Origin of the sequence: Massilia hydrophila (genome assembly GCF_020208145.1) — a bacterium.
Classification (GTDB): domain Bacteria; phylum Pseudomonadota; class Gammaproteobacteria; order Burkholderiales; family Burkholderiaceae_D; genus Telluria; species Telluria hydrophila.
In genome coordinates, this window is record NZ_JAHYBX010000005.1 from 55675 (window position 1) to 280459 (window position 224785).

The window sequence follows — 224785 nt, forward strand, 5'->3', positions numbered from 1 at the left end:
ATGCAGCGACTCGCATTTATCACTCGCGGCCGATGATGCCAGTTTCCGCCGCCGCGGCCGGAACGTCCGGCCCTCATCCGCGGCATCGGAGAATCCAATGAAACACATGAAGGTAGGTACCCGGCTGGCCCTCGGTTTTGCCCTGGTGCTGGTGCTGCTGCTGGCCATGATCGGCGTCGGCATCGCCAAGCTCGGCACGCTCCATGAGGATACCCGTGCGATGGCGCTCGATGCCTACCCGAAGGTGGTCGTGGCCCAGGAACTGGCCGACCGCATCAACCGCAGCGCGCGCACCGTGCGCGACCTGCTCCTGGTGAGCAGCGAGGAATCCGACAAGAAGAATTTCGCGACCATCGCCAGCGCCCGCGAGGACAGCGAGGCGATGTTCGCCCAGCTGGCGGCCAGCGTCGGTCCCGGCGCCGGCGCCGCCAAGCTGCAGGCCTACAAGGCCGCCTACGTCCAGTACATCGGCGCGCTCGACCAGGTGCTGCGCCTGCACGCGGCAGGCGAGCGTGACGCGGCCATCGCCCACCTGCTGGGCCCTGCGCGCAAGCTGCAGAGCAGCACCTTCATTGCCTCCAACGAGCTGATCTCGCACCTGGGCGGCAGCATGCAGGCCACCTACGAGGGCGCGGTGCAAACCTATGCGGCGAGCCGCAATGCGCTGCTGGCGCTCGGGGTGCTGGCCCTGCTGGCCGGCGCCGCCGCCGCCACCGTGATCACCCGCGGCCTGCTGCGCCAGCTTGGCGGCGAGCCGGGCTACGCGGCCGAGGTGGCGGGCCAGATCGCCGCCGGCAACCTGGCGGTGCGGATCGAGACCGATCCGAAGGACCGCGGCAGCCTGCTGTTCGCGATCCGCGGCATGCGCGACAGCCTGGCCGCCGTGGTCAGCCAGGTGCGCAGCGCCACCGATGCCATCGCCACCGCATCGGCCGAGATCAATGCCGGCAACCAGGACCTGTCCAGCCGTACCGAGCAGCAGGCCTCCTCGCTCGAGGAAACCGCCTCGTCGATGGAAGAACTGACCTCCACCGTGCGCCAGAACGCGGACCATGCGCGCCAGGCGAACGGCCTGAGCACGGCCGCCTCCAGCGTGGCCGTGCGCGGCGGCGAAGTGGTGGCTCAGGTGGTCGAAACCATGGGCGCCATCAACGATTCCTCGCGCCGCGTGGTGGACATCATCGGCGTCATCGACGGCATCGCGTTCCAGACCAACATCCTGGCCCTGAATGCGGCGGTCGAGGCCGCGCGCGCGGGCGAGCAGGGACGCGGCTTCGCCGTGGTCGCGAGCGAAGTGCGCAGCCTGGCGCAGCGCTCGGCCGGAGCTGCCAAGGAAATCAAGGCCCTGATCGGTGCCTCGGTCGAACGGGTCGATTCCGGCAGCGCGCTGGTAGCCCAGGCCGGCGCCACCATGCAGGAAGTGGTCGAGAGCGTGCGCCGCGTGACCGGCGTGGTGGCCGAGATCAGCGCCGCCACCGCCGAGCAGAGCGAAGGCATCGAACAGGTGAATGGCGCGATCGCCCAGATGGACGAGGTGACCCAGCAGAATTCGGCCCTGGTGGAGCAAGCGGCGGCGGCCGCCGCGTCGATGCAGGAGCAGGCGGGGCGCCTGGGCGAGCTGGTGGCGGTGTTCCGCCTGGCCGAAGAAGAAGGGGCGCGGGCCACCCCGGCGCTGGCCGGGAAGGGGGCGCCGCGCGCCCTCGCACACGCCGGCTGAGCGGCCTCCCGCCGCCGGGCGGATTGCATACAATAGGCGCTTCTTTCTCGCCGACGGAGCACCGATGCGACCCCTGCGCCTGCTCATCCATACCAGCCGCCACCCTTCCGCCATCCTGCTCTTGGTGCAGCTGCTCGGGATGCTGCTGTATCCCTTCATCGAGGGCGAGCCGGCCGGGCACGGGGTGCTCAACGTGTTCGGCGTGGTGGTGCTGGCGCTGACCATCCGCATGGTGCGGCGCACGCCGGGCGAGACCCGGGTCAGCATCGCGCTCGCCGTGCCGATCGTGATCCTGCTGCTGCTGCAGAACGTGTTCGACCTGCGCAGCACCCTGCTGGCCTGGTCCTCCGCCCTGGAAGCCCTGTTCTATTTCTATGCCGCGGGCAGCCTGATCGCCTACATGATGGGCGACCGCCAGGCCACCACCGACGAACTGTTCGCCGCCGGCGCCACCTTCACCCTGCTGGCCTGGGGTTTTACCCACCTGTACCTGATGGTGCAGGAGCTCCAGCCCGGCACCTTCGCCGCCGCCGTCAACGCGGGCGCGCCGCGCACCTGGAGCGAACTGAATTACCTGAGCTTCGCCCTGCTGTCGAGCACCGGCATCGGCGACGTGATTCCGCTGACCGTGCATGCGCGCGCGCTGTGCAGCATCGAGATGCTGGTCGGCGTGATGTACCTGGCGGCGGTGGTGGCGCGCCTGATCGGTTTTACGACCCAGGGCAAGATCCAGCGGCGCGCGCCGAAGACGCCGCGCGCATCCTGGGAAGACGACTGAATCCTACGCGGCCCGCATATTCTGCGCCGCGCCCGGGCTGGCGCGTGCGCCGTTAAGCTTTCGATAAGACTGGTCCAGTAAGTTGCGCCTGTCGCGCACCGGCATCCTGCCGGCGCGCCGTACCGCGAGAACGATCTTGACCCGACCTGCCATCCGTCCCGGCCGCGCCATTGCGGTCTTCCTGAAAACCTGCCTGGCCGGCCTGCTGGCCGCGGCCACCCTGTACGTGGTGATATGCGCCTTTCCCGAACCGGCGTTCGCGTACCGCAGCAGCTACCAGAACTACCATGTCTGGTCGGACCGGCCGATCCCGGGCGAGATCACGGACGTGCTGGACGACGTGACGCGGCGCCTGCGCACCTCGTCGCTGCACGAGCGCGCGGTCCCGGTCGAGATCTTCTTCTGCAACGACGACTGGCGCCTGTGGCTGTACGGCCGCCATTTTCACGCGCGCATGGGCGGCGCGGCCGACGTCTGGCTCACCCGGCAGGTGTTCATCCGCGCGTCCGACATCCCCGCCAACCGCATCCTGCCGCCGGAAGGCCGGCCGCTGGCCGACGCGGACCAGCGGCCGCTGTCCTACTTCATCGCGCACGAGATCACCCACGTCGACGTGTCGCGCGCCTTCGGCCGCACCGTCATGCTGCGCTATCCGCGCTGGCTGCTGGAAGGCTATGCCGACTATGTCGGCAAGGCCGGCGACTTCGACTTCGACGCGAACCGCGACCTGTTCGCGCTCGGCACCTGGGCGCTCGACCACGACAGGAGCGGCCTGTACCGCGAGTTCCACCTGAAGGTGGCCTACCTGCTCGACAGGAAGGGCTGGACCCTGCAGCAGGTATTCGCCAATCCGCCCGACGAGCAGGAACTGGACGCGCGCCTGCGCGCCGCGCCGTGAGCATGGCCACGCATATGCATTCGATTCTTCCCGGCGTGGATTGACCGGGCGTAGGGCGCCATGCGATATTGCCTTTCTTGCCATTCACTCGAAAGCAAACGCATGCGTCTTCACCTTTCCGCCCTCGTCCTCGCGCTGGCCGCCGCCGGCTGCGCCCAGCTGCCGACCGCCGCCACCAGCGCGGCCACCGCCCCGGCCGCGGCAGGCGCCTACCTGTCCAGCATCGCTCCGGATGTCCTGCGCGCTCACGTCAAGTACCTCGCCTCGGACGAGCTGGAAGGCCGCGGCACGCCCTCGCGCGGCCAGGACCTGGCCACCGATTACATCGCCGCCCAGTTTCGCAAGGCGGGCCTGGAGCCGGCCGGCGACGACGGCTACTTCCAGACCGCGCACTGGCAGTACGCCGAGCGCAAGCCGGAAGACGTGAGCCTGAGCGTGAGCGCGGGTGGCAACACCGTCACGGTGCCGGCCGGCGGCGCGACCGGAAGTTTCCTGGACGCGGTGTCGCTGGCTTCCACGCCGGCGGTCTACATGGGCTGGAAGGAAGCGCTGGAAAACAGCGAGGCCGCCAACGGCAAGGTGCTGGTGGTGCCGGCCGCGCCGGTGCCGGGCGCCGTCCGCCAGCTGCAGGAAAAACTGAGGAGCAAGCCGGCCCTGGTCATCATGATCGACCGCGAGAAGCGCAACGGCGCCGGCACCGGCGGCTGGCTGGTCAATCCCGAGCAGCCCGCGGTGAAGGGCGCGCCGCGGGTGCTGGTGCTGCATGCGGCGGATGCCGCGGCCGCGCTGGAAAAGGGCGGCGCCAGCGTGACGGCGCGGGTGGCGGCCGTGGCGCTGCGCCCGGTCAAGCTGCGCAACGTGGTCGGCGTGCTGCGCGGTTCCGATCCTTCGCTGAAGAACAGCTATGTGCTGATGACGGCGCACCACGACCATGTCGGCATCCGCAACGGCGAGGTCTACAACGGCGCCAACGACGACGCCAGCGGCGTGGCCTCGGTGATCGGTGCGGCCGGAGCGCTGGCCGCGCGCAAGGAACGTCCGCGCCGCAGCATCGTGTTCATGACCTTGTGGGGCGAGGAATTGGGCATGCTGGGATCGAAGTACTACGCGCGCCATCCGGTGTTCCCGCTGAAGGATACGGTGGCCATGATCAACCTCGAGCAGACCGGCCGCACCGACGACAGCGAAGGCCGGCAGCTCGATTCGGTCGCGATGACCGGCTTCGACTTCTCCACCGTGGGCGAGATGCTGAAGAAGTCCGCCGAGCAGACCGGCATCCGCCTGTGGAAGCATGCCTCCTTCAGCGACCAGTTCTTCGGCCGCGCCGACAACCAGTCGCTGGCCGATGCCGGGGTGCCGGCGCACACGCTGTCGGTGGCCTACGGCTTCTCCGACTACCACGGCAAGGACGACACCTGGGACAAGCTCGATTACGACAACATGGCGCGCGTGACGCGCATGCTGGCCCAGGGTGTGTACGACATCGCCGACAACCCGGTGCGCCCGGCCTGGACTGACGCGCCGAAGGCGGCAGGCTACGCCGCCAAGGGCCGCGCGCTGCTCGCCACGCCTTGAGCGCACAGGCACTGGTGCGCCGGCTGGCGCCCGGCGACTGGCAGGCCTACCGGGCGCTGCGCCTGCGCGCCCTGGAGGGCGCGCCGGAGGCCTTCGGCGCCACGCTGGACGAAGCGCTGGCGCGCCCGCTGGAAGACTGGGCCGCGCGCCTGGCGCAGGCAAGCGTCTCCGGCATCGACTGTCCGCTGGTGGCCGAAGCGCCTGGCCGGCCCGGGACGCTGGCCGGACTGCTGTGGGCCAGGGTCGATGACGACGATCCTGGCACCGTCAACCTGTACCAGATGTGGGTGGCGCCCGAATGGCGCGGGCAGGGCATGGCGGCTGGACTGCTGGCGGCCGCCCTTGGCTGGGCGCGGGACCGCGGAGCACGCACCGTGGGTCTCGGCGTGAACTGCGCCAACGCGGCGGCGCTGGCGCTGTACCGGCGCGCGGGTTTCAGCATACTGGGGGAGGCGTATCCGATGCCGGGTACGCCGGGACGGATGGAATTCGCGATGCGCCTGGCGCTGGATGCGCCGGGGCGGGGCAACCGGCCGGGGCAACCGGCCGGCGGCGGCCAGGCCTGAGGGGCCTGGCCGCGCAATACCCGGATCAGTTACCGCAGCCGAGCGACGCGATGCGGTCGCGCGCGGCCTTGGCCTGCACCAGCCCGAAACCGTACTTGGTGTCGCGGCCGGCCGGGCCCAGGTCGAGCGCGCTCTTGGTGAGCGTGCTGCGGATCTGGGCGGCGGTGCAGCTCGGGTAGTAGCTCCACACCAGGGCCGCCACCGCCGACACGTGCGGCGTCGCCATCGAGGTGCCGTCGTAGTAAGCGTAGTTGGTGGCCTGGATGCCGACCGTCGCGCTCTGGCCCAGCTGCGCCTTCATCGCCGTGCCATCGGTATCGGTGGCGGTCACCGACGGGATGCTGGTGACGGTGGTGCCGAGGGTGCCGCCGAAGGCGCCGGCCACGTTGTTGTACACGATCGCGCCGACGCCGCCGCTGTTCTGGCAGTTGCTGACCTTGACCGCGAAGTCGACGGTGCCGCGCTGGATCAGGCAGACCTTGCCCGAGACGGCCGTGTTGACCTTGTCGCCCAGGCCGAAGTCGGCCAGCGGCGCGGTGGCGGTCTTCACCGGCGAGCCTTCCATGGCGCCCGCCACGTAGGCCACGCTGCCGACGTTCAGCACCGCTTCCTGGCCCCCGCCCATCGGCACGGTGGACAGCACGCCCACGCCCGGGCCGGCCAGTTCGACCTGGCTGTTGTACTGCGAGAAGCTGGCCCACTGCTTGTTCTCGTCGACCGCGCCGACCATCACCACGCTGGTGTAGCCGGCCGGGTAGGAGACCACGCTGTTGCCGTCGTTGCCGGCGGCGGCGATGCTCAGCACGCCCTTGGAATACAGGCTGTCGAAGGCGCGCTGCTCGGTGGTGCTCTTGCGTCCGCCGCCGAGCGACATGCTGATCACGTTGGCGCCGGCCGCGCCGCACTTGTTGGCGGCCGAGGTCAGGGTCGAGGAATAGGCCCAGCCATCCTTGCCGAACACCTTCACGATGTGCAGCTTGAGCTGGCGGTTCGGGTTCACGCCGACCACGCCGGTGCCGCTGTTGTTGATGGCGGCGATGGTGCCGGCCACGTGGGTGCCGTGGTGGTTCTCGTCGGTGTACCACCAGCCGGTGCCGGCGTCGTATTCGCCGGTGACACTGTTGGCGGACAGGTCTTCGTGGTTGCGGTCGTAGCCCGAGTCGATGATGCACAGCTTGCGGTTGGCGGCCACGCTGTCGGACAGCTGGTCGGCCTGCACCTGCTTGATGCCGTAGGGGACCAGCTGGCCGCTCTGGTAGGGCGTGCCGGTGGACGGGCTGGTCAGGGCGAAGGGCTTGCGCACCACGTCTTCTTCGATGTACTCCACGTTCGGATTGTTCTCCAGCCCCTTCAGCGCCACTGCCGGCACTTCGATCGCCATCGCGTTCATGCCGAAGATCTCGTGCTTGACCGCGCCTTTCGAGGCGGCCACCAGCGATTTGACCTTGGCCGCGGCGCCCGGCTTGAAGGCGACGATGACGCGGGTGGTGTCGGGCGCCGCGGCCTGCGCGTGGCCGAACACGCCGGCGGCGAGCATGGCTGCCAGGCAGGCCTGGAGGGAAGAGCTGCGAGTGTTTTTGTCTGCCATTACTATTCTCCGTGTAAGTACTTGTTGTCGCGTCGAGGCTCTGGCGGCCACGTACGCGGATTTTTATGCCGCATACATACATCTGCGGTGAAACAAGTCTATGTCAAAAGTGAGAACTCGTGCATACAAAGTTGAACGGTGCGCTGGAAAGGGGGGAGCGTCGTGTCCCACGGTTCCTTGTTATGATGTCAAACTTCACGGCGCGGCATGCCAGCCGCGCCACGTTCTGGCTCAGGAAGGATACACATGAAGACCAAGGCAGCAGTAGCATGGAAGGCGGGCCATCCGCTCACGATCGAGGAAGTCGAGCTCGAAGGCCCGAAGGCGGGCGAGGTGCTCGTCGAAGTGAAAGCCACCGGGATTTGCCACACCGACTACTACACGCTGTCGGGCGCCGATCCGGAAGGCCTGTTCCCGGCCATCCTGGGGCATGAGGGCGCGGGCGTGGTGGTCGACGTCGGCCCGGGCGTGACCAGCCTGCGCCGTGACGACCACGTGATTCCGCTGTACACGCCGGAATGCCGCCAGTGCAAGTTCTGCCTGTCGCAAAAAACCAACCTGTGCCAGGCGATCCGCTCGACCCAGGGCCGCGGCCTGATGCCCGACGCGACGTCGCGTTTTTCGCTGGACGGCAAGCCCCTGTACCACTACATGGGCACTTCGACCTTCTCGAACTACATCGTGGTGCCGGAAATCGCGCTGGCCAAGGTGCGTTCGGACGCGCCCTTCGACAAGATCTGCTACATCGGCTGCGGCGTCACCACCGGCATCGGCGCCGTGATCTTCACGGCGAAGGTGGAGGCGGGCGCCAACGTGGTCGTGTTCGGCCTGGGCGGCATCGGCCTGAACGTGATCCAGGCGGCGAAGATGGTCGGCGCCGATAAAATCATCGGCGTGGACCTGAACCCGGAGCGCGAAGCGATGGCGCGCAAGTTCGGCATGACCCATTTCATCAACCCGACCCAGGTCGAGAACGTGGTCGACGCCATCGTCGGGTTGACCGACGGCGGCGCCGACTACAGCTTCGAATGCGTGGGCAACGTGACCACCATGCGCCAGGCGCTGGAATGCTGCCACAAGGGCTGGGGCCAGTCGATCATCATCGGCGTGGCGGCGGCCGGCCAGGAAATCTCGACCCGCCCGTTCCAGCTGGTGACGGGCCGGGTGTGGAAGGGGTCGGCCTTTGGTGGCGCGCGCGGCCGCACCGACGTGCCGAAGATCGTCGACTGGTACATGGAAAACAAGATCAATATCGACGACCTGATCACCCACCACCTGCCGCTCGAACGCATCAACGAGGGCTTCGACCTGATGAAGTCGGGCGAGTCGATCCGTTCGGTCGTGGTCTACTGATCCTTTCCTGTGCCTGCGGCGGCGCCTGCCGCCCATGAAAAAAGCCTGGCGCCGCGAAGTGCGCCAGGCTCTGTCTGGCCACGCGGGCCAGGCGGATCAAATTAGTGCTGTGCGATCTTGCCGCGCCAGGCGCCGCTTTCCGAGCCGCGCTTCTCGAGCAGTTCCTTGAAGTTCTGCAGGTTGCCGCGCAGTTCCATGCGCACGGCGCCCATCGCGTCGCCAATGGACTCGACGGCATTTTCCGGCTCATAGTCCATCTGGACCATGACGCGGCAGCAGGTGTCCGAGATCTTGTGGAAGGTGGCGACGCCGCCATTCTTGACGCCGGTGACGCTGCGCCAGGCGATGCGCTTGTCGGGGATCTGCTCGGTGATCTCGGCATCCCATTCCTTCTCTTCGCCAGCCACGTTGGCGCGCCAGTGCAGGTGCTTGTCGTCGAGCTGGCGGATCTCCTTGACGCTCTTCATGAACTGCGGGAAGTCTTCGAACTGGGTCCACTGGTTGTAGGCGGTGCGCACCGGGACGTTGATCTCGATCGACTCCGACACCGACGAGCTGGCACCATAGCCGCTGCGGTTCTGTTTCAGCTTCTTGGACAGCATCATGCCGCCGACGGCGAGCGCGGCAACGGTAACTACGCGGTTCAACATAAGAAATCTCCTTTGGCTAGAAGCCGCCCCACACACCAGGTCAGTCTGGCCCAGGACTGGGCGTATGTAAGCGAACCTCATGAACTCATGGTCTTGCGGGCCACGCGATCTGTCGCGAATCTCTGGTTAAAATAAGCGAAAAGACAATCGGGCGGCGCGCGAAAGGATGGGCCGTTTATACTGAAGAGCCCAATGTTGAGCGCCTGAAAGGAGACCGACATGCACTTGGAGGGAGGATGTTTCTGCGGCGCCGTTCGCTACGTCGTGAGCGGCGAGACCTTCAACAGCACCCTGTGCCACTGCAGCGACTGCCGCAGGGTCTCGGGCGCGCCCGCGCTGGCCTGGTTCAGCGCGCGCCGCGCCGATTTCCGCTTCACCAAGGGTGAACCGGCGCGCTTCGCCTCGAGCGCGCACGTGCTGCGCGGCTTTTGTCCCCTGTGCGGCACCACCCTGTCCTTCGAGGATGCGCGCTGGCCGGAGGAACTCGATATCGCCAGTGCAACCCTCGACGATCCGGAGCAGGTGCCGCCGGGCGACCATACCTTCGTCCGCAGCCGGCTCGACTGGATGCGCACCGACGACGGCCTGCCCGAATACCCGAGCACGCGTTCGGCCGGCCGCTGAGCCGTGTGCGCGAGGCTGGATGGGCATACAGTAATCCCGGCGTTATAATGGCCGGATGCAGAATCTCCTCCATAACCTCAATCCCGAACAGCTCGCCGCCGTCACCCTGCCGTCGCAGAGCGCGCTGATCCTGGCCGGCGCCGGTTCCGGCAAGACGCGCGTGCTGACGACCCGCATCGCCTGGCTGATCCAGACCGGGCAGGTGTCGCCAGCCGGCATCATGGCGGTCACCTTCACCAACAAGGCGGCCAAGGAGATGCTGACGCGCCTGTCCTCGATGCTGCCGATTAATACGCGCGGCATGTGGATCGGCACCTTCCACGGCCTGTGCAACCGCTTGCTGCGCACCCACTACAAGGATGCCGCGCTGCCGCAGGCCTTTCAGATCCTCGACTCGCAGGACCAGCTGTCGCTCATCAAGCGCATGCTGAAGGCGCACAACGTGGACGACGAAAAGTACCCGGCCAAGGCGCTGATGTACTTCATCAACAACGCCAAGGAGCAGGGCCTGCGCGCCAATCGCCTGGAACCGAACGACCCGATCGAGCGCCGCATGATCGAGCTCTATGAGCTGTACGAGGGCCAGTGCCAGCGCGAGGGGGTGGTCGATTTCGCCGAACTGCTGCTGCGTTCCTACGAGCTGCTGGCCAGGAACGGTCCGCTGCGCCACCATTACCAGATGCGCTTCCGTCACATCCTGGTGGACGAGTTCCAGGATACCAACGACCTGCAGTACAACCTGCTCAAACTGCTGGCCGGCCACGACGAGGAGGGCGGTGGCGCCATCTTCGCGGTGGGCGACGACGACCAGAGCATCTATGCTTTCCGCGGCGCCAACGTCGGCAACATGCAGGCCTTCGAGCGCGAGTTCCGCGTCAAGAACCTGATCAAGCTGGAGCAGAACTACCGTTCCTATGGCCACATCCTCGACTCGGCCAACTACCTGATTGCCAACAACACCAAGCGGCTGGGGAAGAACCTGCGTACCGACGCGGGGCAGGGCGAGCAGGTGCGCGTGTACGAGGCTTCGTCCGACCTGGAAGAGGCGCAGTGGATCATCGAGGAAGCCAAGAGCCTGACGAACGAGGGTGTGCCGCGCAGCGAGATCGCGATCCTGTACCGCTCCAACGCCCAGAGCCGGGTGATCGAGCACGCGCTGTTCGCGGCCGGCCTGCCGTATACCGTGTATGGCGGCCTGCGCTACTTCCAGCGCGCCGAGGTCAAGCACGCCATCGCCTACCTGCAGCTGATGGACAATCCGCACAACGACTCGGCGTTCCTGCGCGTGGTGAACTTCCCCACCCGCGGCATCGGCGCGCGCTCGATCGAGCAGCTGCAGATGGCGGCCGACAGCTACGGCATCTCGCTGTACGCGGCCGTGCCCTACATGACGGGCAAGGCCGGCAGCTCGCTGGGCAACTTCGTCAAGCTGGTCGAATCGGCGCGCTTCGAGACCCAGCAGCTGCCGCTGCCGGAACTGGTGCGCGTGGTGCTCGAGCGCAGCGGCCTGTTGCTGCACTACCAGAACGAAAAAGAGGGCGCCGACCGCATCGAGAACCTGGAGCAGATGGTGAACGCGGCCACCCAGTTCGTGCAGGAAGAAGGTTTTGGCCAGGGCGCACCGGCCCATCTCGGACCACCGGCGCTGCCCCAGGCGGGCGAAGCGATCGTCAACCAGGACGGCATCGAGATCCTCGACGCCGACGCGCCGCTGGCCAATGTGATGTCGCCATTATCGGCCTTCCTCACCCATGCTTCGCTGGAGGCGGGCGACGCCCAGGCCCAGGCCGGCCAGGATGCGCTGCAGCTGATGACGGTGCACTCGGCCAAGGGCCTGGAGTTCGACGCCGTGTTCATCACCGGCCTGGAAGAAGGCCTGTTCCCGCACGAGAGCAGTGCGCGCGAGCTCGATGGCGTCGACGAGGAACGGCGCCTGATGTACGTGGCGATCACGCGCGCGCGCAAGCGTTTGTACATGAGCTTTACCCAGCAGCGCATGCTGCACGGCCAGACCCGCTTCAACATGAAGTCGCGCTTCTTCGACGAGTTGCCGGAAGAGTCGCTGAAATGGCTGTCGCCGCGCGTGCAGACCAACTGGTTCGCCGGACGCAAGCAGACCACGGCCTGGGACGACGCCGCCTTCCGCGACGGTTCCGACAACAAGATCGCCCAGCAGATCACGCAGAAGTCGGGCAACGGCTCCGGCTGGCGCGTGGGAGAGACGGTGGCGCACGCCAAGTTCGGCGAAGGCGTGATCGTGAATATCGAAGGCGGGGCGGGCGCGGCGCGCGCCCAGATCAACTTCGGTTCGGCCGGGATGAAGGTGCTCGACCTGTCGATCGCGAAGCTGGAGCGGGTTGGCCGCTGAAGGCCATGCCGTTCGTAGGGTGGGCGGGTCTCCCGCCCACGCGTTTAACCGGCTGCAAGATCATCCGGCCGGGACCTTCATGCGATAACTATCACCGCGTGGGCGGGGAACCCGCCCACCCTACGGTTTACTACTTTATTTGCTGAGATTTACCGAACCAGTTTGAGGCCCATCCACCGGCTTGCCGAAGATCTGCCGGTACCCGGCATACATCGCGCACTGCAGCAGCAGCACGAACAGGAAGATCAGCCACATGATCACCACCCGCGTCATGTTCGACGCGCCCAGCAGCAGCGTGATGACGATGGTAATGCCGAAGAAGATCGCGAACCAGGCCAGCAGCAGCACGATGAACACGCGCGCGCTGCGCACCACGGCGAAGAAGCTGTAGAAGGTGGCCTTGCCAGGCCCCATCTTCTGCCAGTAGGTGAGCGGCGCGGCGAAGCACAGCGCCATCAGGGCCGCCACGTCGAGGGCGAAGATCAGCATCATCGCCAGCACGTCGGAGCCGGCCACCTGCGGCTGGCCGCCTTCGCGTCCCTGGCGCGCCATCTGTTCCCAGAAGCCCGGATCGATCGTGAAGCGCGTGACCAGCGCCATCAGCAGCGACACGCCCAGGTAGACCAGCCCGACCTTGCACAGCGACTTGACCACCGGCTTGCGGAAGCCCGTCAGCAGTACGGCCGGGGTGACCCGTTCGCCGTTCTCGATCATCAGGCAGGCCTTCATGAAGGCCATCGAGAACGAAGGGATCAGGATCACTGCGGCCATCGGCCCGAGCAGGGGCACGGCGCTGATGCCGATGCTGATCAGGATATTCGCGAACAGCAGGGTGGTGAGGGCAGCCGGTTGTTGGCGGAACAGGCTGGCGCCTTGCTTGAGCCAGTGCCAGCCGGTGATGGCGGGAATCGAATTCATGTGGGCAGCTCCGGCGCGCCGTGCTCGATGCGCGCGCGCAGGATGCGTTCAAAATGGGTGGGGTCGTGGGGCGTGAGCAGTTCCGCCGCACGCGGGCAATGGAGGTCGTACAGGCGCGACAGCCAGAAGCGCAGCGCGCCGGCGCGCAGCAGCGGCAGCCATGCCACGCTTTCCGCCGGCGTGAAAGGACGCGCCGCATGGTAGGCGTCGAGCAGGGCGCGCACGCGGGCCGCGTCGAGGACGCCGCTGGCCAGGTCGACGCACCAGTCGTTGACGGTGACGGCGACGTCGAACAGCCAGGTGTCGACCCCGGCGAAATAAAAATCGAAGCAGCCGGTCAGGCGCTCGCCTTCGAACATCACGTTATTGCGGAACAGGTCGGCGTGCACCGGCCCGCGCGCCAGCGCGGCATAGGTGGCGCTGGCGGCGAAGTCCTGCTGGAAGGCCACCTCGGCGCGCAACAGCACGGCCTCGGGAGCGGACAGGAAGGGCATGACCGTGGGCGCGGTGGCGCTGATCCAGTCCAGGCCGCGCAGGTTCGGCTGCGCCAGCGGGAAGTCGCGCGCGGCCAGGTGCATGCGCGCCAGCATGCGGCCGACTTCGGCGCAGTGCTCCGGCCCCGGTGCCAGCTGCGAGGCGCCGCTCAGGCGGCTGACGATGATGGCGGGCTTGCCGTGCAGGGTGACCACCAGTTCGCCCGCGTGGGTGGGCACCGGCGCCGGTACCGGGATGCCGCGCTCGGCCAGGTGGCGCATCAGCTGCACGTAGAAGGGCAACTGCTCGACACGCAGGTTTTCGAAGAGGGTCAGGACATAGTCCCCACGCTCGGTGGTGAGGAAAAAATTGCTGTTGTCGATGCCGGAAGAAATGCCCTCGAGGGCGCGGACCTCGCCCAGGGGGAACTGCTTGATCCACTGGGAAAGGTCGTCCAGCGAGACCGCGGTGAAAACTGCCATGTGCTAGCGGAGATGGTGAGGGGCGCCAGCCCCGGGATTATTTTTTCTCGACCGGTTCCAGGCGCGGCGGCGGCGGCGCATCGGCGCGCGGCGGCACGCCGGCGCGGGCCGGAGCCGGCGATGGGGCGGCGGTGGCCGGGTCGGGAGCCTGTTTCTTCGGGTTGCCGATGTCAAATTCCATGACCTGCCACTGGGGAGCGCGGATCGCGCTGCTCTGGGCGTCGCCGGGTTGGGCGTTGCCTGGCCCGACATTCGGTTTCATGATGTAGCGGCTCTTTCCGCTTTGCACTTCCACTTCGGCGACCATGCCATCATTGCCCCGTTTTTCGGTGATGCGGGTGCGTTCGCGCGGCGGGATCGTGGTGGCCGGCACATCGCTGCCCGGTTCGATGCGTTCGAGCTGGGGCGGTGCCTGGCTGGGACGCTGGCTTGGCTGCTGGGTCTGCTGCTGGGCTTGTTGCTGGGCCTGCTGCTGGGTTTGCGCCGCGGCGAGGCCGGCATAGGCAGCGAAAGCGGGAGCAGCGAAGCACAGCGACAGGAGTTTCAGGCGGGAAGATGTGCGCAACATGATGGTCACCTTGGGACGTTTGGTTCATTGTAACAAACCGACACGCTTCCCTGTGAAAAGTATGAGAGCGCCAGGGCGGCCCCCATCCTCGGCGATGCGCCGCGCAGGCCGATTCTGCGATAATGCCGGACGCCCATCTTTTACTATGTCGTCCCATGGAAAATACACTGCTGCTCGTCGACGGTTCCAGCTATCTCTACCGCGCCTACCACGCGCTGCCCGACCTGCGCAGCCCGGAGGGGTTCCCGACCGGCGCCATGCACGGCATGGTCAACATGCTGCGCCGCCTGCGCGCCGACTACCCGGCCGCCTACATCGCCTGCGTGTTCGACGCCAAGGGCAAGACCTTCCGCGACGACCTTTATCCGGAATACAAGGCCACCCGCGCCTCGATGCCGGAAGACCTGGGCAAGCAGATCGAACCGATCCACGAAGTGGTGCGCCACCTCGGCTGGCCGATCCTGATGGTCGACGGCGTGGAAGCCGACGACGTGATCGGCACCCTGGCCGTGCAGGCCGCCGCGCGCGGCATGAAGACCATCATCTCGACCGGCGACAAGGACCTGGCCCAGCTGGTCAACGACAAGGTCATGCTGGTCAATACCATGAGCAACGAGAAGCTCGACGAGGCCGGCGTGCTCGCCAAGTTCGGCGTGGCGCCGAACCGCATCATCGACTACCTGACCCTGATCGGCGACACCGTCGACAACGTGCCGGGCGTGAGCAAGTGCGGCCCGAAGACGGCCGTGAAGTGGCTGACCCTGCACGGTTCGCTCGACGGCGTGATCGAGAACGCGCATGCGATCAGCGGCGCGGTCGGCGAGAACCTGCGCGCGGCGCTCGAGTGGCTGCCCAGGGGCCGCGAACTGATCACCGTGAAAACCGACTGCGACCTGGTGAACCACGTGGTCTCGTTCGAGGAAACCCTGGTTGGCCGTCCGGAAGATGCCGAAGCCCTGCGCGACTTCTTCCAGCGCTACGGTTTCAAGACCATGCTGCGCGAACTGGGCGGCGGCGGCCGCGCCGATGGCGCAGTCGCTCCGGCGCGCGGCGCGGGGCCGGGCGGCGCGCCACTCAATTCGCCGGAAGGCGCCTCCAGCGGCGCGGGCACGCTGCCGGGCATGGCCATCATCAAGGGCGAGTACGAGACCGTGCTCACCGACGAACAGCTCGACAAGTGGCTGGCGCTGATCGACGCGGCGCCACTGACCTCGGTCGATACCGAGACCACTTCGCTCGACCCATTGAGCGCGCAGATGGTCGGCATCTCGCTGTCGGTGGAAGCGGGCAAGGGCGCCTACATCCCGGTGGCGCACCGCTACGCTGGCGCGCCCGACCAGCTCAATCGCGAGCACGTGCTGGCGCGCATGCGCTCCTGGCTGGAGGACCCGGCCAAGCCGAAGCTGGGGCAGAACCTGAAGTACGACATGCACATCTTCGAGAACCACGGGATCAGGCTGAAAGGCATCGTGCACGACACCCTGCTGCAGTCCTACGTGTTCGAGTCGCACAAGCCGCACGACATGGACACCATGGCGATGCGCCACCTCGGCTACACCACGATTCCTTTCGTGGATGTGTGCGGCAAGGGCGCCAACATGATCTGCTTCGACCAGGTGGAACTGAACCGCGCCACTGAGTATGCGGGCGAGGATTCGGACATCACCCTGCGCCTGCACCAGACCATGCTGCCGCACGTCGAAAGCGACGCGGGCCTGGCGCGCATCTACCGCGAGATCGAGATGCCGACCATGGAGGTGCTCCAGAAGATCGAGCGCAACGGGGTCCTGATCGATGCCGAGCTGCTGGGCGTGCAGTCGGGCGAACTGGGCGCGCGCATGCTGGAGCTGGAGCAGCAGGCCTATGAACTGGCGGGCGGCCCTTTCAACCTGGGTTCGCCCAAGCAGATCGGCGAGATCTTCTTCGGCAAGCTGGGCCTGCCGGTGGTCAAGAAGACCGCCACCGGTGCGCCTTCGACCGACGAGGAAGTGCTGCAGAAGCTGGCCGAGGACTATCCGCTGCCGAAGATCCTGCTCGAGTACCGCGGCATGTCGAAGCTGAAGTCGACCTATACCGACAAGCTGCCGAAGATGGTCAACCCGGCCACTGGCCGCGTGCACACCAATTACGCGCAGGCGGTGGCGATCACGGGGCGCCTGTCCTCGAACGAGCCGAACCTGCAGAACATCCCGGTGCGCACCGGCGAAGGGCGGCGCATCCGCGAAGCCTTCATCGCGCCGCCCGGCAGCGTGATCGTCTCGGCCGACTACTCGCAGATCGAACTGCGCATCATGGCGCACATCTCGGGCGACCCGGCCATGCTGAAGGCCTTTGCGGACGGCGAGGACATCCACCGCGCCACCGCCGCCGAGATCTTCGGCATTGCGCCCGATGAAGTGCAGAGCGAGCAGCGGCGCTACGCGAAGGTGATCAACTTCGGCCTGATCTACGGCATGAGTGCCTTCGGCCTGGCCCAGAACCTGGGCATCGAGCGCGGCGCGGCGGCCAGCTACATCGACCGCTACTTCGCCCGCTTCGCCGGCGTCAAGCAGTACATGGACGAGACCAGGCTGCAGGCCAAGGCGCGCGGCTACGTGGAGACCGTGTTCGGGCGGCGCCTGTGGCTCCCCGAGATCAACTCCGGCAACGGCCCGCGCCGCGCCGGCGCCGAACGGGCGGCGATCAACGCGCCGATGCAGGGCACGGCGGCGGACCTGATCAAGCTGGCCATGATCGCGGTGCAGGGCTGGATCGAGCGCGAGCAGCTGGGCACGCGCATGATCATGCAGGTGCACGACGAACTGGTGCTCGAGGTGCCGGAAGCCGAGCTGGATCTGGTGCGCACGAAGCTGCCGGAGCTGATGGCGGGCGTGGCGACGCTGAAGGTGCCCCTGGTGGCCGAAACCGGCGTCGGCAAGAACTGGGAGGAAGCGCATTGAGTATGCGCTTCCGCGCATTGAGTATGCGCTTCCGCGCATTGAGTATGCGCTTCGGCCAGCGAATGCGTCACGCAAGGCGGCAATACATTCAGTCTGGCGCGATGCAGCTTCTGCAGGGTGGTCGGCTCTGCCGACCGCGCGTCCAGCCAGGCAATCGCTATTGTTTGACGCCGATGCCGATGAATTTGTCGCTGGTGCCAGGAAGGGAGAGTACTGAATACGCAATGCCCGCCGACCGGTCGAAGTTTCCGCTGGTAGTCACCGATACAGGCACGCCAGCATTGCACAATTGAAATTCACCCCGCGCCGGGCAAAACCGATACTGATAAGATAACGTTCCCATCTCACACACTGCCGGAGGGACGTTCATGAAAGACCTGATTTCGGACGGCGAAAGCCTGCTCGCCACCAGCGCATTCGACAGCGGCGTCGACCGCCGCGTCTTCCTGAAAGCCGCCATGGGCAGCGGCTTCGCCGTCGCCGCGCTGCCGGTCGTGGCGCAGACCCAGGTCCAGACCAGCACGGATGGCCTGGACGCCGCCGACCACATCGTGGTGGTCAACGGCCAGGACGTGCCGGTCTACCGCGCCCAGCCCAAGGACCGCACCAACCTGCCGGTGGTGCTGGTGATCTCCGAGATCTTCGGGGTGCACGAGCACATCAAGGACGTGGTGCGCCGATTCGCGAAGGCCGGCTACCTGGCCGTGGCGCCGGACCTGTTCGTGCGCCAGGGCGACGCCACCAGGACCCCGATGCCGGACCTGATGAAGAACATCATCGCCAAGGTACCGGACGCCCAGGTCATGAACGACCTCGACACCATCGTCAAGTGGACCAAGCAGCGCGGCGGGAATACCGCGAAGCTGGGCATCACCGGCTTCTGCTGGGGCGGGCGCATTACCTGGCTGTACGCGGCGCACAACCCGGACGTCAAGGCCGGCGTGGCCTGGTATGGCCGCCTGGTGGGCGAGACCAATCCGCTGCAGCCGCGCCATCCGATCGACGTCGCCCAGAACCTGAAGGTGCCGGTGCTCGGCCTGTACGGCGCCAAGGACACCGGCATCCCGCTGGAGTCGGTGGAGCGCATGCGCAAGGCGCTCGACGCCGGCAACAGCCGCTCGAGCATCCACGTGTATCCGAACTCGGGCCACGCCTTCCACGCCGACTACCGCCCCAGCTACAACCCCGAAGATGCGAAGGACGGCTGGAGCAAGGCGCTGAACTGGTTCTCGCAGCACGGCGTGGCCTGACGCCGCACGGCCGCGGGCCGGGAGCGGTACAATGCCCGGTTTGCGGCCCGCCAGCGGGCCTCTACGCACCGGCACCAGCACCAGCACCAGCACAAGAGGCTTTCAAATCGACCCCATTCTCTCTTCCATCCTGCTGGCGACCCTGGTCGCCGGCGTCGTCAGCATCAGCGGCGCTGCCGTGTTCTCGTTCGCGCTGCTGTCGAAAGTGGTGGAGAGGATGGTCAGCCTGTCGGTCGGCATCATGCTGGCCACCTCGCTGCTGCACGCGCTGCCGGAAGCCTTCGAGTCCGGCGCCGACCCGCGCAGCCTGTTCGCCACGCTGCTGGGCGGCCTGCTGGCCTTCTTCGTGCTGGAAAAGCTGGCCATCCTGCGCCATTCGCATCACCACGAGGGCGACGGTCACCACCACGCGCACGGCCACGACGCCCACCAGGCCGGCAAGTCGGGCTGGATGATCCTGCTGGGCGACGCGATGCACAACTTCACCGACGGCATCCTGATCGCCGCCGCCTTCCTCGCCAACCCGGAACTGGGCATCGTTACCGCGCTGGCCATCGTCGCGCACGAGATCCCGCAGGAGATCGGCGACTTCATCGTGCTGCTCAACGCCGGTTTCTCGCGCCTGCGCGCCTATGTCTTCAACCTCCTGTGCAGCCTGATGGCGGTGCTGGGCGGCCTGCTCGGCTACTTCACGCTGGACCAGGCCAGCGGCCTGATTCCCTACGTGCTGGTGTTCGCCTCCTCGGGCTTCATCTACATCGCGGTGAGCGACCTGATGCCGCAGATGCAGCGCCGCGCCACCGTGCGCGAATCGGTGCCGCAGGTGGCCCTGATCGCGCTCGGCGTGGCGATCGTGTTCGCCCTGCACCACGCCAGCTGAGCGCCAGTCTTCAACCTGCTTTCCGCCGATGGAACTTGCGTGCCCGCCATGGGGCAGGGCGGCGCACGGCTGTCGTCCTTGCTCTATTAATGAGAGTGGATTATCATTAGGGACCGAATCCACTCCAAGCTTGCCAATGTCGACCCTGCACCGTACCCCACTCGCCCTGGCCATCCTGTTCGCCTTCAGCGCACCCGCCCATGCCCAGAGCAGCAACAGCCGCCTCCAGAACGACCCGGATACCGTTCCCACCGTGGTGGTGTCCGCCAGCGCGCTCGGCGTGGTGAGCGACGACATGATCACACCGGCCACCTCGCTCGGCGGCGGTGAGCTGGTGCGTGCGCGCGAATCGACCCTGGGCGAAACCCTGGCCAACCAGCCCGGCATCAGTTCCAGCCATTTCGGCGCAGGCGCCAGCCGCCCGGTGATCCGCGGCATGGACGGCCCGCGCGTGAAGATCCTGTCCGACGGCGCCGAAGTGCAGGATGCCTCCACCATCAGCCCGGACCACGCGGTCGGTTTCGAGCCCGTGCTGGCCGAGCGCATCGAAGTGCTGCGCGGCCCGTCGGCGCTGGCCTATGGCGGCGGCGCGGTCGGCGGCGTGGTGAATATCCTGGACCGCAAGATCCCGACCGCCGTCCCGTCCCGGCCTGAAGGCAGCGCCGAACTGCGCGCCAGTTCCGTGGCGCGCGAGAAGACCGGCGCGTTTGAAGTGACCGGCGGCGCCGGCAGCATCGCCGTGCATGCCGAAGGCGTCAAGCGCGACGCCGGCGAATACCGCGTCGGCAGCGGCTGGGCCGGCGGCAAGCGCGTTCCCGGCAGTTTCAAGGAAGGCGAGAGCGGCACCGTCGGCCTGTCCTGGGTGGGCGAACGCGGTTACCTGGGCGCGGCCTACACCAAGGAGCGCAGCGAGTACGGCGTTCCCGGCCACAGCCATGAATTCGAGGGCTGCCATCCGCACGGCGACCACCTGCACTGCGGCTCCCACGAAGAGGAGGGCGACGACCACGGCCACGAGGACGAACACGAGCACGAGCACGAGCATGGTGCGCACGAGGTGCCGACCGTGAAGCTCGACAGCGACCGCTGGGACCTGCGCGGCGAATACCGCAATCCGCTGCCCGGCTTCGCCAGGGCCCGCCTGCGCGCCTCGCTCACCGACTACCGCCACGACGAACTGGAAGACGGCGCGGTGTCCACCAGCTTCCTGAACCGCGCCCACGAGGGCCGGCTCGAACTCGAGCACCTGCCGGTGGCGGGCTGGCGCGGCGTCGCCGGCCTGCAGACCACGCGGCGTGACTTCCACACCGTGGGCAGCGAAGCCTATGTGCCGCCGACCGTCACGCAAAAGCACGCGGTCTTCCTGACCGAGGAATACAAGCTGGAGAACTGGCGCTTCGAGGCCGGCGCCCGTCACGAATGGCAGGACATCGCGGTGGACAGCGCGGCGGATGGCAACAACCGGCGCGACACCAAGGCGAGCGGCACCTCGGTGGCGCTGGGCGCGGTATGGAAGTTCCGGCCGCAGTATTCGCTGCGCGCGGGCGTGGCGCGCAGCCACCGCCTGCCCACCGCGGAGGAACTGTACGCGAACGGCATGCACCTGGCCACCGCCACCTACGAGATCGGCAACCAGGACCTGGGCAAGGAAACCTCGAACAACATCGACTTCACCCTGCGCAAGTTCGAAGGCGACACCAGCTTTTCGCTGAGTGCCTACCGCAACCGCGTGGCCAACTACATCTATGCGCACACGCTGGACGAGCACGAAGGCTTCCAGCTGGTCGAGTACGCGCAGCGCGATGCCGTGTTCACCGGCCTCGAAGGGGAGTTGCGCCACAAGTTCTCGGACGTGGTGGAGGCCACGCTGTTCGGCGACCTGGTGCGCGCGCGCTTCGGGGGCGGCGGCGAAGGCAGCCGCAACATCCCGCGCATCCCGCCCTACCGCGTCGGCGTGCGCCTGAACGCCGACTGGCAGGCCTGGCACGGCATGGCGGAAGTGGTGCACACCGGCAGCCAGGACCGGGTGGCCGCTTTCGAAAGCCGCACCGGCGGCCACACGATGCTCAACCTCGGCACCCACTACACTACCCGCGTGTTCGGCGTGCCGGCCCAGCTCTACGCCCGCATCAACAACCTGACGAACGAGCTGGCCTACAGCCACGCCTCCTTCGTGAAGGAAGCCGCGCCGCTCCCGGGGCGTAACCTCACCGCCGGCCTGCGCTTCATTTTCTGATGAAGAGCCTGATCCGCTTCGCCGACTATGCCGGCATGGCCGCCTCGGCGCTGTGCCTGGTGCATTGCCTGGCGATGCCGTTGCTGATCGCGGCCTTTCCGCTGCTGGGGCTGGGCGGCGAGCACCACGCCCTGCACGATGCGCTGCTGCTGGGCGTTACGGCGCCGGTGCTGCTGGCGCTGGTGCCCGGGTACCTGAAGCACCGCGATCCCGTGGCCCTGCTGGTCGGGCTGGCGGGCCTGGGCGCCTTCCTGCTCGCGGTGTTCGTGGTCGGCCCCCATCTGGGCGACGGGGCGGAGACGGCGGCGGCGGTGCTGAGCAGCCTGCTGCTGCTGGCTGCGCACCTGCGCAATCACCGCTACTGCAGGGATTGCCGCAAGGCGTAGCGTGGGCGGGAAGACCCGCCCACCCTACGAACCCACAAACACAAAGCGCAGCCGCCAGCGATCATCACATCGGGCGACAGGCTCCGCACAGTCCATACAGCGTCAGTTCGTGCGACTCCAGCACGAAGCCATCCGGCGTGAGCTTCTGCATGTCGCCCGGACAGGCGTGTACCTCGAACACCCTGTCGCAGGCGCGACAATGAAAGTGGTGATGGTGTCCGTGTCCGGCGATCTCGTAGCGGTCGCCGCCGCCCGGCAGCGAGACCGTGGTGATCTCGCCCGCTTCCAGCATCGACTTGATGTTGCGGTACACGGTCGCCATGCCCATCCCCGGCACCAGGGCCTGGGCCTGGTCCAGGATTTCCTGCGGCGCGAGCGGGCGCCCGGCCTGTTCCAGGCAGGTGTGGATCGCCTTGCGCTGGCGCGTATTCCTTTCCATCGTCGCCATCCTCAGTCGGCACCGATGGCGACCGGCCGGCCGGTGGCCTGCCGGCCATCGCCCACCCATTCGCTCCACGAGCCTGGATACAGCGCGGCGCCTGGCAGCCCCGCCACTTCCAGCGCCAGCAGGTTGTGGCACGCGGTCACGCCCGAGCCGCACTGCATGATGGCCCGGGCCGGGTCGGCCACCAGCGGAGCGAATTCACCGCGCAGCGTGGCCGCATCCTTGAAGCGCCCGTCCGCCTGCAGGTTGTCCTTGAAGAAGCGGTTCTTCGCGCCCGGGATGTGGCCGCCCACCGGATCGATGCTCTCGTTCTCGCCGCGGAAGCGGTCGCCGGCGCGCGCGTCGATCACGATGCGGCCGCCCCGGTCCAGGTTGTCCATCACCTCGGCCACCGTCACGGTCGGCACGAAGGGTGCGCGCAGCGTGATGGTGCCGCGCGCCGGGGCCGGCAGCTCGGTCGTGAGCGGCTCGCCGAGCGCCTGCCAGGCCGCCAGGCCGCCGTCCAGCACCGCCACCGCTTCGTGGCCGAGCCAGCGCAGCAGCCACCACAGGCGCGCCGCATACATGCCGCCGTGGGCGTCGTAGGCGACCACCTGCGAGCCGTCGTCGACGCCCCAGCCGCGCAGGGTTTCCAGCAAGGCTTCCTTTTCCGGCAGCGGATGGCGGCCGCGGAAGACGCCGTCCGGGCCATACTTGGCGCCCGACAGCGCGGTTTCGATGTCGCCGAACACCGCGCCCGGCAGGTGGCCAGCGGCATAGGCGGCGCGGCCGGCGGCCAGGTCCATCAGATCGTGGCGGCAATCGACCAGCACCCAGCCTGGCGCACCCTTGTGGGCGGCCAGGTCGTGGGCGGAAATCAGTGTGGCGTAGGTGCTCATTCGGGTTCTTCCTCAGGTTTCGCTGGCGATGGGATCGGTGTCCTTGACCACGGCGCCCCTGGCCGTGCTGCGCGTATTGTAGAACGTCGCGGCCACGCCGGAGGCGAGGATCACCCCGATGCCCAGCCAGACATGCCAGCCGAAGGCATCGCCCCACAGCGCCAGGCCCCACAGGCTGGAGAACACGATGCCGGTGTACTGCAGGTTGGCCACCACCAGCACCTTGCCGAAGCGGTAGGCGCGCGTCATGGCGATCTGGGCCAGCAGGCCGGGGACGCCGACCGCCAGCAGCAGGGCGGCGCTGTACGGCGTGTGGCTACTGAACACGGCATCGCGCGGACCGTCGCCGGCCAGGGTGCCGGCCAGGCCAGCCAGCATCGTGGTGAGCGAAAAATAGAACACCACGCGGTATTCCGGCTCGCCCAGCTGGCCGAGCCTGCGCACCTGCATGTAGGCCATGGCCGAGATCACCGACGAGCACACGCCCGCCAGGCCGCCCAGCCATTGATTGCTCTCGACCGCCGGCTGCAGCACCAGGGTCACGCCGAGGAAGCTCATGCCGATCGCCAGCACCAGCGGCCATTCGGGCAGCTTGGTGCCGCGCCACCAGCCTGTGGCGAACATCCAGGCCGCGATCCAGATCGGCGCCATGTAGTTGAGGGTGACGGCGGTGGCCAGCGGCAGGCGCGTGATGGCGAAGAACCACAGCCACAGCGAGACCACCCCGACCGCGCTGCGCCACAGGTGGGCTTTGGGGAAGGCCGTGCGCAGGCTGCCGCCCTGGTGGCGCACCGCGGCCGCCAGCACCACCGTGCCGATCAGGCCGCGGTACATCAGCAGTTCGGAGGTGGAGTAGAACTCAGAAGCCAGCTTCACGCCCGCGCCCATGGCGGCGAACGCGAAGCTGGCGAACAGCATCCAGAGGGAAGGCATCAGCTGGGCGTCAGCCTTATAGTGCGAGCTTGCTGCGGTACCACTCGTGGAAGTGCTGCATCCCGTCTTCCATCGGCGACTGGTAGGGGCCGACTTCGTTGACGCCGCGCGCCAGCAGGATCTTGCGGCCGGCGTCCATGCGCAGCGCGATCTCGTCGTCCTCGACCGCGGTTTCCATGTAGGCGGCGCGTTCGGCTTCCACGAACCCGCGCTCGAACAGCACGAACTCTTCCGGATAGTAGAACTCGACCACGTTGCGGGTCTTCTGCGGGCCGACCGGCCACAGGGTCGATACCACCAGCACGTTCGGATACCACTCGACCATGATGTTCGGGTACAGGGTCAGCCAGATGGCGCCGTACTTCGGCGGCTGGCCGTTGTTGAACTTCAGGACCTGTTCCTGCCATTTCTTGTACGCCGGCGAGCCCGCCTTCTGCAGCCCGCGGTGCACGCCCACGGTCTGCACGCTGTAGTCGCGGCCGAATTCCCACTTCAGGTCGTCGCAGGAGACGAAGTTGCCCAGGCCCGGGTGGAAAGGCTCGACATGGTAATCCTCCAGGTAGACCTCGATGAAGGTCTTCCAGTTGTAGTCGCACTCGTGGATCTCGACGTGGTCGAACATGTAGCCGCTGAAATCGAGGTCCCTGGTGACCTCCATGTGCTTCAGCTTGTCCATCACGTCGTAGCCGTTCTGCTCGAACAGCAGGCCGTTCCAGTTCTGCAGCGGCGTCTTCGACAGGTTCAGGCAGGGCGTCTCGGCGAAATGCGGCGCGCCGATCAGCTGGCCCTTCAGGTCGTAGGTCCAGCGGTGCAGCGGACACACGATGGTGTTCGCATTGCCGCGTCCATTGAACATCAGCGCCTGGCGGTGACGGCAGACGTTGGAGAGCACCTCGATGCCGCCCGCGTTGCGCACCAGCATGCGGCCTTCGTTTTCGGACGGGAGTGTCGCGAAATCGCCTACCTCGGGCACCATCAGTTCATGGCCCACATAGCGCGGGCCCTTCAGGAACAGCGCTTGCTGTTCGCGCTGCAACAGCGCATCGTCAAAGTAGACGTTTACCGGAAGCTGCGCGCACGAGGCCGCCAGCTTGGCGTGGGTAGCCAGATCGGACATCCCAACCCCCCTTTAATCAAGTACTACCAAAGAAGAGAAAGAATCCAAAGACCAGTATCTTAGGATGAGGAATACGGTATTTCGGACAGAACCGGAGATTATACCGTGGAAACACGGCTCAGGGGCGTGGTCCGTCGCGGGGCAGCAGGCAAACCGTGCAAACAAGTTGTTGAATAATCACGGTTTTCATAGAGGAAAGGCGCCGTTGCACGAGGATATTTCTTATGTGGCAAGTTGCGGTAGGTGCATTGTGCGCCCCTTGTGGGGAAGGATTGATCTAAAATACGCGATTGGACTGACCCATGGCGCACCCTTGCGCCGCCCATATCACTCGCTATGTCAAACAATACGAACGGAGCGCTCGCGCCCGAATCCTTCGAAGGCGCGATGGCCGAGCTGGCCCAGCTCGTGTCGCAGATGGAGTCCGGCCAGTTGCCGCTGGAAGCCTCGGTCGCCGCCTATGCGCGCGGTTCCGAACTGGTGAAGTACTGCGCGGCCCAGCTCGAAAAAGTCGAGTCCCAGGTCAAGGTGCTCGAAGGCGACATGCTCAAGCCCTTCTCTGCCGAAGGCGAGGGCGATCAATGACGGGCCAGGATTTCCAGGCCTGGATGCAGGAGGTCCAGGCGGGCGTCGAGACCGCGCTCGAGACGCTGCTGCCCCCTGCAAACGCGGTACCGCATCGGCTGCACGAAGCGATGCGCTATACGGCGCTGGGCGGCGGCAAGCGCGTCCGTCCGCTGCTGGCCCATGCCAGCGGCGCGCTGTTCGGCGCCGAGGCCGGCGCGCTGGCGCGCGTGGCGAGCGCGGTCGAGATGATCCACGTGTATTCGCTGGTGCACGACGACATGCCCTGCATGGACGACGACGACCTGCGCCGCGGCAAGCCGACCGTGCACGTGGCCTATGACGAAGCGACCGCGCTGCTGGTCGGCGACGCGCTGCAGGCCCAGGCCTTCGCGGCCCTGGCCGGCATCGACAGCCTGCCGCCGGCGCGGCAGGTCGCGATGCTGCGCCTGCTGGCCGAAGCGGCCGGGTCGGGCGGCATGTGCGGCGGCCAGGCGATCGACCTGGACAGCGTGGGCCTGGCGCTGCAGCGCGAGGAACTCGAGCGCATGCACCAGCTCAAGACCGGCGCCATGCTGCGCGTGTCGGTGATCCTGGGCGCGCTGTGCGGCAAGGACCTGGCCCCGCCCGAACTGGAAGCACTGAACGCCTATGCGAAGGCGATCGGCCTGGCCTTCCAGGTGGTGGACGACGTGCTCGATGCGACCGCCGATTCGGCCACGCTGGGCAAGACCGCGGGCAAGGACGCGGCCGACAACAAGCCGACCTATGTGTCGATCCTCGGGCTGGACCAATCGAAGGAACTGGCCGAGCAATTGCGGCGTGAAGCGCACCAGGCGCTGGCGCCATTCGGAGAACAAGCACAGCGGCTGCGCGAACTCGCGGACCTGATCGTGCAGCGGAAGGCATAAATGAACCTGCTAGAGAACATCAACGACCCCGCGGACCTGCGCAAGCTCCCGCGCACGCAACTGACCCCGCTCGCCACCGAGCTGCGCCAGTTCCTGCTGGACTCGGTGTCCAAGACGGGCGGCCACCTGTCCTCGAACCTGGGCACGGTGGAACTGACCATCGCGCTGCACTACGTGTTCAACACCCCGCACGACCGCATCGTGTGGGACGTGGGCCACCAGACCTATTCGCACAAGATCCTCACCGGCCGCCGCGGGCGCATGCCGACGCTGCGCCAGCTGAACGGCCTGTCCGGTTTCCCCAAGCGCGACGAAAGCGTGTACGACACCTTCGGCACCGCGCATTCCTCGACCTCGATCTCGGCGGCGCTCGGCATGGCCCAGGCGGCCAAGCTGAAGGGCGAGGACCGCCATGCGATCGCCGTGATCGGCGACGGCTCAATGACCGCCGGCATGGCCTTCGAGGCCCTGAACAACGCGGGCGTGGAAGAAGACTGCAACCTGCTGGTGGTCCTGAACGACAACGACATGTCGATCTCGCCGCCGGTGGGCGCGCTGAACCGCTACCTGGCGCGCCTGATGAGCGGCCAGTTCTACGCCGCCGCCAAGTCGGTCGGCAAGACCGTGCTGCCCGGCCCGGTGCTCGACCTGGCGCGCAAGCTCGAGGAACATGCGAAAGGCATGGTGGTCCCGGCCACCATGTTCGAGGAGTTCGGCTTCAACTACATCGGCCCGATCGACGGCCATGACCTCGATTCCCTGATCCCGACCCTGGAAAACATCAAGAAGCTCAAGGGCCCGCAATTCCTGCACGTGGTCACGAAAAAAGGGCAGGGCTACAAGCTGGCCGAGGCCGAGCCGATCCTGTACCACGGCACCGGCAAGTTCAACCCGAACGAGGGCATCAAGCCTGCCACGGCGCCGAGCAAGATCACCTACACCGAAGTGTTCGGCAACTGGCTGTGCGACATGGCGGCCGTGGACAAGCGCCTGGTCGGCATCACGCCGGCCATGCGCGAGGGCTCGGGCATGGTGCGCTTCCACCAGGAGTATCCGGAGCGCTACTTCGACGTCGGCATCGCCGAGCAGCACGCGGTGACCTTCGGCGCCGGCATCGCCACCGAGGGCCTGAAACCGGTCGTGGCGATCTACTCGACCTTCCTGCAGCGCGGCTACGACCAGCTGATCCACGACGTGGCCCTGCAGAACCTGGACGTGACCTTCGCGCTCGACCGCGCGGGCCTGGTGGGCGCCGACGGCGCCACCCACGCCGGCAACTACGACCTGGCCTACCTGCGCTGCATCCCGAACATGGTGGTCATGGCCGCGTCAAGCGAGAACGAGTGCCGCCAGATGCTGACCACGGCCTACCACTATCCGGGGCCGGCGGCGGTGCGCTATCCGCGCGGCGCGGGCGTCGGCGCAAGCATCGAGGCGGAGCTGACGTCGATCGAGATCGGCAAGGGCGAGGTGCGGCGCGAAGGCAAGGGCATCGCGATCCTGGCCTTCGGCTCGATGGTGGCGCCAAGCGTCGCCGCCGGCGACGAGCTGGACGCCACGGTCGCCAACATGCGCTTCGTGAAGCCGCTCGACGTGGAACTGGTCAAGCGCCTGGCGAAAGACCATGACTACCTGGTGACGGTGGAAGAGGGCTGCGTGATGGGCGGCGCCGGCGCGGCCGTGATGGAAGCGCTGGCGGCGGCGGGAATCGCCAAGCCGGTGCTGAACCTGGGCTTGCCGGACAAGTTCATCGACCAGGGCGATCCGGCGGCGCTGCTGGCGTCGGTGGGTCTGGATGCCAAGGGCATCGCGGCCTCGATTCGCCAGCGTTTCGCGACGGGTGAGCCCCGTCTGGTCGTCAATAATACTTGACCTGTAGGGTGGGCGGGAAACCCGCCCACCCTACGAAGCAAACAGCGTTTCGGCCCGCTGGAACAGGATCCACGAGGTGGCGATGTACTTGTCGCTGCTGCGCGCCACATGCCCCTTGTGGGTATGCGTGAACCCGGCCGGCGCGATCACCAGCCGGCCCTTGCGCGCCTCCACCTTCCGGTCCTGGTACAGGAACTCGGTTTCCCCGCCATCTTCCACGTCGTTCAGGTAGAACTGCCACAGCAGCACCCGGTGCAGGGTCTCGCAGCTGGCGTTCTGCGGATAGATCTCGGAATGCCAGTGGTGGTAGCCGCCCGTCCCCTGCAGGTACTTCTGCAGGTTGATATGGCCGACCCGGTAGATCGACTGCATCAGCTCGACGACGTTCGGCGTGCCGAACGCGTCGAAGTTCGCCAGCGACAGCGTCACCGGCTCCCCGGTTTCCGGGTGCGCCACCTGCGGCGACAGCGCGCCGATAAGCAGCATGCGGTACTTGTCCATGTACTGCTCCAGATGGCGCGCCATCGTTTGCGTGAGCAGGGCGCCGATGTCGTCCCACTCCGGCTGGCCATTGATGGTCAGGTCGAAACTGTCCTTCTTCTCGACATCGACCCCGTTGCCGGTGCGCCCGCGCGCCACCTTGGGACTGGCGTCGAAGCGGGCGCGGATCGCATCGCATTGCGCGGCGTCGAGCGCATGGTCGTAGATGCCGATGAAGTCTTCCATGGACCTACCCGCGCTTGCGCTCGTGCTGCCACAGCACGTCGCTGCCGCCGGCGAAGCGGTTCAGCACGCGCGCCAGGATGAACATCAGGTCCGACAGGCGGTTCACGTACTGGCGCGGATGCGGGCGGATCTGTTCGGCGTGCGACAGCGCCACGATGCTGCGCTCGGCGCGCCGGCACACGGTGCGGCACACGTGGGCCAGCGCGGCCGCGCGCGAGCCGGCCGGCAGGATGAATTCCTGCAGCACCGGCAGCTCGGCATTGTATTGTTCGACCAGGCCGTCGAGGCGCGCCACGTGCTCGTCCTTGACCAGCTCGTAGCCGGGGATGCACAGTTCGCCGCCCAGGTCGAACAGGTCGTGCTGGATCGTGACCAGCTCTTCGCGCAATGCCGGCGGCATGTCTTCGCACAGCAGCAGGCCGACGAAGGAATTCAGTTCGTCGACTTCGCCCAGGGCGTGGATGCGCGGGCTGTCCTTGCCGGTGCGGCTGCCGTCGCCCAGGCCGGTGCTGCCGTCGTCGCCGGTGCGGGTCGAGATTTTCGAGAGTCGGTTGCCCATGATGCTGCCTTATGCAATAGGTGAAAAAAACGATGGAGCGAGGATACGACAAAACCCGGTAATTGTGCCTACAATTGACGGATGACCGCCACCCCATCCTCCCTGGCCGAACGGCGCGCCCAGGTCGCGGCGAGCCTGCGTGCGCGCCTGCCCGACGGCTGCATCCTGTCCGATCCCGAAGACACCCGTCCCTACGAATGCGACGGCCTGGCCGCCTACCGCCAGCTGCCGCTGGTCGTGACCCTGCCCACCAGCGAGGAGCAGGTGCTGGCGATCCTCGACACCTGCCGCGAACTGAAGGTGCCGATCGTGCCGCGCGGGGCCGGCACGGGTCTCTCGGGCGGCGCGCTGCCGATCGCGGACGGCGTCGTGCTCTCCACCGCGCGGCTGAACCGCATCGTGAAGGTCGACGCGCATGCGCGCACCGCCGTGGTGCAGCCGGGCGTGCGCAACCTGGCGATCTCGGAGGCGGCCGCGCCCCACGGCCTGTACTACGCGCCCGATCCTTCCTCGCAGATCGCCTGCACCATCGGCGGCAACGTGGCCGAGAATTCCGGCGGGGTGCACTGCCTGAAGTATGGCCTGACCGTGCACAACGTGCTGCGCGTGCGGGTGGCCACGATCGAGGGCGAGATCATCGAACTGGGCAGCGAGGCGCTCGACGCGCCCGGCCTCGACCTGCTGGCCGTGTTCATCGGCTCCGAGGGCATGCTCGGCATCGTCACGGAAGTCACCGTGAAGCTGGTGCCGAAACCGGCGGTGGCCCAGGTCGTGATGGCTTCCTTCGCCGACGTCGTCACGGCCGGTAACGCGGTGGCCAGCATCATCGCGGCCGGCATCATCCCGGCCGGCCTCGAGATGATGGACCGCACCTCGGTGCGCATGGTCGAGCCTTTCGTGCACGCCGGCTATGACCTGGACGCCGCCGCCATCCTGCTGTGCGAGGCCGACGGCACCGCGCTCGAAGTGGCCGAGGAAATCGAACGCATGAAGACGGTGTTCGAGGGCGCCGGCGCGACCGCGATCGCGGTGTCGCAAAGCGAAGCGGAGCGCATGCGCTTCTGGTCGGGACGCAAGAACGCCTTCCCGGCGGCAGGACGCATCTCGCCCGACTACTACTGCATGGACGGCACCATCCCGCGCAAGCAGCTGGCGCGCGTGCTGCAGGGCATCGCGCAGATGGAGCAGAGCTTCGGCCTGCGCTGCTCGAACGTGTTTCACGCCGGCGACGGCAACATGCATCCCCTGATCCTGTTCGATGCCAACCAGCCGGGCGAATTCGAGCGGGCCGAAGCCTTCGGCGCCGCCATCCTGGCGCTGTGCGTGGAAGTCGGCGGCACCATCACCGGCGAGCATGGCGTGGGCATGGAGAAGATCAACTCGATGTGCGTGCAGTTCGGCCGCAAGGAGCTGGACGCCTTCTTCGCCGTCAAGCGCGCCTTCGATGCGCCCATGCTGCTCAACCCCGACAAGGCGATCCCGACCCCGCACCGCTGCGCCGAATTCGGCAAGCTGCACGTGCACGGCGGCGCGCTGCCTTTCCCCGACCTTCCACGTTTTTGACCATGCAAGCGATCGAACACTTCCAGGAGCGGGTGCGCGCGGCCGCGGCCGCCGGCACGCCGCTGCGTATCCGCGGTGGCGGCAGCAAGGACTGGTATGGCCAGCGCCTCGAGGGCGAGATCCTCGACACCCGTGGCTACGCCGGCATCATCGACTACGAGCCGACCGAACTGGTGCTCACGGCGCGCTGCGGCACGCCGCTGGCCGAGATCGAGGCGGTGCTCGCCGAGCGCGGCCAGATGCTGGCCTTCGAGCCGCCGCATTTCGCCGCGGCCGGCGCATCCGGCGCCACGCTGGGCGGCGCCATCGCCGCCGGCCTGGCCGGTCCGCGCCGCGCCAGCAGCGGCGGGGTGCGCGACTTCGTGCTGGGCGCGCGGCTGCTGGACGGGAAGGGCGAGGTGCTGCGCTTCGGCGGCCAGGTGATGAAGAACGTGGCCGGCTACGACGTCTCGCGCATGCTGGCCGGTTCGCTCGGCACCCTTGGCCTGCTGCTGGAAGTGTCGGTCAAGGTGCTGCCGCGCCCGGTCGCCGAAACCACCTTGCGCCTGGAAATGGGAGAGGCCGAGGCGATCCGCAGGCTCAATGAATGGGGTGGACAGCCGCTGCCGGTCTCAAGCAGCTGCTGGCACGATGGCCGCTTGTGGCTGCGCCTGTCCGGCGCGCGGGCGGCGGTCGATGCGGCGCTGCGCCTGATCGGCGGAGAAGTGGAGGAGGAGGGCGCCGCCTTCTGGGAGACCTTGCGCGAACAGCGCCTGCCCTTCTTTGCCGGTGAGGACGCGCTGTGGCGCCTGTCGCTGCCATCCACCACCGGCCCGCTGCTGCCGGGCAGCGCCCAGCTGATCGAGTGGGGCGGGGCCCAGCGCTGGCTGCGCGGCAGCCAGGACGCCGCCGCCATCCGGCGCGCGGCCGTGGCTGCGGGCGGGCACGCGACCCTGTTCCGCGGCGGCGACAAGGCGGCCGGCGTGTTCCACCCGCTGCAGCCGGCCGTCGCGCGCATCCACGCCGGCCTGAAAGCCGCCTTCGATCCGGCCGGCATCTACAACCCGGGACGGATGTTCTGACATGCAAACCAATCTCGCCGATTTCATCAAGGACAGCGCCGACGGCAAGGAAGCGGAGAGCATCCTGCGCGCCTGCGTGCACTGCGGCTTCTGCACCGCCACCTGCCCGACCTACCAGCTGCTGGGCGACGAACTCGATGGCCCGCGCGGGCGCATCTATCTCATCAAGCAGGTGCTGGAAGGGGTCGAGCCCACCCGCAAGACCCAGCTCCACCTTGACCGCTGCCTCACCTGCCGCAACTGCGAAACCACCTGCCCCTCGGGCGTGAAGTACGGCCGGCTGGTGGACATCGGCCGCCGCGTGGTCGAGGAGCGCGTGCCGCGGCCGCTGAAGGACCGCGTCAAGCGCAGCACCTTGAAGGAATTCCTGCCGCGCACGGCCCTGTTCAAGCCCGCGTTCCGGGCAGGGCAGCTGGCACGGCCCCTGCTGTCCAGGCAACTGCAGGACAAGCTGCGGCCGGCCCGCAATGCCGGCGAATGGCCAACGCGGGCGCATGCGCGCAAGATGCTGGTGCTGGAGGGCTGCGTGCAGCCGGCGATGGCACCCAACATCAACGCCGCCACTGCGCGTGTGCTCGACGCCTTCGGCGTGCAGCTGATTGCCGCGCCCAGGGCCGGCTGCTGTGGTGCCGTGCGCTACCACCTCAACGACCAGGCGGCCGGCCTGGAGGACATGCGCCGCAACATCGACGCCTGGTGGCCTTACGTGGAGCGTGGAGAAATCGAAGCAATCGTCATGACCGCGTCCGGCTGCGGCGTGACGGTCAAGGAATATGGCCACCTGCTGGCCCACGACGAGGCCTATGCGGCCAAGGCGGCGCGCATCGCGTTGCTGACGCGCGACCTGTCCGAGATCCTGCCGGAGTTCGAGGAAGCGTTGGCTGCCAGGATGCAAGGGAAGGCGGCGCGCCGGGTCGCCTGGCACCCGCCCTGCACCCTGCAGCACGGCCAGCAGATCCGCGGCAAGGTCGAAGGCCTGCTGCGCGCGGCCGGGGTGGACGTGCAGCTGTGCGCCGACAGCCACCTGTGCTGCGGCTCGGCCGGCACCTATTCGGTGCTGCATCCGGAGATCGCGCACGCGCTGCGCGAGCGCAAGCTGGCCAGCCTGCAGGCGACCAGTCCGGACGAAATCGTCTCGGCCAACATCGGCTGCATCAGCCACCTCCAGGCAGGGACGGACACGCCGGTCACGCACTGGATCGAACTGCTCGACCGCGCGCTGGGCTGAGGCCATGGCAAGCGTGTGCGGCGTTTTCCTGGTTTGTCTATAGTTGAGCGGCAGCTGCCCATCAACCATGGATACAGGAGGACGTCATGGAATCGATCAGGATGTTGCAGGTAGCGGTGTATCTGCTTGCCCTCGCCGCGCTCGGCGGGATCGTCATGGGCTGGATCCGCTTCTCGGGCGGCAGGAATCCGCCTTCCTCCCTCGCCATGGCCCACGGCTTCCTGGCCGCCGCCGGCGTCACCCTGCTCGCGTATGCGGTGCTCGCGCTCGCGGCGCCGGGGACGGCGCTGCTGGCGCTGCTGCTGTTCGTGGCCGGCGCGCTGGGGGGCGTGGTGCTGAACCTGCATTACCACCTGCACGGCAAACCGCTGCCGAAAGGCATCGTGGCGGCGCACGCGCTTATCTCCGTGATCGCCTTCGTGCTGCTCTACATGGCCGCGTTCGGCGCGGGGTGAGCGGTGTCCGGGTGCCGCAACGGGCGGCGCTATACTGGCGCTTTCATTGCGATCGCCTTTCCATGTACGTCCCAGCACCCTTCAGCTTCCTGACCGCTTTCGCCATGCCGGAGGCGCAGCCGTGAGCTTCCAGTTCCAACTCATCCGCGAAGACGAGGACCTGCCGCCGGCCATCGTCTTCGAGGATTCCACCACGCCGGGGCTGGTGCCCGTGTGGGAAGCGGCCGGCGTCTACGATGCGCTGTACAACAGCGACGGCCAGCGTGCGCGCGCGGTGTCGCGCGCCATTGCCCATGGACTGGACCGGGTGAGCGGGGATGCCTCGCTGGCTGGCCTGCTGCCGCCGGGCGTGGCCCAGGGCGAGGCGATCCGCTTCCTGGAGAACGTGCACCGCGCCTGCGTCACCCACGGCGCGGCCTGGATCAGGACCCGCTGAGCGGGGCGCTTGCTAGCCCAGCAGCTTCTCGATGTCGCCGGCGATCTCGGCCGGGTTGGTCTGCGGCGCGTAGCGCTTGGCCACCTCGCCGTCGCGTCCGACCAGGAACTTGGTGAAGTTCCACTTGATGCCCTCGGTGCCGAGCACGCCCGGCTTCTCGCCCTTCAGGTGCTGGAACAGCGGGTGCGCGCCTTCGCCGTTCACGTCGACCTTGGCGAACATCGGGAAGCTCACCCCATAGTTCTTTTCGCAGAAGGCGCCGATCTCCGCTTCCGTGCCCGGCTCCTGCTTGCCGAACTGGTTGCAGGGGAAGCCGAGCACCACCAGGCCGCGTTCGCCGTACTGGCGGTACAGCTCCTCCAGGCCCTTGTACTGCGGCGTGAAGCCGCAGGCGCTGGCGGTGTTGACGATGAGGAGCACCTTGCCGCGGTAGCGGTCCAGGGATACCGCCTGGCCGTCGAGCGCGGTGGCGCTGAAGTCGAATACGTTCATGGTCGCTGTCCGTGATTGAAAAGCACAGTGTATGACAACACGGCGCAACACGTATGCATGCCTCCAGGGGCGAGAAGGCTTGCCTGTTATCTTTTGTTACACAGATAAACATCTGCGCGTGCGACAATCGCGGATGCACAAACTGTCGAGCAGCCTCCATGTCCACCAATCGTTCTCCTGAATTCCATCCCCGCCTTTCCCTGATCGCCCGCCTGGTCGCGGGCACGCTGCTGATGCCGCTGGCCGCGGTGGCGCAGCAGGCTCCCCAGCAGCAGGCTCCCCAGCAGCAGGCCGGGCAACAGGTCCAGCAGCCGGCCGCCAAGCCCGCGGTCCCGGCCCAGGCCCAGCCGCAAGCCCAATCGCAAGCTCAGTCGCAAGCCCAGGCAGCCACCAGCGCGCAGCCGCCGGCCCAGCAACAGGCCCCGCAGGAGGCCCCGGCCGTCGAGTCCACCGTGACCGTCACCGCGACCCGCACCCAGAACCGCATCGACCGCCAGACCTATGACGTCAAGGCCGATCCGGCGACGTCCAACGACAGCGTGGCCGACACCCTGAACAAGGTGCCCTCGGTGGCTGTCGACGCGGACGGCAACGTCACCCTGCGCGGCCGCAACAACGTGCAGATCCTGGTGGACGGCAAGCCCTCGGCCATGATGCAGGGCGAGAACCGCGCCGCGGCGATCGCCGCGCTGCCGGCCGCCGACCTCGATTCGGTCGAAGTGATCAACAATCCCGGCGCCCAGTTCGGCAACGAAGGCGGCGGCGGGCCGATCATCAACCTGGTGATGCGGCGCGAGCGCAGCCCCGGCGGTTTCGGCGTGCTGAACGCGAACGTGGGCACCGAAGGGCGCAACAACGTCTCCGGCTTCGGCAGCTACACCAAGGGCCGCTACAGCGTGCAGGGCGCCGTGTTCCGGCGCGAGGACAAGCGCGAGAACAGCGGCGAGACCCGCCGCGAGCGCATCGACCCGGCCACCGGCGCGGTCGCGCCCAGCACCCAGGTGACCGACGGCGTGGACCGCCGCCTGGGCACCGGCTTCAATGCCGGCATGACCTACAACCTGGGCGAGAAGGACGTGCTCGGCGCCACCGCCAGCTATTCCGAAAACTCGAACGACAACGCGTCCTCGCAGAGCTACCGCAGCACCACCGCGGCCGGCACGGTCGACAACGAATACCTGCGCCGCAGCCTGAGCGAAGCGAAGGGCCGCAACTACAGCCTGGGCGCCCGCCTCGACCACAAGGGCGATGCCCCGGGCGAGATCTTCAAGCTCGACCTGCGCCTGTCGGGCGCCGAGGGCGATCGCGATGCGCGCTCCAGCAACACCTACATCGTGCGCCCGCCGCTGAACAGCCCCGCCAACAGCCGCCAGGCCTATCTCACCGACACCCGCGTGGCCGACTTCACCGGCGACTACGAGCTGCCGGGCGAGCACGGCGTGATCAAGCTGGGCTACAAGGTGGCGCGCAACAGCAATACCTTCGACAACAGCTACTTCGACATCGCCGGCGGCGTGGAAAGCGTGAACCGCAACCGCACCAACCGCTTCGAGCTGGACGACACCACCTACGCGGTGTACGGCAACTACCAGTGGCGCGTCAACGAGAAGTGGGGCGTGCTGGGTGGCGTGCGCGCCGAATACGCGGACCTGGACATGAACCAGGTCACCACCGGCCAGCGCGTCAGCAACCATTACTTCGACGTGATCCCGAGCGCCTTCGTCACCTATGGCCTGTCGGACGATACCACGCTGCGCCTGAGCTACGCGCACCGCATCCGCCGTCCGGGCGCGGGCGAACTGAATCCCTTCGTGGTCTACATCGACGAGCTGAACCTGTCCTCGGGCAACCCGAACCTGCAGCCGACCAATACCGACTCGCTGGAACTGGGCGTCGAGACCAAGCTGGGCAAGGTCGACACCAACGTGCGCCTGTACGCGCGCCGCGACAGCGACCTGATCTCCGAGCGCCGCTTCCTGCAGGCCAACGACGTGCTCTTGACCACGCGCGAGAACGCCGGCAGCGCGCGTTCCGGCGGCGTCGAGTTCAGCTTCAGTGGCCGTGCCACCGAGAAGCTGATGATCATGGTGAACGGTAACATCGGCTATGCGGAACAGGACGTGCTGGGTTCGGTGCGCGACGACAAGCGCAGCGCCACCTCGGTCACCGGCCGCGCGCGCCTCATGTACCAGATGGACCGCAACAACAGCTTTGCGCTGATGCTGAACGCCCAGGGCAAGACCCTGTTCGGCGAAGGCTACCGCAAGGCGGTGCAATCGGCCGATTTCAACTACCGCCGTACCCTGACGCCGGCCCTGAGCCTGGTGCTCAACATCAACGACCTGTTCGATTCGCAGAAGGCGGAAACCTTCACCGAGACCGATCGCCTGCGCGAATACAGCGTCCGGCGTGGCAGCGGACGCACCGCCTACGTCGGCCTGACCTACCGCTTCGGCGGCTTCGGCAACATGGGCGGACGCCGTCCGATGTTTATGGGGCCGGGCGGCCCCGGCCCGCACGGCGGTGTCGGCGGTGGCCCGGTCTTCATCGGGCCCGGCCGCTAAGGGAGAGGGAAGAGCGGCGCGCGCAAGGCCGCGCCGCTTACTTGAAGTCCGGCCGGAAGGGCTTGGCCGGTGCTTCGCACTGCTCGACCTGCTTCGGCTTGACGCCGTCCCGGTTGCGCAGGTAGCACTCGTCGAACACCGAGCAGTAGCAGGCCGTCAGGCCGATGTCGTTCATGCTGCGGTGGAGGGCGTCGAACACCGGATTGGCCACGGCCGGCTCGTCCGCGGCGAACATGGACATCATGTCGCCGGGCCGCACCAGCGATCCGACCACGTTGCCGCGCCGGTTCATCCCGATGTCGGCCTGCGCGTTCGCATTGCAGCAGGCCGCCAGCAGTTCGCTCAAGTCGGCCATCGGCTTGTCCTTGTAGCGCAGCTCGACCCATTCCACGCGGGCCGGACCGATGCCGCTATTGACCAGCATGTATTCGACGCGCCGGTGCGAACGCCCGGTGGCGGCATCCTTGTCCATGCTGCTCATGTTGCGCATGATTTCGAGATAGGGAAAGCTGTTGGCCGCCACCAGCTTTTCCATCGAATGGGCCGAATGCAGGCCGAGCCAGAGCGAGACCAGGGACACGATGCCGGCGGCGACCGCCAGCGAGATGTCGAGCCAGCGGATGCCGGTGCCGTGGGGGTGGTGGTGAGGGTGGCTTTCGTGTTCCAAGGGCTGTCCCGTGCGTTGTCAAAAGGTGAATTTTAACAACGCAGGCGGGCTTGCAGTCTTGTCGCCGAGAATTATGCTGCCAGCATGACCGGCAGCTTGCCGCCGCGCGCGGCCAGCACTGTGCTGTCCGTCGCCGGCACGGCGGCGCCGACCTTGAACACCGACACCAGACGCGCCAGCTTGCCGGCCTGCTCCTGCAGCGATTCGGCGGCAGCCGCCGCTTCTTCCACCAGCGAGGCGTTCTGCTGGGTTACCTGGTCCATCTGGCTGATCGCCATGTTGATCTGCTCGATGCCGGCGGTCTGCTCGAGGCTGGCCGAGCTGATCTCGCCGATGATGTCGGTCACGCTGCGCACGCTATGCACGATCTCGTCCATTGTGCTGCCGGCCTCGTCCACCAGGCGGGCGCCGGCATCGACCTTCGTCACCGAGTCGTCGATCAGGTGCTTGATTTCCTTGGCTGCCGCGGCCGAGCGCTGGGCGAGGGTGCGCACCTCGCTCGCCACCACGGCGAAGCCGCGGCCCTGCTCGCCGGCACGGGCTGCTTCCACCGCCGCGTTCAGCGCCAGGATATTGGTCTGGAAGGCGATGCCGTCGATGACGCCGATGATGTCCACGATCTTCTGCGAGGAGGCGTTGATCGAGGCCATGGTATCGACCACCTGCGACACCACCATGCCGCCGCGTGCGGCCACATCCGACGCCTTGCAGGCCAGTGCGTTGGCCTGCTGTGCATTGTCGGCGTTCTGCTGGACGGTCGAGGTCAGTTCTTCCATCGACGATGCCGTCTCTTCCAGCGAGCTGGCCTGCTCCTCGGTGCGTGCCGACAGGTCGAGGTTGCCGGTGGCGATCTGGCCGGACGCCGAAGCGATGGCGTCGGTGCCGCCGCGCACTTCGCCGACAATGCGGGCCAGGCTGTCGCGCATCGCTTTCATCGCGAACAGCAGGCTGGTGCCATCGCCCCGGCGCAGGGCCACGTCGACACTGAGGTCGCCGGCGGCGATGCGGCCGGCGATCTCGCTGGCGTAGGCCGGTTCGCCTCCTAGCTGGCGGGTCAGGCTGCGGGTGATCAGGGCACCCAGGCCGATGCCGGCGGCGGCGCTGCCGAACACCAGCACCAGCATCATGGCGCGGCTAGATTCATACATGGCGGTCGTCTCGATGGAGGCGGCTTGCGCGTTATGTTCCTTCTGGCGGGTGAGCTCGGTCAGGCGGCGGTCGACTTCGTTGGCGACCGGCGCCATCGTGTTGAACAGGTAATCGACCGAACTGCGCGATTCCTGCAGGGGCTCGGCCCGCGCAAGCCTGCTCGCTTCCGTGAGATGGGTTTCATAGGCCTGGATATGTCCGTCCAGTTCGGCAAGCATGCGCTTGCCGGCCTCGGTCACGAACAGCGGCCTCGCCTTGGCGAGATTTTCCTTCAGCTGGGCGCGCGCGGTCTCGACGTTGGATGCCGCCGCCTGGCGGTCCTTGTCGGTCGACGCCAGAATGACGTTGCGCAGGCCCCGGCCGATATAGATCAGGTTGATGTTGGCTTCCTTGACGTAGGAGATGCCGAGCAGCTCGCGGTCGTAAAGCCTGTCGCCGGCATCGTTGATGCGCGACATGTTGTAGATGCCGATGGCGGCCACGACAGCACCGAGCAGGGCCAGGGCCAGGAAGCCTGCGATCAGCCGGGTGCCTACCTTCATTCGATTAAACATGGGATTTCCAATTACGGTTACGGTTGCGGTGCGGTAGGGGTCAGGCGGCGAGACGCGTGACAAGGCCGAGTTCTTCCGACGACATCAGGCGCTCGATGTCGAGCAGGATCAGCATCCTTTCCTCGATCGTGCCAAGGCCGAGCAGGAAGTCGGTATCGAAAGCCGTGCCCAGCGCCGGTGCGGGGCGGATGTCGTCGGGTGCGAGCCGGACCACGTCGGAGACGCTGTCGACCACCATGCCGATGACGTGGCCGGCGATGTTCAGCACGATCACGACCGCCAGGTGCTCGCCAGCGCGGGCGTTGATCCCGAAGTGCAGGCGCAAGTCGACGATCGGCACGATGCGGCCGCGCAGGTTGACGACGCCCTGGATGAAACAGGGGGCGTTGGCGAGCCGGGTGACGCGATCGTGGTTGCGGATCTCCTGCACCTTCAGGATGTCGACGCCATACTCCTGCTCGCCCAGGCGGAAGGCGAGCGCTTCCAAACTTGTTTCCTTGATGCTCATAATGTGATCCAAAACGACTGGCAAACGCCGGGTCTGGAGTGAACAATATCAGCGCAGCATTTCCATTCCAATGGGAAACATGCTTGGGTTCGAACCAATAAATTGTCGAGTCGCCAGCTTTGTGCTGCACAGACTGTTTCTGGATGGGCTGAATCGGCAGTTCCGATAGCTACGCGCATTCTCGTGCAAGACAAATGCGCCCGCCTAGCGGCGCCATCATCGCCGGGGATGTTGTATGGACGCGACGGTTTGCCCAGGGGCTTAGAGCGCCTGCCGTTCCAGCCCTGTTTTCGGCAGGATGCTGTCGCGCCAGCGCTGCAGGGCAGGCTCGATGTCCTCGAGGCTGTCGAAGCCGTCGATTCCCGCAACCAGCATCCCTGCCCCCCGTACCCCCTCGCCGCCAATCCACAGCGCGGACCCGGACGGCAGGATGCCGCGCAGTGCCGACGTCATGCGGACCAGGCTCCTGTGCGGAAAATATGCGCTGAACGACAGCGCAACGATGTCGGCGCCGGTCTCTCTGGCCGCCGCGGCCACTTCCTGCGGCGGCAGGTCGGCGCCAAGCTGGAAGCATTGCATGCCGAGCGAGGCCATCACCGCTTCGGCCATCAGGGCACCGAGCGTATGGCTCTCCCCGCTCAGAGCGGCCAGCACGACCCGCGGACGGCCGTCGCCCGCCGCACGCACGGTGGCCTGCCGGGCATGCAACGCCGAGGTCGCCAGTTGGGAGAACATGTGTTCGTGGCGGATCGCCAGCTCTCCCCGGCTCCACGCCAGGCCGACCTCGGTCGAGAGGGGAGCCAGGAAATCGATGACGAAACGGCGCAGGCCCAGGTCCAGCAGCCGGTGCTGGAACAGTCCGTGCAGCTCGGACAGGCGATAGGCGCGCAGCAGGGTGAACACTTCGCTGCAGTGACGGGGAGGAGGCGGGCGGCTCGCGGAAGGCGTTCTCCGGACGGCCGCGTCGAAGACCAGCGTGCCGGAGAAAATCTTGCCCGGCCGCTCGCCCTGGTCGATCAGCCGGCGCACCGCGTGCAGGCGCTCGACCTGGCCTGCCGGATACACGCGGTTGCCATTGCGATCACGCAGCGGCTGGGGAAAGCCGTAACGCTTTTCCCACATTCGCAAGGTGGACTGGCCGATGCCGGTCTGGCGTTCGACTTCGGTAATGGGGATCAGCTCGCCGGGAGACGGCGAATCGTCGTGGACTCTCACCCTGTGGTTTTCCTCCGTGAGCGTCCACTTTAGCGCAAACGCAACGGTGCCGGCGCACGGCCGCCCGTCCCGCCAGCACGGCGGCGCCGTTCAGACGATCCCGAGGTGGTCCATCCCGCTGGAAAAATCGCGGTTCTTCGCGTGCTTGCTGTTGAGCTTGATGTTCAGGCGCAGGTCGTTTACCGAGTCCGCATTGCGCAGCGCATCCTCGTACGAGATCTTGTCGGCCTCGTACAGGTCGAACAGGGCCTGGTCGAAGGTCTGCATGCCCAGCTCGCGCGACTTCTTCATGATCTCCTTGATCTCGTGCACGTCGCCCTTGAAGATCAGGTCGGAGATGAGCGGGGAGTTCAGCAGGATCTCCATTGCCACCACCCGGCCCTTGGCTTCCTTCTTCGGAATCAGGCGCTGCGAGATCAGGCCCTTCATGTTCAGCGACAGGTCCATCAGGAGCTGCTGGCGACGCTCTTCGGGGAAGAAGTTGATGATGCGGTCGAGCGCCTGGTTGGAACTGTTGGCGTGCAGCGTGGCCAGGCACAGGTGCCCGGTCTCGGCGAAGGCGATCGCGTGTTCCATGGTCTCGCGGTCGCGGATCTCGCCGATCTGGATCACGTCCGGCGCCTGGCGCAGGGAGTTCTTCAGCGCCGCCTCGAAGCTGTCGGTGTCCACGCCCACTTCACGCTGGGTGATCACGCAGTTGCGGTGCGGGTGGACGAATTCCACCGGGTCCTCGATGGTGATGATGTGGCCGTGGCTGTTCTCGTTGCGGTAGCCGACCATCGCGGCCAGCGTGGTCGATTTGCCGGAGCCGGTGGCGCCGACCATGATCACCAGGCCGCGCTTGGTCATGATCACGTCCTTCAGGGTTTCCGGCAGGTCGAGCTCCTCGAATTTCGGAATGGTGGTGGTGATCACGCGCAGCACCATGCCCACGCAGCCCATCTGCATGAAGGCCGAGACGCGGAAGCGTCCCAGGTCGCCCGGGCTGATCGCGAAGTTCGATTCCTTGGTCAGTTCGAAGCCGGCGGCCTGCTTGTCGTTCATGATGGCGCGCGCCAGGTCGGCCGTGTGGCCGCTGCTCAGGGCCTGGCTCGACACCGGCGTCATCTTGCCGTCGATTTTCATGGCCGGCGGGAAGCCGGCCGTGATGAACAGGTCGGAGCCGCCCTTGCTGACCATCAGGCGCAGCAGGTCGAACATGAACTTGGTCGCCTGGTCGCGTTCCATCGCCATCTTGCTCAACCCGGGAAGTTGTCAGGGATCTTGGCGGCGGCGCGGGCGGCGCTGCTCGAGATCACGTTGCGGCGCACCAGGTCGGTCAGGTTCTGGTCGAGCGTCTGCATGCCGACGTTGCTGCCGGTCTGGATGGCGGAATACATCTGCGCGATCTTCGCTTCGCGGATCAGGTTGCGGATCGCCGGGGTGCCGATCATGATCTCGTGCGCGGCCACGCGGCCCGAGCCATCCTTGGTCTTGAGCAGGGTCTGCGAAATGACGGCCTGCAGCGATTCCGACAGCATCGCGCGCACCATTTCCTTTTCCTCGGCCGGGAACACGTCGACGATGCGGTCGATGGTCTTGGCCGCCGAGGACGTGTGCAGGGTGCCGAACACCAGGTGGCCGGTCTCCGCGGCCGACAGCGCCAGGCGGATGGTTTCCAGGTCGCGCAGCTCGCCCACCAGGATCGCATCCGGGTCTTCGCGCAGGGCCGAGCGCAGCGCGTTGTTGAAGGACAGGGTGTGCGGGCCGACTTCGCGCTGGTTGATCAGGCACTTCTTGGAGTCGTGCACGAACTCGATCGGGTCCTCGATGGTGAGGATGTGGCCGTACTCGTTCTCGTTCAGGTGGTTGACCATCGCGGCCAGCGTGGTCGACTTGCCGGAGCCGGTGGGGCCGGTCACCAGCACCAGGCCACGCGGGCGCAGGGCCAGCTCGGCGAAGATCTTCGGCGCGTTCAGTTCTTCCAGCGACAGGATCTTGGACGGGATCGTGCGCAGCACCGCGGAGGCGCCGCGTTCCTGGTTGAAGGCGTTGACACGGAAACGCGCCAGGCCCGGAATCGCGAACGAGAAGTCGCACTCCAGCACTTCTTCGTACTGCTTGCGCTGGCCGTCGTTCATGATGTCATAGATCATGCCGTGCACGTCCTTGTGCTCCAGCGGCGGCAGGTTGATGCGGCGCACGTCGCCGTGGACGCGGATCATGGGCGGCAAGCCAGCCGAAAGGTGCAGGTCCGAGGCCTTGTTCTTGACCGAGAAGGCGAGTAATTCCGAAATGTCCATTGTCTTATAATCCCGTTAGCGTGAGTAAAGCGGGGAAAGACCTCGTCCCGACTCAAAATATTTCCTACAGAAAATCATTATGTCCACAATCGCTGCGAACTTGCAAGCTGTCGAAGCGACAATCGGGGCCGCCTGCGCAGCCAGCGGTCGCCCCCGCGAGACGGTGCAGTTGCTGGCCGTTTCCAAGACGTTTCCGGCCGAAGCCGTGCTTGAAGCGATCGCTGCCGGACAACGCGCCTTTGGCGAGAACTACCTGCAGGAAGCGCTCGACAAGATGCAGGAAGTTGCGCGTCTGCAACCAGACAATGCCGACATCGTACTGGCCTGGCATTTCATCGGCCCGATCCAGAGCAACAAAACGCGTCCCATTGCCGCCCATTTCGACTGGGTGCACACGGTGGAGCGCCTGAAGATCGCCCAGCGCCTGTCCGAGCAGCGCCCGCCGGAGCGCGGTCCGCTCCACATCTGCCTGCAGGTGAACATCAGCGGCGAGACCAGCAAGAGCGGCGCCAGCGAAGCGGAAGTACCGGCGCTGGCGCGCGAAGTGGCGCGCCTGCCGAACCTGCGCCTGCGCGGCCTGATGGCGATTCCCGAAGCGAGCAGCGACCCGGCACGGCAGCGCGCCGCATTTGCGCGCCTGCGCGCGCTGTACGAGCGCCTGCGTGCCGACGGCCTGGACCTGGACACGCTGTCGATGGGAATGTCGGGCGACCTGGCCGCCGCGGTGGCCGAAGGCGCCACCATCGTGCGCATCGGCAGCGCCATCTTCGGCGCCCGCCACTACGAATGATTCACAAGGAACAGGACATGAAGATTGCGTTTATCGGCGGCGGCAACATGGCCTCGGCCCTGATTGCTGGCCTGGCTGCCCACGCCGGCATCCACGTGGTGGACCCGGACCCGGAGGCGCGCGCGCGCCTGGCCAGCCGCCACGGCGTGGGCACGGCGGCGGCCATCGATGCGGCGCCGGAAGCGCTGGAGGCGGCGGAAGTGGTGGTGCTGGCCGTGAAGCCGCAGCAGATGCGCGAGGTGGCGGCGGCCCTGCGGCCCCATCTCGGCCGGCGTCCGCTGCTGCTGTCGATTGCCGCCGGCATCCGCATCGCGGCCCTGGCGCGCTGGCTGGGCGGCTATGGTGCCATCGTGCGCGCCATGCCGAACACCCCGGCGCTGATCGGGATGGGGATCACCGGCATGGTGGCCGGATCCGGCGTGGACGCGGCCGGCCGCGCGGCCGCGGATGCGGTGATGCGCGCGGTCGGGCCCACCGTCTGGCTCGACGACGAGGCGCTGATCGATCCGGTGACGGCGGTCTCGGGCAGCGGCCCGGCCTACGTCTTCTACTTCCTGGAAGCGATGCAGCAGGCGGCGCGCGAGATGGGTCTGGATGCGCAGCAGGGCCGGCAGCTGGCGCTGGCCACCTTTACCGGTGCGGCCCAGCTGGCGGCGCAGTCGGACGAGGCGGTGGAGGTGCTGCGCCAGCGCGTGACCTCGAAAGGCGGCACCACGCACGCGGCGATCAGCAGCATGGAAGCTGCGGGGGTGAAGGAAGCGATCGTGGCGGCGATGAAGGCCGCGGCCGATCGTGGGCGCGCGCTCGGGGACGAGCTGGGCAAGGACTGACAAGGCCCGGCGCCAGGCGTGACATTTGGCGAGATTATCGCGCGGCCGTGCTCCTATACTCGGAAGTTTCGACAGGAACGAGCATGAAACGACCGACCGCCCTGGCTTTCGCCCTGGCCCTGCACCTGCTGTCACCCCAAGCCGCGCAGGCCGCGCAGGCCAGCCCGGCCGCGCCCAGGCAACAGGCCGAGCAAGAGATCGCGCGCGTGGTGGAAGTGTTCCGCAACGCGATCATCAACAAGGACAAGGAGGCCTTCCTCAAGCTGTTCCTGAAGGAAGACATCACCTGGTCGGGCGTCACGGCGGACAAGAGCATCGACATGCTCTATGCAAACCGGCCGAATCCTGCCCTGCGTCGTCCGCCCAAGGTCTTCAGCAGTAGTCCGCGCGCGTTCATCGAATCGATCGTCGCGGAGCGCGAGCGCAGCGAGGAAACCTTTGCCAACCTGCGCATCGACAGCGATGGCGACGTGGCCCAGGTGTGGTTCGACTATAGTTTCCTGTCCGACGGGCGCAAGCAGAACTGGGGCAAGGAGAGCTGGCAGATGGTGCGGACCGAGGCCGGCTGGAAGATCGCGGCCGTGATCTGGTCGCAGGAACTGAGCCCGATGCCGCCGCCGGCGGCGGCCCCGGCCCGGTAAGAACGGAAAAACGGCCGGCGCGCGCGGCGCCGGGCCGTCAATGGATCTCGAAGCCCTTCCACCCCAGCACGGGCAGCAGCTTCTGCGCGAACTTGTAGGCCGACACCACCGCTGTCACGCTGCCCACCGCCCATTTCGGCCGGGTGAGGAACAGGCCGGCGGCGACGCCGGCCACGACCAGCGCGGTCTTCCTGTGGCGCGCCGCATAGGCCGGGATCAGTCCCAGCGTCCGCGGCGAGGACAGCTGCGCCACTTCCTGCGCCAGTTGCGCGCGCTGGTCGGCGCAGCGTTCCACCAGGGCCGCGCGGCGCGCCGCCAGGGTATCAAGCTTGGATGGCATCGTCCTGCTCTCCCTTCAGCGCCGCCGCATCCTTGCGCAGTTCCGCCAGCGTGGCCGGCAGCATCGGTGGACGCTGGGCCAGGCCGGTGCGCAGCTTGAGCGCCGCGAACAAGGTGGCGAGGATGAACAGGACAGCCATGCCGCCCACCGCCGCCAGCCGGTGCGTGTCCCAGAACAGCACCAGCACGAACAGGATGACCAGCCCCAGCGCGTACAGCCCGCACAGCGCGGCCGCGATGGCCCAGCCGAGGTAGCCGAACAGGCGGTGCGCGCCTTCCTGCAGTTCGATGGCGGCCAGCTCGAGGCGCGTGCGCGCCAGGTCGAGCACGTCGGCCCCGATCCTTCTCACTGCCGCCGTGATGCTCATCTCAGCGACGCGCGATCAGCATGCCGATCACGACGCCCACCGCGGCGCCCAGGCCCACCGACTTCCATGGGTTCTCGTGCACGTATTCGTCGGTCACGCGCGCCGCTTCCTTGGTCTTCTCGACCACGGTGTGCTGGTATTCGCCCAGGCTTTCCTTGGCGGAAGATAAGGTCTGTTCGAACTTGGCCTTGGCAGCCTTCAGTTCGTCACCGGTCAGCTGGCCGCCGTTGCGCAGCCAGACTTCGGCGTCGTGGATCACGCTCTTCAGGTCGGACAGCAGCTGTTCGCGGGTTCCGGTTTGGGTCGGGATCTTTTCCATCATGGTGGGGCCTCCTCAAAGGTGGGGTGAATGCTTTTTGTGCAATATTACCTGAATGCATAATCAAGTGCGACACCGCTGAACAGTGCGGCGCCCAGCCAGTTGTTGTGGCGGAAGGCATGGAAGCAGGCATTGCGCTCGCGTCCGCGGATCAGGGTGTAGTGGTAGAGGGCGATGCCGGCGGCGACGGCGACGCCGGCCACGAAGATCCAGCGCAGGCCGAGGTACCAGCCGCACACCAGGTCGATCGCCAGCGCGGCGCCGTAGCACAGCATGACGGCGGCCACGTCGAAGCGCCCGAAGGTGATGGCCGAGGTGCGGATGCCGATCTTCAGGTCGTCGTCGCGGTCCACCATCGCGTATTCGGTATCGTAGGCCACGGCCCAGAACACGTTCGCCAGCAGCAGCCACCAGGCCACCGCCGGCACCGTGTCCTGCACGGCGGCGAAGGCCATCGGGATGCCGAAGCCGAAGGCGATGCCCAGGTAGGCCTGGGGAATGGCGAAGAAGCGCTTGAAGTAGGGATAGGTGGCGGCCACCACCAGGGCCGCCACCGACAGCTGCTTGGTCAGGGCGTTGAGCGGCAGGATCAGCAGGAAGGAGACGAAGGCCAGCACCGCTGCCACCATCACCGCTTCCCAGGCGCGGATCTTGCCGCTGGTAAGCGGACGGTCGACAGTGCGCTTGACGTGCTTGTCGAAGTCGCGGTCGGCGTAGTCGTTGATGGCGCAGCCGGCGGAACGCATCAGCGCGGTGCCGAGCACGAAGATGAGCAGCACCTGCAGGTCGGGCACCCCGCTTGACGCCATCCACAGCGCCCACAGGGTGGGCCACAGCAGCAGCAGGATGCCGATCGGCTTGTCGGCCCGGACCAGGCGGAAGTAGAGCGCCAGCTTGTTCATGAATCGTCTTCTCTTGGCTAGCAAGAACTGTTGAGCAGAAGACAGCGATTCTAAAGCTTTTGCGGGCGCGGCGTGCTGCCGCCTCAGTTGGACGGTACGCGTTCGCGCACCACGCTGTCGGCAGTGACCAGGCGCGGGTCGGCGTCGGCCGAGTGCGTGCCCGGCAGGTTCTCGCTGCTGCCCACCAGCCAGTTCGCGCCCAGCCGGGCCAGGGCGCGCACCTGGTTGCCGCGCGGGCCGGCCGGAACGGTGATGCGGCTGAGCGCACCGGTAGCCAGCTGCAGGCGCGCCAGCAGCGGGGCGCTGGTCTCGGACACGCTTTCGCCATTCGGGTTCTGGGTATAGCCAGTGGTGCCGGCCACCAGCACCGCGCCATCGGCCAGCGGCAGCAGGCCGAGCACGGCGTCGCCGCGGTCGATGTCGAGCAGGCGCTGGACCGGGACGCGGCCGGTGGCCGGCTCCACCTGCGCCACCCAGCCATCCCAGCCGGCGGCGTCGTCCGGACGGCTGCTGCGCACACGTCCGCCCAGCAGCACGCTGTCGCCGCTCCAGGCGATCGCATGCAGTTCCGACTTGCTGCGGTTGTCGACGAAGACCGTGCGCTGGCGCTGGCCGTTGGCCTCGAGCACGGTGAGCAGGACGCCATCGGTGAAGCCGGCCGGCGCCGCCTCGCCGAACCAGGCGCCATGCCCGGCGGCCACCCCGCTGCGGCCAGACGCGAGCACGCCGACCGCCATCCGCCCGCCGGCATCGGCATCCATGAACACCTGCCAGTGGTTTTCCAGTCCCTCGAAGGGATCGAAGCTGCCCGAGGTGGGATGCTGCGCGTCCAGGTGCACGCCTGGCTCGACCAGGGTGCGCCAGCGCTGGCGCAAGGCGCCGCCTTCGAGCTCGAAGCGGTAGGCGACCACGTTGTTCGAACCGGCGCGGATCACCAGGCCGACGCCGTCGCCGATGGCCGCCAGGCGCGCCGCATCGCGCGTCTTCCAGGGCGCCATGGCGGCGCGGTCGCGCACCGAGTTGGCGTCGCCGTAGTAGCGGTCCTGGGCTACCTGGGGGTCGCGCAGGTCGAGGCTGTGCAGGGTACGGCCGGCGCCGTCCAGGCGCAGCAGGCGCAGGCTGGCCTCGTTGGACAGGACCACGGTGGCCTGGCCGTCCGGGTGCAGGGCGAAGTCGACCAGGGTCCAGCCGGCCGGCGGCGTCCAGGTGTACAGGGCGGTGCCGTCGGCATGGGCGGCGCGCAGGCTGCGCTCCATGACGACCACGTCCATGAACGGATGCGGTTTTTCGAGCAGTGCCGCCCATACCTGGCCGCTGCTGCGCAGCTTGACCAGGGCCGCCGCGGGCACGCGCAGGTCCACCAGGGCGCGCGGCGGCGACGGATCGCCGGGCGCCGGGCCGCCACTGGTGCCACTACCGCCACCGCCGCCGCCGCAGCCGGCAAGCAGGATGGCAAGCGCCAGCGCGGCGCCCAGGCGGTGCGGACGGTGCGCGCGGGGTGGGCGGGACAGGATGGAAGCGGCGGTGGACATGGCGGCGGACGGTAGACGGTTGATCGAAACCGGAAGTCTAGAAGAGTCCGCGCCGCCGAGCTGTCTGCAATCGTCGCGCATGTGTCGTAAAGCTGTCCACAAATGTAAGGGGCGGCGGGCCGCGCTACAATCGGCCCGTTTTCACCAGCTCATTTTCTACGCCATGCAAATCTGGGTCGATGCCGATGCCTGTCCGGGTGTGATCAAGGACATCCTGTTCCGTGTGGCGGAGCGCCGCCAGCTGCAGTTGACGCTGGTGGCCAACCAGCTGGTGCGGGTGCCGGGCTCGCGCTTCATCCGCGCGCTGCAGGTGCCGGCCGGCGCCGATGCGGCCGATGCCGAGATCGTGGCGCGCGTGGGGGAGGGCGACATCGTGGTCACTGCCGACATCCCGCTCGCGGCCCAGGTGCTGGACAAGGGCGGCCTGCCGCTCAATCCGCGCGGCGACTGGTACACGCGCGACACCATCGCCCAGCAGCTGACGATGCGCGCCTTCATGGAAGAACTGCGCGGCAGCGGCGTGGATACAGGCGGGCCGGCCGCTTTCAGCCAGGCGGACCGCCAGCGCTTCGCCAACGCCCTCGACCGCCAGCTGGCGCGCCTGCCGCCCAGTGCGGGCCAGCAGCCGTAGGGTGGGCGGCTCTGCCGCCCACGCGTCCAGACCAGGCAAGGACCGCCGATACGCCTGTTCGCAGGCAGCGCGGGAGCGCCTGATGAAACCTCCTGCTCGCTCTGTTGGCGTCAACTTCGTACACTGAGCTGGCGTCTGCCATCGGGCACGAGCGGACGTTTATGGCTAGGCTTGTTACGCAACGATCATGACAAAATGACGACAATTGGGTCAACCACCGTCGCTATAATTTTTCTTCATGTAAATCCTGCCGACCAATCCTCATGCTGCGCATTTCATTCCTCGCTTTGTTTGCCGCTTTTCCAGTCGTGTTGACTGGTTGCGCCGGCCTGCCCGCCGCGGAAATGCGCCTCCCCCCATCGATTGCGGCAGAACGTGTTGAAACCGTGCAGGGCCTTGGAGGGTGGCGCAATGGTAGCTTCTCGCTGTCCCCGGAAACGGGCACCTTCAGCCGCGGGCGCGATCGCGTCGATCTGTTCTCTGTGGTGAACTGGAGCAGTGCCTCGACGCGCTACTCGCTCGCGCTCGCGGATGGCAGTCGCACCGAAGCCGCCTGCAGCGGCAAGCTGGTCGAGGTGACGTGGAAGGCCATGGCAGCCAGCGCAAAACCGTTCTCGTTCGACTGCGAATGGCGTGGGGCGCGAAGCGCGCAGCTCAAGATGAATGCCCCCGTAGTGAGCCTGACGATGAAAGCCGAGCGTCGCGGTCAGTTCGCCATGGGGGGAACCACGCTCGAGGTGCAATCGGTCCACGAGGTGCGCGGCTCATCGCTCCCGCTCGAGGCACCAATCGGGTACGTATTCAAACATGACGGGAAAGCGGTCGGTGCCATCGAACTCAATGGCCCGACGCCCCGCCTGTGGCGTCCAGCATCCGGCAATGCATTGCGCGAACCGGTCACCTTGGCCGCGCTTGCGCTTGCGTTGTTGTGGGATCCCGCGACTTAATCGCCTCATGGGGGGCGCGACCCCTGGCTGGGTTCCGGATAAGCACCGGCCTAGTATGGTCGAGCTGACAGTGCGCCACACAAAGGCGTGAATCGGCCGAAATTTCTTTGCAACGGCAGCGCTTGGCTATACTGTTGGCAACCTTGTACAACAATGCCGGCCCGTCCAACAAAGGAGACAAGTTTGAAACTGCCACGCCTATCCCGCCCCGCCACGCTGTTCGCGCTGAGCGCCATTGCCGCTGCCACCAACGCGCTGGCGGCACCGAAAGCGAAACCGACTGTCGCAGAAGCCGAGAAATTCATATCGGCCACCGAAGCGCGCTTCGCGAACGAATACGAGAACATCGTTCGTGCCCAATGGATCGGCGCCAATTTCATCACCGACGACACCGAAGCGATCGCCGCCTATTTCGGCGAGAAGGCCTTGAACTCGCAGGGCGAAGCGGCCCTGGCAGCACGCCGGTACAACGGCCTCAAGCTCAAGGACGACGCGGCGCGCAAGCTCAAGCTGCTGCAGCTGACGCTGATGCTGTCGGATCCGAAGGAGCGCGCCGACTACGCGGGCAAGCAGGCGATCCTGTCCGGCGCCTACGGCAAGGCCAAGTACTGCCCAAGCGGAGCGCAGGACAGCTGCCTCGCACTGGGCGAGCTGGAAAAGATCCTCGCCACGAGCCGTGATCCGGCCAAGCTCCTGGACGCCTGGACAGGCTGGCACCAGCAGGCCCGTGGCTACAAGCAGACCTATGTCGACTACGTGACGCTGTCCAATAAGGGTGCGCGGGAAATGGGATTCGCCGACACGGGCGCCCTGTGGCGCTCGCAGTACGACATGAAGCCCGAGCAATTCGCCGCCGAGATGGAGCGCATGTGGCAGCAGGTCAAGCCGCTGTACGAATCGCTGCATACCTACACCCGCCTGAAGTTGCGCCAAACCTACGGAGCGGCTGTGGTGCCGGCCAGCGGCCCGGTGCCGGCCCATCTGTTTGGCAATATGTGGAGCCAGGACTGGCAGCACATCTATCCGCTGCTCAAGCCGGTGACCGGCGCCAGCAGCTTCGACCTGAGCCCCGTGCTGGTCGAGCGCAACACCTCGGCCAAGGAAATGACGCAGTACGCCGAGCGGTTCTACACCTCGCTCGGCATGCCGAAGCTGCCGGCGACCTTCTGGACGCGTTCCCTGCTGACCAAGCCGGCCGACCGCGAGGTGGTGTGCCATGCATCGGCCTGGAGCCTGGACCGCCTGGACGACGTGCGCATCAAGATGTGCATCAGGCCGACCGCCGAAGACTTCAAGGTCATCCACCACGAGCTGGGCCACACCTATTACCAGCTGGCCTACAAGCAGCAGCCGATCCTGTTCCAGAACGGCGCCAACGATGGTTTCCACGAAGCCATCGGTGACACGGTCGCGCTGTCGATGACGCCAAGCTACTACCGGCAGCTGGGCTTCATGGACAAGGCACCGGAGCCGAACGCCGACATCGGCGAACTGCTGCAGGTGGCCCTGTCCAAGGTGGCCTTCCTGCCGTTTGCCTATTCGGTCGACAAATGGCGCTGGGATGTGTATGCGGGCAAGGTCAAGCCTGAAGACTACGACAAGACCTGGTGGCAGCTGCGCGAGCAGTACATGGGCGTGAGCCGCCCGGCGCCGATGACCGCAGGCGGTTTCGATGCCGGCGCAAAGTACCATGTGGCGGCCGACGTACCGTACGCACGCTATTTCCTGGCCCACCTCCTGCAGTTCCAGCTGCACCGTTCCCTGTGCGCGGAGGCTGGCTACAAGGGACCCCTGCATCAATGCTCGATCTATGGCAGCCAGAAGGCGGGCGCCAAGCTGCAGGCCCTGCTGGAAATGGGAGCGAGCAAGCCCTGGCAGGAGGCACTGAAGGCGGCTACGGGCGAAGACAGGATCGACGGTTCCGCGTTGCTGGAGTATTTTGCACCGTTGAAAACCTGGCTGGACGAGCAGAACAGGCAACTGGCCTCTGTCGAGGTCAAGAAGTAAGACTGTCAGACCGATGAACCCTTAGCGGTAGCTGGGCGCAAGCACTCGCCCAGCTGCTGCGGTCTCATTTGGCGCGAATTGGTTGCTTTGTACTTATTGTTCGGGCGCAGCAGGCGCTTGGCAAGGCTGCTGCCGGCCAAGCGCTGGCCTTGCAAGCCCAATTCAACGTCTGCGGCGGTCGACAGCGGCCCTGCAATGAGCGGCCGAGACCGGCTAAAAGCGAACGAAGCGACTGAACACCGTCGAATGGCTCAGTCCCCAGCCAGCGTCTTGCGCATCAAGGCATTCCGGAGCGCGACTCCCCGCACGACAGGCATCCGCTCTTGCTCGATCTGAAAACCGAAATGCGCGAAGAATGCTTGTGCAGTCAGGCTGACATGGGAAAACAGTGCAGGCATGCGGTAGGCTGAGGCACGTTCGAGCAGGTGCCGCATCAGGGCACCTCCGACACCTTGGCCGGAAAAATCCGGTGCCACGAAAAACTGGTCGATATAACCTGTCTGCTGTAGGTCGGCGAAGGCCACTGGTTGACCATTGATCTCAACCACCCATGGTCGATTGGCGTCGATCCGGCTATCCCACGACTGCAGAGATGCGGCATCCAGCACATGCGGAGCCCATGCCATGATCTGCTCGGCAGTATAGTCACGGCTGGCCAGTCTGTGGACCGACGATTGAAAGATGCCTAGAAGAGCGCGTTGCTCTCCTTTTGTATAAGGACGGATTCGCATTGCTGCAGAAAAAGCGCAAGTATGCCGTCCAGCGTTCCTTATGTCTGTCAACATTTGTAGTCGGATATCGGCAGCGGGCGGATCGTTGCTGGCCTGGCAAAATTGGCAGACCTCTCAGGTATTCGCCTCGAGAAAGTGACGGCGGCACATGTCGCGCTCGACTTCGCACCTCCACCGTGGCCTCGGATGGGCTAGTACAAGCCGCAATGGGGTAGTTAGTTTACCCTGGCCGTGACGATCAACGCGGACAGTAGACCCCCTGGTATCGGCCATTACGCCGGTTATCGCCGACCGCATGATCCTGCCAGGGAGAGCCGGTCGGCTCGCCCAACAGCTTGCTGATGCGAATGCGAATGACCGTTTTGGTTCCGACAAACAAATCGACTGTGAATGATGAGGCAATCAAACGCGATAAACAGGAACGCTCTGCTGTTGGGTAGTTTCGCGATGGCAGTCGTTGCCTGCTCGAACGACTCTGAAGTTGGGCACTCGATCGGTGAACTGGTACGGGCGCGGCATGCGACGGAACTTCGTCTCGCCGACGCTACCAAATTCGATTGGGAACAGGTGTATATTTTTGCTCCCTACACGCCGCGCACCGCTGTCTGCGACACCTTGCGTATCCAGGTGAAGTACTGTGCTCGTCTTATCCCTTTTGAGTCGACAGACGACGGCGAAATGTCGTTAGCTTTCCTGGAACGCGGTCGCCTGGTCCACTATGCGCGGCACAGCCGATTCAACGGAGACTTCACGCCTGTGCCGGCCAAACAGCCACTGTTGCGCACAAATGCGGTATTCCAGGTAGTACCCGATGACACGGCAAGTGACGGCAGAACCTGGTTCAAGCTTGTAGCGAAATAGCGCATCCAACCAGAATGCCTGTTACGGTGAGTATGGCCGCTTGCGCCACCGCGTCGATATTGGAGTAAACAGTGTAGCCGGCTGGTCCGCCACCTGATGAGAAGCCGCTAGCTGCTCAAGGTTCGGTATGGGTCGGTTCCTTCCCGTCATGACAATCTGAGATATTTCCCGCCCTGGCGACCTGCTATGCTGGGCTAAACGAGCGGCTTCGGCCAGAAGCGGTCGTTTGTCGGTGATAAAGCGAGCCTATGTTCCAAGTCTTGCTTCGTACCAGTGCTGATAATTTTTGTTAATACCTTGGCGTAAAAAACATTAATCAGAAAAGGGGCCTCTCGTGAAATTGACGCGCTTCAAAACCGTCTTGGGTGTGCTCGCTGGCTTCGCGGCGGGATTCTTTGCCTCCAATTTGCCGTCCGCCATAGCCGCTTTGAATACCGCTCCCAAAGAGCTGTCGAGCAAGGCGTTCGAGGTAGCTGTTTTTGAGGTTAAACAGAAGCTCACTCCAGGTAAATTCCTGGAAACAGAGTTCTCGGGTAGCTACACACAAACCGTTACCATGTCGGATGGCAAGCAGCGTCGAATTGAGCTGACTCCCATGCTGCACAAAGGCATGCAAGTCGTCCGACTGCAGGACTCGGGTCATACATCGTACATGGGTCTGAACGGTACGACGCTAAATGGAACATTACTGGTGCAGCTGCGGGACAAGGAAGCAACGGAAGCTTCTCTGAAAGCCGAAGGATGGCCAGGCCAATAGAAGTCTATTTCGGGTCGATTGCTAGCTACACTGAGCGGCAGCAACTAGTCAGAAGCGGTTGTTTGAAGAGTGATCATACTGCTAGCAAGATTCCAGTTGCAAGGCCGGCTTGTAAAGGTAAGCAAGACATGATCAAGCACCTGGGTCTCCTCGTTTTAGGTCCGGTAATTGCCGCGTGCACAAGTGCATCGATGAGTCCGGTGCAAAACCGCCCGGACATGCTCTTGAAGGCGAGCGAGTTCCGGGTAGCGCTGCCAAAGTATGAGGTGCCGCCTGCTGCTGCTTGGGACAATTTTCAGCACAGAGCGACCATCGTGTGGGCATGCCGACAGGTGAACTCTGGAGAATTTGTGGCTGACAAGTTTTGTCGGAATAAAGTGATGAACGACCATCAATGGCCAGGAATGGACGTGCCGGAGAACTACCGCGGCCTGGTGATCTACTGAACCTTGATGGCAGCCTTGGGTCGACAGCAGGCGTACACAGCCGTGATTCGGTAGCCATGACGTCGGTCTATCGCGCATCCTCTAGTCTGGCAACAACGCTTCCACAGGGTCGCATCCAGTATGAGTGACCAGCATCCGTCGCGCCTAACTTTCACTCGCCTGCACGCCCATCGATTGGCGCTCGCTCAAGAAGCCTGGCCAGACCTCGCGAATGTCAGGCCGCGGCCTCCAGCGTCACCATCTCCACCCCCGGCAGCCGGCATTCGCCCACCGCCTGCGCCACCGCGTCGATCGCCGCGCGCCGGGTAAAACTCTTGCGCCAGACGATCACCACCCGGCGCGAGGGCGCCGGCGCGGCGAACGGGACGTAGGTCAGCAGGCCATTGGGGTCGTGCATGTCGGCCACTGAGGCGCGCGGCAGCACGGTCAGGCCGATGCCGCTGGCCACCATGTGGCGGATGGTCTCGAGCGAGGAGCCCTCGAAGGTGCGCTGCATGCCGTTGCCGGGGGAAGAGTAGCGCGCCATCTCCGGGCATACTTCCAGCACCTGGTCGCGGAAGCAGTGGCCGGCGCCCAGCAGCAGCATGGTTTCAAGCTTCAGGTCGTCGGCCGGGATTTCCCTGCGTCCAGCCCAGGGATGCGAGCGCGGCATGGCCACCACGAAGGGTTCGTCGTACAGGGTCTGGGTCGACATGCCATGTTCCGGCAGCGGCAGCGCCACGATGGCGGCGTCGAGTTCGCCCTGGCGCAGCAGTTCCAGCAGTTTGTGGGTGTAGTTCTCCTGCAGCACCAGCGGCATCTGCGGCACGGTGTCGATCAGGCGTTTCACCAGCGGAGGAAGAAGATAAGGACCAATCGTGTAGATCACGCCCAGGCGCAGGGGGCCGGCGAGCGGGTCCTTGTTCTGCTTGGCCAGTTCCTTGATGGCGGCGGTCTGCTCCAGCACGCGCTCGGCCTGGGCCACGATCTGGGCGCCCAGCGGGGTCACGGAGACTTCCGATCCGCCCCGCTCGAACAGGGTCACCCCGAGCTCGTCCTCGAGTTTCCGGATCGCGACGGAAAGGGTAGGCTGGGCAACGAAGCAGGCTTCCGCCGCATGCCCGAAGTGCCTGGCGCGCGCGACGGCGACGATGTATTTCAGCTCGGTCAGTGTCATAGGGTCTCTAGTACAGGATGCACGGCTGTTCTACCGCCATCCTGACACATTGTTGGCTTTTCGTCAGCCAGGATTTGTCTTGCCATGCCAGATTGCGGGTGTCACGATCAGCCTGGCGGTTAGCCTGAATGTTAGCCTATATAATTGCCATGCAGGATTTTCGCCTGCGTCCTTGCGAGGTAGCCATGTCGTCCACCTTCGGTCCGGAGCAAGCCCAGGCCTATATCCACAAGTTGTTGACGGTCATGCACCAGCAGGGCGGCTCCGACCTGTTCATTTCCAGCGATTTCCCGCCCAGCATGAAGCACCAGGGGGCCATGAAGCCCCTGAGCCAGCAGCGCCTGAGCGGCGAGGTCACGCGCGCCCTGGCCCTGTCCCTGATGAACGAGCGCCAGCGTCTTGAATTCGAGGCCGAGATGGAGTGCAACTTCGCGATCTCGCTGCCCGGCGTGTGCCGCTTCCGCGTCAACGTCTTCGTACAGCAGCAGAGCGTGGGCATGGTGGTGCGCACCATCGCCTCCGAGATCCCGAGCTTCGACAAGCTCGACCTGCCCGAGGTGCTGAAGGACGTGGTGATGACCAAGCGTGGCCTGGTGCTGGTGGTCGGCGGCACCGGTTCCGGCAAGTCCACCACGCTGGCGGCCATGATCGACTACCGCAACAGCAACTCGCACGGCCACATCATCACGGTCGAAGACCCGGTCGAGTACGTCCACAAGAACAAGAACTGCCTGGTCACGCACCGCGAGGTCGGGGTCGACACCCATTCCTGGCACAACGCCCTGAAGAACACGCTGCGCCAGGCGCCGGACGTGATCCTGATCGGCGAAATCCGCGACACCGAGACCATGGAACACGCAATCGCCTTCGCCGAGACCGGCCACCTGTGCCTGGGCACCCTGCATGCCAACAATGCCAACCAGACCCTGGACCGCATCATCAACTTCTTCCCCGAAGAACGGCGCAACCAGCTGCTGATGGACCTGTCGTCGAACCTGCGCGCGGTGGTCTCGCAGCGCCTGGTGCGCCTCGAGGACGGCAAGGGCCGCAAGGCGGCCATCGAGATCCTGCTGAACACCCCAACCATCGGCGAGATGATCCTGAAGGGGAACTTCCAGAACATCAAGGAAATCATGCACAAGTCGCGCGAACTCGGCATGTGCACCTTCGACCAGGCCCTGTACGAGCTGTATAACCGCGGCCATATCGGCTACGACGAAGCGATCCGCAATGCCGATTCGGCCAACGGCCTGCGCCTGCAGATCAAGCTCTCCGGCGAGCGCCAGGGGCCGGACGGCGCGGGCAAGGCGCCCGCGCTGTCGATGGCGATCGAAGAAGAAGCGCAGGACGACAGTCCTGCCACCTGAACCAGCCTATCCAATACAACCATGCCCGCATTCGAAAACAAGATCTGCACCCGCGCCGAACTGGCCGCGCGCATCGCCCTGCTGCCCAAGCCCGTGGTCCTGACCAACGGGGTGTTCGACATCCTGCACCGCGGCCACGTGACCTACCTGGCGCAGGCGCGCGAACTGGGCGCCTCGCTGGTGGTGGCGGCCAATACCGACGCTTCCGTGAAGCGCCTCGGCAAGGGCGACGAGCGTCCGCTGAATACCCTGGCCGACCGGATGGCGGTGCTGGCCGCGCTGGAGTCGGTCAGCCTGGTGGTGGACTTCGACGAGGACACCGCCCTCGAAGTGGTGCTCGAAAGCCGCCCGGAGATCTATGCCAAGGGCGGCGACTACGACATGACCCGCATCCCGGAAGGGCAGGCGGTGCTGGCCTACGGCGGGCGGGCGGTCGCGATCGACTTCCAGCACGACCGCTCGACCAGCAAGCTGGTGGCACGGATCCGCGGCTAGGGCATCTTCGGCCAACAACAGGAGAACGGCATGCTGATCGCACAAGTCACCGACCTGCACCTGCATGCCGATCCGGGCCATCCGAACCTGGCGCGCTTCAATCGCGTGCTCGCGCACCTGTGCGCCATGCATCCGCCCCCGGACCTCTTGGTGCTGAGCGGCGACCTGGCCGACGACGGACACATCGACAGCTACCGCCAGCTCGCGCAGGCGCTGGCGGCCTGGCCGGGGCCGGTGCGCTTCGCGCTCGGCAACCACGACCGCCGCGCGCCTTTCCGCGCCGTGTTCGGCGACAGCCATTTCACGGAAGGCTACGTACAAGGCGTCGCCGATGCGGGCGGACTGCGCGTGCTGCTGCTCGACAGCGTCGAGGAAGGCCGCCATGGCGGCGCCTTCTGCGCCGAGCGCGCCGAGTGGCTGCGCCGGACGCTGGCGGCCGGGGGAGCGACGCCGGCGCTGGTCGTCCTGCACCATCCGCCGGTCGATGTCGGCCTGCCCTGGATCGATCCGGGGCCGGGCCAGCCCTGGATAGGCCGCCTCGACGCGGCCCTGCAGGGGGCCAGCGTGGCCGGCATCTGCACCGGCCACGTGCATCTGGCGGGCGTATTCCCCTGGCACGGGCGGCTGGTCGTGACCTGTCCCTCGTCGTCCTCCGACCTGAGCCTGTCGTTCGCGCCGATGGCGGCCGCGCAGCCGGATGGGCGGGCGCTGGTGGAGCAGGGCGAGCCGGCCTTCGCCCTGCACCGCTGGCAGGACGGCGGCCTGGCCACCGTGTTCGGCCGCGTGCCGCAGCGCGTGCTGGCGCACTGGGATGCGGGCACCCGCCAGATGGTGGCCGACATGCTGGGTGAAGCGGACGACAAGGGTGATACCGGGACGGCGCGCGCCTGACGCGCGGCGCGGCCATGTGGCGCGGCCCTGCCCATCCATGGCATGATGGCGCATCCCGCCTGCTGAGGAATCCGGATGCGCATCCTGCTGGCCGAAGACGACGCCTCGCTCGGCGACACCATCCAGTCCTGGCTGCGCCTGGACGGCCACGCGGTGGACTGGGTGAGGCGCGGCGACGCCGCGCGCAGCGCGCTGGCCACCCACCACTACGACTGCGTGCTGCTCGACCGCGGCCTGCCGGGCCTGTCCGGCGACGCGCTGCTGGCCGGCCTGCGCGCTGGCGGCAGCAGGGTGCCGGTGCTGATGATCACCGCCTTCAACGCGCTGGCCGACCGGGTCGAGGGCCTGGACCTGGGCGCCGACGACTACCTGGTCAAGCCCTTCGAGCTGGAAGAGATGTCGGCCCGCATCCGCGCCGCCGTGCGACGCGGCGCCAGCCAGGCCAGCAACCGGCTCGCGCACGGCGGCATCGCGCTCGACCTCGAGACGCGCCAGGCCAGCCTGGACGGCCAGCCGGTGGCGCTCACCGCGCGCGAGTACCACGTGCTGCTGGCCCTGCTGCAGCGCCGCAGGAGCATCGTGACCCGCGCCCAGATCGAGGAAAGCCTGTACGGCTGGGGCGAGGAGGTCGAGAGCAATGCCATCGAGGTCTACATCCACAACCTGCGCAAGAAGTTCGGCAGCGACAGCATCGTCACCGTGCGCGGTCTTGGCTACCGCCTGAAGCCTGATGCCTAGCGCGGCCTGGTCGCTGCGGCGGCGCCTGCTGGCCGCGATCCTGGGCGCCAGCGCCGTGCTGTGGCTGGCCAGCCTGGGCACGCTCACCGCGATCGCCTGGCAGGAGACCGGCGAGGTGTTCGACGATGCGCTCGAAGAGTCGGCCTACATGCTGCTGGCGGCCGGCGGCGAGCTCGATGCGCGCGGCCTGCTGGCGCCGCTGCCGCCGCCCGCGCAGGACAGGGTGCGCCGGGTCGACATGCAGTACCAGCTGGTGGAGGCGGGCCGGGTGGTCCAGCGCAGCGCGGATGCGCCGGCGCGGCCCTTCGTGGCCGGCTTCGGCGACGACCACGGTTTCGCCGACCTGCGCCTGGACGGCGAGCGCTGGCGCGTATTCGTGGTGCGCGATGCGGCGCGCGGCTTCGAGGTGCAGGTGGGCCAGCGCGCCGCCAAGCGCCTCGACATCCTGGAAGAACTGGCCGAGGCCCTGTGGCTGCCGGTGCTCGGCTTCCTGCTGCTGCTGGCGCTGGTGTGCTGGTGGCTCACCGGGCGCGTGCTGGCGCCGCTGCGCCGCACCGCCGCCGCGCTCGCGGCCCAGACCCCGGACGACCTGGCCCCGGTGGCCACCGATGGCCAGCCGCGCGAACTGCTGCCCATCGTCGGCGCCCTGAACGGCGTGCTGGCGCGCCTGGACGCCGCGCTGCAGGCCGAGCGGCGCTTCACGGCCGATGCCGCCCACGAGCTGCGCACGCCGCTGGCCGGCCTGCACATGCACGTGCAGCTGCTGCAGCGCCAGCACCCGGCGCTGGCGGCATCCTTCGGCAGGTTGCGCCAGGACGTCGGGCGCCTGGCGGCGCTGGTCGACAGCCTGCTGACCCTGGCCCGGCTCGACCCCCTGGCCCGGGCCCAGCTGGCCAGCGGGGAGCTCGCCCTGGCGCCCCTGTTTGCCGAGTTGGCCGCGGAATTCGCCGACGAGGCGGCGCGGCGCGGTATCGTGCTCGATGCCGCCCTCGCGCCGCAGGGCACGCCCGCGACGGTGCGCGGCGATGCGCAGATGCTGGGCATCGCGCTGCGCAACCTGGTCGGCAATGCGCTGCGCTACTGCCCGGCCGGGAGCCGGGTCGAACTACGCGCCGGTACGCGGGCGGGCAAGGCGTGGATCAGCGTATGCGACGACGGGCCGGGCGTGGACGCGGCCAGCATGGCGCGCCTGACTGAACGATTCTTTCGCGTGTTGGGGCAGGAGGAGGGCGGCAGCGGGCTCGGCCTGTCGATCGTGCGCCGCATCGCCGAGCTGCACGGCATCGCCCTGCGCTTCGGTCCCGGCCTGGGCGGACGCGGGCTGGGGGTGACGCTGGACTGGCAGGGCGCGCCTTAAGATCGGTTTAATGTGCGGCCGGATAATGCCCTGTGTCGCGGCGCACGCCGCTCATCACATTCAAGGAGCGCACATGAAACGCATTTTCCAGGCTTCCCTCGTCACCGCCGTCCTGGCCGCATCGGCCTTCGCCATCGCCCAGCCGACCGGGTATGCCGGTCCCTCGGCCAAGCCTTCACCTGGCGCGGGGCGCTATGCCGGCCCGTCCAGCGTGCCGCTGGTGACGGTCAAGCACCTGCTCGACAAGGGCAAGGACGACCAGGTCGCGCGCCTGCAGGGCAAGCTGCTCAGCCACAAGGGCGGCGAGGACTACGAGTTCGCCGACGCCAGCGGCAAGATCACGGTGGAGATCGACGCCAAACACTTCCCGGCCGGGGTCACGATCGACCACAACACCGTGGTCGAACTGACCGGCGAGTTCGACAAGGAACTCGTGGGCGAATCGGGCTTCGAGGTCGAGCAGCTGAAGGTGGTCGGCAAGTAAGGCAAAAAACCGCGGCAGGGCGTGGGATCCGTGGCAATATTGCAAGACAATAACTCGGAGGAGAATCCCATGCCTGTCCTGTTCCGCCTGTTCGGCGCCGCCACGCTGGCGCTGGCTGCCAGCGCCGCCACCGCCGGCCCGCCGGTCGCCCGCGTCGAGCCGGTGACCGACACCCACTTCGGCGAGAAAGTGGTGGACCGCTACCGCTGGATGGAAAACGACAAGGATCCAGACTGGCTGCCCTTCCTGAAGAACCAGAACGCCTACACCCGCTCGGTGCTCGACGCCCTGCCGCAGCGCGCCGAACTGCTGGCGCGCGTCCAGCAGCTGTCGGGCGACGTCACCGCCGTGAGCCGCATCGAACGCGCCGGCGGCAAGACCTTCTACCAGCAGCGCCCGGCCGGCAGCAACAATTTCAAGCTGTTCGTGCAAGACCAGGGCAAGACCCGCCTGCTGGTCGACCCGACCACCCTGGACAGCGCCACCAGCCACTATTCGCTGGACTGGTGGAGCGCCTCGCCGGACGGCAGCAAGCTGGCCTACGGCCTGTCGAAGGATGGCAGCGAGGATTCGGTGCTGCACATCATGGACGTGGCCAGCGGCGCCATCCTGCCGGAACGCATCGCCAACACCCAGAGCGCCAGCCCGAGCTGGCTGGCGGACAGTACCGGGTTCTTCTACAACCAGCTCACCGGCAAGGTCAACACGCCGGAACGCTTCCTCGATGCGCGCGCCCGTTTCCACCGCATCGGCGACGACCCGTCCAGGGACCGCGTCATCATGGCGCGCGGCCAGGACCGGGCCGTCAAGTACGACAAGATCCAGATGCCCTTCGTGTTCACCACGCCCCATTCGCGCCATGCGCTGCTGATGCTGGGCGACGTGCGCCAGGAGTACCGGATCCTGGTCGCGCCGCTGCAGGACGTGCTCAAGGGCAGGGCGCGCTGGACCGCGGTGGCCGACTTCGCCGACGAAGTGACGGGCGCCGAGCTGCAGGGCGACGAGCTGTACCTGCTGTCGAACCGCGGCCATCCGCGCGGGCGCATCGTCAAGGTCAGCGCCCAGTCGCCGTCCGTGAGGAACGCGCGCGAGGTGGTGGCGGAATCCGGCCTGGTGCTGCAGAGCATGGCGCGGGCCCGCGACGGGCTCTACCTGCGCGCCATGGACGGCGGCGTCGGCCGCGTGTTGCGCCTGGAGGCGAATGGCAAGCTGACCCGCATCGCCTTGCCGTTCGATGGCACGGTTCCGGCGCTGGCGACCGACCCGGAGGCGCCGGGCGCGCTGATGCTGCTGTCCGGCTGGCTGACCCCGACCGCGGTCTGGAGCATCGATGCCGGCGGCAGGGTCGCCGACACCGGCCTGACGCCGAAGCCGGCGATCGACACCAGCCCCTACACCACCGAGCGCCGCTTCGCCGTGGCCAGGGATGGCACGAAGATTCCGTACAGCCTGGTGTATAAGAAGGGACTGAAGAAGGACGGCCGCAACCCGGCCTTCATCTCGGCCTACGGCAGCTACGGCGCCGCGGCCTATACCCCGGCCTTCGTCGGGCGTTCGCTGGCCCTGATCGACCAGGGCGCCATCGTCGGCTTCGCCAACGTGCGCGGCGGCGGCGAATACGGCCGCGACTGGCACCGCGCCGGCCAGCTGGAAAACAAGCCGAACACCTGGCGCGACCTGATCGCCGTGGTCGAGGACATGCACAAGCAGGGCTACAGCGCCCCGGCCCATACCGCCATCGGCGGACGCTCGGCAGGCGGCATCCCGACCGGCATGGCGCTGGCCGAGCGGCCGGACCTGTTCGCGGCCGTGGTATCGGGGGTGGGCTGGCACAATCCGCTGCGCTACGTGGCGGAGCAGAACAGCTTTGCCGAGGAACCGGAATGGGGCGCGATCCGCGACCAGGCCGGCTTCCGGGCCTTGAAGAGCATCGACAGCTACCAGGCGGTGAAGGACGGCGGCAAGTATCCGGCCGTGCTGCTCACCACCGGCGTGACCGATCCGCGCGTGGCGCCCTTCCATCCGGCCAAGATGGCGGCGCGCCTGCAGGCCGCCAGTGCCAGCGGCAAGCCGGTGCTGCTGCGGGTCGATTTCGACGCGGGCCACGGCATGGGTTCGACCCGCGCCCAGCAGGACCAGGAGGCGGCCGATACCTATGCCTTCATCCTGGCGCAGACCCGGCCGTAGAGTGGGTGGCTCCACCTGGCGGCCCGCGCTGCAGGGTGGAGCCGCCCACCCTGGGCTCGGCAGCGCCCGCCGTATGTCCCTTCCCTGACCCGGTTTTTCACGGGAGCGCCATTCGTGCGCCCCGGCTGCGGATTTATAGTCGATCACGTTGGAATTGTTGCCGTCATGGCGGTTTTTCCTGCCATCTCCGGCACCCGTTTTCCTTGAGCGCTCCTGTGGAATTGAACCGATCCAAGCGGTTCATTGCCTCCGCTTGCGCGCGCCGTGAACCGATGTTAAACCGATGCGGAGAACTTTCATGAAGATCCGGAATTTCCTGAAAATGGGCCTGGCGGTGCTGGCCCTGTCCACCACCCTGGCCGGCTGTGGCGGCGACGACGACGACATGCCGCCGATGCCGGCGCAGAAGAACCTGGCCGAAGTCGCCAGCGAACAGGGCTTTACTGCGCTGCAGGCGGCGGTGACCAAGGCCGGCATCGCCGGCACGCTCACCGATCCGAACGCCCAGCTGACCGTGTTCGCGCCGACCAACCAGGCCTTCAACGACCTGGCCGTGCGGCTCGGCTTCGCCGACGCCAACGCGATGGTGACGGCGCTGCCGGCCAGCGCGCTGCAGAGCATCCTCACCTACCACGTGGTGAGCGGGCGCAAGCTGGCGGCCGACCTGAGCACGGGCGGCGCGACCCAGCCCACCGCCTACAGCTTCGCGGGCGCGCCGGCGCGCCTGAACTTCGACTTCAGCAGCGGCGTGAAGATCACCGACGCCGCCCTCACCACCGCCACCGTGAGCACCGCCAACGTCGCCGCCAGCAATGGCGTGATCCACGTGGTCGACAAGGTGCTGGTGCCGCCCGGCGTGCTGAACGTGGTGCAGATGGCGCAGGCCAATCCGCAGTTCAGCTCCCTGGTGAGCGCGGTGGTCGCCGCCAACCTGCAGGGCACGCTGAGCGGCGCCGGTCCGTTCACGGTGTTCGCGCCGACCAATGCCGCCTTCGCCGCGGCGCCGCAGGGCCTCACCCCGGCCCAGCTGCGCACCGTGCTGACCTACCACGTGGTGAGTGGCCAGGTGCTGTCGACCCAGATCCCGTTCGGCAGCCCGGTGGCGACCGTGGCCGGCCAGAACATCGTGATCAATGCCGGCACCCCGCCGACCATCCGCGATACCACCGCGACCGCGGCCCGCATCACGGCCGTTGACGTTCGCGCCAGCAATGGCGTGATCCACGTGGTCGACAAGGTCCTGATCCCGGCACTGTAAGTCGGCAAGAAACAAGGGCCAGGCACGCGCGGGCGGGCCTGGCCGTTTTTCGTTGTTTCGTTGTTTCGTTCGGGCGCGCTACTTGCGCTTGCGCCCGCCCGCAGCGAACAGCTCGATTTTCTTGGTGGGGCCGGAGACGATCAGCAGGTCGGCCGGCAGAATATGGGTTTCCGGCTGCGCGTGCTGGAAGTCCTGGTTGGCGCGCTTCACGCCCACCACCGTCACGCCATGGCGCGAGCGCACCTGCGATTCGGCCAGGGCCTGGTGGTGGGTCTCGGCCGGGGCGTGGATCTTGGCGATCGCGAAGCCATCCTCGAACTCGATGAAGTCCACCATGCGCCCCGTGATCAGGTGCGCCACCCGCGCGCCCATGTCGGCTTCCGGGAAGATCACGTGGTGGGCGCCGATGCGCTGTGCGATCTGGCCGTGTTCCGGCGTCTGTGCCTTGACCCAGATGTCCTTGATGCCCAGCTCGGTCAGCACCATCAGCGTCATCAGGCTGGCGGCCAGGTCGGAACCGATCGCCACGATCGCATGCGAGAAATCGGCCACGCCCAGCTGCAGCATGGTGCTCTCGTTGGTGGAATCGGCCTGCACCGCATGGGTCAGGCGGTCGCCCCAGAACTGCACCAGGTCTTCCCGCTGGTCGATGCCCATCACGTCGTGGCCCAGGCGCATCAGGGATTGGGCGACGGCGCCGCCGAAACGCCCGAGGCCGATGACGACCACGCTGTCGCTCGCCGAGAAGGCGAACTGCTCTGTAAAAATCCTACCCAACAATTGGATGCTCCTCCGGATAACGATAAGGCATGCGCCGCTCGCCCAGCACGAGCGAGGTGGCGAGCGTGATGGTGCCAACCCGGCCGATGAACATCAGCACCGCCAGCAGCAGCTGGCCGGCGGCCGGCAGCTCGGCGGTGATGCCGGTCGACAGTCCCGTGCTGCCGAAGGCGGCGATCACCTCGAAGATCACCTGGTCGGTCGGGAAATGGGTCAGGCGCAGCAGGATCACGGTGCCGAAAGCCACGATCAGGCTGCCCAGGACCAGCACCGTGATCGCCTGGCGCTGGGCCGATGCGCCGACCCGGCGCCCGAAGGCCTCGGTATCGGTATGGCCCTTCGCTTCGGCGATCACCAGGAGGGCGAGGATGGCGATGGTGCCGACCTTGACCCCGCCCGCGGTGCCACCGCTGCCGCCGCCGATGAACATCAGGATATAGTGCACGGCCCAGGTCTCGGGCGTGAGCGCGCCGATGTCGACCGTGTGGAAGCCGGCGGTGCGCGCCGAGACCGACATGAACATGCCGTTCAATAGTTTCCCGAACAGCGACAATGGGCCCAGGGAATGCGGATTATTCCATTCCAGTGCAACAATCGCGATGAAACCGCCCAGCAGCAGGATCAATGAGCCGGTCAGGGTCAGCTTGGTGTGCAGCGACCAGTGGCGCGGGTCGCGCCAGCGGTAGCGCAGGTCGTGCAGCACCGGGAAGCCGATGCCGCCGATGACGATGGCCAGCATGACCGGCACCAGCACCAGGGCGTCGCCCGCATAGCGCACCATCCCGTCGGCATGGGTCGAGAAACCCGCGTTGTTGAAGGACGAGGCGGCGTGGAACAGGCCGTTCCAGGCGGCCGCGCGCCAGTCCATGCCGTGGCCCCAGTGCAGCCGCAGCGTGAGCACCGCGAACAGCAGCAGCTGGCACAGCACGGCGACCTTGAACACGATCTTCGCCACGCTGCTGATGTCGCCCAGGCCCAGCAGGCGTGTCTCGGTCTGCGTCATCATGCGGGTGCGCAGGCGCGGCGAGCGGTTGACCATCAGGCCGAGCAGGGTGGCGGCCGTCATCAGGCCGAAGCCGCCCAGCTGGAACAGGAACATGATCACGGCCTGGCCGAAGCCGGACCAGTAACTGCCTGTATCCACGATCGCCATGCCGGTCACGCACACCGCCGACACCGAGGTGAACAGGGCAACGGTGAGCGGCGCCGGCACCCCGGCGCTGCGCGCGGCCGGCAGCATCAGCAGGAACACGCCGGCCATGATGGCGGCCAGGAAGCCGAGCGCCACCGCCCGTGCCGGATGGATCAGTGTCTTCATGCGTGCAGCAGGGCGGTGCCGGTTCGTGGGTGCATAGGGTCGCGTGCGTGGCTTTTCCGGAACCCTACCACAGTGGCTGCCGGTATTGCGCGGCGCAAGCGCGCCGGGGCCGGGGCCGGGGCCGGAGCATCAGGCGCCGCCGGCGTAGCCGTTCTGGCGCCAGGCCTCGTAGACCACGACCGCCACCGTGTTGGACAGGTTCAGGCTGCGGTTGTCCGGCATCATCGGCAGGCGGATGCGCTGGGCCGGCGGGAAGCTTTCGCGCAGCGCCGGGTCCAGGCCACGCGACTCGGCGCCGAACACGAACACGTCGCCCGGCCGGAAGCCCGCCTGGGCGAACGGCGCGGAGCCGTGGGTGGTGAGCGCGAACATGCGCGCCGGATCGGGGCGGGCGTCCGCCAGGAAGGCATCCCAGTCCTTGTGCACCTTCATGGTGGCGTAGTCGTGGTAGTCCAGGCCGGCACGCCGCATCTTGGCGTCGTCGAGCGGGAAGCCGAGCGGCTCGACCAGGTGCAGCTGCACCCCGGTGTTGGCGCACAGGCGGATGACGTTGCCGGTATTCGGCGGGATTTCCGGTTCGACCAGGACGACGTGGAACAAGCTGTTCTCCTTCGGGTTCAGTGGGGCGGCGTGCGCGCGAACACCAGGTTCGTCACGCGCGCCGCGCCGGCGCGCTTGAGCACGCCGGCCAGTTCATCGAGTGTGTGGCCGCTGCTCATGACGTCGTCGACCAGGCCGACGTGCCGTCCCGCCAGCGCGTCCGGGCTGCCCGCGAGGGCAAAGGCGCCGCGCACGTTGTGGCGCCGTTCGCCGGGTGCCATGCCGGACTGGGCCGCCGTATCCTGCGGCCGCGCCAGCAGCCGCGGCGCCAGCGCGATTCCCAGCGCCCGTGCCAGCGGCCGCGCGATCTCGAGCGCCTGGTTGTAGCCGCGCTCGACCAGGCGGCGCGGCCCCAGCGGCACCGGGCACAGCAGGTCTGGCAGGGCCAGGCCGGGGCGGGCCAGCAGCGCATCGTGCAGGCGGCGCGCCATCCAGGGCGCCAGCGCCAGGCGCGCGCCGAACTTCAGCTGCAGCACCAGGCGGTCGACCGGGTCGGCATAATCGCAGGCGGCCACGGTGGCGTCAAATGCGGGCGGCGCGGCCAGGCAAGCCCCGCAGCGGCGTGCGTCCTCGCGCGCGCCGAGCGCATTCACGCCGAGCGGATTCACGCCGAGCGGATTCGCGCAGCAGGGGCAGCGGCTGCGACCGTCCAGCGCATACGCCGCGGTACAGGGCGTGCACACGGCCGCGTCGCCCAGCGCGCCGCACAGCACGCAGCTGCAGGGGAGCAGGGCGCCGAGCCAGGCGCGCGGCCAGCGCAGTTGCGACCGCTGCGACAGGTGAGGCAGGTGGAACGGCAGGGACATCGGCTCGGCTCCGGGCAAGTTCGGCGCAAGCATGTACACTGCCGCCATTATCTCATTTGTCAGCCCGACCACCATGGCTTCACCACAACCTTCCCGGATGAGCGCACCGATCGACCCGGCGCGCGTCCAGGCCCTGTTTGCCCAACCCGCCCGCATCGCGCCTTCCGACTTCCTGCGCCGCGAGATCGCCGCCCGCATGCACGAGCGCCTGCAACTGGTGAAAATCGTCCCGAAACAGGTGCTCGACGCCGGCTGCGGCGCCGGGGCCGACCTGGCCCTGCTGCAGAAAACCTATCCTGCCGCCCAGATCCTGGGCATCGACGCCGTGCCCGCGATGGCATCCGCCGCGCGGGCGCCGGCGCCGGCCACCCGCTCGCTGAACCAGATGCTCAGCCGCCTGCTGCCGGCCAAGGCCGGCGTCGACCTGTTGTGCGGCGACTTCGGCAATCTGCCCTTCGGACCGAACGCGCTCGACCTGCTGTGGTCGAACCTGGCGCTGCACTGGCACCCCCAGCCCGACCGGGTATTCGCCGAGTGGCGCCGCGTGCTGCGGGTCGACGGCCTGCTGATGTTTTCCTGTTTCGGTCCGGACACCTTCGCCGAGCTGCGCACCGCCTTCGCCGCGCTCGACGAGGGCCCGCATACCTTGCCCTTCGTCGACATGCACGACTTCGGCGACCAGCTGGTGGAGGCCGGTTTTTCGACCCCGGTGATGGACATGGAGCGCATCACGGTCACCTACGATAGCGCGGCCAGCCTGCTGGCCGACGTACGCGCCCTGGGCGGCAATCCGCTGGCCACGCGCCGCCGCGGCCTGGTCGGACGGGCCGCCTGGCAGCGCGTGCTGGACGCCTTCGAGACCCAGCGCCGCCCCGACGGCAAGCTCGGCCTGAGCTTCGAAGTCATCTATGGCCATGCCTTCCGTCCGGCGCCACGCACGACAGCGGCAGGGGAGGCGATCGTGCGTTTCCAGCCCCGCAAGCCTTAATAACTTGCGGCAACAATGGCGCCCGATTTTCCTTGAATAAAAATTACTGATTTGTTTATAATCAGTGGCTATTTTTGTCGCCTGCACGAGAAAAACGCTGAAAAAAGCAGCAGTCCAGGCGCAAAAATAGAATTGAATTGCAGCATTAGCAGAGCCGTCCGCAGCCGGTAGCATCGCGCTACCTCAGTGGACGTGCAGGTTCCCCACCGTTTCCGCAGCGCAATTTCGCGGTACTGGTATGAACCGTTCTGCGAATTATGTTTCGGAGCGGCGGCAGTTCGTTCATGGAGCGGCCGACCGTTAAAAATATTTTTATTTTGGGTGGTTGGGGACAACATGACATACGCATCGCGACTTGGGGCCTGGATGTTCGGCCTCGCAGCAACGGCCGGCATCCCGGCATGGGCGGCTCCGGAAATCACGGGCCGGCCGGTCGAACACCAGTTGAACATGCAGACCCCGGTCAACGCCCTCGGCGCTGACATCTACGGCCTGCACAACGGCATGATGCTGGTTTGCCTGGCGATCTTCATCGGCGTATTCGGCGTCATGTTCTATTCGGTGTTCAAGCACCGCAAGTCGCTCGGCCACAAGGCCGCCACCTTCCACGAATCCACCGCGGTCGAGATCGCGTGGACCATCGTTCCCTTCCTGATCGTCATCATCATGGCCTTCCCGGCCACCAAGGCCGTGATCGCGCTGAAGGACACCTCGAACGCCGACATCACCATCAAGGCCACCGGCATGCAGTGGAAATGGGGCTACGACTACTTGACCGGCGAAGGCGAGGGCATTTCCTTCCTGTCGAACCTGTCGACCCCGCGCGCCCAGATCGGCCTGCCGGGCCAGGAAGCCACCGAGAAGAAGACCGAGAACTACCTGATGGAAGTCGACAACGAGATGGTGGTCCCGGTCGGCAAGAAGATCCGCATGGTGTTCACCGCCAACGACGTGATCCACGCCTGGACCATCCCCGCCTTCGCCATCAAGCAGGACGCCATCCCCGGCTTCGTGCGCGACGGCTGGTTCACGGCCAACAAGGTCGGCGTCTACCGCGGCAACTGCGTCGAACTGTGCGGCAAGGACCACGCCTTCATGCCGATCGTGGTGCGCGTCGTCACCGATGCCGAATACACCGCCTGGGTCGACACGAAGAAGAAGGAAATGGCCGCCCTGGCCGACGACCCGAACAAGGTCTGGACCATCGATGAACTGAAGACCCGCGGCGAGCAGGTGTACGCCGCCAACTGCGTCGCCTGCCACCAGGCCAATGGCAAGGGCATTCCGAACGCCTTCGCTCCGCTGGACGGCTCGCAGGTGGTGCTGGGCGCCAAGGCGCACCAGGTCGAGGTGCTGCTCAACGGCCAGGACACCCCGGTCTACCCGTCGGCCATGCCGGGCTGGAAGCAGTTGTCGGATACCGAGATCGCCGCCGTGATCACCTATACCCGCAATACCTGGTCGAACAAGGCCGCGGAAAACATCGTGCAACCGGCAGAAGTGCTGGCCGCGCGCAGCAAGTGATATAGCTATCTAGCTTCAGGGAAATCGCCATGACTACCAGTACCATTGATCACGCACACGACGGCCACGACCACGCTCACGATCACGCGCACGACCATCCGCACGGCTACCGCCGCTGGCTGTTCGCCACCAACCACAAGGACATCGGTACCCTGTACCTGTGGTTCTCGTTCATCATGCTGCTCTCGGGCGGCGTGCTGGCACTGATGATCCGTACCGAGCTGTACCAGCCGGGCCTGCAGTTCTTCCGTCCCGAGTTCTTCAACCAGCTGACCACCATGCACGGCCTGGTGATGGTGTTCGGCGCGATCATGCCGGCCTTCGTGGGCTTCGCCAACTGGATGATCCCGCTGCAGGTGGGCGCTTCCGACATGGCCTTCGCCCGCATGAACAACTTCTCGTTCTGGCTGCTGCCGCCGGCGGCGATCCTGCTGGCAGGCTCGTTCTTCTCGCCGGGCGGCGCCACCGCCGCTGGCTGGACGCTGTATGCGCCGCTGTCGACCCAGATGGGCCCGGGCATGGACATGGCGATCTTCGCCATGCACATCATGGGCGCCTCGTCGATCATGGGTTCCATTAACATCATCGTCACCATCCTGAACATGCGCGCTCCCGGCATGACCCTGATGAAGATGCCGATGTTCTGCTGGACCTGGCTGATCACCGCCTTCCTGCTGATCGCCGTGATGCCGGTGCTGGCGGGCGCGATCACCATGACCCTGACCGACCGCCACTTCGGCACCTCGTTCTTCAACGCGGCCGGCGGCGGCGACCCGGTGATGTACCAGCACATCTTCTGGTTCTTCGGCCACCCCGAGGTCTACATCATGATCCTGCCGGCCTTCGGCATTGTCTCGCAGATCATCCCGGCCTTTGCCCGCAAACCGCTGTTCGGCTACGCCTCGATGGTGTACGCGACGGCGTCGATCGCGATCCTGTCCTTCATCGTCTGGGCCCACCACATGTTCACCACCGGCATGCCGGTGACCGCGCAGCTGTTCTTCATGTACGCCACCATGCTGATCTCGGTGCCGACTGGCGTGAAGGTGTTCAACTGGGTCGCCACCATGTGGAAGGGCTCGATGACGTTTGAAACCCCGATGCTGTTCGCGGTCGGCTTCATCTTTGTCTTCACCATGGGCGGCTTCACCGGCCTGATCCTGGCGGTGACCCCGATCGACATCATCGTCCACGACACCTATTATGTCGTCGCGCACTTCCACTACGTGCTGGTGGCGGGTTCGCTGTTCGCGCTGTTCGCGGGCTTCTACTACTGGGCGCCGAAGTGGACCGGCCACATGTATCCGGAATTCCGCGGCAAGGTCCACTTCTGGGCCTCGCTCATCACCTTCAACATCACCTTCTTCCCGATGCACTTCCTGGGCCTGGCCGGCATGCCGCGCCGCTATGCGGACTATGCCACCCAGTTCACCGACTTCAACATGATCGTGTCGATCGGCGCCTTCGGCTTCGGCCTGACCCAGGCTTACTTCCTGTTCTTCGTGATCCTGCCGACCATCCGTGGCGGCAAGAAGGCGGAAGCCAAGCCTTGGGAAGGCGCGGAAGGCCTGGAGTGGACCGTGCCGAGCCCGGCGCCTTTCCACACCTTCGAAACCCCGCCGCTGGTGAAATAAATCATGGCTACCCAGGCACAGAAGAAGAGCAACCTGAAGACGGCCCTGGTGCTGGGCGGGATCGCGCTGCTGTTCTTCGCCAGCGTGTTCGTCAAGTTCACCTGGCTGAGCTGAGATGGGCTCGATCAGCCAGCGTGTTCGCCGCCTGAACCGCTCCACCCTGGGCAAGCTGGTGGTGGTGGCGGTCGTGATGTTCGGCTTCGGCTATGCGCTGGTGCCGGTGTACCGCCAGATCTGCGAGGTACTCGGCATCAACGTGCTGACCCAGAAGGGCGACTTCGTCGCCGCGCCCGTGAACTCGCAGGTCGACAAGACGCGCAGCATCGTCGTCGAGCTCGATGGCAATTCGCAGGGGCCGTGGCGCTTCCGGCCAACCCAGCGCAGCATCACCGTGCATCCGGGCGAGCTGGTCACAGTCACCTATGAAGTGGTCAACAAGCAGGGCAGGGCGATCAAGGCGCAGGCCATCCCGAGCTATGCGCCGCAGGTGGTGACGCCGCACTTCAAGAAGGTGGAATGCTTCTGCTTCCAGGAGCAGACCCTGCAGGCCAACGAGGCGCGCCAGATGCCGGTGGTGTTCTTCATCGACCCGGCGCTGCCACGCGAGGTGAAGAACATCACGCTCTCGTACACCTTCTTCGAGATCGGCGGGGCGGTGCAGACCGCGGCGGCCGGCGCAGGGAAGGTACAGTAATGGCGGACCAACCGCAGCAGCAGGTGCACAAGCGGCCGCCCAGCTTCCTGGCCACGATGAAGGCCGTGTTCTGGTCCTTCTTCGGCGTGCGCAAGCGCCGCGACTACGAACAGGACGCGGCCAACCTGAACCCGGTGCACGTGATCATCGCCGGCCTGCTCGGGGCGGCCCTGTTCATCGGCCTGTTGCTGCTGGTCGTGCGCTTCGCGGTGGCGCAGTAAGCCGGCAGGCGGCCAACGCGTTAACAAGTTTCAGCGACACACGAATCACCCAAAAATTCAAAGAGTAGATTGAGGAGATGAAAATGAGTTCGCCACATACCGCGCCCTATTATTTCGTGCCGGGCCCATCGCGCTGGCCGATGTTCGCCGGCCTTTCGCTGCTCGTGACCATGGCCGGCGCTTCGGGCTGGGTCAATAGCGCCCCCTGGGGCCCGGCCGTATGCCTGGCCGGCATCGCCGCCACCCTGCTGGTGCTGTATTTCTGGTTCGGCGACGCCATCGGCGAATCCGAGTCGGGCATGTACGGCAAGCGGATCGATGTTTCCTATCGCTGGTCGATGAGCTGGTTCATCTTCTCGGAAGTGATGTTCTTCGGCGCCTTCTTCGGCGCGCTGTTCTACGCCCGCGCGGTGAGCATGCCCTGGCTGGCCGACCTCGACCACAAGATCCTGTGGCCGGACTTCGCACCGACCTGGGGCAACACCGGGCCGGCCGGCGTGGTGGACAGCTTCCAGACCATGGGCCCGTTCCCGATCCCGACCATCAACACCGCGCTGCTGCTGATGTCGGGCGTGACCCTCACCATCTCGCACCACGCGCTGCGCCTCGGCCAGCGCGGCAAGACCGCCTTCTGGCTGGCCGCCACCATCCTGCTGGGCGCGGTCTTCATGGGCTTCCAGGTGTACGAGTACATGCACGCCTACCAGGAACTGAACCTGAAGCTGACCTCGGGGATCTACGGCTCGACCTTCTTCATGCTGACCGGTTTCCACGGCTTCCACGTGACCATGGGCGCGATCATGCTGTCGGTGGTACTGTATCGCGTGCTCAAGGGCCACTTCACGGCGGACAACCACTTCGGCTTCGAAGGCGCGGCCTGGTACTGGCACTTCGTCGACGTCGTGTGGCTGGGGCTGTACGTGGTCGTGTACTGGCTGTAAGCAGGGTGGCGGGGAATCTGGTGCAGTGAACCCGATCCCCGTCCCTCAGCGGATACCGGTGGGGGCGATCCACCCCATCTTGTAGGCGGCCAGCAGGCACAGGAACAGGGTGATCGACAGGCCGACCCGCATCGCCAGCGCATGCACGGTCCGGTTGCTTTGGCCCTTGTCGCGCATCAGGAAGAACAGGGCCGAGGCCAGGCTGGCCAGGATCAGGATGAAGGCAATCGCAACAAACAGTTTCATGGTCGGCCCGGTCAAGGTGAAGGTTGCATTGTAATGCGGTTCCGTTTCCATTTTCGCCTGATTCCCTTCATCGCCGCATGCCTTCTCGCTACGCTGGGCATTGCGCTGGGTAACTGGCAACAGGGCAGGGCCGCCGCCAAGCTCGCCATCCAGGAACGGCTGGCCGCGCGCGCCCACCAGCCTCCGGTGAGCCTGCGCAGCGCCATCGCCGGCGCCACGGCGCCCCTCGCCGACTCGCTCGCCTACCGCCGCGTACGTCTCACCGGACGCTTCGTCGCCGACTGGCCCCTGTTCCTGGCCAACCGTCCGATGGCCGGCCGTGCCGGCTACTATCTTGTCATGCCTTTCAAGGTCGCGGACTCGGCCGTTTCCGTGCTGGTGCTGCGCGGGTGGTTGCCACGCGCGGCGGAATACGGCAAGCTGCCGGCGTTCGACACGCCCGCCGGCGAAGTCACGATCGAAGGGACCGTGGTGGCCTCGGCCGGCCAGGTGATGGACCTGGGCCGGCCGGCGCCGCTGGCGCCGGGCGCCATCGTCCAGAACATCGACACCGCCGTCGCCTCCGCGGCCATCGGCATGCCGCTGCAGAATTTTTATGTGCAGCAGACCAGCCCGGACCGGACGGACGGGCCCGAGCTGCGCCTGCTGCGCACCTGGCCCTCGCCGGCGAGCGGCATCGACAAGCACCGCGGCTACGCCTTCCAGTGGTATGCGCTGGCGGCCATGGCCGTGCTCTTCTTTGTAATCACAGGATTCCGACGTGGATCAAGACAAGCTGAAGCAGGAAAACGTGAAGCAAACCATGCAACAGGCGATGCCGGGCGCTGATCCGGCGACCGACCCGGCGACCAGGCTGATGAATGCGCGGCGCTCGGGCCGCTGGAAACTGCTGGCCGTGCTGCTGGTGTGCGCGGCGCCGATCATCCTGTCCTACCTGACCTATTACGTCATCAAACCGGAAGGGCGCACCAATTATGGCACCCTGATCGACCCGCGTACCCGGCCGATCCCGGCGATGGCCAGCACCACCCTCGACGGCCGTCCCGAGACGCTGCAGCGGTACGCCGGCAAATGGATCATGCTGAAGGTCGGCGGCGGCGAATGCCTGGAGGCCTGCCAGAAACAGCTGTTCGCGATGCGCCAGTGGCGCCTGATGCAGGGCAAGAACATGGACCGCATCGAGCGGGTCTGGCTGGTGACCGACGCGCGTCCGCTCGACACGATGACGATCCGCAACTACGACGGCATGCGCCTGCTGCGCGCGCCGCAGGACAGCGTCAAGGCCTGGCTGCCGGCGGAAGCGGGCGGTACGCCCGAGCAGCACATCTACCTGATCGACCCGCTGGGCAACCTGATGATGCGCTTCCCGGCCGATCCGGACGTGCGCAAGGTGTACAAGGACATCGCCAAGCTGCTCAAGGCATCGGCGATCGGCTGAAGACGGACTGGACAATGCAAGCTTCTTCCCTGCTGCAACTGGGCCTGATGGGCCTGCTGGTGGCCATCCTGCCGCTCTCGATGGTGTGGATGTCCTCGGATCCGAACAAATTCCGCAAGCTGGTCTGGGTCGCCGTGTTCCTGACCTTCGACCTGATCGTGTTCGGCGGCTTCACCCGCCTGACCGATTCCGGCCTCGGCTGCCCGGACTGGCCCGGCTGCTACGGCATGGCCAATCCCTTCCTGGCACACGAGCAGATCGCCGCGGCCGAGGCGGCGATGCCGACCGGCCCGGTGACCGTCGCCAAAGCCTGGATCGAGATGATCCACCGCTACCTGGCAATGGGCATCGGCGTGATCATCATGGCCCTGCTGGTCACCGCCATCGTCCAGTGGCGCAAGACCAGGATGCAGGCCTTCAAGCCGGGCATCCCGCTGGCCCTGTTCGTGTTCGTCTGCATCCAGGGCGCCTTCGGCGCCTGGACCGTCACCCTCAAGCTGCAGCCGGTGATCGTCACCATCCACCTGCTGCTGGGCATGGGCCTGCTGGCCCTGCTGACCTGGCTGGGCGGGCGCGAAGATTTCCTGATGCATCCGCCGCCGCCTTCGGCCGCCTCGGATGGCGCCGACGCGCGCCTGCGCGCCGTGCGCCGCCTGGCCATCCTGGCCGCGGCGGTGATCACGCTGCAGATCGCGCTGGGAGGGTGGGTAAGCACTAACTACGCTACCCTGGCCTGTGACGAGTTCCCGCTGTGCGACGGGCGCGTGGTGCCGGAAATGGATTTCGAGCATGGCTTCCACCTGTGGCGCGAACTGGGCAAGACCGCGGCGGGGCATTACCTGCCGTTCTCGGCCCTGGTCGCGATCCATTGGGTGCACCGCAATGTCGCCCTGGTCGTGGTGGCGGTCGTGGGGCTGCTGGTGTGGCGGGCAGGGCGCCATGCCTACCTGGCCAGGCACGCGCGCTGGCTGGCCATCGTGCTGGGGGTGCAGCTGCTGACGGGGATCGCCACCGTCTATCTCGATTTCCCGCTCGCTATTGCTGTGATGCATAACGCCGGGGCGGCGCTGCTGGTCCTGCTGGTGACCATGTTAAACTATCGGGTGAAACAGCAACTTGACGTGAACCGCGCAGCGCGGCCCGCAGCATGAGGCCCGCCGCGTTTCCGCCCGCCGCGGCGCTGCCGCGTTCCGAGCCAGCCAGTCCCCCATCGATGACGACCCAGACCGCCCTCCATAAACCGCCGAGCCGCGCCGCCCAGTACTGGAGCCTGACCAAGCCCCGCGTCACTCAGCTGGCCGTGTTCTGCGCGGTCATCGGGATGTTCCTGGCGACCGACGGTCTGCCGGGCTGGCAGGTGCTGGTCGCCGGCACTGTCGGCATCTGGCTGCTGGCCGGCGCCGCCTTTGCCGTGAACTGCCTGGTCGAGGCGAAGATCGACGCGCGCATGGCGCGCACCGCGCGCCGCGCCACCGCGCGGGGCGAGCTCACCAGCACCCAGACGATCGTGTTCTCGACCGTCATCGGCGGCCTCGGCATGTATGTGCTGTATGCCTTCGTCAATCCGCTCACCATGTGGCTGACCTTCGTCACCTTCGTCGGCTACGCCTTCATCTACACCATGCTGCTCAAGCCGGCCACGCCGCAGAACATCGTGATCGGCGGCCTGTCCGGCGCCATGCCGCCGGCCCTGGGCTGGGCCGCGGTGGCGGGCGAGGTGCCGATGCAGGCCTGGCTGCTGGTCCTGATCATCTTCGTCTGGACGCCGCCCCACTTCTGGGTGCTGGCCATGTACCGGCGCGAGGATTACGCCCGTTCCGGCCTGCCGATGCTGCCGATCACCCACGGCATGGCCTACACGGGCCTGCAGGTGTGGCTGTACACCATCGCGCTGGCGGCCACCACCCTGCTGCCCTTCGCCGTCGGCATGAGCGGCCTGATCTACCTGGCGGCGGCCGTGGCGCTCAACGCGGTCTTCCTGCGCCACTCGTGGCGTGTGCATAAACACTACAGCGACCTGGCCGCGCGCAAGACCTTTGCCTGGTCGATCGTCTACCTGTCGCTGCTGTTCGCCGCATTGTTGGTGGACCATTACTTCAAGTTCTAAGCCATGAAAAAACTGCTGAGTGCGCTGATGCTGGCGGCGGCTGTCCTTGCCGCCGGCTGCGACAAACTGACCACCAGGACGCCCGCTTTCCACAGCACCGACATCACCGGTCTCGAGTACGCCAAGGGCTTTGCGCTGACCGACCACACCGGCAAGCCGCGCACGCTGCAGGACTTCCGCGGCAAGCTGGTGGTGCTGTTCTTCGGCTATACCCAGTGCCCGGACGTGTGTCCGACCACGATGGCCAAGATGGCGGCCGTGATGAAGGATCTCGGTCCGGCGGCGAAGGACGTGCAGGTGCTGTTCGTCACCCTCGACCCGGAACGCGACACCCAGGAGCTGCTGGCCGCCTACGTGCCCGCTTTCGACCCGGGCTTCATCGGCCTGTACGGTGACCAGGAGGCCACCACCCGCACGGCAAAGGAGTTCAAGGTCTTCTACCAGAAGCGTCCGTCGGGCGACGACCCGAAGAACTACACGGTGGACCACATGACGGGCAGCTACGTGTTCGACCGCGAGGGCAGGGTGCGCCTGCTGGTGCGCCACGAAGCCGAACCGGGGGCGATCGCCGCCGACCTGCGCCAGCTGCTCTGAGGCCCGGCCCCGCCCGGTCTGCTGTTATGATGGCAAAAACGCCACTCGACAGGGACCGCATGGAAGCACGCCCAGGCCGCAACTACACCCGCATCGCCATCGTCGTCCTGCTGACGCTGGGCTGCCTCTACGTCCTCAAGCCCTTCCTGGCCGCGATCCTGTTCGCGGCCTGCGTCGTGATCTCTTCCTGGCCCCTGTACCTGCGCCTGCAGGGCGCCATGCGCGGCCACCGCACGCTGGCGGCGCTCACCATGACGCTCTCGCTCACCCTCCTGGTCATCATCCCGCTGTCGATGGTGGCCTACAACCTGGCCGACGACGTCGCGCGCGGCTTCACCGAGCTGCGCCAGGCGATCGAACACCGCGCGCTGATGCCACCGCCCTGGGTGCGCGACATTCCGCTGGTGGGCGACTCCATCGACAGCTACCTGCGCCGGCTGGTCGCCAGCCGCGAGGAGATGATCGCGCTGGCCCAGCGCATGCTGGAGCCGGCGCGCCGCTACCTGCTGGCAGGCGGCCTGATGCTGGGCACCGGCGTGGTCCAGCTCAGCCTGGCCGCCTTCGTGAGTTTCTTCTTCTACCGCGACGGCAAAGCCCTGCTCGAGGTGGTGACGGTGACGATGCGGCGGGTGATGGGGGCGGATGCCGAATCGGTCTCGAACACGGTCGGCCAGACCGTGCGCGGCGTGATGTACGGCCTGCTCGGCACCGCGCTGGCGCAGGCGCTGGTGGCGGCGATCGGCTTCACGATCGCCGGGGTGCCGGCGGTGCCGCTGCTGTCGGTGATGGTGTTCATCTCGTCCCTGATCCCGGTCGGCCCGCCCATCATCTGGGGCGGCGCGGCGTTCTGGCTGTTCCTGCAGCATGAAACCGGCTGGGCGATCTTCATGGTGATCTGGGGCACGGTATTGATCAGCGGCGTCGACAACATCGTGCGTCCGATGCTGATCAGCCGCGGCAGCAGCCTGCCTTTCCTGCTCACGCTGCTCGGCGTGCTGGGCGGGGTGATCGCCTTCGGCTTCGTCGGCATGTTCATCGGCCCGACCCTGCTCGCCGTGGGCTACTCCCTGATGACCGACTGGACCGGGACACCGGACCGCGTGATCCGCCAGGACACGGCACCCGGCTAGGCGGCGCGTCGGCAGCCGGGACGCGCCGGCAATCCTCCTACACCCGCGGTGGCAGTGCCTTGCGCTTGGCGCGGGCGCGGATGTTGAGCGCTTCCACCGCCAGCGAAAAGGCCATCGCGGCATAAATGTATCCCTTTGGTATCTCGGCCTCGAAGGCTTCCGCGGTGAGCGCCATGCCGACCATGACCAAAAACGCAAGCGCCAGTACCTTCACCGAGGGATGGCGGTCGACGAATTCGCCGATCGGCTTGGCCGCTACCAGCATCACCAGCACCGAGAAGATGACGGCCGCCACCATGACGCTGATCTGGTCGACCATGCCGACCGCCGTGATGACCGAGTCGAGCGAAAACACGATGTCGATGACGGCGATCTGGCCGATGATGCTCCAGAACAGCTTCTTGCTTGCCGCGGCCGCGGCGGCGGTGCCGACCACGTCCTGGGGCCCGGCGGCGTCCTTCGCTTCCACCTCGACAAAGATCTCGTGCGAGGCCTTGTAGAGCAGGAACAGGCCGCCAAACAGCAGCACCAGGTCACGTCCGCTGATCCCTTGGCTGGCCACCGTGAACAGGTCGGTGGTCAGTCCCATCACCCAGCTGAGCGAGAACAGCAGCAGCAGGCGCGATACCATGGCGAAGCCCAGGCCCAGCCGGCGTGCGCGGTCGCGCATGTCGGGAGGAAGGCGGCCCACCAGGATCGAGATGAAGATGATGTTGTCCACGCCCAGCACGATTTCGAGGGCGCTGAGCATGAGGAAAGCAATCCAGACGTTCGGATCGAGTAGTAATTCCATGGGCCCTCCTGGCAGGAAAGCCTCATGCTAGCCTAGCCAGCCAGTTGCCAGAGCACGCCATGCCGGGCATCGCCTGCCAGCGCGGCGGGGCGGCCGCGCCAGGCTTCAGCCGCCCAGGGCCGCGACAATGCGCGTGGCGATCGCGCGCAGCTGCTCGCCATCGGCCGGTACGGCGGCATGGGGCAGGAGCGCCGCCGCCCCCTCGCGCGGGACGATGTGGAAGTGCACATGCGGGACGGTCTGTCCCGCCGCGCTGCCGTTGAACTGGGCAATCATGATGCCCGGCGCCCCCAGCGCGGCCTTGACCGCCGCCGCGACTTTCTTCGTGGTGCGGATGCAGGCCGCGGCGCCCTCGTCGGAGAGCGCGAACAGCTCGGCCGCCGGCTCCTTCGGCAGCACCAGCACGTGGCCGGGGGCCTGCGGCATGATGTCCATGATCGCGAGCGTGAGTGCGTCTTCGTAGACCTTCACGCAAGGCAGTTCGCCGCGCAGGATCCTGGCAAAGGGGTTGGTGTTGTCGTAGTCCATGTCCGCTCCGTCAAACGCGTGTGCCGCCGTTTTCCTGTGCCTGTGCCTGCGCATGCCAGTTCATCACGCCCCACATGAAGGTATAAAAGATCCCGAACACCAGCACGCTGGCGAGGCCGCCAGCGACATAGCACCAGGCGGGCAGCGCGACCTGGCCCACCCAGGAGAAGGTCTTCAGCGCCGAGGTGGAAAACGTCAGGGCGAAGGCAAAGAAGGCCAGCTGGACCGGCAAGGGAGGGATAAGGCGCGGGAAGGGACGCATCGGTGAGGCCATGTCGACATAAAACCCGACGATAGCACGCGCGGCGGGCGCCAGGATTCACGCATTGTCACGGCCGTGGCGCCGCCAGCACGCTGCGCAGGCGCTCGAAGTCGATCGGCTTGGTGAGGTGGTGGTCGAAACCGGCGTCGAAGGCGCGCTGGCGGTCTTTTTCCTGGCCCCAGCCGGTGGCCGCGATCAGGCGCATGCCGCGCCCGGCGTCGAGCGCGCGCAGGCGCTGCGCCAGTTCATAGCCGTTCAGGTCGGGCAGGCCGATGTCGAGCAGGGCGACCTCGGGCGCGAACTCCTGCACCAGCGCCAGCGCCGCGCCGGCGCTGTTGGCGGTGCGCACCTCGCAGCCGAACTGCTCGAGCGCCATTAGGAGCATGTCGGCGGCATCGGCATTGTCATCCACCACCAGGATGCGCGCCGGCGCAGGCCAGGCTGGCGCCGCCGCCTGTATCCGCGCCGCGCCTTGCGCCAGCGGCAGGCGCACCGTGAAGCGGCTGCCCCGGCCTTCGCCTTCGCTGTCGGCGGTGATGCTTCCGCCATGCAGCTCGACGATGCCGCGCGCCAGCGACAGCCCGATCCCGAGCCCGCCGCGCGCGCGCTTGAGCGCCGGTTCCAGCTGCGAGAACATGTCGAACACCGTGCCCAGGGCATGCGGCGGCAGGCCGATGCCGTTGTCGCTGACCGCGAGCACCGCGTGCGCGCCGGTGCCGCGATCTTCCTCGATCGCCAGCGACAGCCCGATGTGCCCGCCCGGCGGCGTGTACTTGGTGGCGTTGGTGAGCAGGTTGACCAGTACCTGGTTGATGCGGGTCGGGTCGGCGTCCACCGTGACCGGCTGTTCGGGCAGCGCCAGTTCCAGGCTGTGCCGCGCCTGTTCCATCAGGCCCGCGGTGTCGCACACGGCGGCGCGCGCCAGGGCCGCCAGGTCCACGGCTTCGCGCCGCAGCTCCATCTTGTCCTGGGTGATGCGCGAGACTTCCATCAGGTCGTCCACCAGGTGGGTGAGGTGGTGCAGCTGGCGGTCGAACACGCCCAGCAGGCGCGCGTTGGGTCCCTCGGCCGCAGGCGTGCGCCGCATCACTTCGAGCGCGCTGCGCAGCGGCGCCAGCGGGTTGCGCAGCTCGTGCGACAGCGTGGCCAGGAATTCATCCTTGCGCCGGTCGGCGGCGCACAAGGCGTCGTTCAGGTCCCGCAGCTGGCACTCGGCGTCGCGCCGCGCTTCCAGCGCTTCCTCGGCCAGCTTGCGCGCATGGCGCAGTTCGCGCTCGTAGGACTGGCGTTCGGTAGCCATGAACAGGGCCCACTGGTCGCGCAGCCGGCCGCCTTCGCGGCGGCGCACGATGTTCACCAGCATCGGCAGGCGGGTGCCGTCGCGGTGGCGCAGGTCGATCTGCAGCTCCGCCACCGAGCCGCGGCCCTCCAGCACGGGCATGCAATGGGTATAGTGAAACAGGCGCGCGCCGGCCGTCATCAGGTCCTGGATGCGCACGATGCCGGCCAGTTCGGAAGGCGCGAAGCCGAGCCAGCCGCAGGCGGTGCCGTTGGCGCGCAGCAGCAGGCCGTCGGTATCGGCCAGCAGCAGGCCGCATGGGGCGTGTTCATACAACTTGTCGCCATCGTGGCCATCGTGGCCATTGCGGCCAGCCTGGCCATGGTGCTGATCGTGGCCCTCGTGGCAGGCCCGGCCCGTCGCGCTGCTGTTGCGGACTTGCATACTCATCGTCGCTCTCCCTGTCGGGCTGCGGTGGGAAATGCCTCAACGCTGAGTATGCGTCAAGAATATTGCAAGCGCAACAACTTTGTGACGCCGGCCGCTGGCGGCCCTGCGTGACAATCTGCGATGTTTCGGCTGTTGCCGCTTGATATGCTGGGCGTCGCTAACCAGTCCGGCTCTGCCGCCTACAGTGCTTCCCCTCCACGCTTGGCTCACGATGAACCACATGACCAACACGCGCTTGACCCATGCACTCGCCGCAGTGCTGCTGACCGGTACGCTTCAGGCTGCCGCCCAGGAACTCCCTCTCCCCAATCCGCAACTGCGCGACTGGAACCAGAAGCAGGGCGGCCCGGCGCTGTGGAAGACGGGCCTGAACGGTTATCTGGCTGAGCAGGTGTGCGATGCGGCACCACCGGCACCCTGCGCCGTGAAGCTGAGCGCAACGGCGCCGCAGGCGGCCGGGCAGCTCGGGGCCGTGTACCGTGACCTGCCAGTCGCCGCGGCGCGCGTCCGGACGCTGACGCTGTCGGGAAGGATACGCACCCAAGGGGTCAACGATGGCTGGGCTGGCTTGTTTGCGAGCGTGCGCGCGAGCGGCAAGGTACTCGCCTACAAGAATTCGGCGGAAGAGGGTGCGCGCGGGGACAGCGCATGGCGCCCATTCAGGATCGTCGTGCCTGTCGCTTCAGACGCGGAAACGGTGCGGGTTGGCGCCATGATGACGGGAAGCGGCAGCGCCTGGTTCTCCGACCTGAAGCTGGTGGCGAATGAAGAAGGCAGGGTGGCACCTGCCGTTCCCGGCGGTGGACAAGTCGCGCCACAGCCGGCGCTCTCGCAAGCCTTGCTGGACGACGACGAGCTGCGCTTGCCGGCGGCGGCCATGCCGGGCGTTCGTCCCGACTGGCGGCGCGACGTGCTGGCACATCGCCATCCGATCCGGTCCCTGTTCAGCGAGGATTTTTCCGATCTTGCCTTCCTCGGTCCACTGCTCGGCGATCGACGCATCATCCAGCTGGGCGAGAGCAGCCATGGCGTCGCCGAGTTCAACTGGATGAAAGTGAGGCTGATCAAATTCCTCCACGAAAAGCTCGGCTTTGACGTGATTGCGTTCGAAAGTTCGATGACGGACTGCGACGTGGCCGGCGAAGCGGCTGCGGCGGAAAGCCCGGAGAAGACCATGCGCTCCTGCCTGTTCGCCATCTGGCACACCGACGAGGTGCTGGCCCTGTTCGATTATGTACGCAAGACCCAGGCCAGTTCGCGTCCGCTGCGGGTCACCGGTTTCGACAACCAGCCAAGCAGCGGCTCTGGTGCCACCAGCGCTCGCTTCCGCACGATGCTCGAGATTGTCGATCCGGCCGCCGTGCCTGCCCTGTTGCAGCATGAAGCGAATCTGAAGAAGATCGACAAGGACAATGCGCAGGCCGCGCTTGCCTACTACACAGGCTTGCTGCGCACCCTGGAACAGCACCGCGCACGCCTGCTGGCGCACCTGGGGGACCGGCCCAACCGGGTCGACCTCGCCATCCAGGAAGCGCGCTCGCGGATCGCCTTCGTCCACATGCGCATGGTGCCGGCAGCGGAAGGCAACGGGGTGAGGGATCGCGCGATGGCGGACAACCTGGACTTCGTGCTCGACGAACTGTATCCGAAGCAGAAAGTGATCGTATGGGCCCACAACGCGCACATTGCCCACGCTCCCGAGCAGGCCGAAAGCTGGAAACCGATGGGCGCCTGGCTGACGGAGCGGCGCCGTTCCGAGCTCTACACGCTGGGCCTGTACATGGGACGCGGCGCTGGCGCCTTCAACAATCGCCGCATCTACGGGATCCAGCCTCCCGCGGCCGATTCGTTCGAAGCGCTCCTCGCCAATGGCGGCTACAAGATGAGCCTGATTGATTTCTCGCGCCCGCAGGGGCAGCCGGACGCCGCCTGGCTGAACAGCAGCCTCGGAGCCAGGTCATGGGGAGTCAGGGCCGTCCAGCTCGTGCCGGCACACCATTATGATGGCGTGCTCTACATCGATACCGTGAAGCCGCCGCGGTATCGCTAGGCTTGCTCTTGGGCCAACTGCCGGCAGCCCGATCCTTTACCGTGCGGGCCAGGCCATGTGTTTCGATTGCCAGGAAAGTTGAGCTTGTGACGAGGCGAGAGTTTGCAGGGTGGTGGTGGCAGCGGAATTCGCTCCATTACAGCAGGGATTTCGTACAGGCAGACGAAGGAAGAACGTGCGGTTCACTTCCTGTGCAAGCAGCATGGCAACCACGTGGTGAGCAGGAGGAACAGGGCTCGCAACTGGGATGGCCGGCTTGCGTTGGCCCAAAATGATCCGTCGACAGCGGCTGATAACAGGTTAAATTGGCGATAATGCGTATCTGCATTCGGCCGGATGCTGGCCTGCCAAGACATAAGCAATAGAGGAGTAACACGCTTGTTTTTCATTAAATTCATGGGTTTTTCTGCGATCGGCTCAGCATTTGTTGCGTGGTGGTTCATGCTTGAAGGCCTTTGGACAGGTCGTATCGAGTTCACGACAAAAGGCAGCATAGGGGAAAGTTGGTATTCCAGAATCGATTCGCCGAATGCTTTCTGGATCGTCATCGGTCTGCACTTTTTGTTTGGCGTGCTGTTTCTGAGTATTGCCTACTTTATCCTGCGGAATGATCAGCCTCGCGCATCATTGGACTGAATCGCGTGCCGGTTCAGGCGAATCCTGCGCTAAGGTCTGCAATGGGTCGATGGCAGAGTTTTGGTAGGTTCGTCGCTTTGACAATCGTAGCAAGGTATGGTCCGCAGGGCCCATGGAGACAGGTGCGGCCAGCGATGGACGCGAAGGATGCGCATGGCTCCGCGGATTCTTTCGCTGTATGGGGTGCATCGGCATGATGATGAAGCGACGGATTTCACAAAATAGGCTGCTGGCGACCATGCTCCTGCTGGGCTCGTCTCCAGCGCTCGCCATTCCGCCACCACCGCCTGAGCCTCCACGGCTGCGCATCGCCAGGATGACCGCAACGGTTCAGCTGATCGAAGCGACGAACGGCACCGTCGCCAGGATCACCGAGCTATGCAAGGTGAGTGGCAAGATCCCCGTCTATGCCGACGATGGCAGGCGCGCCTACGCGCACGGCTGGCGTATTCCAGGCTGCAGCATGTCGTGGAATGGAAGGAAACTCGATGTAGACGTCTGGGGCGCGAAAGCGGTGTCGAAGGGGCGCGCTACCTATGCGCGTGCCAGCGTGGTTGTCGTGCCACCGGATGCCAAACCGCTGTGTCCGGATATATGCGGTCCACAGCCCCTGGCCGACGCGATGGCGGAAGTGCGGGTGAGCGGCACGCCGAAACGGATGGCGTTCGGCCTGAACGCCAATGCCGTGTCGATGCTGAACGCCAGGCCCACCGTCTGGCTCGAGGCCGAGGTGGAGATCGCTGACTGAGCCGCCGCCAGCAGCGCGGCACTGCTCAGTCGTGTTCCTCGTCCACGTCCTCGCGCTGCACGTGCGGATAGACCTTGACCAGCAGGATGCGTGGCCCGTTCATCTTCTTGACCACCACGTCGAAGTGCGGGAAGCCGATGCGCTGGCCCTGTTTCGGGATGTCGCCGAGCTTGGCCATCAGGAGGCCGCCCACCGATTCCACGTCGTCCAGGCCCATTTCCTCGTTGTCGATGTCGATCCCGAGCAGGCGCTCGAGCGAGAAGATCGGCAGGCTGGCCTTGCCGATCCAGGTGCCGTCGGGCTGCGACATCCAGTCGTTCTCGTTCATCCGGAACTCGTCGCGGATCTCGCCCACCATGGCGCCCAGCAGGTTGTCGAGCGTGATGAAGCCGACCGGGCGCTTGCCCTTCTCGCCGATCAGGGCGAAATGCGGGGCGCCGCTCCTGAAGCGGCGGAAGATGTCCTGGGCCGGGGTGCGCGCCGAGATCGTCTCGACCGGACGCAGGTGCTGGGTCAGGTCGGTGATGACGCGCCCGGCCTGCTGGGCGAAGAACAGGTCCTTCAGGTGGATCACGCCCAGCACTTCCTCGCCCTCCTCGTCGAAGTAGGGGTAGCGCGAGAAGCGGTTGCGGCGCACCGTCTCCATGTTTTCCTCGAGCGAGCGGCTGGCGTACAGGGCGCTCACCTCGTTGATCGGGCGCATCAGGTCGGAGACCGCGAGCTGGCTGAAATCGAGCGACTGGGCCAGGATGTTGCGCTCGTCATTCGTGAACTTCTCGCCCGGTGCGCTCGTATTGGAGCGCAGGATCATCTTCAGCTCGTCGGTCGAATAATGGGTCTCGTGGCTGCCGCTGCCGGCCAGGCCGGCGATGCGCAGCACCATGTTGGCGCTGGCGTTGAGCAGCCAGATCGCCGGGTACATGGCCCAGTAGAACGCATACAGGGGGATCGCGCACCACAGCGCCACCACTTCGGGAATCCGGATCGCCAGCGATTTCGGGGCCAGTTCGCCCACCACGATGTGGAGGAAGGAGATCACCGAGAAGGCCACCACGAAGGACACGCCATGGATCAGTTCAGGGGAAGTCACGCCCAGCATGGCGAACACCGGTTCCAGCAGGCTGGCGAAGGCCGGCTCGCCAACCCAGCCCAGGCCGAGCGAGGCCAGGGTGATGCCGAGCTGGCAGGCGGACAGGTAGGCGTCGAGCTTGTCGTGGACCTTGCCGAGGATGCGTCCACGCACGCCGCTGGTCTTGGCGATGGCGCGCACGCGGGTCTTGCGCAGCGTGACGATGCTGAATTCAGCCGCCACGTAGAAGCCGTTCAGCGCCACCAGGAACAGGGCAAGAACGACGAAAAGAAAGTTTTGCATTGAAGAGTGTGAAATTAAAAAATGGCAATAGCCGCCAACATTGTAACGTCATGTGCCAGCCAGGACCCCTTTGTGGACGGCCGAGAGGATGGCTTCCACCGCCGGGTGCTTGATCTTGCGCTCGTTCGAGACGGCATAGAAGTGCTCGCGCACTTGCGGCACGCGGCCCACCAGCACGGCGCCGAACTGTTCCTCGATGTCCTGGGCCAGCGCCGCCGGCGCGAAGAACAGGCCGAGGCCGCGCCGGCCGAAGGTGGTGAGCAGGGCGTTGTCTTCGAACTCGCCGACCACGTCCGGCCGCACGCCGCTGAGCTCGAACCATTCGTCGATCTTGCCGCGCAAGGCATTATTCCGGGTCGGCAGCAGGAAGGGCGCGCCGTTCAGCGAACGGGGGAAATCCGCGCCCCAGGCCGCGGCCAGGCCGGGCGCGCCGGCCACGATGGTCTCGCTGTCGCTCAGCAGGTGGCTGAACACGCGCAGCGTGGTGCCCGAGCGCACCGCGCGGTCGGTCAGCACCACATCCAGCTTGTGCAGGGCCAGGTCGGCCAACAGTTCGTCGAATTCCCCCTCATAGCACACCATGCGTACCGGACGCGGCAGCCGGGTCGCGATCTCGAGCAGGCGGTAGGCGGTCAGCTTGGGCAGCGAATCGGAAATCCCGACCGTGAGCCGGGTGCGGCCGCTGTCGGACTCGCTCAAGGCTTCCTGCATCTGCTCGCCCAGCAGGAAGATCTGGTCGGCATACGACAACGCCAGGCGTCCGGCCTCGGTCAGGTTCAAGCGCCGGCCCTGCTGGGTGAACAGGGATTTGCCAAGAGACATCTCGAGCTGGGACAGCTGGGTACTGACGGTCTGGATGGCAAGACCCAGGCGCTCGGCCGCGCGCGTGATGCTGCCCTCCTTGGCGACTACCCAAAAGTAGTAGAGGTGGCGGAAATTCGGGGGCGTATGGTTCATCTCTTCTGTTTTTACGAAGTAATTCTTCGATTATCTTCGCTTTTTAATGATGAGGGCAAGCCTCATACTCCGTCCGTTGCTTGAATGATTTCACGACTCAACGCACACTCTCATCGCAAGAATGATAAATACATTAACTCAACAAAAAGGGAAAACGACAACATGAAGCACTTTACGTGGTCATTCATCGTGACCGCCGTCTGTATGGCCCTGGCAGGCTGGTGGGGCTACGACCATGGTGGCGTCGCCGGCATGCTCACGGCGCTCGGCGTCACCGCCATCCTGTCGGTGATGGAAGTTTCACTGTCTTTCGATAACGCGGTGGTGAACGCCTCGGTGCTGAAAGGCTGGAACGAGTTCTGGCTCAAGCTGTTCCTGGGCCTGGGCATGATCATCGCCGTGTTCGGCATGCGCCTGGTGTTCCCGCTCGTGATCGTCGCCGTCGCGGCCGACCTGGGCATGATGGACGTGTGGAACCTGGCATTGTCCGATCCGAAGGCGTTCTCGGCCCACCTGACCAACCACCACGCGGAAGTGGCGGCCTTCGGCGGCATGTTCCTGCTGCTGGTGTTCCTGAACTTCCTGCTGGACGACGAGAAGGAAGTGCACTGGCTGGGCAACATCGAGCGCAAGCTGGGCTCGCTCGGCAAGGTGTCCTCGATCTCGGTGCTGGTGGCCCTGGGCGCGCTGCTGTACTCGACCAGCTGGATCGCCGAAGGCCAGAAGATGATCGTGCTGATCGCCGGCCTGTGGGGCATCCTGGTCTACATCGGCGTGGACATGATCTCCAGCCTGCTCGAGAAGAGCGAGTCCGATGAAGGCAGCAATGTCGGCAACATGGTCAAGACCGGCGGTATCGGCGGCTTCCTGTACCTCGAAGTGCTGGATGCATCGTTCAGCTTCGACGGCGTGATCGGCGCCTTCGCGATCACCCAGGACGTCGTGATCATCATGCTGGGCCTGGCGATCGGTGCGATGTTCGTGCGTTCGATGACGGTCTACCTGGTGCGCCAGGGCACGCTCGACGAGTTCGTCTACCTGGAGCACGGCGCGCACTACGCGATCGGCATCCTGGCCGTGATCATGCTGGTCAGCATGCACATGCATGTGCCCGAGCTGATCACCGGCGGCGTCGGCCTGGCGTTCATCCTGGCCTCGCTGTGGAGCTCGATCCAGCACAAGAAGAAGCACGCCGCGCTGCCGGCATGACGCAGGCCCACGCCGGCAACGGCGAATCAAGAATTGCACGGCGAGTGGCAGAACACCAGCTCGCTGTGCTTCATCCCCGGTGTTCAAGCAGTATTTTTTAGGAGAGTCACAATCATGGCAATCAGTCTGCAAAAAGGCGGTAACGTCAACCTGTCGAAAGAAGCTCCCGGCCTGGTCAACCTGAAGGTCGGCCTCGGCTGGGACACGCGCGCCACCGACGGCGCCGGCTTCGACCTCGACGGCGCGGTGTTCCTGCTGAACTCGTCGGGCAAGGTGCGTTCGGATGGCGACTTCATCTTCTACAACAACTTGAAGTCCTCGGACGGCTCGGTGGTGCACTCGGGCGACAACCTGACCGGCGAAGGCGAAGGCGACGACGAGACCGTGTCGATCGACCTGTCCAAGGTGCCGGCCGATGTCGACAAGGTGGTGCTGGCCGTGACCATCCACGACGCAGAAGCGCGCCGCCAGAACTTCGGCATGGTGGGCAAGGCCTTCATCCGCTGCGTCAACGCGGCCAACAACAGCGAGATCGCGCGCTACGACCTGTCGGAAGACAGCTCCACCGAAGCGGCGATGATCTTCGGCGAGGTGTATCGTAATGGCGCCGACTGGAAGTTCCGCGCCATCGGCCAGGGCTTCAACGGCGGCCTGGGGCCCCTGGCGCGCAACTACGGCGTCAACGTCTAATCAATAAAACAGGTTTGCGGCCCGCTTGCGCGGGCCGCGCTAGAAAGGAAGTCCACATGCCAGTATTTACCGTGACCGGGGATGTCGATCCCTTCCTGCACGTCTCGATGCGCCGCGGCGAAACGATCTATTGCGAGTCGGATGCGATGGTGATGATGGAATCGACGCTCGACCTGAAGGGCAAGATGAAGGGTGGCCTCGGCAGCGCGCTGATGCGCACCTTCGCCAACGGCGAGTCCTTCTTCCAGCAGCACATCGAGGCGGCCAGGGGCGACGGCGACTGCCTGCTGTCGCCGACCCTGCCGGGCGCGATGCAGATCATCGACTGCGGTCCGAACCAGTACATCATCAGCGATGGCGCCTTCGTTGCCGCCACCTCGGGCGTGGACCTGAAGGTGCGCACCCAGAGCCTGGGCAACGCCCTGTTCGCACAGAGCGGCGGCTTCTTCGTCACCGAGACGACGGGCAGCGGCCAGGTGGTGGTGTCGGGCTTCGGCTCGATGTCGATGCTGGAAGTGGAGCCGGGCAAGGACGCGATCATCGACAACTCGCACGTGGTGTGCTGGGACAGCGGGCTGCGCTACGAGATCTCGATCACGACCGGCCAGAGCGGCGGCTTCCTGGGCAACCTGATCAACAGCCAGACGAGCGGCGAGGGCATGGTCCTGCGCTTCTCGGGCAAGGGCAAAGTCTACGTCTGTTCGCGCAACCGGATGGCCTTCAAGGCCTGGATGCAAGCCCCGGCGCGCTGACGTTCAACAACTAGGAGAAACAATACCATGGCAGTAAATCTGACGAAGGGCCAGAAGATCTCGCTGGACAAGGAAGCCGGCGGCGCGCTGAGCCGCATCACGATGGGCCTGGGCTGGGACGTGGCCAAGTCGAAGGGCTTCTTCGGCTTTGGCGGCGGCGCCGGCCAGGCGGTCGACCTGGACGCCTCGGTCGTGATGTTCGACGAGTCGAACCGTCCGGTCGACGTGGTCTGGTTCCGCCAGCTCAAGAGCAAGGACGGCAGCATCACCCACACCGGCGACAACCGCACCGGCGCCGGCGACGGCGACGACGAGCAGATCAACGTCGACCTGGCGCGCGTGCCGGCCAGCGTGAAGGCGCTGGTGTTCACCGTGAACAGCTTCACCGGCCAGAACTTCTCGACCGTGGAAAACGCCTACTGCCGCCTGGTCAACGCGGGCAACAACCAGGAAGTGGCGCGCTTCAACCTGTCGGTGCAGGGTTCGCACACGGCCCAGATCATGGCCAAGCTGTACCGCCACAACGGCGAGTGGAAGATGCATGCGATCGGCGAGAACGGCTCGGGCCGTACCTTCGACGACCTGATGCCGCTGATCACGCCGCACCTGTAATCCTTCCTGAAGGACGCGAAGAGCCGGGCTGGTCCCGGCTCTTTGTCATTCCGGCACGTGCTCCAGCGTGAACAGTTCCTCGACGCTGACACCGAGCGCACGCGCCAGTTTCAGTGCCAGGACCGTCGAAGGCACCATGGCCCCGGTCTCGATGGCGTTGATGGATTTACGCGTGACGCCCGCCCGTTCGGCCAGCCCGGCCTGGGTCAGGTCGAGCCGTGCGCGCTGCACCTTCATGCTTGTCTTCAACTGTTCGGTCATGGTTCAGCGGTCGTGATACAGCAGGCTGGCGAGGAAGGTGGCGAGGCCGGTCGCAATCGTCAGGACCGCCATCAGCGCCACCGGATGGGGCGTGGGCAGCCAGGCCAGTGCCGGCACCAGCACCGCCTGCGCCGCCAGCACGGCCAGGAAGCCATTGCGGCTGGCCCGGTGCTGGCTGGCCTGGCGCAGTTCGTCGTCCACCAGTGCGCGGAGTTCGGCGCTGGTCGGGGCGCCACGTCGGCCGCCGGTCTTCAGGGCAGCAACGGCAAGGACGATCGCGACGGGCAGCAGGGAGAACAGACGGGCAGGCGCGGCCGCACCCGGAAACGCGAGCAGGCTCACGGCGGCAGAGGCCAGTACGAGCACAGTACCCAGCGCGGCCCACAGCTGGCGGCGCGACAAGGCGATCAGCTTGTCCTGGTCATCGTGGATGGTGGTCTTCATTACAGTATCTCCTTTGTTGTTGATGTGAAGAACTGTAACACAAAGCACACAAAAAGGAACCTATGGGTTACACAAAGAGTTGTATTGGTGACTCATCTTGTTTCAGGCCAGCGGCAGCCACACGGTAAAGGTACTGCCCTTGCCAAGCCCGTCGCTGTGCGCCTGCACCTCGCCGCCGTGCAGCGCCACCATGGTCCGCACCAGGGCCAGTCCGATGCCCAGGCCACCCTGCGAACGGTCCGGCGTGCGCTCGGCCTGGGTGAACAGGTCGAACACCTGCGGCAGCAGCCCGGCCTCGATACCGATGCCGTTGTCTTCCACGCACAAGCGTACGCGCGCGCCGATGCGCGTCGCGTCGAGAACGATGGTGCCGCCGCCCGGGGTGTACTTGGCGGCGTTGTTGAGCAGGTTGGCGACCACCTGCACCAGGCGCGTGGCATCGCCATGCACCCGGGCCGCGGCCAGTTCCGGTGCCACCTCGACCCGCAGGACATGGCCGCGCGCGGCGACCAGCGGCCGCGACTGTTCCACCGCATTGGCAAGCACCGGCCCGATCGCGACCAGGATCCGGTCGAGCTTGATCAGCCCGCGGGTGACGCGGGACACGTCCAGCAGGTCGTCCACCAGCGAGGTCATGTGCCGCACCTGGCGCGCGATCACCTCGCTCGATGCACGGATGCGCTCCGGGCTCGTGGATATCTTCAGCAGTTCCGCCGCGGTGGCGATCGGTGCCAGTGGATTGCGCAATTCATGGGCGAGCATGGCCAGGAATTCGTCCTTGCGCCGGTCCTGCTCGCGCAGCGAACCGTACAGGCGGGCGTTCTCGAAACCATTGGCCGCGATCGAGGCCAGCTGCACCAGGATGGCTTCGTCCTGTTCGGTGAAATCTCCCTCGACCTTGTCCGACACCTGGATCAGGCCGAGGTTGCGCCCCTTCCGGTCGATGAGCGGCACCGCCAGCCAGCCACGCATGGCCGGGTGGCCGGCGGCATGCCGGCCAAACCCTTTCCAGGCGGGATGCGCCTCCAGTTCCGCCTGGGTGAGGCGCATCGGCGTGTTGGTGCGGCATACCTCGGCGTAGATGCCGGTGCCTTCGGTAGGGGCGGCGAAGCTGCGGTAGGCCGCATATTTTTCGGACAGGGACACCGCATTGATGGCCTGGGTCCAGTTGTCGCCTTCCGTCAGGGAGACGACCGCCTGGTGGACGTCGAGCAGCGCACGGACTTCCTGCACCAGTGCCTCGGCAATGTCGGGTACCGACAGTACCGTGTGCAGCGTGCGCGACGCGCTTGCCACCTTGGCCAGCAGGGCTGACTGGCGCTGCTCGCGGTCGAGCCGCTCGGCCAGGCCCTCCTGCGCCATGACGGTATCGTGGATGTCGCGGTTGGCGCCGACCCATTCGCGCACGCCACCCCGTCCATCGAGGATGGGGATGCCCTTGACCGCGGTCCAGCGGTACACGCCGTCGGCGCGGCGCAGGCGGTATTCGGTCTCGTAGACTGAATGGCTGGCGACGCAGTCGATCCATATCCGGTAGGCGCGCTCGCGGTCATCCGGATGGACCGCGTCGAGCCAGCCGAACTCCTTCCATTCATCGTAGCTCTGTCCGGTATACGCGCGCCAGGAAGGCGAATCGTCCAGCACGCGCCCGTCGGAGGTATTGGTCCAGACGATCTGCGAGCTGGCCATCGCGAGCGTGCGGAAACGCTCCTCGCGCTCGCGCAACGCCGTTTCCGCTTCAACGTGTTCGGTGATGTCTTCATGCATCAGCATGACTTCGACGACGCGTCCTTCGCCATCCTTGATGGGGTGGGCGCGCGCGGTGACCCAGCGCGAGCGTCCCGGCACACCGATCGCCGTCGTATCGTAGTGGATCGCCGGGATGGCGACGGACTCGCCGTCCAGGGCGCGCCGCAGATGGGGGGTAATGCCTGCCGCCACCACTTGCGGATCGCGCAGCACGTTGTACTTCCTGCTCAGCACGTGGCTTTTCACGGCGCTGCCTTCGTGGATGTGCCACAGCGCTTCCCAGGCCTTGTTCACCCGGATGGTGTAACCCTCCGGGTCGAGCAGCTGGATGCTGCCCGGTCCCTGCTCGAACAGTTCGCGGAAACGGACCTCGGAATAGGTGGGGGAGGCGGCGCTCGGGCCCGCATCTGGGGTGAAGGACATGGTTCGTAGTGTTGGTCAGGTAGGTGCGCAAGCCGCGGTGCTTGCGGCTTCGGCTGCGCATGATGTCACAGTTTTGTTTGCGATGGGACATATACGTGTTGCATATCTTTGCGCTGGAGTGTTGACACAAAGAATTCCTGAGGATAGTGTATTACTCAATTAATACACATATACGGCCTATCCACCATGGCAGTCCACACATCCCAGCTGTTTTCGATCACGCCCGGCTCGACCGAACCGATCTACCGCCAGCTCGTCGAGCAGGTGCGGCGCCTCGTGGCCGGCGGCCAGATGGCGCCCGGCGACGAGCTGCCGTCGGTGCGCGACGTGGCATCCAGCCTCGCCGTCAATCCCATGACCGTCTCGAAGGCCTACGGCCTGCTCGAGACCGAAGGCCTGCTGGCGCGCCGGCGCGGCCTGGGGATGCTGGTGGCCGAGCGTCCGCGCAGCAGCCGCAGCCAGGCCGAGCGCGCGGCGCTGCTGCGCCCGACCCTGGAACGCGCCGCGCGCGAGGCGCGCGAGCTCGAACTCGACCCGGACACCGTCCTGGATCTTTTCACCCATCTCTTGAAGGAAGCATCGTGACCGCACCCATCATCCAATTGCGCGACGTCGCCAAGTACTACGGCGGCAGCATCGTGTTACATGGCCTTCACTGGGACATCGGGCAGGGCCAGGTGATCGGCCTGCTCGGCCGCAACGGTGCCGGCAAGTCGACCCTGATGGAGTGCCTGCTCGGCCTGCGCGAACTCGATGCCGGCAGCGCGCGCCTGTTCGGCGAGGACGTTGCCGCGCTGTCGGATGCGACCCGCGCCCGGATCGGCTACGTGCCGCAGAAGCACGGCCTGTTCGAGTGGATGACGCCGCTGCAGATGCTGGACTACTTCAAGGCCATGTACCCGCGCTGGAACGCGGTGAAGGTCGAGGCCTTGCTGGAGCGCTGGGGCTTCGGTCCGCTGGAGCTGGGCAAGCCGATCGGCCGCCTGTCGGGCGGCCAGCAGCAGCGCCTGTCGATCATCCGCGCGCTGGCGCACGACCCGGAACTGCTGGTGCTGGACGAGCCGGTTTCGGCGCTCGACCCGGCCGGCCGCCGCGCGTTTCTTTCCGAGCTGGTCGACGGCGTGATCGAGCGCGGCACCACGGTGCTGTTCTCGACCCACATCCTGACCGACCTGGAGCGGGTGGCGCTGGACGTCGCCTTCCTCAAGGACGGCCGCATCGCACTGCAGGGGCCACTCGACGACCTGCTGGAAGGGGCGCGCAATGGCGGCGGAACCGGCGCCGAAGGCCGCCGCGCCGAGCCGCTCAGCCTGGAAGACCTGTTCATCGAGGTGACCCAATGAACGCGGTGCTGAACGCGCGCCTGCGCGACTACCGGATGCTGTGGCGCGCCGCGGTGACGCATGCCGACCCGCGCATGTCGGGCGTGATCCGTTGGGGCGCCATCGTCTTCGCGATCGTCTTCGCCGCCGCGCAGACGGTGAACGAGGGGCCGCGCGAAGGCCTGGCCACGCTGTGGACCGCGGCCTCCGTGCTGCTCCTGCTGAACTGGGCATGGCGCTTCATGCCGGGCGCCATGAAGCTCAATACGCCGGTCAACGCCTGGCTGGTTCCGCAGATGCGCCAGCGCCTGGTCGAGCTGTCCTGCCTGGTGTGCCTGGCCGGTATCGCCGGCTTCGCCAGCGCGCCCCACGCCGATACGGGCGCGCTCGGGTTCTGGCTGTTATGGATGGTGATCTTCGTCGTGGGTATCGGCCTGGGCGCGGCGGGACACCGGGCGGCCGAACCGGTCATCACGGCGCTGTGCTTCACCTGGTTCCTGGTGGAGTGGTTGCCGAAGGACCTGGGCGCACTCCTGTCCCATCCGGTGGCCGTCGTCCTGGCGCTGCCCATCCATGCGGGCGTCATCGTGGTAGCGGTGTGCGCCATGTTCCAGCAAGGCGGCGAGCGCCACTGGGAAATGGTGGCCAAGCGCCTGCGCTGGGCCGCTGCGGCCGGCCAGCCGGATCCGCTGGTCGAGCAGGTGGCCAGCAAGCAGACCAGGGGCTGGTATGGCAGGACGCTGCGCCGCGACAGTGCGCGGCGCGACGGGCGGCGCCTGGCCCTGCATGCGCTCGGGCCTACCCATCACCTGGGCGAAAGCGTGGCGGTGCTAGCCATCCTGGCCGTGGTCGTGACCTGCACCGGCCTGTTCTCCACCTGGCGTGCCGACCGCGAGGTCACGGCGGGCATCGGCTGGCTGTTCGCCTGCACGCTGCTGGCCGTTCCGCTGCTGTACAGCGTGCGCCTGGCCCGGCTGCAGGCGGAGCTTGCTGCCGAACAGGGCCTGGTGCGGCTGGCGCCCGCCATGCCGGGCGAGGCGGCAGCGTTCAACGTCCAGCTCGGCCGCAGCCTGCTGCTGCAGGGACTGGCAAGCTGGGCACTGGCCACCGGCGCCGCACTGCTGCTGGCGGCGCTCGGCGCGGCGCGACCGGAGGCGCTGCTCCGCGTGCTCTGCGTGGCCTGCATCATCCTGCCTGTGGTGGCGGCCCCGTTGCGCAACCACGCCAGCCGCACGGGCAGCGCCGCCGGCGTGGCGGCAACGCTGCTGCTGGCGTCGATGGTGGCAGGCGTCATCCTCGGCCTCGCGCTCAATGCATTGAGCGGCATCCCGGCGCTGCCGGTCGCCGCCCTGGCCAGCATCGGCTTGACCGTGGTCGCCGTGGTGCGCGGACTGCGCGCGATGGGGCACGCGCCCTGCGCCTTCCCGGCAGGGCGCATCGACTGAAGAAGCCTCAGCTGGAAGCCGGCGCGGCCGCGCCGGCGGCCTGCTTGCGGCCCAGGATGAGGAAGCCGAAGGCGGTGGCGAACACGTACATGCTGACCGAGTAGATCGCCGCCGGCAGCATCAGCTGGAAGTCGCCCAGCACCGATACCGCGACAAAGATCGCCAGCGTCGAATTGTGGATGCCGATCTCGTAGCCGATGGCGACCGCGTTCGCCTTGTCCAGGCCGAGCAGGCGCGGCACGTAGTAGCCCAGGCCCAGGCTCAGGACGTTGAACAGGATGACGGCCAGCCCGATCGAGGCGAACGAGCTCGTGATCGCGGTCCACTCCTTGGCGATCGCGATCAGGGCCAGCAGGGCCAGCACCGCCATCGAGAAGCGCTTCATCGGCGTGTCCATGCGCGCGGCGAAGCTTGGTGCGCGGCTTTTCACGAACATGCCGATCGCCACCGGCACCAGCACGATGCCGATCACTTCGATCACCTTCCCGGTCTGCATCGGCACCACCTGCCCGCCGCCCGCGAAGGTGTCGATGGCGAAGTTGGCGATCAGGGGCAGGCTGACGATGGAGAGCACAGTGTTAATCGCGGTAAGCGAGATGTTCATCGCCACGTTGCCGCCGAACAGGTGGCTGAACAGGTTGGCCGACACCCCGCCCGGCGAGGCCGCCAGCAGCATCAGGCCGACCGCGTACACGGGCGCCACGCCCAGGCCGACAATCAGGCCATAGCAGATCGCCGGCAGCACCATGGTTTGCAGGACCAGGGCCAGCACCACGGCCTTCGGATGCTTGATGAGGCGCCGGAAGTCGGCGAGGGTGAGGGATAGGCCCAGCCCGAACATGATCAGCGCCAGGGCGCCGATCAGGAGGGTGGGCAGCAGGGTGATGAAGTTGCTCATGCGTCGTCTCCGTTCTTGTCGTTATGGCGGTCGCCCGGGCCCGGCGGGCCGGAACGCCGTACGGACAGTGTAAGCCGGGACCGGCTGGATGAGCGAGCAAAAACGGATCAGCCGGCGGCGTTGGCCTCGCGCAGGATGGCGTGCCAGTCGGTGTTGTACAGCACGCCGATGAGGCGCCCGGTATTGCCGACCGGGTCGACCCGCTTGTGGGTCAGGTTGCTCATGGTGGGGCCGGCGGCGCCGACATAGACCGTCATGAACTGGATGTCGGAGCGCGCCCGCGTGCGGTCGAGCAGGTCCGGATTCACGGCCTTCATGCCGTCGGCCTCGACGAACAGCGGCCGGTCCGTGTTCGGCACCACGAACATGTAGCCTTCGCGCAGCACCGTCATGCCGCGGTAGCCACCGGAAGGCTGGCGCGTGCCGATCTCCTCCGGATCGTTGACGGTAATCCTGAGCACCGGTCCCTCGCCTGGCGTGTGGTAGCCGCCGTCGGGGAAGCGTCTCGTGTCCGGGTCATCCAGCTTGATCGGATAGGCAATCACGGACAGCTTGGCCACCAGCGGCTGCCTGCCGTCGTCGTGCCCGAAGTAGGCGCCCCAGACCAGGCTGGCGCCGCGCACCCTGGCCAGGGCCGGGTGCTGCATCACGCGCGCGACCACGGTCTCGAGCTTGCGCTGCAGGGCCGCGTATTCCGGCTGCTTCCTGCTGGCGCCGAACTTCAGGGGCCCGGCCAGGATGCGGCCCGGCGCGTCCAGGCTGGGCGTGCTGCCGCGGTCGGAGGCATCCGGCCGGCTCCAGTAGTCGGCGATGTAGTCGCCGTAGAAGACGGTGCCGTCTTCCAGGCGCATGCGCGGCGGCTGGGCGCCGGCGCGCACATAGGGCGTCCCTGCCATGCCTGCGCCCGCGGCAACGGCCGCGGCGGGTACGGGGACAGAGGCAGACTGCGCGCTCGCGCCGCGCGCCAGCGCCTGCACGGCGTCGCCCGCCGCCTGCCGGGCGAGCTGCTTGAGAAAGTCGCTGGCGGCGGCCGGCTGGGTCGCGAGAATGGCGGCGCAGAGTGCCGCCAGCCGCACGGAAGAAAAGAATGTCTGGTCCATGACCGCTCCCTGAAGGTGGCATCGGTCTGGAATGTAGCCCCGCGCGACGCCACGAAACAGCCCCCGGCAGGGGGGCGGCTTGCCGGCGGCCGCGCCGCTCAGTGTCCCTTGCGCTGCACCAGCGCCGTGCCCACGCCGTGGCGCCGGCCTTCGCTGACGGCGGTCACGCTGCCGTCCGGATGGAACACCAGCGCGCTGGCGGCACCGATTTCCTCGGGGTCCGATTCCCAGCGGTGGCCCAGGCGCTCGAGCGCGCGCGCCGCCGGGCTGCCGGGAAAGCCCGGCTCGACCGAGGTGGCCGCGCCGTTGCGCTCGGACAGGCGCGGAGCGTTCAAGGCCGCGTCCATCGGCATGCCCAGGTCGAGGTGGTTGAAGATGGTCTGCAGCACCGTGGTGATGATGGTGGCGCCGCCCGGGCTGCCGATGGTGAAGGCCGGCTTGCCGTCCTTCAGGACGATGGTCGGCGCCATGCTCGAGCGCGGGCGCTTGCCGGCTTCCGGCACGTTCGGGTGCGGGCCGCCGAAGTCGAAATCGGTCAGCTCGTTGTTCAGCAGGAAGCCGTAGCCGGGCACCACGATGCCGCTGCCGCCCCAGGATTCGATGGTGAAGGTGTACGACACCACGTTGCCGTCCTTGTCGGACACCGTCAGGTGGGTGGTGTGGGCGTTCTCGCGCTGCAGCCGGGCGCCGGTGCGCGCGGGCCGGGGGCGCAGCGGAATGCTCGGGTCGTCCTGGAAGGCATACGGATCGCCGGCCGCCACCGTGCGCGCGGCGCGCGGCCCGATCAGCTTGCGGCGGGCGGCGGCGAAGTCCTTCGACAGCAGGCCGGCCAGCGGGGCGTCGACGTATTCGGGATCGGCCAGGTAGGCATTGCGGTCGGCAAAGGCGAGGCGGCTGGCCTCCAGGTACAGGTGCTCGGCCTGGAGACGCGGCATGCGTCGCAGTTCGAAGCCTTCCAGGATGTTGAGCGCCTCGGCCACGGTGGCGCCGCCGCTGCTGGGCAGGGGCATGCCGAATACCTCGTAGCCGCGGTAGGAAGAGCGCAGCGGCGGACGAATGCGCGCCTCGTAGTTGGCCAGGTCGGCCAGGCTCATGCGGCCCGCCAGTGCGCGCGCGCCGGGCGCGAGCGGCGGACGGTTGACGGCCTCGACGATGGCGCGCGCGATCGGTCCCTCGTAGAAGGCCTTGACCCCGCCCGCGGCGATCTCGCGGTAGGCGCGGGCCAGGCCGGGATTGCGCACCAGGGTACCCGGTGGCAGGGCCTTGCCGTCGCGCAGGTAGAGTGCACTGGTGGGTGCATACAGCTGAAATTTCCTTTCATTTTGGGACGTCAAATGATGGAATATTTCAGTGACCTGGAAGCCCTTCTCGGCCACGGCGATCGCCGGCGCCAGCACCTGGCGAAACTCCATGCTGCCATAGCGCTGCAGCGCTTCGTGCCAGCCGCGCACCGTGCCCGGCACCCCGACTGCGGCCCCGCTCGCCACCACGGTCTCGAAGTCGAGCGGCTTGCCATGTTCGAGGAAGACGGCGGGCGTGACGCTGGCCGGCGCCGTTTCACGGTGGTCGATGGTGATCACGCGCTGTTCGCGCGCCAGGTAGACCAGCATGAAGCCGCCGCCGCCGATGCCGCAGCTGAACGGGTCGGTCACGCCCAGCGTGGCGGCCGCCGCGACCGCCGCGTCGACCGCGTTGCCGCCCTGGTCCAGGATCGCCATGGCCGCCTGCGAGGCCGGTTCGCTGATGGTGGCGACGGCGCCCCCGGTACCGGTGGCAAGCGGGGTCCTGGCCGCCGCCGGCGGCGCATGCAGGACGATGGACAGGCCCAGCCCGCAGGCGAGCAGCAGCGCGTTGCGCATGGGTCGCTCCCGGCGCGCTTATTGCGCGTAGATGTTGATGGCCACCGGATAGGACGGCGGCGGATTGTTGGCCATGCCGCGCGGCGGCGGCGGCGTCAGGTGGTCGAGCACGATGCGCGAGCCGCGCAGCGCCGGCGACATGTAGCCGGGCCGGCCCGGCACCAGGTAGAAGGCCTGCGCCACGCTGCCGACGCGCAGGGTGAAGCGGTAGGACAGCTGCCCCGCCCAGACGCAGCGCGCATTGTCCGGGCAGCGGCTGTCTTCCGCGCCTTCGTAGGTGATGCTGAGGCGCTCGGCCAGCGGCAGCACCTGGTGTTCGGCCAGGGTGTAGCGCGCCTCGGGCAGGCGGTCGTGGCTGGTGGCGCAGCCGCCCAGCAGGCTGGCGCCGGCCAGCAAGAGCAGGGCGGGCGCACGGACAGGGACACGGAGCAGGGCAGGCATGCGATGTCATCCAGTTGTTTTTTTGGAATGGCCATCATAGCAAACCTGTCGGTCGCGGTCGCGCGCACGCGCGCCGGCGCGGCGGGATGGAGGGGGACATGGGGACGGCAGTGGTTGCGGCGTCAGGTCTTTCCTTCTAGAATGCCCACACCCCGAGCCCGGGGCTGCTTCCATCCTTGCCCTGCCGTAGCGTGCGGACACGCCCCTGTCCTGGCTGTGCGCCGCCGACCGGATCCATCATGACTTTCACCGCCCTCGTTTTCCTCGCCCTTGCCATGTCGACCGACGCCTTCGCCGCCGCGATCGCCAAGGGCGCCGCGCTGCGCAAGCCCGGCCTGCCGCAGGCCCTACGCATCGGGCTGCTGTTCGGCTGCATCGAGACCATCACCCCGCTGGTCGGCTGGGCGCTGGGCTCGCTGGCAGCCGACGCCATCCGCCAGTGGGACCACTGGATCGCCTTCGCCCTGCTGCTCGGGCTGGGCGCACGCATGATCTGGCTGTCCTTCGGCGCCGACGAGGAACAGGAAGAGGAGGGCGGCTCCCAGAACCTGCTGGTGCTGGTACTGACGGCGGTGGCGACCAGCATCGACGCGATGGCGGTCGGGGTCGGCCTGGCCTTCGTCGACGTGTCCATTGTGCACGCGGCCGCCGCGATCGGCGTCTCGACCACGGTGATGGTCACCATCGGCGTGCTGCTCGGACGGCGCCTGGGCGCGGCCGTGGGACGCAATGCCGAGCGCATCGGCGGCGTGGTACTGGTCCTGGTCGGCACCACGATCCTGATCGAGCACCTGTCCGCGTAGAGTGGGCGGCTGTACCCGGCAGCGGGAACGGCGGTTGCCCTGGGCGCCGCCCACGCGGTGATCGTTGGCGGCAGGTTCATCCGGCAGGTCCGCCAGGCGGGCGGCGGGAAGGGCCGCGCCGATCTCCCTTGCGGACCTCAGCCGCGGCGCGCGGCTTCGATGGCGGCGACGTCGATCTTGCGCATGCCCATCATCGCGTCGAAGACGCGTTTTGCCACGGCCGGGTCGGGGTCGGCGATGCCCTCGCTCAGCACGCGCGGGGTGATTTGCCAGGACAGGCCCCAGCGGTCCTTGCACCAGCCGCAGGCGCTTTCCTGGCCGCCGTTGTCGACGATGGCGTGCCACAGGCGGTCGGTCTCTTCCTGGTCCTCGGTGGCGATCTGGAAGGAAAACGCTTCCGTATGCGGGAAGGCCGGCCCGCCGTTCAGGCCGATGCAGGCAATACCGGCCACGGTGAACTGCACCGTGAGCACGTCGCCCTGCCTGCCGGACGGGAAGTCGCCCGGCGCATGGAAGACCGCACCCACCGCGCTGTCGGGAAAGGTGGCGGCGTAGAACTGCGCCGCTTCCAGGGCTGCACCATCGAACCAGAGGCAAATCGTGTTTTTGCTGAACATGGCGGTCTCCGAGCCGGGAAAGACAATGAAGGACGTCGCGCCAGCATAGCGCATCCGTGCGGCCCTGTGCCGGCGCCGGTGCAGGTACGGGCGCCCCGCCGGTGCCCCGTTGGCGCCGCCGCTCAGTCGAGGTCGGCAGCGTCGTGGCGTTCCGGCACCTGTTCCTCCGGCTTGCCGCGCACCCGGTTGACCTTGCGGCCGCGCAGTACCGCCGGGCGGGCGGCGATCTCGTCGGCCCAGCGCCGCACGTGGGGATAGTCGTGCACGGACAGGAATTCGCCCGCCTCGTACAGCTCGCCGCGCACCATGCCGCCGTACCAGGGCCAGATCGCCATGTCGGCGATCGTGTAGTCGCTGCCGGCGACGAAGCGCTGCTGCGCCAGCTGGCGCTCGAGCACGTCGAGCTGGCGCTTGGTCTCCATCGCATAGCGGTCGATCGGGTACTGCAGTTTTTCCGGCGCATAGGCGTAGAAGTGGCCGAAGCCGCCGCCCACGAAAGGCGCCGAGCCCATCTGCCAGAACAGCCAGTTCAGGGTCTCGGTGCGGGCGACGCCGTCTTGCGGCAGGAAGGCGCCGAATTTTTCCGCAAGGTAGACCAGGATCGCACCGGATTCGAATACCCGCACCGGCTCCGGGCCGCTGCGGTCGACCAGGGCCGGAATCTTGGAGTTCGGGTTGATGGCGACGAATCCGCTGGAGAACTGGGCGCCTTCGTTGATCTTGATGAGCCAGGCATCGTATTCGGCCCCGGCGTGGCCGAGGGCCAGCAGTTCCTCCAGCATGATCGTCACCTTGACGCCGTTGGGCGTGGCCAGCGAATACAGCTGCAGCGAGTGTTTGCCGACCGGCAGTTCGGCCTCGTGGGTCGGACCGGCCACGGGGCGGTTGATGCTGGCGAAGGCGCCGCCGCTCGAAGCGGGCGGGGTCCAGACTTTCGGTGGAACGTACTGGTCGGTCATCAAGGTCTCCTTGGGCAGGCCTGGTCAAAACGGTCATTCTAGCCGGGGCGGCGGGAACGCGTTTTCACGCCTGCAAACGCGGAACGGAATGCAGCACGCATGGAGTGGCCGGCGCATGGAATGTCAGGGCGGAATGCATGCTAGAGTTTGTTTCTCGGACATCGACGGAGACGACATGGAGGCAGGGGCGGCAGGGGCGGCAGATTCGCAGACCACGGCAGCGTCGGGCGAGGCCGCGCCGAAGAAGGCCCGCGCCTTCAGGCACTTCGCCGGCGAATACGTGATGATCGTCCTCAGTATCGTCACCGCCCTCGGCCTGGAAAACGGCGTACGCCAGTTCAACCAGGCGCGCGAGGCACGCGAAGCGGCGCGCAACCTGGATGCGGAGATTGCCGTGAACCTGGCCGAAATGCGCGCGGTCGTCGCGCATAGCGACGGCGAGGTGAAGCGCCTGCGGCGGCTGCAGGAGATCCTGTTGGCGGATATCAAGGCCGGTGTTGGCGATGAAGCGGCCATCCAGCACGTGATGCACGCATCGGGCGAGCGTTTCACCGTCAGCCTGCGCACCCCGTCCCTGCAGCGCGAAGCCTGGGACGTGGCGGTAGCCAACCAGGCGTTGAGCTTCATGTCGCAGGAACAGCTCCAGCGCTACGCGCGGCAATATGCCAACATGCGGGACATCCAGGCGATGATGCTGGGCGCCGGCGGCTCCTTCATCGACCGGCCGCAATTGTCGAACGTGATGAGCAACCTGGAGATGAGCGACATTACGGCGCGCGAGCTGTACCGGGTGCTCGCGCAGATGAGCTTTGTGCATGAGTCGAACAGCAAGAACATGCGCACGCTCGAGAAGCTGCTGGTCGGTGAGCAGCAGCGTGGCCTGAAGCAGGCCGGGCCCAAGGAATCCAGCGCATGAACGGTGCATTCACCACTTCTGTTCCCATCCTCCACACGGACCGGCTCATCCTGCGTGAATATCGGCGGGAAGACTTCGACGCATTCGCGGCGCATTGTGCCGATCCTGTCAGCGCGGCCTACATCGGTGTGGTCGAGCGCCAGGCTGCATGGCGGATCTTCTGTTCACAGGCAGGAATGTGGCTCCTGGATGGCGCCGGATGGTGGTCGGTCGAGGAACGGGAGAGCGGCCGGCTCGTCGGCAGTGTCGGCGCGTTCTTTCGCGAGGAATCGAAGGTGATGGAGCTCGGCTGGAATACTTATCGTGCCTGCTGGGGCCAGGGATTCGCACACGAAGCGGCAGCGGCACTCCTGCACCATGCTTTCGAGGTCCGGCGCGAATCAACAGTTCGGGCGCTCATCGATCCAGGCAATGCATCGTCGCTGCGCGTTGCCGGGCGCCTTGGCCTGACGTACGAAGCGGACGTCGCGCTGTATGGCAAAGCGGTCGGCATGTATACGCGCGAGCGCGGCGCCGCGCTTGTCTAGGCCTGCAGGGCTGCATCGAAACTGCCAAAGAAAAACCCCGCCGCAGCGGGGTTGTTGGTTGAAGCGTGCAGGCGCTCACACGTAAGCCGCCAGCGCGCCTTTCATCTTCTTGAGCGCCGCCGATTCGATCTGGCGGATGCGCTCGGCCGATACGCCGAATTCCTCGGCCAGCGTATGCAGCGTGGCGCCCGAGCCGTCGTCGTTGGCCAGCCAGCGCGCTTCCACGATGCGGCGCGAACGCGGGTCCAGCTTGCCGAGCGCGGTTTCGATGCCTTCCGATTGCAGGCGGTCAACCTGCGCCGCTTCCAGAACGCGGGTCGGCTCCTGCTGCTCGGAGGACAGGTAGGCGATCGGCGCGAACTTGTCGTCGTCGTCATCGGTTGGCGATTCGAGCGCGATGTCGCGGCCCGACAGGCGGGTTTCCATCTCGATCACTTCTTCGCGCTTGACGTCGAGCATCTTCGCCAGCTCGTCGACCTGGCCCGGGGTCATGGTGTCCAGGCCCACCTTGTTGCTGCGCAGGTTGAAGAACAGCTTGCGCTGGGCCTTGGTCGTCGCGACTTTCACCAGGCGCCAGTTCTTGAGGATGTATTCGTGCATCTCGGCCTTGATCCAGTGCATCGCGTACGAGACGAGACGCACGCCCTGGTTCGGGTCGAAGCGCTTGACGGCCTTCATGAGGCCGATATTGCCTTCCTGGATCAGGTCGGCGTGCGGCAGGCCATAGCCGAGGTAGCCGCGCGCGATCGACACCACCAGGCGCAGGTGCGAAAGCACGAGCTTCTGGGCAGCGTCCAGGTCGTTCTTTTCCCGCAGCCGCGTTGCCAGCGAAACTTCCTCTTCGTGGGTCAGCATCGGCAGGCGATTGACGGCCGAGATATAGGCGTCGATGTTGCCGAGATTGCCGGTAAAGCCCAGTCCCAGAGCACGACTTCCGGCTGGAACCAATGCGGATTGTGCGGACATGTTCAATTTCCCTCGTAGTGATCTGCATCCAATGTGCCACGGACCCATGTCACGCGACACCAGCGTTACCCCTTGTTACCGGATGCTTTCCTTGATTTTTGCTGTCTTCGAAGCATATATTAGCACTCTCCCGAGGTGAGTGCTAGACGATCGATCGGTCCGCGGGAATCGATTAAGTTTGGCTAAAGTATTGCCATTTGGAATCAACTACGCAGATCTTTTACTGTAGAGCAAAGGCAGGCTCGATTTGCTTGATTCACATCAAAAGTGTGCGAAAAACAGCTGGAAAACGGTGGAATGGCGCTTAGGGACAGATTAGGGGCGCCAGCGGCTGGCTTCTGTTGGCTGGCGCACCTTCAGCGGGCGCGGCCTGTAGGAATAGCGCTCGCCTGAGCGTAGGGAGCGACGGCTAAGCCATATCGCTCCCTGCGCGGCAGGCGGCGCTGCAGCCCTAGCGCACGCGCGCCAGGTGGCGCTGCACCGACAGCATCGCACCGATCAGGCCGAGACCGGCGCTGATCGCCAGCACGCCCGCCGTTTCCAGTGCGCCGAGCGGCGCCAGCTGGAATTCCGACGCGTACAGCCGGGCGAACTCGGCGATGGCCGCGTTCAGCGGCGCCAGCGCCAGCAGCACCGCGCCGAGCGCCACCGCGCCCGCGCACAGGCCGAGCAGGGCGCCCGTGTAGTAGAAGGGACGGTGGATGAAATTGTCGGTCGCCCCCAGCAGTTTCGAGACGGCGATCTCTTCCTTCTGGGTCAGCACCTGCAGGCGGATGGTATTGAACACCACCGCGATCACCACCACGCCCAGGGTCAGCGCCAGCAGCAGCAGGGCCAGGCGCAGGATGGCCAGCATCGCGGCCAGGCGCTTGACCCAGGCCGAGTCGACCTGCACCACGTCCACGCCGGGCAGGGCGCGCAACTGCGCGCTGATGGCATCGACCTGGCTGGCGGCGCCGCTGCCGTCCAGGCGCATGCGGAAGCTGTCCGGCAGCGGGTTGTCGCCCAGGGTGTCGAGCACGTCGCCCAGGCCGCTCCTGTCCTTCATCGCGGCCAGGGCCCGCTCGCGCGGCACGAATTCCAGCTCGGCCTTGCCGCCGGCGGCGGCGATGGCGCGGATGCGCGGCTGCAGGGCGGCTGCCTGCTCGCGCGTGGCGTCGAGCTCCAGGAACACGCTCAGTTCCGGATCGACCGACAGCTGTTCGGACAGCGGCCGCACGTTGTCGAGCAGGGTGATGCCGGCAAACGGCAGCATCAGGGCAAACGCGACCACGAGCACGTTGAACAGGAAGCTGCCTGGCGCCTTGCGCACCGTGGACAGGGCCGAACCGAGCGCGAAGCTGTGCTGGCGCATCCAGGGGCTCATGCCGCACCTCCCACGTGGCCAGCGTCGGCCAGTTCGCCATGCTCGAGGCGGATCACGCGCGCCTGCGCGCTGTCGAGCACGGTGTCGTCATGGGTCGAGATCAGGCAGGTGACGCCGGCGGCGTGGAAGGCGCGCAGCGCGTCCAGTACCCGGTCGGCAGCGGCGCGGTCGAGGTTGGCGGTCGGCTCGTCGGCCAGGATGATCTGCGGGCGGTTGACGATGGCGCGCGCCACCGCCACCCGCTGCTGCTCGCCGCCGGACAGTTCCAGCGGCAGGGCGCGGGCGCGCTCGCCCAGGCCCACCTTGTCCAGGGCCGCGCGGGCGCGCCCTTCGGCCTGGCCCCGGGGGGCGCCGGTGACCAGCAGCGGCAGCATCACGTTGGCCAGGATGTTACGGTCGTTGAGCAGGCGTTGGTGCTGGAAGATCAGGCCCAGGTTGCGGCGCAGGAAGGGAATGCCGGCCTTCTTGATGCGGCCGATGTCCTGGCCGTTGACCGTGACTACGCCGCTGCTGGGCCGCTCGACGGCGGCCACCATTTTCATCAGGGTCGACTTGCCGGCCCCGGACGGGCCGGCCAGGTAGACCAGTTCGCCCTTGGCGATGCTGAGCGAGACGTCGCGCAGCGCATAGGCATCGGAGGAATATTGCTTGGAGACGGACTGGAACTCGATCATCTGCTTCCTCAGCCCAGCAGCGCTTCGACGAATTCTTCGGCGTTGAACGGCTGCAGGTCGTCCAGTTTCTCGCCCACGCCGATAAAGTACACCGGCACCGGGCGCGTGCGCGCGATCGCGGCCAGCACGCCGCCCTTGGCGGTGCCGTCCAGCTTGGTGATGATCAGGCCGCTCAGGCCGAGCGCGTCGTCGAAGGCTTTTACCTGGGCCAGTGCGTTCTGGCCCGTATTGCCGTCGATGACCAGCAGGGTTTCGTGCGGCGCGCCGTCCATGCCCTTGCCGATGACGCGCTTGATCTTCTTGAGTTCTTCCATCAGGTGCAGCTGGGTCGGCAGGCGGCCGGCGGTATCGACCATCACCACGTCCACCCCGCGCGCCTTGCCCGACTGCACCGCATCGAAGGCCACGGCGGCCGGGTCGCCCGAGGCCTGCGAGATCACGGTGACGTTGTTGCGCTGGCCCCACACCATCAGCTGCTCGCGCGCGGCGGCGCGGAAGGTGTCGCCGGCGGCCAGCAGCACCGACTGGTCGAAGCGCTGCATGTGCTTGGCCAGCTTGCCGATGGTGGTGGTCTTGCCGGCGCCGTTCACGCCCGAGATCATCATCACGAGCGGCGCGTGGCGGCCCAGTTCCAGCGGCTTTTGCAGCGGCATGAGCAGCTCGACCATCAGCTCCTTCAGCGCGGCCTTGACGGCGGCGGCGTCGAGCAGCTTGTCTTCCTTGACCTTGCGGCGCAGGGAGGACAGCAGGTGTTCGGTGGCGTCCATGCCGGCGTCCGACATCAGCAGCGCGGCCTCGAGCTCCTCGTACAGGTCCTCGTCGATGCGGGCGCCGACGAACAGCAGCGACAGGTTGCTGGAAGTCTTGGACAGGCCGGCCTTCAGGCGCGCCATCCAGGATTTCTTCTGCTCCGCGACGCTGGTGGGGCGCTCGGCGGTTTCGGGGAAGAGTTCGCCTTCGCCGGGGGGTACCGGCTCGGGCAGGGGAGCGGACTGCGGGGCCGGCCGGGGCGCCGCTTCCTTGGCGGTGACGGGCGCGATGGGCGCGGCTGGCTCGGCCGCCGCGGGCGGGCTCGCCTCGGCTTCAGGCTTCTTTCTTTTAAAGAAACTAAACATAGATGGTGGGGGCGGATCCTGCGCAGGGGCCGGTGGGAACCGGCGATGAAAAATAGTGCGAATATTTTACCAGAGCAGCAAGACGCGCCCACCCCGGTCCGGCGCCGGACCAGGGTGGGAGCAAACCCGGTGTGGCGCGGGCGCGCGCCCACGCTCCGCTTATGCCGTCGCCCGGGCCGCCTGCGCGTTCTGGCGGATGGTGTCCAGCGTCGCGTTCGGCGTGATCAGGTTGCCGTCGTAGCGCAGCTCGATCAGGGCCGGCAGCTGGCGTTCGCGGGCATACGCCAGCGCGCGCTCCAGGGCGGGGCCGAAGGCCTCGGTGGTCTCGACCACTTCGCCGTGGCCGCCATAGGCGCGCGCGAGGGCGGCGAAGTCCGGATTGTGCAGTTCGGTACCCGACACGCGGCCCGGATAGTCGCGCTCCTGGTGCATGCGGATGGTGCCGAACATGTTGTTGTTGAACAGCAGGACCAGCAGGCCGGCGCGGTACTGCACGGCGGTGGCCAGTTCCTGGCCGGTCATCATGAATTCGCCGTCGCCGGCGAAGGTGACCACGGTGCGTTCGGGCGCGATGATCTTGGCCGCCACGCCGGACGGCACGCCATAGCCCATGGCGCCGCTGGTCGGCGCGAGCTGGGTGCGGCGCCCGCCGTAGCGGTAGAAGCGGTGCGCCCAGGTGGCGTAGTTGCCAGCGCCGTTCGTGATGATGGTGTCGCGCGGCGCCTGCCGCATCAGTTCCTGCACCACCTGCCACAGGTCGAGCGGGGCGCCGCCGCCCTGGGCGAAGATCGGCGGCTGGCCCTGCCAGGCAGCCAGCTCGGCCTTCGCTTCTTCCACCGTGCCGGCCCAGGCCGACGCATCCACCGGCGCCATCGCGGCCAGCATCGCGCAGGCTTGCGCCGGGCCGCTGGCGATCATCAGGTCGGCCTGGTAGACGCTGCCCAGTTCGTCGGGGTCGGCATGGATGTGCACCAGTTTCTGGCGCGGCACCGGCGACGACAGCAGCGAGTAGCCGCCGGTCGTCATCTCGCCCAGGCGCGGGCCGATCGCGATCACCAGGTCGGCGTCTTTCACGCGCGCGGCCAGCTTGGGGTTGATGCCGATGCCGACATCGCCCACGTAGTTCGGGTGCGCGTTGTCCAGCAGGTCCTGGAAGCGGAAGGTGCAGCCCACCGGCAGGCGGTTGGCCTCGGCGAAGCGGGCCAGGTCAGCGCAGGCCTGGTCGGTCCAGGAGCCGCCGCCCAGCAGCACGACCGGGCGCCGGGCGTCAAGCAGCATGGCGCGCAGCTGCTCGATCTGCGCCTGCGCCGGCGCGGCCTGCACCGGCTGGTAGCGGCGCGCGTCGGCCACGGCCGCCTGCGCCACCAGCATGTCCTCCGGCAGCGCCAGCACCACCGGACCCGGGCGGCCGCTGGTGGCCACCTGGAAGGCGCGCGCCACGTATTCGGGGATGCGGTCGGCGCGGTCGATCTGCGCCACCCATTTCGCCATCTGGCCGAACATGCGGCGGTAGTCGATTTCCTGGAAGGCTTCGCGGTCGATGAAGTCGCTGCCGACCTGGCCGATGAACAGGATCATCGGGGTCGAGTCCTGGTAGGCCGTATGCACGCCGATCGAGGCATTGGTCGCGCCCGGGCCGCGGGTGACGAAGCAGATGCCTGGCTTGCCGGTCATCTTGCCGTAGGCCTCGGCCATGAAGGCCGCACCGCCCTCCTGCCGGTTGATCACGAAGCGGATGCTTGAGTCGTGCAGCGCATCGAGCACGTCGAGATAGCTTTCGCCGGGCACGCCGAAGGCGGTGTCCACGCCGTGGGTATGGAGCGCATCGACCAGGATCTGGCCGCCGCTGCGGGAAGGGTGCGTCATGGTATCGGTCATCCTTGGAGTTGTGGCATCCGGGCATTCTATGTGGATGGGCGGGGCAAGGATTTTGAAATGGCGACACGAAATTTCAGAAAACGCGGCAGTCGCCCGCCTGGCCGGCCGGGAGCCTGCGCGGAAAACGACAGCGGCGCATGGCGCCGGCCCGGCGCCAGCCCGATCGGTTACAATGCCTCCCGTGAAGCAGGCCAGACAGCCGCTGGTCCTCACTTTCGGGTGCGGGCGGGAGGAAGGTCCGGACTCCACAGAGCGGGGTGACGGTTAACGGCCGTCCGCTGAAAGCCCGGCGCAAGCCGGGTATAAGGCGAGGAATAGGGCCACAGAGACGAGCGTATTCAGTTACGGTGAAACGCGGTAACCTCCACCTGGAGCAATTCCAAATAGGCACGCGTTGATGTTGCTCGCGGAGCGTGCGGGTAGGAAGCTTGAGCGCTGGAGTAATCCAGCGCCTAGAGGAATGGCTGTCATAGGGGCGTCCCGCAAGGGAGACCACTACACAGAATCCGGCCTATCGGCCTGCTTTACTTGAATTCGGCCCTGGCGGAGTCATCGATGCAGCAATACATCCTTGCCCTCGACCAGGGCACCACCAGTTCGCGCGCCATCCTGTTCGACCGCGCCGGCTTGCCGGTTGCCAGCTGCCAGCAGGAGTATCCCCAGCACTTTCCCCAGCCCGGCTGGGTCGAGCACGACGCCCTCGACATCTGGCACAGCCAGCTCGCCTGCGCGCGCGCCGTATTGCGCCAGGCCGGCGTCGATGGCGCCCAGGTCGCCGCGCTCGGCATCGCCAACCAGCGCGAGACCACCATCCTGTGGGACCGCGCCACCGGCGAACCGGTGGCGCGCGCCATCGTCTGGCAAGACCGCCGCACCGCCGATTTCTGCGAGCAGCTGCGCGCGCAAGGGCAGGCCGGCGAGATCGGGCGCCGCACCGGCCTCGAACTCGACGCCTATTTTTCCGCCACCAAGCTGCACTGGCTGCTGGAGCACGTCCCGGGCGCGCGTGCGCGCGCCGAGCGGGGCGAACTCGCCTTCGGCACGGTCGACAGCTGGCTGGTGTACCGCCTGTGCGGGCGCCACGTCACCGACCCCAGCAATGCCGCGCGCACCATGCTCTTCAATATCCATACCCTGCGCTGGGACGCGGAGCTCCTCGGCCTGTTCGATATCCCGCCGGCCGTGCTGCCGGAAGTCGTCGCCAGTTCCGGGATCGTGGGCCTGGCGGCCGCGGACTGGTTCGGCGCGGCGCTGCCGATCGCCGGCATCGCGGGCGACCAGCAGGCCGCCACCTTCGGCCAGGCCTGCCAGCGCAAGGGACTGGTCAAGAATACCTATGGCACCGGCTGCTTCATGCTGATGCACGCGGGGGAGACGCCGCCGGTGTCGCAGCACCGGCTGCTGTCCACCGTCGGCTGGACGGTCGCCGGCACCACCGACTACCTGCTGGAAGGCAGCGTCTTCATGGGCGGTGCCACCGTGCAGTGGCTACGCGACGGTCTCGGCATCATCAAGCAGTCGCAGGACGTCGAAGCGCTGGCCCTGAGCGTGCCGGACAGCGGCGGCGTGATGCTGGTGCCGGCCTTTACCGGCCTGGGCGCGCCGCACTGGGACCCCTATGCGCGCGCCGGCATCGTCGGCATGACGCGCGGGACGACCGGCGCCCACATCGCGCGCGCGGCGGTCGAAGCGATCGCCTACCAGAGCGCGGAACTGCTGGTGGCGATGCAGAAGGATGCCGCCTGCGCCGTCACCGAGATCCGCGCCGACGGCGGCGCCGCCCGCAACGACCTGCTGATGCAGTTCCAGGCCGACCTGCTGGGCGTACCGGTACTGCGTCCGCGCGTCCTTGAGACCACGGCGCTGGGCGCGGCCTACCTGGCCGGGCTGGCGGTAGGCTACTGGGACAGCCGGGAAGACATCGCGCGCCAGTGGCAGGTCGAGCGCCGCTTCGAGCCGGCGATGGGAGAGCAGGAGCGCACCGAACGGATGGCGCGCTGGGGCAGGGCCGTCGCGCACGCAAGGAGCTGGGGGCAGGACCAGGGCTAGGCCGGCCTGGCGCAACTGGCGCTGCCGGCATGCAGTTCGCGCCGCGCAGCGGCCCTTCGTCGCAAGGCCCGCTGCCCGTCCCCGGGGCCGCCTACACTGCCCGTATTCCAAACCCGCGGGAGCCTTCCATGTCGCAGATCCTCATCCATACCCCGTCCTACGTCTGGGCCATCCTGGCCTTCCTGGTGCTGCGCGGCGTGCTGGCGCTGCGCGAGCGCGACATCACCCCCGTGCGCCTGGCGATCATCCCTGTGGTGATGCTGCTGCTGGCGCTGCAATCGGTCGGCGCGCGCTACGGCCTCGGTTCGGCGGCGATGGGCGCCTGGCTCGCAGGTGCCGTCCTCATCGGGCTGCAGCGCTGGGCCTTGGGCGGCAGCCGCGTCGTGGCGGGCAAGGCGGCCGGCACGCTGCGCGTCCGCGGCAGCTGGGCGCCGCTCCTGATGATGCTGGCGGTGTTCGCGGTCAAGTATGCGATCGCCGTGCTGCAGGCGGTGCAGCCGCAACTGGCGGACGGCGCCGGCTTCGCGCTGCCGGCCTGCGGCCTGCTCGGACTGTGCAATGGCTACTTCCTGGGCCAGCTGGCGCGCGACCTCGCCGCCGGACGCGCCCTCGCCAGCCGGGCGCCGGCACCTGGGGCGGCCTGCCCGCACTGACAGGACGGAGCCGCAGGGCAAGCGTGTACCGGGGTAGCGGCAGATCGCTTATGATCCGCCCTTGGACAGGCCACGCGGAGGACGCACATGCTCAAGCTGGGAGAAACCGATCCACGGCTGATCGACAAGCTCGGAACGCTGGCGGCGCGGGTAGTGGAAGACGCGCTGGCCTCGGGGCTGACCTGGGACCAGGCGGTGGTGGCGCTCGGCATCGCGGCCAAGGCGATGTCGGCCAGGGCCGCCAGCCAGGGCGGCGCCGCGCCCGAGCAATACGCGCTGCATGCAGAAAAGCGCCTGAAGGAGGGCATGGACCGCAGCGCGGCGGTGCTCAAGGCCTATTTGTCCTAGGTGACAATCGGAGAGTTTTCCGTGCTCCTGCGGCTGGCATCATCCCCTGATCGAAACGCGGCACGCATGAAGGGTACACGATGAGCGACAAGACCAGGCCCGCCTACTGGTTTCCCGCCAAGCCACCAGGACACGGATGGGGGTGGGGCCTGCCCCTGACCTGGCAGGGCTGGGTGGTGTTCGTGGGTTTCTTCGTGCTGCTGGTGGCCGGGGCGGTCCTCATCCTCCCGCACGGCGCCTGGTATTTCGAGGCCTGGGTGTTCGGGCTGGCCGCGCTCCTGATCCTCATCTGCGTGTGGAAGGGCGAGCCGCCCGGCGGCGCCGGCCCCGGGCCAGGCCGCTAGCCGCGGCCGCGGCCGGCGTCAGAAGCCGATCCGCCCCTTGCCCGGCGTCGGCTTGAGGCGGATGTCGGCGGCGATCACGTGCCCGCGCCCGGCCGCCACCGCGTGGCCCAGGCCATCGAGCAGGGTCTTGCGCAGGTCGCGCGGCGATACGCCCACCAGTTTATCCAGCACCACGTCGCCCAGGCGCGGATCGAAAGCCGCCAGGTTCAGTTCGTCCAGCAGCCCCGCATACATGCGCTGGGCGATGCCGGCCGCCTGCTCCACGGTGGGCGCGGGCACCTCGTACACCGCCATGCGGTTCAGCAGCGGGTGCGGAATCCCTTCGACCGAATTGGCGGTCAGCACCCAGAAGATCTGCGAGGCATCGATCTCGACGTCGATGAACTCGTCGCGAAAGCTGCTGGCCGTTTCCGGCTCGAGCAGCTGGTAGAGCGCGGCCAGCGGGTCGGACTGGGTCGAACCGCTCGCCTTTTCCACTTCGTCCAGCACGATCACGGGATTGGCGAACTGGCCGCGCACCAGGCGCTCGGCCACCTTGCCGCACTTGGCGCCGCGCCAGCTGGCCGAGCTGCCGGTGATGACGAAGCCGGCCGATAGGGCGTTCATGCTGATCAGTTCGCATTCGGTCTGCATCACCCGCGCCAGGCGCCGCGCGAAATGGGTCTTGCCCACGCCCGGTCCGCCCAGCAGCAGGATCGGCATGACATTGAAGCCGCGGTCGCCCGCGTGCGCCAGGGCCAGGTAGCGCGCCAGGTCGTCCAGGACTTCGTCGAAATTCGGACATTCCTCGAACAGGGGATCGAGCGCGTCGATCGACGAGGGCCGGGTGACGAAGCGGTCGCCCCCGGTCTCCAGCATGCGTTCGTAGAACGCCTCGAGTTCCGGGGAGCGGCCGCGGCTGCGGTCCAGCGCTTCCTGGACGTCAGCCAGGTCGTAGACCGCGCAGGTGCGGGCAAGTGCGATGTTCACGGCTGTCTCCTTGGCTGGCCCGCTCCGATCCGGCTGCGCCATCGGGCCGAGCGGGCCATGGGCCGATGGGTCTGCGCCTTGGCTCGATCCTAACGCTTTCGGTTGAGTCGCGCCAAGCCTCGCACGGGAATTCGGCACGGCAAAATATGTTTCTAAAAAGAAAATCTCGTCAAGACGTGATCTTGATCAAACGTAAAGATTGTCTGTACAGGTGAGGTCCAACCTTCAATCCGTTTCCTAAGTGACTGATTTAGGAGACATTTTACCTTGACGAAGCCTTAATGGCTGCATCTAAGTCCTTGGTTTCATTAGACAAATTAGGATTTGCCAAGCGTGAATTCGCTTGACCACCAATCTTGATTCCAATAAAGTGGGAAACAGTGTGAAAAAGTGTCGATTTGTGGGAGGTTTTCCGAACCCCGAACGGCCAAAAAATTCTAAATTGCTCATTCTCCAAGCTAGGTAAATACGTGTTCCAGGGCGCGTCAGCGATCAATCTCGATGCAAAGGGCCGGATGTCGATTCCGGCCAAGCACCGTGACGCCCTCGCGCTCCAGTGCGAAGGCCGCATGACGCTGACCAAGCATCCGCATGGCTGCCTGCTGTTCTTTCCCCGTCCGGTGTGGGAACAGCATCGCGAGCAGATCGCCGCCTGGCCGATGTCGGCCAGGGCGTGGCAGCGCATTTTCCTTGGTAACGCCTGCGATGTCGAGTTGGACAGCGCTGGCCGGGTGCTGATCTCGCCCGAGCTGCGGGCTGCCGTGGGTTTGGAGAAAGAAGTCATGATGTTGGGCATGGGCACCCATTTCGAAATCTGGGATGCCGCCAAGCTTGCCGAAAGCGAAGCCGAGGCCGTGTCTGGCGGCATGCCCGATGTCCTTTCCAATTTCTCCTTCTGAGGCACCGATGACGGAAACAAGGCCGGTGCCTGGATCAATGGAATACCAGCATCGTACGGTGCTGCTGGATGAAGCGGTGGATGCGCTCGAGCTGAGCGGCGAGCGCGCCAACGGTACTTATATAGATGGCACCTTCGGGCGTGGCGGCCACAGCCGCCTGATCCTGTCGCGGCTGGGCCCCCAGGGGCGCCTGGTCGCCTTCGACAAGGATCCGCAGGCGATCGCGACCGCGCAAGAAGTGCAGGACCCCCGTTTTACGATCGTGCACGACAGTTTTGCCACGATGCATGACGCGCTGGACGCGCGCGGCATCAGCCAGGTGGACGGCATCCTGCTGGACCTTGGCATTTCGTCGCCCCAGGTGGACGACGCGACGCGCGGATTCAGTTTCCGCCAGGACGGCCCGCTCGACATGCGCATGGATACCACGCGCGGGATGTCGGCGGCCGAATGGGTGGCCACCGCGCCGGAACAACAACTGGAAAAGGTGATAAGAGATTATGGAGAAGAGCGGTTTGCTTTCCAGATTGCAAAGGCGATTGTTGCTCGCCGCGCAATCCAGCCAATTTCGACCACACGAGAGCTTGCCGCAATCGTGGCAGACGCGGTCAAAACCCGGGAAAAGGGCAAGGATCCGGCCACCCGGACCTTTCAGGCTATCCGGATTTTCATCAATCAAGAGCTTGAAGACCTTGAAGCAGGTCTGAACGCGGCCTATGCCATGCTGGCGCCGGGCGCCCGCATGTCGGTGATCAGCTTCCACTCGCTGGAAGACCGCATGGTCAAGCAGTTCCTGGCCTCGAAGGCCAAGGTGGCGCAGCCGGACCGCCGGCTGCCGATCCGCGCGGTCGACCTGCCGCAGCCCCTGATGAAGCTGGTCGCCAAGATCAAGCCTTCCGACCTGGAAGTCGAGGCCAACCCGCGCGCCCGTTCGGCGGTGCTGCGCGTGGCCGAACGCCTCGGTGCGGCAAAAGCGGGGGCGCCGGCATGAGCGTCAAGCTGAACATCGTGCTGACGGTCGCCGTGGTCGGCTGCGCGCTGTCGGTGGTGAACGCGCGCTACCAGGCGCGCCACCTCCTGATCGAATACGAGCGCCTGAACCAGCATGCGCGCCAACTCGAGATCGACTGGAGCCAGCTCCAGCTCGACCAGTCCACCCTCGGCAAGAACGAACGCATCGAACAGATCGCGCGCACCAGCCTGAACATGACCCCGCTGAGCCCCGCCCGTACCCAATACCTGACGGAAGGCGCCCAATGAGCCGCAACGCGAGCCGCGTCGATCGGCGCAGCACGGCGCGCGTCGCCGCGTCCAAGGGCGTCGCCTTCAGCAAGAGCCCGGTACTGGCCGTGAGCGTGCCGAGCTGGCGTTCGCGCGTGGTGCTGTTCGTGCTGTTCATCGCTTTCGCCGCGCTCGGCGCGCGCGCGCTGTGGCTGCAGGGCGTGTCGACCCAGTTCCTGCAAAAGCAGGGCAAGAGCCGCTACGAGCGCCTGGTCGAGCTGCCGGCCGCGCGCGGCAAGATCATGGACCGCAACGGCCAGGTGCTGGCCTCCTCGCTGCCGGTCAAGTCGGTGGCCGCCTTCCCGAAGGAAGTACTGGCCGGACCGACCGACAAGCTGCCGGAGCTGGCGCGCCTGCTCGAGATGCCCGAATCGGAACTGCGCGCCAAGCTCGATCCGAAGCGCAGCTACGTCTACCTCAAGCGCCAGGTCGAGATGAGCGCGGTCGAGAAGATCGAGAAGCTCAAGATCGACGGCATCGACACCCGCAAGGAATACAAGCGCTACTACCCGCAGGGCGAAGTGATGACCCACATGGTGGGCTTCACCAACGTCGAGGACAAGGGCCAGGAAGGCATGGAGCTGTTCCACCAGAAGTCCTTGAACGGCGTGCCGGGCAGCCGCCGCGTGATCCGCGACCGCCTCGGCCACATCGCCGAGGACCTGGGCATGTTCCGCGAGCCGCACGAGGGCAAGGACCTGACGCTGTCGGTCGACAGCAAGCTGCAGTACATCGCCTTCACCAGCGTGAAGAACGCGGTCGAGAAGTTCAACGCCCAGGCCGGCGGCGCGGTGGTGCTGGACGTGCACACCGGCGAAGTGCTGGCCATGGCCAACTACCCGACCTACAACCCGAACGACCGCTCCAAGCTGACCGGCGCCCAGCTGCGCAACCGCGTCATCACCGACACCTTCGAGCCGGGTTCGACGCTCAAGCCGGTCACGGTGGCGCTCGGCCTGGAAAAGAAGAAGATCACGCCGGACACCGTGTTCGACACGTCCGGCGGGCGCATCGTCGTGGGCGGGCGCCCGATCCGCGACATGCACCCGAAGGACGCCCTGACGGTCAGCGGCATCATCCAGAAGTCCTCGAACGTCGGCACCGTCAAGATCGCCCAGCTGCTCGAGCCGAAGGACATGTGGGAGCTGTACACCAAGCTCGGCTACGGCCAGGCGCCGCGCTTCGGCTTCCCGGGCGCCGTCGCCGGCCGCGTGCGTCCATGGAAATCGTGGAAGCCGATCGAATACGCCAACATGTCCTTCGGCCACGGCTTGTCGGTGTCGCTGCTGCAGCTGGCGCGTTCCTACATGGTGTTCGCGCGCGACGGCGACATCATTCCGCTCTCCTTTTTGAAAGTCACCGAAGAGCCGGTCGGCCAGCAAGTGATCTCGCCCGCGACCGCCGCCAAGGTGCGCACCATGCTGGAATCGGTCGTGGAGCCGGGCGGCACCGCGACGCGCGCCCGGGTGGCCGGCTACCGCGTGGGCGGCAAGACCGGCACCGCCGAGAAGATCGTCAACGGCCGCTACTCGAAGACCGACAACATCGGCTACTTCGTCGGCATCGCGCCGATGTCCAGGCCGCGCTTCGTCATCGCGGTCATGATCGACAATCCGCGCGGCGCGCTCCGGACAGGCGGCAGCGTCGCGGCGCCGACCGCCGCGGACCTGGCCTCGAATGCCTTGCGGGCCGCGAACGTGCCGCCCGACTCGTCGATCACCGACATCATCATCTCGGACGACCCGGTAGAGGAGAACCTGTGATGGCGATGAGCCTGAACGACATCTGCCAGTGGATCCGCGCCGCCGCCCCGGGCGGCCGCCTCGTTTCCGACTCGCGCCGCGTGGCGAAAGGTGACGTGTTCTTCGCTTATCCGGGCGAGGCCTCGGACGGGCGCCGCCATATCGCGGCTGCCATCGCGGCCGGCGCCGCCGCCGTGGTGTACGAGGAAGATGGCTACAGCTGGGATGGCGCGCACGCGGTGGCGCACCTGGGCGTTGCCAGGCTGAAGCAGAACGCGGGCCCGGTGGCGCACGCCGTGCTGCAGCACCCGGACGCCGCCATGTTCACCGTCGGCGTCACCGGCACCAACGGCAAGACCTCGTGCGCGGTGTGGACCGGGCAGGCACTCGCGCGCCTTGGCGAGACCGCCGCCGTGATCGGCACCCTCGGCGTCGGCGTCGTCGATGGCAAGGGCGAGCCGCAGTTCGACGCCACCGGCTACACCACCCCGGACGCCGTGCTGCTGGCCCAGCTACTTTCCGAGCTGCGCGCCCGCGAAGTGGGCGCGCTGGCGATCGAGGTGTCCTCGATCGGCCTGGTGCAGGAGCGTACCGCCGGCATGCACTTCGACGTCGCCGTCTTTACCAACCTGACGCGCGACCACCTCGACTTCCATGGCGACATGGAGAACTACGAAGCGGCCAAGCGCCAGCTGTTCGCCTGGGAAGGCCTCGGCCACGCCGTGGTGAACCTGGACGACCCGGCCGGCCTGCGCCTGGCGGCCTGGCTGCGCCAGGAACGCCCGCAGCTGCCGCTCACCGGCTATACCCTGCGCAGCGAGGCGGAGCAGCCCGCCATCGCCGGCGCCGGCATCCTGCGCGCATCGAACCTGCGCAGCCGCCACGCCGGCACCGAATTCCAGGTCGATACCCAGGCCGGCAGCGCCCTGGTGAAGACCGCCCTGGTGGGCCACTTCAACGTCAGCAATGCGTTGGCGGTGCTGGGCGCCCTGCTGGCCAAGGGCGTGGCGTTCAAGTCCGCGCTGGAGGCGATCGAGGCGCTGGTGCCGGCCCCGGGCCGCATGCAGCAGATCGGTGGCCAGGATGCGCCGATGGTCGTGATCGACTACGCGCATACGCCCGATGCGCTGGAAAAGACGCTGGAAGCGCTGCGCCAGGTGGCCGACGAGCGCGGCGGCCGGCTGTGGTGCGTGTTCGGCTGCGGCGGCGACCGCGACCCCGGCAAGCGTCCGCAGATGGGTGCCGTCGCCCAGATGGCCGACCAGGTGGTGGTCACCAGCGACAACCCGCGCAGCGAAGAGCCGGCCGGCATCATCGCCCAGATCGTGGCCGGCATGGAGCGGCGCGGCGAGCAGTCCCCGCAGACGGTCGAGGACCGCGCCACCGCGATCCTGCTGGCCGTGAAGAACGCCGGCCGGCAGGATGTCATCCTGTTGGCAGGCAAGGGCCACGAGCCCTACCAGGAAATCAAGGGCAGGAAGATTCCGTTCTCCGACGCCGACCACGCTGCGCTGGCATTGACGGCCCGGCTCACGATGATGAGGACGCACTGATGCGCGCGACGCTCGCCCAACTGCTGGCCGCGATCCCGGGCGCACGCCTGGTGGGTGCCGATGCCGCCTTCGAGGGCGTGACCACCGACAGCCGCACGGCGCCCGCCGGCGCGCTGTTCGTGGCCCTGAAGGGTGAACACTTCGATGCCCACGACTTCCTCGGCCAGGTCGCCGGACGCGGCGTGGCCGCCGCAGTCGTGCACAGGGTGCCGGACGACTGGACCCTGCCGGCCATCGTGGTGCCCGACACCCTGGTGGCGCTGGGCCGTATCGCCCATTTCTGGCGCACGCACTTCGCCATTCCCGTGATCGGCGTGACCGGCTCGAACGGCAAGACCACGGTCAAGGAAATGATCGCAACCATCCTCGCCGCCGCCTTCGGCGAGGACGCGCGCCTGGCCACCCAGGGCAACCTGAACAACGAGATCGGCGTGCCGCTGACCCTGTTCCGCCTGAACGGCGTGCAGCGCGCGGCCGTGATCGAAATGGGCATGAACCACCCGGGCGAGATCGCGCGCCTGGCGGCGATCGCCGCGCCCACGGTGGCGATGGTCAACAATGCCCAGCGCGAGCACCAGGAATTCATGCACACGGTGGAAGCGGTGGCGCGCGAGAACGGCGCCGTGCTGGCGGCGCTGCCGGACGACGGCGTGGCCGTGTTCCCGGGCGACGACACCTACACGGAACTGTGGCGCGCGCTGGCCCGGTGCGAGGTGCTGACCTTCGGCCTGGACGCCGGCTGCGACGTGAGCGCGCGCTATGCCTCCACCGGCTTTGGCAACGCGCTGCAGGTGCGGGCACGCGGGGAGGACTTCACCGTCAGGCTGGCCGCGGCCGGCGAGCACAATGTGCGCAACGCGCTGGCGGCAATCGCCTGTACGCTGGCGGCCGGCATCCCGGTCGAGGCCATCGTGCGCGGCCTCGAGAACTTCGCGCCGGTAGGCGGGCGCCTGCAGCGCAGGCAGGCCGCGAATGGCGCCACCGTCATCGACGACACCTACAACGCCAACCCCGACTCGATGCGTGCCGCGATCGACGTGCTGGCGGCGTATGCCCCGCCGCGCATCCTGGTGGTGGGCGACATGGGCGAAGTCGGCACGCAGGGAAAAGAGTTTCACGAAGAAGTCGGTGCCTATGCGCGGCAGCAGGGCATCGAACACGTGCTCGCCACTGGCGAACTGGCGCGCCACATGCGCGCGTCGGGAGCACGGCACTACGAGCAGTTCGACGAATTATTGGCAGCACTGGATCAAACACTGGGCGGCAATACGCGTGCAACTGTGCTGGTGAAGGGCTCGCGCTTCATGAAGATGGAGCGCGTGGTCCAGCACCTGACCGGACAAACCATCAAGAAAGACGCCCACTGACATGCTTCTCTGGCTCGCCCAATACTTCCAGGACTACCTTGGTCCGCTGCGCGTATTCAACTACATCACCTTCCGCGCCGTGTTCGCCACGATTACCGCGATCAGCATCGGCCTCTTGTGCGGCCCGGCCGTGATCCGCAAGCTGACCGCCCTGAAGGTCGGCCAGGCGGTGCGCACCTATGGCCCGCAGACCCACCTGGCCAAGCACGGAACCCCCACCATGGGCGGCGTGCTGGTCCTGATCTCGATCGGCATCTCGACCCTGCTGTGGTGCGACCTGTCGAACCGCCTGATCTGGCCGGTGCTGGTGGTGACCATGGGCTTCGGCGCCATCGGCTGGGTCGACGACTACCGCAAGGTGGTCTACAAGGACCCGGAGGGCATGCGCTCGGGCGAGAAATACTTCTGGATGTCGCTGATCGGCATCGCCTCGGCCCTGTACCTGGCGTTCTCGGTCTCGGCTGCCAACCCCTGGGAAGTGCTGCAGCTGTTCTACGCCTGGGTGCAGTCGGGCTTCTCGATGACCCTGCCGCCCAAGGCCGACCTGATCGTTCCCTTCTTCAAGTCGATCAGCTACCCGCTGGGCGTGTGGGGCTTCATCGCGCTGACCTATTGCGTGATCGTGGGCTCCTCGAACGCGGTGAACTTCACCGACGGCCTGGATGGCCTGGCCATCATGCCGACCGTGATGGTGGGCGGCGCCCTCGGCCTGTTCGCCTATCTCACCGGCAGCGCGACCTTCTCGAAATACCTGTTCATCCCCTACATCCCGGGTGCCGGCGAACTGCTGATCTTCTGCGGCGCGATGGCGGGCGCGGGCCTGGCCTTCCTCTGGTTCAACGCCCACCCGGCGCAGATGTTCATGGGCGACGTCGGCGCGCTGGCGCTGGGCGGCGCGCTCGGCACCATCGCCGTCATCGTGCGCCAGGAAATCGTGCTGTTCATCATGGGCGGCGTGTTCGTGGCCGAGACCCTGTCGGTGATCATCCAGGTGGCATGGTTCAAGTACACCAAGAAGCGCTATGGCACCGGCCGCCGCGTGTTCCTGATGGCGCCGCTGCACCACCATTTCGAACAGAAGGGCTGGAAGGAAACCAAGGTCGTGGTCCGCTTCTGGATCGTGACGATGATGCTGGTGCTGGTTGGCCTGTCTACGTTGAAACTGCGTTGAAGCTGCGAAGAAGAGAATGAACTACGAAGGCAAATCCGCATTGGTGCTGGGCCTGGGCGAGTCCGGGCTGGCGATGGCGCAGTGGCTGGCGCGCTGCGGCGCGCGCGTGCGCGTGGCCGACACGCGTACCGAGCCGCAGCGCCTGTTCGCCCTGCGCCAGGCGGTGCCGAATGCGCAGTTCATGGCCGCCGACGCATCGGGCGTCTTCGGCTCCGCGCTGCTCGATGGCACCGACTTCGTCGCCGTCAGCCCGGGCCTGGCCCCGGGACGCGAGCTGGCCGAGCTGATGCCGGCAGCCGTGGCGCGCGGCGTGCCGGTGTGGGGCGAGATCGAGCTGTTCGCCCAGGCCCTCGCCCAGCTGCGCGCAGACACGGGCTATGCGCCGAAAGTCATCGCGATCACCGGCACCAATGGCAAGACCACCGTCACCAGCCTGACCGGCCTGCTGTGCCGCCGCGCCGGCCTGTCCACGCGCGTGGCCGGCAACATCAGCCCGGCCGCGCTCGACGTGCTGCGCGACTGCCTCGATAGCGACGCGTTGCCGCAGGCCTGGGTACTGGAACTGTCCAGCTTCCAGCTGCACACCACTTTCAGCCTGCAGGCCGATGCCGCCACCGTGCTGAACCTGACCCAGGACCACCTCGACTGGCATGGCAGCATGGAGGCCTACGCGGCGGACAAGGCGCGCATCTTCGGAGCCGGCACGGTACGCGTGCTGAACCGCGACGACGCGATCGTGATGCGCATGGCCGCGCCCGACGCCCCCCGCGTCACCTTCGGCACCGGCGAACCGCAGGATGCCGACAGCTTCGGCCTGGTGAGCGAACGCGGCGTGCTGTGGCTGGCCAATGCGGTCGCCCTCGACAGCGAGCCGCCGAAGAAACTGAAGAAGGGCGAAGTCGCGCCGCCGGTGGAAACCGCGGTCAACCGCCTGATGCCGGCCGACGCGCTGAAGATCCGCGGCCTGCACAATGCCTCCAATGCGCTGGCGGCCCTGGCCCTGTGCCGCGCCTGCGGCCTGCCGCTGGCGCCATTGCTGCACGGCCTGCGCGAGTATGCGGGCGAGCCGCACCGGGTGGAACTGGTGGCGACCATCGACGGCGTCGACTACTACGACGACAGCAAGGGCACCAACGTGGGCGCCACCGTGGCCGCGCTGGAGGGCCTCGGCAAAGCCTTCAGCGGCGAAGACCAGCAGATCCTCCTGATCGCAGGCGGCGACGGCAAGGGCCAGGACTTCGCCCCGCTGGCCGCACCGAGCGCGCGCCACGTGCGCGCGGTGCTCCTGATCGGCCGCGACGCGCCGCTCGTGCGCGCCGCGATCGAGCCGACCGGGGTGCCCGTGTTCGACCTGCCTGGCCTGCCGGAAGCGGTGCACCGCGCCGCCGGCCTGGCGCGTCCGGGCGATGCGGTGCTGCTCTCGCCGGCCTGCGCCAGCCTCGACATGTTCACCAATTACGCGCACCGCGCGCAGGTCTTCGTCGATGCCGTGCGCGACGTGGCGCTGGAAAAGGGGCAGGACATCTGATGGCTTTCCAGCTGCCTTTCAAGTTTTCCGGTTCGGCGAGCGATGCCAGCATCGCCGCGCGCACCCGGCCGTCGAAGATGATGGACTACGACCAGCCGCTGGTGTGGGTGACCGTGCTCCTGATGATGTTCGGCCTGGTCATGGTGTACTCGGCCTCGATCGCGCTGCCCGATTCGCCCAAGTTCGCCTACCTGAACGACAAGAACGAATACTTCCTGTACCGCCAGATGATGTACATCGCCGTCTCGATGGCGGCTGCCGCCGTCGCCTTCCAGGTGCCGGTCGCCGTGTGGCAGAAGTGGGCGCCGATGATGTTCATCGGCACCTTGTTCCTGCTGGCCCTGGTCCTGATCCCGGGCCTGGGCGTGTCGGTGAACGGCGCACGCCGCTGGCTGCCGCTGAAGGTCATGAACCTGCAGCCGTCCGAGATCATGAAGATCGCGGCGGTGCTATACGCGGCCGACTTCACGGTGCGCAAACAGGAATACATGCACAAGCTGACCAAGGGTTTCCTGCCGATGATGGTGGCGATCGGCCTGGTCGGCGGCCTGCTGCTGATGGAACCCGACCTGGGCGCCTTCGGCGTGATCGTCTGCATCTCGATGGGCATCCTGTTTCTGGGCGGGATCAACATCGTCTGGTTCGGCGGCATCGGCGCGCTGCTGGTGCTGATCTTCAGCGCCATCATCGCACTGTCTCCGTTCCGCCGCGCGCGCATGTTCGCCTACCTCGATCCCTGGGAAGAGGGCAATGCGCTGGACAAGGCCTACCAGCTGACGCACTCCCTGATCGCCTTCGGGCGCGGCGAGTTCTTCGGCGTGGGCCTGGGCGGCAGCGTGGAAAAACTGTTCTACCTGCCGGAAGCGCACACCGACTTCATCATGGCCGTGATCGGCGAGGAACTCGGCCTGGCCGGCGTGCTCGTCGTGATCGCGATGTTCTACTGGCTGGTCAAGCGCGCCTTCGACATCGGCCGCCAGGCCATCGCCCTCGACCAGACCTTCGCTGGCCTGGTGGCGAAAGGCATCGGCATCTGGATCGGAACCCAGACCTTCATCAACATGGGCGTGAACCTGGGCCTGCTGCCGACCAAGGGCCTGACCCTGCCCCTGATGAGCTTTGGCGGCTCGGGCGTGCTGTTCAACTGCGTCGGCCTGGCGATCCTGCTGAGGATCGACTACGAGAACCGCGTGCGCATGCGTGGGGGCCGATCATGAGTACACACGCGAGGAAGAAACTCATGATCATGGCGGCCGGCACCGGCGGTCACATCTTCCCCGGCATCGCGATTGCCCAGACCATGCGCGCGCGCGGCTGGGAAGTGTCCTGGCTGGGCACCGCGCACGGGATGGAGACCGAACTGGTGCCGAAAGCCGGCATCGCGATGGACAGCATCGATTTCGCCGGCCTGCGCGGCAAGGGCCTGGGCCACACCATCAGGGGCGCCTTCAAGATGCTGGGCGCGTTTGCCGCCTGCCGCCGCTATCTCGGCCAGCGCAAGCCGAGCGTGGTGCTGGGCATGGGCGGCTACGTGACCGTGCCGGGCGGGATGATGGCCAAGACGCGCAATATTCCGCTGGCCCTGGTCAATGCCGACGCCGCCCTGCTGCTGTCGAACAAGACCCTGGCCCCGATCGCCAGCCGGGTGCTGTTCGGCTTCCCGGCCGACTTCGGCGCAGCTAGCGGCAAGGCGGTGGTCACAGGCAATCCGGTGCGCCAGCAGATCCTCGACCTGCCGCTGCCCGCCGCGCGCTTTGCCGGCCGCGGCGGCCCGCTGCGCGTGCTGGTCGTTGGCGGCAGCCTGGGTGCGAAAGTGCTGAACGACAGCGTGCCGGCCGCCCTGGCCCTGATCGACGCCGGCGTGCGCCCGCGCGTGACCCACCAGTCGGGCAAGAAGAACATCGCCGACCTGCGCGCCGCCTACGCGGCGGCCGGGGTGCAGGCGAACGTGGTCGACTTCATCGACGACATGGCGGCCGCCTATGCGGACGCCGACCTGGTGATCTGCCGCGCCGGCGCCATCACCGTGTCGGAACTGACGGCTGCCGGCGTGGCCAGCGTGCTGGTGCCGTTCGTCGCCAGCACCACCAGCCACCAGCGCGACAACGCGGTCTGGATGCAGGAGCAGGGCGCGGCGGTCCACCTGCCGCAGGGAGAACTGGATCCGCAGCGGCTGGCCAGCCTGCTGCAGACGAGCCGCAGCGATTGCCTGGCGATGGCGCAGGCGGCGTACAAGGTAGGCAAGCGCGATGCCAACGAGGCGATCGCGCGCGAACTGGAGGCACTGGCCGCAATGGGCAACAAGGCATGAAGCACAAGATCAAGAACATCCATTTCGTTGGCATCGGCGGCAGCGGCATGAGCGGCATCGCCGAGGTGCTGCTCAACCTGGGTTACAACGTCTCGGGTTCCGACCTGGCCAGCAATGCTGCCAGCCAGCGCCTGGCGGAGCTCGGCGCGCGCGTGTACACCGGTCACTCGGCCGAGCACGTGCTTGGTGCCAACGTGGTCGTGACCTCGACCGCCGTCAACGAAGCCAATCCTGAAGTCATGGCCGCGCGCGCCGCCAAGGTGCCGGTGGTGCCGCGCGCGATCATGCTGGGTGAACTGATGCGCCTGAAACGCGGCATCGCGATCGCCGGCACCCACGGCAAGACCACCACCACCAGCCTGGTGGCCTCGGTACTGGCCGCGGGCGGCATGGACCCGACCTTCGTGATCGGCGGGCGCCTGACGGCGGCCGGCGCCAACGCCAAGCTGGGTTCGGGCGACTACATCGTGGCCGAGGCCGACGAGTCGGACGCCTCGTTCCTGAACCTGACGCCGATGATCGAGGTGATCACCAACATCGACGCCGACCACATGGACACCTACGAGCACGATTTCGAAAAGCTCAAGGCGGCCTTCGTGAACTTCACCCACCGCCTGCCGTTCTACGGCCGCGCCATGCTGTGCATCGACGATCCGCACGTCGCAGCCATCCTGCCCCAGGTGACCAAGCCGGTCACCACCTACGGCTTTTCGGAGGAAGCGGAAGTGCGCGCCCTCGACGCCTGTGCGGACGGCGTGCAGATGCACTTCACGGTGCGCCAGCAGGGCTACCCGGACACCCGCTTCGTGCTGAACCAGCCGGGCATGCACAACGTCCTGAACGCCTGCTCGGCGATCGCGATCGCGCGCGAGATCGGTATTTCCGACGAAGCGACCAACGCCGGCCTGCAGGGCTTCAGCGGCGTCGGCCGCCGCTTCACGCGCTACGGCGAGGTCGCGATTCCCGGGGGCGGCAGCTTCACCCTGGTCGACGATTTCGGCCACCACCCGGTCGAGACCGAGGTGACCCTGGCCGCCGCGCGCGCCGCCTACCCGGGCCGGCGCCTGGTGCTGGCCTTCCAGCCGCACCGCTACAGCCGCACGCGCGACTTGTTCGAGGACTTCGTGAAAGTGCTGGCCACGCCGGACGTGCTGCTGCTGGCCGAGGTCTACCCGGCCGGCGAAGCGCCGATCGTGGCCGCCGACGGCCGCGCCCTGGCGCGCGCGCTGCGCACCGGCGGCAAGCTGGAACCGATTTTCGTGGAGGCGATCGCCGATATGCCGGCCGCCATCCTGAACGTGGCGCGCGACGGCGACGTCGTGATGACCATGGGCGCCGGCTCGATCAGCGGCGTCCCGCACCAACTGACTACTGCAAAGGTTTAAACAAGTGAACGTTTCAACGACCAAGGGCACCGCAAGCGTCGACCCGGCTTCCTTCGGGAAGGTGGGCGTGTTGTTCGGCGGCCGCTCCGCCGAGCGCGAGGTGTCGATCATGTCCGGCACCGGCGTGCTGGAAGCACTCAGGAGCCGCGGCGTGGACGCCCACCCGTTCGACCCGGGCACCCAGAGCCTGGCCGAACTGGCCGCGCAGGGCTTTGATCGCGTGTTCATCGCGCTGCACGGCCGCTACGGCGAAGACGGCAGCCTGCAGGGCGCGCTCGAGCAGCTCGGCATTCCCTACACCGGCAGCGGCGTGATGGCGTCCAGCGTCGGCATGGACAAGATCACCACCAAGAAGATCTGGAAGTTCGACCACATCCCGACCCCGGACTACATCGCGATCGAGCCGGGCACTGACCTGGACGAAGTGCTGGTCTCGCTCGGCCTGCCGCTGATCGTCAAGCCGCCGCTCGAGGGCTCGACCATCGGCATCACCAAGGTCAGCCAGGCCGAGGAACTGAAGGCCGCCGTGGAGCTGGCGGCCGGCTTCGACGCCGTGGTGCTGGCCGAGGAATTCGTCACCGGCCGCGAGTTCACCGTGGCCGTGCTGGGTACCGGCGCCAATGCGCGCGCGCTGCCGATCGTCGAGATCGTGGCCCCGGAAGGCAACTACGACTACCAGAATAAATACTTCACCGACGACACCCGGTACCACTGCCCGGCGCAGCTGGACCCGCTACTTTCCGAGGAAATCCAGCGCCACGCGGTGAACGCCTACCGCGCGCTCGGATGCGAGGGCTGGGGCCGGATCGACGTGCTGGTGCGCGAATCGGACATGCGTCCCTTCCTGCTCGAAGTGAACACCTCGCCCGGCATGACCTCGCACTCGCTGGTGCCGATGGCGGCGCGCGCGCTGGGGATCAGCTACGAAGACCTGTGCCTGGAGATCCTGGCATCGGCGCGCCTGAAGATGGCAAAGGTATAACGACGCATGTGGCATGACGTCCGGGCCCTGAATGCGACCGCCAGTTCCCTGGTGGCGCTGGTAGTGCTCGCCTGTATCGGTTCCGCCGTGTGGTGGGTGTCGCAGCGCCCCATGTTCTCGCTGCGCGCGGTGACGGTGGAAAGCATGTACGAGATTCCGCTGCGCCATGTGAACGAACTCACGGTGCGCAACGGGGTGGTCGGCAAGATCCGCGGGAATTTCTTTACCACCGACCTGGACCAGGTGCGCGCGACCTTCGAGACCGTACCCTGGGTGCGTCGCGCAACAGTGCGCCGCGAGTGGCCGAACGGCCTGATCGTCGAGGTGGAAGAGCACGAGGCGCTTGGCACCTGGGGCGAGGATGGCCGCCTGCTGTCGGTCAAGGGCGACGTGTTCACGGCCAACCTGGCCGAGGCCGACGACGACCACGAGCTGCCCGCCTTCGATGGCCCGCGCGGCAGCGAGAAGGATGTGCTGGCCCGCTTCACCGAGCTGCGCGCCCTGTTCGCGCCGGTCCAGCTGGTGCCGCAGGCGTTGTCGCTGTCCGAGCGCTATGCCTGGACCGTGAAGCTGGACAATGGCATGAGCGTGGCCCTGGGCCGCGAGCAAGACCGGGACACGCTGAAGAAGCGCGTGCAGCGGCTGGTGGGCGTCTACCCGCAGCTGGTCGCGCGGCTGCAGGAAGGGCGCATCGATACCATCGACATGCGCTATCCGAACGGCCTGGCGCTGTCGTCGGCGGCCCTGGCGGTGCCGGAGGACGCCACCAAGCCTGTGAAGCCGGCCAGGAAGAAACCGAATCAATCCACCAACAAAACAACCAAGCACACATAAGCAGGCAACAGCAATGACAAAAGACGCGAAGAACCTGATCGTCGGCCTCGACATCGGCACCTCGAAGGTGGTGGCGGTCGTGGCCGAAGTGATGTCCGACGGACGCCACGAGGTGATCGGCCTCGGTCAGCACGAGTCGAAAGGATTGAAGAAGGGCGTGGTCGTGAACATCGAGGCCACCGTCGAGTCGATCCAGCGCGCGCTCGAGGAAGCGGAGCTGATGGCCGACTGCAAGATCCGCAATGTCTATGCTGGCATCGCCGGCAGCCATATCCGTTCGTTCAATTCGAGCGGCATGGTGGCGATCAAGGACAAGGAGGTCACCGCCACCGACGTGGCGCGCGTGATCGAGACCGCCAAGGCGGTCAACATCCCGACCGACCAGCAATTGCTGCACACGGTGCCGCAAGAATTCATCGTCGACAACCAGGAAGACGTGCGCGAGCCGATCGGCATGAGCGGCATCCGCCTCGAAGTGCGCGTGCACATCGTCACCGGTGCGGTATCCGCGGTCCAGAATATTGTAAAGTGCGTGCGCCGTTGCGGGCTCGAGGTTTCCGACCTGATCCTGCAGCCGATTGCGTCGGCCGACGCCGTCCTGACGGTCGATGAAAAGGAACTGGGCGTGGTCCTGATCGACATCGGCGGCGGCACCACCGACATCGCCGTGTATTCGGACGGCGCGATCCGCCACACCGCGGTGCTGCCGATCGCCGGCGACCAGATCACCAGCGACATCGCGATGGCGCTGCGCACCCCGACCGGCGAAGCCGAGGACATCAAGATCCGCTACGGCGTGGCCAAGCAGGTGCTGGCCGATCCGGGCGAGACGCTCGAGGTGCCGGGCCTGGGCGACCGCGGACCGCGCGCCCTGTCGCGCCAGGCGCTGGCCGCCGTGATCGAGCCGCGCGTCGAGGAACTGTTCGCGATGGTGCACACGGTGGTGCGCGAATCCGGCTACGAGGGCGTGCTCTCGTCGGGCATCGTGCTTACCGGCGGCAGCTCGATCATGCCCGGCATGATCGAGATGGCCGAAGACATCTTCCTGAAGCCTGCGCGCCTGGGCACGCCGGACTACCGCGGCCAGCTGGCCGACGTCGTGCGCAGCCCACGCTACGCCACGGTGCTCGGCCTGCTGCTGGAAGCGAAGAAGCAGTACCTGCGCGGGCACATCGTGACGCGCCAGGACGGTTCGGTGAAGGCGGTCTGGCAGCGCATGAAGGAATGGATAGCGGGGAATTTCTGAAGCAGAAGCGGGGTAACAGCAGGGCAGGGAAGCAGGCAGGGCGCAGGGCACGAATTTTTTTAGTACGGCTGCAACAAAACGTTCACGGGTAAAGATTTTTTAAATACAATCGCTACTTCCGGTTTCACCGCGTTGCCAGGGGCCTGGCACCGTGCCGAAACGGGGCGGCATCTTGAATATTGGGAGTTCACATGGAGTTCGATATGGTCGATAACGCAGCACTGGGGACCGTTATCAAAGTTGTCGGCGTCGGCGGCGCTGGCGGCAACGCGGTTCAGCACATGATCAACAGGGGTGTGTCCGGTGTCGAGTTCATCGCCGCAAACACGGATGCGCAGGCGCTCGCGGTATCGAGCGCCAACAACATCATCCAGATCGGCGAGTCCGGCCTGGGCGCCGGCATGCGTCCGGAAGTGGGCCGCCAGCTGGCCGAGCAGTCGCGTTCGCGCATCGAGGATGCGCTGCGCGGCGCGCACATGGTCTTCATCGCCGCCGGCATGGGCGGCGGCACCGGCACCGGCGCCGCGCCGATCGTGGCCGAGGTGGCCAAGACCATGGGCGCGCTGACCGTGGCCGTGGTCTCCAAGCCGTTCTCCTACGAAGGCGACAAGTGCATGCAGGTCGCCGAGGCGGGCCTGGAAGAACTGACCAAGCACGTCGATTCCCTGATCGTCATCCTGAACGAAAAGCTGGAAGACATCTACGAAGACGAATCGATGCTGGACTGGATGAAGCACGCCGACGACGTCCTGAACAACGCCGTCGCCGGTATCGCCGAGATCATCAACGTGCCGGGCCACATCAACGTCGACTTCAACGACGTGAAGACCATCATGAGCGAGCAGGGCAAGGCCATGATGGGCACCGCGACCGCCTCGGGCGTGGACCGCGCGCGCATCGCCGCCGAGCAGGCCGTGGCGTCGCCGCTGCTGGACGGCATCGACCTGTCGGGCGCCAAGGGCGTGCTGGTCAACGTCACCGCCTCGCGCGGCCTGAAGGGCAAGGAGATCAAGGAAGTGATGGCCGCCGTGCGCGCGTTCGCCGCACCGGACGCCTCGATCGCACAGGGCATCGCCTACGACGAGTCGATGGGCGACGAGCTGCGCGTGACCGTGGTCGCGACCGGCCTGGGCAAGAACAAGAAGATGCAGCTGGTGCAGCCGCAGCAGATGCTCAAGACCGGTACCTACAATGCCCCGATGATGGCAGGCGCCACCACCGTGGCGGGCGGCCTGACCATGGGCCAGGCCGGCGGCGACGCCATGGGCGGCATGAAGCAGCCGGCCGTGTGGCGCCGCGAGCAGGCCTCCGAGCAGGTGCAGGCGATGCAGCGCAACGGCGTCGAGACCTACGACATCCCGGCCTTCCTGCGCAAGCAAGCCGACTGAGTCGTCCCGACCGGACTCCCGAAGGCCAGCGCGAGCTGGCCTTTTCCGTTGGCGGCGCCGCGTGAATCGTGGCTGAAGCCGCGCGACGAGCGGCCTTTCTGCAGACCGGGTCCACATCGGCGATAATTGCCGGATTCTCAAAACACAACAAGGAGTACACCCCATGAGCATCCAGATCGGCGAGCGCCTGCCGGAAGGCACCCTGTCGGAATTCATCGAGACCGAGACCGCAGGCTGCTCGCTCGGCCCGAACAGCTTCCAGGTCACCGAACTCGCCAAGGGCAAGAAGATCGTGATCTTCGGCCTGCCGGGCGCCTTCACCCCGACCTGCTCGGCCCAGCACGTGCCGGGCTACGTGAAGCACGCCGAGGCCCTCAAGGCCAAGGGCGTGGACGAGATCTGGTGCATCTCGGTGAACGACGCCTTCGTGATGGGCGCCTGGGGCCGCGACCAGAAAGCCACCGGCATCGTGCGCATGATGGCCGACGGTAACGGCGACTATTCGAAGGCCCTGGGCCTGGACGCCGACTTCTCGAAGCACGGCATGGGCACCCGCTGCAAGCGCTACTCGATGCTGGTCGAAGACGGCGTGGTCAAGGCGCTGAACGTGGAAACCAGCGGCTTCGAAGTCTCGAGCGCCGAGAAGATGCTGGAACAGCTGGGCTGATTCCCCGCACCACTGCAAACGGCGCCGCGGCGCCGTTTTTTTGTCCTTGAACGTTTGATCGCCATGCTCCTGAAACGACCCGCCGGCAATCTGTACAGCATCTATGCGATGGTGCTGGCCGTGTTCATGTTCGCGCTGATGGACACGGTGATGAAGATGCTGTCCCAGCGCTACCCGGCGATCCAGGTAGCCGCGCTGCGCTCGCTTACCTCGCTGCCTCTGGTGGCGCTCTATGTCGGCGTCAAAGCCGGCTATGGCGGCGTGTTCCGCATCCGCTGGCCGCTGCACATCCTGCGCGCGGTGCTCGGCATCGCGATGCTGGCCTTCTTCGCCTTCGGCATCCGCCAGCTGTCGCTGGCCGAGGCCTATACGATCTTCTTTATCGCGCCCGCCCTCATCACGGCGCTCTCGGTGTGGTTCCTGAAGGAGCGCGTCGACCGGGCGCGCTGGATCGCCATCGGCGTCGGCCTGTGCGGCGTGCTGGTGGTGCTGCGCCCGAGCGGCGCGGGTTTCCTGACCATCGGCGGCCTGGCGGTGCTGGGGGCGGCCGCGATGTACGCGATCTCGGCGATCACGGTGGGCGTCCTGGCGCGCACCGACCGCAGCGAATACATGGTGTTCTGGCTGATGCTCATGATGGCGATCGGCGCCAGCGTGCTGGCCGCGCCCGGCTGGGTGGGGATGCGCAAGGGCGACCTGCCGCTGCTGCTGGCGCTGGCGGTCACCGGTTTCATCGGCCAGCTGGCGATCACCGAAGCCTTCGCCCGGGGCGATGCCTCGAGCGTCGCGCCTTTCGAATACACGGCCCTGGCCTGGGCGGTTGGCCTCGACTGGCTGCTGTGGCACACCCTGCCCGATGGCTGGACCGTGGCGGGCGCCGCGATCATCATCGGCAGCGGCCTGTATCTGATCCGCCACGAAAAAGTGCACGTCGAATCGGACCACCCCTAGTGTGCGGCAGGCGTCAGCGGGGCCGGGGGCGCTGGGCTATAATCGGCGGATGCTGAAACAACGAACCATCAAACAGGTCGTGCGCACCACCGGTGTGGGCGTGCACTCGGGCACCAAGGTCGAACTGACCCTGCGTCCGGCCCCGCCCGGCGCCGGCATCACCTTCCGCCGTGTCGACTACGACCCGGTCGTGGCCATCCCGAGCGCGGCCGACGTGGTCGGCGAGACCCGCATGGCCACCGTCCTGATCAAGGACGGGGCGCGCGTGTCCACCGTCGAACACCTGATGTCGGCCTGCGCCGGCCTCGGCATCGACAACCTGACCGTGGACGTGACGGCCGAGGAAATCCCGATCATGGACGGCTCGGCCGCCTCCTTCGTGTTCCTGCTGCAGCAGGCCGGCCTGGAAGAGCAGGATGCGCCGAAGCGTTTCATCCGCGTGCTGAAGGACGTCGAGATCCGCCAGGGCAGCGGCAGCAACGAGAAGTGGGCGCGCCTGTCGCCCTATGATGGCTTCAAGCTCGACTTCTTCATCGAATTCAACCACCCGGCGGTGGACGGCACCATGCAGCGCGCCGCCGTCGATTTCGGCGACGTCTCCTATGTGCACGACGTGGCGCGCGCGCGCACCTTCGGCTTCATGCAGGACGTGGAAACCCTGCGCGGCCTGGGCCTGGCGCGCGGCGGTTCGCTGGAAAACGCGATCGTGATGGACGAATACCGCATCCTGAACGCGGACGGCCTGCGCTACGAGGACGAATTCGTGCGCCACAAGATCCTGGACGCGATCGGCGACCTGTACATCGTCGGCCATCCGCTGCTGGCCAGCTACACGGCCCACAAGTCGGGCCATGCGCTGAACAACGAGCTGCTGCGCAAGCTGCTGGCGACGCCCGATGCCTACGAGTGGGTGGAGTTCGATTCCTTGAGCGAGGCGCCGCCGTCCTACCTGCGGCAAATGACGCGCGAATGGGCGCAGATGTAAGACGCGGCGCGCATCCAAGGGTGCCAAGGCAGGGCGGCGCAGGAACCGGCCGCCGGCTGCCGCGGCGCTAGCGGCGTTTTTCGGCCAGCCGGCGCAGGGCGGCCACCAGATCCTTGTTCTGGCTGCTGTCGTCCAGCGATTCCGCCAGTTCCTCGAAAGCCTGCACCGCCGTCGTCGGCAGTGCCAGGACGCGCGGCTGCGGCTTGTCTTCGGCCATGGCGCGCGCCACCTGTACCTTCAGCTTCACCGTCTCCACCGCCCAGCCGCGCTGCGCCAGCGCGGACTGCAGCTTGGGCAGCATCTGCTTCATGCGCGCGGCCACCGCGGAACTCGGCACGGCCAGCACCAGCACTCCGTCCTGGAAAGAGATCACGTCGGTATTGCCGGCCATGACAGGCAGGATGGCGGCGCAGTCGGACTGCAGCCGGGCCATGCGCATCGCGGCCGGCAGCAGGCTGGCCATGCGTTCGTTCTTGCGCAGGAAGTCGGTCGCGACGATCGAGGTCTGGCGGTTTTTGGTACCGTAGATATGCACTGCGGAAAAGAAGAAAGGAAACAGGGGAAGCGAATGCCGCCAACATACCATATGCGCGGGCGGCATGCAGGAGAAGCGTGGGGCTTGGTGCAATTTGATAACATTTTACTGTCCAGCAGGCTTGTTATCCTGCCCATTGCCCCCAAGTGTGGCCGGATCGCATGATAAAATCAGTAGCTTTTTGCCATAGGCGGTCTGCGGTGGGTAGTATGTACTAGTCACCCCTGGCTCTTTTTGCGGCGTAATTTTCTAGAACACAGCAATGTCATTCCTGACCCAGATTTTCGGCAGCCGTAACCAGCGACTGCTCAAGCAATACCAAAAGACCGTGCGCCAGATCAACGCGCTCGAGCCCCAGATGGAAAAGCTGTCGGACGCCGAACTCCAGGCCAAGACGCCGGAATTCAAGGACCGCCTGGCCAAGGGCGCGACCCTCGACGACATCCTGCCGGAAGCCTTCGCGGTCTGCCGCGAAGCAGCCAGGCGCGTGCTCAAGATGCGCCACTTCGACGTGCAGCTGATCGGCGGCATGGTCCTGCACCAGGGCAAGATCGCGGAAATGGGCACCGGCGAGGGCAAGACCCTGATGGCGACCCTGCCGGTCTACCTGAACGGCCTGTCGGGCAAGGGCGTTCACGTCATCACCGTCAACGACTACCTGGCCCAGCGCGATGCGGAATCGATGGGCCGCCTGTACAGCTGGCTGGGCCTGTCCACCGGCGTCAACCTGTCTCAACTCGACCACGACAGCAAGCAGACCGCCTACGCCTCGGACATCACCTACGGCACGAATAACGAATTCGGCTTCGACTACCTGCGCGACAACATGGTCTACGACGTGCGCGAACGCGTGCAGCGCAGCTTGAATTTCGCGGTGGTCGACGAGGTCGACTCGATCCTGATCGACGAAGCCCGCACTCCCTTGATCATCTCCGGCCAGGCCGAGAACCACACCGACCTGTACCACCGCCTGAACGACCTGCCGCCGCTGCTGACGCTGCAGGTCGGCGAAGAGACGCCGGACGGCAAGGGCAAGATCGAAGTCCCGGGCGACTACACCAAGGACGAGAAAGCGCACACCGTGCTGCTGACGGAGGCCGGCCACGAGAAGGCGGAAAGCATCCTGACCCAGTGGGGCCTGCTGCCGGAAGGCGCTTCGCTGTACGACGCCGCCAACATCACCCTGATCCACCACCTGTACGCGGCGCTGCGCGCCCACGTCCTGTACCACAAGGACCAGCACTACGTGGTGCAGAACGGCGAAGTGGTGATCGTCGACGAATTTACCGGCCGCCTGATGACGGGCCGCCGATGGTCGGACGGCCTGCACCAGGCCGTGGAAGCCAAGGAAGGCGTGCGCATCCAGAACGAGAACCAGACCCTGGCCTCGATCACCTTCCAGAACTACTTCCGCATGTACGGCAAGCTGGCCGGCATGACCGGTACCGCCGACACCGAAGCCTACGAATTCCAGGAGATCTATGGCCTGGAAACCGTGGTCGTCCCGCCGAACAAGCCTTCGCAGCGCAAGGACCGCCAGGACCAGGTCTACAAGTCGGCCGAAGAGAAGTACAACGCGATGTTGAACGACATCCGTGACTGCTACGAGCGCGGCCAGCCGGTGCTGGTCGGTACCACCTCGATCGAGAACTCGGAACTGCTGTCGGGCATCCTGAACCAGGCCAAGCTGCCGCACAACGTGCTCAATGCGAAGCAGCACGCGCGCGAAGCGGAAATCATCGCCCAGGCCGGCCGTCCGAAGATGATCACCATCGCCACCAACATGGCGGGCCGCGGTACCGACATCGTTTTGGGCGGCAACGTCGAGAAGCAGATCCAGCTGATCGAATCCAACGCCGAACTGCTTGAGGCCGACAAGGCCGCGCAGGCCAAGACCCTGCGCGACGAATGGCAGTCGCTGCACGACCACGTGGTGGGCGCGGGCGGCCTGCACATCATCGGCACCGAGCGCCACGAATCGCGCCGGGTCGACAACCAGCTGCGCGGCCGTTCCGGCCGCCAGGGCGACCCGGGTTCTTCGCGCTTCTACCTGTGCCTGGACGACCCGCTGCTGCGCATCTTCGCCGGCGACCGCGTGCGCGCGATCATGGACCGCCTGAAGATGCCGGAAGGCGAACCGATCGAAGCGGGCATCGTGACCCGCTCGATCGAGACCGCCCAGCGCAAGGTCGAGGCCCGCAACTTCGACATCCGCAAGCAGCTGCTCGAGTACGACGACGTCGCCAACGACCAGCGCAAGGTGATCTACACCCAGCGTAACGAGCTGCTGGAATCGGTCGACATGGCCGAGCTGATCGCCTCGCTGCGCGTGGGCGTGTTCACCGACCTCGTGCGCGAATACGTGCCGGCCGAATCGGTGGAAGAGCAGTGGGACATCAAGTCGCTGGAATCGGTGCTGTCGGCCGAGTGGGCGCTGGACGTGCCGCTGCAGAAGATGCTGGCCGAGGATCCGAACCTGAACGACGACGACATCCTGGAGCGCGTCCTGAAGGCGGCCGAGACCTCGTACAACGCCAAGGTGGAAGTGGTGGGCCGCGAATCCTTCGGCGGCTTCGAACGCAATGTCATGCTGCAGAGCCTGGACACCCACTGGCGCGAGCACCTGGCGGCACTGGATCACCTGCGCCAGGGCATCCACCTGCGCGGCTATGCACAGAAGAACCCGAAGCAGGAGTACAAGCGCGAAGCCTTCGAACTGTTCAGCGGCATGCTGGACCGGATCAAGAACGAAGTGATCCGCACCGTGATGACGGTCCGCATCCAGACCCGCGAGGAAGTCGAGGCGGCCGAGGCGGCGATGGCGGCCCAGGCGGCGCACCTGGAAAACCTCAATTTCCAGCACGCCGACTTCAACCCGTCGGCGGCGCCGGAAGAGCTGCTCAACCCGAATCCGGTGCGTAGCGACGCGGCGGCGGTGGCGGCGGAAGACCACAGCAGCTACATGGGTGTGAAGGTCGGACGCAACGATCCTTGCCCGTGCGGGAGCGGGAAGAAGTTCAAGCAGTGCCACGGAAGGCTGGCTTGACTGCCCAGCTAGCGGACAAAAGCGTCCGGAGATGATCCGGCCGCTTTTTTATTTGGTCAGGACGATCGACAAAAACGAGAGTATCAAACAGGAAGGCAGGATTTTAAAAAGCCGTGCAGACCGTATATCGCTTCTCGTTGTCATAGGGAGTCGCTTGGGTCGCGGTCTTGACAGGTCTGTTATTCGTTTCAGCTGCCGCCCACATCATGCCCGACTCGGCGTCGCCGTCATCGACTTCTGCATCCATCATGCGCGCAAGCTTGCCAGGGATCGTGGACGAGCAGACGTTATACTGTGCCGAGATACCAGGCGGACGCGTAGGCATGTTCTTGGTTGAACTAATGCCCAAAACGCCTTTCACCGCATTAAAGGCGCCAAAATACCTGGGATCCCCTGTGGCCAGGCCGGCCCTGCGCACATGATGCCAGAACAGCGCTTCTTCGTGCTGGACCAGTCCGGAATTCGGGAAGTCCATGTGATAGCCCCACCAGTCTGACGATGTCGTTCCGTCGATCAGTGCATTGTTGGCACTGCCAACGTACCAGTCGGATCCAACCGTATTGGGGAATCTGTTCTGGGCAGTGCCGTCGTCGCCCGGGACTCTGCCGAACTGTTCTCGATAAGCGTACAGCATGTGTTTGACATCGTCCATTTCTCCGAGCAATGCTTTCACGGTTGCCCTCTCGACGAACTGGTTGGCCGAAATCACCGCGCCCATCAGGAACGCGACGATCGCCAGGACGATCATGGTCTCAAACAATGTCATGCCAGCTTGTCGTTTCATATTGCTTACCCCTGCTTGATCGAAGTTAAGCGTCGCAGTCAGGCCCGGAGGAGTATCAGAAAACACATGGGCCCTGTGCAGCATCTGCGTTGATCCTTTCGTTCGGCCCTGATCGAGCCTAGAAGGCCATGCAGACGCTGTAGCGCGCGCTGTTTTCATAAGGGGTCGGCAATGTAGGTGCGGTGATTGGCGTTGAAGCAGTTTCGGAAGCTGCCCACATGATGCCGCTGGTCGCGTCACCGTCGTCCGCCTCTTCGTCCATCATCCGTGCCAGCTTTCCGGGAATTGCCGAGGAGCACACATTAAATGGTCCTGAAGCGTCACCCGGTCGGGTGGGGATACGCGAAGTGGAGGTGACGCCCAGACGGCCGCGGACGGCATTGAATGCTCCCAGATAGGACGGTTCACCACGGGCAAGACCGGCCATGCGTACGTGCTGCCAAAAGAGTCCCGACTCCAGTGTCGAATCGTTCGAATTGGTGCTGTGCGAACTCCACTGGTCCGCGCCATCGATGAGGCCGTTGTCCCCAAATTCGCTGGATGCCGATTTCGTTCCAGGCACGTGCGTGCTTGCGCGCCAATCATCGCCTGGAACCGCACGATAACGGTCGCGGTAGGCATGCATCACGTGTTTGACTTCCTGCATTTCGCCGAGCAGTCTTTTGGCCGTGGACCGATCTAAAAACTGATTTACTGAAAATATGGTCCCTATCACGAAAGAAATGGTAGCGAGCGCGCATGCCATTTCGAATAGCGTTAGGCCTGTTTGATTCTTCATTGTCCGCTGCCTCGTTCAATTCTCTTCGCGGGACATCGAGTGGCGTTTGTCTGGTTACTTTACTTGTTGGCCCATGTACGTTTCTCATCCTGCGAGAATATTCACGAGCAGATTTTTTCTTCTTACAAAGTACATGCCCCTGAAAGGGATCTTATATTGAAAACGGGTAAAAAAATTGATGTAAAGCAACTATCGGCGAGATATATAGGATACTGTCTATTGATATGATCGCAGGAGGTCCAGTGAGTCTCCTTAAATGCTCTGCAAAAAAAATGATGTTAGTGCAATAACAAAATTTCAAGCCAATATGAAAACCAAGAACAGAAAGGCTGGTAATGTATAAGCAATCTGGGATCAGCCTGTTTAGCACAATGCTCACATTGGCCATTGTTGTGTTACTAACTGGCGCCGTTGTCGTCGGACAGGACCGGCTGGTAGAGAAATGGACGGCGAGGGCACTGGTTTCAGAGATGCAGGATGTTGGGATGATGTTGTATCAATTCCGAGATAGGTATGCAGCAATTCCTGGAGATGATGTGCAGGCAAAGGAGCATGTCGGTGGAAGGAATGCTGGCGCTCAAGGGGGCGATAACCTAATCGATGCCGAGGGACTCTCGCAATGGAGTACCAATGAGCTGGATAACAGCGCCCATGAACCTGGGCTCTTCTGGCAACATGTCAGAAGAGCCAGGCTGGATGTTGGGGCTCCCATTGCCTCGGTAGAGTACAACGCTGTCCAGGGACGATTAGGAGTCACCTCAGGCACGAATATACCGACGAGGCCAGCGGGCGTGCGTGGAGACTATAGTGTTTGCTCGAGCAGGATTGGCGGAAGCGTGGCAAGGATGATGGATGCCGAAGTCGACGATGGCAACGCCACTGCCGGCAAGATGTGGGCTGCGGAGGAAGAGGGGCGAGGATCTGTTTCTTCAGCTAAAGCTCCCACTCCATATGAAAATGGGAAGCGATATACTGTCTGCATGGCATTTTAATCCTGGTCGGAGATTTGAGCCTGGAAAATAGCTCATCGTCAATGATATGGCATGCAGCCTACTGCTGGCTGCCGGAGTGCGCCAGAAAGAGCCTAGAATCGATTGTCGACTTCGAGCACGTGTCCGCTTCGCTGCACTCCAAACGTGTAATGCACGTGGACTCAAGCCAAAACAGACGGCGAACACGACATGGTGACCGATGTGAATTGGCACGCGTTCAGTCAGGGAAGGGTAGGAGTACGCTCTCGCCGGATACTCAACAATGGGAAAAGAGCTGCATCACAGGAAAACGTGCTGATGCCGAATGCGTGTACACCAGCCCGGCGCAGGATTGGATCGTGCATGGCACTGCGCCGCCCAGCATGATTGTTTCAACGTGCGCTGTACGGCGCCCATTGACAGGCTGAACTTAATCACCGCACTGTGGAATGACGATAATTTTCGTTACAGTCGACTGCGGCCTGAAATACTTCAGAAAGCCATGCAGATTGTGTAGCGTTTGCCCGATTGGTAGGGGGTCGGTTCGGTTGGAGTGATCACCCCAAAATAATTGGTCTGAAGTGCTCCCCATACTTTTCCCGTCGTGGCATTACCGTCGTCTAACTGAGAGTCGACCATCGCGGCAAGGTCACCGGTGAGTCCTGAGGTACATGCGGAGTACAGTCCGGGAATGCCTGCTGGCCTGGTCGGAATATCTTTGGTAGACGTGATGCCGATGCGTCCGCCCACTGCGTTGGTCCCGTACGGAACCATCGGATCACCTGGCGCGAGTCCGGCAAGGCGAACGTGGTACCAGAAGAGTGAGGACTCCTGCAACTCGTGGACGTAATATCCTGTCCAACCTTGAGAATAAGATATTATCAAGCCGTCATCACCCACAGCGGGAGAATTGACGCAAAGGTTCCAGCATGCCCTCAATGCATTCTTGTCCAAATGTATATGAGCGTTCGTGTCGTCCCCCGGGATTGCTGAATAACGTTCACGATAGGCGATGAGCATGTCCTGAACGTTGACCAGTTCATTTGCAAGTTTCTTCGCAGTGCCTGTTTGAATCATGCCATAACCTTGTATCACCGAGCCCGTGAGCAAGGCGAACAAGGCGAGCACGATCGTAAATTCAAAGATGCTCAGCCCTCCCTGTTTTTGCCTCCGACGCATGTTTATCCCTCTCAACCGACGATCAATGAAGAGTCGCTTGATGCCAAGCTTCAGGCGTTGTATTTAATATCTGGAAATCCGACTTGGAAGCGTTATCGCCATTGGCATACGCACCAACTCCATACAATCATTTAGATCGCCAGACAAACGGTAAACAGGGCGCCGTCTTCATACGCTACTGCTGCGGTTGGCTTTTCGATTGCGACACCGGTTTCTTTTGCCGCAAAGACCTGGCCAGTCGTGGCGATCTGGTCGTCGAGAGCGATATCCACGGCACGCGCCAATCGGCCAGGGATATTGCCCGAGCAGATGAAGTACTGTCCAACGACGCCGGCAGGAGAGTTCACGCGGTCCCCGTTTGAAGTAATGCCCAACGGGCCACCCACCACATTGCGCGCTCTTCCGGAGTTAGCAGTGCCCGTTGCCATGCCGGCGAGACGGACGTGCTGCCAGAACAAGGAGGCTTCGTTGGCTGCGGTTGGCAGGTCGGCGCCGGTCCACCCTCCATCAATTTTCTCGTCGCCTGGCTTACTGGTTGACACGGTTGCGTTCGGGTGGTGATCTACCGCGAATGCATCGTCGCCAGGGGTCGCTTTGAAGATGTCCTTGTACGAATTGGTCATTGTCCAGACCGCCCTGAATTCATTGACGAGCGCCTTCGCCTTTGCATTTTCGATCATCGACTGCCCCTTCAGGACGCCCCCAAGCAGCAAGCCGATAATGACCAAGACGATTGAGATTTCAACCAACGTGAACCCAGACTCCTTGTGCTTGCCAGCTTCCATGATACCTCCTGAGATGACGAGTGGAAATTAATGTTGACGTACTGAAAGATATCATTGGATGGAAATGCCGCAAGATGTCTAAGTTACTTACGCAGGGAAATATTAAAAGCGAGGAACAGCTGAAGCAGCATCAACGATAGGGTTTGAATTTGCTCAAAAGTAATATTGTGGCGTCCTTCGATAGCACCTAGAACGCCATGCAGACCGTGAACGTCTGGAAGGGAGAATACGGCTGGGTAGGCGTCGGTTTGGTAATATGCCGAAGGTTTATTTCCGGCGCGGCCCATACCTGCCCCTTGCTTGCGTTTCCGTCGTCGATATGGCCATCCATCGCCGCTGCAATCGCTCCCTGGATCCTCGATGTACAAACAGCGTGGAGTCCTCTCGTACCCGGTGGACGCGTCGGGAGATTGGCGTCCGAGGTGACGCCTATGCGCCCACCCACCGCGTTAAACGCGTCGGGCTTGGTCGGATCCCCTTTGGCCAGCCCAGCAAGACGTACATGTTGCCAAAACATTCTCGGTTCGCGATCACCGATCCAATTCCCTTCAATACGGCCGTCTCCAGAGCGGTAAAAATATGGACCGTAACCGGGAAAGGCGTTCTCCGCACCTGGGAGGTAATTGGAAGCGTTTGCATCATCTCCCGGGATTGCGCCGTAGCGTTCCGAATAGTGGTGCACCATATCCCTGACCTCATACATTTCGGCGACCAGCTTGCGTGCAGTGAATTTGGTGGAAAATTCGCGCACGGATATCAGTGATCCGAACAATATGGATGAAGCGAGAAGCACCATCGTCAGTTGTAACAGGCTGAATCCCGACTGCGCCGTGTGGCACCTATATTGGAGGAATATACTTTCCTGATTCATGTCCTCACCCGCGCGATGCATGAGACGGCTCGCGATGAATTTGAAGGAATATCTATTGGAATGCCATGCAGACGGTAAACGTTTCATTGTCCAGATAGGGAGTTGGCGCTACGTTCGTCCTGATTGGTGCGCCTTTCTCCATCCCTGCCCAGACGGTTCCCGTTTTGGCATTGCCGTCATCAAGTTCCTGATCCACCATTCGGGCAATCTGTCCAGGTATGGTCGATGAACAAACGCTGTATAGCCCAGGAATATCAGCGGGCCTGGCCGGCATGGCGCTGCGGTCGGAACTGACTCCGATCATGCCCCCGACGGCATTCAGCGGAGGACTACTAAATGGATTGCCAGGTACCAGTCCCGCCAGGCGAACATGATTCCAGAATTTGTCCGATTCCCAGGCAATGTCGCCATAGGTCGTCCAGCTACCGTGTATCAATCCGTTTCCGCCACCGTTTGTTGAAAGCCCGGAGAAGGCTGAAGGTATACCGCCTGGCAGGTGAAGATCTGCATCCTTATCGTCCCCCGGGACGGCCTTGTATTTTTCACGATACATATAAACAGCGTCGACCAGGTGTTGCATTTCGCTCGCCAGTTTCTGCGCCAATGCTTTTTCCCTTAGCGTCTGAGCAAACTGTATGGAGCCGAATGTCAAGGAAATGATCAGAATCACCATGGCGAACTCAAAGGTGGTCATGCCATAAACGCGCGACTTATTTTTCAAGCGCGTAGCTGAGCTGGTTCCCCCGCAAAGCGAAGAAGTTCCATATTTGAGGTTTCCTGTCATATCGTCTTCGACAACTCAGAATCCCATGCAGACTGTGAAGCTCGCATGTGAAGTGTAAGGCGTAGCGAATACAGGAGAAAAAACATTTGCGTAGATCTCTTCTCCATTCGCTTCAGCCGAGGCCCATACGATGCCTTGCGTTGCGTTGCCGTCGTCCATTTCCTGGTCCATTATTTTGGCAATTTTGCCGGGAATTTTTCCTGAGCAAACAACGTGGCGAATTGCGCGTGAACCTGCAGGTTTTCTCGGAATGTTCGCGCTGGTGAACGACACGACACGAAGCTGACCATTCATGGCGTTGAGTGCTTCCCCCCGATTTGGGTTGCCTTCTGCGAGGCCGGCCAAGCGAACATGGTTCCAGAAAAGGATTGACTCGTCAGAGCTCCTGCTGGGAGTTAACCAGTTGGTTGGCCAAACTATCAGATTGGTAATCCACCCGTCGCCATCGCCATTGGTCACGTCAGCTCTGAAGTGGAGGGATGCTGCCGGGTCATCGCCAGGGGTTGCCTTGTATCGCTCCTGGTATGTCCGCACCATCTCCCGTACATCCCGCATTTCCCGGGCCAGCACTCCGGCCTGGGCAAGGTCCCTCAAGCTTCGTGCCTTTAACACGCCGCCAATGATCAGCAGCATCAGAGACATACATGCGACAACTTGCAGTAGCGCAATACCCGCTTGTTTGGGACCTGAGCTTGTCATCGGGAAACTCCAATACCTCAGTCTTCACTCCAGCGAGGACGCATGGTAAACCCCACACAGATGGAAGCTCTTCAAAAAGCCATGCACACCGTATAGAACAGTGTGTCCTTGTATTGGCTAGGTGCATCCGCACTCGTGACAGGGCGTCCACTCGTTTCGTCAGCTGCCCATACCCTGCCGTGCGTGGCGCCACCGTCGTCCGCTTCCTGGTCCATCAGTCGCGCTGTCCGGCCGGGAATGCCGGAGGAACAGACAGCATGCAGGCCGATCGCCTCTGCCGGACGCGCGGGCAGCCTGCTTCGGCTGGCACTCACGCCAAGGATGCCGCCCAGTGCATTGAAGGCCCGCAAATCACTGGGGTTTCCTTCGGCGAGCTTCGCCAGCCGTACATGATTCCAGAAGAGGCCGCTTTCGTTCCCTGGGTCGGCACGGTTGTCGTCCCAGCTTCCGACAGAGACGTTGTTGATGATCCGGTTATCGCCGTTGCCATTCGCGATCGGGCCGGTCAGATGCTCGGATGCAAGTGCATCGTCACCGGGAATGGCTTTGTAGGTGCTGCGGTAAGCGTGGAACATCGTTTTCACTTCTTCCATTTCACTGACCAGCTTTTTCGCATCTACCCGGTCAAGCACGGTATAGCCTTCCAGCGCAGCGAGAACGATCAAGCCCAGGAACAGCAGCGAAAAGACCAGTTCGATCAATGTCAGGCCGTTCTGGCGCAGGTAGTTGAGCTGCATGCGGGTGTCTTTTTTGGGGACTCAGCGAAAATCGCCTGCGGGAACAGCATCGCCGCCATTCCCGCGGGATCAGTCGACGCGCTTACTGTGCAAGGCACACGGTGTACTTCTTGGCATCGTCATAGTCTTTTGGCAGCGCAGCATCAGCGGCGGTTACCGCTCCGGTAGTGCCTTCCTCGGATCCAAAGAGCTGGCCCTTCTCGGATACACCGTCATCCAGCATGATATCCAGGGCACGTGCGGTCTTTCCAGGAATCGCACTCGAGCAGACGTAGTAGCTGGCATTGACGCCATCCGGGGTTTTAGGACGGAAATTGTTCGATGTAATGCCGAGCTTGCCGCCCAGTGCATTGGTGGCGGTGCCAGAACTGGCGCTCCCGCTTGCCAGGCCGGCCAAACGAACATGCTGCCAGAACAGCGTGGTTTCATCCGTCGCTACGACAGTGGCGTCACCTATCCACTTGCCCGAATCGATTGCACCGTTACCTGGATTGGTAGTCGATTTCAAGGCGGTTTTCTGGTTGAGATCGGCTTTGGCATCGTCACCAGGAATTGCGCGGTACAAATCGCGATACCCGTTAACCATCGTGGAAAGGCTACGCATCTCGTTTGCGAGAGATTTCACCGTGCCGTTTTCGATCAGGGCCTGGCCTTTGAGCACGCCGCCGATCAGCAATCCAATGATTACCAGCACAATCGCGATTTCGACCAGGGTAAAACCCTTCTGCTGTTGCGTTACCTGTTTCATGACATTTCCTTCCAGAGATTGAGGCGATTGAACGACATTGAGTGGCGCGAAGCTGGCCGTACATTTACAACCTGAAAACTATTGGATAACACATGACAAATGCAAACAGGAAATACTCGTTGTTGTACGAAAAGATTACCACTGGAAAAAGAACCTGCAAGATGTCTAATTTTTTTACCTTGATGTAATCGTTATTTCGTGTATTGCAGAAATTAATTAACTTTTGAAATGCCCTGAGTTCGATCAAAAGAATTCCACGGTGGCGCGTGACTTCTGGCCTCGCAAAGGGGAATGCTCAGGAAAAACTGCAAGTTCTCGTGGCAGTCGCGTTGGACGCTTAGATTTCCACCTATGCGTTCAAGAAGCTGCTTCGATTGATAAAGCCCAATGCCGAGTCCATTCGGATCCGTACTCCAGAATGGCTCAAACAGACGTTCCAGCTTGACGGTAGTTAATGGCTGGAAGGAAGAGATCTTCACCGTCGCGATGGCTTGGTCTATGCCGATCTGAAAATGCAGGGATAAATTGGATGCATGGTCGCGATAGTTTTTCAAAATATTGTCGAGCGCCGTCACGAGTTCATCGCTGGAGGAACGCAACATGGCATCGCCCACGACCGACCATTGCAGTTGGTGCAGCTGGCACAGCGATACGATTTCATCGCGGATGCTGCGTTCAGTTGCCGCTTCGCGCCTGGCCGAGTGGGTCACCAGGTCAACGACGCGATCGGCACGGCGCCGTATCAGCGGCACCGTCGAGCAGAGGTAGTCGAGTACGTGCTGCTCGCGTCCCGCCTGCACGCTTTCCAGCTGGTCTCCCATCAGCTGGATGTACTGTGCGATGTTCTTCATGTCGTGCTGGAGGAACAAGGCCAGCTTCGCCATCTGGCTGAAGGCCTTGTCCGTTGCCCCAGCCTTGATCCACATGTCGGCACGCAGCATGAGAAGAAAGGTCTCCGTCACACATTGATCGAAATAGCGCCCTTCGCCCCAGCTATGCCGGCTGTACACGCTGACATCCAGGCGCATCTCGCCGACAGTCAGGATGCGGGTGACGCCGTGCTTCCCGCTCTTGCCATGGCGTTCGGAGATGCGGACGCCGAACCAGTCCAGCTGCCACTTGAGCCCGGCCAGGCCGGCATTGCGGAGCAAAGGCCAGGCCTTGCGCAGGAAGTCGGGTGTGTCGAAGCCGAGTTCCTCGTTAAGGCGGATCAGGGCCAGGCTGCTACGGTTGACGCCCACCGCGCGGCGCCACAGGTAGCACAAGACCATTGCAATGGTCGTGCCGGCCACGATCAGGTAAGCGGGATAGCTCGGCTCAATCATCACGCGCAATACCGTATTTCTTCATCAGGTAGTAGACGTTCTCGCGCTTGACGCCCAGCCGCTTGGCGCTCCGATAGACGTTGAAGCCGGTCTCGCGCAGCACTTGCCGTACCACTCGTCCTTCGGCGCTGTCGCGCACGCTCTTCAGGCCCTCGCCCAGTTGCGCATTGATCGCGATACGGGTGACGCCCTGCTGCTCGAGCCGTTGCTCCTTACGCAGGAACAGCAGGCAGCGTGTAATGGCATCGAGGATTTTCGGTGCTGGCGCCGGCTTGGGCAGGAAGTCGAAGGCGCCTTCCCGGACGGCTTCCAATGCGGCCTGTTCCTCGTCCTGCCCGGTCAGCACGATCACCTTGACGGGCAGGATCTCGGCATGGATCGCCTTGAGTGTGTTGATGCCTTCCGAGATCTGGTAGGGAAAGGGGGGAAGCCCGAGGTCGAGCAGTACCACCTCGACGGCTGGCGTCGCCTGCAGGACGCGCAGGGCATCTGCACCATTGTCGACATGCATGACATGCAAACCATGCTGCTCGAGCACGCTACGCAGCATGCCCGCCAGGGCAGGGTCGTCTTCGACCAGCAAGATGGACGCCGAGCGGCCCGCAGCACGCTCGCACATGGCCTGATCAGCGTTGGCTACACTTGGCATCACGGCATTCATGGGAGGGCACCGGCAGCGATCATGCGGCTGAATACCGTATGGGGCGATTCCCAGCTGAGCTGGTCGTCGAACTCCTTGCCGGCAGTCCGGTTCACGGACGCTGCCACGAACACGTGGTCGGTATTCAAGTTCGATCCTTCGTTGGCGCTAGCGCCGCTTGTATCGGAACTCGCATTTCTCCCAAGGGAATACACAAGGAAGGGCGCCATGTCGGTCAGGCTGGCGCCAGTGCAGGTCGGCGAGCTTTTTGCGGCGACCGCGGCACACACCACCAGCAGGCGCGTTGCCGACGCGACGCTGGCCATGGTCGCGTTCCTGACGCCGTCGGTCCTGGTGAAAGGATTCGCGACGCCGTTGATCGTTCCGCTATAGACCGCGTACCTGATGCGGTTACTGGTCGTTCCCCAGCCATCCAGCGCAAACCCGGCCGCATCGACCGGTGTGATGCCCAGGGTCCCTGCGGGCAAGAAACCGGCAAAGCTGCTGCAGTTGCCATTGGCTGCCGATCCGCCAGTGGCAAAACTTTCCTTCCCGGCCGAGGATTCAATTGCCGGGCAGGGAAGGCGGCGGTTCGCCGCCACGTAGCCGAGCAGGGCCTCCTTGATCTGCTTGAGCTGCCTGTCGGTCTCGACGACATTGGACCGCTCGATCTCGGTGGACAGTGGACGCAGCAGGCCACCCAATACCAGCGTGACAATGATGAGCACCACTGCCAGTTCGATCAATGAAAAGCCAGGCTGTTTTCTCATGGTATGTCCGTCATTGCAGGAGGTAGGGAGCGCGGTTGCTGGTCGTGATGCTGGCCTTCACAGACGCGTTGCTGCCGATGGTCATCCGGGCGGCACCGCCGCAGGTCGCCAGCCCGTCCGCGCCGATGGAGCCCGGTGTCGACTGGACGCAGCCGGCGGCGACCTGGTAGCCGAGATGTAAGTGCCAGTTGCTGGCTGCGAACCAGCCGGGCAGGGCGGCGAGCGGGGCGGGCAGGCTGGCCGGGAAAAGGGGATGGGTACAGCTTCCGGCACTCGCGGGCAGGAAGCCGCTGGCAAGACGATCCTTGCATGCGCCATCGTCCGCCGGAGCAGCGTAGGGGAAAAAGAAGTTCTGGTTGAAATAGGCACGCAGGCGGCTTCCCACTTCACTGCTCACCCGTGCCTCGACCGCGCGCATCAGCTCCCTGCTGGTCAGCGGAAGCAGGACGTCGTTGAAGGGCTGGCTGGCGCGGGTGACAAAGGCGCCGCCGCCTGCACGGTTCAGGTCTTCCAGATAGTCGCTGATGACCGGCATGCCGCCCGGCGTACGCGCCTGCTGGGACAGCGCCGCGCCAGGCGACAGCACGATGGCGACCGCGCTGTTCGCGACGCCGTCGATGCTCAGCTGGGCCGGCGTCGCACTGTTGATGGGGGCGCTGCGAAAGCCGGGCGATAGCGCATACCACAGCTTGTCACGGTTGGCGTCGCGCAGGTCGGGCAGGCCCAGGGTGCGCCATGGCAGCCTGCCGATCGCTGGCAGGGTGCAGGCATCCATGGCCTTTCCTTCCTCGGGGCTGCCGAGCAATGAAAGATCTTCCGGACACGGCAGCTGGCCGGGCAATGCGTCATTGCTTGCCGCCCAGGCGAGCAGGGCCTGCTTGGCTTCGGCCATGGCACGCGCCGTCGCCTCGCTGCGCCCGGTGACGGGCATGGCGCCATGCAGTACCCCTACCAGCGCCGTCAAGGCCGCGACCGACACCAGGGCGAGCAGGACCAATAGCGCGCCGCCTCGGGCGCTGGTAGCGCGATCGTAGCTGGTGACCGAATGCCGGGACAATCCCATCTCCACCTCAACGCTTGCCAGGGATTGAAAGGGCCGGAGGCTGGCCGCTTTCGCGCACGGTGTTGCTGTCCACGTCGTAAGTCTGTCCGACCTTGAGAAGGATGTGGCGACCGTCACGCAGAACAGGTACGTGCACCGGCGCGCGCTGGCTGTGTTGCCTGCCTTGTAGTTGTGCCGGCAAGTGTGCTGCGCCTGCCTTGTCCTGATTGAACCAGGCCGTGGCCTTGCCGCGGCTGTTGCGCACGTAGCCGTCTAGCGTGATCTGCTGGAGCGTTCCAGTAGCAGGACCCTGGAGGCGCAGGATACCGCCCTGGTGCCGCATTCGTTCCAGGTCGATGCGTTCGGTCGGTGTTAGAAACAGGCGATCCAGCACGCTTTGGGCAGTGGCCGGCGCGCTGCACAGGAGCATGACAATGAAAGTCAGGTAACGCATTTGTCTATCCCCCAGTCGGTGACGCCGGTATGGGGCTGGCGGCAGTGCGCCGGCCGATAGTGAGCAGGAAGACCGAACAGTCGGCGTGCAGGCGGGCATCGAGCGGTTCCGAGGCCTGGCGCCGCGTGAGCTTGCAGGATTCGGGCGCGAAGATGCCATTGCCTTTGAGTCCGCCGATGAGGCTGAACAGGTCGCGCTCATGCAGCATCGGCATGTTCAGGTTCAGCTGGCTCCCACGCAGTTCCATCGACCCTGTCATGACCGAAGGGTCGATGACGAGCGGCTGCTGCGGCGAGATGGTATAGGTCAGGGACAGCAGTTTTCGCTCGTCACGGGTCTGCTGCATTCCTTCCATCAGGTCGAGCCGGGTTTCCTCGCCGATCAGTCCATCGCGCTTCATCTGTTCGAACTGCGGCTGGTAGCTCAGGATTTCACGCCGCTCTGCGATGGCCACGTCGAGCCTGGTCTGTGCTTGCTGCCGCTCGGTTTCGCGCAGCTCCTCCATCTGCTGCCAGCGCGAACGCAGCTCAAGGCTGCCGTAAACCGCACCGCCACCGAGAGCGAGACTGAGCAGCACGACGATCGTCGCGTCCTGGATAATCGGGAAATCGTTGCGGAAGAACGAGCGGGAACGCAGCTTGGCGGCAGGTTTCAATGCTTCGGTCTTCTTGAACGCTTGTTTGGCCTCCATGGTCATTGCTTCCAGACGAGTTCAATGGCAAACGGCGCCGGTTGATCGGTGGGTGTTGCACTGGCCTGCCCCTCCAGCCTGGCCGCTGGCGAGATGTCGATCGGGCGCCGCGTGACCGTAATGTTGTGCTGCGGATGCTGCTCGAGCATCCGGACGAAGCGGTCGACATCCGCCAGTGCGGAGCGGTAGTCGCCCGCGAATGGTTGGACTTTGCCTTCGATTGTCACGACCTGGTCCGGCTGGCGCGGCACGCCAAGGGTAGCCGCATGGACTTGCTGCTGGCCGGAAGCGTTGGTCGTCGCCGCGGCATATGGCGCTCGCAGTTTCCAGTGGAGCAGATCGATTGTCAGGCCGGGAATGGCTGCCAGTGCCTGGCTCACATGGGCCAGGGCCGGTTCCATCGGCGTCATGTTCTGCCTGAGCATTTTGCCGATCTCGACTGCTGCCTTCATGTCGCGCGCGCTCACTTCGGTCCTGGGCATGCTGCGCAGGACAGCGTTGTAGTCCAGGGTGATGCGTACGGTCTCGGCATTCAGCGCCTCGATCCGGCGGTAATGCTCCCAGCTCGCGTCGGCATTCAGTCCAGCCCAGGCCAGTCCGACCGCGACTGTCCCGCCGGCCAGCGCCTGCAGCGCCACGCGCCAGCGCAGCATGTCGTAGATGCGGTTCTGTTCGAAGGTCTCGTACTGCCGGGCCGGCGGCTTGCATGCCAGTAGGGCCACGAACAGGGTGTCGCACACGGCCGGCAGCACCGACCCACCCAGGCCGAGCCGGGCGGCGGCGTCGGCGATGTCGATCAGGTGGTAATCCGAGGCCGCCGTCTCCCTGCACCTGCCCTGCAGCGGCGCCAGGCAGGCGCGGGCGGCGACGACGGCCACGTCCAGCCGCTCTTCGCGCGCCAGCAGGCGCGCGGTGGCCAGGTATTCGCGGGTCTGCTCGACGTCGTGCAACACGGTGTCGGCAAAGCCTTCCAGGCCGTTGTCGTACCAGGGCGCGAGGCGGCTGAACACCAGGTGGCCGTGCTCGAAGTAGCTCTGGCGGATGCCGCTCGACTGGTGGGTGATCAAGAGCAGCGGGGTCGCGGGCAGGCGCAGTCCCTTGCGCAGCAGCTTGCCCATCAGCGCCAGCGAATACATGCCGGCCAGCGGCACCCGCTTGTCCTGCAGCACGCGCAGCCAGCCGGAGGTGGCGGCCGGATTGGTCAGGGCACTGAACAGGATGTAGTCGTCCTTGCGCCCGTCGGCCTGGCGGCCGGTGACTTCGGCGCGACGGTAAGGCGTGTCGCGGTAGAGCTGGCCCAGGCGGCGTTCCATCATGGCGCGCCGCGCCTTCGGCATCACGTGGGGCAGGGTCTCCTGCTGGAAGTTCTCCTCGGTCAGGTCCACCAGCAGGTAGGTCGGCAGGCCCGCGTGTTCCTCGAGATAGCGGCCGAACTCCGCCCGTCCCGCCGGGCTGTCGTAGAAATCACGCACGGGCGACAGGCCTTCCTTGTCATACAGGTAGGCATGCATTTCCCAGTCGCTCAGGTAAAGGAGGTGCTTGGGCACGGTGGCGGCCTCGCGTTGGTCAGGTCTTGATCTTGCTGATGGTGTCGTAGATCGGGCCGAGCACGGACAGCATGATCCAGCCGAGCAGCAGGCCGAGGACCACGGTCATGGCCGGCTCGATGATGGTCTGCAGCTTGCCGATCTGCTCCTTGACTTCCCGGTCGTAGAAATAGGCGGCGTTGCGCAGGGCGCTTTCCAGGGCACCGGTCGATTCGCCGACCTTCAGCATCCGGATCACCAGCGGCGGGAAGATCCGGATCTGGTCGAAGGCATCGGTGATGTTGTTGCCTTCCGAGATCAGCTGGGTCGCGCGGTGTACCCCGGCCCCGACGAAGCTGTTGTTGGCGATCTGCTCCGACAGGCGCAGGCATTCGAGCACCGTGATGCCGGAACCGTACATGATGGCGAAGAATGTGGTGAAGCGGGCCAGGATGATCTTGTGCAGGATCGGCCCGATCAGCCATACGCGCAGCAGGTACTGGTCGTAGTGGTAGCGTGCCATCGGGCTGGTCCGGATGGCGACGATGGCGGCCACCAGGGTCCCGATGGGCAGCGCGAGCAGCAATGGCCAGTAGTTGACGAAGATCTTCGACACGAAGATCAGCAGGCGCGTGTGCAGCGGCAGTTCCTGCCCCATGTTCTGGATGAATACGGTCAGCTGCGGCACCAGGTACATCATCAGGAACACCATCACCCCCAGCACCACGGTGCCGACCATGGCCGGGTACATGACGATCTTCTTGGTGTGCGAGGCCAGCTCGTCCTGCCACTTCAGGGTCTCGGTCAGGTGCCGGAACACCTGGGGCAGGGTACCGCTGTGCTCGCCGGCCCGGATCAGGCTGCTGAAGGTCTGGTTGAAGACGTCGTCATGCTGCTCCAGCGCGGCCGAGAGCTGCATGCCGCCCTCGATCGATTCGATGATGTCGGCCACCGTTTCCTTGAAGCTGGGATTGGTGGCGCCGTCGCGCAGGTCGCCCAGTCCCTCCAGCAGCGGCACGCCGGCGCTGGTGAGCTGCTCCAGGTGGAAGCAGAAGTTGATCAGGTCCTTGCGCTTGACCTTGCCGAAGCCGAGGCTGAACTTGCCGCGCTCCTGGGGCGAGCCGTCGACCAGGTCGAGCTCGATGCGGCGCAGGCGCACTTCGAGGTCGGCCAGGTTGGCCGCGCGCAGCCTGCCGCGCACCAGCTTGCCCTCCGGGTTCATCGACTGGTAGGCGAACAGGGGCATCAGTGCACCCCGCCCGTCATGTCGACCACGCGCGCCACCTCGTCGATCGAGGTGACGCCTTCGCGCACGCGGCGCAGGCCGTCGGCCAGCAGCGACTGGAAGCCGGCCGCGAGCGCCGCCCGTTTCAGTTCGCGCGCGGTGGCCCGGCGGCCGATCAGCTCGTCCAGCTCGTCGTTCAGCTTGAGCAGCTCGATGATGGCCAGGCGTCCCTTGTAGCCGCGGTGGCTGCAGTGTTCGCAGCCGCGCGAGCGGTACAGCGTGACCGCCGGCGCGCTGTCGGGCAGGCCGAGCAGGCGGCGCTCGAGGGCGCTGGCGATCACCGGCCGCTTGCAGTGCGGGCACAGCTTGCGCACCAGGCGTTGGGCGATGATCCCGATGATGTTGCCGGCCATGATGTCGGGCAGGATGCCGATGTCGAGCAGGCGCGCCACCGCGCCGATCGCCGAATTGGTGTGCAGCGTGCTGTACACCTGGTGTCCGGTCATGGCGGCCGAGAACGCCATCTCGGCCGTCTCGGCGTCGCGGATCTCGCCCACCAGGATGATGTCCGGGTCCTGTCGCATCATCGAACGGATGCCGTTGGCAAAACCGAGCTTGGCCGATTCGTTGACCGAGGTCTGCCGGATCATCGCCATCGGGTACTCGACCGGATCCTCGAGCGTCATGATGTTGACGCTCTCGTCGTTGATGTGGTTCAGGATCGAATACAGCGTGGTGGTCTTGCCGCTGCCGGTCGGGCCGGTCACCAGGATCACGCCGTCGGGGCGGGCGATCATCAGCTTGAGCAGGGCCAGCTCCTGTTCGCCCAGGCCCAGGCCGTCGATCGGGACGATGCCCTTCTGCCGGTCCAGCACGCGCAGCACGATGTTCTCGCCGTGGGTGGTGGGCTGGGCGGCGGCGCGGAAGTCGATCTGGCGGCCCGAGAAGCGGATCGAGATGCGGCCATCCTGGGGCGCGCGGTTTTCCGCGATGTTCATGTTGCTCATGATTTTCAGGCGCACCGCCATCGCCGGCCAGTAGCTTTTGTGCAGGCTGCGGATCTGGTGCAGGATGCCGTCGATCCGGTAGCGGATGCGCAGGAAGGACTGCTCCGGTTCGAAGTGGATGTCGGAGGCGTTCTGCTGCACCGCGTCGGCCAGGATCGCATCCATCAGGCGCACCAGCGGCTGGCTGTACTCGTCCGACACGTTCTGCATCTGCCGGTAGTCGACCTCGCCGGTCTCGATCTCGTGCAGGATGCCGTCGATCGACATCTCGAAGCCGTAGTACTGGTCGATCGCGCGCGCGATGTCCGAGTGGCTGGCCAGCACCGGGACCACGCTGCCGTCCTTGCCCAGCATCGCGCGGATGTGGTCGAGGGCGATGATGTTGCTGGTATCGGCCATGGCCAGCGTCAGCGCGCGCTGGCCCCGGTCGTAGACGAGCGGGAAGATGTGGTAGCGCTTGGCGACGTCCTTGCGGATCAGCTTGAGCGCGCCGGCATCGACCACCATGTTGGACAGGTCGGCGCTCTGTTGGCTCAGGTTGGCGCTGAGGGCCTCGCGCACCGTGGCCTCGGTCACGAAGCCGAGCTCGACCAGCAGCTTGCCGAGCGGCTGCGGATTGCGTTTCTGTTCCGTCAGGGCAATGCGCAGCTGGTCCTCGCTGATCATGCCGTTCTTGATCAGGGTCTGGCCCAGCGGCAGTTTGGTCTTGTCCGACATGGTGGCTCGCTACTCCTTGCGGTGGCAGGTGCCCGTCACTGGTCCGCGGCGACGGCCTGCAGTTCGGTGATGCGCGCGCTGGCCTGTTCGTGCGTGAAGCTGGCGCGGCCGGTTGCGGCCAGTGCGAGCGCGCGCTGGTAGAAGTCGAGCGCGGCGCGGGTCTGGCCCAGCCGGTCCAGGCTGATCGCCAGGTTCATCGCGTAGTCCGGATTGCGGGCGTTGTTGTGGAAAGCCCGGAAGTAGGCATCCTGGGCCTCGGCCCAGCGCATCTGCCCGGCATACACGTTACCCAGCGCGAACAGGGCCGGCGCCGACTGCGGGTCGTGTGCCAGCACCCGCTTGAGCCGGCTTTCCGCACTGCCGGCTTCGTCCTGGCGCAGCCCGCTCAAGGCGGCATGCGCGTCGCCATCGAGCGGATCGAGCGCCAGCAGTTGCCGGTTGAGGGCCAGCGCCTGGGCTTCCTTGCCTTCCGCCAGCGCCAGCGCGGCCAGGCCGAGCAGGGCGTCGCGGTTGTTCTGGTCGCTGCCCAGCACCTTCTGGTACAGCTGCCGGGCATTGGCATTGTCGCCCTGCTGCCAGGCGCGGTAGGCGGCCTGCAGGGTGGCGCCGGCGCTGCCGGTGCTGCCGCGCCGGATGTCGATGCGTTCGCCGTCCGCCAGTGCCTGCGCCGGCGCCGGTGCCGCCGGCGCGCTGGGGAGCAGGCGCGGATGCGGGTCCGGCGCGCTGGCGGTGGCCTGGCTGGGCTGGCTGGGCTGGCTGGCCTGGACGGGCTGGACGGGCGGTAGCGTGGCAGCGGCGGGGTCCGCGCTCCGGGTATCGGCAGCCGGTGAAGCGGTGGCAGCGGCTGCCGGCTCGCCCGGATTGGCTGCCCCCGCGCCCGGCGGCATCGGCAGTGGCGCCGGCGCCTGGGCCAGTGTGTCGGGGGCGGAAGCATCCGTGCCCAACTGCATGTAGATATAGCCGAACACGCCGGCCAGGCCGAGCGTGACGGCGCCGATGCCCGCCACCAGCACCAGCCGGCGCGAGGTCGAGCGCGCCGCGCCGGCCGGACGTGCTGGCGCCTGGAGGTAGGGTGGGCTGTCGTCGCCGGACAGGCTGGGCATGTCGGCGCCGGCCTGCTCCGCATGCTCCCGCGATGGCGCCAGCCTGGCTGGCTGCTCCAGGTCCGGATCCTGGTCCGGGCCCGGCCGGGCGGCGGCGTCGCCGTAGGCGTCGGGTTCGGCGAGCTCGTCCGGCGCGCTGCGTCCTCCGGAACGCTCCAGGCGCGCGGCGTCGAGCACCAGGTCGTTGCGCGCCACGGGCGGAAGCTGCCACGGGCCGGCCGAGGCTGGCACACTGCCGGGGTGCACGGTCGGCAGCGGGGCATCCGGTACCGACTCGGCGAAGCAGGTGTCGTCGCCGGTCTCGGCCGCGCTGGCCACCGACACCGCTTCCATGAAGTTCAAGGGCTCCAGCGTCATTTCGCGCGCATAAGGAGCATTCACCCCGGCATCGGCCACGGCGGCGCCGTTCGGTGCGCGCCGCAGGTCCGCGCGGTCGGGATCGGCCGGCGCGCCGCCGCGGCCGGGGTTGCGCGCCTGTTCGGCGTCTTGCAGGGCTTGCATCAGTAAGCTGCTCACGATTCCTCCATCCCGGAAACGGCGGTGCCGCGGGCATCGTCCAGGCCGCTGAATGCGTCGCGGTCCGGCCTTGCCTCCTTCGGCAACAGATAACGGTAGTCCTTGTAGTCGCCCTCGATGCTGGCGTCGCGGATCACGACCGGACGCATGAAGATCACCAGCTCGGACTTGGTGGTGGTCTCGTTCCTGGCCGTGATCAAGTTGCCCAGCAACGGAATCCGGCTCGCGATCGGGATCTCGTCGCGCAGGTTGTTGACCGTATCCTGCATCAGGCCGCCCATGACGGCGATCTGGCCGCTGCCCACCTTCATGACCGATTCCATTTCGCGCGTCTGGATCTCGGGAATCCGGTTCTTGACGCCGGAGCCGGCCAGGGCCGGCGCGGGGTCCTCGACGAAGCCGACGATGCGCGAAATGCTGGGCCGGACGTTGAAGGTGACTTCGCCCGCGGCCGAGATCTGGGGCGTCAGGCTCATCACGAAGCCGACCGGCACCGTATGCAGCGTCGAGGTGTAGGTGGCCAGGCTGGGCGAGCCGGCGGTGCCGCTCGTGATGGACGATTCGACGGTGAAGTAGACGTGGTTGTCCACCACCTTCAGCATCGCCGTCTGGTTGTTGAGGACGCTGATCTTCGGGCTCGACAGCACCCGCACCTTGCCGAAGGATTCCAGCAGCTTGAGGCTGACGGCGAGGTTGCCGAGGCGCGAAGTCGGATTCAGGTAGTTAATCGCCAGCATCCCGTCCGGGCCGCTCACCGGGAAGGTGCCGGTCGGCAGGTTGGGCGAGCCGATGAAGACATTGGTCCCTTCCGCGCCGAGGCGCAGGCTGTCCCACTTGATGCCTTGCTGGTAATTGTCGTTCAGCTGGACTTCCACCACGGTGGCTTCGACCAGCACCTGGCGCCTGGCGCTCGATAGCAGCAGGTCGAGGAATTCCTGCACCCGGTCGTGCTGGCGCGCGGTGGCCCGCACCGCCAGCAGGCCATTCGCGGGATTGGCGATGACGGCGGTTGGGCGGCCCCTGTCCGCCTTCTCGGCCGCGGGCGGCGGCGCGGAAGCCGGTGCGGCCGCGTTCGGCTCCACGGGCGCGGCGGGACGGGTGGCGGCCCGTGCGCGTTCCGGTTCGTCCAGGATGTCGCGCACGTTCTTTTCGAGCTGCTCCCAGAAGTGGTTGGTCGAGGTGTTGGTGACGGTGGTGGTGGAGTTGTTGTCGCCGCTGCCGCCCATGCCCATGCCACCGCCGGTGCCGCCGCCTGCGCCACCGCCACCGCCGGCGCCGCCCATGGCATTGCCGAGCGTGCCCGGGGTGGAGATATTGGTGGCGATGCTCACCTTCGTTTCCGTGCTGCGCGCCACGTTCACGTAGTCGATCCGGTAGGTGCGCAGGAAAGGCGTGTCGGGCATGACGACCAGGTTCTGGCCATTGAGGGAATAGCGCAGGTCGACCTGCTTGCTGATGCGCTCCAGGATCTGGGGCAGGGTCTGGTCCAGGGCATTGAGCGTGACCTCGCCCTCGATGCCGGGATGGACGTCGATGTTGATCCTGGCGTCGCGCGCCAGCGCGAACAGCAGCGACTGGACGGGCAGCCGGTACACGGTCACGCTGTAGGTTTCCGCTTTCTTGACGGGCGCGGGCGGAGGCAGGACCCGGCTTTGCCGCACCGGCTCGGGAATCGCTCCCTGCGGATGCGCGGGGCGGTTGACATGCGTGGGAGAAATGGCGGCCGGCTGGGTTCCACAGCCGGCCAGGACCGCACTACAGGCAAGTACGACGGCGCGTTTGAGCATTTGCTTTCCGTTCCTAAACTGTGACTGTTTCCAACCAGAAGGTGTTTCAAAGTAGCATTTTGGTTTTGTGCAACTGTTGATGTGGTTCAATTGCCTGCGAGACAGGAAGGCAAGCGTTGCAGAACCGCCTGCGCGTGCGGCGGGCGATGTTGGAGGCGGCTCGTGGCGAGCGAAGATGGGGTGCTGCAGGAGGGAATGCGTGTAGGTGCACCGGCGCGCGCGGTCGGCACAGCCGGCCACCCCGCCGGGCGTGGCGCCTAGGGTCTGTCTGACTGAGCGAAGGCGAAGAATGAGAGAATTAGATCGGGAGGGCTATGAAGATGAGCCGAACTGATCTAACCGAGAAGCAATGGCGGCGGTTGGAATCCCATCTGCCGCCAAATCCGCATCACGGTCATGCTTATGTCGAGCACCGACATGTGATCAATGGAATCCTGTGGCGTTTAAGGACTGGGGCGCCTTGGCGCGACATTCCAGCGCGCTACGGGCCTTGGCAGACCTGTTATGACCGGTTTGTCCGCTGGTCGCGCGACGGTACCTGGAAGCGCTTGCTCACAGTCATGCAAGCGGCAGCCGATGAAGCTGGCCTGATCGATTGGGATGGCGCTGCGCTCGATGCTACACACATCAAAGCTCACCGTAGCGCCGCCGGGGCCCGCAAGAAATTGCCTGCGGCGGAAAAAAGGGGCTCATAACTGACGAGTGGCTCGGCCGATCGCGCGGCGGCATCACCAGCAAGATTCACCTGTGTGTTGATGGGCACGGTCTGCCCTTGTCGATTGTCGTCACTGCTGGACAATGCAGCGATGCGGCAAATCTTGGACAGGTTCTCGATGCCATCTCGGTACCGCGTCCTGCCCGTGGCCGGCCTCGCAAACGTCCCTCATGCTTGCGCGTCGACCGCGCCTATGGCGCACGTCATTATCGACAGCAGATCCAAAACCGCGGGATACGCTGTGTGTGTCCTGAACGTCTCGATGCGCAGAAAAGCCGACTGCGCAAAGGACGCAACGGTGGCGCGCCACCAAGGTTCGACGTCGAAGCTTACAAAGGCCGCAACGTCGTCGAGCGGGCGATCAACCGGCTGAAGGACTTCCGCGCCGTTGCAACGCGTTACGACAAGCGCGGCCATAACTACCTCGCCGCAGTCATCGTGGCGACAATAATGTTATGGCTTCCCTGAACTCAGTCAGACAGACCCTAGCGGTAGCGGCGGTGGAAGCGGCTGCCCAGGCGGGTCAGGACTTCGTAGCCGATGGTGCCGGCGGCGGCGGCCACGTCGTCCACTGTCAGCGTGGGGCCGAGCAGCTCGACTTCGGCCCCGGGCTGGACCAGGCTGTCCGGCACGCCGGTCACGTCGAGGCCCATGCTGTCCATCGAGACCCGGCCGACTACCGGCACCACCTGGCCGCCGATGCGGGCCTGGCCGCGGCCGGACAGGGAGCGCAGCCAGCCGTCGGCGTAGCCGATCGACACCGTCGCGATGCGGCGCGCACCGGCCACCACGTGGTGGCAGCCATAGCCCACGACGTCGCCGTCGATCGCCGTGCGCACCTGCACCACGCGCGCATGCAGGGACACCGCCTGGCGCAGCGGGTTCGGATTGCCCGGCTGCGGGTTGATGCCGTACAGCGCGGCGCCCGGGCGCAGCAGGTCGTAGTGGTAGTCCGGGCCGAGGAAGATGCCCGAGGAATTCGCCAGGCTGGCCGGCACGCCGGGCAGGATGGCGCGCAGGCGCTCAAAACGCTCGCGCTGCGCCGCGTTCATCGGATGCGCCGGCTCGTCGGCGCTGGCCAGGTGGCTCATCACGAGTACCGGGCGCAGGCCGTCCAGCCAGCCGGGGTCCGCGCTCAGGGCCGCCAGGTCGGCGGGAGCGATGCCCATGCGCGACATGCCGGTATCGAGCTGGATCGCCGCCTGCAGTTCACGTCCGAGCGCGCGCGCCAGCGCGCGCCATTCGTGCAGCTGGCCGGGGTCGTTCAATACCGGAACCAGGCCATGTGCGGCGCAGTCGCCGGCGGTACCCGGTGGCGGGCCATGCAGCACGTAGATGGCGCAGCCGGGCCCAAGCAGGGGACGCAGACGGATGCCTTCGTCCAGGTGCGCGGTGAAGAACACCGTGCAGCCTTCCTGCGCCAGCGCGGGCGCCACCTGTTCCATGCCGAGCCCGTAGGCATCGGCCTTCATCACGGCCGCGCAGCGTGCGCGCGCCATGGCGGCCAGTTGGCGGTAGTTGGCGCGTACCGCGCCCAGGTCGACCGTCAGCACGGCCCCGGCGCGGGCCGCCTCCACCGAATGCAGCATCGGCTGGCGGGCGTTCAGGCTTCGGCCAGTTCCGGCGCCGGCGCGCGGCGCGGCGTGCCGGCATAGCGGAACACGGCCAGGTCGTCGGCGCGGATGGCCGGCTTCCTGCCGCTCACCAGGTCGGCGATGACGCTGGCCGAGCCGCAGGCCATGGTCCAGCCCAGCGTGCCGTGGCCGGTGTTCAGGAACAGGTTGCGCAGCGGAGTGGCGCCCACCACCGGGGTGCTGTCCGGGGTCATCGGGCGCAGGCCGGTCCAGAAAGCGGCCTGGCGGGTGTCGCCGGCGCCCGGGAACAGGTCGTTGACGACCATTTCCAGCGTCGCCCGGCGCGCCGGGTTCAGGGTCTTGCTGTAGCCCGCGATCTCGGCCATGCCGCCGACGCGGATGCGGTCGTCAAAACGGGTCACGGCGATCTTGTAGGTCTCGTCCAGGATGGTCGACACCGGCGCGCGCTGCGCATCGGTGATCGGCACCGTGATCGAGTAGCCCTTGAGCGGATACACGGGCAGCGCGAACTGCTCCTTCAGCAGCAGGCGCGAATAGCTGCCCAGCGCCAGCACGTAGCGCTCGGCGGTGAGCGTGCCCTTGTCGGTGCGCACGCCGGTGATCTGGCCGTTGCCGATGTCGAGCGCACGGATCTCGGTGTCGAACTCGAACCGCACGCCGAGGTCGCGCGCCATCGCGGTCAGGCGGGTGGTGAACAGCTGGCAGTCGCCGGTCTCGTCGTTCGGCAGGCGCAGGCCGCCCACCAGGCCGGCGTGCTCGCCCAGCGCCGGCTCGGCCTGGCCCAGCTCGCGGCCCTGGAGCAGCTCGTAGTCGACGCCGGCCTCGCGCAGGATCTCGATATCCTTGGCCGCGCCCTCCAGCTGCTGCTGGGTGCGGAACAGCTGGATCGTGCCGAGGGCGCGGCCCTCGTACTCGATGCCGGTCTCGGCGCGCAGTTCACGGATGCAGTCGCGGCTGTACTCGGCCAGGCGCACCATGCGTTCCTTGTTGACGGCGTAGCGGTCGGCCGTGCAGTTGCGGAACATCTGCCACATCCACTGGAGCTGGAACAGCGAGCCGTCCGGACGGATCGCCAGCGGCGCGTGTTCCTGGAACAGCCATTTCGCGGCCTTCAGCGGAATGCCCGGCGCCGCCCAGGGCGAGGCGTAGCCCGGGGAGATCTGGCCGGCATTCGCGAAACTCGTTTCCAGGGCGGGGCCGGCCTGGCGGTCGATGACAGTGACGTCGTGGCCTGCCTTGGCCAGATAGTAAGCGGTGGTCACGCCGACCACGCCGCTGCCCAGTACGAGAACGCGCATGATGTGCCTAGGTCCTGTAATAAAGTAAGGAAGCCGGATTTAGAAAAGATTGCCATCATACCGCCCATGATGGAATAATGGATTCTGTTATTACACAGGTTTTCAGTGAAAGTTCATGCGCGTCCAAAAGACTTCCAACCGCATCCTCGACAAGATCGACCTCCACATCCTGGCGGTGCTGCAGGATGACGCCCGGATCGCCATGAAGGAACTGGCCGAACAGGTGGGCCTGTCGCTCACGCCCTGCATCGAGCGGGTGCGGCGAATGGAGCGCGACGGCGTGATCACCGGCTACCATGCGCGCGTGAGCCCGCAGGCGATGGGCCTGCAGATCCTGGTGTTCGTCGAGATCACGCTGCACCAGAAGTCCGAGAAGGCCTTCGACCGCTTCCGGCGCGCCATGCTCGGCATTCCCGAAGTGATGGAATGCCACCTGGTGTCGGGCGACTTCGACTACCTGATCAAGGCGCGCATCCCGGAAATGTCGGAATACCGGCGCCTGCTGGGCGAGATCCTGCACGTGGCCGACGCCGGGCAGTCGAAGAGCTACGTGGTGATGGAAGAGCTGAAGGAAACGCTGGCGCTGTCGATTCCGCGCTGAAGCGCCGCCGCATCCGCATGGCGCTGACGGTACAATAATGCATTCGACAATTTTTCCAGCGAGATCACCATGGCCGTCAATTCCCCCCTGCCAGTCGCAGCCGACCTGAAACCCGTCAAGGGCATCGAGATCGGCTTTGCCGAAGCCGGCATCAAGAAGCCCAACCGCAAGGACCTGCTGGTCATGAAGCTGGCCGAAGGCGCGACCGTGTCCGGCGTGTTCACCACCAACCGCTTCTGCGCCGCGCCGGTCCAGGTGAGCAAGGCCAACCTGGCGGCGATGGCCAATGGCGGCAAGCCGGTCCGCGCGCTGGTGGTCAATACCGGCAACGCGAACGCCGCCACCGGCGAGCAGGGCCTGGCCAATGCGCAGGCCACCTGCGCCGAGGTGGCCAGGCTGCTCGGCCTGGAAGCGCAGCAGGTGCTGCCGTTCTCCACCGGCGTGATCCTGGAACAGCTGCCGATCGAGAAGCTCATCGCCGGCCTGCCCGCCGCGGTGGCGAACCTGAAGCTGGACAACTGGTTCAACGCCGCCGAGGCGATCATGACCACCGACACCCAGCCGAAGGCGGCATCAACCACCGTCACCATCGGCGGCCACAGCGTCACCATGACCGGCATCAGCAAAGGAGCCGGCATGATCAAGCCGAACATGGCCACCATGCTGGGCTACCTCGCGATCGACGCCAAGGTGGCGCAGCCGGTGCTGGACGAACTGGTGAAGCACGCGGCCGACCACTCCTTCAACAGCATCACGATCGACGGCGACACCTCGACCAACGATTCCTTCATCGTCGTGGCCACCGGTGCCGGCAGCCTGGCGGTCGATGCCGCCACCGGTGCCGAGTACGAGGCGCTGAAGGAAGCCGTGACCGATATCTCGCGCAACCTGGCGCAGCAGATCATCCGCGACGGCGAAGGCGCGACCAAGTTCATGACCATCACGGTGGAGGGGGGCAGGAACGTGGAAGAATGCCGGAGAATCGCCTACGCGGTCGCGCATTCGCCGCTGGTCAAGACGGCCTTCTTCGCCTCCGACCCGAACCTGGGCCGCATCCTGGCCGCGATCGGCTATGCCGGCGTCGACGACCTCGACACCAGCAAACTCGACCTCTACCTGGACGACGTGTGGGTGGCCAAGGCCGGTGGCCGCAATCCGGACTACCGCGAAGAAGACGGCCAGCGCGTGATGAAGCAGGCCGAGATCACGGTGCGCGCCACGCTGGGCCGCGGCGAAGCCAGCGCCACCGTCTGGACCTGCGACCTGTCGCACGACTACGTCTCGATCAACGCGGACTACCGCTCCTGACTGGCGTACCAGGCCCGATGACCTCCCTGGAACAGTTCCTGCACCGCGCCGAAGCCCTGCTGGCGCGGGTGGAGGCGCTGCTGCCCCCTGGCGTGCCGCGCGAGCCGGACTGGAAGCGCGGCTTCGCCTTCCGCTGGCGCAGGCGCCCGGGCGGCACCGGCGCCGGCAACTACCTGGCGCCGGTGCTGCATGCCTCCACCATCCGGCTCGAGGATTTGCAGCACGTCGACGCCCAGAAACGCGCGATCGAGCAGAACACCAGGCAGTTCGTGGGGCGCCGCCCGGCCAACAACGTGCTGCTGACCGGCGCGCGCGGCACCGGCAAATCGTCCCTGATCAAGGCCTGCCTGAACGGCTTCGCCGGCCAGGGCCTGCGCCTGATCGAGGTCGACAAGGCCGACCTGGCCGACCTGCCCGACATCGTCGACCTGGTGGCCGGCAGGCCGGAGCGCTTCGTGATCTTCTGCGACGACCTGTCCTTCGAAGAGGGCGAGGCGGGCTACAAGGCGCTCAAGGTGGCGCTGGACGGCAGCATCGCGGCGCCATCGGACAATGTGCTGATCTATGCGACCTCGAACCGGCGCCACCTGATGCCCGAGAAGATGTCGGATAACGCCGGCTACACGCACGGCGAGGATGGCGACCTGCATCCGGGCGAGACGGTGGAAGAGCGCATTTCCCTGTCCGAGCGCTTCGGGCTGTGGCTGTCCTTCTATCCCTTCAAACAGGATGACTACCTGGACATCGTGGCGCACTGGCTGGCCGGCTTCGGCTGCACGCCGCAGCAGATCGATGCGGCGCGCACCGAAGCCCTGCAATGGGCCCTGCAGCGGGGCTCGCGCTCGGGGCGGGTGGCCTGGCAGTTTGCGAAAGACCATGCCGGCAGGCTGCCGGATCGGGCAAGCGATGCGTGAAACGACAGCGAAACCGGTCGACGTCGCGGTCGGCATCCTGATGCGCCCGAACGGCGACGTGCTGCTGGGCCAGCGTCCGGACGGCAAGCCGTATGCCGGCTACTGGGAATTCCCGGGCGGGAAGGTCGAACCGGGCGAAGACATCTTCCACGCGCTGCAGCGCGAGTTCGTCGAGGAACTGGGAATCAAGGTGCTCAGCGGCGCAGCCTGGTGCTGCGTCGAGCACGTGTACGAGCACGCCCACGTGCGCCTGTATTTCTACATCTGCCGGGAGTGGGAAGGGGAACCGCAAAGCCTGGAAGGACAGGCCTTTGCCTGGCAGGGCGGCTATAGCGTCAGTCCGCTGCTGCCGGCCACCATCCCGCTGCTGGAATGGCTCGACCTGGTGCGCTATCCGCGCGCCTGACGCCGTTCCTGGCGGCGCCGGCGCCGCTCTTCCTTCCCGCAATCGAACAGGCCGGCCACCAGGTCGGCCAGGCCGCAGGCGCAGTCGCCGCTGCCGCTGCCCAGGCAGCGTCCCAGCGTGCGCGGGGACGGCAGGTCGCAGCCGTCGCAAGCATCACAGGGCAGCATGTCACAGTCGCCGCGCTGGTGATGCAGGAGCGGGTTGCGCGGCGCGGCAGCGGTGCGCCATGCCGTGGCACAGCGCCGCAGCCGGCGCCGCAGCAGGTGCAGTCCGCGCAGCAGGCCGTGGCGCGCGATGACGCGGTAGCCGTAGGCCGAGCAGCTGTCGGCGCCGGTCGCTGCCCGCAGCGCGCAGGAATAGCCCTTGATGGGAGAGAGGTGGCGCTGGTACAGGCGGATCGCCCACAGCGCCAGGCGCGACACGACGGAGACCGGGCCGCGCATGCGCCTATTCGTCGGACGGCTTCTCGCCCTGCGGTTGGCCCTGCGGGGCGCCGGGGATCGTGTATTTCTCGTCGGCCCAGGCGCCCAGGTCGATCTGCTTGCAGCGCTCGGAGCAGAACGGGCGGTAGGCGTTGGCCGGGGTCCATTCGACCTTCTTGCCGCAGGTCGGGCAGGCGACGACAGTCATCTTAAAACCAGTCAAAAGTTACAGAGGGTCAGGTTGAACGGCACGTCTTCTTCCAGCGCCTTGGGCTTGCAGTCGCCGCCCTGCGTGGTGAAGCGTACCCACAGCATATACTTGTTGGCCGAAATCTCGGGGATCGCATCGAGCGCGCCGTCGATCGACAGGCGCAGCATCTGGTACACCTTGCCCTGCAACATCTGCTGGTAGCTGCCCCCGGAAGCGATCATCTTGACCGGGCCGCCCGAGTCGCGCAGCAGGCGCAGCACCAGCGCCAGCGCCTCGAACAGCGGGGCCAGCGGGGCGAACCAGCCCATCACGTCGGCCTGGCGCTGCGCAGCCGGACGGTGCTGCCAGGCGTAATACGAGGGCAGGTCGAATTCGCAGGCGCCGCCGGGAATGATGGTGCGGCCGCGGATGCTCATCAGCCATTCATTCTCGCGCACGTTCTGCCCGGTCTTGCCCTGGGAAGCGACCAGGGCGCCGCTCACCGCGTCCAGCTCGGCCAGCACAGCGTCGAGCGTCTCGGCGGCCACGTTCGGGTTGCTGCGCCAGGACAGCAGGCTCTGCTTCTGGCGCTCGAGTTCCTGCAGCAGGTCCGACTTCAGGTCGGCACGGCCGGCCACTTCCAGCATGTCGAAGATCGTGGCAAGGGCCACGTGGTGCTGCATCGGGTGCTCTTGTTGTACAAAAAACTTGAACTTCTCGTACAGGTCTTCCAGCCGCAACAACGTGCGAATCCGCTCGTTGAAAGGATATTCGTAGACGATCAAAATGACATTCCTCTGAATGTAGGGCTGGCGAGCAACTCCGTGATTCTGAACCATGCTGCGCAAAATTACAAATGTCACATTAACGCAGCCAGGGACGTCTCATATAACTTTGCTGTGGGACAGGTATAGCGCATGCAGCGCCTCGACCTGGGGCCGCAGCGTCTCCAGGCCGTCGTCGTTCAGGATGATGTCGTCGGCCGCCGCGCGCCGCTGCGCGCGCGTGACCTGGGCCGCCATGATGGCGCGTACCTGGGCCTCGGGCAGCCCGTTCCTGGCCATCACGCGCGCCACCTGCACGTCTTCCGGGCAGTCGATCGCCAGCACCCGCGTGACGCGCTCGCGCCAGGTGCCCGATTCGATCAAGAGCGGCACCACGAAGATCACATAGTCGCCGGTGGCGATGGCGGCGGCGGCCGCGGTGGCCGCGCGGATGCGCGGATGCAGGATGGCCTCCAGCCTGGCGCGCGCGCCGGCATCGGCGAACACCAGGGCGCGCATCTTCGCCCGGTCCAGCGCGCCTTCCGGGGTGGCGAAGTCCGGCCCGAATTCGGCCAGCAGGGCCGGCATGGCGGCGCCCTGCGGGACGGTCAGCGCATGCGCGATCTCGTCGGTGTCGATCACGGCGGCGCCGAGCGCGGCGAATAGGTTAGCCACGGTGGTCTTGCCACAGCCGATGCCGCCGGTCAGGCCGACGCTGAATGCGGGCGGGCGGGGGGTGTCCATGTCAGCCGGCCAGGACAGACTGCAAGCCGGCGCTGATGGTGCTGCCGTAGAGCATGGCGATCAGGCCCGCCGCCGCCAGGTAGGGGCCGAAGGGAATCGGCTTGTCGCGGCCGCGCTTGGCGACCACGATCAGGGTGATGCCGACCAGGGCCCCCACCACCGAGGACAGCAGGATGATGGCCGGCAGCATCTGCCAGCCGAGCCAGGCGCCGAGGGCCGCCAGCAGCTTGAAGTCGCCATAGCCCATGCCTTCCTTGCCGGTGGCCAGCTTGAACAGCCAGTACACGGCCCACAGCACCAGGTAGCCGGCGGCGGCGCCGATCACGGCGTCGGCCAGCGGCACGAAGGTGGCGTCCAGGTTCACCAGCAGGCCGGCCCACAGCAGCGGATAGGTCAGGTCGTCCGGCAGCAGCTGGGTATCGATGTCGATGAAGGTCATCGCCACCAGCAGGAACAGGAACAGCAGCGCCGCCAGGCCGGCCAGGCCGCTGCCGAAGGTCCAGACCAGCACGCCCGCCAGGAAACCGGTCAGCAGTTCGACGGCTGGGTAGCGCGCCGAGATCGGCGCCTTGCAACTGCGGCACTTGCCGCGCAGCGCCAGCCAGCTGATGACCGGGATGTTTTCCATGGCCGTGATCCCGTGCCCGCAGCAGGGGCAGCTCGAGCGCGGCACCATCAGGTTGTAGCGGTCGGTATGCGGCGGCTCCTTGCCGCTTTCCTGGGCCACGTAGTTGTCCGACTCGCGCTGCATCATCTTCGGGATGCGGTGGATGACCACGTTCAGGAAGCTGCCGACGAGCAGCCCGAACAGGGCGGCCACCAGGGTGGCGGCCAGCGTGGCGGGCGGGGCGAACAGGAAGGAGTCCAGGGGCATGGGGGCGGGGTCCGGTGATTGAAGGTGAAGCGAAAATAATTCTTCGTATCAACCTATTGTAGAGCTTTCCTGCGATTTGGCGAAGCCTGGGCGCCTGCCTGTTGCTGCCCTGCGCCGCCATGGCGCCCGATTGTGGCCGATCATGCGTGCAGCGCGGCGCGCGGCTACGCTGGGTCGGTCGATGCACCCGGTGAACAGCGATGCCCCGTGCCAGCTTTACTTTCCTGAACCATGCCTGCTTCATGCTCCGCACCGACGGCGCCGTGCTGGTGGCCGACCCCTGGCTCGAAGGAACGATCCTGGACGGCGCCTGGCGCCTGGTCGACGAGTCGAGCAGCAACGCGGCCCTGGTCGAGCTCCTGAACGGCGCCGGGGTGCCGGTCTATATCTGGTGTTCGCGCGCCACGCCGGACCGCTTCTCGTCCGCCTTCATGCGCCTGTTCCGCACGCAATTTCGCGGCATCGCCACCTTCCTCTACCGCCCGGGGCGCGACCTGCGCATCGGCGAGGAACTGCGGCGCCACCGGCTGCCGCTGGCGGAATGCCCCGATGGCGCCACGGTGACCCTGGCCGGCGACCTGCGCCTGACCGCGCTGGCCAGCGGCGACGGCGACAGTGCCTGCCTGATCAGCTGCCGCGGGCGCCACATCCTGAACCTGGGCGAGCGCGCCTTGCCGACGGCCGCCGCCTGCCAGGGCGCGGCGGCGCGCATCCGGCAGGCGGCACCGCGCATCGACCTGCTGCTCAGCGGCTTTGGCGGCCTGGGCTGGTGCGGCAACCCGGAAAGCTTCGCGCTGCGCGAGGCGGCCGCCGGCGCCGCGGCCGAGCGCCTGGCGGTCCAGGCCGAATGTTTCCGTCCCCAGCTGGTCGTACCGATCGCCTCGTTCGCGCGTCCCGCGCGGGCCGACAACGCCTGGCTGCATGGGGGCCGCCTGGCGCCCGCCGAGCTGCTCGAACATCCGCGGCTGGAAGCGCTGCGCGGGGTACTACGCTTCCTCATGCCTGGCGTGACGGTGGACCTGCAGCGCGATACGCCCGCCGGGCTGGCTTGCGCCCATGCGCTGGCGCTGGACCACTGGAGCGCCTGCTGGCAGGCCCGTCCGCCGCCCCTGCCGCGTCCGCCGCGGGCCTCGCCGGGCGAACTGAAGGCGGCCTTTGCGCGCTACCGCGAGCGCGCTGGGGCGGCGCTGCATGCGCTGCCGTGGCTGCTCGAGACCGCCGGGCTGCTGCGTCCGCTCCTGGTTTATTTGCCGGACCTGCGCCAGAACGTGGCGCTGTCCTACCGTGACGGGTTCCGGCTGCGGCCGGCGCGAGGAGGGACCGCATCGACCGCGCATGTGGCGCTGTTTTCCGGTACCTTGCTGCAGCTGCTGCGCACGGACGACGGCTTTGACAAGGTCTATGCCGGCGGCTGCTTCCAGACCCTGCGCCGCAGCGGGCTGTCGGTGTTCGGACGCTTTTTCCTGCCGCAGCGCATGACGCGGCGCGGCGTGGACCGGCGCCGTCCGCTGGCCGTGGCGGCCTACCTGTGGCACGCCCTGAAGTCACGGACGGTGCGGACGGCGCGCCGGCTGCAGGCGGCGCGCTGAGCCGTTCCCGCGCCGCCCCCGGCTTCGCCTCAGCCCCCGTTCGCCGCCGGCGGCGCGGCGCGGGTGCGCCACAGCGAGTACAGGACGCCGGCGCCGATCAGCACGCCGGTGACCGCCAGCGACAGCCCTGCCGGCACCTTGCCGCCGAACACGAAGTCGCCCAGGAAGATCTTCGAGCCGATGAAGACCAGCACCGCGGCCAGCGAGTACTTCAGGTAATGGAAGCGCGCCACCATCGCCGCCAGCGCGAAGTACAGGGCGCGCAGTCCCAGCACCGCGAAGATGTTCGAGGTGTACACGATGAACGGGTCGCTCGTGATCGCGAAGATGGCCGGCACGCTGTCGACGGCGAACACCACGTCGGTGAGCTCGACCATGCACAGCGCCAGGAACAGCGGGGTCGCCCACAGCAGCGGCTTGCCGCCCGCCGGGTTGGGCTGGCGCACCAGGAAATGGTTGCCGTGCAGTTCAGGCGTGACGCGCAAGTGGCGCTTCAGCCAGGACAGCAGCTTGCTCTCGCGGATGTCGTCGCTGTCGGTCGAGACGAAGAACATGCGGATACCGGTGATGACCAGGAAGGCGCCGAACAGGTACAGGGTCCAGTAGTAGCTCTGCACCAGGGCCGAGCCGGCGCCGATCATGATGCCGCGGGTCACGATCACCCCCACGATGCCCCAGAACAGCACCCGGTGCTGGTACAGCGGGGGAATGGCCAGGGTCGCGAAGATCAGCGAGATCACGAAGATGTTATCGAGCGACAGGCTCTTCTCGATCAGGAAGCCGGTGTAGAAATGCAGGCCTTTCTCGCTGCCGAGTTCATGCCAGACCCACAGGCCGAACAGCAGCCCGGCCGTCAGGTAAAGCGCCGACAGCTTCAGGCTTTCCTTGACCCCGATGACGTGGTCTTTCTTGTTGAGGACGCCGAGGTCGAAGGCGAGCAAGACGACGACGATCGACAGGAACACCAGCCAGGTCCAGGCCGGTGTGCCAAGCCAGAGTGCGTTCAGCAGGTCCATGTGGGTCTCCAGTCAAAGAGGCGCCGCCAGGCGCCGTTACAGGGATGCATGCGCGCCCATCGCAGGCCGCGACAGGGTCAGGAAGCGAGCGCCGCCGTGCTGAAGGCATCGCTGGCGTGGGCCTGGCCGAACCAGGCACGCGCCGCGCGCCGCACCAGCGTGGTCTCGCGCTCGTCCAGGTGGCCGTCGGCCTGGACGATATCGACCATGGTCTTCCACAGGCAGATCTGCAGCAGCGGATCGCGGATGTCGAGCATCAGCGCGTCCAGCAAGGCCGGGTCGATCTCGACCATGCCGGCGCGCCGGTTGGCGGCCGCATCGAGCAGGTCTTCGCACAGTTCGCGCAGGGTGCGGTCGAATACCTCGTCGTCCACCTTGAACTGTTCCAGGAAGGGAGCCCCGTGCATGACGCGCAGTTCGGACGGGCTGACATGGCCGTCGACGATCATGCTCAGCGCCAGGATACGGCTGACTGCTTCGGGACTGTTAGGGATATAAGCGTGCATGGTGACCTCGTAAAATGAAAGTGAGATCACTATAAGAGCCGAAAAAACTAAAGTAAAATCGATTAATCTTTCGAAATAAGTAAATTAAACTTAAGTATTCATGCTCAACTATAAACACCTGCATTACTTTCATGCGGTCGCCACGCATGGCAGCGTGGCGCGCGCCGCCGAGCAGCTGCACGTGACGGCCCAGGCGATCAGCATGCAGCTGCAGGTGCTCGAGGAGCAGCTGGGCGAAGCGCTGTTCCAGAAGAAGGGGCGTGGCCTGGAACTGACCGAGGCCGGCAAGACGGTGCTGCGCTATGCCGAGCAGATCTTTGACCTGGGCAACGAGCTGGAACAGGCAGTACGGCGCGGCGTGTTCACCGGCGAGGAAACGCTGCGGGTCGGGATCTGCGACGTGATCGCCAAGACGCTCGCCTTTCGCCTGCTGCAGCCGGCGCGCGAAGCGGGCCTTGCGATGCGCCTGATCTGCCGCGAGGGCCGCTTCGAGGACCTGGTGCTCGACCTGACCGCCCACAAGCTCGACCTGGTGATCGCCGACCAGGGGCTGGCGACCGGCGGCGCCGTGCGCGGCTACACCCAGCTGCTGGGATCGAGCACCCTGACCGTGTTCGGCCACCCCGCGCTATGCCAGGACTGGCCGGGCGCCTTCCCGCAGCGCCTGAGGAACGCGCCTTTCCTGCTGCCGGGCCAGGAGGCGGCGATCCACACCCAGTTGATGAGCTGGTTCGAACGCCATGACCTGCGCCCGATCACGGTCGGCGAATTCGACGATGGCGCGCTGCTCAAGTCCTTCGCCTGTTCCGGCACCGGTTTCATGGTGGCGCCGACCGCGCTGTCCGACATCGTCCAGGCCGAGAATGGCCTGGAACCGGTGGGCGTCATCGACAGCATCGTCGAGCATTTCTATGCGGTGTCGGTGGAACGGCGCGAACGCCACCCGGCGGTGCGCCGCATCCTGGAAGGGGCGGGGCAAGTGTTCGCGCGCGGCGACTGAGGCTGTCCGCCGCAAGCGCGCCAGTAGGGGAGCCGGAAAGCGGGAGCCGGAAAGCGGGAGCCCGGAAACCGCATGCTATACTGGCCACGTCCCGTTCCACGACATCCTTATGAGACGAGTACTCGTCATCTTCCTGATTCTGCTGTTTCCCCTGAATGTACTTGCCTTGTCCATGTCTGCATCGTCGCTGCAGCAGGCTGGTGCAAGCGAACACCTCGAACCATCAAGCGCGGTGGCCGACGATTCCCGTCTCGGCAGCGCATTCGACGACGATCCGGATGAGGCGCCCGCCGGGATCGACTTCCACGATGTCGTGCATGCAGAAGGCGGACTGCAGCTTGCGCTGGTCCCCGGCAAGGCGCCGTCGGCGCACGGCGCAGCATGGCGCAGCCATCCCCCATTCCCGTCAAAAGAGCCGCCCCGGGTGCGCTGAGCCTCCCTCCGGCGTTGCGCTGGCAATGCCCGCCGTCCCGCATCCGCGACGCCGGCGCAATGCCAACGTCACGCGCTTCGGGCCGGGCCTGTATCAGGTATTTTTCCTGCTGGTTCCCGTGCCTGGACGCTGCGCCGGTGTACAGGCATGCACGGCCACAGACAAACAATCATCGTTACTACATCAAGAAGGAAATGCCATGGAATGGCTATTCGACCCCACTATATGGGTGGGCCTGCTGACACTGGTGATCCTGGAAATCGTCCTGGGCATCGACAACCTGATCTTCATTGCCATCCTGGCGGACAAGCTGCCGCCCCACCAGCGCGACAAGGCGCGCCTGATCGGACTGTCCCTGGCGATGGTCATGCGGCTCGGCCTGCTCACCATCGTGTCGTGGCTGGTCACGCTCACCACACCCTTGTTTTCGGTGGGACCGATCAGCTTTTCCGGGCGCGGGCTGATCCTCCTGGTCGGCGGCGTCTTCCTTCTTTTCAAGGCCACCGTCGAGCTGCATGAGCGGCTGGAAGGCGTCGTGCACAACCGCTCCGAGTCGAAGGTCTATGCCAGCTTTTCCGCCGTCGTGGCCCAGATCGTGGTGCTGGACGCCGTATTCTCGCTTGATGCCGTCATCACCGCGGTGGGCATGGTCGACCAGCTCGGCGTGATGATGGCGGCCGTGATCATTTCGATCGGCGTGATGATCCTGGCGTCCAAGCCGCTGACCAGCTTCGTGAATGCGCATCCGACCGTCGTGGTGCTGTGCCTGAGTTTCCTGCTGATGATCGGCCTGAGCCTGGTGGCCGAAGGCCTGGGCTTCCACATTCCCAAGGGCTACCTGTACGCGGCGATCGGCTTCTCGATCCTCATCGAAACCCTGAACCAGTTCGCGCGCCGCAACCTGCTCAAGAGCGAGGCCCGCATGCCCTTCCGCGACCGGACCGCGGAAGCCGTGCTGCGCCTGCTGGGCAGCCGGAAAGCGGGCGAGACCGCATCCGACGTGCAAGCGCCCCAGGCCGTGCACGCGGAAGCGTTCGCGCCCGAGGAGCGCAACATGGTCAGTGGCGTGCTGGCACTGGCCGACCGGTCGATCCGTTCGATCATGACACCACGCTCGGAAATGTCCTGGGTCGATCTCGAGGACAGCGCCGACGACATCCTGGCGCAGCTGCAGGAAACGCCGCACAGCCTGATGCCGGTGTGCCGGGGCGATGTCGACAATATCATCGGTATCGCACGCACCAAGGACCTGATCAGCAACCTGCTCCTGCTCCAGCGTGTCGACGAATCCACCGACAACGCGTCCTTGCGCAAGCCCATCGTCCTGCCGGATACCGCCGGCGTGCTCAGGGCCATGGAAACACTCAAGCGCTCGCACGGTCAGCTGGTCCTGGTTGCGGATGAATTCGGCAGTATCCAGGGCCTGCTGACGCCCGTCGACCTGCTCGAAGCGATTGCCGGCGAGTTCCCGGACGAGGACGAGCAACTCGCCGTGCAGCCGAAGGGACCTGGACTGTGGGAAGTCGATGGCGCGGCCGACCTGCACCAGCTCGAGCAGGTGCTGGACACCACGGGACTGGTCAGCGAGGACGATGACTACACGTCGCTGGCCGGCTTCCTGCTAGCGCGCTTCGAGACGCTGCCGGACGCGGGGCAGTTCGTCGAAGTCGATGGCTTGCGCTACGAGATCCTGGTGGTCGAAGACCGGCGCATCGCCAAGGTATCGATCCGCCGCGTCGACAGCGCCACCCCGGAGGAAACGCATTGATGCGGCGCCCGCCGCTGCCGGCACGAAGGCAGGCGGGCGCTGCCTGAAGACATCCTGCAGACCGGAACGCGGCCCTGCAAGGGGGGCGGGGCCGCGGCCCTTACACCACCGAACCCAGCTTGAAGATCGGCAGGTACATTGCAATCACCAGGCCGCCAATCAAGACGCCCAGCACCGCCATGATGAGCGGCTCCATCAGCGAGGATAGCGAGGCCACCGCCTCGTCGACTTCCTCCTCGAAGAAATCGGCCACCTTGCCCAGCATGGCGTCGAGCGAGCCGGATTCCTCGCCGATCTGCACCATCTGGATCACCATGTTCGGGAACACGTTGGCGTTCTGCATCGACAGCGTCAGGCTGGTGCCGGTGCTGACTTCGTTCTGGATCTTGCGCGTTGCTTCCAGGTAGACGTCGTTGCCGGAAGCGCCGCCCACCGAGTCGAGCGCCTCGACCAGCGGCACGCCGGCCGCGAACATGGTCGACAGGGTACGGGTCCAGCGCGCGATGGTCGCCTTGCGGATCACGGCGCCGAAGATCGGCAGGCGCAGCAGGATGCGGTCCATCGCCTGTTGCACCTTGCGCGAGCGGCGCCAGGCCTGGAAGAAGAAATACAGGCCGGCGAAGATGGAGCCGAAGATCACGTGCCACCAGGCCACGACGAATTCCGAGATCCCCATCACGACCAGGGTGGGCGCCGGCAGGTCGGCACCGAAGCTCTTGAACACTTCCTTGAAGGCCGGCACCACCCAGATCATGATCACGGCCGTGACCACGAAGGCGATCGCGATGATCGCGATCGGGTAGGTCAGGGCCGACTTGATCTTGGCCTTGATGGCGAGCGTCTTTTCCTTGTAGATCGCCAGGCGCGTCAGGAGGTCTTCCAGGATACCGGCCTGCTCGCCCGCGCCCACCAGGTTGCAGAACAGCGGATCGAAGTAGAGCGGGTACTTGCGGAAGGCATTGTTCAGGCTGGTGCCGGTCTCGACGTCGTTGCGCAGGTCCATGATCAGCTTGCCCATGGACGGGTTGCCGTGACCCTTGCCGACGATGTCGAAAGCCTGCAGCAGCGGCACGCCGGCCTTCATCATGGTGGCCAGCTGGCGCGTGAACAGGCTCAAATCCTTGTCGGTGATCTTCTTGCCGCTGCGGTAGGCCTTTTTCTTGACCTTGGTGACCAGGATGCCCTGGCGGCGCAGGGTGACGTTGACGATCGCCTCGCCGCCCGCGCGCAACTCGCCGCGCACGGTCTTGCCGGAACGGTCCTTGCCTTCCCAGGCATAGACCTTTTCCTTGACCGGGGCGCCGCCGCGGCTCTTGGTGGGGAGGAGGCTAGCCATGTCGTCAGGGTTTCCTATTCATTGGTGCAGCCGAGCACTTCTTCGAGGCTCGTCAGGCCTTGTTTCACTTTCATCAGGCCCGAGCGGCGCAGCGAGTTCACGCCTTCCTTCTCGGCCTGGGCCGCGATCTGCATCGAGTTGCCGCTGGCCAGGATCAAGGCTTCGATCGCGGGCGAGATCGGCATGATCTGGTAGATGCCGACCCGGCCCTTGTAGCCGGAGCCGAGGCAGCGGTCGCAGCCCACCGGGCCGTAGGGTTTCCAGTCGCCGTCCAGGTCGGACTCGCGGTAGCCGGCCGCCAGCAGCACCTCGCGCCCGGTCTCGAGCGGTTGCTTGCAGGCGCACAGGCGGCGCGCCAGGCGCTGGGCCGTGATCAGGATCACCGAGGACGCGATGTTGAAGGGCGCCACGCCCATGTTCATCAGGCGCGTCAGGGTCGATGGCGCATCGTTGGTGTGCAGGGTCGAGAACACCATGTGCCCGGTCTGGGCCGCCTTGATCGCGATGTCGGCCGTTTCCAGGTCGCGGATCTCGCCGACCATGATGATGTCCGGATCCTGGCGCAGGAAGGACTTCAGCGCCACCGGGAAGGTGAGGCCGGCCTTGTCGTTGACGTTGACCTGGTTCACGCCGGGCAGGTTGATCTCGGCCGGGTCTTCCGCGGTCGAGATGTTGATGCCCGGCTTGTTCAGCAAATTCAGGCAGGTGTACAGCGACACCGTCTTGCCGGAACCGGTGGGGCCGGTAACCAGCACCATGCCGTAGGGACGGGTGATCGCGTCCAGCAGCAGGGCCTTCTGGTCCGGGTCGTAGCCGAGCGCGTCGATGCCCATCTGGGCCTGGGTCGCGTCGAGGATACGCATGACCGTCTTTTCGCCGAACAGCGTGGGCAGGGTCGAGACGCGCAGGTCGATGGTGCGGGTCGGACCGAGGATCAGGCGCATGCGGCCGTCCTGCGGCACGCGCTTTTCCGAGATGTCGAGCTTGGCCAGCACCTTGATGCGCGAGACCAGCTTTTCGCGGATCGACAGCGGCGGGTTGGCGTGGTCGCGCAGCACTCCGTCCACCCGCATGCGGATCCGGTAGTACTTTTCGTAGGGCTCGAAGTGGATGTCCGACGCGCCCAGCGACACCGCGTCCATCAGGATCTTGTTCAGGAAGCGCACGATCGGCGCATCCTCGACGTCGTTGCTGGCGTCGGGCGGCGCGGCCGGCTGCGCTTCCTCTTCGGCGAACTCGATCTCGTCTTCTTCGCCGGCCAGCTCGTTCAGGCTCTGCTCGGCGCTCTTGGCAAGGCTGCCCAGCAGCTTGAGCAGGGCGTCGTGGGCCACGATCACCGGCTCCACCGAAGCTTCGCTCTGGAACTTGATCTGGTCCAGGGCCTGGCTATTGGTCGGATCGGACAGGGCCACCGACATCTTGTTGCCGCGCTTGGCCAGGGCGATCACGCGCTGGGCCTGCATCAGCTTGGCGTCGATGGCGGCCAGGGGGATCGCTTCGGGCGAAAAGCTGGACAGGTCGAGCAGCGGATAGCCGAAGGTCTCGGCGCAGAAGCTGGCCAGCGCGCCGGCGTCGATGATGCCGCTCTCGAGCAGGGTGTCGATGAAGGCGGTCTTGTCGGCCGCCGCTTTCTTTTGCAGCAGGTCGGCCTGGTTCGGGCTCAGCCGGTTCGCCTGCACGAGCGCCCGCGCCAGTCCCGCGAGGGAAGCGCTGGTGGTCGTGTTGGGAAGGACTGCTGCCATAGAAAACGAGGCCGTGAAATAGGAGAAATGACCCAGGAAGGATACGCTCGATGATGCCTACAGGCATCAACTTTGTAAAGGATTCCGTCCCGGACAGATGCGTGCGCGCCACGTGGACGGGGTGGCATCGGGCGTTTTCATGGCCCGTCCGACAACGCCTGTGATCGGGGTGACAAGCAGTATGGTGCAAGCGACAAGGAAACGCCTTGACGGTCCCGGCGCAGCCGCTTGACGCGCTTCAGGGCCCGCCGCCCGGCCCGCGCTACCGCCCGCCGACTGCTTGAAGTGGCGCCTCAGGCTTCCGGGTCGGCCAGCCGGGGCAGCTTCCAGCTCGCATACAGGGTGGGCAGGCTGGTGAACCAGGTCATGTTCGCCAGGAACAGGGCAAAGGCGAGGGCATACAGGCGCTCCGCGCCCCAGTCCTGCAGGCCGGCCGCGAACAGCAGCAGCGGGCCGCCCACGATGTTGGCAAAGGCCAGGATGGCCAGGCAAAAGAAGAAGGCGTCCTTGCGCAGCGCCGCTTCGCGCTCGTCGTCCTCGAGGGCGCGCTTGCCGAGCGGGCCGGCGACGGCAATGCCAGCTGCCAGCGCCATGGCCGGGGCGGCGGCGCCATACGCCAGCGGCTGCACCGGGAAGGCGAGGGCGGCGGCCACCAGGCCGGCGCCGATGGCCATCGGCAGCAGCGGCAGCCAGCGCTTCGGGGCGTGCCGCCGTGCGCTGGCGTCGTCCGCCATGTCCTGGCCCACCTGGCCGGCGGCGCCCGACCACCAGACCAGGGCATCCATCTTCTGCAACAGCGTTTTCTGCTTCATGTTCATTCCTCGTCTCCTGCCCGTTTTAGGCTCATGGCGATCGGTTCGAAGCGCTGGAAGGAGAACAGCATCTCGACACTGACGCCGAAGTGCCGGGCGATCTTCATCGCCAGTTCCAGGCTGGGCTTGTAGTCGCCCCGCTCCAGGTAACCGATGGTCTGGTTGTTGACGCCGACGGCTTCGGCCAGCTCCTTACGCGACATGCCGCGCTCGGCGCGAAACAGCGCAATCCTGTTGTGTAAGGTCATGAGAAACTGTGCTATCCCAACAATATATTGTGATTACACAACAATGCAATGTGCACGTCAAGCAATAACCTTTATGCATGAAAACCTGGGAACACTGGACGGTAGGTAGGGTGGGCAGATTCCTGCCCACGCGTTCCGCTGGCAGAGGGAAGCCGGCTGCGTGGCTTCCCAAGCGGCCCTGGCTGCGTGGGCGGAAACCCGCCCACGCTACGATGATGCGGACGGACTAGCGCAGCGCGAGGCGCTGTTGGTTCCCGGCCTGGGGAGCCTGGGTTTCGAGCTTGAACACGGACAGGGCCTCCGTCAGCTGGCCGGTCTGGCCGGTGAGCGACTCCGCCGCCGCCGAGGCTTCCTCGACCAGGGCTGCGTTCTGCTGGGTCATCTCGTCGATGCTGCCGATGGCGCGGCCGATGTCGTCGATGCCGGCGCTCTGGCGCGCGCCGGCGGCGCTGATCTCGGCCATGATGGCCTGCACCTTGCGCACCGAGTCCACGATCTGGCCCATGGTCACGCCGGCTTCGTCCACCAGCGCGCTGCCGGCGCTGACCTTGGCGACCGAGTCGCCGATCAGCTCCTTGATTTCCTTGGCCGCCGCCGCCGAACGCTGGGCCAGGTTGCGCACTTCGCCCGCCACGACCGCGAAGCCGCGGCCCTGCTCGCCGGCGCGCGCCGCTTCCACCGCGGCGTTCAGCGCCAGGATGTTGGTCTGGAAGGCGATGCCGTCGATGACGGAAATGATCTCGACGATCTTGTTGGCCGAGCTGTTGATGTCGCCCATGGTGCTGACCACGCCGCCCACCACCTGGCCGCCGCGGGTGGCGATGCTGCTCGCGGTTTCCACCAGCGCATTGGCCTGGCTGGCGGCGCTGGCGTTCTCGCGCACGGCACCGGTCAGTTCTTCCATCGAGCGCGTGGTGCGGTCGAGGTTGGCGGCCTGCGATTCGGTGCGGCGCGCCAGGTCGGCATTGCCGCTCGCGATCTCCGAGCTGGCCATGGCGATGGTGTCGGCCGAGGCCTTGATCTCGGCCACCAGGGTGGCCAGGCGGCCACGCATCTCCTTCAGTGCCGCCAGCATGCTGGCGTTGTCGCCGGCTTCGGTGCGGATCTCGGTGGACAGGTCGCCGCCGGCCACCGCCTGCGCGATCTGGCGCGCGTATTCCGGCTCGCCGCCCAGCTGCTGCCAGATGGCGCGCACCACGAACCACGACACCACGGCCAGCGCACCGATCACGACCAGGGCGGTGACGATCATCGAGATCACCACCTGGTTGACGCTGTCCTTGCTGCCCGCGATGCCGGCCGCGAACTGGCGTTCGGCCGCGGCGTTGACCTTGGCCAGGTCGCCCTTCAGGACGGCCAGCGTCGACTGCATCTTGCCGACCACGGCCTGCGGGTCGCCCTGCTCCATCTCGAGCATGATGCGGGCGGCCGACAGGGCCGGCGCGTAATAGGCCTCGAATTCCTTGCCCAGGCGGGCGCCGGTTTCGCCCTGGCCCGGGATCTGCTTGAACTGTTCCAGCCGGGCGCGCAGGCGATTCGCCTGTTCGCCGACCTGGCCGACCTTGTCTTTGTCGCCTTCCGCCACCGCGTCCTGCAGGCCGTCGGTAATGGCCGCGACCTCGAGCATCAGCGCCTTGGAGGCATCCAGCACCGGATAGTCCACGCTGGCGGTGGTGGTGATCGAATCCAGCGCGCCGTTCGCGATCCACGCGCTGGCGCCGGCACCGAGGCCGAAGATGATGGCGGAAATGACGGGCAGTGCCCAGATCCTGCGCTTGATGCTCATTGTCGTTGTCTCCAGAATGCAGAAACCGCCGCCGGCGTCGGGCCGGCGGCGGGTGCTGGCTCGCAGCGGTTTGCTTACTGCGCCGAGTAGACCACCTTGACGCTGCCGTCCACGGCGCTCTTGTCGATGTAGCCGATGGCCTTCGGGTTGGCGGCGACGGCGGCCTTGACGGCGGCGTTATCGGCGACTTCCTTCGGCATCGTGGCCTTGCCGGTGAACACCAGCTTGGACCACAGGGCCTTGGCCTGGGCGGCGTCCTTGTCGGCGACCTTCTTGTAGAACTCGGCGCGCACCGGGTTGGCCTCGACCTGGTCGACCGGCGTCATGCTCGAGGACTTACCGAGGAAGAACTGGGCGACCTGTTCCTTGGTCATGCTGCTTTCCGCGGACTTGGCGCCGACCACCACGACCACTTCGGCCAGGGCGGGGGCACTGGCGGCGAAAGCGGCGGCGGCGACGATCAGGGTAGCGATCTTGTTGGTCATGGCCGTCTCCTCAGAACACGAAATCGAGGGCGACAGCGCCGACCGTCACGCTGTCGCGGAAGCCGGGCTGGGCGTTCACGAACAGGCCGGTGCCGTTCTTCGGGGTGACGCGGTCGATCTGCGCCTTCAGGGCCACCGAGCTGGCGAAGTCCCAGCGCACGCCGAGGGTATTGGTCGATTGCTCGCCCTGGCCCACGCCGGTGTTCGGCAGGCGGCGCACGCCGGCGCCGAGCTGCTGCATGGTCGGGGTGCAGGCCGCCGGATAGCCGGCCGGGCAGGCTGCCGGCACGGTGTTGACGATCGCGCCGTTGATCTTCAGCACGCTGTGGCTGGCGTAGGGCATGAACTTGCCCATGCGGTAGCCGGCCATCGCGTACCAGGCGCTGGTGTCGTTGATGTAGGTCTTGGTCTTGCGCTTGGCGTACTCGGTCTGGAGCACGATGTTGTTCCAGTCCATCGCCAGGCCCAGCGAGCTGAAGCTGGCGCGCTTGTCGTGCGCTTCGATCTCGTTGGCCAGCGTGACGAGCTGGTTGAAGCGGTAGCCGGCGCCGGCTGCGCGCAGGCCGCCGACCAGGGTGTTGAGCGAGACCGAATCCTCGACGCTGACCTTGGTGGTCGCATGGCCGGCGCGCAGGGTGAAGGGACCGTGCTCGGCGCTGATGTTCAGCGCGGCCACGCTCTTGCCCTTGGCGTGGATGTTGCCCGACAACGGAGCTTTCACGCCGCCGTAGGCCAGCTGCGCGGTGAGGCTGGTGTCGCCGAAGCCGTGCTGCCAGGTGAGGTCCAGGCCGTCGATGCTGTTGAACGGCACCTGCGAATACACTTCCGCCGGCGGACGCAGCATGTGGTTCGCGTAGCCGACGTTGCGGTAGTCCGAGATCATGAACACCGGCAGGCCAACGCGGCCCACGCGCAGGCTCAGTTCGTCCGAGATGCGGGCCTTGGCGAAGGCCCAGCTCAGCTCGGCGCCATAGCCTTCTTCGGCGTCACGGCGCACCAGGCCCTGGGCGGTCAGCGACAGCCAGCTGTTGACTGCCATGTCGGCCTGCAGGCCGAGGTTCGAGTCGATGCCGGTGCGGAAGTCCTTGGACGAGCCGGCAGCCTGGTTCGGGCGCACGAATTCGGCGCCCTCGGTGTCGGCATAGGTCAGGGCGGCGGTACCGAAACCGCTGACCTTGATTGGAGGGAAGCCGGCGCTGTCCTGCGCCTGGGCCATCGAGGCTGCCAGCGGGAGCGCCAGCAGGGTAGCAATCACACGTTTCTTCATCATCATTCTTATTGCGAGCTGCTGAAAAAATCGGCGCTGCCGTAAGCAGCAAGCAGGACAGCACCGTTAAACCCTGGAAATGATTCTATCCAGCGGGTAATTTTTTATGCAACTCAAATGACGAAATTGGTGAGTTTTAGTTGTAAGAAGGACCCAAGCGTTGCGCATTTGAAACAGCGTCTTGTCAGAATTAGTTCCACCAATGACAAGTTGTTCCGGCGGCCGGCAGGCGTGCCTGGATGGCGTCGTGGATGATGCCGGCCTCGCATGCCTGGCCGGCATCGAACAGGCGGGCATTGCCGGTGAGGTGGCTGCGGATATCGGTCGGATGGCCCGCCGCCGTGGTCGCCTCGAGGAAGATGCTGGCGTAGCGCTCGGCATCGAAGTCGAGGCAGTCGCGCCATTCCGAGACGCGCGCATGGTCGGCGGCGACCAGGCTGCCAAAGCCCCAATGCAGCGGATGGACCAGGAAGCGCGTGCCGGGACAGGCATAGCGCTGCTGGCCGGCCAGGAAGATCACCACGGCCACCGATTCGACGCTGCCGATGTTGTGCGTGGTAAGCGGCACCGGCAGCGACTTCAGGAAAAAGTAGAGGGCGAAGCCGGCAGTCATGTTGCCGCCTTCGCTGGACATGTGCAGGGCGATCTCGGTGGCGCCGTTCTGCAGCGCCTGCAGGCAATTGTTGCGGATGGCGCTGGCGGAACTGTGGTTGATCGGTCCGATGAAATGAACGATGTGCAAGGCCATGGGCTCTCCCGATGGGGTGGGCCCAAGCATAGCAAGATTCACTCGGGCGCAGCGTCCGGCAGCGGGGGAGTGGCGGGCGGGCAGCCGTCTGCCCACAGCGGCGTGGCATCGACCGGCAGCCGCCGTCCCGCCACTTCCAGGTCGTTCCAGGCCGGCGGCAGGGTGCGGACCCGTCCTTCCCGCAAGGCCTGCACCAGTTCCTGGCATCCCAGGCCAGGGAGGGACCCGGCGATCCGCCAGCGGCCGCTGCCCTCCTCGGTGGCAAAGGCCGTCTGCCACGCGCTGTCGCCGAACAGCAGGACTTCGGGACGCGCATCGCCACCCAGGTCGAGCAGGATCGCATCGCAAGATGCGCCGCGCCGCAGCAGGCAGGCAGGCGTGCGGTGGGCGTTGTGCTGGTCGGTGATGGCAAGCCAGTCCATGTTCAGGAAGCTGTCCGGCAGGCGGCTTCCCTTCGGCCAGACACGCAGGTTGTCGGACAGCCTGGCCGGGACATCCAGCTGGTCCAGTTCGTGCGGGAAGCGCAGCTTGCGCACCGCCGCGATCCGGCTGCGCAGGGCGGCCGCGTCCGGCCGGTCACTGGACGCATCCAGCTGCGCCAGCGCCGCGCGGCCGTAGCGGGCGGCCCCGAAGTGCAGGTAGCCGACGTCGAGCTGCGCCGCCGTCACGCGCCCGGCCGCCAGCCGCGCCAGCTGGTCCCTGGTGGCAAGCCGGGCCGGATCGGCCAGCGGCGTGAGCAGTGCAAGCAGCACGGCCAGCACCACGAATGCGGCCGCGATGTTGACGCCCGCCAGCGTCGACAGCCAGCCGCGGCGAAGTGCCGCCGCCGCATAGCCGCCCGCGTAGCAGGCCGCCACCAGCATGCAGGCCGCCGCGACGATCCGGTCTTCGGTCCAGCCGTGCTCGCCGACCCGCAGTGCGAGCGCGTAGATGGCGAGCGCCGTGACCGGCACCAGCAGCAAGGCGGCGATGCGCGCCGCCAAGGCGACTGGCCGCGCGGCGGGCGTCTCGCCGGTCTGCCAGGCGGCGTTGATCAGGACCACGAAGGCGGCCGCCGCGCCGAGCAGGACGGAGGCGGCGCTGCGCGTGCCCCACAGCGTGTCCAGTCCGGTGAAGGGCAGGCTGGCCAGGAAACCGCCCACCAGGAGAGTCAGCACCGGCAGGATCCAGGACAGCAGTACCAGCAGCAGGTTGCGGATGCCGCGTACGATGCCCGGCCGCACGTCGGTCAGGTGCAGTGCGCTCGCAAAGGCGAAGGTGGTAACGGGAATCGCGAACCATGGTTCCCGGATGGCGTCCTGCAGGAAGCTCAGCTTGACCAGCAGGAACAGCTGCGCGCCCAGGTGCAGCACCAGCCAGCCGGCGCCGACGAACAGGGCGCTGAAGGCCAGCTGCAGGCCCAGCTTCCAGGCGGTTTCGAAATAGCTGGCATAGCCAGCGATGCGGCGCCGCTCATGCGCGCCTGCCAGCACGAGCACGTGGGCGATGAACAAGCCGGCCACGAGCGACAGGCACAGCTGCGGGGAGGGCGACGCTGCGTGCGGCCGGGGGCCTTCCGGCGGGCGGTAGGCGCCTTCCATGCGCCAGACGTCGTGCAGCGCAAGGACGGCCAGCATGGCCGCTGCCGTCACGCTCCACAGCAACAAGCGCCGCCGCGTCAGCAGGCCCAGCCCGCTGATCGCGATGACCGGCACCAGTGCGCACACCAGCAGCAGGGGCACGAACAGGCGCGGCGCGGTGGCTGGCCAGTGCAGCGCGGTTCCGGCGCGGTACAGCAGGAACAGCAGCAATCCCTGCGCCAGCCCGATCCCGATCCGGGCGGCGGCAAGGCCCGGGCGCGCATCGGCCGGCTCGGCGGTGGCATGCACGACGGCTCCCATACTAGCTGCCGCGGTAGGTGGAGTAGGACCAGGGCGTCATCACCAGCGGCACGTGGTAGTTCTGCGTGGCGTCGGCGATGCCGAAGGCGATGACGATGCGGTCCAGGAAACGGGGGGAGGGCAGCGCCACCCCCATGCCTGCAAAATAGTCGCCGGCGAAGAACACCAGTTCGTACTGGCCAGGCTGCAGCGCGTCGCCTTCGAGCAGCGGCGCGTCGCAGCGGCCGTCCGCGTTGGTGTGCGCCGTCTTCAGCAGCGATCGTTCGTCGCCCTGCACGGCGTACAGCGCCAGCTTGACGCCGGCCCCCGGGCGGCCGTGCGCGGTGTCGAGGACGTGGGTGCTCAGTTTGCCCATGCGGTTCCCATATGCGAAGGATGAGTCGGAGTATCTGGGCGATCATATACCCTTGTGCTTCCTGCAATATATGATCGCCGATATACCTGCTCTCGAACCTGCCATGGACACCTACTCCGACTACCCGCGCGACCTGGCCGGCTACGGCCGCAACCCGCCCCATGCCCGCTGGCCCGGCGGGGCCCGCATCGCCCTGCAGTTCGTGCTGAACTATGAAGAGGGCGCCGAGAACTGCGTGCTGCACGGCGACACGGCCTCGGAAACCTTCCTGTCCGAGATCATCGGCGCCCAGGCCTTCCCGATGCGCCACATGAGCATGGAGTCGCTGTACGAGTACGGCTCGCGCGCCGGCCTGTGGCGGGTGCTGCGCCTGTTCGAGGAACGCGGCCTGCCATTGACGGTGTTCGGCGTGGCCATGGCGCTCAAGCGCAACCCTGATGCGGTCAGCGCCTTCCGCGAGCTGGGCCACGAGATCGCCTGCCACGGCCTGCGCTGGATTTCCTATCAAAACGTGGACGAAGCCACCGAACGTGCTCACATGATCGAGGCGGTGCGCATCATGCGCGAACTGACCGGAGAAGCACCGCTCGGCTGGTACACGGGACGCGACTCGCCCAACACCCGCCGCCTGGTGGTCGAGCACGGCGGCTTCGCCTACGATGCCGACCACTATGGCGACGACCTGCCGTTCTGGCAGCAGGTGGACGTGGGCGGGCGGCGGGTGCCGCACCTGGTCGTGCCCTATACGCTCGACAGCAACGACATGCGCTTCGCCGCCATGCAGGGTTTTAATTCCGGCACCCAGTTCTTCGACTACCTGAAGGATGCCTTCGACCTGCTGTATGCCGAGGGCGACCCGGATGGCCTGGACCGGCCGAAGATGCTGTCGGTCGGCCTGCACTGCCGCTTGGTCGGGCGCCCGGGACGGGCGCTGGCGCTGGCGCGCTTCCTCGATTACGTGCTGGGCCACGAGCGGGTCTGGGTCGCGCGCCGCATCGATATCGCGCAGCACTGGAAAACCGTGCATCCTTTCATAAAATGAATGGATGGCGGGATGCATGAGATATGCTTATAAATCGATAAGCAATATAAGAATTTTCTTATAAGTACCTTGGCGCCGGGTGGTAGCCTTCCGCCCTTGCTCGACCGAGAGGCAAACTGAGAGGCAACGATGCCAGACCCGATCCGATTCTATTACCGCGGCGCCCTGCGCGAAGTGCGCGATGCGCGCCCGACCCAGACCATCCTGCAGCACCTGCGCGAAGACCTGCACTGCACCGGCACCAAGGAAGGCTGTGCCGAGGGCGACTGCGGCGCCTGCACGGTGGTGATCGGTTCGCTGGAAGACGGCCAGCTCGCGCTCAAGGCGGTCAATGCCTGCATCCAGTTCACCCCCACGCTCGACGGCAAGGCCCTGTTTACGGTGGAAGACCTGCAGGCGCCAGGCGGCGAACTGCACCCGGTGCAGCAGGCCCTGGTCGAATGCCATGGCTCGCAGTGCGGCTTCTGCACGCCTGGCTTCGCCATGTCGCTGTGGGGCATGTACCTGAAGCAGGAAGGGCGCGCGCCGTCGCGCTGCCAGATCGACGACGCGCTCTCGGGCAACCTGTGCCGCTGCACCGGCTACCGCCCGATCATCGACGCCGCCCGCCGCATGACCGAGCTGGCGCCGGTGGCCTTCGACCGCGCCGCGCTGGCCGGCCGCCTGCAGGCCCTGCAGCGCGCCCACGGGTTGACGTATGAAGCGCAGGGCGGGCGCTTCCACGCGCCGCGCACGCTGGACGAACTGGTGCGCCTGCGCAGCGCCTTCCCCGATGCGCTGGTGCTGGCCGGTTCGACCGATGTCGGCCTGTGGGTCACCAAGCACATGCGCGAGCTGAACGACATCATCTATATCGGCCAGGTCGATGCGCTCAGGCGCGTCGAGGAAGGCGCGGACAGCCTGGAGATCGGCGCCGGCGTCACGCTGGAAGACGCCTACAACGCCATCTGCCGCCACTATCCGCTCGAACTGGGCGCATTGCGCCAGCGCTTCGCCTCGCTCCCGATCCGCCAGGCCGGTACCCTGGGCGGCAACGTCGCCAACGGCTCGCCGATCGGCGACTCGATGCCCTGGCTGATCGCGCTCGGCGCGCGCGTCATCCTGCGCGGCTTTGAGGGCGAACGCGCGCTGGCACTGGAAGACTTCTACCTCGGCTACCAGAAGAAAGACCTGCGCCCGGGCGAGTTCGTGCGCGCCGTGCAGGTGCCGCTGCCCAGGGCAGGCCTGCGCTTCCGGACCTACAAACTGGCCAAGCGTTTCGACCAGGACATCTCGGCCGTGTGCGCCGCTTTTGCCGTGACGCTCGACGGCGCCACCGTGCTCGATGCCCGCATCGCCTACGGCGGCATGGCCGCTACGCCGAAGCGCGCGGCAGCGGCCGAAGCCGCGCTGCGCGGGCAGCCATTCGACGAGGCGGTGCTGCGCGCCGCGATGGCCGCGCTGGCCCGGGACTACGCGCCGCTGAGCGACATGCGCGCCTCCAGCGCCTACCGCATGCAGGCGGCGCAGAACCTGCTGCGCCGCTTCTGGCTCGAGACCCGGGTCGACGATCCGCTGCCGGCCAGCGCCGTCAACGCCTTCGCGGCTGGCTGAAAGGACACATCATGAACGACGCAGGCACCCCCATCCTCGCCGAGCAGGCCGCTGCCCAGGTCAGCGAAGCGTGGACCGAAGTCGGCCGCCCACGCCCGCACGAATCGGCCGTGCTGCACGTGCTCGGCCAAGCCACCTATACCGACGACATCCCGGAACTGGCCGGCACCCTGCACGCGGCGCTCGGGCTGTCGAGCCGCCCGCATGCGCGCATCCTTGGCATCGAACTGGACGCGGTCGCGGCCAGCCGCGGCGTGCTGGCGGTGCTCACGGCGCAAGACATCCCCGGCCTGAACGACTGCGGCCCGATCATCCACGACGACCCGATCCTGACCGACGGCCTGGTCCAGTACGTGGGCCAGCCGATCTTCATCGTGGTCGCCGACAGCCATGACAACGCGCGCCGCGCGGCCCGGCTGGCGAACATCGACTACGAAGACCTGCCCGCCATCCTGACGCCGCAGGCGGCGCGCGCCGCCCAGTCCTTCGTGCTGCCGCCGATGCGCCTGGCGCGCGGCGACGCCGAGGCAGCGTTCGCCGGCGCCCCGCACCGCGTGCGCGGCGAGCTGCACGTGGGCGGGCAGGAACAGTTCTACCTCGAAGGCCAGATCGCCTACGCGATTCCGGGCGAGGACCGCGGCATGCACGTGTACTGCTCGACCCAGCACCCGAGCGAGATGCAGCACGTGGTGGCGCACGCGCTCGGCCTGCATTCGCACCACGTGACGGTGGAATGCCGCCGCATGGGCGGGGGCTTCGGCGGCAAGGAATCGCAGTCGGCCCTGTGGGCGGCGGCCGCGGCGATCGCAGCGGCGCGCTTGCGCCGCCCGGTCAAGCTGCGCGCCGACCGCGACGACGACATGCTGGTCACCGGCAAGCGCCACTGCTTCCACTACGAATACGAGGTCGGCTACGACGCACAGGGGCGCATCCTGGCCGCGCAGGTGGACATGGTCAGCCGCGCCGGCTATTCGGCCGACCTGTCCGGCCCCGTGGCCACGCGTGCCGTCTGCCACTTCGACAACGCCTACTACCTGTCCGACGTCGAGATCCGCGCCGCCTGCGGCAAGACCAATACCCAGTCGAACACTGCCTTTCGCGGCTTCGGCGGGCCGCAGGGCGCGATCGCGATCGAGTACGTGATCGACGAGATCGCGCGCCACCTCGGCCGCGACCCGCTCGACATCCGCCGCCTGAATTTCTACGGCAGGCAGGAGCGCAATGTCACGCCTTACGGGCAGGAGATCGTCGACAACGTGATCCACGAACTGGTGGACGAGCTGGAAGGCAGCAGCGACTACCGCGCCCGCCGCGCCGCCATCGAGGCCTTCAACAAGACCAGCCCGGTGCTGAAGAAGGGCCTGGCGCTCACGCCCGTGAAATTCGGCATCGCCTTCAATGTCACCCACCTGAACCAGGCCGGCGCCCTGGTGCACGTGTACGTGGACGGCTCGATCCTGGTGAACCACGGCGGCACCGAGATGGGGCAGGGCATCAACACCAAGGTGATGCAGGTGGTGGCGCACGAACTGGGCGTGGACCTGGAACGGGTGCGCGCCACCGCCACCAACACCAGCAAGGTCGCCAATACCTCGGCCACCGCCGCGTCCACCGGCGCCGACCTGAACGGCAAGGCGGCCCAGGACGCGGCGCGCACCATCCGTGAGCGCCTGGCGGCTTTTGTCGCCGGCCAGTTCGGCGGCGAAGCCTCGGAAGTGCGCTTCGCCGACGACACCGTGTTCGTCGCCGGCCAGGCATTGCGCTTCGGTGAAGTCGTGGCCAAGGCCTACCTGGCGCGGGTGCAGCTGTGGTCGGACGGTTTCTACGCCACTCCCGGCCTGCACTGGGACCCGAAGACCATGAACGGCCGTCCGTTCTCCTACTACGCCTATGGCGCGGCGGTGTCGGAAGTCGTGGTCGATACCCTCACCGGCGAATGGAAGCTGCTGCGCGCCGATGCGCTCTACGACGCCGGCAATTCGCTCAACCCGGCAATCGACATTGGCCAGGTCGAAGGCGCCTTCATCCAGGGCATGGGCTGGCTCACCACCGAGGAATTGTGGTGGAACGGCGACGGCGCCTTGAAGACGCATGCGCCCTCGACCTACAAGATCCCGGGCGTGTCCGACTGCCCGCAGGACTTCCGCGTGCGCCTGTTCAAGAACCGCAACGTGGAGGACAGCATCCACCGCTCCAAGGCCGTGGGCGAGCCGCCGCTGCTGCTGCCGTTCTCGGTGTTCTTCGCGATCCGCGACGCGGTGTCCAGCGTCGGCGGGCACCGGGTGCAGCCGCCGCTGAACGCGCCGGCCACCTGCGAGGAAATCCTCAAGGCGGTGGCCTTCGTGGAAGCGGCGCTCGCCTGATGGACGACTGGCTGCCCGGCGAGCTGCGCGCGCCGGCCGTCCTGGTGACGGTCGCGCGTGTCGAGGGTTCCGTGCCGCGCGAGCCGGGCGCGCGCATGCTGGTCGACGCGGCGGGCTTTCGCGGCACCATCGGCGGCGGCCACCTGGAGCACCGGGCGCTGGAGATCGCGCGCGCGATGCTGGCCGAAGGTGGGCAGGCGCGGCTGGAGCGCTTTCCGCTGGGGCCGAAGCTGGGGCAGTGCTGCGGCGGGATCGCGTGGCTGGCGTTTGAAATCGCGGATGCCGCGCAGCTCGCGCTGCTCGACAAGCGCCGCAACGAAGACACCTGGCGCATGGTGTTCGTAGGGTGGGCGGGTTTCCCGCCCACGCGTTCGACGAAAGATGGCATTGCGGCTGCGCTGCCGCCAGTTGAACGCGTGGGCGGCGAAGCCGCCCACCCTACGGCCTTGATCGACGGCAGCGGGCGCCTCCTCGCCGGCGCGGCTGTTCCCGCCTTCGACCGCAGCGCCGGCACCCACGTCTTCCCGGACGAGGCCGGCCGCCTGTGGCTGGTCGACGCGGTACTGGCCCCGCGTGCCCACCTGATGCTGTTCGGCGCCGGCCACGTCGGCGCCGCCATCGTGCGCGCCCTGGCCGACTTGCCCTGCCGCGTCACCTGGGTCGACGAGCGCGAGGACCTGTTCCCGGCCGGGCTGCCGTCCAACGTGACGGTCGAGGCCACCGACACGCCGCAGGCCCTTGTTGAAAAAGCGCCACAGGGAACCACCTTCCTGGTCATGACCCACAGCCACGCCCTTGACCTGGACCTGTCGCACGCGATACTGTCGCGCCCCGGCGCGCCTGAGCGCGACGCTTCGGCGGACTGGTTCGGCCTGATCGGATCGTGCACCAAGCGCCGCCAGTTCGAGCACCGCCTGCGCGAGCGTGGCATCGCCCCCGCGCGCATCGATACGATGGTCTGCCCGGTCGGCATCCCCGGCATCGAGGGCAAGGCCCCGGCCGTGATCGCGGCCTCCGTGGCGGCCCAGCTGCTGACCGTATGGGAAGCGGCGGCCCGCCAACCTGACGTTTCAACGGAATCACACTAATGTCCACCGCACCGCAAAACGTGCAAGCCTACCGTGCGAGCTTGCTGCACTTCCACGCCGACCCGGCCTTCGACGGCGACGCCCATGCCTGGCATGAAGACGGCCTGCTGGTGGTCGAGGACGGCCGCGTCAAGGCCGCCGGCGACCATGACGCGCTCGTCGGCACGCTGCCGCCCGGCGTGGTGCCGCACGACTACCGTGGCCAGCTGATCACCCCGGGTTTCATCGACACCCACCTGCACTACCCGCAGACCGACATGATCGCCTCGCCCAGCGAGGGCCTGCTGCCCTGGCTGGAGACCTATACCTTCCCGACCGAGCGGCGCTTTTCCGACCCGGTCCATGCGCGCGCGACCGCCGAGTTCTTCCTCGACGAGCTGCTGCGCTGTGGCACCACCACCGCGGTCGTGTACTGCACCGTGCATCCGGAATCGGTCGAGGCCTTTTTCGACGCCAGCGAAGCGCGCAACCTGCGCATGGTGGCCGGCAAGGTGCTGATGGACCGCCACTGCCCGGACTTCCTGCGCGACCTCGAAGGCGGGGTGGGCGCGAGCGCCGCCCTGATCGAGAAGTGGCACAAGCGCGGCCGCCAGCTGTACGCGATCACGCCGCGCTTCGCGCCGACCTCGAGCGACGCCCAGCTGCACGCGACGGCCGAGCTGGCGCGCAGCTATCCAGACACCTTCATCCAGACCCACGTCTCGGAAAACAAGGACGAATGCGAGTGGGTGGGCGAACTGCACCCGCAGGCGCGCAGCTACCTCGACGTGTACGAGCGCTTCGGCCTGATGCGTCCGCGCGCGCTGTTCGGCCACTGCATCTGGCTGGACGACGAGGACTTCGCGCGCATGGCGGCCACCGGCTCGGCGGCGTCGGTGTGCCCGACCTCCAACCTGTTCCTGGGCAGCGGCCTGTTCGACTTCGAGCGCGCCGACGGGGCGCGCACCCTGCTGTCGCTCGGCACCGACGTCGGCGCCGGCACCTCGTTCTCGATGCTGCAGACCATGAACGAAGCCTACAAGGTGGCGCGCCTGAAGGGCAGCCACCTGCCGGCCCTGCGCATGTTCTACCTCGCCACCTTGGGCGCGGCGCGTGCCATGGACCTGGAAGGCACGATCGGCAGTTTCAAGCCGGGCGCGGAAGCGGACTTCGTCGTGCTCGACCCGAAGTCGACGCCGCTCCTGGCGCGCCGCACGGCGCAGCTGGAGTCGCTCGAGGAACTGCTGTTCGCGCTGGCGCTGCTGGGGGACGACCGGGCGATCCGGGCGACGTATTCCGGTGGGGCGCTGGTGCATGTCCGTCGCGCCTGAGCTTGTAGGGTGGGCGGGTCTTCCCGCCCACGCGTCCAAGCTGCGCTGGCACTGACTGAACGCGTGGGCAAGGAACTTGCCCACCCTACGCCATGCGTACGACCCTGCGATATTGCCAACGCTAACCCAAGCGTATAGAGTTGCGCGGTTCCCGCCGGCACTTGCCGACGCTCAACCTGCACCAGAAAGTCCCGATCCATGATCAATACACCGAGTGGCAGCCTGCTGCCGCGCCTTGCCCTGGCCCTGGCTGTCGCAGCCAGCCCGCAGGCCCTGGCCAAGGGCCCGGCCAAGGCCAATGCCAACGAAGCCGCCACTGCCCGTCACTACGCGGGCCTGATCGCCAGCGAGCCGAAACTGTCCGAGCTGACCCTGTTCTTCACCCGCATGCCCAAGGGCGGCGACCTGCACCACCACTATTCGGGTTCGGTGTACGCCGAGTCCTATGTCGACTTCCTCGACAAGCAGGGCTACTGCGTCAACCGGCAGACCTACCGGATCGAAACGAAGAAGGAAGTGGTCGAGGCCGAACGCGCCAAGCCGGCCGCCGAGCGCAGCTGCCTGTCCACGGCCGAGGTCTATGCCGACGACCACAGCTACCGCGAGCTGCTGCAGCGCTGGTCCACCAAGGATTTCCATAACCACGGGGCGCTGCAGCCGCCGCCCGACCGCGCCTTCTTCCAGACCTTTGGCTACTTCGGCCCGGTCTCGAACGCGAACTTCCGCGAAGGCCTGCAGGAGCTCAAGCGGCGCGCGATCCTGGAAAACGTCAGCTACATCGAAACGATGTTCAAGATGTCGCCCTTCGTCGTGAACAAGGAATTCGACGCCCAGGCCTGGCAGAACGCGCAGGACGACAAGGCCTTCGACGCCCAGATGGGTGCCTGGCTGGCGGTGCTGGAGCAGGATGCGGGCTTTCGCAAGTCGACCGAGGACTTCGTCAACAAGATCCATGAAGCGGCCGAAGGCATCGACGACGAGCGCTTCACCATGCGCTACCAGACCTATGTGGTGCGCCTGATGAATCCCTCGCAGGTGTTTTCCTCGATGGTGTCGGGCTTCAAGGCCGCCACCATGAGCGACAAGATCGTGGGCGTGAACATCGTCGGCCAGGAGAGTACCATGGTCGCGATGCGCGACTATGCGCTGCACATGAAGATGTTCCGCTTCCTGAAGTCGCGCTTCCCGGAAGTGAAGGTGGCCCTGCACGCCGGCGAGCTGGCGCTGGGCGACGTGCCGCCGGAAGGCCTGAAGTTCCACATCGACCAGGCCCTGGTGGTGGCCGGCGCCAACCGCATCGGCCACGGCATCGACCTGGCGCACGAGACCAACGCGCCGGCCATCATGGCGAAGATGCGCAAGGACGACGTGCCGGTCGAGATCAACCTGACCTCGAACGCCTTCATCAGCGGCATCGAAGGCGCCAACCATCCGGTCACCCTGTACCGCAAGTACGGCGTGCCCTACGTGATCTCGACCGATGACGCCGGCGTGACCCGCCACACGCTGACCAATGAGTACGTCCTGTTCGCCAGCCGCTACAAGCCGGACTATGCCGAAGTGAAGAGGGCGTCCTACAACAGCATCCGGTATGCTTTCCTCCCAGCAGCAGAAAAAGCGCGCCTGAGCCGCCAGCTCGACGAACGCTTCGCCCGCTTCGAGGACGAGGTGGCCAGCATGGCCAAGCAGGGCGCCAAGTAAGGACGCGCTTTCCCGCCAGCTTGCCTTGGCGAAGGGCCCATCCGGTGACGCGGCGGATGGGTCATCCTTGCTCCCACGCGTCAGTCAAAAATTGATATTAGTGCATTTTTTGTGGTCTGCTCGCCACAGATCGCCGAGCTCCCTCAACGCTTTGGCGAAAAAACTTATCTAAATATTTCATAAAAGTATCACTTCCGTATAATCGCGCCTTGTGATTTGCCCGGAAACATCGTCCTCCACTCCAAATTCCCCCCTTTTTCCATGTATTTATAGGCTGTTGCTATAAATTTGCTTGGAAAAACGTATTTGTAGGATGGTGGAAGCTCATGCATATTTATTGCTGTTAACAAATATGCTTGAAGTTTTGGTAAGGACGTGCGGGTGACATGTCACGGCGATGAAAGATTTCCTTCCGATAATCGCCGCTGCATGACGGTCAACGATGCCGTTTCCGGCAAGAGGGTTGCAGTACTTGTGAAGAGGAACGTCTCCCGGCGTTCGATAACTATTAAGTCTATTTTGGGGTTTTAACAATGATCACTCAGAAACAGATCCGGCTGACCAAGCTGGCCCTGGCTTTGTCGATTGTGCTGTCCGCTTCGCCGGCCATCGCACAGAACACCACCTCCGCCGTCAGCGGCCGCGTCGCTGGCCCGGACGGCAAGCCAGTCGCAGGCGCCCAGGTCACCATCCGCCACACCGAGTCCGGTTCTGTCAGCACGGTCACGACCGACGCCGAAGGCCGCTACACCGCGCGCGGCCTGCGCGTCGGCGGTCCGTTCACGATCACCATGGCCAAGGACGGCAGCGTTGAGACCATCAACAACGTCTTCACCACCCTGGCTGAAACCTCGAATGTGGACGGCACCCTGGGCCCGAAAGTGGCGGTCGTGAACGTGACCGGCCAGGCCCGCTCGAACACCTTCAACAGCGCCAACATGGGTTCGGGCACCAACCTGAACCGTGCCGACCTGGCAGCCCACGCATCGATCAACCGCAACCTGGCCGACTATGCACGCCAGGATCCGCGCCTGTCGCAGACCGACAAGGACCGCGGCGAAATCTCGGTCGGTGGCCAGAACTCGCGCTTCAACTCGATCACCATCGACGGCGTGTCGATCAGCGACACCTTCGGCCTGGAATCGAACGGCCTGCCGACCAACAAGCAGCCGATCTCGATCGATTCGATCCAGTCGGTGCAGGTCAACGTCTCGAACTACGATGTGACCCAGAAGGGCTACACCGGCGCCAACATCAACGCCATCACCAAGTCGGGCACCAACGAGTGGCACGGCAGCGTGTATCACGTGTTCCGCAACGACAAGCTGGCCGGCGACCGCTACAACGCCACCGACGACAGCTACACCGCCCCTGCGCCGTTCAAGGAAAACACCACCGGCCTGACCGTCGGCGGCCCGCTGATCAAGGACAAGCTGTTCATTTTCGCCAGCGCCGAGAACACCAAGAGCTCGCGTAACTCGCCGGAATACGGCCCGCTGGGCAGCAGCTTGACCAACGTCGGCATCACCCAGTCGGCGATCTCGAGCCTGCAGAACATCGCCAAGTCGAAGTACGGCTTCGATGCCGGCTCGGCCGACGTGCCGACCGGCTTCGAGTTCGAGGTCGAAGACCGCCTGGTCAAGTTCGACTGGAACATCAACGACAACCACCGCGCCAGCCTGCGCTACCAGAAGACCAAGCAGTCGGAGCCGCAGTTCTCGGGTTACTCGACCAGCGGTATCGCACTCGATTCCTACCTCTGGACCGAAGGCAAGAACATCGAGTCGACCGTGGCCCAGGTGTTCAGCGACTGGACCCAAGACTTCTCGACCGAGTTCAAGCTGTCCAAGCGCGAGTCGGGCAAGGACAACGCCAACAACGCCACGCTGCCGTCGATGGCACTGAGCTTCCCGGGCCCGCTGCCGGCAGGCACCTCGAGCGCCGTGCGTACCGGCACCCGCTTCATCAACTTCGGTACCGAGGCGAGCCGCCAGTTCAACACCCTCGACACCACCACCTGGGACGCCTACGCCGGCGCGACCTGGATCAAGGGCGACCACGAGATCAAGTTCGGTGCCGACTACCAGCGCAACGAGATCTTCAACGCCTTCCTGCAGAACGTCAACGGCACCTACACCTTCGGTTGCGTGAACACCAGCGCGACCTACACCTACACCTTTGGTGCCGTCAACTGCTCGACCTCGCCGGCCGATGTGATCGAACGTGCCGTGCTGGAAAACTTCTCGCGTGGCCGTCCGTCGCAGTACATCGCGCAGATCGCACGTCCGGGCTACACCAAGATGGACGCAGCCGCCATCTGGACCCTGGCCAATACCGGCCTGTTCCTGCAGGATAACTGGCGGATGAACGACCGCCTGACCCTGACCTACGGCGTGCGCTACGACAAGGCCGGCACCAACGACCGTCCGCTGCGCAACACCGCCGTGGCCGCGGCGCGCGTCGCCGGCACCTATAACAGCAATACCAGCGCCCTGGTCCGCGAAACCGGCGGCTTCGGCATGGACAACACCGTCACCATCGACGGCGACGACCTGATCCAGCCGCGCTTCGGCTTCAACTACCGCCTCGACACCCAGCGTCCGACCCAGATCCGCGGCGGCTTCGGCCTGTTCTCGGGCTCGGCACTGAACGTCTGGCTGGGCAACCCGTTCGCCAACGCCGGTATCGCGACCTACTCGGTCGGTTGCGGCCGCGACAGCTTCGCGTCCTGCGGTACCACGGAAGGCATCTTCAGCCCGGATCCGGACAACCAGAAAGCCATCGCCGGCACCCCGCCTGCGGTCGCCGTCGACCTGCTGGCGCCTGGCATCAGCCAGCCGTCGGTGTGGAAAGCCAACCTGGCGCTCGACCATGAACTGCCATGGTACGGCCTGGTCCTGGGCCTGGAATACCTGCACACCAACGTCAACAAGAGCATCTACTTCCAGAACCTGAACCTGGGTGCAGCGACCCGCGTTGGCCCGGACGGTCGTCCGCTGTTCTGGACCGAGCAGGGCTACACCGCCTCGTGCGCCAACGGTACCGGCGGCTTCAACAGCACCGGCGCCTGCGCTGGCTTCCGCTCGCGCGCCCTGTCGAACGCGGCCTACACCAACGTGATCGTGGCCCGCGAAACCAGCAAGGGCGGCGGCAACCTGGCAACCCTGTCGCTGAGCAACGGCCGTTCGCGTGGCCTGCGCTGGACCGCAGCCTACACCTGGACCGATGCCACCGAGGTCAGCAACCTGAGCTCGTCGACCAGCAACTCGAACTGGACCGGCCGCGCAAGCTTCGATCCGAACGAGGAAGTGGCCGGCAAGTCGGCCTACATGATCCGCGACCGCGTGACCCTGTCGCTGGCATGGGACAAGGCCTTCTTCGGCGCCTACAAGACCAGCTTCGGCATGTTCTATGAAGGCCGCAGCGGCAAGCCGTACAGCTGGACCTTCAACAACGACATGAACGGCGACGGCGTCAACTCGAACGACCTGATGTACATCCCGAAAGCCTTCGGTTCGGGCGAGGTCATCTTCCGTGGCGACACCGCGACCAGCAAGGTCAACGAGCAGAAGTTCTGGGACGTGGTCAACAACGAGAAGGACCTGCTGCGCGCCGCAGGCGGCGTGATCGGCCGTGCCCGTAGCCAGGGACCGTGGGTCAACAGCTTCGACATGCGTCTGAGCCAGGAAGTCCCGGGCCTGTTCAAGGGTCACAAGGGCGCGATCGTGTTCGACTTCATGAACGTCGGTAACATGATCAACAAGCGCTGGGGCCGTATCAACGAAGTCGGCTTCGCCAGCGCAGGCGGCAACTCGCGCAGCTTCGTGGACTACGCTGGTATGCAAGACGGCAAGTACGTCTACCAGGTCCGCGAGCAGGTCGAGGACTACGTGACCAAGCAGTCGAAGGGCGAATCGCAGTGGGCAGTGCAGGTCACCGCTCGCTACGAGTTCTAAGCCGCGTCTGAACGCGCTCCGTGTCGGTGCATGATGCGCCGACACGCAAGACGGCCGGTGGCGACACCGGCCGTTTTTCATTGATTGAAGGCCTTGTCTCCCACGTCCCCTGTCCCGTGCCTGTCCCCGTAAAGATGGCGGGCCTGCATGGCAGCGTGGGATAATGCGGATGGGCTCGCGGAGCCCGTCCCACATACCGAGAACACCATGACCGTTTCCCTCCGTGCCCCCGCACGCCTTTCCTGCCTGGCGCTGGCGCTGGCGCTCGCCGGCTGCGCTACCACGGCGCCCGGCCCGGTGACCATCCAGCTGGTCGCCATGAACGACTTCCACGGCAACCTCGAACCGAGCCGCTATACCCCGGTCAATCCGGACGGCAGCAAGGCCGAGCCGATCCGCGCCGGCGGCATCGAGGCCGTCGCCGCGGCCCTGCAGGCCTGGCGCAAGCAGGACAAGGACCTGCTGTTCGTCTCGGCCGGCGACCTGGTCGGCGCGAGCCCGGCGATGTCCTCGCTGTGGGCGGACGAACCCACGATCGAGGCGATGAACATGCTCGGCCTGCGCGTCTCCGCGGTCGGCAACCATGAATTCGATGCCGGCCGCAAGGAACTGCTGCGCCAGCAGCATGGCGGCTGCGATTCGCCACGGCCCGACAAGGCCTGCCAGATGCGCAAGGACTACCGCGGCGCGCAGTTCACTTACCTGGCCGGCAACGTGATCGACAGCGCCACCGGCAAGCCCTTCATCCCGGCCTTCAAGATCGAACAGGTCAAGGGCATCAAGGTCGGCCTGGTCGGCGTGGTGCTGCAGGATACCCGCTCGGTGGTGATGGCGTCGGGCATCGCCGGCCTCGAGTTCGGCGACGAGGCCGCGGCCATCAACCGCGCGATCCCCGAGATGCGCCGCCAGGGCGCGGACGTGATCGTGGCCCTGGTGCACGAAGGCGGCACCACGAAAGAGAATCCGATGACGCCGGGCTGCAGCCAGCTGACCGGCCCGGTCGTCGACATCGTCAGGAAGCTCGATCCGGCGATCCGCCTGGTGATCAGCGGCCATACCCACATGGGCTACCTGTGCAGCATCGAGGGCCGCACCGTGACCCAGGCCGCCTCCTACGGCCACCTCCTGACCCGCATCGAGATGACGGTCCAGAAGGGCGTGGGCCACGTCGGCGACATCAAGGTCGAGAACGTCCTGATGAAAGGGGGCGACCATCCGGCCGATGCGAAGATGGCGGCCTTCGTCGCGCAGGTGAAGGAAAGCAGCCGCGCCGCGCTCGGCCGTCCGATCGCGCGCGTGGCAGCCGCGCCCGTGCTGCGCAAGCTGAACCCCGCCGGCGAAGCGCCGCTCGGCAACCTGATCGCCGACGCCGGCCTGGCCGCCACCCGCAAGCTGGGCGCGCAGATCGGCTTCATGAACGAAGGCGGCATCCGCAAGGACCTGGAGGCCGGCCCCGACAAGGTCGTCTCCTTCGGCCAGGCCCAGGAAGTGCTCCCTTTCGGGAACACCCTGGTGGTGATGGACCTGAGCGGCGCCCAGATCCGCAAGCTGCTCGAGCAGCAGTGGGCCCGTCCGGCCGCGGCCACGCCGTCGCGCCTGCAAGTCTCGGAGGGCTTGCGCTACCAGTGGGACGAGAAGCGTCCGCCCGGGCAGCGCGTGGGCGCGATCACCCTGGACGGCGCCGCGCTCGAGGACAGCAAGATCTATCGCGTGGTGGCCAACAACTTCCTGACCGAAGGCGGCGACAACTATCCCGAATTCGTGAAGGGCGCGAACCGGGTCGATACCGGCGTGCCGATCCTCGATGCCTTCATCGACTACCTGCGCAGCATCGAAGGACAGGGCGAGGCCCAGCCCTCGTTCGCCGCCGGCGCGCGCGTCATCAAGGCCGATTGAGCCTGCGCTCCCGGCTCCGTAATCCAGCAAGGAAAACCATGAAAAAACTCGCCTGTGTACTTGCGCTGACCAGCGCCTTCGCATCCTTCGACGCCGCGGCCTGGGGCCGCGACGGCCACAAGGCGGTCGGCGCCATCGCCGACCGCCTGCTCAAGGGCTCGTATGCCCAGAAGCAGATCCAGGCCCTCCTGCTGCCGGGGGAAACGCTGGAGTCGATCGCCAACTGGGCCGACTGCGTCAAGGGCAGCTATTGCGGCCCCCAGACCCAGGAGATGCTGGAGTACGTCAAGGCCAACCCCGAGCACGACAAGTACCACTACACCAACGTGCCCTTCCAGCACGACCACTACGACAACCATGGCCCGGGACGCACCGGCGTCGACATCGTGCAGACCCTGCGCCAGTGCATCGCGGTCCTGCAGGGCAAGACCGATCCGGCCCTCAATCCGCACAATTTCACCAAGCGCCAGGCGCTGATCCTGCTGACCCACTTCGCCGGCGACATCCACCAGCCGCTGCACGTGGGCGCCGCCTTCGTCGGCCGCGACGGCAAGTTCGTGGCGCCGAGCGCCCAGGAACAGATCGACGAGCGCGCGATCTTCGATACCCGCGGCAGCAACAGCCTGCTGCTCGACGTGCCGCGCCTGAGCGCGCTGGAAGCGGCCAGCATTCCGCCGGGCGAGCCGGTGCCGGTGCGCGAGGGCGTGCCCCAGGCCCTGACCAAACCCTTCCACTCGTACTGGGACAGCACCACGGTCGACTACGCGTTCCGCCGCCTGCAGGCGCGCACGCCGCAGCAGTTCGCGGACAAGGTCATCGCCGGCAAGCAGGTGCTGCCGCTGATCGAGGGCGATCCGATCACCGCGCCTTACGCTTGGGCCAACCATTCGCTGTATGTCGCCAAGCAGGCCTTCGAGGGCGTGAGCGCCGGCGCGCTGACCCAGCAGACCGGCAAGAAAGGCGAGACCTACTACAGTTTCGCGCTCGAAGTGCCGCAGAACTACCCGGTTCCCAGTTCCGAGCTCGCCAAGCAGCAACTGATCAAGGGTGGCTACAATCTGGCTGCCATCCTGCAGGCGATCTTCCCGGACAAGGCTTAAGGACCGGCGTCCAGGGCGGCCGGCTGCGGCCGCCCAACCACTCCAGGATCCCGGATGCGAACCTTCTTCGACAAGCTGAAACGCCATCGCTGGCTGGTGCTGGCGCTCCTGTTGCTGGCCCTCGCGGCCTGGATCCTGTCCGCGCGCGCGCGCGGCCCCGCGCTGCCTGCCTACCAGGTGGTGGCGCAGCCGCTGGTGCAGACCGTGGTCGCCACCGGCCGCGTGGCCGCCGTCTCGCGCGCCGAAGTCGGCAGCGCCGTCACCGGGGTGCTGGTCGAGCGCCGCGTGCGCGAGGGCGACCGGGTGCGTCCCGGCGACGTGCTGGCCGTGCTGCGCGCCGACGAACTCGACGCCGCCGTGCGCGAGGCCGAGGCCGCGCTGGCCGAGCTGCGCCAGTCGACCCGGCCGCAGGCCCAGGCCAGCCTGCGCGAAGCCGAGGCGCGCCTGGCCCAGGCCGGCCGCGAGGCGGCGCGCCGGCGCGAGCTGTTCCGCCAGCAGATGATCACGCGCGAGGCGATGGAACAGGCGGTGCAGGCCGAGACCGTCGCCCGCAGCGCGCTCGAGCAGGCGCGCCTGGCGGCGCGCTCCCTGGCCGAAGGCAGTCCGGGCGAGGCGGCGGCGCGCGCGCGCCTGGCCAGCGCCCGTGCGCAGCTGGAGAAGACCACGATCCGCGCCGAAGTGGCGGGCACCGTCCTGAGCCGCAATGCCGAGCCGGGCGACCTGGTGCAGCCGGGACGGGTGCTGTTCGAGATCGCGCGCGACGGCGATACCGAGATCCTGGTGCCGGTCGACGAGAAGAATCTCGAAGTGCTGGCGCTCGGCCAGCCCGCCATGTGCGTGGCCGACGCCTTCCCGCGCCGGCCGTTCCCGGCGCGGCTGGGCTTCATCGCGCCCGCGGTCGACCCGCAGCGCGGCAGCGCCGATGTGCGCCTGGCGGTGGACCCGGTGCCGGGTTTCCTGCGCCAGGGGATGACGGTGTCGGTCAACATCGAGACGGGCCGGCGCGCGCGCGCGCTGGTGGTGCCGAACGACGCGCTGGCCCGGACCGACGGCGACGACAGCGACGACAGCGCGCTGTGGGTGGTCGTCGATGGCCGCGCCGAACGGCGCCGCGTGAAGCTCGGCCTGCGCGGCCTGGCCAGTACCGAGGTCGTCTCCGGCCTGCGTGCCGGCGACTGGGTGCTGGCCGATGCCAGTGCCGGCGTGGAAGCCGGCCAGCGCGTGCGCCCCGTCGCGGCCAGGCCGAGCGACGGCGCCGCCACCCGCAACGAGCTGCCGGTCAAGCTGGACTGACGCCGATGTGGATCGAGTGGACCATCGCGATCCGCTTCCTGCGCGAAGGGAAGGCCCAGAGCACTCTGATCCTGGTCGGGATCGCGGTCGGGGTGGCGGTGATCGTCTTCCTCACCGCCCTCATCACAGGCCTGCAGTCCAACATCATCGAGCGCACCCTCGGCACCCAGGCCCATATCAAGGTCCAGCCGCTCGAGGAACGCAACCGGGTGCTGGTCCCGGCCGACGGGGCCGCGCAGCTGGTCCTGGAAAGCAAGCGCGTACAGCGCCTCCGTTCGATCAATAACTGGCAGGGCGTGCGCGACGTGCTCGACACGCTGCCGCGCATCACGGCCGTGTCGCCGCTGATCTCCGGCCCGGCCTTCGCGCGCCGTGGCGAGGCCCTGCAGTCGGTGGCGCTGGTCGGCATCGATCCGGCGCGCTACCGGCGCATCATCCCGGTCCAGGACGAGATCGTGGCCGGCGTGTTCCGGGTCGGCGCCGGCAATGCCGTGATCGGCAGGCAGCTGGCCAGCGACCTGGGCATGCGCGTGGGCGACAAGCTGCGCCTGGACGGCGGGCAGGGAAGGGACAGCGTCGTGAACATCGCCGGCATCTTCGAACTCGGCGTGCGCGAACTCGACGCGCGCTACGTCTACCTCGACATGAAGCAGGCCCAGTCCCTGCTCGACCTGGCCGGCGCGGCCACCGTCATCGACCTCCGGGTGGACGACATCTTCGCGGCCCAGGAGATCGCCGCGCGCGTCGCCCGCCTGACCGGGCTGAAGGCGGAAAGCTGGATGGAGACCAATGGCCAGCTGATGAACGCGCTGCGCTCGCAAAGCCTGTCGACCCGCATGATCAGCGTGTTCGTCGCCCTGAGCGTGGCGCTCGGCATCGCCAGCGTGCTGTCGGTCAGCGTGGTGCAGCGCACCCGCGAAATCGGCATCCTGCGCGCGATGGGCACCACGCGCGGCCAGATGCTGCGCGTGTTCCTGGTGCAGGGCGCGGTGTTCGGCCTGGCCGGCTCGGTCCTGGGCGGTGCCGCCGGCTACGGCCTGGTGGCGGCCTTCAATACCTTCGGGCCGAAACTGTTCTATATTCCGGTGGACCCGGTGCTGCCGCTGGCTGCGGCGGTGCTGGCCACGCTGACCGGTGTGCTGTCGGCCGCGGTGCCGGCGCGGCGTGCCGCCGCCCTCGACCCGGTGGAGGCGATCCGCCATGTCTGACGCGATGTCCGCCCACGACGGCGAGCAGGAAGTGTTGCGCCTGGAGGGACTGCGCAAGCGCTACAACATCGGCAAGCCGACCGAGGTCGAGGTGCTGCACGGGATCGACCTGCGCCTGCGGCGCAGCGACTTCGCGGCCCTGGTCGGCGCTTCCGGCTCAGGCAAGAGTACCTTGCTCAACCTGATCGGCCTGCTCGACCAGCCCAGCGCCGGCGAGCTGTTCCTGCTGGGCGCGCCGACCTCGCGCATGCTCGATGCCGGGCGCACCGCGCTGCGCGGCAGCACGGTCGGCTTCGTGTTCCAGTTCCACCACCTGATTCCGGCCTTCAGCGCGCTCGAGAACGTGTTGATGCCGTTGATGGTCGCCACGGGCAAGCCGAATGCGCAGCAGGTGGACCACGCGCGCAGCCTGCTGGCCCAGGTGGGCCTGGCCGGGCTGGAGGAGCGCAAGCCAGACCAGCTCTCGGGCGGCCAGCAGCAGCGCGTGGCGGTGGCGCGCGCCCTGGTGACGCGTCCGGCCCTGCTGCTGGCGGACGAACCGACCGGCAACCTCGACACCAAGTCGGCGGCCGACGTGTTCGCGCTGTTTCGCCGCTTTAACCGCGAGTTCGGCTGCGCGGTGCTGCTGGTGACGCACGATCCGCGCATGGCCGAGCAGTGCGACCGCACCATCACGCTGGTCGACGGCCGCATCGAGAGCGACCAGTTGCGTGCATCCGGTCGCTAGCCGGGCCGCCATCGGTGCTGCGCGGCGCGTTGGCGCCGCGCTCTTCGATAGAATGCCGCACACCATCGACCCTGTTCCATCACCATGACCATGACCATTCGCCTCAAGGCCGCCGCCTGCGCCGCCTGCTCCTCATTGACCCTGGCCCTGGCCAGCGATGCCGCCGCCCAGTCCAGCCCCGAACGCAATCTGCCGCTGTGGGAGATCGGCCTGGCCGGCGGCGCGCTCTCGACCCCGTCCTACCCGGGCGCCGACGAACGCGAGTCGCGGGTATTGGTGTTTCCCAACATCGTGTACCGGGGCGAGGTCGTGCGCGCCGACCGCTCCGGGATCGCCGCGCGCCTGTTCCGCAGCAGCAGGGCGGAACTGGACATCGGCTTCGCCGGCGCGCTGCCTTCGGATTCGGACGATGTCGACGAACGTGCCGGCATGCCGGACCTCGGGCCCCTGCTGGAATTCGGTCCGCGCCTGAAAGTGCTGCTGGCCGACCTTGGCGGCAAGCGCCGGCTGCGCGCCGAATTCCCGTTGCGCGCGGTGATCGAGGCGCGCAGCGGCCTGCACCGGCGCGGCGCCAGCTTCGAGCCGCGCCTGGCCTATGAAATGGCGGGTGAGCGCGGGCTGTGGACCCTCGAGACGAACCTGTCGGCGGTGCTGGGCGACCGCCGCCTGAACCGCCATTTCTACGAAGTGGCGCCGCAATACGCGACGCCCACGCGGCCGGCGTATGCCGCCGATGCCGGCCTTCTGATGATGCGCCTGGGCCTGTTCGGCTCGCGCCGCATCGACGAGGACGTGCGGGTGTTCGGCTACCTGCGCTATGAAAGCTACCGGAATGCGGCGAACCGCGGCAGTCCCCTGCACGTGAAGGACAGCGGGGTATCGGGCGGGGTGGGGGTGATGTGGACCTTCAAGCGTTCCAGCCGCCGCGCGAGCGGGGTGGAAACAGTGGATCCAGCGATCCAGTAGGCGCCGCGCGGGGCCACGCGGCGTATGCGGGACCGGGCAGCGCCGCTGCCCGGTGATGCGGTCAACGGGGATTACTTGCCGTTGGTGCCGTCCTTGGCGTTCTTGCGCGAGGCCTTGGACTTGTCATGCTTGTCCTGCTTGGTGTCTGCCTTGTCGGCCTTGTCGGCCGCATCGGCTGCCGACGCTGCCGAAGCCGGGGTGGCGGGCGTCGCCGGCGTCGCCGGGATTGCGGGCGAAGCCGCGGTCGCCGCGGTGCTGCCGGTGCCGCCGGTGGTGCTGTCGATGGTGGTGGTGGCCGGGGTTGCCGGGAGGGCTGGAGTAGCAGGGGTTGCCGGGGTGGCCGGAGTCACGGCGGTCGGCGGGGTGGCCTGGGTAGCGGTAGCGGCCGGAGCGGTGATCTGGGCGAAGGCCGAGGTAGCGGACAGAGCGACGATCAGGGAAGCAATGGTCTTCTTCATTGGTAAATCCTTTCTGGTTCGGTTTCTGGCGTACGTAATCGTGTCACCTGTGCATCAAACGAACGCTTGCGCTAGCCTGTTGACCATGCTTACAAAGGCTTACCCCAGTCACATTTGCTCACATCCCAAGCAACAATCATGGTGTAAAGCAATAGCATCCTGGGTGGGGGCCGCCGCCCACGCGTTGACCTTCCTCTATTCCGCCTGTGCGTCCACGCTGCCAAAAAAAAATGGCCTGCAAAGCTGCAGGCCATCGATTGACACCGCGCCGGTTCAGCGCGACTTGACGAAGGGCTTGCCCAGTGCCTTCGGCGCTACCGACTTCGCCATCAGCCCGGCCAGCACGATCACGGTCAGCACGTACGGAATCATCTGGATCAGCGCGCCCGGAATGCGGCCCACCACCGGCAGGTCCACGCCTTCGATCTGCACCTGCACGGCGCCGAAGAAGCCGAACATCAGGCAGCCCAGCACCGTGTGCAGCGGACGCCAGTTACCGAACACCATCGCCGTCAGCGCCAGGTAGCCGGCGCCTGCCGACATGTCGCGCAGGAAGAAGCCGCTCTGGACGATCGACAGGTAGGCGCCCGAGAAGGAGCACAGCACGCCGGCGATCAGCATCGCGGTGTAGCGGGTGCGCTGCACCGAGATGCCGGCGGCGTCGGCCGCATGCGGGTTTTCGCCGCAGGCGCGCAGGCGCAGGCCGAAGCGGCTGTGGTACAGCACCCAGTGCACCACCGGCAGCAGCAGGAAAGCCAGGTAGACCAGCACGGTATGGCCGCCGATCACGCTGCCGTACAGCCAGCCGATGAAGGGAATATCGGCAAGAGCCGCGGTGCCTGGCAGGACGATCTCGGCGAGGCGCGCCTCGCCCAGGTCGGGCGTGCGGCCGCCCTGCTGGAAGAAGTACTGCGCCACCACGAAGGTCAGGCCGCTCATGGCGATGTTGATCGCCATGCCCGCGACCAGCTGGTTGCCCTTCTGGGTGATCGACACGAAGGCCTGGGTCAGGGCCAGCATGGTGGACGCCAGGATGCCGGCGGCGATGCCGATCCACGGGTCCTGGTAGGCGTAGGCGACGCCGGCCGAGACGAAGGCCGAGGCGAGGATCTTGCCCTCGAGGCCGAGGTCGATCACGCCGCTGCGTTCGGCGAACAGGCCCGCCATGGCTGCGAAGATCAGGACCGGCGCATTGCGAATCATCGTGACGACGATGCTGGCGAATTGGAAGTCGTCCATGGCTTAACCCTTGTTTGCCTTGTTTTTTGCATTGATCAGTTTGAGGACGGCGGGCGCGTACAGGTTCTCCATGGCGCCGCAGAACAGGATGATCAGTCCCTGGATGAAAATGAAGGTCTCCTGCGGGATGTTCGGCTTTTCCAGCGACAGGTCGAAGCCGCCCTGGATCAGCGCGCCGAACAGCACCGCGGACAGGAAGATGCCCACCGGGTGCTGGCGCCCCATCAGGGCGATCGCGATGCCGATGAAGCCGGCGCCGGCAGGGAAGTTCAGGCTCAGGTAGTGGGTCGAGCCGAGGATCGAGTTGACCGCGGCCAGGCCGGCCAGCGCGCCCGAGATCAGCATCGCCACGATGATCATGCGGCTGATGCGCACGCCGGCGTAGTGGGCCGCGTGCTGGTTCAGCCCCGTGGCCTGCAGCTTGTAGCCCCAGGGCGAGCGCGTCATCATCACCCAGTAGACCGCCAGCGCCACGATCGCCAGGAAGAAGCCGATGTTCAGCGGCGTGTCGCCCAGCACCGGGAACCACTCGCCCAGGCGCGGCATCCACGCCGCTTCCGCGAACACGCGGCTGGCCGGGTTCTGGTCGCCCTCGGGGATCAGCTTGAGGATCAGGAAGTTCATCAGGCTGGCGGCGATGAAGTTGAACATGATGGTCGTGACCACCACGTGGCTGCCGCGCTTGGCCTGCAGGTAGCCGGGCAGGAAGGCCCAGCCGGCGCCGAAGACGGCGCTGGCCACCATCGCCAGCGGGATCAGGAGCCAGGGCGAGAGCGAGGCGTCGAAGGCCAGCATGGCCAGGGTCAGGCCCAGGCCGCCCAGGTACATCTGGCCTTCGGCGCCGATGTTGAACAGGCCCGCCTTCATCGCCACCGAGACCGCCAGGCCGGTAAACACGAACGTGGAGGCGTAGAACAGGGTGTAGCTCAGGCCTTCCGGATTGATGACGGCGCTGTTGATCAGGATCTGCAGCGATTCGACCGGGCTCTCGCCCAGCAGGTGGATCACCAGCGCGGCCACCAGCAAGGCCGAGAGCAGGTTCAGGACTGGCAGGACGAAGCCCGAGGCCCAGCGTGGGAGTTCAGTCGTTTTCATTGGCTTGTTCAGCTCTTAGTGCTTGTGCATCCCGCCCATCAGCAGGCCGATGCGGGTCGTGTCGAATTCGTCGATGTTCAGTTCACCGGTGACGCGGCCGCTGGAGACGACCACGATGCGGTCGGCCAGCGCGCGCACTTCTTCCAGTTCGGTCGACACCAAGAGGATCGCCACGCCCTCGTCGCGCAGGCGCAGCAGCTGGGTGTGGATGCTCTCGATGGTGCCGATGTCGACGCCGCGGGTCGGCTGGCCGACCAGCATCAGCTTCGGGCTGGCGGAGACTTCGCGCGCGATCACGACCTTCTGCTGGTTGCCGCCGGAAAGCAGGCCGATGCGCAGGCTAGGGTCCTTGGGGCGCACGTCGAACGCTTCCAGCAGGTGCGCGCAGCGCCTGGCGATGGCCTCAAAGTCGAACAGGCCCAGTTTGTTCCTGCCCCGGTCCTGGTAGCCGAACACGGTGTTGTGCATGACCGAGAAGTCCTTGATCACGCCGTCGCGCAGGCGGTCTTCCGGCACGTGGCCGATGCCCAGCTCGCGGAACGTGGCGGGCAGGCCGTCGGCATTGGCGCGGCCGGCATAGGGCAGTGCCTGGCCGAGGAATTCGACCGTGCCGGAAGTCGGCAGGCGCATGCCCGACAGGATTTCCATCAGTTCGCTCTGGCCGTTGCCCGACACGCCGGCAATGGCCACGATCTCGCCGGCGCGCACGGTCAGGTCGATGTCGGACAGCAGCTTGACCTTGTTCTTGTCCTGCAGTTGCAGGTTCGAGACCTTGAGCACCGGCGCGCCCGGATTGAAGGGCTTGCGCGGCAGGTTGCCTTCGATCGGGCGGCCGACCATCATGTTGGCCAGCTGCTCCTTCGAGGTGTCTTGCGTGGCGACGGCGCCGGCCACGCGGCCCGCGCGCATCACCGTCACCTGGTCGGTGATCTCCATGATCTCGCCCAGCTTGTGGGTGATCAGGATGATGGTCTTGCCCTGTTCCTTGAACAGGCGCAGGATCTCGAACAGCGAGGCGGTCTCCTGGGCGGTGAGGACGGCGGTGGGCTCGTCCAGGATCAGGATCTCGGCGCTGCGGTAGATCTGCTTGAGGATCTCGACGCGCTGCTGCGCGCCCACCGACAGGTCGTGGATGGTGGCCAGCGGATCGACGTCGAGCCGGTAGCGGGCGCAGATCTCGCGCAGCTTGGCCTCGGTTTCCTTGCGCTTGGCAGCCAGCTTGAATCCGCCCTCGGTGCCCAGCATGACGTTGTCCAGCACGGTCATGTTCTCGACCAGCATGAAGTGCTGGTGGACCATGCCGATGCCGAGCGCGATCGCCTCGAACGAGGTGCGGATCTGGCGCTCCTGGCCGTCGATCAGGAGCTGGCCGCTGTCGGCATTGTAGTAGCCGTACAGGATGCTCATGAGGGTGGACTTGCCCGCGCCATTCTCGCCGATCACACCGTGGATCGAGCCTTTGGCGATCGAGAAGCTGACGTCAGCGTTCGCCTGCACGGCCCCGAAGGCCTTGCTGATGTTGCGAAATTCTACGGCTGGCTGCATTGCGATCAGTAATAAGGTTTGGTAAATGCGAAGAAGCCTTCATTCAAAAGCGCGCCGGGCCGGGGGAAACCGGCGCGGCGCGCTTTCTGAGGGAAGGGCGGATCAGACCGGGCAGCTGCCTGCCGCGCGGTAGTCGATGACCTTGATCTTGCCGTTGATGATGTCGCTGCGCACGGCGTTCACGCGCTTTTCCATCTCCGGCGAGACGACCGCGCGGTTGTCCTTGTCCAGGACCCAGTCCACGCCGCCTTCCTTCAGGCCCTTGTGGGTGACGCCCGGCTTCCAGGTGCCGTTCTTCATCGCCATGAAGGAATCGTAGACGGCGACGTCCACGCGCTTGACCATCGAGGTCAGCATCGAGCCCGGGTGCAGGTAGTTCTGGTTCGAGTCGACGCCGATCGCCAGCTTGCCCTTGGTCTTGGCCATCTGCAGGGCGCCCATGCCGCTGCCGCCGGCCACCGCGAACACCACGTCGGCGCCGCGGTCGAACTGCGCACGCGCCAGCTCGCCGCCCTTGGCCGGATCGTTCCAGGCCGCGGCGGTGGTGCCGACCATGTTCTGCATGATCTCAACTTTCGGGTACTGCGCTTTCGCGCCTTGCGCATAGCCGCAGGCGAAGGCACGGATCAGCGGGATGTCCATGCCGCCGACGAAGCCCAGCTTCTTGGTCTTGGAGGCCATGGCGGCGGCGACGCCGACCAGGTAGGAGCCTTCCTGTTCCTTGAACATCACCGAGTTGATGTTGTTACCCTGTGCGACGCTGTCGATCAGCACGAAACGCACGTTCGGGAACTCCTTGGCGACTTTTTGCACCGCTTGGGTCTGCGAGAAGCCGATCGCCGCGATCAGGTCGACCTTCTTGCGCGCGAGGCCGCGCATCACCTGCTCGGCCTGGGTATCGCTGTTGGCCTGCACTTCCAGGACCTTGATGCCGGTTTCCTTGCTGAAGCGCTGCAGGCCTTCGAAGGCGGACTGGTTGAACGACTTGTCGAACTTGCCGCCTGCATCGTAGACCATGCCAAGCTTCGGCGCGGCGGGCGCAGCGTGTGCAATGCCTGCGCTGCCGGCGACGCACAGCGCCGCAATGGTCATGGAAAGTTGCTTGAGTTTCATGAATGAGGCTCCTGGGAATTTCGATATTGTACCCGGCCCGACAGTGAGACAGGAACGGGCGGCGCAAGCTGCATCGTCAACGGCGCCGCCCGAAGGCCTTGTGCCCGACCATGCGCAGCGCATTGTGTCAGCCGCACGGCGCGCGTGTGGTTACGATTTGTATCGTGGACTTGATTCTCTCGACAGTGCTTGCTGCGTGTAGCTTGAGTGCAACAGACCCGGAGCGGAACCAGCCGCGATGCCGCGCATTCAAGAGAAATCTGGGAAATCCGGATGTACGCAGCTCAGCCTGTCAAATATGCATCAAGCGACATATTGATGACAAATACGATTTTACTTGGCAATTTATTCCAAGGAAATATAACTGCTGACAATTTTCAGCAATTATTTTGCTATGGCGTTCATCGTGTCGAACGCGGGCAGGGGTGCGGCTGTCGTGACATCCGGTCTCGGGCCGACTTCCTGGCCAAGGTCGACGACGGCTGCCGCGGCATCCGGCGGAGCCGCTTCCGCGGCCGGAAGCTGGGGAGGGGCGGCCGGCTTCGCGAACTGGCGCGTGAGGAAGCTGGCGATCAGGGCCTGGGTCGCGTCGAGGTAGGGGATGTTCATGTGGTCCGAGCCGGGCACGGTGTCGTCGGCCACCAGGGTGGCGAGCTTGCCCACCAGCTGGTCGGTGTGCGAATGCGGCACCACGTCGTCTTCATGCGCGCGCAGCACGTAGGTGGGGGCCTTGAGCGAGGGCGCGTACTTGATCGACTCGAAGCGGTGGCGCAGCATGTATTCGATCGGCATCACGCGGAAGCGCCGCTTGGCGATCGCCAGGATCGAATCGTAGGGCGTGATCAGGACCACCGAATGCACCGGCCTTTCCTTGGCCACCTGCACCGCGACCCCGGAACCGAGGCTGCGGCCGACCACCGCGATGCGCGCCGCGTCGACCTGGCCGAGGGCCGCGAGCCAGTCGTACAGGGTGCAGCCATCCTCGATCATGTGGATCTCGGCCGGCACGCCATGCGACTGGCCATAGCCGCGGTAGTTCATGGCCAGCACCGTCATGCCGGGGAACAGCTTGCCGGCGTCGCGCGCGACCCAGGACACTTCCTCCGAGCGGCCGCCGAAGTACATCACGGCCGGACGCGGGCCGGGAACGAGCGGCGTGAGCAGCCAGCCGCAAAGGCGCGTACCGTCACGGGCGCGCAGGACGATGGGGCGGGTGCGGTGCCCGCTGCTGCGCGGGCTTTCGACTTCGGGCGTGATGCAGGGATTGAACACCAGGCGGCGCTGGTTGGCCGCTACCGCGGCCGTCAGGGTCAGCCACAGGAAGCTTGCAAACCCGGTGATCCCCGCCGCCATTTTCTTTGAGGTGTCCATGCTCCCAGTCTACGCGCACCCCAGCCGTTTGTTCTGTGCGGCACTTCGCTCAGCGGAGCGCGCAGGAAACCAGGTGCGGAACAGTTGGGCTAATACAACAGTACGGTCCCGCTCCTGCGCCTGTGTCCGCTCATTCCGGGGCATGCAGCGAGGACGGTCCGGCGGCGACGTATTGTTCCACATCCGGCGCACGGTGGTCGATGCGGATGTCGTCCTGGTCGGCATGCACGCCGGCTTCGGCGCGCTCGCCCGTTCCCGCTTCCTTGCCCATGCGCTGGCCCAGGTACTCGGAGGCAAGCACGCCGGCCGCGGATAAGGCTGTCAGCGCCAGCGAGCCGCCGCGCGCATGCGTGCCCTGGCGCCGCAGCACGAGATTGGCGGCGCCCACCAGCAGGGCGGCGCCGGTCAGCGCGCCGTGCAGCTGGCCTTCGCGCCGCGCCTCGCCCTGCGGCTTGTCGGCCACGTAGTCGGCCACGCCGGCCATCCCCGCTGCCAGCCCGCCGATGATGCCGCCGGCCATGCTCAGGTAGGAAGCCTTGGCATAGTCCTCGTCGCCGGTGGCGCTGTGCATGGCGTCGAGGATGAAGCCGAAGGGAATGAGGACGGCCGGCGCGGCGCCCAGGACCGCATGCAGGGGTTGGCCGGCGAGGGTGATCTTGTTCATCGCGTGCTCCTGGCAGTAGTTGTTCACGCGGCCAGTGTGGCATAGGGCAGGGCGGGACAACGCACGCTTGGGCTGGCGTGCGGCGCGGCTGGCCAGGCGGTCGCCGCCGGACGCGCCGATCCGGTAAGATCGGCCCTCCAGGCCTTGCCGCCGCCACCGACCGGAGTTCCCGTGCACTACCTGCTGATGTATGACCTTGCTCCCGACTACCTCGAACGCCGCGCCGAGTTCCGCGATGCCCATCTGACCCTGGCCTGGGAAGCGCAGCGGCGGGGCGAGCTGGTACTGGCCGGCGCGCTGGCCGAACCCTGCGACCGGGCCGTGCTGGTGTTCAGCTGCGACACGCCGGAGCCGGTGCAGCTGTTCGCCGCCCGCGATCCCTATGTCACCCACGGCCTGGTGCGCGCTTTCCACGTGCGGCAGTGGAATACCGTGGTGGGCGAGGCGGCCTTCGCTCCGGTGCATCCGGGCTGATCGCGCCAGGCTTTCCGACGGCAAACTCGCACTGAACTTGGGGTAAGATTGTCCGGCTATCGACCAGCCGGAGAGTTCATGCACACTGCCGTCAACCTGTGGCCGCTGCTCGGCGTCGCCGTGATCGTCGCCGGCTTCCTGCTGCGCGCCCACCCGGTACTGGTGGTGGTGGCCGCCTGCGGCGTCACCGGCCTGGCCGCGGCGATGCCGGTGCAGGCCATCCTCGCCACGCTCGGCACCGCCTTCGTCAAGACGCGCAACCTGCCCTTGATCCTGCTGCTGCCACTGGCGGCGATCGGCCTGCTCGAGCGCGCCGGCCTGCGCGAACGGGCCCAGGCCGCGATCGCCAGGGTACGCTCGGCCACGGCCGGGCGCCTCCTGATCGTCTACCTGTTCGCGCGGGAGACCTCGGCCGCCGCCGGCCTGACCAGCCTGGGTGGCCAGGCGTCGATGGTGCGCCCGCTGGTGGCGCCGATGGCCGAAGCCGCGGCCGAAACTCGCCACGGCAGCCTGCCCGAAGCGCTGCGCCACCGCATCCGCGCGATGGCCGCGGCCACCGACAATGTCGGCCTGTTCTTCGGCGAAGACATCTTTGTCGCCTTCGGCGCCATCGTCCTGATGCAGACCATCCTGAACGCCGAAGGCATCACGGTCAATCCGCTGCACATGGCCCTGTGGGGCATCCCGACCGCCGTCACCGCCTTCGCCATCCATGCCTGGAACCTGCGCCGGCTCGATGCGCACATCCTGCGCGAGATGGGAGCGCCGAAGGCATGATCTCGCTCGAGCTGTTGTACCTCGTGGCCGGCCTGCTGTTCCTGGCCGTCGCCCTGATGAACCTGCGCGACCGCAGCAATCCGCGCCGCTTCACGAGCGCGCTGTTCTGGGGACTGTACGCCTTGCTCTACCTGGCGGGCGAACGCCTGCCGCCGGCATTCGTGGGCGCCCTGATGATCCTGATGGCGCTGCTGGCCGGCTTCCGGGGCGTCGCCGGGGGCAAGCCCGACGTGCCGCCAGAGGAGCAGCGGCGCGCCTCCAGCGCCCGGCTCGGCAACCGCCTGTTCATCCCGGCGCTGGTCCTGCCGCTGGCGACCATGCTGGGCGCCACCGTCTTTTCCGAGGTGCAGGTGGACGGCCTGCCGCTGCTCGACCCGAAGCACCTGACCCTGGCCGCCCTCGGCGTGGCCGCCCTGCTGGCGCTGGGCGCGGCCTGCTGGCTCACGCGCGCGACGCCGCTGCAGGGCGTGCGCGAGACGCGCCGCCTGGTCGACGCGGTGGGCTGGGCCTTCGTGCTGCCGCACATGCTGGCCGTGCTCGGCCTGCTGTTTACCGAGGCCGGCGTGGGCAAGGCGGTGGCGCATGTGACGACCTCCTACATCGACATGGATTCGCGCTTCGTCGCGGTGGCGGTGTTCTGCATCGGCATGGCCCTGTTTACGGTAGTGATGGGCAACGGCTTCGCCGCCTTCCCGGTGATGGCGGGCGGAGTCGGCATTCCGGTGCTGGTCGGCATGTACGGGGCGAACCCGGCGGTGATGGCGGCGATCGGCATGTTCAGCGCCTATTGCGGCACCCTGATGACGCCGATGGCGGCCAACTTCAACATCGTGCCGGCCGCGCTGCTCGAGCTGCCCGACAAGAACGCCGTGATCCGGGCCCAGGTGCCGACCGCGCTGCCGCTGCTGGCCGCGAATATCTTCCTGTTGTACTTCCTGATGAACCAGTGATGAAAACCGTGCTGCTTACCGGCTTCGAGCCGTTCAATCATGCGCGCGTGAACCCGGCCTGGGAAGCCGTGCGCGCGCTGGATGGGTGGAGCGGCGCGCGCTTCCGGGTCGAGGCGCGCCAGCTGCCCTGCGTGTTCGTGGAGGCCAGCCGCGCCCTGTGCGCGCTGGTCGATGAACTGGCGCCCGACATCGTGATCGCCGTCGGCCAGGCCGGCGGACGGGCCGAGATCTCGGTGGAGCGCGTGGCGATCAATGTCGACGACGCGTCGATTCCCGACAATGCCGGCCGGCAGCCGGTGGACCGCCCGGTCCGGGAAGACGGCCCGGCTGCCTATTTCAGCACGCTGCCGCTCAAGGCGATGGCGGCGGCGCTGCGCGGCAAGGGCCTCGCCGCAGGCGTATCGCAGAGCGCCGGCACCTTTGTCTGCAACCACGTGTTCTACGCGCTGATGGACCACACCGCCGGCACGCCGGTGCGCGCCGGCTTCATCCACGTGCCCTTCCTGCCCGAGCAGGCCGAGGAGCGGCCGGACGCGCCGCCCTCGATGCCGCTGGACGATATCATCCTCGGCCTCATGACGGCAGTGGAAACGGCGGTGGAGGTGGAACGCGACGTGGCGCAGGCTGCTGCCGGTCGAAGGATCAGCGTTTCTCTTGCAGCTTCTCGCCAGCGCGTTCCAGCGCGGCGCCGGTCTTGTCGCCCACCTTGTCCGACGCTTCACGCACGTTGGCGGCGGCTTCCTTGGTTTCCTGCTTGATCTCGGCGCCGGCTTCGCGCATGTTCTCACCGGCCTTGTCGGCGGCCTGCTCGATGTTTTCGCCGGCGCGGTCGGCGGCGGCGTCCACGCGTGCGGCGGCGTTTTCGGTCGCGTTCTCGACATTCTGCGCAGCTTCACGGGTTTCCTGGGCGGCATTCGCGGCAGCGTTGTCGACGGCTGCGCCAGCTTCCTGGGCAGGGCCCATGTTCGGGTTGTCGTCGGCTTTCTTGCAGCCGGTGGCCATCACGGCGACAGCCAGCATCAGGGCGGAAATGGTTGCGGTGGTTTTCATGGTGTGCTCCTTGTAAAAGGGTTCAGGTTATTCATCTTTTGACAAGAGTGTGCACCAATGGGTAGATGAGAACGGTGCGCGAAGTAACGCAGAATAGAGAAAAGATTGCCTTTTCAGCAAAATTTATCGATGCCGATGAGCTGATCGATTTTGTTGAAATGCGGGTGGTCTTGGAAGGCGGCGGGGCGGGTGTTAGGATGAATCAATGGACCGCCGTACCGACTACAAGACCGCCCTGCTCATCGACGCTGCCATCCACGAGGCTGCCAGCGAGGGACCTTCGCATGCCGCCACCGGACTGGCCAGGCTGGGCGTGCCGCTGGCGGTCGCGGTGCGGGTGCTGACCCGGCCGGCCGACCGGCGCCACCAGATCGCCTCGCTCAGCACGGTGGCGGTCGAGATCAGGCGCCAGTGAGGTCGCGGTCTTCTTCCGGCGCCAGCATGTTCAGGAAGGCGCGCACCACCGGCGCATCGCCCTCCACCGGATAGGCGATGTACAGGTTGGCCGAGGGCGGGTTGCTGCGGATCGGCAGGAAGCGCACCCCGGGCCAGCCGATGCGGCTGGTGGTCTGCGGCAGCAGCGCCACGCCGAGGCCGGCGCCGACCATCGCCAGCAGGGTCTGCGGCTCGGCCGCTTCCTGGAAGATGGTCGGCTGGAAGCCGGCGTTGACGCAGCACTGGATCAGGTAGCGCGGTTCGGCCGACTGGTCCAGGTGCAGGGTCAGCATCGGCTCGTGCGCGATGTCGGCCAGTTCGATGGACTCCTGCGCGGCGAGCGGATGCCTCTCGTTGATCGCCACGCACACGTTCTCGCGGAAGCACAGGTCCTGGCGCAGCTTGGCCTGCTTCAGCACGTCGGCGTCGATGCGCGGCTCGCGCCAGAAGCCGATGTCGATCTGGCGCGCGCGCAGTGCTTCCCACTGGTCGTTCGGGCCCAGCTCGTGGATGGTCCAGGTCACGCGCGGAAATTGACTCTGAAAGCGTTCGAGCAGGCTTGGGATCGGGCCCCACATGGCCGAGCCGACGATGCCGACCCGCAGGCGCCCGACTTCGCCGCGGTCGATCTGGCGGATGGTGTCGATCGTCATGCGCATCCGCGCCAGCAGCTCGGCCGCTTCCGCCATCAGCGCCTTGCCGGCCACGGTCAGCTCGAAGCTGCGCGTGGTGCGGGTGAACAGGCGCACCCCAAGTTCGGCTTCGAGCTTCATGATCTGCTGGCTCAGCGGCGGCTGCGAGATGTGCAGCCGCTCGGCGGCGCGCGAGAAGCTTTTTTCCTCGGCCACCGCCAGGAAGTAGCGCAGCTGTTTCAGGTCGATCGACATGGCGGGCGGGGGTTCAGGCGTGCGGGGTGGCATTCAGCGCCAGCGCCAGTTGCGCGCCGACCAGGGCATTGTGCTTGACCAGGGCGATGTTGGTATCGAGACTGCGTCCGCCCGTGAGTTCCTTGATGCGTGCCAGCAGGAAGGGCGTGACGGCCTTGCCCTTGACTCCCTGCTGCTGCGCCTCGCCCAGGGCCTGGGCGATGATGGCGTCGATTTCCGCCGACGGCATGGCCGCGTCGGCCGGTACCGGGTTGCTGACCACCACGCCGCCGGCCAGGCCGAGCTGCCACTTGGTGCGGATGAATGCCGCCTGTTCTTCTGGCGTGTCGAGCTGGAAGTCGGCCCTGAAACCGCTCTCGCGCGTGAAGAAAGCCGGGAAGCCGGGCTGGCCGACGCTCAGCACCGGCACGCCCTGGGTCTCCAGGTATTCGAGGGTCAGGCCGATATCGAGGATCGACTTCACGCCGGCGCACACCACCGCCACGCTGGTACGGGCCAGCTCCTGCAGGTCGGCCGAGATGTCGAAGCTGGTCTCGGCGCCGCGGTGCACGCCGCCGATGCCGCCGGTGACGAACACCTCGATGCCGGCCAGCTGGGCGCAGATCATGGTGGCGGCGACGGTGGTGGCGCCCAGGCGCTTCTGCGCCAGCACGTAGGCCAGGTCGCGCCGGCTGACCTTCATCGCATCGGGAGAAGCGCCGAGCAGTTCCAGCTGGGCGTCGTCCAGGCCGACGCAGATCTTGCCCTCGATGACGGCGATGGTGGCCGGCACCGCGCCGGCGTCGCGGATGATCTGCTCGACTTCGCGCGCGGTCTGCACGTTCTGCGGATAAGGCATGCCATGCGAGATGATGGTCGATTCGAGCGCGACCACGGGTTTGCCGGCGGCGCGCGCGGCCGCCACTTCGGGCGAGAACAGGAGGAAGGAGTGCATGGGTTCAGTCCAGGTTGGAGTCGTTGTAAGGAATAGCCGGGGCCGGGCCATCGAGGTGGCCGGGGGTAAGCGCCGGGAACACGGTCTGCTCGCAGCCGATGGTCAGGCTGGAGAGCTGCAGGCCGCGCCGGCAGGCCAGGGCAAGGTCGCTGTCGTTGCTGCCGTTGTAACTGCCGCCGTTACTCGTATACAGCGACCAGCATACGGCGGCCGCGAAGGCATCGCCGGCGCCGGTCACGTCGACCACCCGGGCCGCCGGCGCATCGAGGCGCGCCAGTCCGGACGGGGCGGTGGCGCAGGTGTAGAGCACGCCGCGCGCGCCACGCGTGACGACGATGTCCTGCACGCCCTGGGCCTGCAGTTCGCGGCAGGCTGCGCCGATCGCGTCATCGCCATCCAGCGCGCGGCCGGCGCGCGCCGCCAGTTCGCCTTCGTTCAGGATCAACAGGCGCAGGCCGGGCAGGGCGCGCGGCAGGCGCGCCATCTTCGGTTCCGACACCGCCACCAGCACCAGCGGGACGCCATCGCGCTGCGCGTCCTCCAGCAGGGCCGCGATGCTCTCGGACGGCAGGTTCAGGTCGGCCACGATCAGCGCGGCGCCGGCGCGCTGCTGCTGGCGCGTGGCCAGGAAGGCCGGGTCGAGCCGTTCGTTGAGCGCCATGTCGGCCAGGGCCAGCACCATCTCGCCATCCTCGTCAAGCACCGCCGTGTAGGTGCCGCTGCTGGCCCCGTCCAGGCGCAGGGCGCCGCGCGTGTCGATGCCGGCTTCCTCGGCGTGGGCGAGCAGGGCGCGGCCGGAGGCGTCGCCGCCCACCGCCGTCACCAGGGCGGTCGGTGTGCCCAGGCGCGCCAGGTTTTCGGCGATGTTGCGGGCCACGCCGCCAAAGGATTCCTCCAGGGTGGCCGGATTCGAGGTGCCGAGCGCCAGCCTGGCGGTGGTGCGCAGCTTGCGGTCCAGGTTGGACGCGCCGATGCACAGGACCGGGCGCTGGTCGGGCAGCACATAGGCGCGTCCGAGGATGCGGCGCTCGCGCACCAGCGTGGCGATGTAGTTGGCCACGGCGGAACGCGACAGCCCGAGCTGGGTGGCAAGCTCCTGCTGGGAAATGAAGGGATTCCCGCGGATGAGCTCGTACAACTGTTCCTTCTTGGGCTGGTCGGTCACGGTGGCTCGCTACAAGGCAGTGATTAAACAAGTGTTTATGGATACTAGACAAATGTCTACATTGAGTCAAACTGTTTTGTCCTGTTGTTTGCCCCGGCTCAACGATACAACGCGTAATTTATTTTTTAAAGCAATAAATCGACAAGAAAAATGGTATTTGCCATACATATTGGCCATCATGCATAGTTATAATATTCCGGCTGATATGTGCCCTTGCTTTAGCAACAACGGTGCCAGCCTCTCACCATTCCCCGATTCCGCACACAAGGACACCCATGTTCAGCAATACCCCATTCGAAGCAGCAGACGTCATCAAGGCCCGCAAACCCGGTTTCACGCCGCGCGCCGCACTGATCCTGGGCTCGGGCCTGGGCGTGCTGGCCGAGCAGATGCTTGACGCCGTATCGATCAGCTACGCCGACCTGCCGGGCTTCCCGATCAGCACCGTGCATGGCCACGCCGGTGAACTCGTCCTCGGTACCCTGGCCGGCGTGCCGGTGGTGTGCATGAAGGGCCGCGGCCACTTCTATGAAGGCTATGGCGCCGCCGTGATGACGTCCGCCGTGCGCACTTTCAAGCTGATCGGCTGCGAGATGCTGCTGGTGACGAATGCCGCCGGCTCGCT

Annotated in this window: 218 protein-coding genes, 1 other RNA gene and 1 pseudogene (1 of these 220 cut by a window edge); 118 read left to right on the forward strand and 102 right to left on the reverse strand. The window is 66.2% G+C overall.

The window, feature by feature from the left end; genetic code table 11:
- Positions 1 to 97 precede the first annotated feature (97 nt).
- From LE190_RS21930 to LE190_RS13630, 5 genes are all read left to right on the forward strand, one after another.
- The gene (locus LE190_RS21930) at positions 98 to 1717 is read left to right on the forward strand and encodes a methyl-accepting chemotaxis protein (RefSeq protein WP_307734706.1); all 1620 of its coding nucleotides are present in this window, start codon (positions 98 to 100) and stop codon (positions 1715 to 1717) included.
- Positions 1718 to 1781: 64 nt separating this feature from the next.
- Positions 1782 to 2495: an ion channel gene (locus LE190_RS13615; protein WP_225239209.1), complete on the forward strand. Its 714-nt coding sequence runs from the start codon at positions 1782 to 1784 to the stop codon at positions 2493 to 2495.
- Positions 2496 to 2631: 136 nt separating this feature from the next.
- Positions 2632 to 3393 carry a hypothetical protein gene (locus tag LE190_RS13620; protein ID WP_225239210.1) on the forward strand — a complete coding sequence of 254 codons (762 nt, stop codon included), beginning with the start codon at positions 2632 to 2634 and terminating at the stop codon, positions 3391 to 3393.
- 102 nt (positions 3394 to 3495) lie between these two features.
- A complete protein-coding gene (locus tag LE190_RS13625) occupies positions 3496 to 4968 on the forward strand; it encodes a M28 family metallopeptidase (protein ID WP_225239211.1) in 1473 nt (490 codons plus the stop codon).
- On the forward strand, positions 4965 to 5534 hold the full coding sequence (locus LE190_RS13630) for a GNAT family N-acetyltransferase (RefSeq protein WP_225239212.1): 570 nt from the start codon (positions 4965 to 4967) through the stop codon (positions 5532 to 5534). The genes LE190_RS13625 and LE190_RS13630 overlap by 4 nt, the downstream gene beginning before the upstream one ends.
- Positions 5535 to 5559: 25 nt before the next feature.
- Here the strand turns inward: LE190_RS13630 and LE190_RS13635 are convergent, their stop codons facing one another.
- A complete protein-coding gene (locus LE190_RS13635; RefSeq protein WP_225239213.1) occupies positions 5560 to 7122 on the reverse strand; it encodes a S8 family serine peptidase in 1563 nt (520 codons plus the stop codon).
- 246 nt (positions 7123 to 7368) lie between these two features.
- On the opposite strand from LE190_RS13635, the gene LE190_RS13640 reads away from it, so the two are divergent.
- On the forward strand, positions 7369 to 8475 hold the full coding sequence (locus LE190_RS13640; protein WP_225239214.1) for an S-(hydroxymethyl)glutathione dehydrogenase/class III alcohol dehydrogenase: 1107 nt from the start codon (positions 7369 to 7371) through the stop codon (positions 8473 to 8475).
- Positions 8476 to 8576: 101 nt separating this feature from the next.
- Here LE190_RS13640 and LE190_RS13645 read toward each other — a convergent pair whose 3' ends face one another.
- Positions 8577 to 9125, reverse strand: a complete 549-nt coding sequence (locus LE190_RS13645; RefSeq protein ID WP_225239215.1) for an SRPBCC family protein — start codon at positions 9123 to 9125, stop codon at positions 8577 to 8579.
- Positions 9126 to 9344: 219 nt separating this feature from the next.
- On the opposite strand from LE190_RS13645, the gene LE190_RS13650 reads away from it, so the two are divergent.
- On the forward strand, positions 9345 to 9749 hold the full coding sequence (locus tag LE190_RS13650) for a GFA family protein (protein ID WP_225239216.1): 405 nt from the start codon (positions 9345 to 9347) through the stop codon (positions 9747 to 9749).
- A gap of 55 nt (positions 9750 to 9804) precedes the next feature.
- Positions 9805 to 12117, forward strand: a complete 2313-nt coding sequence (locus LE190_RS13655) for a UvrD-helicase domain-containing protein (protein WP_225239217.1) — start codon at positions 9805 to 9807, stop codon at positions 12115 to 12117.
- A 135-nt stretch (positions 12118 to 12252) separates the two neighbouring features.
- Here the strand turns inward: LE190_RS13655 and LE190_RS13660 are convergent, their stop codons facing one another.
- The 3 genes from LE190_RS13660 to LE190_RS13670 are packed head-to-tail and all read right to left on the reverse strand — an operon-like array spanning position 12253 to position 14559.
- Positions 12253 to 13035 (reverse strand): BPSS1780 family membrane protein, encoded by a 783-nt coding sequence (locus LE190_RS13660; RefSeq protein WP_225239218.1) that lies wholly within the window; start codon positions 13033 to 13035, stop codon positions 12253 to 12255.
- Positions 13032 to 13991 (reverse strand): homoserine kinase, encoded by a 960-nt coding sequence (locus tag LE190_RS13665; RefSeq protein WP_225239219.1) that lies wholly within the window; start codon positions 13989 to 13991, stop codon positions 13032 to 13034. Before LE190_RS13665 ends, LE190_RS13660 begins: the two co-directional genes overlap by 4 nt.
- A 37-nt stretch (positions 13992 to 14028) precedes the next feature.
- Positions 14029 to 14559: a hypothetical protein gene (locus LE190_RS13670; protein ID WP_225239220.1), complete on the reverse strand. Its 531-nt coding sequence runs from the start codon at positions 14557 to 14559 to the stop codon at positions 14029 to 14031.
- 155 nt (positions 14560 to 14714) lie between these two features.
- Between LE190_RS13670 and polA the strand changes: the two genes are divergently transcribed.
- From polA to LE190_RS13695, 5 genes are all read left to right on the forward strand, one after another.
- Entirely contained in the window at positions 14715 to 17498 is a 2784-nt protein-coding gene (gene polA / locus LE190_RS13675; RefSeq protein ID WP_225239221.1) for a DNA polymerase I, read from the forward strand.
- Positions 17499 to 17866: 368 nt separating this feature from the next.
- Positions 17867 to 18748, forward strand: coding sequence for a dienelactone hydrolase family protein (locus tag LE190_RS13680; protein WP_225239222.1), 882 nt, complete (start codon positions 17867 to 17869; stop codon positions 18746 to 18748).
- Positions 18749 to 18890: 142 nt separating this feature from the next.
- Positions 18891 to 19628 carry a ZIP family metal transporter gene (locus LE190_RS13685; RefSeq protein WP_225239413.1) on the forward strand — a complete coding sequence of 246 codons (738 nt, stop codon included), beginning with the start codon at positions 18891 to 18893 and terminating at the stop codon, positions 19626 to 19628.
- A gap of 136 nt (positions 19629 to 19764) precedes the next feature.
- Entirely contained in the window at positions 19765 to 21864 is a 2100-nt protein-coding gene (locus LE190_RS13690) for a TonB-dependent receptor domain-containing protein (RefSeq protein ID WP_225239223.1), read from the forward strand.
- Positions 21864 to 22250 carry a MerC domain-containing protein gene (locus LE190_RS13695; RefSeq protein WP_225239224.1) on the forward strand — a complete coding sequence of 129 codons (387 nt, stop codon included), beginning with the start codon at positions 21864 to 21866 and terminating at the stop codon, positions 22248 to 22250. The genes LE190_RS13690 and LE190_RS13695 overlap by 1 nt, the downstream gene beginning before the upstream one ends.
- 64 nt (positions 22251 to 22314) lie before the next feature.
- On the opposite strand, the gene LE190_RS13700 is transcribed toward LE190_RS13695, so the two are convergent.
- Genes LE190_RS13700 through LE190_RS13715 form a run of 4 tightly spaced genes read right to left on the reverse strand, consistent with a single transcriptional unit; the run spans position 22315 to position 25623 of the window.
- Positions 22315 to 22689: a Fur family transcriptional regulator gene (locus LE190_RS13700; protein ID WP_225239225.1), complete on the reverse strand. Its 375-nt coding sequence runs from the start codon at positions 22687 to 22689 to the stop codon at positions 22315 to 22317.
- Positions 22690 to 22700: 11 nt separating this feature from the next.
- On the reverse strand, positions 22701 to 23573 hold the full coding sequence (locus tag LE190_RS13705; RefSeq protein WP_225239226.1) for a sulfurtransferase: 873 nt from the start codon (positions 23571 to 23573) through the stop codon (positions 22701 to 22703).
- A gap of 12 nt (positions 23574 to 23585) precedes the next feature.
- On the reverse strand, positions 23586 to 24506 hold the full coding sequence (locus LE190_RS13710) for a DMT family transporter (RefSeq protein WP_225239227.1): 921 nt from the start codon (positions 24504 to 24506) through the stop codon (positions 23586 to 23588).
- A 16-nt stretch (positions 24507 to 24522) separates the two neighbouring features.
- Positions 24523 to 25623, reverse strand: a complete 1101-nt coding sequence (locus tag LE190_RS13715) for an aromatic ring-hydroxylating oxygenase subunit alpha (protein WP_225239228.1) — start codon at positions 25621 to 25623, stop codon at positions 24523 to 24525.
- A gap of 336 nt (positions 25624 to 25959) precedes the next feature.
- Here LE190_RS13715 and LE190_RS13720 point away from each other — a divergent pair, with 336 nt between their 5' ends.
- From LE190_RS13720 to dxs, 3 genes are read left to right on the forward strand one after another with little or no spacing between them, the layout of a single operon-like run.
- Complete coding sequence (locus LE190_RS13720) at positions 25960 to 26208, forward strand: exodeoxyribonuclease VII small subunit (protein ID WP_225239229.1); 249 nt, start codon at positions 25960 to 25962, stop codon at positions 26206 to 26208.
- Positions 26205 to 27098 (forward strand): polyprenyl synthetase family protein, encoded by an 894-nt coding sequence (locus tag LE190_RS13725; RefSeq protein ID WP_225239230.1) that lies wholly within the window; start codon positions 26205 to 26207, stop codon positions 27096 to 27098. The genes LE190_RS13720 and LE190_RS13725 overlap by 4 nt, the downstream gene beginning before the upstream one ends.
- A complete protein-coding gene (gene dxs, locus LE190_RS13730) occupies positions 27099 to 28970 on the forward strand; it encodes a 1-deoxy-D-xylulose-5-phosphate synthase (RefSeq protein ID WP_225239231.1) in 1872 nt (623 codons plus the stop codon).
- A gap of 30 nt (positions 28971 to 29000) precedes the next feature.
- On the opposite strand, the gene LE190_RS13735 is transcribed toward dxs, so the two are convergent.
- Together LE190_RS13735 and LE190_RS13740 are read right to left on the reverse strand one after the other, a co-directional pair.
- The gene (locus LE190_RS13735) at positions 29001 to 29696 is read right to left on the reverse strand and encodes a 2OG-Fe(II) oxygenase (RefSeq protein ID WP_225239232.1); all 696 of its coding nucleotides are present in this window, start codon (positions 29694 to 29696) and stop codon (positions 29001 to 29003) included.
- 4 nt (positions 29697 to 29700) lie between these two features.
- On the reverse strand, positions 29701 to 30255 hold the full coding sequence (locus tag LE190_RS13740) for a cob(I)yrinic acid a,c-diamide adenosyltransferase (protein ID WP_225239233.1): 555 nt from the start codon (positions 30253 to 30255) through the stop codon (positions 29701 to 29703).
- An 81-nt stretch (positions 30256 to 30336) separates the two neighbouring features.
- Between LE190_RS13740 and LE190_RS13745 the strand changes: the two genes are divergently transcribed.
- The 5 genes from LE190_RS13745 (at position 30337) to LE190_RS13765 (ending at position 34998) form a co-directional block, all read left to right on the forward strand.
- Positions 30337 to 31818 (forward strand): FAD-linked oxidase C-terminal domain-containing protein, encoded by a 1482-nt coding sequence (locus tag LE190_RS13745; RefSeq protein ID WP_225239234.1) that lies wholly within the window; start codon positions 30337 to 30339, stop codon positions 31816 to 31818.
- 2 nt (positions 31819 to 31820) lie between these two features.
- A complete protein-coding gene (glcE, locus tag LE190_RS13750; protein WP_225239235.1) occupies positions 31821 to 32879 on the forward strand; it encodes a glycolate oxidase subunit GlcE in 1059 nt (352 codons plus the stop codon).
- 1 nt (position 32880) lies between these two features.
- Entirely contained in the window at positions 32881 to 34107 is a 1227-nt protein-coding gene (gene glcF / locus LE190_RS13755) for a glycolate oxidase subunit GlcF (protein WP_225239236.1), read from the forward strand.
- An 86-nt stretch (positions 34108 to 34193) separates the two neighbouring features.
- Positions 34194 to 34562, forward strand: a complete 369-nt coding sequence (locus LE190_RS13760; RefSeq protein WP_225239237.1) for a hypothetical protein — start codon at positions 34194 to 34196, stop codon at positions 34560 to 34562.
- Between the two features lie 121 nt (positions 34563 to 34683).
- Entirely contained in the window at positions 34684 to 34998 is a 315-nt protein-coding gene (locus LE190_RS13765; RefSeq protein ID WP_224946188.1) for a hypothetical protein, read from the forward strand.
- A 12-nt stretch (positions 34999 to 35010) separates the two neighbouring features.
- Here the strand turns inward: LE190_RS13765 and LE190_RS13770 are convergent, their stop codons facing one another.
- Positions 35011 to 35490: a glutathione peroxidase gene (locus tag LE190_RS13770; protein WP_225239238.1), complete on the reverse strand. Its 480-nt coding sequence runs from the start codon at positions 35488 to 35490 to the stop codon at positions 35011 to 35013.
- Positions 35491 to 35648: 158 nt separating this feature from the next.
- Here LE190_RS13770 and LE190_RS13775 point away from each other — a divergent pair, with 158 nt between their 5' ends.
- On the forward strand, positions 35649 to 38054 hold the full coding sequence (locus LE190_RS13775; RefSeq protein WP_225239239.1) for an outer membrane beta-barrel family protein: 2406 nt from the start codon (positions 35649 to 35651) through the stop codon (positions 38052 to 38054).
- Between the two features lie 37 nt (positions 38055 to 38091).
- On the opposite strand, the gene LE190_RS13780 is transcribed toward LE190_RS13775, so the two are convergent.
- From LE190_RS13780 to LE190_RS13810, 6 genes are all read right to left on the reverse strand, one after another.
- Positions 38092 to 38721 carry a hypothetical protein gene (locus LE190_RS13780; RefSeq protein WP_225239240.1) on the reverse strand — a complete coding sequence of 210 codons (630 nt, stop codon included), beginning with the start codon at positions 38719 to 38721 and terminating at the stop codon, positions 38092 to 38094.
- A gap of 71 nt (positions 38722 to 38792) precedes the next feature.
- Positions 38793 to 40424 carry a methyl-accepting chemotaxis protein gene (locus tag LE190_RS21935; protein WP_307734707.1) on the reverse strand — a complete coding sequence of 544 codons (1632 nt, stop codon included), beginning with the start codon at positions 40422 to 40424 and terminating at the stop codon, positions 38793 to 38795.
- A 40-nt stretch (positions 40425 to 40464) separates the two neighbouring features.
- On the reverse strand, positions 40465 to 40932 hold the full coding sequence (locus tag LE190_RS13795) for a chemotaxis protein CheW (protein ID WP_225239241.1): 468 nt from the start codon (positions 40930 to 40932) through the stop codon (positions 40465 to 40467).
- Positions 40933 to 41193: 261 nt separating this feature from the next.
- Positions 41194 to 42147 (reverse strand): MerR family transcriptional regulator, encoded by a 954-nt coding sequence (locus LE190_RS13800; protein ID WP_225239242.1) that lies wholly within the window; start codon positions 42145 to 42147, stop codon positions 41194 to 41196.
- Between the two features lie 90 nt (positions 42148 to 42237).
- Positions 42238 to 43374, reverse strand: a complete 1137-nt coding sequence (locus LE190_RS13805; RefSeq protein ID WP_225239243.1) for a PilT/PilU family type 4a pilus ATPase — start codon at positions 43372 to 43374, stop codon at positions 42238 to 42240.
- An 11-nt stretch (positions 43375 to 43385) separates the two neighbouring features.
- Entirely contained in the window at positions 43386 to 44429 is a 1044-nt protein-coding gene (locus tag LE190_RS13810; protein WP_224946183.1) for a type IV pilus twitching motility protein PilT, read from the reverse strand.
- Between the two features lie 79 nt (positions 44430 to 44508).
- Here LE190_RS13810 and LE190_RS13815 point away from each other — a divergent pair, with 79 nt between their 5' ends.
- The 3 genes from LE190_RS13815 to LE190_RS13825 all read left to right on the forward strand — a co-directional run bounded on the left by LE190_RS13815 (position 44509) and on the right by LE190_RS13825 (position 46690).
- On the forward strand, positions 44509 to 45219 hold the full coding sequence (locus tag LE190_RS13815; protein ID WP_225239244.1) for a YggS family pyridoxal phosphate-dependent enzyme: 711 nt from the start codon (positions 44509 to 44511) through the stop codon (positions 45217 to 45219).
- A gap of 17 nt (positions 45220 to 45236) precedes the next feature.
- Positions 45237 to 46049 carry a pyrroline-5-carboxylate reductase gene (gene proC / locus LE190_RS13820; RefSeq protein ID WP_225239245.1) on the forward strand — a complete coding sequence of 271 codons (813 nt, stop codon included), beginning with the start codon at positions 45237 to 45239 and terminating at the stop codon, positions 46047 to 46049.
- Between the two features lie 83 nt (positions 46050 to 46132).
- The gene (locus LE190_RS13825) at positions 46133 to 46690 is read left to right on the forward strand and encodes a Cif family virulence factor (protein ID WP_225239246.1); all 558 of its coding nucleotides are present in this window, start codon (positions 46133 to 46135) and stop codon (positions 46688 to 46690) included.
- A gap of 37 nt (positions 46691 to 46727) precedes the next feature.
- Here LE190_RS13825 and LE190_RS13830 read toward each other — a convergent pair whose 3' ends face one another.
- The 5 genes from LE190_RS13830 to LE190_RS13850 all read right to left on the reverse strand — a co-directional run bounded on the left by LE190_RS13830 (position 46728) and on the right by LE190_RS13850 (position 50150).
- Positions 46728 to 47030: a hypothetical protein gene (locus LE190_RS13830; protein ID WP_225239247.1), complete on the reverse strand. Its 303-nt coding sequence runs from the start codon at positions 47028 to 47030 to the stop codon at positions 46728 to 46730.
- Positions 47014 to 47397: a phage holin family protein gene (locus tag LE190_RS13835; protein WP_225239248.1), complete on the reverse strand. Its 384-nt coding sequence runs from the start codon at positions 47395 to 47397 to the stop codon at positions 47014 to 47016. The genes LE190_RS13830 and LE190_RS13835 overlap by 17 nt, the downstream gene beginning before the upstream one ends.
- A 1-nt stretch (position 47398) precedes the next feature.
- Positions 47399 to 47719 carry an ElaB/YgaM/YqjD family protein gene (locus LE190_RS13840; RefSeq protein ID WP_224946177.1) on the reverse strand — a complete coding sequence of 107 codons (321 nt, stop codon included), beginning with the start codon at positions 47717 to 47719 and terminating at the stop codon, positions 47399 to 47401.
- A 44-nt stretch (positions 47720 to 47763) separates the two neighbouring features.
- The gene (gene ubiA / locus LE190_RS13845) at positions 47764 to 48618 is read right to left on the reverse strand and encodes a 4-hydroxybenzoate octaprenyltransferase (protein WP_225239249.1); all 855 of its coding nucleotides are present in this window, start codon (positions 48616 to 48618) and stop codon (positions 47764 to 47766) included.
- Between the two features lie 83 nt (positions 48619 to 48701).
- Positions 48702 to 50150 (reverse strand): hypothetical protein, encoded by a 1449-nt coding sequence (locus LE190_RS13850; RefSeq protein WP_225239250.1) that lies wholly within the window; start codon positions 50148 to 50150, stop codon positions 48702 to 48704.
- A 163-nt stretch (positions 50151 to 50313) separates the two neighbouring features.
- Between LE190_RS13850 and LE190_RS13855 the strand changes: the two genes are divergently transcribed.
- From LE190_RS13855 to LE190_RS13865, 3 genes are all read left to right on the forward strand, one after another.
- Positions 50314 to 50781, forward strand: a complete 468-nt coding sequence (locus LE190_RS13855; RefSeq protein WP_225239251.1) for a YaiI/YqxD family protein — start codon at positions 50314 to 50316, stop codon at positions 50779 to 50781.
- 263 nt (positions 50782 to 51044) lie between these two features.
- On the forward strand, positions 51045 to 51728 hold the full coding sequence (locus tag LE190_RS13860) for a hypothetical protein (RefSeq protein WP_225239252.1): 684 nt from the start codon (positions 51045 to 51047) through the stop codon (positions 51726 to 51728).
- Positions 51729 to 51911: 183 nt separating this feature from the next.
- Entirely contained in the window at positions 51912 to 53735 is a 1824-nt protein-coding gene (locus LE190_RS13865; protein ID WP_225239253.1) for a M2 family metallopeptidase, read from the forward strand.
- 251 nt (positions 53736 to 53986) lie between these two features.
- Here LE190_RS13865 and LE190_RS13870 read toward each other — a convergent pair whose 3' ends face one another.
- On the reverse strand, positions 53987 to 54520 hold the full coding sequence (locus tag LE190_RS13870; RefSeq protein ID WP_307734708.1) for a GNAT family N-acetyltransferase: 534 nt from the start codon (positions 54518 to 54520) through the stop codon (positions 53987 to 53989).
- A 393-nt stretch (positions 54521 to 54913) separates the two neighbouring features.
- On the opposite strand from LE190_RS13870, the gene LE190_RS13875 reads away from it, so the two are divergent.
- From LE190_RS13875 to LE190_RS13885, 3 genes are all read left to right on the forward strand, one after another.
- On the forward strand, positions 54914 to 55327 hold the full coding sequence (locus LE190_RS13875; protein ID WP_225239255.1) for a hypothetical protein: 414 nt from the start codon (positions 54914 to 54916) through the stop codon (positions 55325 to 55327).
- 334 nt (positions 55328 to 55661) lie between these two features.
- Positions 55662 to 56084 (forward strand): hypothetical protein, encoded by a 423-nt coding sequence (locus LE190_RS13880; protein ID WP_225239256.1) that lies wholly within the window; start codon positions 55662 to 55664, stop codon positions 56082 to 56084.
- 128 nt (positions 56085 to 56212) lie between these two features.
- The gene (locus LE190_RS13885) at positions 56213 to 56530 is read left to right on the forward strand and encodes a hypothetical protein (RefSeq protein ID WP_225239257.1); all 318 of its coding nucleotides are present in this window, start codon (positions 56213 to 56215) and stop codon (positions 56528 to 56530) included.
- Positions 56531 to 56744: 214 nt separating this feature from the next.
- Here LE190_RS13885 and LE190_RS13890 read toward each other — a convergent pair whose 3' ends face one another.
- Positions 56745 to 57686 carry a hydrogen peroxide-inducible genes activator gene (locus LE190_RS13890; RefSeq protein WP_224946171.1) on the reverse strand — a complete coding sequence of 314 codons (942 nt, stop codon included), beginning with the start codon at positions 57684 to 57686 and terminating at the stop codon, positions 56745 to 56747.
- 185 nt (positions 57687 to 57871) lie between these two features.
- Here LE190_RS13890 and LE190_RS13895 point away from each other — a divergent pair, with 185 nt between their 5' ends.
- The 8 genes from LE190_RS13895 to LE190_RS13930 all read left to right on the forward strand — a co-directional run bounded on the left by LE190_RS13895 (position 57872) and on the right by LE190_RS13930 (position 66463).
- Positions 57872 to 59053 (forward strand): PilT/PilU family type 4a pilus ATPase, encoded by a 1182-nt coding sequence (locus LE190_RS13895; RefSeq protein WP_225239258.1) that lies wholly within the window; start codon positions 57872 to 57874, stop codon positions 59051 to 59053.
- A gap of 21 nt (positions 59054 to 59074) precedes the next feature.
- Positions 59075 to 59548 carry an adenylyltransferase/cytidyltransferase family protein gene (locus tag LE190_RS13900; protein ID WP_225239259.1) on the forward strand — a complete coding sequence of 158 codons (474 nt, stop codon included), beginning with the start codon at positions 59075 to 59077 and terminating at the stop codon, positions 59546 to 59548.
- A 30-nt stretch (positions 59549 to 59578) separates the two neighbouring features.
- Entirely contained in the window at positions 59579 to 60439 is an 861-nt protein-coding gene (locus tag LE190_RS13905) for a metallophosphoesterase (protein WP_225239260.1), read from the forward strand.
- Between the two features lie 75 nt (positions 60440 to 60514).
- Positions 60515 to 61177: a response regulator transcription factor gene (locus LE190_RS13910; protein WP_225239261.1), complete on the forward strand. Its 663-nt coding sequence runs from the start codon at positions 60515 to 60517 to the stop codon at positions 61175 to 61177.
- Positions 61170 to 62534 (forward strand): ATP-binding protein, encoded by a 1365-nt coding sequence (locus LE190_RS13915; protein WP_225239262.1) that lies wholly within the window; start codon positions 61170 to 61172, stop codon positions 62532 to 62534. The genes LE190_RS13910 and LE190_RS13915 overlap by 8 nt, the downstream gene beginning before the upstream one ends.
- Before the next feature lie 73 nt (positions 62535 to 62607).
- Positions 62608 to 63018, forward strand: a complete 411-nt coding sequence (locus LE190_RS13920) for a YgiW/YdeI family stress tolerance OB fold protein (protein ID WP_225239263.1) — start codon at positions 62608 to 62610, stop codon at positions 63016 to 63018.
- Between the two features lie 69 nt (positions 63019 to 63087).
- Positions 63088 to 65205: a prolyl oligopeptidase family serine peptidase gene (locus LE190_RS13925; RefSeq protein ID WP_225239264.1), complete on the forward strand. Its 2118-nt coding sequence runs from the start codon at positions 63088 to 63090 to the stop codon at positions 65203 to 65205.
- A gap of 298 nt (positions 65206 to 65503) precedes the next feature.
- Entirely contained in the window at positions 65504 to 66463 is a 960-nt protein-coding gene (locus tag LE190_RS13930) for a fasciclin domain-containing protein (protein ID WP_225239265.1), read from the forward strand.
- Between the two features lie 78 nt (positions 66464 to 66541).
- Here the strand turns inward: LE190_RS13930 and LE190_RS13935 are convergent, their stop codons facing one another.
- From LE190_RS13935 to LE190_RS13950, 4 genes are all read right to left on the reverse strand, one after another.
- Entirely contained in the window at positions 66542 to 67243 is a 702-nt protein-coding gene (locus LE190_RS13935) for a potassium channel family protein (RefSeq protein ID WP_225239266.1), read from the reverse strand.
- Complete coding sequence (locus LE190_RS13940; protein WP_225239267.1) at positions 67233 to 68561, reverse strand: TrkH family potassium uptake protein; 1329 nt, start codon at positions 68559 to 68561, stop codon at positions 67233 to 67235. Before LE190_RS13940 ends, LE190_RS13935 begins: the two co-directional genes overlap by 11 nt.
- A gap of 129 nt (positions 68562 to 68690) precedes the next feature.
- Positions 68691 to 69161: a tRNA (uridine(34)/cytosine(34)/5-carboxymethylaminomethyluridine(34)-2'-O)-methyltransferase TrmL gene (gene trmL / locus LE190_RS13945; RefSeq protein ID WP_225239268.1), complete on the reverse strand. Its 471-nt coding sequence runs from the start codon at positions 69159 to 69161 to the stop codon at positions 68691 to 68693.
- A 17-nt stretch (positions 69162 to 69178) separates the two neighbouring features.
- Entirely contained in the window at positions 69179 to 69967 is a 789-nt protein-coding gene (locus LE190_RS13950; protein ID WP_225239269.1) for a ComF family protein, read from the reverse strand.
- Positions 69968 to 70064: 97 nt separating this feature from the next.
- On the opposite strand from LE190_RS13950, the gene LE190_RS13955 reads away from it, so the two are divergent.
- The 7 genes from LE190_RS13955 (at position 70065) to LE190_RS13985 (ending at position 75969) form a co-directional block, all read left to right on the forward strand.
- A complete protein-coding gene (locus tag LE190_RS13955) occupies positions 70065 to 70955 on the forward strand; it encodes a methyltransferase domain-containing protein (RefSeq protein ID WP_225239270.1) in 891 nt (296 codons plus the stop codon).
- Positions 70956 to 71291: 336 nt separating this feature from the next.
- A complete protein-coding gene (coxB, locus tag LE190_RS13960) occupies positions 71292 to 72479 on the forward strand; it encodes a cytochrome c oxidase subunit II (protein WP_439847492.1) in 1188 nt (395 codons plus the stop codon).
- Positions 72480 to 72508: 29 nt separating this feature from the next.
- Positions 72509 to 74113 (forward strand): cytochrome c oxidase subunit I, encoded by a 1605-nt coding sequence (gene ctaD, locus LE190_RS13965; RefSeq protein ID WP_224946155.1) that lies wholly within the window; start codon positions 72509 to 72511, stop codon positions 74111 to 74113.
- Positions 74114 to 74116: 3 nt separating this feature from the next.
- A complete protein-coding gene (locus LE190_RS13970; RefSeq protein ID WP_225239272.1) occupies positions 74117 to 74227 on the forward strand; it encodes a cytochrome oxidase small assembly protein in 111 nt (36 codons plus the stop codon).
- A gap of 1 nt (position 74228) precedes the next feature.
- The gene (locus LE190_RS13975) at positions 74229 to 74807 is read left to right on the forward strand and encodes a cytochrome c oxidase assembly protein (RefSeq protein WP_225239273.1); all 579 of its coding nucleotides are present in this window, start codon (positions 74229 to 74231) and stop codon (positions 74805 to 74807) included.
- Entirely contained in the window at positions 74807 to 75028 is a 222-nt protein-coding gene (locus LE190_RS13980) for a DUF2970 domain-containing protein (RefSeq protein WP_225239274.1), read from the forward strand. Before LE190_RS13975 ends, LE190_RS13980 begins: the two co-directional genes overlap by 1 nt.
- Positions 75029 to 75111: 83 nt before the next feature.
- Complete coding sequence (locus LE190_RS13985; protein WP_225239275.1) at positions 75112 to 75969, forward strand: cytochrome c oxidase subunit 3; 858 nt, start codon at positions 75112 to 75114, stop codon at positions 75967 to 75969.
- A 45-nt stretch (positions 75970 to 76014) separates the two neighbouring features.
- On the opposite strand, the gene LE190_RS13990 is transcribed toward LE190_RS13985, so the two are convergent.
- Positions 76015 to 76215, reverse strand: a complete 201-nt coding sequence (locus LE190_RS13990; protein ID WP_225239276.1) for a twin transmembrane helix small protein — start codon at positions 76213 to 76215, stop codon at positions 76015 to 76017.
- A gap of 33 nt (positions 76216 to 76248) precedes the next feature.
- On the opposite strand from LE190_RS13990, the gene LE190_RS13995 reads away from it, so the two are divergent.
- From LE190_RS13995 to LE190_RS14020, 6 genes are all read left to right on the forward strand, one after another.
- Positions 76249 to 77043, forward strand: coding sequence for an SURF1 family protein (locus LE190_RS13995; RefSeq protein WP_225239277.1), 795 nt, complete (start codon positions 76249 to 76251; stop codon positions 77041 to 77043).
- Positions 77030 to 77653, forward strand: a complete 624-nt coding sequence (locus LE190_RS14000; protein ID WP_501039617.1) for an SCO family protein — start codon at positions 77030 to 77032, stop codon at positions 77651 to 77653. The genes LE190_RS13995 and LE190_RS14000 overlap by 14 nt, the downstream gene beginning before the upstream one ends.
- 14 nt (positions 77654 to 77667) lie before the next feature.
- Positions 77668 to 78804, forward strand: coding sequence for a COX15/CtaA family protein (locus tag LE190_RS14005; RefSeq protein WP_225239278.1), 1137 nt, complete (start codon positions 77668 to 77670; stop codon positions 78802 to 78804).
- Between the two features lie 62 nt (positions 78805 to 78866).
- Positions 78867 to 79760, forward strand: coding sequence for a heme o synthase (gene cyoE, locus LE190_RS14010; RefSeq protein WP_225239415.1), 894 nt, complete (start codon positions 78867 to 78869; stop codon positions 79758 to 79760).
- Between the two features lie 3 nt (positions 79761 to 79763).
- Positions 79764 to 80354: an SCO family protein gene (locus LE190_RS14015; RefSeq protein ID WP_225239279.1), complete on the forward strand. Its 591-nt coding sequence runs from the start codon at positions 79764 to 79766 to the stop codon at positions 80352 to 80354.
- Positions 80355 to 80413: 59 nt separating this feature from the next.
- On the forward strand, positions 80414 to 81484 hold the full coding sequence (locus tag LE190_RS14020; protein WP_225239280.1) for an AI-2E family transporter: 1071 nt from the start codon (positions 80414 to 80416) through the stop codon (positions 81482 to 81484).
- A gap of 37 nt (positions 81485 to 81521) precedes the next feature.
- Here LE190_RS14020 and LE190_RS14025 read toward each other — a convergent pair whose 3' ends face one another.
- The 4 genes from LE190_RS14025 to LE190_RS14040 all read right to left on the reverse strand — a co-directional run bounded on the left by LE190_RS14025 (position 81522) and on the right by LE190_RS14040 (position 84796).
- Positions 81522 to 82277, reverse strand: coding sequence for a TerC family protein (locus LE190_RS14025; protein WP_225239281.1), 756 nt, complete (start codon positions 82275 to 82277; stop codon positions 81522 to 81524).
- Between the two features lie 105 nt (positions 82278 to 82382).
- Positions 82383 to 82805 carry an HIT family protein gene (locus tag LE190_RS14030; RefSeq protein WP_225239282.1) on the reverse strand — a complete coding sequence of 141 codons (423 nt, stop codon included), beginning with the start codon at positions 82803 to 82805 and terminating at the stop codon, positions 82383 to 82385.
- 10 nt (positions 82806 to 82815) lie between these two features.
- A complete protein-coding gene (locus LE190_RS14035) occupies positions 82816 to 83079 on the reverse strand; it encodes a hypothetical protein (protein WP_225239283.1) in 264 nt (87 codons plus the stop codon).
- Positions 83080 to 83134: 55 nt separating this feature from the next.
- Positions 83135 to 84796 carry a hybrid sensor histidine kinase/response regulator gene (locus LE190_RS14040; RefSeq protein ID WP_225239284.1) on the reverse strand — a complete coding sequence of 554 codons (1662 nt, stop codon included), beginning with the start codon at positions 84794 to 84796 and terminating at the stop codon, positions 83135 to 83137.
- Between the two features lie 211 nt (positions 84797 to 85007).
- Here LE190_RS14040 and LE190_RS14045 point away from each other — a divergent pair, with 211 nt between their 5' ends.
- The 3 genes from LE190_RS14045 (at position 85008) to LE190_RS14055 (ending at position 88230) form a co-directional block, all read left to right on the forward strand.
- Positions 85008 to 86846, forward strand: coding sequence for an erythromycin esterase family protein (locus tag LE190_RS14045; protein WP_225239285.1), 1839 nt, complete (start codon positions 85008 to 85010; stop codon positions 86844 to 86846).
- A gap of 378 nt (positions 86847 to 87224) precedes the next feature.
- Positions 87225 to 87482 carry a hypothetical protein gene (locus LE190_RS14050; RefSeq protein WP_225239286.1) on the forward strand — a complete coding sequence of 86 codons (258 nt, stop codon included), beginning with the start codon at positions 87225 to 87227 and terminating at the stop codon, positions 87480 to 87482.
- Between the two features lie 193 nt (positions 87483 to 87675).
- Entirely contained in the window at positions 87676 to 88230 is a 555-nt protein-coding gene (locus tag LE190_RS14055; RefSeq protein ID WP_225239287.1) for a hypothetical protein, read from the forward strand.
- Between the two features lie 25 nt (positions 88231 to 88255).
- Here LE190_RS14055 and LE190_RS14060 read toward each other — a convergent pair whose 3' ends face one another.
- Both LE190_RS14060 and LE190_RS14065 read right to left on the reverse strand, forming a co-directional pair.
- Positions 88256 to 89602, reverse strand: a complete 1347-nt coding sequence (locus LE190_RS14060; protein ID WP_225239288.1) for a hemolysin family protein — start codon at positions 89600 to 89602, stop codon at positions 88256 to 88258.
- Between the two features lie 48 nt (positions 89603 to 89650).
- Complete coding sequence (locus LE190_RS14065) at positions 89651 to 90559, reverse strand: LysR family transcriptional regulator (protein ID WP_225239289.1); 909 nt, start codon at positions 90557 to 90559, stop codon at positions 89651 to 89653.
- Positions 90560 to 90721: 162 nt separating this feature from the next.
- On the opposite strand from LE190_RS14065, the gene LE190_RS14070 reads away from it, so the two are divergent.
- The 4 genes from LE190_RS14070 (at position 90722) to LE190_RS14085 (ending at position 93822) form a co-directional block, all read left to right on the forward strand.
- Entirely contained in the window at positions 90722 to 91768 is a 1047-nt protein-coding gene (locus LE190_RS14070; protein WP_225239290.1) for a DUF475 domain-containing protein, read from the forward strand.
- Positions 91769 to 91882: 114 nt separating this feature from the next.
- Entirely contained in the window at positions 91883 to 92458 is a 576-nt protein-coding gene (locus tag LE190_RS14075; protein WP_225239291.1) for a TerD family protein, read from the forward strand.
- Between the two features lie 56 nt (positions 92459 to 92514).
- Entirely contained in the window at positions 92515 to 93210 is a 696-nt protein-coding gene (locus LE190_RS14080; RefSeq protein WP_225239292.1) for a TIGR00266 family protein, read from the forward strand.
- Positions 93211 to 93237: 27 nt separating this feature from the next.
- Complete coding sequence (locus LE190_RS14085) at positions 93238 to 93822, forward strand: TerD family protein (RefSeq protein WP_225239293.1); 585 nt, start codon at positions 93238 to 93240, stop codon at positions 93820 to 93822.
- A gap of 45 nt (positions 93823 to 93867) precedes the next feature.
- Here the strand turns inward: LE190_RS14085 and LE190_RS14090 are convergent, their stop codons facing one another.
- From LE190_RS14090 to LE190_RS14100, 3 genes are all read right to left on the reverse strand, one after another.
- Complete coding sequence (locus tag LE190_RS14090) at positions 93868 to 94083, reverse strand: helix-turn-helix transcriptional regulator (protein ID WP_225239294.1); 216 nt, start codon at positions 94081 to 94083, stop codon at positions 93868 to 93870.
- A gap of 3 nt (positions 94084 to 94086) precedes the next feature.
- Complete coding sequence (locus LE190_RS14095; RefSeq protein WP_225239295.1) at positions 94087 to 94527, reverse strand: hypothetical protein; 441 nt, start codon at positions 94525 to 94527, stop codon at positions 94087 to 94089.
- Positions 94528 to 94629: 102 nt separating this feature from the next.
- Positions 94630 to 96699: a PAS domain-containing sensor histidine kinase gene (locus LE190_RS14100; RefSeq protein ID WP_225239296.1), complete on the reverse strand. Its 2070-nt coding sequence runs from the start codon at positions 96697 to 96699 to the stop codon at positions 94630 to 94632.
- Positions 96700 to 96885: 186 nt separating this feature from the next.
- Between LE190_RS14100 and LE190_RS14105 the strand changes: the two genes are divergently transcribed.
- The 3 genes from LE190_RS14105 to LE190_RS14115 are packed head-to-tail and all read left to right on the forward strand — an operon-like array spanning position 96886 to position 99466.
- Entirely contained in the window at positions 96886 to 97284 is a 399-nt protein-coding gene (locus LE190_RS14105; protein ID WP_225239297.1) for a GntR family transcriptional regulator, read from the forward strand.
- A complete protein-coding gene (locus LE190_RS14110; RefSeq protein ID WP_225239298.1) occupies positions 97281 to 98042 on the forward strand; it encodes an ABC transporter ATP-binding protein in 762 nt (253 codons plus the stop codon). Before LE190_RS14105 ends, LE190_RS14110 begins: the two co-directional genes overlap by 4 nt.
- Positions 98039 to 99466 carry a hypothetical protein gene (locus LE190_RS14115; protein ID WP_225239299.1) on the forward strand — a complete coding sequence of 476 codons (1428 nt, stop codon included), beginning with the start codon at positions 98039 to 98041 and terminating at the stop codon, positions 99464 to 99466. The genes LE190_RS14110 and LE190_RS14115 overlap by 4 nt, the downstream gene beginning before the upstream one ends.
- 7 nt (positions 99467 to 99473) lie before the next feature.
- Here the strand turns inward: LE190_RS14115 and LE190_RS14120 are convergent, their stop codons facing one another.
- The 4 genes from LE190_RS14120 to LE190_RS14135 form a co-directional block, all read right to left on the reverse strand.
- On the reverse strand, positions 99474 to 100364 hold the full coding sequence (locus tag LE190_RS14120) for a bile acid:sodium symporter family protein (protein ID WP_225239300.1): 891 nt from the start codon (positions 100362 to 100364) through the stop codon (positions 99474 to 99476).
- Between the two features lie 107 nt (positions 100365 to 100471).
- Complete coding sequence (locus LE190_RS14125) at positions 100472 to 101464, reverse strand: hypothetical protein (RefSeq protein WP_225239301.1); 993 nt, start codon at positions 101462 to 101464, stop codon at positions 100472 to 100474.
- Positions 101465 to 101562: 98 nt separating this feature from the next.
- Positions 101563 to 103323: a gamma-glutamyltransferase gene (gene ggt, locus LE190_RS14130; protein ID WP_225239302.1), complete on the reverse strand. Its 1761-nt coding sequence runs from the start codon at positions 103321 to 103323 to the stop codon at positions 101563 to 101565.
- Between the two features lie 18 nt (positions 103324 to 103341).
- On the reverse strand, positions 103342 to 103764 hold the full coding sequence (locus LE190_RS14135; RefSeq protein ID WP_225239303.1) for a hypothetical protein: 423 nt from the start codon (positions 103762 to 103764) through the stop codon (positions 103342 to 103344).
- Between the two features lie 239 nt (positions 103765 to 104003).
- Here LE190_RS14135 and LE190_RS14140 point away from each other — a divergent pair, with 239 nt between their 5' ends.
- Complete coding sequence (locus LE190_RS14140; protein ID WP_225239304.1) at positions 104004 to 104567, forward strand: manganese efflux pump MntP; 564 nt, start codon at positions 104004 to 104006, stop codon at positions 104565 to 104567.
- A gap of 137 nt (positions 104568 to 104704) precedes the next feature.
- On the opposite strand, the gene LE190_RS14145 is transcribed toward LE190_RS14140, so the two are convergent.
- Together LE190_RS14145 and yghU are read right to left on the reverse strand one after the other, a co-directional pair.
- A complete protein-coding gene (locus LE190_RS14145; protein WP_225239305.1) occupies positions 104705 to 105184 on the reverse strand; it encodes a VOC family protein in 480 nt (159 codons plus the stop codon).
- 122 nt (positions 105185 to 105306) lie between these two features.
- Entirely contained in the window at positions 105307 to 106143 is an 837-nt protein-coding gene (gene yghU, locus LE190_RS14150) for a glutathione-dependent disulfide-bond oxidoreductase (protein ID WP_225239306.1), read from the reverse strand.
- 175 nt (positions 106144 to 106318) lie between these two features.
- On the opposite strand from yghU, the gene LE190_RS14155 reads away from it, so the two are divergent.
- Both LE190_RS14155 and LE190_RS14160 read left to right on the forward strand, forming a co-directional pair.
- Complete coding sequence (locus LE190_RS14155) at positions 106319 to 107059, forward strand: hypothetical protein (protein WP_225239307.1); 741 nt, start codon at positions 106319 to 106321, stop codon at positions 107057 to 107059.
- Positions 107056 to 107586 carry a GNAT family N-acetyltransferase gene (locus LE190_RS14160; protein WP_225239308.1) on the forward strand — a complete coding sequence of 177 codons (531 nt, stop codon included), beginning with the start codon at positions 107056 to 107058 and terminating at the stop codon, positions 107584 to 107586. Before LE190_RS14155 ends, LE190_RS14160 begins: the two co-directional genes overlap by 4 nt.
- 75 nt (positions 107587 to 107661) lie before the next feature.
- On the opposite strand, the gene rpoH is transcribed toward LE190_RS14160, so the two are convergent.
- The 5 genes from rpoH to LE190_RS14185 all read right to left on the reverse strand — a co-directional run bounded on the left by rpoH (position 107662) and on the right by LE190_RS14185 (position 113573).
- Positions 107662 to 108552, reverse strand: coding sequence for an RNA polymerase sigma factor RpoH (gene rpoH / locus LE190_RS14165; protein WP_225239309.1), 891 nt, complete (start codon positions 108550 to 108552; stop codon positions 107662 to 107664).
- Between the two features lie 451 nt (positions 108553 to 109003).
- On the reverse strand, positions 109004 to 109918 hold the full coding sequence (gene ftsX / locus LE190_RS14170) for a permease-like cell division protein FtsX (RefSeq protein ID WP_225239310.1): 915 nt from the start codon (positions 109916 to 109918) through the stop codon (positions 109004 to 109006).
- Positions 109915 to 110592: a cell division ATP-binding protein FtsE gene (locus LE190_RS14175; RefSeq protein ID WP_225239311.1), complete on the reverse strand. Its 678-nt coding sequence runs from the start codon at positions 110590 to 110592 to the stop codon at positions 109915 to 109917. The genes ftsX and LE190_RS14175 overlap by 4 nt, the downstream gene beginning before the upstream one ends.
- Positions 110593 to 110600: 8 nt before the next feature.
- Complete coding sequence (ftsY, locus tag LE190_RS14180) at positions 110601 to 111707, reverse strand: signal recognition particle-docking protein FtsY (protein WP_225239312.1); 1107 nt, start codon at positions 111705 to 111707, stop codon at positions 110601 to 110603.
- Positions 111708 to 111866: 159 nt separating this feature from the next.
- The gene (locus LE190_RS14185; RefSeq protein ID WP_225239313.1) at positions 111867 to 113573 is read right to left on the reverse strand and encodes a thiamine pyrophosphate-binding protein; all 1707 of its coding nucleotides are present in this window, start codon (positions 113571 to 113573) and stop codon (positions 111867 to 111869) included.
- Positions 113574 to 113768: 195 nt separating this feature from the next.
- On the opposite strand from LE190_RS14185, the gene rnpB reads away from it, so the two are divergent.
- The 5 genes from rnpB (at position 113769) to LE190_RS14210 (ending at position 116979) form a co-directional block, all read left to right on the forward strand.
- Positions 113769 to 114115: RNase P RNA component class A (gene rnpB, locus LE190_RS14190), an RNA gene on the forward strand.
- 25 nt (positions 114116 to 114140) lie between these two features.
- Entirely contained in the window at positions 114141 to 115634 is a 1494-nt protein-coding gene (glpK, locus tag LE190_RS14195) for a glycerol kinase GlpK (RefSeq protein ID WP_225239314.1), read from the forward strand.
- A gap of 128 nt (positions 115635 to 115762) precedes the next feature.
- On the forward strand, positions 115763 to 116287 hold the full coding sequence (locus LE190_RS14200) for a DUF6622 family protein (RefSeq protein WP_225239315.1): 525 nt from the start codon (positions 115763 to 115765) through the stop codon (positions 116285 to 116287).
- A gap of 87 nt (positions 116288 to 116374) precedes the next feature.
- Positions 116375 to 116635, forward strand: a complete 261-nt coding sequence (locus tag LE190_RS14205) for a hypothetical protein (RefSeq protein ID WP_225239316.1) — start codon at positions 116375 to 116377, stop codon at positions 116633 to 116635.
- Between the two features lie 80 nt (positions 116636 to 116715).
- Complete coding sequence (locus LE190_RS14210) at positions 116716 to 116979, forward strand: alkaline shock response membrane anchor protein AmaP (RefSeq protein WP_225239317.1); 264 nt, start codon at positions 116716 to 116718, stop codon at positions 116977 to 116979.
- 18 nt (positions 116980 to 116997) lie between these two features.
- Here LE190_RS14210 and LE190_RS14215 read toward each other — a convergent pair whose 3' ends face one another.
- Positions 116998 to 117948: an AAA family ATPase gene (locus tag LE190_RS14215; protein ID WP_225239318.1), complete on the reverse strand. Its 951-nt coding sequence runs from the start codon at positions 117946 to 117948 to the stop codon at positions 116998 to 117000.
- A gap of 470 nt (positions 117949 to 118418) precedes the next feature.
- Between LE190_RS14215 and mraZ the strand changes: the two genes are divergently transcribed.
- The 18 genes from mraZ (at position 118419) to lpxC (ending at position 138238) form a co-directional block, all read left to right on the forward strand.
- Complete coding sequence (mraZ, locus tag LE190_RS14220; protein ID WP_225239319.1) at positions 118419 to 118847, forward strand: division/cell wall cluster transcriptional repressor MraZ; 429 nt, start codon at positions 118419 to 118421, stop codon at positions 118845 to 118847.
- Positions 118834 to 119838, forward strand: coding sequence for a 16S rRNA (cytosine(1402)-N(4))-methyltransferase RsmH (gene rsmH, locus LE190_RS14225; RefSeq protein ID WP_439847493.1), 1005 nt, complete (start codon positions 118834 to 118836; stop codon positions 119836 to 119838). The genes mraZ and rsmH overlap by 14 nt, the downstream gene beginning before the upstream one ends.
- Positions 119835 to 120107 (forward strand): cell division protein FtsL, encoded by a 273-nt coding sequence (gene ftsL / locus LE190_RS14230; protein ID WP_225239320.1) that lies wholly within the window; start codon positions 119835 to 119837, stop codon positions 120105 to 120107. The genes rsmH and ftsL overlap by 4 nt, the downstream gene beginning before the upstream one ends.
- A complete protein-coding gene (locus LE190_RS14235) occupies positions 120104 to 121891 on the forward strand; it encodes a peptidoglycan D,D-transpeptidase FtsI family protein (RefSeq protein WP_225239321.1) in 1788 nt (595 codons plus the stop codon). The genes ftsL and LE190_RS14235 overlap by 4 nt, the downstream gene beginning before the upstream one ends.
- Positions 121891 to 123423 carry a UDP-N-acetylmuramoyl-L-alanyl-D-glutamate--2,6-diaminopimelate ligase gene (locus LE190_RS14240; protein ID WP_225239322.1) on the forward strand — a complete coding sequence of 511 codons (1533 nt, stop codon included), beginning with the start codon at positions 121891 to 121893 and terminating at the stop codon, positions 123421 to 123423. The genes LE190_RS14235 and LE190_RS14240 overlap by 1 nt, the downstream gene beginning before the upstream one ends.
- Positions 123423 to 124790 (forward strand): UDP-N-acetylmuramoyl-tripeptide--D-alanyl-D-alanine ligase, encoded by a 1368-nt coding sequence (locus tag LE190_RS14245; protein WP_225239323.1) that lies wholly within the window; start codon positions 123423 to 123425, stop codon positions 124788 to 124790. The genes LE190_RS14240 and LE190_RS14245 overlap by 1 nt, the downstream gene beginning before the upstream one ends.
- Position 124791: 1 nt before the next feature.
- Positions 124792 to 125961 carry a phospho-N-acetylmuramoyl-pentapeptide-transferase gene (gene mraY / locus LE190_RS14250; RefSeq protein ID WP_224946101.1) on the forward strand — a complete coding sequence of 390 codons (1170 nt, stop codon included), beginning with the start codon at positions 124792 to 124794 and terminating at the stop codon, positions 125959 to 125961.
- A 16-nt stretch (positions 125962 to 125977) separates the two neighbouring features.
- Complete coding sequence (murD, locus tag LE190_RS14255; RefSeq protein ID WP_225239324.1) at positions 125978 to 127489, forward strand: UDP-N-acetylmuramoyl-L-alanine--D-glutamate ligase; 1512 nt, start codon at positions 125978 to 125980, stop codon at positions 127487 to 127489.
- Entirely contained in the window at positions 127489 to 128706 is a 1218-nt protein-coding gene (gene ftsW, locus LE190_RS14260; RefSeq protein ID WP_224946099.1) for a putative lipid II flippase FtsW, read from the forward strand. The genes murD and ftsW overlap by 1 nt, the downstream gene beginning before the upstream one ends.
- Positions 128703 to 129800, forward strand: a complete 1098-nt coding sequence (murG, locus tag LE190_RS14265) for an undecaprenyldiphospho-muramoylpentapeptide beta-N-acetylglucosaminyltransferase (protein WP_225239325.1) — start codon at positions 128703 to 128705, stop codon at positions 129798 to 129800. The genes ftsW and murG overlap by 4 nt, the downstream gene beginning before the upstream one ends.
- Positions 129797 to 131185, forward strand: a complete 1389-nt coding sequence (gene murC, locus LE190_RS14270) for a UDP-N-acetylmuramate--L-alanine ligase (protein WP_225239326.1) — start codon at positions 129797 to 129799, stop codon at positions 131183 to 131185. Before murG ends, murC begins: the two co-directional genes overlap by 4 nt.
- A 4-nt stretch (positions 131186 to 131189) precedes the next feature.
- The gene (locus tag LE190_RS14275) at positions 131190 to 132167 is read left to right on the forward strand and encodes a D-alanine--D-alanine ligase (RefSeq protein WP_225239327.1); all 978 of its coding nucleotides are present in this window, start codon (positions 131190 to 131192) and stop codon (positions 132165 to 132167) included.
- 6 nt (positions 132168 to 132173) lie between these two features.
- Positions 132174 to 133001, forward strand: a complete 828-nt coding sequence (locus tag LE190_RS14280; RefSeq protein WP_225239328.1) for a cell division protein FtsQ/DivIB — start codon at positions 132174 to 132176, stop codon at positions 132999 to 133001.
- A 13-nt stretch (positions 133002 to 133014) separates the two neighbouring features.
- Positions 133015 to 134247, forward strand: coding sequence for a cell division protein FtsA (gene ftsA, locus LE190_RS14285; protein ID WP_225239329.1), 1233 nt, complete (start codon positions 133015 to 133017; stop codon positions 134245 to 134247).
- A 191-nt stretch (positions 134248 to 134438) separates the two neighbouring features.
- Entirely contained in the window at positions 134439 to 135635 is a 1197-nt protein-coding gene (gene ftsZ, locus LE190_RS14290; RefSeq protein ID WP_225239330.1) for a cell division protein FtsZ, read from the forward strand.
- A gap of 163 nt (positions 135636 to 135798) precedes the next feature.
- Positions 135799 to 136302, forward strand: a complete 504-nt coding sequence (locus LE190_RS14295) for a peroxiredoxin (protein WP_225239331.1) — start codon at positions 135799 to 135801, stop codon at positions 136300 to 136302.
- 63 nt (positions 136303 to 136365) lie between these two features.
- Positions 136366 to 137253: a DMT family transporter gene (locus LE190_RS14300; RefSeq protein ID WP_225239332.1), complete on the forward strand. Its 888-nt coding sequence runs from the start codon at positions 136366 to 136368 to the stop codon at positions 137251 to 137253.
- 49 nt (positions 137254 to 137302) lie between these two features.
- Complete coding sequence (gene lpxC, locus LE190_RS14305; RefSeq protein ID WP_225239333.1) at positions 137303 to 138238, forward strand: UDP-3-O-acyl-N-acetylglucosamine deacetylase; 936 nt, start codon at positions 137303 to 137305, stop codon at positions 138236 to 138238.
- A 67-nt stretch (positions 138239 to 138305) separates the two neighbouring features.
- Here the strand turns inward: lpxC and LE190_RS14310 are convergent, their stop codons facing one another.
- The gene (locus tag LE190_RS14310; protein ID WP_224946090.1) at positions 138306 to 138773 is read right to left on the reverse strand and encodes a DciA family protein; all 468 of its coding nucleotides are present in this window, start codon (positions 138771 to 138773) and stop codon (positions 138306 to 138308) included.
- A 262-nt stretch (positions 138774 to 139035) separates the two neighbouring features.
- On the opposite strand from LE190_RS14310, the gene secA reads away from it, so the two are divergent.
- Positions 139036 to 141819, forward strand: a complete 2784-nt coding sequence (gene secA, locus LE190_RS14315) for a preprotein translocase subunit SecA (protein ID WP_225239334.1) — start codon at positions 139036 to 139038, stop codon at positions 141817 to 141819.
- A 103-nt stretch (positions 141820 to 141922) separates the two neighbouring features.
- Here secA and LE190_RS14320 read toward each other — a convergent pair whose 3' ends face one another.
- Positions 141923 to 142687, reverse strand: a complete 765-nt coding sequence (locus LE190_RS14320; protein WP_225239335.1) for a type II secretion system protein — start codon at positions 142685 to 142687, stop codon at positions 141923 to 141925.
- A gap of 34 nt (positions 142688 to 142721) precedes the next feature.
- Positions 142722 to 143381 (reverse strand): hypothetical protein, encoded by a 660-nt coding sequence (locus LE190_RS14325; protein ID WP_225239336.1) that lies wholly within the window; start codon positions 143379 to 143381, stop codon positions 142722 to 142724.
- 335 nt (positions 143382 to 143716) lie between these two features.
- Here LE190_RS14325 and LE190_RS14330 point away from each other — a divergent pair, with 335 nt between their 5' ends.
- Positions 143717 to 144373: a hypothetical protein gene (locus LE190_RS14330; RefSeq protein WP_225239337.1), complete on the forward strand. Its 657-nt coding sequence runs from the start codon at positions 143717 to 143719 to the stop codon at positions 144371 to 144373.
- 471 nt (positions 144374 to 144844) lie between these two features.
- Here the strand turns inward: LE190_RS14330 and LE190_RS14335 are convergent, their stop codons facing one another.
- The 18 genes from LE190_RS14335 to mshL form a co-directional block, all read right to left on the reverse strand.
- On the reverse strand, positions 144845 to 145531 hold the full coding sequence (locus LE190_RS14335) for a type II secretion system GspH family protein (RefSeq protein ID WP_225239338.1): 687 nt from the start codon (positions 145529 to 145531) through the stop codon (positions 144845 to 144847).
- Positions 145532 to 145662: 131 nt separating this feature from the next.
- The gene (locus LE190_RS14340; protein ID WP_225239339.1) at positions 145663 to 146316 is read right to left on the reverse strand and encodes a prepilin-type N-terminal cleavage/methylation domain-containing protein; all 654 of its coding nucleotides are present in this window, start codon (positions 146314 to 146316) and stop codon (positions 145663 to 145665) included.
- 187 nt (positions 146317 to 146503) lie between these two features.
- Positions 146504 to 147187 (reverse strand): hypothetical protein, encoded by a 684-nt coding sequence (locus LE190_RS14345; RefSeq protein WP_225239340.1) that lies wholly within the window; start codon positions 147185 to 147187, stop codon positions 146504 to 146506.
- Positions 147188 to 147239: 52 nt separating this feature from the next.
- Positions 147240 to 147971 (reverse strand): type II secretion system protein, encoded by a 732-nt coding sequence (locus LE190_RS14350; protein ID WP_225239341.1) that lies wholly within the window; start codon positions 147969 to 147971, stop codon positions 147240 to 147242.
- Between the two features lie 15 nt (positions 147972 to 147986).
- The gene (locus LE190_RS14355) at positions 147987 to 148604 is read right to left on the reverse strand and encodes a hypothetical protein (protein WP_225239342.1); all 618 of its coding nucleotides are present in this window, start codon (positions 148602 to 148604) and stop codon (positions 147987 to 147989) included.
- Positions 148605 to 148741: 137 nt separating this feature from the next.
- Entirely contained in the window at positions 148742 to 149407 is a 666-nt protein-coding gene (locus tag LE190_RS14360) for a hypothetical protein (protein ID WP_225239343.1), read from the reverse strand.
- A gap of 82 nt (positions 149408 to 149489) precedes the next feature.
- Positions 149490 to 150155: a type II secretion system protein gene (locus LE190_RS14365; RefSeq protein WP_225239344.1), complete on the reverse strand. Its 666-nt coding sequence runs from the start codon at positions 150153 to 150155 to the stop codon at positions 149490 to 149492.
- A gap of 212 nt (positions 150156 to 150367) precedes the next feature.
- Positions 150368 to 151480: a sensor histidine kinase gene (locus tag LE190_RS14370; RefSeq protein WP_369598432.1), complete on the reverse strand. Its 1113-nt coding sequence runs from the start codon at positions 151478 to 151480 to the stop codon at positions 150368 to 150370.
- Entirely contained in the window at positions 151473 to 152141 is a 669-nt protein-coding gene (locus LE190_RS14375; RefSeq protein WP_225239346.1) for a response regulator, read from the reverse strand. Before LE190_RS14375 ends, LE190_RS14370 begins: the two co-directional genes overlap by 8 nt.
- On the reverse strand, positions 152138 to 152890 hold the full coding sequence (locus LE190_RS14380; RefSeq protein WP_225239347.1) for a type II secretion system protein: 753 nt from the start codon (positions 152888 to 152890) through the stop codon (positions 152138 to 152140). Before LE190_RS14380 ends, LE190_RS14375 begins: the two co-directional genes overlap by 4 nt.
- A gap of 10 nt (positions 152891 to 152900) precedes the next feature.
- Complete coding sequence (locus LE190_RS14385; RefSeq protein ID WP_225239348.1) at positions 152901 to 153947, reverse strand: hypothetical protein; 1047 nt, start codon at positions 153945 to 153947, stop codon at positions 152901 to 152903.
- A 13-nt stretch (positions 153948 to 153960) separates the two neighbouring features.
- Complete coding sequence (locus LE190_RS14390) at positions 153961 to 154386, reverse strand: hypothetical protein (protein ID WP_225239349.1); 426 nt, start codon at positions 154384 to 154386, stop codon at positions 153961 to 153963.
- Between the two features lie 4 nt (positions 154387 to 154390).
- Positions 154391 to 155083: a hypothetical protein gene (locus LE190_RS14395; protein ID WP_225239350.1), complete on the reverse strand. Its 693-nt coding sequence runs from the start codon at positions 155081 to 155083 to the stop codon at positions 154391 to 154393.
- On the reverse strand, positions 155080 to 156624 hold the full coding sequence (locus LE190_RS14400) for a hypothetical protein (protein WP_225239351.1): 1545 nt from the start codon (positions 156622 to 156624) through the stop codon (positions 155080 to 155082). Before LE190_RS14400 ends, LE190_RS14395 begins: the two co-directional genes overlap by 4 nt.
- Before the next feature lie 19 nt (positions 156625 to 156643).
- Positions 156644 to 157849 (reverse strand): type II secretion system F family protein, encoded by a 1206-nt coding sequence (locus tag LE190_RS14405; RefSeq protein ID WP_225239352.1) that lies wholly within the window; start codon positions 157847 to 157849, stop codon positions 156644 to 156646.
- Entirely contained in the window at positions 157849 to 159552 is a 1704-nt protein-coding gene (locus tag LE190_RS14410) for a GspE/PulE family protein (protein WP_225239353.1), read from the reverse strand. Before LE190_RS14410 ends, LE190_RS14405 begins: the two co-directional genes overlap by 1 nt.
- A gap of 35 nt (positions 159553 to 159587) precedes the next feature.
- Positions 159588 to 161156 (reverse strand): tetratricopeptide repeat protein, encoded by a 1569-nt coding sequence (locus LE190_RS14415; RefSeq protein WP_225239354.1) that lies wholly within the window; start codon positions 161154 to 161156, stop codon positions 159588 to 159590.
- 11 nt (positions 161157 to 161167) lie between these two features.
- Positions 161168 to 162958 carry a pilus (MSHA type) biogenesis protein MshL gene (mshL, locus tag LE190_RS14420; protein ID WP_225239355.1) on the reverse strand — a complete coding sequence of 597 codons (1791 nt, stop codon included), beginning with the start codon at positions 162956 to 162958 and terminating at the stop codon, positions 161168 to 161170.
- Between the two features lie 320 nt (positions 162959 to 163278).
- On the opposite strand from mshL, the gene LE190_RS14425 reads away from it, so the two are divergent.
- Positions 163279 to 164141 (forward strand): IS5 family transposase gene (locus tag LE190_RS14425; protein WP_374041198.1). Its coding sequence is split into 2 segments (ribosomal slippage): positions 163279 to 163648 and positions 163648 to 164141, totalling 864 coding nucleotides; the frame shifts between segments, so codons are not numbered across the junction.
- Between the two features lie 17 nt (positions 164142 to 164158).
- On the opposite strand, the gene alr is transcribed toward LE190_RS14425, so the two are convergent.
- Positions 164159 to 165262 (reverse strand): alanine racemase, encoded by a 1104-nt coding sequence (gene alr / locus LE190_RS14430; RefSeq protein ID WP_225239356.1) that lies wholly within the window; start codon positions 165260 to 165262, stop codon positions 164159 to 164161.
- Positions 165263 to 165276: 14 nt separating this feature from the next.
- Positions 165277 to 166566, reverse strand: a complete 1290-nt coding sequence (locus tag LE190_RS14435; RefSeq protein WP_225239357.1) for a D-amino acid dehydrogenase — start codon at positions 166564 to 166566, stop codon at positions 165277 to 165279.
- Between the two features lie 115 nt (positions 166567 to 166681).
- Here LE190_RS14435 and LE190_RS14440 point away from each other — a divergent pair, with 115 nt between their 5' ends.
- The 4 genes from LE190_RS14440 (at position 166682) to LE190_RS14455 (ending at position 169795) form a co-directional block, all read left to right on the forward strand.
- Positions 166682 to 167167 (forward strand): Lrp/AsnC ligand binding domain-containing protein, encoded by a 486-nt coding sequence (locus LE190_RS14440; protein WP_224947822.1) that lies wholly within the window; start codon positions 166682 to 166684, stop codon positions 167165 to 167167.
- Between the two features lie 69 nt (positions 167168 to 167236).
- A complete protein-coding gene (gene argJ, locus LE190_RS14445; protein WP_225239358.1) occupies positions 167237 to 168475 on the forward strand; it encodes a bifunctional glutamate N-acetyltransferase/amino-acid acetyltransferase ArgJ in 1239 nt (412 codons plus the stop codon).
- Positions 168476 to 168492: 17 nt separating this feature from the next.
- Complete coding sequence (locus LE190_RS14450; protein ID WP_225239359.1) at positions 168493 to 169389, forward strand: ATP-binding protein; 897 nt, start codon at positions 168493 to 168495, stop codon at positions 169387 to 169389.
- Positions 169382 to 169795, forward strand: coding sequence for an NUDIX domain-containing protein (locus LE190_RS14455; protein ID WP_225239360.1), 414 nt, complete (start codon positions 169382 to 169384; stop codon positions 169793 to 169795). The genes LE190_RS14450 and LE190_RS14455 overlap by 8 nt, the downstream gene beginning before the upstream one ends.
- Here LE190_RS14455 and yidD read toward each other — a convergent pair.
- The 5 genes from yidD to LE190_RS14480 form a co-directional block, all read right to left on the reverse strand.
- A complete protein-coding gene (yidD, locus tag LE190_RS14460; protein ID WP_225239361.1) occupies positions 169780 to 170238 on the reverse strand; it encodes a membrane protein insertion efficiency factor YidD in 459 nt (152 codons plus the stop codon). The genes LE190_RS14455 and yidD overlap by 16 nt on opposite strands.
- Positions 170239 to 170242: 4 nt before the next feature.
- Positions 170243 to 170425, reverse strand: a complete 183-nt coding sequence (yacG, locus tag LE190_RS14465; protein ID WP_224947827.1) for a DNA gyrase inhibitor YacG — start codon at positions 170423 to 170425, stop codon at positions 170243 to 170245.
- An 11-nt stretch (positions 170426 to 170436) separates the two neighbouring features.
- Complete coding sequence (zapD, locus tag LE190_RS14470) at positions 170437 to 171192, reverse strand: cell division protein ZapD (RefSeq protein WP_224947828.1); 756 nt, start codon at positions 171190 to 171192, stop codon at positions 170437 to 170439.
- A 99-nt stretch (positions 171193 to 171291) separates the two neighbouring features.
- A complete protein-coding gene (coaE, locus tag LE190_RS14475) occupies positions 171292 to 171915 on the reverse strand; it encodes a dephospho-CoA kinase (RefSeq protein ID WP_225239362.1) in 624 nt (207 codons plus the stop codon).
- A gap of 1 nt (position 171916) precedes the next feature.
- Positions 171917 to 172789, reverse strand: coding sequence for a prepilin peptidase (locus LE190_RS14480; protein WP_225239363.1), 873 nt, complete (start codon positions 172787 to 172789; stop codon positions 171917 to 171919).
- A 242-nt stretch (positions 172790 to 173031) separates the two neighbouring features.
- Here LE190_RS14480 and LE190_RS14485 point away from each other — a divergent pair, with 242 nt between their 5' ends.
- Positions 173032 to 174378 (forward strand): hypothetical protein, encoded by a 1347-nt coding sequence (locus LE190_RS14485; protein ID WP_225239364.1) that lies wholly within the window; start codon positions 173032 to 173034, stop codon positions 174376 to 174378.
- A 29-nt stretch (positions 174379 to 174407) separates the two neighbouring features.
- On the opposite strand, the gene LE190_RS14490 is transcribed toward LE190_RS14485, so the two are convergent.
- A complete protein-coding gene (locus LE190_RS14490; protein ID WP_225239365.1) occupies positions 174408 to 175394 on the reverse strand; it encodes a TerC family protein in 987 nt (328 codons plus the stop codon).
- Positions 175395 to 175471: 77 nt separating this feature from the next.
- The gene (locus LE190_RS14495; RefSeq protein ID WP_225239366.1) at positions 175472 to 175900 is read right to left on the reverse strand and encodes a tellurite resistance TerB family protein; all 429 of its coding nucleotides are present in this window, start codon (positions 175898 to 175900) and stop codon (positions 175472 to 175474) included.
- A gap of 100 nt (positions 175901 to 176000) precedes the next feature.
- On the opposite strand from LE190_RS14495, the gene LE190_RS14500 reads away from it, so the two are divergent.
- The 3 genes from LE190_RS14500 to LE190_RS14510 all read left to right on the forward strand — a co-directional run bounded on the left by LE190_RS14500 (position 176001) and on the right by LE190_RS14510 (position 179101).
- A complete protein-coding gene (locus LE190_RS14500; protein ID WP_225239367.1) occupies positions 176001 to 176900 on the forward strand; it encodes a LysR family transcriptional regulator in 900 nt (299 codons plus the stop codon).
- Between the two features lie 109 nt (positions 176901 to 177009).
- Positions 177010 to 177333, forward strand: coding sequence for a hypothetical protein (locus LE190_RS14505; RefSeq protein WP_225239368.1), 324 nt, complete (start codon positions 177010 to 177012; stop codon positions 177331 to 177333).
- 199 nt (positions 177334 to 177532) lie between these two features.
- Positions 177533 to 179101 (forward strand): TerC family protein, encoded by a 1569-nt coding sequence (locus LE190_RS14510; protein WP_225239369.1) that lies wholly within the window; start codon positions 177533 to 177535, stop codon positions 179099 to 179101.
- Positions 179102 to 179201: 100 nt separating this feature from the next.
- On the opposite strand, the gene LE190_RS14515 is transcribed toward LE190_RS14510, so the two are convergent.
- From LE190_RS14515 to uraH, 10 genes are all read right to left on the reverse strand, one after another.
- Positions 179202 to 180437, reverse strand: coding sequence for a type II secretion system F family protein (locus tag LE190_RS14515; RefSeq protein ID WP_224947837.1), 1236 nt, complete (start codon positions 180435 to 180437; stop codon positions 179202 to 179204).
- A gap of 14 nt (positions 180438 to 180451) precedes the next feature.
- Positions 180452 to 182179, reverse strand: a complete 1728-nt coding sequence (gene pilB / locus LE190_RS14520) for a type IV-A pilus assembly ATPase PilB (protein ID WP_225239370.1) — start codon at positions 182177 to 182179, stop codon at positions 180452 to 180454.
- Positions 182180 to 182472: 293 nt separating this feature from the next.
- Entirely contained in the window at positions 182473 to 182991 is a 519-nt protein-coding gene (locus LE190_RS14525; protein ID WP_225239371.1) for a hypothetical protein, read from the reverse strand.
- Between the two features lie 2 nt (positions 182992 to 182993).
- A complete protein-coding gene (locus LE190_RS14530; protein WP_224947840.1) occupies positions 182994 to 183239 on the reverse strand; it encodes a helix-turn-helix transcriptional regulator in 246 nt (81 codons plus the stop codon).
- Positions 183240 to 183465: 226 nt separating this feature from the next.
- Positions 183466 to 185025, reverse strand: a complete 1560-nt coding sequence (locus LE190_RS14535) for a methyl-accepting chemotaxis protein (protein ID WP_225239372.1) — start codon at positions 185023 to 185025, stop codon at positions 183466 to 183468.
- A 74-nt stretch (positions 185026 to 185099) separates the two neighbouring features.
- A complete protein-coding gene (locus LE190_RS14540) occupies positions 185100 to 185510 on the reverse strand; it encodes a hypothetical protein (RefSeq protein ID WP_225239373.1) in 411 nt (136 codons plus the stop codon).
- A 10-nt stretch (positions 185511 to 185520) separates the two neighbouring features.
- A complete protein-coding gene (locus LE190_RS14545) occupies positions 185521 to 186783 on the reverse strand; it encodes a porin (RefSeq protein ID WP_225239374.1) in 1263 nt (420 codons plus the stop codon).
- 184 nt (positions 186784 to 186967) lie between these two features.
- Complete coding sequence (locus LE190_RS14550; protein WP_225239375.1) at positions 186968 to 187525, reverse strand: ATP-dependent Clp protease proteolytic subunit; 558 nt, start codon at positions 187523 to 187525, stop codon at positions 186968 to 186970.
- A gap of 38 nt (positions 187526 to 187563) precedes the next feature.
- Positions 187564 to 189405 (reverse strand): DUF4153 domain-containing protein, encoded by a 1842-nt coding sequence (locus tag LE190_RS14555; RefSeq protein WP_225239376.1) that lies wholly within the window; start codon positions 189403 to 189405, stop codon positions 187564 to 187566.
- 1 nt (position 189406) lies between these two features.
- Positions 189407 to 189760 (reverse strand): hydroxyisourate hydrolase, encoded by a 354-nt coding sequence (gene uraH, locus LE190_RS14560; RefSeq protein WP_225239377.1) that lies wholly within the window; start codon positions 189758 to 189760, stop codon positions 189407 to 189409.
- 103 nt (positions 189761 to 189863) lie between these two features.
- Here uraH and puuE point away from each other — a divergent pair, with 103 nt between their 5' ends.
- The 13 genes from puuE to LE190_RS14625 all read left to right on the forward strand — a co-directional run bounded on the left by puuE (position 189864) and on the right by LE190_RS14625 (position 210003).
- Positions 189864 to 190802: an allantoinase PuuE gene (puuE, locus tag LE190_RS14565; RefSeq protein ID WP_225239378.1), complete on the forward strand. Its 939-nt coding sequence runs from the start codon at positions 189864 to 189866 to the stop codon at positions 190800 to 190802.
- Positions 190803 to 190931: 129 nt separating this feature from the next.
- The gene (gene xdhA / locus LE190_RS14570; protein ID WP_225239379.1) at positions 190932 to 192395 is read left to right on the forward strand and encodes a xanthine dehydrogenase small subunit; all 1464 of its coding nucleotides are present in this window, start codon (positions 190932 to 190934) and stop codon (positions 192393 to 192395) included.
- Between the two features lie 11 nt (positions 192396 to 192406).
- The gene (xdhB, locus tag LE190_RS14575) at positions 192407 to 194758 is read left to right on the forward strand and encodes a xanthine dehydrogenase molybdopterin binding subunit (RefSeq protein ID WP_225239380.1); all 2352 of its coding nucleotides are present in this window, start codon (positions 192407 to 192409) and stop codon (positions 194756 to 194758) included.
- Complete coding sequence (gene xdhC, locus LE190_RS14580; RefSeq protein WP_225239381.1) at positions 194758 to 195846, forward strand: xanthine dehydrogenase accessory protein XdhC; 1089 nt, start codon at positions 194758 to 194760, stop codon at positions 195844 to 195846. Before xdhB ends, xdhC begins: the two co-directional genes overlap by 1 nt.
- Positions 195846 to 197156 carry a guanine deaminase gene (guaD, locus tag LE190_RS14585; protein ID WP_225239382.1) on the forward strand — a complete coding sequence of 437 codons (1311 nt, stop codon included), beginning with the start codon at positions 195846 to 195848 and terminating at the stop codon, positions 197154 to 197156. Before xdhC ends, guaD begins: the two co-directional genes overlap by 1 nt.
- Before the next feature lie 198 nt (positions 197157 to 197354).
- On the forward strand, positions 197355 to 198857 hold the full coding sequence (locus LE190_RS14590) for an amidohydrolase family protein (RefSeq protein WP_225239383.1): 1503 nt from the start codon (positions 197355 to 197357) through the stop codon (positions 198855 to 198857).
- Between the two features lie 533 nt (positions 198858 to 199390).
- On the forward strand, positions 199391 to 202813 hold the full coding sequence (locus tag LE190_RS14595; protein ID WP_225239384.1) for a TonB-dependent receptor: 3423 nt from the start codon (positions 199391 to 199393) through the stop codon (positions 202811 to 202813).
- 207 nt (positions 202814 to 203020) lie between these two features.
- Entirely contained in the window at positions 203021 to 204709 is a 1689-nt protein-coding gene (locus tag LE190_RS14600; protein ID WP_225239385.1) for a bifunctional metallophosphatase/5'-nucleotidase, read from the forward strand.
- A 38-nt stretch (positions 204710 to 204747) separates the two neighbouring features.
- Entirely contained in the window at positions 204748 to 205809 is a 1062-nt protein-coding gene (locus LE190_RS14605) for a S1/P1 nuclease (protein ID WP_225239386.1), read from the forward strand.
- 54 nt (positions 205810 to 205863) lie between these two features.
- Positions 205864 to 207102, forward strand: coding sequence for an efflux RND transporter periplasmic adaptor subunit (locus LE190_RS14610; RefSeq protein ID WP_225239387.1), 1239 nt, complete (start codon positions 205864 to 205866; stop codon positions 207100 to 207102).
- Between the two features lie 5 nt (positions 207103 to 207107).
- Positions 207108 to 208310: an ABC transporter permease gene (locus tag LE190_RS14615; RefSeq protein WP_225239388.1), complete on the forward strand. Its 1203-nt coding sequence runs from the start codon at positions 207108 to 207110 to the stop codon at positions 208308 to 208310.
- Positions 208303 to 209037, forward strand: a complete 735-nt coding sequence (locus tag LE190_RS14620) for an ABC transporter ATP-binding protein (protein WP_225239389.1) — start codon at positions 208303 to 208305, stop codon at positions 209035 to 209037. Before LE190_RS14615 ends, LE190_RS14620 begins: the two co-directional genes overlap by 8 nt.
- Positions 209038 to 209127: 90 nt before the next feature.
- Positions 209128 to 210003, forward strand: coding sequence for a MipA/OmpV family protein (locus tag LE190_RS14625; protein WP_225239390.1), 876 nt, complete (start codon positions 209128 to 209130; stop codon positions 210001 to 210003).
- A 71-nt stretch (positions 210004 to 210074) separates the two neighbouring features.
- Here the strand turns inward: LE190_RS14625 and LE190_RS14630 are convergent, their stop codons facing one another.
- The 7 genes from LE190_RS14630 to LE190_RS14660 form a co-directional block, all read right to left on the reverse strand.
- The gene (locus LE190_RS14630) at positions 210075 to 210461 is read right to left on the reverse strand and encodes a hypothetical protein (RefSeq protein WP_225239391.1); all 387 of its coding nucleotides are present in this window, start codon (positions 210459 to 210461) and stop codon (positions 210075 to 210077) included.
- Positions 210462 to 210734: 273 nt separating this feature from the next.
- A complete protein-coding gene (locus LE190_RS14635) occupies positions 210735 to 211700 on the reverse strand; it encodes an ABC transporter permease (RefSeq protein WP_225239392.1) in 966 nt (321 codons plus the stop codon).
- 3 nt (positions 211701 to 211703) lie between these two features.
- A complete protein-coding gene (locus tag LE190_RS14640) occupies positions 211704 to 212795 on the reverse strand; it encodes an ABC transporter permease (protein WP_225239393.1) in 1092 nt (363 codons plus the stop codon).
- Between the two features lie 15 nt (positions 212796 to 212810).
- Positions 212811 to 214340, reverse strand: a complete 1530-nt coding sequence (locus LE190_RS14645; protein ID WP_225239394.1) for an ABC transporter ATP-binding protein — start codon at positions 214338 to 214340, stop codon at positions 212811 to 212813.
- Between the two features lie 102 nt (positions 214341 to 214442).
- Positions 214443 to 215453, reverse strand: a complete 1011-nt coding sequence (locus LE190_RS14650; protein WP_225239395.1) for a BMP family lipoprotein — start codon at positions 215451 to 215453, stop codon at positions 214443 to 214445.
- Positions 215454 to 215837: 384 nt separating this feature from the next.
- Positions 215838 to 216824 carry an alpha/beta hydrolase gene (locus LE190_RS14655; RefSeq protein ID WP_225239396.1) on the reverse strand — a complete coding sequence of 329 codons (987 nt, stop codon included), beginning with the start codon at positions 216822 to 216824 and terminating at the stop codon, positions 215838 to 215840.
- Positions 216825 to 216954: 130 nt separating this feature from the next.
- Entirely contained in the window at positions 216955 to 217488 is a 534-nt protein-coding gene (locus LE190_RS14660) for a DUF2231 domain-containing protein (protein ID WP_225239397.1), read from the reverse strand.
- A 171-nt stretch (positions 217489 to 217659) separates the two neighbouring features.
- Between LE190_RS14660 and LE190_RS14665 the strand changes: the two genes are divergently transcribed.
- The 4 genes and pseudogenes from LE190_RS14665 to pcp form a co-directional block, all read left to right on the forward strand.
- The gene (locus LE190_RS14665; protein ID WP_225239398.1) at positions 217660 to 217962 is read left to right on the forward strand and encodes a YciI-like protein; all 303 of its coding nucleotides are present in this window, start codon (positions 217660 to 217662) and stop codon (positions 217960 to 217962) included.
- A 78-nt stretch (positions 217963 to 218040) separates the two neighbouring features.
- Positions 218041 to 218739 (forward strand): DUF969 domain-containing protein, encoded by a 699-nt coding sequence (locus tag LE190_RS14670; RefSeq protein WP_225239399.1) that lies wholly within the window; start codon positions 218041 to 218043, stop codon positions 218737 to 218739.
- Entirely contained in the window at positions 218736 to 219689 is a 954-nt protein-coding gene (locus tag LE190_RS14675; protein WP_225239400.1) for a DUF979 domain-containing protein, read from the forward strand. Before LE190_RS14670 ends, LE190_RS14675 begins: the two co-directional genes overlap by 4 nt.
- Positions 219689 to 220312, forward strand: a pseudogene (gene pcp, locus LE190_RS14680) (pyroglutamyl-peptidase I); the annotation flags it as partial. The gene LE190_RS14675 and the pseudogene pcp, both read left to right, overlap by 1 nt.
- Before the next feature lie 19 nt (positions 220313 to 220331).
- Here the strand turns inward: pcp and LE190_RS14685 are convergent.
- Positions 220332 to 220739 (reverse strand): hypothetical protein, encoded by a 408-nt coding sequence (locus tag LE190_RS14685; RefSeq protein ID WP_225239401.1) that lies wholly within the window; start codon positions 220737 to 220739, stop codon positions 220332 to 220334.
- Between the two features lie 205 nt (positions 220740 to 220944).
- Here LE190_RS14685 and LE190_RS14690 point away from each other — a divergent pair, with 205 nt between their 5' ends.
- Complete coding sequence (locus tag LE190_RS14690) at positions 220945 to 221154, forward strand: hypothetical protein (protein ID WP_225239402.1); 210 nt, start codon at positions 220945 to 220947, stop codon at positions 221152 to 221154.
- On the opposite strand, the gene LE190_RS14695 is transcribed toward LE190_RS14690, so the two are convergent.
- The 3 genes from LE190_RS14695 to LE190_RS14705 are packed head-to-tail and all read right to left on the reverse strand — an operon-like array spanning position 221141 to position 224160.
- The gene (locus LE190_RS14695; protein ID WP_225239417.1) at positions 221141 to 222061 is read right to left on the reverse strand and encodes a LysR family transcriptional regulator; all 921 of its coding nucleotides are present in this window, start codon (positions 222059 to 222061) and stop codon (positions 221141 to 221143) included. The genes LE190_RS14690 and LE190_RS14695 overlap by 14 nt on opposite strands.
- 13 nt (positions 222062 to 222074) lie before the next feature.
- Positions 222075 to 222995 carry a pseudouridine-5'-phosphate glycosidase gene (locus LE190_RS14700; protein WP_225239403.1) on the reverse strand — a complete coding sequence of 307 codons (921 nt, stop codon included), beginning with the start codon at positions 222993 to 222995 and terminating at the stop codon, positions 222075 to 222077.
- Positions 222996 to 222999: 4 nt separating this feature from the next.
- Positions 223000 to 224160: a carbohydrate kinase gene (locus LE190_RS14705; RefSeq protein WP_225239404.1), complete on the reverse strand. Its 1161-nt coding sequence runs from the start codon at positions 224158 to 224160 to the stop codon at positions 223000 to 223002.
- Between the two features lie 275 nt (positions 224161 to 224435).
- On the opposite strand from LE190_RS14705, the gene xapA reads away from it, so the two are divergent.
- Positions 224436 to 224785, forward strand: the 5' portion of a protein-coding gene (xapA, locus tag LE190_RS14710; RefSeq protein ID WP_225239405.1) for a xanthosine phosphorylase. Its footprint extends 493 nt past the window's final position; only the first 350 of its 843 coding nucleotides appear in the window; it begins with the start codon at positions 224436 to 224438; its stop codon lies beyond the right edge, outside the window.

Excerpts from the sequence above, each read along its gene's own strand:
- LE190_RS21930 (WP_307734706.1), top strand. The coding sequence starts at position 98 with ATGAAACACATGAAGGTAGGTACCCGGCTGGCCCTCGGTTTTGCCCTG.
- LE190_RS13615 (WP_225239209.1), top strand. The coding sequence starts at position 1,782 with ATGCGACCCCTGCGCCTGCTCATCCATACCAGCCGCCACCCTTCCGCC.
- LE190_RS13625 (WP_225239211.1), top strand. The coding sequence starts at position 3,496 with ATGCGTCTTCACCTTTCCGCCCTCGTCCTCGCGCTGGCCGCCGCCGGC.
- LE190_RS13635 (WP_225239213.1), bottom strand. The coding sequence starts at position 7,122 with ATGGCAGACAAAAACACTCGCAGCTCTTCCCTCCAGGCCTGCCTGGCA.
- LE190_RS13640 (WP_225239214.1), top strand. The coding sequence starts at position 7,369 with ATGAAGACCAAGGCAGCAGTAGCATGGAAGGCGGGCCATCCGCTCACG.
- LE190_RS13645 (WP_225239215.1), bottom strand. The coding sequence starts at position 9,125 with ATGTTGAACCGCGTAGTTACCGTTGCCGCGCTCGCCGTCGGCGGCATG.
- LE190_RS13650 (WP_225239216.1), top strand. The coding sequence starts at position 9,345 with ATGCACTTGGAGGGAGGATGTTTCTGCGGCGCCGTTCGCTACGTCGTG.
- LE190_RS13655 (WP_225239217.1), top strand. The coding sequence starts at position 9,805 with ATGCAGAATCTCCTCCATAACCTCAATCCCGAACAGCTCGCCGCCGTC.
- LE190_RS13660 (WP_225239218.1), bottom strand. The coding sequence starts at position 13,035 with ATGAATTCGATTCCCGCCATCACCGGCTGGCACTGGCTCAAGCAAGGC.
- LE190_RS13665 (WP_225239219.1), bottom strand. The coding sequence starts at position 13,991 with ATGGCAGTTTTCACCGCGGTCTCGCTGGACGACCTTTCCCAGTGGATC.
- LE190_RS13670 (WP_225239220.1), bottom strand. The coding sequence starts at position 14,559 with ATGTTGCGCACATCTTCCCGCCTGAAACTCCTGTCGCTGTGCTTCGCT.
- polA (WP_225239221.1), top strand. The coding sequence starts at position 14,715 with ATGGAAAATACACTGCTGCTCGTCGACGGTTCCAGCTATCTCTACCGC.
- LE190_RS13680 (WP_225239222.1), top strand. The coding sequence starts at position 17,867 with ATGAAAGACCTGATTTCGGACGGCGAAAGCCTGCTCGCCACCAGCGCA.
- LE190_RS13690 (WP_225239223.1), top strand. The coding sequence starts at position 19,765 with ATGTCGACCCTGCACCGTACCCCACTCGCCCTGGCCATCCTGTTCGCC.
- LE190_RS13695 (WP_225239224.1), top strand. The coding sequence starts at position 21,864 with ATGAAGAGCCTGATCCGCTTCGCCGACTATGCCGGCATGGCCGCCTCG.
- LE190_RS13700 (WP_225239225.1), bottom strand. The coding sequence starts at position 22,689 with ATGGAAAGGAATACGCGCCAGCGCAAGGCGATCCACACCTGCCTGGAA.
- LE190_RS13705 (WP_225239226.1), bottom strand. The coding sequence starts at position 23,573 with ATGAGCACCTACGCCACACTGATTTCCGCCCACGACCTGGCCGCCCAC.
- LE190_RS13710 (WP_225239227.1), bottom strand. The coding sequence starts at position 24,506 with ATGCCTTCCCTCTGGATGCTGTTCGCCAGCTTCGCGTTCGCCGCCATG.
- LE190_RS13715 (WP_225239228.1), bottom strand. The coding sequence starts at position 25,623 with ATGTCCGATCTGGCTACCCACGCCAAGCTGGCGGCCTCGTGCGCGCAG.
- LE190_RS13720 (WP_225239229.1), top strand. The coding sequence starts at position 25,960 with ATGTCAAACAATACGAACGGAGCGCTCGCGCCCGAATCCTTCGAAGGC.
- LE190_RS13725 (WP_225239230.1), top strand. The coding sequence starts at position 26,205 with ATGACGGGCCAGGATTTCCAGGCCTGGATGCAGGAGGTCCAGGCGGGC.
- dxs (WP_225239231.1), top strand. The coding sequence starts at position 27,099 with ATGAACCTGCTAGAGAACATCAACGACCCCGCGGACCTGCGCAAGCTC.
- LE190_RS13735 (WP_225239232.1), bottom strand. The coding sequence starts at position 29,696 with ATGGAAGACTTCATCGGCATCTACGACCATGCGCTCGACGCCGCGCAA.
- LE190_RS13740 (WP_225239233.1), bottom strand. The coding sequence starts at position 30,255 with ATGGGCAACCGACTCTCGAAAATCTCGACCCGCACCGGCGACGACGGC.
- LE190_RS13745 (WP_225239234.1), top strand. The coding sequence starts at position 30,337 with ATGACCGCCACCCCATCCTCCCTGGCCGAACGGCGCGCCCAGGTCGCG.
- glcE (WP_225239235.1), top strand. The coding sequence starts at position 31,821 with ATGCAAGCGATCGAACACTTCCAGGAGCGGGTGCGCGCGGCCGCGGCC.
- glcF (WP_225239236.1), top strand. The coding sequence starts at position 32,881 with ATGCAAACCAATCTCGCCGATTTCATCAAGGACAGCGCCGACGGCAAG.
- LE190_RS13760 (WP_225239237.1), top strand. The coding sequence starts at position 34,194 with ATGGAATCGATCAGGATGTTGCAGGTAGCGGTGTATCTGCTTGCCCTC.
- LE190_RS13770 (WP_225239238.1), bottom strand. The coding sequence starts at position 35,490 with ATGAACGTATTCGACTTCAGCGCCACCGCGCTCGACGGCCAGGCGGTA.
- LE190_RS13775 (WP_225239239.1), top strand. The coding sequence starts at position 35,649 with ATGTCCACCAATCGTTCTCCTGAATTCCATCCCCGCCTTTCCCTGATC.
- LE190_RS21935 (WP_307734707.1), bottom strand. The coding sequence starts at position 40,424 with ATGTTTAATCGAATGAAGGTAGGCACCCGGCTGATCGCAGGCTTCCTG.
- LE190_RS13795 (WP_225239241.1), bottom strand. The coding sequence starts at position 40,932 with ATGAGCATCAAGGAAACAAGTTTGGAAGCGCTCGCCTTCCGCCTGGGC.
- LE190_RS13805 (WP_225239243.1), bottom strand. The coding sequence starts at position 43,374 with ATGGAACGCGACCAGGCGACCAAGTTCATGTTCGACCTGCTGCGCCTG.
- LE190_RS13810 (WP_224946183.1), bottom strand. The coding sequence starts at position 44,429 with ATGGACATTTCGGAATTACTCGCCTTCTCGGTCAAGAACAAGGCCTCG.
- LE190_RS13815 (WP_225239244.1), top strand. The coding sequence starts at position 44,509 with ATGTCCACAATCGCTGCGAACTTGCAAGCTGTCGAAGCGACAATCGGG.
- proC (WP_225239245.1), top strand. The coding sequence starts at position 45,237 with ATGAAGATTGCGTTTATCGGCGGCGGCAACATGGCCTCGGCCCTGATT.
- LE190_RS13825 (WP_225239246.1), top strand. The coding sequence starts at position 46,133 with ATGAAACGACCGACCGCCCTGGCTTTCGCCCTGGCCCTGCACCTGCTG.
- LE190_RS13830 (WP_225239247.1), bottom strand. The coding sequence starts at position 47,030 with ATGCCATCCAAGCTTGATACCCTGGCGGCGCGCCGCGCGGCCCTGGTG.
- LE190_RS13835 (WP_225239248.1), bottom strand. The coding sequence starts at position 47,397 with ATGAGCATCACGGCGGCAGTGAGAAGGATCGGGGCCGACGTGCTCGAC.
- LE190_RS13840 (WP_224946177.1), bottom strand. The coding sequence starts at position 47,719 with ATGATGGAAAAGATCCCGACCCAAACCGGAACCCGCGAACAGCTGCTG.
- ubiA (WP_225239249.1), bottom strand. The coding sequence starts at position 48,618 with ATGAACAAGCTGGCGCTCTACTTCCGCCTGGTCCGGGCCGACAAGCCG.
- LE190_RS13850 (WP_225239250.1), bottom strand. The coding sequence starts at position 50,150 with ATGTCCACCGCCGCTTCCATCCTGTCCCGCCCACCCCGCGCGCACCGT.
- LE190_RS13855 (WP_225239251.1), top strand. The coding sequence starts at position 50,314 with ATGCAAATCTGGGTCGATGCCGATGCCTGTCCGGGTGTGATCAAGGAC.
- LE190_RS13860 (WP_225239252.1), top strand. The coding sequence starts at position 51,045 with ATGCTGCGCATTTCATTCCTCGCTTTGTTTGCCGCTTTTCCAGTCGTG.
- LE190_RS13870 (WP_307734708.1), bottom strand. The coding sequence starts at position 54,520 with ATGTTGACAGACATAAGGAACGCTGGACGGCATACTTGCGCTTTTTCT.
- LE190_RS13875 (WP_225239255.1), top strand. The coding sequence starts at position 54,914 with ATGGCAGTCGTTGCCTGCTCGAACGACTCTGAAGTTGGGCACTCGATC.
- LE190_RS13885 (WP_225239257.1), top strand. The coding sequence starts at position 56,213 with ATGATCAAGCACCTGGGTCTCCTCGTTTTAGGTCCGGTAATTGCCGCG.
- LE190_RS13890 (WP_224946171.1), bottom strand. The coding sequence starts at position 57,686 with ATGACACTGACCGAGCTGAAATACATCGTCGCCGTCGCGCGCGCCAGG.
- LE190_RS13895 (WP_225239258.1), top strand. The coding sequence starts at position 57,872 with ATGTCGTCCACCTTCGGTCCGGAGCAAGCCCAGGCCTATATCCACAAG.
- LE190_RS13900 (WP_225239259.1), top strand. The coding sequence starts at position 59,075 with ATGCCCGCATTCGAAAACAAGATCTGCACCCGCGCCGAACTGGCCGCG.
- LE190_RS13905 (WP_225239260.1), top strand. The coding sequence starts at position 59,579 with ATGCTGATCGCACAAGTCACCGACCTGCACCTGCATGCCGATCCGGGC.
- LE190_RS13910 (WP_225239261.1), top strand. The coding sequence starts at position 60,515 with ATGCGCATCCTGCTGGCCGAAGACGACGCCTCGCTCGGCGACACCATC.
- LE190_RS13915 (WP_225239262.1), top strand. The coding sequence starts at position 61,170 with ATGCCTAGCGCGGCCTGGTCGCTGCGGCGGCGCCTGCTGGCCGCGATC.
- LE190_RS13920 (WP_225239263.1), top strand. The coding sequence starts at position 62,608 with ATGAAACGCATTTTCCAGGCTTCCCTCGTCACCGCCGTCCTGGCCGCA.
- LE190_RS13925 (WP_225239264.1), top strand. The coding sequence starts at position 63,088 with ATGCCTGTCCTGTTCCGCCTGTTCGGCGCCGCCACGCTGGCGCTGGCT.
- LE190_RS13930 (WP_225239265.1), top strand. The coding sequence starts at position 65,504 with ATGAAGATCCGGAATTTCCTGAAAATGGGCCTGGCGGTGCTGGCCCTG.
- LE190_RS13940 (WP_225239267.1), bottom strand. The coding sequence starts at position 68,561 with ATGAAGACACTGATCCATCCGGCACGGGCGGTGGCGCTCGGCTTCCTG.
- LE190_RS13950 (WP_225239269.1), bottom strand. The coding sequence starts at position 69,967 with ATGTCCCTGCCGTTCCACCTGCCTCACCTGTCGCAGCGGTCGCAACTG.
- LE190_RS13955 (WP_225239270.1), top strand. The coding sequence starts at position 70,065 with ATGAGCGCACCGATCGACCCGGCGCGCGTCCAGGCCCTGTTTGCCCAA.
- coxB (WP_439847492.1), top strand. The coding sequence starts at position 71,292 with ATGACATACGCATCGCGACTTGGGGCCTGGATGTTCGGCCTCGCAGCA.
- ctaD (WP_224946155.1), top strand. The coding sequence starts at position 72,509 with ATGACTACCAGTACCATTGATCACGCACACGACGGCCACGACCACGCT.
- LE190_RS13970 (WP_225239272.1), top strand. The coding sequence starts at position 74,117 with ATGGCTACCCAGGCACAGAAGAAGAGCAACCTGAAGACGGCCCTGGTG.
- LE190_RS13975 (WP_225239273.1), top strand. The coding sequence starts at position 74,229 with ATGGGCTCGATCAGCCAGCGTGTTCGCCGCCTGAACCGCTCCACCCTG.
- LE190_RS13980 (WP_225239274.1), top strand. The coding sequence starts at position 74,807 with ATGGCGGACCAACCGCAGCAGCAGGTGCACAAGCGGCCGCCCAGCTTC.
- LE190_RS13985 (WP_225239275.1), top strand. The coding sequence starts at position 75,112 with ATGAGTTCGCCACATACCGCGCCCTATTATTTCGTGCCGGGCCCATCG.
- LE190_RS13990 (WP_225239276.1), bottom strand. The coding sequence starts at position 76,215 with ATGAAACTGTTTGTTGCGATTGCCTTCATCCTGATCCTGGCCAGCCTG.
- LE190_RS13995 (WP_225239277.1), top strand. The coding sequence starts at position 76,249 with ATGCGGTTCCGTTTCCATTTTCGCCTGATTCCCTTCATCGCCGCATGC.
- LE190_RS14000 (WP_501039617.1), top strand. The coding sequence starts at position 77,030 with ATGCCGGGCGCTGATCCGGCGACCGACCCGGCGACCAGGCTGATGAAT.
- LE190_RS14005 (WP_225239278.1), top strand. The coding sequence starts at position 77,668 with ATGCAAGCTTCTTCCCTGCTGCAACTGGGCCTGATGGGCCTGCTGGTG.
- cyoE (WP_225239415.1), top strand. The coding sequence starts at position 78,867 with ATGACGACCCAGACCGCCCTCCATAAACCGCCGAGCCGCGCCGCCCAG.
- LE190_RS14015 (WP_225239279.1), top strand. The coding sequence starts at position 79,764 with ATGAAAAAACTGCTGAGTGCGCTGATGCTGGCGGCGGCTGTCCTTGCC.
- LE190_RS14020 (WP_225239280.1), top strand. The coding sequence starts at position 80,414 with ATGGAAGCACGCCCAGGCCGCAACTACACCCGCATCGCCATCGTCGTC.
- LE190_RS14025 (WP_225239281.1), bottom strand. The coding sequence starts at position 82,277 with ATGGAATTACTACTCGATCCGAACGTCTGGATTGCTTTCCTCATGCTC.
- LE190_RS14030 (WP_225239282.1), bottom strand. The coding sequence starts at position 82,805 with ATGGACTACGACAACACCAACCCCTTTGCCAGGATCCTGCGCGGCGAA.
- LE190_RS14035 (WP_225239283.1), bottom strand. The coding sequence starts at position 83,079 with ATGGCCTCACCGATGCGTCCCTTCCCGCGCCTTATCCCTCCCTTGCCG.
- LE190_RS14040 (WP_225239284.1), bottom strand. The coding sequence starts at position 84,796 with ATGAGTATGCAAGTCCGCAACAGCAGCGCGACGGGCCGGGCCTGCCAC.
- LE190_RS14045 (WP_225239285.1), top strand. The coding sequence starts at position 85,008 with ATGAACCACATGACCAACACGCGCTTGACCCATGCACTCGCCGCAGTG.
- LE190_RS14055 (WP_225239287.1), top strand. The coding sequence starts at position 87,676 with ATGATGATGAAGCGACGGATTTCACAAAATAGGCTGCTGGCGACCATG.
- LE190_RS14060 (WP_225239288.1), bottom strand. The coding sequence starts at position 89,602 with ATGCAAAACTTTCTTTTCGTCGTTCTTGCCCTGTTCCTGGTGGCGCTG.
- LE190_RS14065 (WP_225239289.1), bottom strand. The coding sequence starts at position 90,559 with ATGAACCATACGCCCCCGAATTTCCGCCACCTCTACTACTTTTGGGTA.
- LE190_RS14070 (WP_225239290.1), top strand. The coding sequence starts at position 90,722 with ATGAAGCACTTTACGTGGTCATTCATCGTGACCGCCGTCTGTATGGCC.
- LE190_RS14075 (WP_225239291.1), top strand. The coding sequence starts at position 91,883 with ATGGCAATCAGTCTGCAAAAAGGCGGTAACGTCAACCTGTCGAAAGAA.
- LE190_RS14080 (WP_225239292.1), top strand. The coding sequence starts at position 92,515 with ATGCCAGTATTTACCGTGACCGGGGATGTCGATCCCTTCCTGCACGTC.
- LE190_RS14085 (WP_225239293.1), top strand. The coding sequence starts at position 93,238 with ATGGCAGTAAATCTGACGAAGGGCCAGAAGATCTCGCTGGACAAGGAA.
- LE190_RS14090 (WP_225239294.1), bottom strand. The coding sequence starts at position 94,083 with ATGACCGAACAGTTGAAGACAAGCATGAAGGTGCAGCGCGCACGGCTC.
- LE190_RS14095 (WP_225239295.1), bottom strand. The coding sequence starts at position 94,527 with ATGAAGACCACCATCCACGATGACCAGGACAAGCTGATCGCCTTGTCG.
- LE190_RS14100 (WP_225239296.1), bottom strand. The coding sequence starts at position 96,699 with ATGTCCTTCACCCCAGATGCGGGCCCGAGCGCCGCCTCCCCCACCTAT.
- LE190_RS14105 (WP_225239297.1), top strand. The coding sequence starts at position 96,886 with ATGGCAGTCCACACATCCCAGCTGTTTTCGATCACGCCCGGCTCGACC.
- LE190_RS14115 (WP_225239299.1), top strand. The coding sequence starts at position 98,039 with ATGAACGCGGTGCTGAACGCGCGCCTGCGCGACTACCGGATGCTGTGG.
- LE190_RS14120 (WP_225239300.1), bottom strand. The coding sequence starts at position 100,364 with ATGAGCAACTTCATCACCCTGCTGCCCACCCTCCTGATCGGCGCCCTG.
- LE190_RS14125 (WP_225239301.1), bottom strand. The coding sequence starts at position 101,464 with ATGGACCAGACATTCTTTTCTTCCGTGCGGCTGGCGGCACTCTGCGCC.
- ggt (WP_225239302.1), bottom strand. The coding sequence starts at position 103,323 with ATGCGCAACGCGCTGCTGCTCGCCTGCGGGCTGGGCCTGTCCATCGTC.
- LE190_RS14135 (WP_225239303.1), bottom strand. The coding sequence starts at position 103,764 with ATGCCTGCCCTGCTCCGTGTCCCTGTCCGTGCGCCCGCCCTGCTCTTG.
- LE190_RS14140 (WP_225239304.1), top strand. The coding sequence starts at position 104,004 with ATGACTTTCACCGCCCTCGTTTTCCTCGCCCTTGCCATGTCGACCGAC.
- LE190_RS14145 (WP_225239305.1), bottom strand. The coding sequence starts at position 105,184 with ATGTTCAGCAAAAACACGATTTGCCTCTGGTTCGATGGTGCAGCCCTG.
- yghU (WP_225239306.1), bottom strand. The coding sequence starts at position 106,143 with ATGACCGACCAGTACGTTCCACCGAAAGTCTGGACCCCGCCCGCTTCG.
- LE190_RS14155 (WP_225239307.1), top strand. The coding sequence starts at position 106,319 with ATGGAGGCAGGGGCGGCAGGGGCGGCAGATTCGCAGACCACGGCAGCG.
- LE190_RS14160 (WP_225239308.1), top strand. The coding sequence starts at position 107,056 with ATGAACGGTGCATTCACCACTTCTGTTCCCATCCTCCACACGGACCGG.
- rpoH (WP_225239309.1), bottom strand. The coding sequence starts at position 108,552 with ATGTCCGCACAATCCGCATTGGTTCCAGCCGGAAGTCGTGCTCTGGGA.
- ftsX (WP_225239310.1), bottom strand. The coding sequence starts at position 109,918 with ATGAGCCCCTGGATGCGCCAGCACAGCTTCGCGCTCGGTTCGGCCCTG.
- LE190_RS14175 (WP_225239311.1), bottom strand. The coding sequence starts at position 110,592 with ATGATCGAGTTCCAGTCCGTCTCCAAGCAATATTCCTCCGATGCCTAT.
- ftsY (WP_225239312.1), bottom strand. The coding sequence starts at position 111,707 with ATGTTTAGTTTCTTTAAAAGAAAGAAGCCTGAAGCCGAGGCGAGCCCG.
- LE190_RS14185 (WP_225239313.1), bottom strand. The coding sequence starts at position 113,573 with ATGACGCACCCTTCCCGCAGCGGCGGCCAGATCCTGGTCGATGCGCTC.
- glpK (WP_225239314.1), top strand. The coding sequence starts at position 114,141 with ATGCAGCAATACATCCTTGCCCTCGACCAGGGCACCACCAGTTCGCGC.
- LE190_RS14200 (WP_225239315.1), top strand. The coding sequence starts at position 115,763 with ATGTCGCAGATCCTCATCCATACCCCGTCCTACGTCTGGGCCATCCTG.
- LE190_RS14205 (WP_225239316.1), top strand. The coding sequence starts at position 116,375 with ATGCTCAAGCTGGGAGAAACCGATCCACGGCTGATCGACAAGCTCGGA.
- LE190_RS14210 (WP_225239317.1), top strand. The coding sequence starts at position 116,716 with ATGAGCGACAAGACCAGGCCCGCCTACTGGTTTCCCGCCAAGCCACCA.
- ftsL (WP_225239320.1), top strand. The coding sequence starts at position 119,835 with ATGAGCGTCAAGCTGAACATCGTGCTGACGGTCGCCGTGGTCGGCTGC.
- LE190_RS14235 (WP_225239321.1), top strand. The coding sequence starts at position 120,104 with ATGAGCCGCAACGCGAGCCGCGTCGATCGGCGCAGCACGGCGCGCGTC.
- LE190_RS14240 (WP_225239322.1), top strand. The coding sequence starts at position 121,891 with ATGGCGATGAGCCTGAACGACATCTGCCAGTGGATCCGCGCCGCCGCC.
- LE190_RS14245 (WP_225239323.1), top strand. The coding sequence starts at position 123,423 with ATGCGCGCGACGCTCGCCCAACTGCTGGCCGCGATCCCGGGCGCACGC.
- mraY (WP_224946101.1), top strand. The coding sequence starts at position 124,792 with ATGCTTCTCTGGCTCGCCCAATACTTCCAGGACTACCTTGGTCCGCTG.
- murD (WP_225239324.1), top strand. The coding sequence starts at position 125,978 with ATGAACTACGAAGGCAAATCCGCATTGGTGCTGGGCCTGGGCGAGTCC.
- ftsW (WP_224946099.1), top strand. The coding sequence starts at position 127,489 with ATGGCTTTCCAGCTGCCTTTCAAGTTTTCCGGTTCGGCGAGCGATGCC.
- murG (WP_225239325.1), top strand. The coding sequence starts at position 128,703 with ATGAGTACACACGCGAGGAAGAAACTCATGATCATGGCGGCCGGCACC.
- murC (WP_225239326.1), top strand. The coding sequence starts at position 129,797 with ATGAAGCACAAGATCAAGAACATCCATTTCGTTGGCATCGGCGGCAGC.
- LE190_RS14280 (WP_225239328.1), top strand. The coding sequence starts at position 132,174 with ATGTGGCATGACGTCCGGGCCCTGAATGCGACCGCCAGTTCCCTGGTG.
- ftsA (WP_225239329.1), top strand. The coding sequence starts at position 133,015 with ATGACAAAAGACGCGAAGAACCTGATCGTCGGCCTCGACATCGGCACC.
- ftsZ (WP_225239330.1), top strand. The coding sequence starts at position 134,439 with ATGGAGTTCGATATGGTCGATAACGCAGCACTGGGGACCGTTATCAAA.
- LE190_RS14295 (WP_225239331.1), top strand. The coding sequence starts at position 135,799 with ATGAGCATCCAGATCGGCGAGCGCCTGCCGGAAGGCACCCTGTCGGAA.
- LE190_RS14300 (WP_225239332.1), top strand. The coding sequence starts at position 136,366 with ATGCTCCTGAAACGACCCGCCGGCAATCTGTACAGCATCTATGCGATG.
- lpxC (WP_225239333.1), top strand. The coding sequence starts at position 137,303 with ATGCTGAAACAACGAACCATCAAACAGGTCGTGCGCACCACCGGTGTG.
- secA (WP_225239334.1), top strand. The coding sequence starts at position 139,036 with ATGTCATTCCTGACCCAGATTTTCGGCAGCCGTAACCAGCGACTGCTC.
- LE190_RS14320 (WP_225239335.1), bottom strand. The coding sequence starts at position 142,687 with ATGCTGCACAGGGCCCATGTGTTTTCTGATACTCCTCCGGGCCTGACT.
- LE190_RS14325 (WP_225239336.1), bottom strand. The coding sequence starts at position 143,381 with ATGAAGAATCAAACAGGCCTAACGCTATTCGAAATGGCATGCGCGCTC.
- LE190_RS14330 (WP_225239337.1), top strand. The coding sequence starts at position 143,717 with ATGTATAAGCAATCTGGGATCAGCCTGTTTAGCACAATGCTCACATTG.
- LE190_RS14335 (WP_225239338.1), bottom strand. The coding sequence starts at position 145,531 with ATGCGTCGGAGGCAAAAACAGGGAGGGCTGAGCATCTTTGAATTTACG.
- LE190_RS14340 (WP_225239339.1), bottom strand. The coding sequence starts at position 146,316 with ATGGAAGCTGGCAAGCACAAGGAGTCTGGGTTCACGTTGGTTGAAATC.
- LE190_RS14345 (WP_225239340.1), bottom strand. The coding sequence starts at position 147,187 with ATGAATCAGGAAAGTATATTCCTCCAATATAGGTGCCACACGGCGCAG.
- LE190_RS14350 (WP_225239341.1), bottom strand. The coding sequence starts at position 147,971 with ATGACAGGAAACCTCAAATATGGAACTTCTTCGCTTTGCGGGGGAACC.
- LE190_RS14355 (WP_225239342.1), bottom strand. The coding sequence starts at position 148,604 with ATGCTGCTGATCATTGGCGGCGTGTTAAAGGCACGAAGCTTGAGGGAC.
- LE190_RS14360 (WP_225239343.1), bottom strand. The coding sequence starts at position 149,407 with ATGCAGCTCAACTACCTGCGCCAGAACGGCCTGACATTGATCGAACTG.
- LE190_RS14365 (WP_225239344.1), bottom strand. The coding sequence starts at position 150,155 with ATGAAACAGGTAACGCAACAGCAGAAGGGTTTTACCCTGGTCGAAATC.
- LE190_RS14370 (WP_369598432.1), bottom strand. The coding sequence starts at position 151,480 with ATGATTGAGCCGAGCTATCCCGCTTACCTGATCGTGGCCGGCACGACC.
- LE190_RS14375 (WP_225239346.1), bottom strand. The coding sequence starts at position 152,141 with ATGAATGCCGTGATGCCAAGTGTAGCCAACGCTGATCAGGCCATGTGC.
- LE190_RS14380 (WP_225239347.1), bottom strand. The coding sequence starts at position 152,890 with ATGAGAAAACAGCCTGGCTTTTCATTGATCGAACTGGCAGTGGTGCTC.
- LE190_RS14390 (WP_225239349.1), bottom strand. The coding sequence starts at position 154,386 with ATGCGTTACCTGACTTTCATTGTCATGCTCCTGTGCAGCGCGCCGGCC.
- LE190_RS14395 (WP_225239350.1), bottom strand. The coding sequence starts at position 155,083 with ATGACCATGGAGGCCAAACAAGCGTTCAAGAAGACCGAAGCATTGAAA.
- LE190_RS14405 (WP_225239352.1), bottom strand. The coding sequence starts at position 157,849 with ATGCCCCTGTTCGCCTACCAGTCGATGAACCCGGAGGGCAAGCTGGTG.
- LE190_RS14410 (WP_225239353.1), bottom strand. The coding sequence starts at position 159,552 with ATGTCGGACAAGACCAAACTGCCGCTGGGCCAGACCCTGATCAAGAAC.
- LE190_RS14415 (WP_225239354.1), bottom strand. The coding sequence starts at position 161,156 with ATGCAAGCCCTGCAAGACGCCGAACAGGCGCGCAACCCCGGCCGCGGC.
- mshL (WP_225239355.1), bottom strand. The coding sequence starts at position 162,958 with ATGCTCAAACGCGCCGTCGTACTTGCCTGTAGTGCGGTCCTGGCCGGC.
- alr (WP_225239356.1), bottom strand. The coding sequence starts at position 165,262 with ATGCTGCATTCGGTGGAGGCGGCCCGCGCCGGGGCCGTGCTGACGGTC.
- LE190_RS14435 (WP_225239357.1), bottom strand. The coding sequence starts at position 166,566 with ATGCGCGTTCTCGTACTGGGCAGCGGCGTGGTCGGCGTGACCACCGCT.
- LE190_RS14440 (WP_224947822.1), top strand. The coding sequence starts at position 166,682 with ATGCGCGTCCAAAAGACTTCCAACCGCATCCTCGACAAGATCGACCTC.
- argJ (WP_225239358.1), top strand. The coding sequence starts at position 167,237 with ATGGCCGTCAATTCCCCCCTGCCAGTCGCAGCCGACCTGAAACCCGTC.
- LE190_RS14450 (WP_225239359.1), top strand. The coding sequence starts at position 168,493 with ATGACCTCCCTGGAACAGTTCCTGCACCGCGCCGAAGCCCTGCTGGCG.
- LE190_RS14455 (WP_225239360.1), top strand. The coding sequence starts at position 169,382 with ATGCGTGAAACGACAGCGAAACCGGTCGACGTCGCGGTCGGCATCCTG.
- yidD (WP_225239361.1), bottom strand. The coding sequence starts at position 170,238 with ATGCGCGGCCCGGTCTCCGTCGTGTCGCGCCTGGCGCTGTGGGCGATC.
- yacG (WP_224947827.1), bottom strand. The coding sequence starts at position 170,425 with ATGACTGTCGTCGCCTGCCCGACCTGCGGCAAGAAGGTCGAATGGACC.
- coaE (WP_225239362.1), bottom strand. The coding sequence starts at position 171,915 with ATGGACACCCCCCGCCCGCCCGCATTCAGCGTCGGCCTGACCGGCGGC.
- LE190_RS14480 (WP_225239363.1), bottom strand. The coding sequence starts at position 172,789 with ATGCCCCTGGACTCCTTCCTGTTCGCCCCGCCCGCCACGCTGGCCGCC.
- LE190_RS14485 (WP_225239364.1), top strand. The coding sequence starts at position 173,032 with ATGCTCCGCACCGACGGCGCCGTGCTGGTGGCCGACCCCTGGCTCGAA.
- LE190_RS14490 (WP_225239365.1), bottom strand. The coding sequence starts at position 175,394 with ATGGACCTGCTGAACGCACTCTGGCTTGGCACACCGGCCTGGACCTGG.
- LE190_RS14495 (WP_225239366.1), bottom strand. The coding sequence starts at position 175,900 with ATGCACGCTTATATCCCTAACAGTCCCGAAGCAGTCAGCCGTATCCTG.
- LE190_RS14500 (WP_225239367.1), top strand. The coding sequence starts at position 176,001 with ATGCTCAACTATAAACACCTGCATTACTTTCATGCGGTCGCCACGCAT.
- LE190_RS14505 (WP_225239368.1), top strand. The coding sequence starts at position 177,010 with ATGAGACGAGTACTCGTCATCTTCCTGATTCTGCTGTTTCCCCTGAAT.
- LE190_RS14510 (WP_225239369.1), top strand. The coding sequence starts at position 177,533 with ATGGAATGGCTATTCGACCCCACTATATGGGTGGGCCTGCTGACACTG.
- LE190_RS14515 (WP_224947837.1), bottom strand. The coding sequence starts at position 180,437 with ATGGCTAGCCTCCTCCCCACCAAGAGCCGCGGCGGCGCCCCGGTCAAG.
- pilB (WP_225239370.1), bottom strand. The coding sequence starts at position 182,179 with ATGGCAGCAGTCCTTCCCAACACGACCACCAGCGCTTCCCTCGCGGGA.
- LE190_RS14525 (WP_225239371.1), bottom strand. The coding sequence starts at position 182,991 with ATGAAGCAGAAAACGCTGTTGCAGAAGATGGATGCCCTGGTCTGGTGG.
- LE190_RS14530 (WP_224947840.1), bottom strand. The coding sequence starts at position 183,239 with ATGACCTTACACAACAGGATTGCGCTGTTTCGCGCCGAGCGCGGCATG.
- LE190_RS14535 (WP_225239372.1), bottom strand. The coding sequence starts at position 185,025 with ATGAGCATCAAGCGCAGGATCTGGGCACTGCCCGTCATTTCCGCCATC.
- LE190_RS14540 (WP_225239373.1), bottom strand. The coding sequence starts at position 185,510 with ATGACCAACAAGATCGCTACCCTGATCGTCGCCGCCGCCGCTTTCGCC.
- LE190_RS14545 (WP_225239374.1), bottom strand. The coding sequence starts at position 186,783 with ATGATGATGAAGAAACGTGTGATTGCTACCCTGCTGGCGCTCCCGCTG.
- LE190_RS14550 (WP_225239375.1), bottom strand. The coding sequence starts at position 187,525 with ATGGCCTTGCACATCGTTCATTTCATCGGACCGATCAACCACAGTTCC.
- LE190_RS14555 (WP_225239376.1), bottom strand. The coding sequence starts at position 189,405 with ATGGGAGCCGTCGTGCATGCCACCGCCGAGCCGGCCGATGCGCGCCCG.
- uraH (WP_225239377.1), bottom strand. The coding sequence starts at position 189,760 with ATGGGCAAACTGAGCACCCACGTCCTCGACACCGCGCACGGCCGCCCG.
- puuE (WP_225239378.1), top strand. The coding sequence starts at position 189,864 with ATGGACACCTACTCCGACTACCCGCGCGACCTGGCCGGCTACGGCCGC.
- xdhA (WP_225239379.1), top strand. The coding sequence starts at position 190,932 with ATGCCAGACCCGATCCGATTCTATTACCGCGGCGCCCTGCGCGAAGTG.
- xdhB (WP_225239380.1), top strand. The coding sequence starts at position 192,407 with ATGAACGACGCAGGCACCCCCATCCTCGCCGAGCAGGCCGCTGCCCAG.
- xdhC (WP_225239381.1), top strand. The coding sequence starts at position 194,758 with ATGGACGACTGGCTGCCCGGCGAGCTGCGCGCGCCGGCCGTCCTGGTG.
- guaD (WP_225239382.1), top strand. The coding sequence starts at position 195,846 with ATGTCCACCGCACCGCAAAACGTGCAAGCCTACCGTGCGAGCTTGCTG.
- LE190_RS14590 (WP_225239383.1), top strand. The coding sequence starts at position 197,355 with ATGATCAATACACCGAGTGGCAGCCTGCTGCCGCGCCTTGCCCTGGCC.
- LE190_RS14595 (WP_225239384.1), top strand. The coding sequence starts at position 199,391 with ATGATCACTCAGAAACAGATCCGGCTGACCAAGCTGGCCCTGGCTTTG.
- LE190_RS14600 (WP_225239385.1), top strand. The coding sequence starts at position 203,021 with ATGACCGTTTCCCTCCGTGCCCCCGCACGCCTTTCCTGCCTGGCGCTG.
- LE190_RS14605 (WP_225239386.1), top strand. The coding sequence starts at position 204,748 with ATGAAAAAACTCGCCTGTGTACTTGCGCTGACCAGCGCCTTCGCATCC.
- LE190_RS14610 (WP_225239387.1), top strand. The coding sequence starts at position 205,864 with ATGCGAACCTTCTTCGACAAGCTGAAACGCCATCGCTGGCTGGTGCTG.
- LE190_RS14615 (WP_225239388.1), top strand. The coding sequence starts at position 207,108 with ATGTGGATCGAGTGGACCATCGCGATCCGCTTCCTGCGCGAAGGGAAG.
- LE190_RS14620 (WP_225239389.1), top strand. The coding sequence starts at position 208,303 with ATGTCTGACGCGATGTCCGCCCACGACGGCGAGCAGGAAGTGTTGCGC.
- LE190_RS14625 (WP_225239390.1), top strand. The coding sequence starts at position 209,128 with ATGACCATTCGCCTCAAGGCCGCCGCCTGCGCCGCCTGCTCCTCATTG.
- LE190_RS14630 (WP_225239391.1), bottom strand. The coding sequence starts at position 210,461 with ATGAAGAAGACCATTGCTTCCCTGATCGTCGCTCTGTCCGCTACCTCG.
- LE190_RS14635 (WP_225239392.1), bottom strand. The coding sequence starts at position 211,700 with ATGGACGACTTCCAATTCGCCAGCATCGTCGTCACGATGATTCGCAAT.
- LE190_RS14640 (WP_225239393.1), bottom strand. The coding sequence starts at position 212,795 with ATGAAAACGACTGAACTCCCACGCTGGGCCTCGGGCTTCGTCCTGCCA.
- LE190_RS14645 (WP_225239394.1), bottom strand. The coding sequence starts at position 214,340 with ATGCAGCCAGCCGTAGAATTTCGCAACATCAGCAAGGCCTTCGGGGCC.
- LE190_RS14650 (WP_225239395.1), bottom strand. The coding sequence starts at position 215,453 with ATGAAACTCAAGCAACTTTCCATGACCATTGCGGCGCTGTGCGTCGCC.
- LE190_RS14655 (WP_225239396.1), bottom strand. The coding sequence starts at position 216,824 with ATGGACACCTCAAAGAAAATGGCGGCGGGGATCACCGGGTTTGCAAGC.
- LE190_RS14660 (WP_225239397.1), bottom strand. The coding sequence starts at position 217,488 with ATGAACAAGATCACCCTCGCCGGCCAACCCCTGCATGCGGTCCTGGGC.
- LE190_RS14670 (WP_225239399.1), top strand. The coding sequence starts at position 218,041 with ATGCACACTGCCGTCAACCTGTGGCCGCTGCTCGGCGTCGCCGTGATC.
- LE190_RS14675 (WP_225239400.1), top strand. The coding sequence starts at position 218,736 with ATGATCTCGCTCGAGCTGTTGTACCTCGTGGCCGGCCTGCTGTTCCTG.
- LE190_RS14685 (WP_225239401.1), bottom strand. The coding sequence starts at position 220,739 with ATGAAAACCACCGCAACCATTTCCGCCCTGATGCTGGCTGTCGCCGTG.
- LE190_RS14690 (WP_225239402.1), top strand. The coding sequence starts at position 220,945 with ATGGACCGCCGTACCGACTACAAGACCGCCCTGCTCATCGACGCTGCC.
- LE190_RS14695 (WP_225239417.1), bottom strand. The coding sequence starts at position 222,061 with ATGTCGATCGACCTGAAACAGCTGCGCTACTTCCTGGCGGTGGCCGAG.
- LE190_RS14700 (WP_225239403.1), bottom strand. The coding sequence starts at position 222,995 with ATGCACTCCTTCCTCCTGTTCTCGCCCGAAGTGGCGGCCGCGCGCGCC.